The sequence below is a fragment of the Streptomyces sp. NPDC088746 genome (assembly GCF_044751065.1).
GTDB lineage: Bacteria > Actinomycetota > Actinomycetes > Streptomycetales > Streptomycetaceae > Streptomyces.
Map to the genome: position 1 here is coordinate 1,243,369 of NZ_JBIVLA010000001.1, position 225,748 is coordinate 1,469,116.

The window sequence follows — 225,748 nt, forward strand, 5'->3', positions numbered from 1 at the left end:
GTCACGGGCCCTCCGGGGCCCGTGCACCCGCCCCGGAGAACCGGGGCGCGAGCACCCGCTCGGACCCTGTACACTTTTTCTCGGCCGGTCAGGAAAGCGACCGGACGACATGGTGGGTATAGCTCAGCTGGCAGAGCACCTGGTTGTGGTCCAGGATGTCGCGGGTTCAAGTCCCGTTACTCACCCTGAACGATCAGCCCCTGACCTGGGAAAACGGGTCAGGGGCTGAGTCTTTTCCCCGGCGGCGGACCTATGGCGCCCCTCACTTCCACGGCCCTGTACGCCGCCGGTCACCCGGGGCGACCGGACGCGCGGCGCCGACGGGCGGGCGGCCCTCCGCCCCCTCATGCGTCGGCCCGGCCGGGTGACACCCGCCACACCCCGCTCCGCCCCGCATGGCGAGCCCGCGGACCGGGCATCCGGCCCACGGGCCCTGCCGCGCTCTCCCCCGACGTGGCAGGGCCTCCTCGCGCCCGCGCGAGGTACGGCCCCCGGGCGGTGCCGCCCGGGGGCCGCTGCGTGCCAAAAATCCGCAGCTGTGTGGAAGGCGTGATGAGGCTTCATGCATACGTTCGGGACTCATGGGCACGCGCAGTGCATCCCGAACGAATGGCTGACCGAACGAAGCCGACAGGAAGCCACAATGACGCGCGGCAGGTGAAGCACATGGCCACGACCGAGAACACCAAGAGCGATCAAGGAAACAGTGGCGGCAACAGCCGGATCGATGTCTCCACAGCGATGCGGAAAGCGGCCGAACAGCTTGCCGAACTCCTCCAGCGCCAGCCCGATTCGGTGTCCTCGCTGAATGCGACGGACGACGGCTGGGCGGCTGATGTGGAAGTCGTCGAGATCGAGAAGATCCCCGACACCATGAGCGTGATGGCCTCCTATCGCGTCAGGCTCGACGGTCAGGGCCAACTCGTGGGATACGAACGAATTCGACGGTACTCGCGAGGACAGGTCGACCGCTGAGCCGACCACTCGCCGAGCAGCCGTACCGCGCAACACAACTCATTGGAAGGAAGACCGACCATGAGTCTCGTACAGCAGAGCAACGCCTCCAACAGCAGCGGGGGCGGTTCCGGAAATCTCTACGACGTTCTTGAGCTCATTCTCGACAGGGGGCTCGTCATCGATGCCTTCATTCGTGTCTCGCTCGTCGGTATCGAGATCCTCAAGATCGACGTGCGTGTCGTCGTCGCGAGCGTGGATACGTATCTGCGTTTCGCCGAGGCGTGCAACCGGCTGGACCTCGAGTCGGGCCGGAAGGCTCCCGCTCAGCTCACCGACATAGTCGGGGACACGATGGAGAGCGGTGCCAAAGGCAAGTCGAAAGGGGCACTGACCGGCGCGGTCGAAGCCTTCACGGACTCCCTCCAGAGCGGCCGTGACGACTCCGACGAGAAGGAGAAGGAGAAGCGGCCGGCGCGCAAGACCGCTTCGAGCAGCCGCCGGACGTCCCAGCGAGGGGAGGAGTAACGCATGCCGACCTACATCTATGCCATCACCGCGGCCGACCACCCGCTGCGGCTGGACGGCCTGTCCGGCGTCGGGGAACCGGCGTCGCAGCTGCGCACCGTCAAGACGGGAGTGCTCGGCGCGGTGGTCAGCGACACACCGGCCGACCTGCGGGCGAAGCGACGTGATCTCGTGGCCCACCAGAGCGTGCTGGAGAGGCTGATGGCCGACGGTGCCGCGCTGCCGATGCGCTTCGGTCTCGTCGGGCCCGACGACGAACAGGTACGCGCCGCACTGGAGCAGGGCAAGGACAGCTACACGGCCCGCCTTTCCGAGCTGGACGGCCGTCTCGAGTACAACGTGAAGGTCTCGCGCGACGAGGAGAGCCTGCTGCGGGAGATCCTCACGGAATCGCCCGAGGCCCGGCGGCTCAGCGAACACACCCGGCAGAACCCGGGGGCGCAGGACCAGAAGATGGCTCTCGGCGAACTCGTGTCGCACGAGGTCCAGGCCAGGCAGGAAGCAATGGGACGGGAATTGGCGAGCGCACTGGCGACCGCCGCGGAAAGGGTCTCCGAAGGAGAACCCACGAAGACCCACTTCCTGAACGTCTCCTACCTCGTGAAGCGCGACGATGCTGCCGCCTTCTCGCAGGCGGTCCACGAGGAGGCCGAGCGCAGGGGTGACGATTACACGTTCGCCCTGAACGGCCCTCTTCCGCCCTACAGCTTCGTCTGACGTACATCCCTCGCAGAGGGGAGGCACCTTTTCATGGGCCTCATTACGCAACTGCTCACCCTTCCGCTGGCTCCGGTGCGCGGCACGGCCTGGGTTCTCGATCAAGTGGTGCAAGCCGCGGAACGCGAGCACTACGACCCGGCGGCCGTACGCACGCAATTGGCCGAGCTGGAACGTGAACTGCTGAGCGGCGAAATCGACGAGGAAGAATTCGACCGACGCGAGGACGAACTGCTGGACTGGCTCGCCGAGTGCGAGGCCTACCGGAATCGTCCGGACGGCAACTCCTGATGGTGGGAGATTGAGGTGTTCGACAGATGACCGGCAATGCGAAGATAGGTGCGGCCCTGGTGGGCGGCTATCTGCTGGGACGTACCAAGAAGGCCAAGCTGGCGATCGGCTTCGGGATGTTCCTGGCAGGCAAGAAGCTGAGCCTGGACCCGAGGCAGCTCGGCAGGATGCTGGCCGACTCGCCGCTCCTGGGCGGCGTCAACGACCAGGTCCGCAAGGAGCTGGTGGGCGCCACGAAGACGGCCGCCACCAAGGCCCTCACACAGCGGGCCACCGGTCTTGCCGACTCCCTGCACAAGCGCACCCTCGAACTCGAGGACCCGTCCGGCGCCAAGGCGCGGGACGAGGAGGACGAGGGCGACGAGGAGTCCGAGGACGACGACCTCGACGCGCGTGACGAGCAGGACGACGCGGACGAGGACAGCGGGGGCACGGAGGAGAAGCCGGCCCCGCGCCGCACGGCAGCGGCCAGGAAGACCGCCAAGCCGGCGGCCAAGTCCGCGGCCGGTGCCCGGCGGACCGCCTCGGGAGGCGCGCGGAAGAAGGCCGCTCCGGCAGCCCGCAAGGCCGCCTCCGGGGCCCGCGGGAAGCGGGGTGGCAGCAATGGCTGACTCGGCCTTCAGCAAGCTCAAGGACGACGTGGCGAACAATCCCGCCACCGACCGTCTCAAGGAAGAGCTGCAGAACTACCTCAAGGCGCGTGCGCAGCACGCGGTCACCAATCTCGGCCACAAGCTGGGCGAGGGGGTGGGCAGACTCGCGGACGGCGACGCCCCCGGCGGTGCGGTGAAGACCCTCGCCAAGGGCGGCAAGGCGCTCAGCGAGGGCAAGTCCCCCGCACAGGCCGCCGTCAGCGCCGGCGCGTCCCATGTGAAGGACGCCATCAAGGACAAGGTCAAGGGGCTGTTCGGCAAGGGCCGCAAGGGCGGCGGAGGCAAGTCGAAGAGCGTCACCATCTCCGAGGACATCGACGTCGGTGTGCCGGTGCGCGAGGCCTACGACCAGTGGACCCAGTTCCAGGAGTTCAGCACCTTCGCCAAGGGTGTCGTGAGCGTCGAGAAGTCCGACGACACGAGCAGCAACTGGAAGGTGAAGGTCGCCAAGTCCACGCGCAGTTGGAAGGCGAACGTCACGGAGCAGGTTCCGGACGAGCGGATCACCTGGACCACCGAGGGCGCCAAGGGGACGGTCAAGGGAGTGGTGACGTTCCACGCCCTCACCGACAACCTGACACGGGTCCTGCTCGTTCTCGAGTACTTCCCCAAGGGGCTGTTCGAGAAGACCGGGAACATCTGGCGCGCCCAGGGCCGCCGGGCCCGCCTCGATCTGAAGCTCTACCGCAAGTTCATCATGATGCGCGGCGAGGCGACCGACGGCTGGCGCGGTGAGATCCGCGACGGCGAGGTCGTCGTGGAGCACGACGAGGCCGTCGAGGAGGAAGAGGCCCGCGCCGAGGAGGAGAACGGCTCCGAGGCGGAGGAGCCCGAGTCCGAGAACGGCGAGGACGACGAACTCCCCCCGGAGGACGAGGTCTACGAGGACGACGAGGATCTCGTCGACGAGGACGAGGAGGCTCCCGCCGACGAGCCCCGTGCCGACGACTCCTACGAGGACGAGGACGAGCACGAGGACGTGGAGGAGGACGCGGATGCCGAGGAGGAGGAGCCTCTCGAGGACGAGGAAGAAGAGGAGCCGGCCCCGCGCACCCGGCGCCGTACCGCCTCCGCACGGAGCTGACATGCTCCGCCTACAGCACGGATGGGACTGATCCGACGTGTCCGACTCACTGGCCGGCCGCATGGGGGCCTCTTCGGGAGCGTCCCCGTACGGCCAGCAGCAGTCCTCCGCGAACCTGGCCGACATCCTCGAACGCGTCCTGGACAAGGGCGTCGTCATCGCGGGTGACATCCAGATCAACCTGCTGGACATCGAACTCCTGACGATCAAGCTGCGCTTGCTGGTCGCTTCCGTGGACAAGGCCAAGGAGATGGGCATCGACTGGTGGGAGCACGATCCCTCGCTCTCCTCCCGGGCCCGCCCTCCGCAGAGGCCCCAGGCGGTGGACGCGTCGCGGGACGGGACGGCGGTGGAGGCGGAGAACGCACGGCTGCGGGCCGAGATAGCCGAGCTGAGGGCCGCCGTGGGGCTGCCGGCCTCATCGGCGGCCGGGGCCGGCCAGGACGCGCTTCCCGGGCGTGCCGACGTGGAGAGCACGGAAGGTGAGGATGCGAAGTGACTGCGGAAGTGGACCCGGCGACAGACCCGGAGATGTCCTACGTCTACGCCGTCAGCCGCGCCGGAGCCCCTCTCGAGGCGGCTCTCGCGGGGCGGCCGGGCCTGGAGGGGTCTCCTCTGCGGACGGTCCGCGCGGGGGACCTCGTCGCCCTGGTCTCGTCGGTCCCCTCAGCGTCGTACGGAACCGAGGGTGTGAAGGCGCAGATGGAGGACCTCGGCCGGCTGGAGGTGCTGGCCCGCACCCACCACGCGGTCGTCGAGGCGGCCTACGAGCACGCGGCCGTCCTGCCGATGCGGCTGGTGACGGTCTACCTCGACGACGGGCGGGTCCAGGACATGCTGGGCGCACGCGAGGCCGAGTTCTCCGCTCTGCTCGCCCGCCTCGAAGGCCACGTCGAGCTCGGCGTCAAGGTCTACGCCGACCCGCGCGAGGCGGTCACGGTGGGCGGCGGAGCGGAGACTGAGGCCCCGGGCTCCCCCGGGCGGGCCTACCTCCAGCGGCGCCGTGCGCAGCAGCAGAACCACCGCGCGACCTACCGGGCGGCGGGCTCGGTGGCCGCCGAGGTGCCGGCCCGGGTGGCCGACATCGCCCGGGCGCACGTCACGCACCGTCCGCAGCAGGGGGACCTCGCCCAGGCCGCGGGCGAGAACATCGTCAACGACGCCTATCTGGTCCAGGACACCGAGGTCGACGCGTTCCGCGCGGCCCTCACAGGGCTCGCCGACGACGTACCGGGCGTGCGCGTGGAGATCACCGGCCCCTGGGCCCCGTACTCCTTCGCGACACCGCCCGCGGCGGACAGCGGTGAGCCGCGATGAATGACGAACTGGGCGCCGCCATGCCCGGTGCGGGGTTCGCCGAACCCCGCACCGGGCATTCCGGGCCGCCCGACGAGTCCATCGAGTCGCTGGCCGGCCGCCAGGTGGCACTGATCGACCTGCTGGACCGCTTGCTGAACGGAGGAGCGGTGCTCACGGGCGATCTGGTCCTCTCCATCGCCGACGTCGACCTGGTGCACATCAACCTGAGGGCCGTGATCCGGTCGATCACGTCGGACGAACCGGCGCCGTGGTGAGGACCGTACGGCGAATGAACGAGGAGCAGTCCATGGCCGAGGAAACCGGGGAAACACAGCCGCGTGCGCAGAACCTCCAGGAGGTCGCCCAGGCGGCGGCCCGCGCTTTCGATCTGGTCCCCGCGGGGCCCGACGAGGCGAGCACGCGCAGCGGCCTGGCCCAGCGTCTGGAGACCGACCCGGAGACGGTGGAACGCGACCTCATCAAACTGGTGCTGACGATCGTCGAACTGCTGCGCCAGCTCATGGAGCGCACCGCCCTGCACCGGGTCGACGTGGGCGATCTCCGTGAGGACCAGGAGGAACGCATCGGCATGACGCTGATGATCCTCCAGGACCGGATGTCGGAGCTCTGCGAGCGCTACGACCTCACCATGGAGGACCTCAACCTGGATCTGGGGCCGCTGGGTTCACTTCTTCCACGGGATTCCGGCTGAATTTTCACCGCACCGTTTCGAGCCACGGCGAGGGGTAACACGCACACCATGACTGCAGAGAGCGAAGAATCCAAGAAGGCAAGCGGTTCTGCGGCGAAGGCCGGTACGGGTGCCAGGACGGCCGCCGCCAAGGGGCGACAGACCACAGCGGCAGCCAACAACCACGCCAAGTCCGGCTCGGCGGTCGCAGCCTCGAAGGCCAAGTCAACGGCGCAGGACGCCAAGTCCTCCGCCGCGGAAGCCGCCCACTCGGCGGAGACCGGAGTGCGGTCGGCCGGCCAGGCGACGAAGCGGGTGGCGGTCGCCGGGTGGGACACCGGTCGGCAGACTGTCCTGGACACAGCGGGGAAGGTGACCTCGACGGCCACCACCGCGTGGACGGTCGTCAAGCACCGCAAGGCCATAGCGGTCGGAGCCGCCGCGGGCATCGGCGGTCTCCTGGGCGGCGCGTTCGCCCTCGGCCGCCAGACGGCCAAGACCCACGCCGGACCGATCACCCGCCTCACCGGCGGCCGGATCTGACCGCACCGCGGCACACGCCGCACCTACACCCCAAGGGGGCCGACAGACACTGTCGGCCCCCTCTCCGTGCCTGCGGGTCAGGACGACTCGCGCACCACCAGCTCCGTGGGCAGCACGATCCTCGGCCGCTCCTCCGCGACGTCGCCCGCCGAGCGGTTCGCGATCTCCTGGAGCAGGACGCGGGTCATCGTGCGGCCCATCTCCTCGATCGGCTGGCGCACGCTCGTCAGGGGCGGGTCCATGTGGCGGGCCACCGCAGAGTCGTCGAAGCCGATCAGGGCCACGTCGTCCGGGATGCGGCGGCCGGACTCGCGCAGGACCTGGCGGGCGCCCGCGGCCATCACGTCGGAGGCGGCGAAGACCGCGTCCACGTCCGGGCGGCGCTCCAGCAGCTCCCGCATCGCGCGGGCGCCGCCCTCCTCGCTGAAGTCGGCGGGGGCGATCAGCCGTTCGTCGGGGTCGAGCCCGGCCGCGGCGATGGCCTTGCGGTAGCCGTCGAGGCGGCGCTGGGCGCCGTAGACGTCCAGGCGGCCGGTGATCGTGGCGATGGAGCGGCGGCCTCGCGATATGAAGTGGTCGACGGCCGCGCGGGCGCCCTCGAAGTTGTCGGAGTCCACGGAGGGCAGCGTCTCCGCCGCGTGCCTGCGGCCGCTGATCACGGCGGGCATGCCGAGCTGTTCGAGGAGGTCCGGCAGCGGGTCGTCGGCGTGGACGGAGACCAGGAGCACCCCGTCGACCCGGTGCGCGGTCAGGTACTGGGCCAGCCGGCGGCGCTCGCGGTCGTTGCCCGCGAGGGTCAGCAGCAGCTGCATCTCCGTGTCGGCGAGGGCCGCGCCGACGCCCCGCACGATGTCGGAGAAGTAGGGCTCGGCGAAGAACCGGGTCTCGGACTCGGGCACGACGAGCGCGATGGCGTCCGTGCGGTTGCCCGCGAGGGCACGGGCCGCGCGGTTGGGTACGTAACCCAGTTCGGCGACCGCCGCCTCGACCGCCTCCCGGGTCTGTGCGCTGACCCGCGGCGAGCCGTTGATGACGCGTGAGGCCGTGCCCCGCCCCACTCCGGCCCGGGCCGCTACCTCTTCGAGCGTGGGCCGCCCGCCACTCCGTACTCGCGCTGCCGCCATGGCTGCCTCCCGTTCGCGGTCAATTTCTCACAGCGGGTTGGCCAAACCAAGTCCCACCGTCCGATCCCTCGACACTCGTCAGGACCAGGCGGTCCCTGCAGCGCCACAACTCTTGGGAGCGCTCCCAAGCGTACGGGGTCCGGATGACGAACACGTAAGGCGGGCGGGGCGGGCACGGAAAAGCGGGACCAGGCGGTGTGCCGGGTCCCGCTTTTCCGTGCCGGTCGGGTCAGACGGTGCCGACCGGGGGCAGTGCGTGGCGGCGGATCACGTCGGAGTACCAGTGGGCGCTCGTCTTGGGGATCCGGCGCTGGGAGGCGTAGTCGACGTACACCGCGCCGAAGCGCTTCGAATAGCCGTACGCCCATTCGAAGTTGTCCATGAGCGACCAGAGGAAGTAGCCACGGACGTCCGCGCCGTCGGCGACCGCCCGCTGTACGGCGTCGAGGTGACCGTGCAGGTACGCGACCCGCTCCGGGTCCGCGACCTTGCCCTCGGGAGAGACGTAGTCGTCGAAGGCGGCGCCGTTCTCGGTGACCATCAGCGGGAGGCCCGGGTGGTCCCTGGTGACGTCCATGAGCAGGTTGTAGAGCCCGTCGGGGTCGATCGACCAGTCCATGGCGGTGCGCTCCTTCCCCTCGGCGAGGTGGAAGGCGACGTGCTCGGAGCCGGGCCAGGGGGAATGGTCGCTGGCGCCGTGGGCGTCGCTGCGCGCGTAGTCGGCGCCGTCCACCGGGGTGGAGACCAGGGTCGGCGTGTAGTAGTTGATGCCGAGGGCGTCGACCGGGCGGGAGATGGTGGCGAGGTCGCCGTCCCGGACCAGCTTCGACCAGTCCACCAGGTGCGAGGTGTCGGTGATCAGGTCCTCGGGGTACTCCCCGCGCAGCATCGGACCGGTGAAGACGCGGTTGCCGACCGCGTCGATGCGGCGGGCGGCGTCCGCGTCGGCCTCGCTGCCGGTGAGCGGGCGGACCTGGTGGAGGTTGAGGGTGACCGAGGTCTGCGCGGAAGCGGGGAGTTGGGCGCGCAGAACCTCGATCGCCCGGCCATGGGCGAGGTTGAGGTGATGGGCCGCCTGCAGCGCCGCTGCGGGCTCGGTGCGGCCGGGGGCGTGCACACCGGAGCCGTAACCGAGGTAGGCCGAGCACCAGGGCTCGTTGAGGGTGGTCCACATGCCGACGCGGTCGCCGAGGGCGCCCGACACGATGGCGGCGTAGTCGGCGAAGCGGTCGGCGGTCACGCGCTCGGGCCAGCCGCCGGCGTCCTCCAGCTCCTGGGGCAGGTCCCAGTGGTAGAGGGTCGCGACGGGCATGATGCCGGCGTCCAGCAGCTCGTCGACGAGCTTGCGGTAGAAGTCCAGGCCGCGCTCGACGGCGGGCCCGCGGCCGGTGGGCTGGACCCGGGACCAGGAGACGGAGAAGCGGTACGCCTTCAGCCCGAGCTGCTTCATGAGCGCGACGTCGTCGCGGTAGCGGTGGTAGTGGTCGGCGGCGATGTCGCCGGTGTCGCCGTTGCGGACCTTGCCGGGCGTACGGCTGAAGGTGTCCCAGATGGACGGCGTGCGGCCGTCCTCGGCGGCGGCGCCCTCGACCTGGTAGGAGGCGGTCGCCGCGCCCCAGATGAAGCCCGTGGGGAACTGTGCCTCGGGCGCCTGCTTCGGGGTGGTGTCGGGTCGTACGGCTGTCATGCGGGAGCGCTCCCATGGGGGTGGAGGGACGAGGACGGGGAAGTGCGGGACCCGGTAACCGTACGGCCTGTGGTCAGGTACAGGCCGTACGGGCGGCCGGGTGCGGACCGCGGCGGACGGGCAGGTCAGCCCTTGACGGCGCCGGACATGATGCCCCCGACGATCTGCTTGCCGAAGATCACGAAGACGACGAGCAGGGGCAGGGTGCTGATCAGCGCGCCCGCCATGACGATGCTCTGGTCGGGCACGTAGGACGCGCTCAGCTGGCCGAGGGCCACCTGGAGCGTCGGATTCCCCTGGTTCAGAGCGAGGTAGGGCCAGAAGAAGTCGTTCCAGGCCTGGACGAAGGTGAGCATGCCGAGCACCATCATGGCCGGACGGGCGACCGGGAGCACGATGCTCCACACGATGCGGAGGTTGTTCGCCCCGTCCACCCGGCCCGCCTCGATGAGCTCGTAGGGCAGCGCCTCCAGGAGGTACTGGCGCATGAAGAACACACCGAACGCGCTCACCAGGGTCGGGAAGATCACCGACTCCAGCTGACCGCCCCAGCCGATGTCCGACATCATCATGAACAGCGGTACGACGCTGAGCTGCGGGGGGATCGTCAGCGTGGCGATGACCGCGGTCATCAGCGCGCCGCGGCCCTTGAAGCGCATCTTGGCGAAGGCGTAACCGGCCAGCGTGCAGAAGAGCAGGGTCGCCAGTGTGATGCTGGCGGACACGATCACCGTGTTGACGATGGCCTTGCCGAGGCTGGCCTGTTCCCAGGCCGCCTCGAGGTTGTGGAACAGGTTGCCGCCCGGGACGAGCGGCGGGGTGGTGTCCAGGATCTCGTCCTGGGTACGGGACGCGGCCACGAGCGTCCAGTACAGCGGGAACAGTGAGCCGAGGCCCACGACGACGAGAGCCAGGTAGGCGAAGGGGCCCGCGTGGTGCTGACGGCCGGCGCCGGGCTTGAAGCGGCGGCGGCGCGGGGGTTCGTCGCGGACCGCGGCCTTGGAGACGCGCCGGTGGTCCGAAGCGGTGATGGGGCTTGTGGTGGTCATGGATATCGCTCCCGTCAGGCCGCGGTCTTGCGCCCGAAGCGCCCGATGAGCCAGTTGATCGCGGCAATGAGCAGCAGCAGGACGAGCATGGCCCAGGCGACTGCGGCGGCCGTACCGAGGTGCCCGAGGTTCCAGCCGTAGTTGTAGAGGTAGATGCTGAGCGTCTCGTACTGGTGCTCGGTACCGCCCTGTGCGCCGTTGGTTCCGCCCTCCAGCAGGAGGGGTTCGCCGAAGAGCTGCATCGAGCCGATGGTCGAGATGACGATCGTGAAGAGGATCGTCGGCCGCAGCGCGGGGATCGTCACGTTGCGGAACTGCTGCCAGCGCGAGGCACCGTCGAGCGAGGCGGCCTCGTACAGGTCGGACGGCACGGCCTGCATCGCGGCGAGGTAGATCAGGGTGTTGTAACCCGTCCAGCGCCAGATCACGATGACGGCGATGGCGATGTTGGACGTCCAGTGGCCGTTGACCCAGTTCGTCTCACCGAAACCGAAGAACCCGAGCACCCAGTTCAGCAGGCCGCCGTCGGCCCGGAACACCAGGGCGAAGACGAGGGCCGCGGAGGCCACCGAGGTGGCGTACGGCGTGAGGATCACCGTGCGCCAGAAGGTGCTGGCCCGCAGTTTGTAGTTCAGCAGGTGGGCGAGGCCCAGCGCGATCATCAGCTGCGGGACGGTCGAGATGACGCCGATGACGAACGTGTTGGTGACCGCGGTCCAGAACTCGGAGTCCTGCAGGATGGTGCTGAAGTTCTCCCAGCCGACCCATTCCATCTGGTCGAGGCCGGTCATCTCCACCTTGTGCAGGGCGATCCAGCCGGTGTAGACGAGCGGGTAGAGCCCGAAGGCTCCGAAGACGAGGAAGAACGGCGCGATGTAGGCGTACGGCGACGCCTTGTCGTCGAATCGCCACAGCCGGCTGCGCCATGCCTGACGGCCGGGAGTCATGGGCTTCGGGGCACGGCGGCTGGGCCGGGAGCCTTGTGCGCCCCGGGTGGGGGTCGTGGTTGCCACAGGTGGGAGTCCTTCCCTGGGGTGTGCCGACACCGCAGGGGCAGGCCGGTCCTCTGGTCAGGCCCGGCGGAGGTGTCGGAGAAGGTGCGCGGTACCGGCCGGGGAACCGGAACCGGTGCGGGCCGGCCGGGACGCGTGGTCCCGGCCGGCCGCACGGTGGAAGATCAGCCGACCACCTTGTCGATGTCCTTGATGGCGGCGTCCCAGGCAGCGTCCGGAGCGGTGCCCCGCTGCTCCATGTTGTTGATCTGCTTGGAGAAGGTGTCCTTGATCACGCCGTCCTTCGGGCCGAGCACCGCGGCCGGGATGATCTGCGCCTCTTCGGCGTAGATCTCACCGATGGGGGCGTTGTTGAAGTACTCGAGCTTGGCGGTCTTCACGTCGGGGAGCTCGTAGGCACCCTTGTTCGATGGGAAGAGGCCCGCGGCCTTGAACACGGCGGCCTGCTGCTCGGGCGCGGTCAGCCACTTGACGAGCTCGGTGGCCTCCTTGACGTGCTTGCCCTTCGCGGGCACGGAGAGGAAGGAACCGCCCCAGTTGGCCGCGGTCTCACCCGGGGTGCGGGCGATGTCCCACTTGCCCTTGTACTTGTCGCCGGAGTACGTGGCTATCTGCGCGGCCATCCACGCGGGACAGGCCACGGTGGCCATGGTGCCCTGGCGCAGAGCGGCCTTCCACGGGTCCTGGAACTGGGCCAGACCCTGGGTCAGCTTCTTGTCGACCGCCTGGGAGGCGAGCTTCCAGCCCGCCTTGACGCCGGCGCTCTCCTTGTAGATCGGGTCGCCGTTCTTCGCGTAGTACTGCTCCGAGCCGGAGCTCACCACGCCGTTGTACATGGCGCTGGCGGAGTCCATGAAGAAGGTGCCCTCGGGGGCCTTCTTCTTGTACTCCTCACCGAGCTTGAGGTAGTCCTCCCAGCCGCCGGCGAGCTTCGCGGCGACTTCCTCGCGGTCGGTGGGCAGCCCGGCCTGCTCGAACAGGTCACGGCGGTAACAGATGGACATCGGACCGATGTCGGTACCGGCACCGATGACCTTGCCGTCGTCGGTGGTCGCCTGCAGCGCCTTCCAGTTCACCCACTGGCTGGTGTCGATGACCTTGGACAGGTCGGCGAAGGCGTCCGCCTTGGTGTCGACGAGTTCCTTCGCGCGGCCGACTTCGATGCCCTGCACGTCGGCCAGGCCGCTGCCCGTGTTGAGCTGCTGGAGGAACTTGGTGTAGTAGACCGGCTCTTCGGCGGCGGTGTTCGCCTTGACCGTGATGTTCGGGTGGAGCTCGTGGTACTTCTCGAAGAGCTTCGCCTCCTTGTACCCGAACTGCCCGAAGTCGGCGAGGGTCAGGGTGATGTTCCCGTCCGCGTCGGCCTCGTCGGAATCCGAGCCGGAATCGCCGCAGCCGGTCAGCAGCAGGGCGGCGGCCGTGAGGCCCGTTGTGGCCATGACGGCGGTTCTGCGGCTTCGACCTGCGACGGTGCGGGTGATGCGCATTCCACTACTCCTTGTTCCAGGGTGGGACTTGCGTTCGAACTGCGGCATACGCGCTGGTGGGTGCGGGTGCCGGTGGTACGGAGAGGGCATGGGCGGTGCCGTCCCCGTACGAGCGAAAAACCTCGTTCGAGATGGGAGCGCTCCCATGCGCTGATGCCGGAAGATTGCTACCTCGCGGGGTGGGTGTCAAGAGTTGAAGACGCTTCCGTTGCCCGAGCGTGTCCTGCAAGTCACGGGAACGTGTCCGACCGAGGGCTTGCGTTTACCTCCGCGCCCTGCATGCGAAGCGGATACGAATCCCAATTTCCGCAGGTCAGCGGGGTGTTGGGCGCCCGCAAGCCCTTCCGGACGCGAGAAGGAGCGGTCCGTCGCCAAGATTTCCACGCCATGCCGGAAAGGGCCCCGCCGGCCCCCGCCGCGGCGATATGCCCGCCGGAAGATGAACGGGGCGGGGGGTTACGGGGGTGCACAGGGGGGTCATGGGGCGTTTCCGTGTTCTTTCCCCGAACTCCACTGCGGCGCGGGGAGGTTCCGGTTCCTTCCGTACGTGCGGGAACACAGGACCCCTCCGCGCGCCGGGGGCCGGGCGTGGAGGGGTACGGAGGGGACGCGCGCCCCGGCCGGTGTGGGGGGCGTGGGGGGCGGCCGGGACGCGCGCGTCGAGGTGGTGGCCGAAGGGGCGGTGCGGACTATCCGAAGGCGCCGAACGCCTTGGTGAAGGCCAGCGGCTCCTGGAGGATCGAGCTGCAGGTGGCGTCAGCGGTCGGCTTCGCGCCGCCCTCGCACTGCGTGTCCCGCGTGCCCGACCACATCGCCAGCCGGCCGATGCCCTTCTCCCGGGCGAACTCCACCAGCTGCGTGGCGTCCTCGACGGTGAAGATCTCGGTGGCGACGTCGTTCACGCCGATCATCGGGGTGACCGCGACGGCCTTCCACGCCTCCGCGTCCGTGAGCCCGAGCACGCCCTTGATCTGGGCCTGCGTGGCGGTGGCCGCCTGGGTGGCGTAGTCGCCCATGTCCTCGCTGTACGACGCCCCGTAGTCCATCGCCATGATGTTGACCGCGTCGATCGATACGCCGTTCTTCTTCGCGTCCGCGATCAGGTCCACGCCCGGCTGGGTCAGCCCCTCGGGCATCACGGGCAGCGTGAAGGACACGTCGAGACCGGGACGCGACTTCTGGAGCTGGGCGATGGCGGCCGAACGGCGGGAGTTGGCAGCGGTGTCGGGCAGCGCGCCGCCTTCGATGTCGAAGTCGACCTTGGTCAGCTCGTACGCGTCGATGACCTTGCCGTACGCCGTGGCGAGCTCCTCCGCCGAGGAGCAGTGCAGCGCCAGTTCGGCGCCGGCCGCCCCGCCGAAGGAGACCCTCACGTCGCCGCCCTCGGCCCGCAGCGCGCCGATCTGGGCGGCCACCTTGTCGTCGGCGAGCCCCGTGACCCCGCCCCACAGCGGGGCGCAGCTGCCGCCCGACGTGATGAACGCCAGGTTGAACTCCTTGACGCCGGTCCTGGACGCGGTGTCCAGGAGGTCGTAGGCGGGGTGGAGCGACGTGTCGACGTACGGGGCGAATCCCGCTCCGCCGGCCGCGCCGCCCGGCGTTCCGGACGGCTCGGCCGTCGCGGTCTCCGTGGGCGTGGCTTCCTCCGTCGGCGTCGACGTGGGCGCCGGGGTGGAGGTGGGCGACGGGGTTCCGGTCGGGCGTCCGCTCGGTTCCGGGGTCGTGCCGCCGTCCGCGGAGCAGGCGGCGCCGTTGATGCGGCAGCCTTCCGGATCGGCGGCGGCCGTCGCGGAGCCGGACTTGGTGACGAAGCCGACCGTCACGGACGCGCCCGGGGCGATCTCCTTGTTCCAGCTCTCGGGCTTCACGGTGACGTGGTCGCCGCTGACGGTGTGCTCGCCGTTCCAGAGCGAGTCGATCTCCGTGCCGGCGGGCAGGTCGAATTCGAGCGTCCAGCCCGACTGGACGGTCCCCGTGTCGTTCGAGACGACGTACTGCCCCGTGTAGCCACCGCTCCAGCCGCTGGCCCTCGTGTACGTGGCGCCCACGGCCGCCGCCTGCGCGGTGCCGGTGAGCGCGAAGACCGTGCCGCCCACGACGGCCGCGGCGACGAGGGCGCCGACGGCCTTCGTGCGGGTGCTCGTCGTGCGGCGGTGCGTACTGGTGGCCATCGCGTGCCTCTGTCCTGCCGGGGGGGTGATTGCGTCTGCACGCTAGCCGCCGCCAACCAGGCAAAAGGTACTCATGGGACCCGGGTTGATGTTCTTAGGGTTTGCTTAAGGGAGACATCGGTGCCGGTTAAGACCGGCTGTCCCTGGGGTTCGGGCCGGACCCCTCAGCGCCTCGGAACTCCGCGTTCCGGCCTCGCGCTCCCCGGGGTCCCCGCCTTCCGGTACGCCGTCCCACCCGGTGGCCCCGGCGCGCGCGCTCGGCCGGGCCGCCGTCGAGCCCTATCCAGATGCGCACCTCCGTGCCGCCGAGCACCGACCGCCCGATCCGCAGGTCACCGCCGGTGGATTCGGCGACCCGGCGGACGATGTCGAGACCGAGGCCGGTCGAACCCACCTCGCCCCGCGCTCCGTTCCGGCCGCTGGCACCCCTGGTCAGGGCGGATTCCGGATCGGGTATCCCGGGCCCGGCGTCCGAGACCAGCACGATCACCGCGTGGCCGGTGTGGTGCACGTCGACGGCGAAGGCGGTGCCTTCCGGGGTGTGCCGGAAGACGTTGCCGAGCAGCGCGTCCAGAGCGGCGGCCAGCTCGGGCCGGGCCACCGGGATCCGTACGGTGCGGTCCACGCCCGCCAGCCGCACCGTGCGGCCCTCGTCCTCGGCCAGCGCCGACCAGAACCCCATGCGCTCCCGGATGACCTCCGACGCGTCGCACCCGGCTCCGGCCCCCGGCTGCCCGCCCTGGGTCTGCGGGCGCTGTTCCCGGGCCGTACGGATGATCGTGTCGACCTCGTGCTCCAGCTGTTCGACGGCCGCCCTGGTCTGCTCGGCGGCCGGGCCCTCGCCCAGCGAGGCGGCGTTGAGGCGGAGCACGGTCAGCGGGGTGCGGAGCCGGTGCGAGAGGTCGGCGGCCAGTTCGCGTTCGTTCGCCAGGAGCTGGACCACCTGGTCGGCCATGGAGTTGAAGGCGACCGCCGCGGAGCGGAGCTCGGTGGGGCCCTCCTCGGGCACCCGGGTCCCCAGCCGGCCCTCCCCCAGGTCCTGGGCGGCGCCCGCGAGCCGCTGGGCGGGCTCCACCATCCGTACGCCGAGCCGGTCGGCCACGGCCACCGAGCCGACGATCAGCGCGATCCCCACCCCGGCGAGCACCAGCCAGGCCGTGCCGACGCCGTTGGAGACCTCGTCCTCGGGCACGAACACCTCGACGACCGCGATGCCGCCGGAGCCGAGCGCGGTGGGCTGGAGCAGCGCGGAGCCGCCGGGCACCTCGGCGATGGAGGCGCGGCCCGACTTCCGTACGGTCTCCAGGTCCTCGCGGGTGGCGCGCCGGGTGCCGATCTCCAGGCGGTCGCCGCCCTGCCCGGCTGCGGGGACGTGGACCGCGAGGCGTCCCCGGCCGCCGGGCTCGGTGGACAGGACGGCCCGGGTCAGTTCCTCACGGTCGGTGGTGATGGTGAGGGTGGGGCCGATCGTGGCGGCCTGCCGCTCGGCGTCGGAGAAGGCGCGGTCACGGGCCATCTCCTTGATGACGAGCCCGAGCGGGACGGCGAACGCGATCACGACCATGGCGGTGACCGCCAGGCAGACCTTGACCAGGGCCCATCTCATGCGGACGGCCCCGTGGCCGGCGGTTCGAGCTTGACGCCGACTCCGCGCAGGGTGTGCAGATAACGCGGCCGGGCTGCCGTCTCGCCCAGTTTGCGGCGCAACCAGGAGAGGTGGACGTCGATGGTCTGGTCGTCCCCGTAGGACTGCTTCCAGACCTCGGCCAGCAGCTCCCGGCGCGGGACGACGACGCCGGGGCGGCCGGCGAGGAAGGCCAGCAAATCGAATTCACGTCGGGTCAGGTCCAGCGCGGCGCCGTCCAGTTCGGCCTGGCGGCGCAGCGGGTCGATGGAGAGCCCGCCGACCTGGAGGACCCGCGGGGGCGGCGCCTGGGCGCCGGGGCCACGGGTGCGGCGCAGGACGGCCGCCATGCGGGCGGAGAGGTGCTCCACCGAGAACGGTTTGGTCAGGTAGTCGTCGGCGCCGTCGTTGAGCAGCCTGACTATCTCGGCCTCGTTGTCCCGCGCGGTCGCGATGATCACGGGTACGTCGGTGATGGAGCGCAGCATCTTCAGGGCCTCGGAGCCGTCGAGGTCGGGCAGCCCGAGATCGAGGACGACGACGTCGAAGCGGAAGTGCGCGACTTCGCGCAGCGCTTCGAGCGCGGTCCCGACGCTCCGTACGGTGTGCGAGGCCTCGGTCAGGTGCCGGATGAGGGCGGAACGTACGAACTGGTCGTCCTCGACCACGAGCACACTAGGCATGCGCCGCACCGTAGCCCATCCGGAGGAACACGGTCCCCTCCAGGACAGCCCGTGCGCGGGTGGTGCAGGATGTGCCCGATGCAAAGAGGACTCGTACACGCGATCGCGTGGTCGCTCGCCACGGGTGCGGCGGTGACCCTGTCGTGGTGGGGCGTGCACACGGTCATGTCGGGGACGGCCTACGACCCTCCGCGCGCGGTTCCGATCTCGGTGGAGGCGCGGGGCGCGCAGGCGTCGGACGAGCCGGTGTCCTCCTCGACGCACCGTGCGCTGCCGTCCCCCTCCCCGAGTGCCACCGCCTCCCGCTCCACGGCCCCGGCGTCCCCACGCCCCTCCCGGAAACCGTCCTCCCGGCCGCCGTCCGCGAGCAGACCGGCGGAGCCCCCCGCGTCCCCGGCCGCCTCGGGCGAGGTGAAGAGCTACCCGACGCGTGGGGGCAGGGTCGTCCTGGAGCTGGCGGACGCCTCGGCGAAGCTGGTCTCGGCGACGCCGGAGCCGGGATGGTCGATGCAGGTGTGGACGAACCCGGAGTGGATCCGGGTGGACTTCAGCGACGGCGCGGGTGCGACGGTCTCGGTGTTCTGCACCTGGAACGGCCATCCGCCGATCGTGGAGACCGTGGACCAGTAGTCACGGTCACGAGAACGCGTCGGGCGGCGGGGCCGGGGAAGGCTTGGCGCCCGCGTCGGTGACGACGGCGGCGCCTCCCGTGAAGTCGGCGAGCGCGCGGCCCTGTTCGACACGGCCGGGGTGCGGGTCGCTCGCGACCCGCCGGGTCAGGTCGGCGACGGCGATCGGCAGGTCGGAGGCGACCAGGACCGCGTTCCCGAAGCGGCGGCCGCGCCAGACGGTGGGATCGGCGGCCAGGGCCAGCTCGGGGAAGAGCGCGGCGGCCGTGGCGATCTGGCCGCGCAGATGGGCGAGCGGCGGGCCGTCCGCGAGGTTGGCGGCGTACTGCCCGCCGGGCTTCAGCACCCGGCGCACCTCGGCGAGGAATTCGACGGAGGTGAGGTGCGCGGGGGTGCGGGCCCCGCCGAAGACATCGGCGATGACGAGGTCGGCCCAGCCGTCCTGGATCCTGCCGAGCCCGGCGCGGGCGTCCGCCGAGCGGACCCGTATCCGCGCCTGTGGGTCCAGGGGCAGCTCCCGCCGCACCAGTTGGACGAGGGGCGCGTCGATCTCCACGATCTGCTGCGTCGAGCGCGGGCGGCTCGCGGCGATGTACCGGGCGAGCGTGAAGGCTCCGCCGCCGAGGTGCACCACCTGGAGGGGCCGGCCGGCCGGCGCGGCGAGATCGATGACATGGCCGAGCCTGCGCTGGTATTCGAACGAGAGGTACGCGGGATCGTCCAGGTCCACATGGGACTGCGGGGCGCCGTCCAGCAGCAGCGTCCACGCGCGCGGGCGCTCACGGTCGGGCACGAGCTCGGCGAGACCGCCGTCCACCGGCGCGGAGACGGTCTCCTGCCGGCGCTCGGACCGCTTCCGGTCGCTCGCGCCCCGGGCCGCTCCTCGACGTGCCACGCGCGCTCGTCCCCACTGCTCACCGGTTCGGGCCGGTTCCCCGGTAGGGCCGGCGAGGGCGGGGAAACCCCGCCCACCTGGCCATTATGGCCTCAGCGGCAGTTGTCGGCCGCCTCGATGAGCCTGGCCGCCTGGTCGAGCGCGGCCCGGAGGACGGCCGGATCGGTGACCGGGGTCTCCTCGGCGGGCGGCAGGAGCCACCCCCCTCCGATGACGGGCGGCTCGGCGGGGACGCGCAGCCCGCGGCCGTCCGTCCTCGTACAGGCGCTGCCGGGTACGTCCCATGCCTCCGCCGTACCGGGCGGCACCAGGAAGCCGAGGACGGCGCAGGCTCCGTCGTGCAGGACCGGGCCGACGGGCTCGTTCTCCGCTCCCCTGCGCAGGATGTCCACGGCCTCCAGGCCCTGACGCGCCGGGACGGTCACCAGGTCGCACGGTGTGGTCTCCGGGGCCCTGTCCATGTGAGGCAAGGGAACCCCTCCTCTCGTCTCGACGAGACGGTGCCGCGCCCCGTCTCCTCATGGACCAACGCGCCGACGGCGTCAAGGGCTACGGCGGCACGCCGCCGCAAAGGGTGGCAGTTCATGGCAGATCACGGGTGAGATGTCCGCTTTATAGCTAAACGCTGCGTGTGCGCTCCGTCACAGCAGGTACGTTCTTGCTCCGCCGGGACACCGGAAGCAGGAGCCCGGCTGCACCAGAGAGGGCCCCGCCATGGTGTCGACACGGGCAGTTCCCAACCTCGCCTTCCGGCGGCTGCGCGGACAGCGCTCCGCCGGGGAGTTCGCGGCCGCGGTCCGCCGGGCCGCACGCGAGATCGGTGAACACGTCGCGTGCGACGCCCGGTACATCGGACGCGTGGAGTCCGGGGAGATCCGCTGCCCCAACTACGCGTACGAACGGGTGTTCCTGCACATGTTCCCCGGGGCGAGCCTCGCGGACCTGGGCTTCTCGGCGCGCGAGAGCGTGCGCGGCCGGGGGGCCCGCACGACACCTCTGCCCCCGCCCACCACACCCCCCGCGCTCGACCGCGAGATCCACGAGGAGAGCGACGTGCTGCGTCGCGTGTTCATGACCAGCGGTACCGCCACGGTGGCGGCCGCGTCCCTGGGCCTGGGCGGCCATGCGTCCGCCGCGGGCCCTCTCACCGTCCCCGCGCAGCGCCGGATCGGCGAAGCCGAGGTGAGTGCCGTGGAGAAGGCCGTGCGCCAGATCCGGCTGCTGGACGACCGGCACGGCGCGGACGGCCTCTACCGGCGGGCCTCCCAGCCGCTCCGGGCCGCCTACGCCCTGCTCGACTCCGGGACCACGGCGCGGCGCAGCACGGCGCACCGGCTGCACGCCGGCGCCGGTGAGCTGGCGATCTCCGTGGGCTGGCTGGCCCATGACTCGGGGCGCTTCGACGACGCGCGCTCCCATTACGCGGAGGCGCTCGCGACGGCCCGGCTGGCCGGGGACGCCGCGCTGGAGGCGCACGCGTTCTGCAACGCCTCGTTCCTGGCCCGCGACACGGGGCGGGCCCGGGAGGCCGTCCGCGCGGCGGAGGCCGGGCAGCGGGCGGCCGGGCCGCTCGGCTCACCGCGGCTGCTGGCCCTGCTGTCGCTGCGGGAGGCGGGGGCCAGGGCCTGGCTCGGGGACCGCACGGGGTGCGAGCAGGCGATCGGGCGGGCGCGGACGGCGTTCGGGCGCGGGCCGAGCGACGCGGACCCGGAGTGGATGACCTTCTTCCGGGAGGCGGAGCTGGAGCTGCTGGAGGCGCAGTGCTGGTCGGCGCTGGGTGACTGGCCCCGGGCGGCGCGGCATGCCCGGCGGGCGACCCGGTTGCAGGACCCGCACTTCACCCGGAACCTCGCGCTGTACCGCGCGCAGCTCGCCGGTGACCTGGCGCGGGCGGGCACGGCCGACGAGGCCGCGGCGGCGGGCCACCAGGTGCTGGACCTGCTGGACCGGGTCCAGTCCTCCCGGATCCGCGGGATGCTGGCGAGCGCCGTACGGGTGCTCCGTCCTCGGGGCGGCCCGGAGGTGACCGCCCTCCTGGCCCGCTACGAGGAGCTGCCCCCGGACGCGTGAGGCCGCGGGCCCGCCCGGCACCTTCCAGCCCTGGCCGGCCGATTCAGGCCCGTCCGGCACCTTCTTGCCCTGGCCGGCACATGCAAGCCCGCCTGGTGCCTTCCAGCCCTGGCCGGCCGATTCGAGCCTGTCCGGTGCCTTCCAGCCCTGGCCGGCCGATTCAAGCCCGTCCGGCGATTGAGGACGGAACCGGTGCGCGGGTCCTGGCTGCGCTCTCCCTCTCAGGCCCACATGGTCAGCAAGGCCGAACCCGACGCCAGGGTTCCGTCCTCGAACGCCGGACGGGCTGGGTCTGCCGGCCTGGACCGGGGTGAGCCGGGCCGAAGAGGCCCGGCTCGGGCGCCCCCGGGTCAGCGGTCCAGGTGCCCCGTGTCGTTCCAGCGCTCCAGCGCCGGGAGGCCGTACGCCCACCCCAGCACCGACAGCGACGTGGGCTCCAGCCGGATCCGCGCGGCGAACGACACGTCCTCGCCCAGCCACCGCGCCCCCAGCGCCCGCAGGATGTGGCCGTGCGCGAAGACCAGCACATCGCGGTCGGCGGACCGCGCCCACTCGACGACCTCGTCCGCCCGGGCCGCCAGTGAGGCGAGGCTCTCGCCCCCCGGGACCCCGTCGCGCCAGATGAGCCAGTCCGGCCGGTCCGCCTTGATCTGCGCCGGGGTCAGCCCCTCGTAATCCCCGTAGTCCCACTCCATCAGCGCGTCCCACGGCTGGGCGCGGTCGCCGAATCCGGCGAGCGCGCAGGTCTCGGCGGCCCGGACGAGCGGGCTGGTCCGGACCTCGACGCCGGGCAGGCCGCCCCAGGGCTCCCGGTGCAGCCGTTCGCCGAGCAGCTTGGCGCCCTCGCGGCCGCTGTCGAGGAGGGGAATGTCGGTCCTGCCGGTGTGATTGCCCTGGACCGACCACTGTGTCTGGCCGTGCCGGGCGAGCAGGATTCGCGGTGCCATGACGGCTCTCCCTGAAAAATACGGAGATCCGAAGATCCGGGGACCCTAGGATCTGGTGGGTCCGGGACGGCGGTGTCCGGGACGGCGAGGGGGCGGCGGACGCGAGCGGCCGACCGGGAGACCGGCGCGGGATCGGGCCCCGCTCCATCATCTCCCACATGGCTCACGGGCAACCTGCGGGGCGTCGCCCGCGTCCCTCCCCACGCATGACCAGGGCCGTCCGCGTGGGACGGGCCCCGGGGGGAATCAGGGCATACGACCGCCGTACGGTTGAACGCCCGCCGTCGACCGCATGAACACTGGGGAGAGCTACCGGATGCCGCACGCCACCCCCGCGACACCGTCCTCCGGTCACCGGCCCCGCTGGTGGACGGAGCTTCCGCTGATCGCGGTGGTGTACGGGCTGTATTCGACGGGCCGGCTGCTGGTCCACGAGAACATACCGGCGGCCGTGGAGAACGGGCTCGCGATACTCCGCCTGGAGAAGGCGCTGCACCTCAACGCCGAGCACCCTCTCAACCGGCTCCTGACCGGCAACCCCGCGCTCGGGATACCCGCCGACTTCGCGTACGCCTCCCTGCACTACCTGGTCACCCCGGCCATCCTGGTCTGGATCTTCCGGCGCCGTACCGCCGCCTACCGGGCGGCCCGTACCTGGCTGATGACCTCCACCCTCCTCGGGCTGGTCGGCTTCACGCTGATGCCGACCTGTCCGCCCCGGCTGCTCGACGCCCACCACGGTTTCGTGGACACGATGGCGCAGTACAGCGCGTACGGGTGGTGGGGCGCGGGCGCGAGCGCCCCGCGCGGGCTCAGCGGGATGACCAACCAGTACGCGGCGATGCCGAGCCTGCACGTCGGCTGGTCGGTGTGGTGCGGCGTCCTGCTCTGGCGCCACGGGCGCCACCCGCTCGTCCGGGCGGCGGGGATCGCCTATCCGCTGATCACCGTGTTCGTGGTGATGGGCACGGCGAACCACTATTTCCTCGACGCCGTCGCCGGCGCCGCCGTGATGGCCGCCGGCGCGCTGCTGACCAGGCCGTTCATGCGGATCGCGGACCGCGTCAAGGACCGGGTGAGGGCGGTGTTCGCACGGGTGCCCGCATCCGTCACCCCCACGGCATCCACGATTGTCAGTGACGGATGCAAGACTTCCGCGGGTGAGCGAATACCCGGCCGGCGGACCGCCTCCGCAGATTCCAGCGACGCGCGCACCCGCTCCGCAGTCGAAGCCAGCGACGACGCTCCGGCAGCGGCTCGCTGAGCTGCGCGGTCCGGCCGTCGCGCCGCATCCGCTCGACGCACGCGCGCTGGCCGCGCTCGCCGCCAACCCGGGATGCAAGCGGCGGGCCCTGCTCGACGGGGCGGGCGTCGACAAGGCCGTGCTGGCCACCGCGCTCGGCTCCCCTGCGGCGTTCGGCCAGTCGCAGTTCGCGTTCGTGCGGGGCAACGCCTTCGAGGCGAAGGTCAAGGCCGACGGCGGCACGGAGCTGCTGCGCCTCCTCGTCGAGCGGCTCGGCGGCGGCGCCGAAGCGCCGGCCTCGGCCGTGGTGCCCGATCTGACGGCGGCCGGCCCCGAGGGCCGCGCCGCGCGTACGGCGCTGGCGCTGCGCGAGGCCACGGCTGCGGGCGGCTGGGCGCTGCTCGACCATCCGATGCTGGCCCTGGAGGTCGCGGGCTCCCCCGCCTACCTGGAGCCGGACGCCGTGGTGGTCCACCCCGACGGCACCTGGACGGTCGTCGAGATCAAGTCCTTCCCCATGATCGACAGCTCGGCGGACGCCGCGAAGGTCGGTGCGGCGGCCCGTCAGTCCGCCGTCTACGTCCTGGCGCTGGAGCGGATCGCCGCGAAGACGGAGGGCGCCGAGGTCGCGCACCGGGTCCTGCTGGTCTGCCCGAAGGACTTCTCCAACCTGCCGACCGCCTCGGTCGTGGACGTGCGCAAACAGCGTGCCGTCACCAGCCGCCAGCTGACGCGGCTGACCCGTGTCGAGGACATCGCGGCCGCCCTGCCCGAGGGCACGACCTTCGATCCGGGCTGCTCCCCCGAGGAGCTGGGCACCGCGGTCGAGGCGGTCCCCGCGGCGTACGCCCCCGAGTGCCTGGCCGCGTGCGAGCTGGCCTTCCACTGCCGGGCCAAGGCCCGTGCCGAGGGCGCGGTCGAGTCGCTGGGCCGGAGCGTGCGGGGCGAGCTCGGAGGCCTGACGACGGTCGCCGGGGTGCTGGCCGCGGCGGCCGGCAAGGAGGGCGACCCGGACGACCCGACGGTGGCGGCCCTGCGCAGGGCGGCCGCCCTGCGTGCGGAAGCCCTGGCCGGTGTGGACGGCGGCGTCCCATGTCGCTGATCAGCACGCTCGCCCGGCTGGAGGCCGTCGACAGCGGCCGTGCCCAGCCGCTGGCCACCGTCCGCCACCGTCATCTGACCGACCGGCCGCTCGTGCTGGTGCCGCTGACGACCGCGGGTGAGGCCGGCGCCCCGCTCGGCGCGCTCGTGGGCACGGACCGCGCGGCGCCCCGGCTGCTGGTGGTGGCCCAGCCGCGCGACCGCGATCTGCGGTTCGCGTTCCTCGCCGAGCTGGCCGAGGCGGTGCTGCCGCACATCGAGTCGTACGCCGACGCCGTCGAGCCGGCCGAGCGCAACGAGACCGATCCCGCGACCGGCAAGAAGGTCAAGGTCGAGGTCGAGCTGTGCGCGGACGCGGCCCAGCTGATCGTGCCCAGCAGGGCCGGCCTCGACTTCGTACGGCTGCTCGGGCGGTCCATGCGGTTCCGGCGTACGGCCGAGGACGACCCGGACACCCCCTACCCGGCTCCCGCCCGTGTGCCGCTGCTCGGCCGCTGGCTGACGCACTACGGGGAGCGGGCCCGGGTGCCGGGCTCCTCGCTGCTGCTGGCCACGACGGATCTGCTGAACCGGCACTGGGCGACGGGACAGAGCAGCCTGGAGGACCAGCATCTCGGCGCGCTGCTGGCCTGGGTCGATCCGCCGGACGGCGAGTCCGGTGCGGAGGCCGCACTCCGGGCGGAGCTGGAGCGGGACCGCGCCGGTCAGCTGGTCTGCCCGCCGGCCGGACCGGCGACGGATCCGGCGTTCGACAACAGGCTGCTGGCGCCCGCGATCGAGCGGTACGACCGGGCGCGGACAGCGCTGGCCGCCGCGGAGGACGGCCTCGACGCCGACACCCGGCTCGGCGAGCTGAGCGGCGCGGAGCGGGAGATCAGGTCGCTGCTCGCGGGGGTGCTGCTGCCCACCTGGGACGCGGTGTGGCGGGGGCTCGACCTGCTGCGGGAGCTGCCGGAGGGGGCCAGGGCGGAGGACCGCTGGACCAGGGACCGCTGGTCCTTCACCGCGCACCGGGACCGGGTGCGGGCGGGCGAGCCCCCGCAGCCGCGCCGGGACGACGCGGTCACGGCCGCGCAGAAGCTGGCCTCGCGGGAGACGGCCCAGGCGCAGCTGGACGCCCAGGAGGCGCTCGACGACCCGCTGGTGCTGGCGGGCCGCAGGCTGGCCGGTGAGGCGTTCGTCGGGGAGGTGACGGAGGTCGAGATGGCGTACAGCGAGTCGAAGCGCCCCTCGCCGCGCCCCCTGGTCACGGTGCGGACGGAGGAGCGCCCGCATCTCGGCGAGCGGACCAAGGTGTACCGCTCGCTGGAGGGCAAGCCGCAGACGGCGGAGTTCGTAGGGTACGCCGCCGAGGATCCTGAAGCCGGCACGGTCGGCCTCGTCCTGCGCGTCACGGACCGGATGGGCCGGTCCAAGGAACCGGCGCCGGGTTCGGTGCCCGAGCCCGGCGACCGGATCGCCTGGACCCTGTTCGAACACGACCAGCGGGGCGGCCCGAAGCTGCCCGATCCGGAGGACACCCCGTGGACCCACGGCGGTCCGCCGGGCGCCGACGGCTCCGCCGGCCATGCCGAGCAGCCCGATCCCGTGACCGCGGAGGACCTCCTTTGACATCCTCCCCCAGCTGAAGGCAGGGGGATTCCTGGCTCAGGCTGCCTGCGGGAGCGGCGCCCCCGCAGGACTTCCACCGTCAGCGCCAGCCGGGTTGAGACCAGCCCGGACGAGCATCACACGGGCGGAGTTCTTGTCCCTGGGGGACACGGCTCCGCAGGCGGTGCACGCGTACGTTCGTTCAGAAAGGGGAAGTGCGTGCTTGGTTCTCGCACCGCACTGTGCGCAGTCCATCGTGGTGTGGGCGGGGTGCACGAGGTGCACGATGCGGCCGTGCTTGCGGGCCATCTCGGTCAGCGCGGCCTTGGTCGCGCCGATCGCCGCGTCGGCGGCCTTGCGGGCCATCGTCGACTTCGCGAGGAACTTGGGGCGGAAGTCCTCGACGGCGAGCCGGTCGAAGGCGTGCACAACTGTTTTGGCCCACTTGCGGGCGGTGTCCTGGCGCTGCCGGGCAACCTTCTTGTGGACCTTGGCCGCCGCGCGGGACGCCGCCCGGTAGCCCTTCGACGCGGCCTTGCCCCGCGCGGGCTTACGGCGTGCCATCTGCTTCTGGTACCGGGCCAGCTTCGCAGCGGCACTCTTCCCGTGCTGCGGGTGGGGGAGGTCGTGGGCGTTGCTGGTGGTGGTCGCGGTCTCCCTGACGCCCCAGTCGATACCGATCACGCGGCCGGTCTCCGGCAGCGGTTCGATGGCCGTGGCGACGACGAACGAGGCGTACCAGTGCCCGAGGCTATCCCGGTACACACGCACGCTGGTGGGGTCGGCGGGCAGGTCGCGGGACCACACCACGGTCAGCGTGATGCCGCCCGCGAGGTGCAGGCGGCCGTCTTTCAACCGGAAGCCGCGCCGCGTGTAGTTCATCGACGGCAGCGCGTCACGCTTGCGCTTGATGCGGGGCATCCCGGCGCGCTGCCGCATCGGCAGCCCCGCCTTGATGTCCTTCAGGGCTTTGGCGCGCGACGTGCCGAAGTCGCGGATGGTCTGCTGCTGCGGCACCGAAGAGCCCTCACGCAGCCATCCCATGGCGGCGCGGGCCTCGGTCAGCATCCTGTCGAGCTGCGCCGGACCGCACGTCACCTTCTCGGCGGCATCCTCGTTCAGACCGTGGACCTTGCGGGACGTGGCCACGCACTCGTTCCAGACCCACCGGCAGCGCGCCCACTCCACATCGAGGCCGGCGAGCGCGGTCGACGACACGCGAAGCCGGTAGGTGTACCGGGCATACCCGGACCTCTCACTCGCTTCCTGCCGTGTCGCCATGGTGTCATTCTACCTGTTGGCGAACGTCTGAAAGACACTATTCTGGGGTCATGGATGAAGATAAGCGCATCACGCTCCGCCTGCCCGCCGACCTGCACGAGTGGCTGGCCGCTCAGGCCAAGTCCGCCCGACGATCCCTCAACTCCGAGATCGTCTACCGCCTGGAGGCCGAGCGCGACGCCGCCGTGGCGGACGTCGAGACGCTCTGACGACGATTCAGCTACTCCTGCCCTGCTCCGCAGGAGTCCGATTCCTCCCCGGCCCGAAGGCCGGGGCATCCTCGGGGGCATCAGGTGACAGCCGTTCTCGACCCGGGTGCAGCGGCGGCGCGGGCCACCGACGCGATCCTCGGCGACACCCTGCGCGGTACGGCGCGCGGGATCGTGGTGGACTCCCCGCCGGGCGCGGGGAAGTCGACGCTGGTGGTGCGTGCGGCGCTGGAGCTGGCCGCCGCGGGCCGCCCGCTGATGGTGGTCGCGCAGACCAACGCCCAGGTGGACGACCTGGTGGTGCGGCTGGCGGAGAAGGCGCCCGAGCTACCGGTGGGCCGGCTGCACAGCAGCGACTCCGATCCGTACGACAAGGTCCTGGACGGGCTGGACAACGTACGGAAGTCGGCGAAGGCGGCGGATCTGGCGGGCCTGGACATCGTCATCTCCACGGCCGCGAAGTGGGCGCACGTGAAGAACGTGGAGCCGTGGGGGCACGCGATCGTCGACGAGGCGTACCAGATGCGCTCGGACGCCCTCCTCGCGGTGGCCGGACTGTTCGAGCGGGCGCTGTTCGTCGGGGATCCGGGCCAGCTCGACCCGTTCTCGATCGTGGGCGCCGACCAGTGGGCGGGCCTGTCGTACGACCCGTCGGCAAGCGCCGTCTCGACGCTGCTCGCGCACAATCCGGAGCTGCCGCAGCACCGGCTGCCCGTGTCGTGGCGGCTGCCCGCGTCGGCCGCGCCGCTGGTGTCGGACGCGTTCTACCCGTACACCCCGTTCCGCAGCGGTACGGACCACGGTGACCGGCGGCTGTCGTTCGGCGTGCCCTCGGACGGGTCGGCCCCTGACCGGGTGCTGGACGAGGCGGCGGAGTCCGGGTGGGGGCTGCTGGAGCTCCCTGCCCGGCACACCCCGCGCACGGACCCCGAGGCGGTCCGGGCGGTGGCCCTGGTGGTGCGCAGGCTGCTGGACCGGGGCGGCGCCGCGACGAGCGAGCGCGGTCCGGATCCGGTCCCGGTGACGGCGGAGCGGGTCGCGGTCGGCACGGCCCACCGCGACCAGGCCGCCGCGGTGCGGGCGGCGCTCGCGGAGCTGGGTGTGACGGGTGTGGCGGTGGACACGGCGAACCGGCTCCAGGGCCGCGAGTTCGACGTGACCGTGGTCCTGCACCCGCTGTCGGGCCGCCCGGACGCCACGGCCTTCCATCTGGAGACGGGCCGGCTGTGCGTCCTGGCCTCGCGGCACCGGCACGCGTGCGTGGTGGTGTGCCGTGCCGGGGTGGCGGACCTGCTGGACGAGCACCCGTCGACGGAGCCGGTCCAGCTGGGCGTGACGGTGAAGTTCCCGGACGGCTGGGAGGCGAACCACGCGGTGCTGGCCCACCTCGCCGAGCACCGTGTGCATGGGGCGCCCTGATCCTGGGCAGCGCTCCTGCGGCGGGCGATCCTGGGCAGCGCCCTTGCGCCGGGCTGGACAATGGAAGGTGGCCGTCCGGCCGTACGAGGAAGGAACACCACATGGCACAACCCGAGCGGAACGAGCGGCAGAGGCTGCGTCCGGCGCCGCTGCTCTTCGAGCCGTCGGAGGCGGCGGCGGATCCTGAGCACTTCTTCGACCTGGAGTCGATGGAGGACCCGAAGGAGCTGCTGGCCCGCGCGACGGAGCTGACGCTCGCCTTCCGGGCGGCGACCGACCGGGCCGTGGAGTTCCAGGCCGTGGCCGCCGCCCAGCTCGCGGACCCGCGACGGTTCGACCGGCTCACGGCCGCGGACATAGCCGGGCGCGCGGAGTGGACCGAGGACTACGCCAAGAAGATGATCGAGTTCGGCCGGTCCCTGCTCGACGACCCCGCGCCCTGACTCCCGGGGCCCCACGGCGGCCCTGACACCGCACGACCGTCCGTCACTGCGGGTACACCCGTGGCATATGCCGTCGGGCAAGATACTCCGCCGGGGTCCGTCCTGTCCGGCTTTCCGCAACTCTGGGGAACAGGAGCGTCACAGCCGGTAGACATGTCGTCATGAGCGCATGGCTGAATGACGAAACGACCCTGCGGACCGCTGCCGCCCCGCGCCACGGTGTCGACATCTTCGCCCTGCTGCGGGACCGCGTGGACCGCCGGGCCGACGACAGGGCCGCCCAGGTCACGGCGTCCGGTGCCGCGTGGCTCGCGGGTGCTTCCGCCTACCCGCGCAGCACGCTCTCGCAGTGGGAGGCCCGTCCCTGCTCCCCCGGCGTGCTGCCGTGCGGCTCCTCGTTCGACGTCGTGAGCGTCCCCGCGCTGTTCGGCAGGCGCATGCTGGAGCAGCTCTGGGCGGAGGGGCCGGGATCGGGCCCGGTCGCCACGCACCGGGGCCGGATGCTGCTGTTCGCCTCCCCCGGGACGGCCCAGCGGCTGCCGTCCCTGCTGGCCTGGGAGGAGTGGGGCACGGGTTCCGGCGGCGGCCCCAGACGGCAGGGCGCCCTGCCGCCTGTGCTCTGTCACGGCACGGGGGACGCGGTCACCGTTCCGCCCCTGACCGGCGGCGCGGGTGCCGGCGGGCCCCGCTGGGTGGTCGCCCCTGACACCCGTAACCCCTGGCTCCCCGGGCCGGACGTACTGCTGTGGGCCTGTGTGAGGGTGGGCAGGTCGGCGGCCCCGTCGACCACCGGGAATTCGATTTTTCCTCCCGCCGATCCGGGTGCTAATGTCTACGACGTCAGCAGGCGCCGTTAGCTCAGTTGGTTAGAGCAGCTGACTCTTAATCAGCGGGTCCGGGGTTCGAGTCCCTGACGGCGCACCGACGGTGGAAGCCCCCTCGTGGAAGCGAGGGGGCTTCTTCGTGTGCCGGAGCGGGTCAGGTCCCGGTGGCGATCCGGACGGTCCAGGCGCCCGACCGGGTCCGGTCGGCGACGTCGATGCGGATGCGCTCACCGGGCACGGTGTAGCGCTCGCCCTCCCGGAGCGGGGCGTCCGCGAGCGGCGGATAGACCGACCTGTCCCAGCAGGCGTCGGAGTCGGGGTGGGTGTCCAGCACCTCGACCGGGCCCCCGCCGGACGGCGTGGCGTTGCGGATGCGGTAGACGAGCACGCCTTCGGTGCACGTCGTACGGTCGTTGCCCGTGGCGCTGCGGGCCTCGATGGCCAGCGCGCTGTCCGGGCCGGTCCTGACGACCGCGAGCCGGGTCCCGATGGACGCGCCGCGCACGGGCACCTCGGCCATCGGTTCCAGGGTGAGGTCGGCGGCGCCCTGCACACAGACGACCTCCTCGCCGTCCAGCCAGCCGAGCTTCCACTTGTGCCAGCCGAACAGGTCCGGGGAGAGTCCGAACTGGCTGCCCATCACGTCCCAGTCGCCGACGTAGGTGTCCCAGTCGCCCTTCCCGTCCTCGGGGCGGTGGTAGAGGTCCGCCAGGTCGAAGACGTGTCCGGTCTCGTGCGCGAGGACGTTCCGGTCCGGCGGGTGCTCCTCGAAGACGGTGACCACACGCCTGATGTCCGTGCCGTCCGCGCGCACCGGACGGTCGAAGTTGACGACCTTGGTGGCGTCGGAGTCGACTCCGGGGGCGTCCGGGTCGGCGACGAGGTAGACGATGTCGTAGGCGGAGAAGTCGGTCTCCTCGTCGGCGGCCTCGATGGCGTCCCGCAGATAGGCGCTGCGGCGCTCGGAGCCCCAGTCGCGCTGTATGCCGTACCAGGTGGAGGGGTGGGGCATGGGGGTCCACCGCCGCTGCGGGTGGGCGCGCAGGGTGAATTTTCCGTACGAGGCGCGCTGGAAGAAGCGGGTGGTGGAGGGGAAGTAGTCGGCGGCGAGCACCTCGGGGGGCACGACGGGGTCGGAGTCGGGGAACGAGAGGAAGACCATGACCGCGTCGAGGCCGCGGCCGGGGCGCGGGTAGGCGCCGTTCCAGGTGTCGAGGCCGAGGGAGTGGTGTGCCCCGGTCCTGGGCAGGGCGCACGGCCCCGCGTCGCGCGAGGCCGCCACGGCGGGCCCGGCCACGAGCCCGGTGGCGGCGAGCGCCAGGAGGGATGTGAGAGCGGCCGCCGCGCTGCGCAGCCTCGACCTCTCGGCTCCCCCGGGTCTGCGCTGACGCGGCACATCTACCTCCGGGTGGCGAATGCGGGACTTCCCCCTCACCCTCTGCCGAGACCGCGGCGCACGCCCTGTTGTGCTGCCCCACACGGGTCAGCGGAGGCCCCGGTGATCACCTGCATCCACACGATCACCCTTACGGACAGTCACATTTGCTCACCGTAAAATCTGAATCGTCCAGATCAGCACAAAAATGATCATCTACGGCCATCGCGCATGCGGGTGCCAGGCGTGGGACAGGCGTGGGACAGGAGTGGGCCATGCGCGTGCCCCCCACCCGAAACGGCGGGCGCGTTGGAACGGCCGGTGCGCCACCCTCTATGCTTCACCTCGTTTTCCTGCGTGGTTCCCGCCCTCCGGCGCGGCGCTCCACTCCACGCGGTTGCCCGGCCACACCTGTTCACGACGATCTGCACAGCGGGAGCGAGCGGTGAGCGGAACCTCCGAAGGGCCGACGCCCCGGGCGGGCACGGCCCCCGGCGCCGGGTCGTCAGAGGTCACACAGGGTGATCACCCGAGGCCGAACCTCTCCGAGCTGCGCGACTACCGCGCCGCGTTCGCGGTGTCCGCCCTCCCGATGGCCGTCGTCGACCAGCACGGCCTGATCGTCAGGCCCAACGACGCGCTGGGCGCACTGCTCGGCGCCGACGCCTCGTCCCTGACCGGGCAGACCGCGGCCGACCTCCTCGGTCTCGCCTCGGACAGCCCCACCTGGCGGGCGTACACCGAGGTCCTGCGCGGCACCCGGCCCCGGCTCCGGTGCACCCGGCGGCTCAAGCACGCCGACGGCCGGCCCCTGTGGGCCGAGGTCACCGTCGCGCCGATGGGCGACCGGGTCACCGGCGCGGGCCGGGTGCTGCTGTCGGTCGCCGACGTCAGTGACCGGCGCGAGATGCGGGAGCGGCTGCGCCATCTGCGGATACACGACCCCGTGACCCGGCTGCCCAACCGCACCCTGTTCTTCGAGCGGCTCGCGAGCGCGCTGGAGACCCCGCCGCACCAGGACGGGTCGTCGCCCCCGCACGGCCGGATCGGCCTCTGCTACCTGGACATCGACGGTTTCAAGGCGGTCAACGACACCCTGGGGCACCGCACCGGCGACCGTCTCCTCGCCGCCGTCGCCGGGCGGCTCACCGACTGCGCCGAGGCCGGTGGCCACCGCACCGGCGGTCATCTGGTGGCGCGCCTGGGCGGTGACGAGTTCGCGATCCTGGTCGAGGACTCGTCAGGTACGCCGCAGCTCACCGAACTCGCCCGCTCGGTGCTCTCCGCCCTCCAGCGTCCGTTCGAGGTCTCCGGGCACCGGCTGTCGGTCTCCGCGTCGATCGGGGTGGTGGAGCGGTCGTCGGCCGGCACCTCGGCCACCGCCCTGATGCAGGCCGCGGACACCACGCTGTACTGGGCGAAGGCCGACGGCCGGGCCCGCTGGACCCTCTTCGACCCCGAGCGCAACGCCCACCGGATGACCCGGCAGGCACTCTCCTCCACGCTCCGCCCGGCCGTCGAGCGCGGGGAGTTCACCCTGGAGTACCAGCCGCTGGTCGGCATGGCGGACGAGGTCGTACGGGGTGTGGAGGCCCTGGTCCGGTGGAACCACCCGCGGTTCGGTCTGCTCGCGCCGAGCCGGTTCGTGCCCATTGCCGAGGAGGACGGCACGATCGTCCAGCTCGGCCGGTGGGTCCTGCGCACGGCCTGCCGTCAGGCCCGCCGCTGGCAGTTGGAACACCCGGACGAGCCACCGCTGTTCATCAGCGTCAACGTCGCCGTGCGCCAGGTCCGGGACTCCGACCTGGTGACCGATGTCGCGGAGATCCTCGCCGAGACGGGCCTCGAACCCGGGCTGTTGCAGCTGGAGCTGACCGAGTCCGCGGTGATGGGCTCGTCGGGCAGGCCGCTGCGGGTGCTCCAGGCGCTCAGCGACATGGGTGTCCGTATCGCCATCGACGACTTCGGCACCGGCTACTCCAACCTCGCCTACCTCAGCCGGCTGCCGGTGTCCGTGCTGAAGCTGGACGGCTCCTTCGTACGCGGCTTCCGGTACGAGGACGGCGCGCACCCCAGCCCGGCCGACGAGACGATCGTCGAGGCCATGGTGCAGCTGGCGCACCGCCTGGGCCTGACGGTCACCGCGGAGTGCGTGGAGACCTCGGGCCAGGCGGAGCGGCTGCGCCGGATCGGCTGCGACACCGGGCAGGGGTGGCTGTACTCCCGAGCGGTGGCCCCGGAGCGGATCGCGGAGCTGATCGGCACGAGACCACCGGAGAGCTGACCGGATCAGCCGAGGCGGGGCAGCCCGTAGGCGTCGGCGATGAGTTCGTACGAGCGCAGCCGGGCCTCGCCGCCGTGGGCGTTGGCCGTGATCATCAGCTCGTCGGCTCCGGTGCGCTTGGCCAGGTCGTCCAGGCCGGTGCGGACCTCGTCCGCCGTGCCGTGGACGATGTCCTTCAGCCAGCCGTCGACGAACTCGCGCTCCATGGGGCTGAAGTCGTGCGCCTCCGCCTCTTCGGGGCTCGGCACGAGGCCGGGGCGCCCGGTGCGCAGCCGGACCATGTTGAGGGCGCCGGTGAGGACCTGGCGCCTGGCCTCGCGCTCGTCGTCGGCGGCCAGGGCCGCGACCCCGATGAGGGCGTAGGGGGCGTCGAGCACCGCGGAGGGCGTGAAGGACTCCCGGTACAGGTCCAGGGCCGGCACGGTGTTCCGGGACGAGAAGTGGTGGGCGAAGGCGAAGGGCAGGCCGAGGACGCCGGCCAGCCGGGCGCTGAAGCCGGAGGAGCCCAGCAGCCAGACGGGCGGGCGGGCGGGCGACTGCACGCCACCGGGCGAGGTGGCTTGCACGGGCCCGGGGACGGCGTGGATACGGGCGTAGGGGTGCCCGTCCGGGAAGTCGTCGTCCAGGAAGCGGGTCAGCTCGGCGAGCTGCTGCGGGAAGTCGTCGGCGCCCTCGTTCAGGCGGTCCGTACGACGAAGGGCCGCCGCGGTGGCGCCGTCCGTGCCGGGCGCGCGGCCGAGGCCGAGGTCGACACGGCCGGGGGCCATCGCCTCCAGGGTGCCGAACTGCTCGGCGATCACCAGCGGCGCGTGGTTGGGCAGCATCACCCCGCCGGAGCCGAGCCTGATGCGCTCGGTGTGGGCGGCCAGGTGCGCGAGGATCACCGCGGGGGACGAGGAGGCCACCCCGGGCATGGAGTGGTGCTCGGCGACCCAGTAGCGGTGGAAGCCGCGGCTCTCGGCGAGCTTGGCGATGTCCACGCTGGTGCGCAGGGCCTGGGTCGCCGTGCGGCCCTGGCCCACGGTCACCAGGTCGAGCACCGAGAGCGGTACGGAGGCCGTACCGCCCGCTGTGCCGCGAATCCCGTCGCCTCGGTTCTCGTCGCCTCGGTTCTCGTCGCCTCGGTTCTCGTCCACGTGTTCGGCCTCTCCGGTGCTACGTCTGTGTACCGGAGGGTGCAAACAGGAGGATGGCTCCGCTTATTCCCGGCCGCTCCCCCGGGAGCCGGCGCGGGATGCCTTACTCCCGGACCTCGATGCCCCGCGGCTCGGAGGCGCCCAGCGGGGGCTCCCGGGTGGCGAAGAGGGTGCCGAGGGTGGGGGCCCAGATCCGGCGTTCGGCCAGCCGGAGCCCTTCCCAGACCGCCACCTGGTTGGCGGTGAGGACCGGCTTGCCGAGGAGTTCCTCCAGTTCGGGGACGTACGCGGCGGTGTGCAGCGCGTTGTCGGGGAGCAGGACCACTTCGGCGTCCGGGTGGTCGCCGGCCACGGCCAGCTCCTTCACGAGCTCCATGTCCGCGTCGGCCGCCGCGGACGCCGTGACGATGCCGCCGCCCCGGGTCGAGGTCACCTCGACGCCCCCGGACCCCAGGAAGCCCGCGAAGAGCGCGGCGACGTCGTCGGAGTAGGTCGCGGCGACCGCGACCCGGGTGGCACCGAGCTCGCGTACCGCCTGGACGAAGGCGATGGAGGTGCTGGACGCGGGGAGCCCGGCGGCCCTGGCCAGGTCCGCCGCCTGCTCGTGGGCACCGGCCCAGCCGTAGGCGAAACTGCCGCCCGAGCAGGCCCAGACCAGCGACTCGGCGCCGGCCATCCGCAGTTCCTCGACGCCGGCGCCGAGACGCTCGGCCGAGCCGGCCGCCCGGAGGTTGTCGGCCCTGCGGACGTCCTCGTCGATGTCGGTGTGGAAGAGCGGCACTCTGATGTCGCTGTCGAGCATGACCTCGATCCGCGGGAAGTCGTCCTCCGCGGCGTGGCCCGGGTAGAGAAGTCCTACGGTCGTCATGTCCGCCCTTCCCGTGCGTCCGGATGTCCTGTCGGCACTCGTAACCACCGCTGCCCCTGCCTGGGACAAGTATTCCCCTTTTCGCCCCATACCGCCGCCCGCAACGGGGGTGACCAGCGGTTTCTCCTCGGACGCGGAGGCCGTGTTGACGGGCGTGTTCCCCGGTGCGAGCGTGGTCAATCCGATGACCGCTCCCGTGATCCTCGTCCTGGACACCGACCCGTCACCGCGCCTGGGCCGGCTGACCGGCCGGGCCGTCGTCCGGTACGCCGACGAGCGGACGCTGGCCGCCCGGCTGCCCGGCGCGGATGTGCTGCTCGTCTGGGACTTCACCTCCGACGCCGTCCGCGAGGCCTGGCCGGGCGACGGACCACGCCCCCGCTGGGTGCACACGGCGAGCGCCGGGGTGGACCGGCTGCTCTGCCCGGAGCTGGCGGCCTCCCCCACCGTCGTCACGAACGCCCGTGGCGTGTTCGAGCTGCCCGTCGCCGAGTACGTCGCGGGGCTGGTGCTCGCCTTCGCGAAGGACCTGCCCCGCACGCTGGAGCTCCAGCGGCAGCGCCGCTGGAGCCACCGGGAGACCAGGGGACTCGCCGGCAGCCGCGCCGTGGTCGTCGGCGCGGGCCCCGTCGGCCGGGAGATCATGCGGCTGCTGCACGGCCTCGGCGTCCAGGTGGCGCTCGTCGGCCGTACGGCCCGGCGCACGATCCACGGCGTCGAGGACCTGGGACGGCTGGCGGCCGGTGCGGACTGGGTGATCTGCGCGGCCCCGCTGACGGACGCGACGCGCGGCATGTTCGACGCACGTTTCTTCGGACTGCTCCAGCCCTCCGCCCACTTCGTCAACGTGGGGCGCGGCCCGCTGACCGTCGAGGAGGATCTGGCCGACGCGCTGCGGAAGCGGTGGATCGCGGGTGCGGCGCTCGACGTGTTCCACGAGGAGCCGCTGGGTCCGTCCAGCCCGCTGTGGGACGTGCCCGGGCTGCTGGTCTCCCCGCACATGAGCGGCGACACGGCCGGCTGGCGGGACCGGCTGGGCGAACAGTTCGTCTCGATGTACGAGGGCTGGGTGGCCGGCGCGCCTCTCCCCAACGTGGTGGACATGGAGCGCGGTTACGTACCGTCTCCGGACATTCCGTCCTGACGGTCCGAAGTGACGGGCAGTCATGAACCGGCACCCGGCGGGGAATACGCCCCGCGCACCCGTCGTCGCCCTCCGCCCATGACGAGACACGGGAAGGTCACCCTCCGGCCACTGTTCGATTACATGGCAGCGCTTGCTGCATAGAAGTCCGGGATCGGGAAGGTGCTCACCCTGTCCGGACTGTTCGACACCCCGATTTCTCCAGGAGATTGCGAACCATGGCTGACTTCCCTCACCTGTCCCGTCGGGGCTTCCTCAATCGATCGGCGGCCGTGGGAGGTCTGATCGTCGTTCCCGGCCTGCTCTCCGCGTGCAGCAAGACCGACGCCGGCGCCACGGACGGCGAGGGCGCGCTCGACAAGCTCCGCAAGCAGGGCTTCGTCAGGGTCGCGTACGCCAACGAGGCTCCGTACGGCTACATGGAGGGCAAGGAGCTCAAGGGTGAGGCCCCCACGCTGCACCGGGAGATATTCAAGGCGCTCGGCGTGGACGAGCTGAAGCCCACCCTCTCGGAGTGGGACGGCCTCATCCCCGGTCTCCAGGCGGGCAAGTACGACGTCGTCAGCGCGGGCATGGCCATCACCCCCGAGCGCTGCGCCAACGCCCTGTTCTCCGAGCCGGAGTTCATCTCCCCCACCGCCCTGATGGTGAAGAAGGGCAACCCGAAGAAGCTCACCGACCTGGCGTCCGCGAAGGCGGCCGGGGTCACCGTCGGCGTGATGTCCGGTGCGGTCGAGGCCTCGTACGCCGAGGGCGCGGGCATCGCCGAGGGGAAGATCAAGACCCTTCAGAAGCCGCAGGACGGCGCGGACGCCGTCAAGGGCGGCCGGATCGACGCGTTCCTGCTCACCGGCATCTCGCTGCGCTGGCTCGCCAAGACCAACCCGGACACCGAGGTCACCGAGGCCTTCGTCCCCGAGCTGGACGGCGCGAAGCAGTTCTCCCCGGGCGGCGCGGTGTTCCGCAAGGGCAACGAGGACCTGCGGGACTCCTTCAACCGCGAGCTCAAGAAGATCGTCTCGGACAGGTCCCGCTACGTGGAGCTCCTCCAGGAGTACGGCTTCGGCGCCACGGAGATCCCGCCGGCCACGCTCAAGACGGCCGACCTGTGCAAGGGCTGACGAGGACGGACCCCAGCGTATGAGTGACTTCCTCTCCATACTCGGCGAAGAGTTCCCCCAGGTCAGGTCGGGCCTGTGGGTGACGCTCGAGGCGACGGTCCTGGGCTCCCTGCTCGCCCTGCTGCTGTCGTTCGTCCTCGGTCTCGCCGCGGGCAGCAAGCTGCTGCTGGTACGCGGGGTCTCCCGGACCGTCGTGGAGTTCTTCCGCGGCACCTCGCTTTACATCCAGCTGTTCTGGCTCTACTACGCGATGCCGCCCCTCACGGGCTACGAACTCACCCCGCTGGTCTGCGGGGTCGTCGCCTTCGGCCTGAACTACGGGGCGTACGGCTCCGAGATCGTGCGCGGCGCGATCAACTCCGTGCCACGCGCGCAGTACGAGGCGGCGGTGGCGCTGAACATGACGCCCTTCCACCGCATGCGGAAGGTGATCATGCCGCAGGCCTGGGTGCAGATGATCCCGTCCTTCACCAACCTGCTGATCCAGCTGCTGAAGTGCACGCCCCTGCTGTGGCTGCTCTCCGCGGCCGATCTGATGACCGCGATCGAACACGTCCGCAGCCGGAGCGGTGAGAGCCTCCTCACCTATCTGATGCTGCTGGCCGTCTACTTCGTCCTCGCCTACGCGCTGACGCTGCTGATGAACATGCTGGAGCGCACCGCCAAGCGGCGGCTGGGACTGCACACCGGTGCGGGCAGCCTGCTCAGGACACGCACGGCGGAAGCCGCCGCCACAGCGGGAGGTGCCCGGTGAACCAGTCGTTCCGGTGGGATGCCGTCGGGGACGCTTTTCCCCTGCTGCTCGAAGGATTCAGGGTCACGCTGCTCGCGACCGTGCTCGGCACGCTCGTGGCGGCGGTGCTGGGGTTGGCCGTCGCCGTGGCCGGGCGGGCACCGTCCCGCTTCGTGACCGTGCCGGTGAAGGCGCTGACGGAGTTCGTCCGTTCCACCCCGCTGCTGGTGCAGCTGGTGGGCGCGGCAGCCGTCTTCAGCTCCGTGGAGCCGCTGACCATCGGCATCGTCGTGCTCGGCATCCACTACGCCGCGTACACCTCGGAGGTCTACCGGGCGGGGATCGACGGTGTGCCCAAGGGGCAGTGGGAGGCCTGCCGGGCGCTCTCCATGTCGCCGCGGCGGACCTGGCAGGCCGTGATCCTGCCGCAGGCGGTGCGCAACGTGCTGCCCGCGCTCGGCAACTACGCGATCTCGATGTTCAAGGAGACCCCCTTCCTCGCCGTGATCACGGTGCAGGAAATGGTCTTCGAAGCCCGGAAGTACGGAGCCGACCACTTCGTGTACACCGAGGTGTTCACGCTCGCCGGACTGGTCTTCCTGGTCGCGAGCTACCCCACCTCACTGCTCATGAGAAAGCTGGAGAAGCGCCTTGGCCACTGAATCCGCACCTCTCGAAAAGGAACCCGGGCCCGCGGACGCGGCTCCGGACGCCCGGCTGACCGGCGTCGAGCCGCTGGTCCGCTTCGACAAGGTCGTCAAGCGGTACGGCGACCATGTGGTCCTGGACGAGCTGGACTTCACCGTGCGGCGCGGTGAGCACGTCACGCTGATCGGACCGAGCGGCTCGGGAAAGACGACCATCCTGCGGCTCCTGATGACGCTGGAGAAGGTCAGCGACGGCGTGATCTGGGTGGACGGCTCGCCGCTCTCGCACGTGCGGACGCCGTCCGGCTCGCTGAAGCCCGCCGGTGAGAAGCAGCTGCGGGAGTCCCGGAAGAAGATCGGGATGGTCTTCCAGCAGTTCAATCTCTTCCCGAACATGAAAGTGCTCCAGAACATCACCGAGGCGCCCGTCAACGTCCTCGGCATGGACAAGGACGAGGCGGAGGCCCGGGCCCGGGACCTGCTCGACCTGGTCGGGCTCTCCGGCAAGATCGACGCGCATCCCTCCCAGCTCTCCGGCGGCCAGCAGCAGCGCGTGGCCATCGCCCGCGCCCTGGCGATGCGGCCGGAGATCCTGCTGCTCGACGAGGTGACGTCGGCGCTGGACCCGGAGCTGGTGGCGGGTGTGCTGGACCTCCTCTGCGACATCGCGAGGAACACCAACATCACGATGCTCTGTGTGACCCACGAGATGAACTTCGCCCGGGACGTGTCCGAAAAGGTCCTGATGTTCGACGCGGGACGGGTCGTGGAATCCGGTACGCCGGAAAAAATATTCACCGACCCCGAACACGAACGCACGCGCGAATTCCTCAACGCGGTGCTGTGACCTTGCCTTTGGCAAGTCGACCGTGACCTTGGCATATGCCATGCGGGTGCGCCCCAGCTGACGCCGCCGGGGCGCACCATCAACTCCTCGACAGCCCCTCCCCAACGGCTGATTGACGACTATCGTGGGTCGTGAGCTTGCGGTCACAACCTGGCATATGCCCTGGAGGGGGAACCGTGGCGTTGAAGCCCGAGCCGAAGGCGCCGTTCCATTCGGTGCAGTACGCCCTTCGAGTGCTCGAGTCCGTGTCCACCCACGGCAGCGGGGTGACCGAGGCACGGCTCTCGCGCGAGACGGGACTGCCGACGGGCCATCTCACGCCGCTCCTGCTGACGCTGCGCCGCGAGGGATACGTCGAGCAGGTCGCCGACGGCGCGTACATCGTCGGGTCCTCGCTCCTGGAGCTCGGCTCGGGCGCCGCCCGCAGGCGGGCCCTCGAGGCGAAGCTCCAGCAGACCCTCGTACAGCTGCGCGACTCGGTCGGTGCGGCCGTCTACGTCAGCCGCTACGTCGACGGGGAGATCCGCGTCACGCAGATGGCAGACGGACCCCGCACCCCGGCCGTCAACGAGTGGGTCGACTTCCGCTCGGCGGCGCACGCCAGCGCGATCGGCAAGTGCCTGCTGACGCAGCTCGACCAGAACGGCCGGCGCGACCATCTGTCCCGGCACCGGATCGCGCGGCTGACGTCGCGGACGATCACGAACGAGAAGGTGCTCTTCTCCAAGCTGGACAGCCAGCCGGCGACGGTCCCGGTGCTCGACCTCCAGGAGTACGCCGTGGGCACGGTGTGCGCGGCCGTTCCGCTGACGGCGGGCTCGTCGGCCGGGTGCCTGGCGCTCTCCCTGCCGATCGAGCACGCGCACCGGCTGCGGGCCGCGGCCGCGACGCTGAACCGGCGCGCGGCACCGGTCCTGCTGTCGCTGGCCCTCTGAGCCTCGGCCCTCTGAGCCTCATCGGGTGAGGCGTTCCGGGGGTCCCGGGACGCCTCGTTCCCGATCAAGGAGGGCCCTCGTTCAGAGGTGCAGCCATACCGCCGTGTCCGGGGGCACCGAGCCGTCCGGGAGCGGACCGCTGGCGAGCAGGACCTCGGCGCCCTCGGGCAGCGGGACGGCCGTCGTCGATGCGTTGAGCAGGCAGCGGAAGCCGCCCTGCCGGTCGAAGCACACCGTCCCGGGCCCCGCGTCCACCCAGGTCAGCGACTCCGGCAGGCCGATCAGGCGGCCCCTGCGCAGCGCCAGCGCGGAGCGGTAGAGGCTGAGGAAGGACTCCGGATCGTCGTGCTGGGACTCCACGCTCAGTCCGGACCAGGCCGCCGGCTGCGGAAGCCAGGGGGCGGCGCCGGACGTCTCGGGTGAGAAGCCCAGCGAGGCCCCGGACCCGCTCCACGGCAGCGGCACCCGGCACCCGTCCCGCCCCCGGTCCGAGCCGCCCGAGCGTACGAAGGTGGGGTCCTGGAGCAGTTCGTCGGGCAGGTCCTGCACCTCCGGCAGGCCCAGTTCGTCGCCCTGGTACACGTACACCCCGCCCGGCAGGGACAGCGTCAGCAGTGCCGCGGCCCGCGCCCGGCGGCGGCCGAGCACCGGGTCGCTCGGGTCGAGCAGCCGTTTGTCGCCCATGTCGAACGAGGTGTCCTCCCGTCCGTAGCGCGTGACGTGGCGGATCGTGTCGTGGTTGGAGAGCACCCAGGTGGGCGGCGCCCCCACCGGTGCGTGCCCGGCGAAGGTCTCCTCGATGACGCGGCGCAGCGCTTCGGCGTCCCACGCGCAGCACAGGAAGTCGAAGTTGAACGCGGAGTGGAGCTCGTCGGGCCGCAGATAGCGCGCCGACTGCTCGGGGGTCGGGAGCCAGACCTCCCCGACGAACGTGCGCTCGCCTTCGTAACCGTCGAGGATCTTGCGCCAGGAGCGGTAGATGTCGTGCACCGCGTCGCAGTCCTGGTAGGGCAGGTCCGTGATGTCCGGGTCCGGGCCGACATCGGGCAGGCCGGGCTTCTTCGCCAGACCGTGGGCGACGTCGATGCGGAATCCGTCGACGCCCCGGTCCAGCCAGAAACGCAGGACGTCCTCGAACTCGGCGCGCACCTCGGGGTGCTCCCAGTTCAGGTCGGGCTGTTCGGGCGCGAACATATGGAGGTACCAGGGCCCGGCGCTGCCGTCGGCCTCGGTCACCCGGGTCCACGCGCTGCCGCCGAAGTACGAGGTCCAGTCGTTGGGCGGCAGCTCGCCGCCCTCTCCCCTGCCGGGGACGAACCAGAAACGTTCGCGCTCCGTGGATCCGGGGCCCGCGGCGAGAGCGTCACGGAACCAGCTGTGCTGGTCCGAGCAGTGGTTGGGCACCAGGTCGATCAGGACCCGCAGCCCGTGCTCGTGCGCCTCGGTGATGAGCCGCTCGGCCTCGGCGAGGGTGCCGAACAGCGGGTCGATGTCGCGGTAGTCCGCCACGTCGTACCCGCCGTCGGCCATCGGCGAGGTGTACCAGGGGTTGAACCACAGGGCGTCGACGCCGAGCTCCCGCAGGTACGGGAGGCGGCTGCGGACCCCGGCGAGGTCACCGGTGCCGTCCCCGTCACCGTCCGCGAAGCTGCGTACATAGATCTGGTAGATCGCGGCGTGCCGCCACCAGTGGGTGGTCACTGAGACTCCTTGCTCGGTATATATGAGGTGGCGCGGGCCCGCAGGTCAGGGGCGGGCCCGCACCGTTCGGACTACCAGCCGGTGTTGCCGGTGCCCCGGGTGACGGTGAAGCCACCCGCGCTGGAGAGGCCGCCCGCGGCGGCGCCGGCGACGGTGACGCCGGAGAAGGTCCCCGCGCCCGCGGAGTTGATCTCGATGCCGTACGAACCGGCCTTGTCGATCTTCAGCCCGTCGACGGTGAGCGCGCCGACGTTCTTCTGCCAGGAGATGAGCAGTCCGCTGTAGGTGCTGTCGAGGATCTCGTTGTCCTTGACCAGGACGGGGGCGGTGATGTCCGAGGAGTCGGCGTAGATCCACAGGGCGCCGAGCTTGCTCTGCCAGTTGGGTTCGTAGCCGCCCGTACGGGTCAGGGTGTTGCGCTGCACGGACGTCGTCCCGCTGAAGGGCACGGGGGCGAAGCGGCTGCTGATGGCGATGCCGGAGGAGCCGGTGACCGTGTCGGCGAGGAGGTTGTCCTCGACCCGGTTGCCGTGGCCGCCGTAGATGCCGACGGTGTTGGCGAGCATCGGGAGCTGCACCGTGTTGAAGCGGAACACGCTGTCGGTGACGGCCTGGGCCTCGGAGAACATGGCGAGCCCGTCGTCGCCGGTGTTGCGGACGCTGCTGTGGGAGACCTCGGTCGCCTTGGTGCCCTTGTGGAGGTTGACGCCGTCCGCGAAGGTGTCGCGGATGCGGAGCCCGGAGGCGTACAGCCCGGTGGTCGGGGCGTCGATCCAGAGGCCGACCTTGGTGTGCTGGATCCAGAGGTTCGTCAGGGTGGATCCGTTGCCGAAGTCACCCTCGACCGCGGCGTCGAAGTTGGCGTCGTCGCGGTAGGAGACGTCTCCGGCGATCATCAGGTCCTGGACGTTGCTGGTGCCGCCGCGTCCGAAGAGTCCGCCCTTGCCGTTCCTGCCGCGCAGCACGGTGTGCCACTGACCGGCGCCCCGCAGGTCGGTCCCGGTGAGGTCGACGTGCCCGGAGATGTCGTACGTACCGGCGGGCAGCCAGAGTCCCTTGCCCTGTGAGGTGGCGGTCGTGAGCGCCGAGTTGAGGGCCGCGGTGTCGTCCGTCGTGTCGTTCGGGGTGACTCCGAGGGTGGTCGCGGAGACGAACCCGGTGGACGGCATGGTCAGGGCGCCGGGGGCGGTCTCGGCCTCGACGAGGTCCAGGGTGTACGAGGCGGCGGTGTCGCCGGCGTCCTTCTGGAACTTCAGGACGGTTCCGGCCGGGAGCCCGGCGGTCAGCAGGGTGCGGGTCTCGTCGAAGAAGTGGTGGCCGGAGCCCTGGGAGGGATCGTTGTTGTACGGGTAACCGCCGTACACCCAGCTGTACTTCGAGCTCAGGGGCAGGTCGCGGAGCTGGGTGCCGTTGGCGTACACGCTGAGCGTGGTGTCGATGCCGGTGCCCGCGGCGTTGTCCGGCACGGAGTAGCGCAGGGTCAGGGCGTCGGCCGGCTTGGTCAGCGTGAACTGCACGTACTCGCCGGTGGCGTCCAGGACGACGGCCTTGCGGCCGGACGCCTCGGACGGGACGGTGAGGTAGGTGCGGTCGGGGCCGATGGTGGTGGCGTTGGTGCTGCCGTCCTCCGCCTCGTACGTGGTGTACGGGAGGGTGGCGCCCCGGGTGCTGTTGGCCGTGGAACCGGTGACCCCGATGCCGTCGAGCTGGAGGGTTCCGTTGTCCCCGGCGGCGGTGCGCAGCGTGACGTGGTTGAGCGCGGCGCGCAGGGGGACGTCGGTCGCGGCGCTCTTCCAGGCGCCGCCGGTACCGGGCAGGGTCAGGCGGCGGACCGTGGTGCCGTTGGCGAGCAGGGTGACGGTGGACGCGTCGGCGCCCGGGGTGCGGTAGCGCACGGTCACGGGGTACGTCGCCGCGCCGGGGGCGTTCACCGCGAAGACGGCACGGGCACCGGTGGCGGTGAAACCGGAGAGGTAGGCGCTGCCCTCGTATCCGGTGGCGGTGGTGGCCTTCGCCGGGCCGCCGGAGACGAAGGCGTCCTCTGCCTGGTGGGTCAGGGTGACGGGGACAGGGTCCGTGGGCCCGGTGGGGGTGGCCGGGGTGAGGCTGTCGATGTTGACGTTGCCGCTGTCGGCGGTGGTGAACGTCCAGGCGATGGTGTTGGCGCCCTTCGCGTACGTCACCGGCTCCTGGTGCGTGGCCCAGGTGTTCCAGTCCGCTGTGGCCGGCAGGCTCACCTGGCGGACCTTCGCCCCGTTCACGTACAGGCTCAGCGTCATCGTGGCACCGGTGCCGTTCGCGTACCGCACGGAGACCGAACCGCTGCCGGACTCGGCGGAGTTCACCGCGAAGGAGACGGAGGCGGATCCCTTGTTGCCGTCGGTGAAGCCACCGGCGAAGCCCGTGCCCGTGTAGCCGCTGTGGTCGGTGGCCGCGACGGCGCCGCCGGACAGCTGGGCGGACTCGGCTTCGAGACTGCCGGCCGGCGTCGGGGTCTCCGAGCCGGTGGAGGTGGCGGCGGTGGCGTTGTCGATGTTGACGTTGCCGCTGTCGGCGGTGGTGAACGTCCAGGCGACGGTGTTGGCGCCCTTCGCGTACGTCACCGGCTCCTGGTGGGTGGCCCAGGTGTCCCAGTCCGCGGTGGCCGGCAGGCTCACCTGGCGGACCTTCGCCCCGTTCACGTACAGGCTCAGCGTCATCGTGGCACCGGTGCCGTTCGCGTACCGCACGGAGACCGAACCGCTGCCCGCCGCCTCCGCCGTCACGCCGAAGGACACGGAGGCGCTGCCCTTGTTGGCGTCGGTGAAGCCGCCGACGAAGCCGGTTCCGGTGTAGCCGCCGTGCTCGGTGGAGACGGCGGCTCCGCCCGACAGCCGGGCGGACTCGGCCTCCAGGGTGGTGGTGGCAGCCTGCGCCGCCGCCGTCCCGTACAGGACGGTGCCGAGCAGGGACAGGAGGACGGGGTAGGTGAACCGCGCGGCGGCTCGGGAGCGCGTTCTTGGTGCAGGAGACACGGCTGTGTGTCCTTCCCTTGGGGGGTGGTGGGTCAGCCCTTGAGGCTGCCCGCGGTGAGACCCGCGATGATGTGGCGCTGGAGGATCAGGAAGAGGACGAGCAGGGGGATGCTCGCCATGACCATCCCGGCCAGCAGCTGGTTGGCCGGCATGAACTCCGAGAGCCGGTTGAGTGCGACGGTGATGGGCTGCTTCGCCTCGTCGGGGAGGACGAGCATCGGCCAGAGGAAGTCCTTCCAGACCCCGACGACCGCGAAGATGGAGACGACGGCCAGCACCGGCCGGGAGAGCGGCAGGACGACCGAGATCAGGACCCTGAGCGTGCCGGCACCGTCGATCCGTGCGGAGTCGAGGAGTTCGGCGGGAATCTGGTCGAAGAACCGCTTGAGGATGAAGATGTTGAAGGCGTTGGCCGCGGCGGGCAGCCAGATGGCGAACGGCGTGTTGATCAGGTTGACGTGGAAGAGCGGCACGTCGACCACGGCCAGATACGTCGGTACGAGCAGCGCCGACACGGGGAGCATCAGGGTCGCCAGCATCATGCCGAGGACGACGTTGCCGAGCACGGGCCGGAGCTTGGACAGGGCGTAGGCGGCGGACACGTCGACCAGCAGCTGCGTCAGCCAGGCCCCGGAGGCCAGCAGCAGTGTGTTGAGGAAGAACTGACCGAGGCCGACGTTCGTCCACGCGTCGACGTAGCTCTCGGGGTGCCAGCTCCTGGGGAAGAGGCCGAGGCTCTGGCCGGCGAGCTCGGACGACGACTTCACCGCTCCCGTCGTCATCCAGTAGAGCGGGAAGACGAAGGCGATGGTGAAGCCGGTCAGGGTGGCGACGAGCACGAAGCGGTAGAGGAACCGGCCGGTGCGCCGGGTCATCTCGGCGGGTGCGATCAGTGTGCGTACGGGGGTTTCGGCAGCCATGGCGGCGGTTCCTCTCAGCCCTTGCTCCGGGTCAGGCGCAGATAGACGACGGAGAAGAGGCCGAGCACCACGAAGAGCAGCGTGCTCATGGCGCTGGCCAGGCCGAAGTCGTTGTAGACGAAGGCGTAGCGGTAGAGGAGCAGGAGCACGGTGACGGTCGCGTCGTCGGGCCCGCCGCCGGTGAGGACGAAGGGTTCGACGAAGACCTGCATGGTGCCGATGACCTGGAGCAGCAGCGTGATCATCAGGATGAAGCGCATCTGCGGGACCGTGACGTGCCACAGCCTCTGCCGGATCGACGCGCCGTCGAGCTCGGCCGCCTCGTACAGCTCGCCGGGGATGCCGCCGAGCGCCGCCAGGTAGATCAGGGTGGTGGTGCCCATGTTGGCCCAGGTGGAGACGAGGACCAGGGACACCATCGCGAGGTTCTCCGACTCCAGCCACTGCTGGGCCGGCAGGTGGAAGACCTCCAGTGCCTGGTTGAACAGGCCGGGGCCCGGGTCGTAGAACTGCCGCCAGAGCAGCATGGTGACGATCGGCGGCAGCATGACCGGCAGGTAGACCGTCATGCGCAGGTACGAGCGCCCGTGCCGCAGCTCGTTCAGGACGACCGCCGTGGCGAACGGGGCCGCGAACCCGAACACGAGGGCGAGCAGTGTGAAGTAGCCGGTGTTCTGCCAGGCGGTCAGGAACAGCGGGTCGTCGAACAGGCGCCGGAAGTTGTCCAGGCCCACCCACCGGGCGGGTTCGGCGAAGGTGACCTGCTGGAAGCCGAGCACGGCCCCTCGCACGATCGGGTACCAGGAGAAGAGCGCGAAGCAGAGGACTCCCGCGGCGAGGAAGAGGTAGGCGACCAGGTTCTCGCGCAGGGCCCGGCGCAGCCGGGGGTTCCCGGCCGTGGTCCCGGCCCGGGGCCGGGGCGGGGGGTCGTCGCCTTCCGTGGTCTTCTCACCGGCGTCGGAGAGCGGCTGGAGGGACATCGTCATGTCACTTCACCGAGGCGAGGACGGTGTCGGCCTTCTTGGCGGCCTCGGCGAGCAGTGCGTCGATGTCCGCGTCCTCCTTGGTCAGCACGGACTGCATGACACCGTCGAGGATCGTGTAGAGCTGCTGGGCGTTGGGCGGCTCGACCTTGGTCTCCACCTCGGCGTTCCGCTCGATGAACGGCTGGTAGTTCTCGACCGGGGTGTTGGCGTACTGCTCGTGGATCCGGTCGATCTCCGCCTGCGTGTCGCCCGCGAAGAGCCGGGGCTGCGGCAGTCCGATCGGCACACCCGAGGCCTTGGCCCGCTTGCTGTCCACGGCCTCGCGCTCCGGGCTGCGCAGGTACTTCCACTGGACCCACTGCAGTCCGGCCTTGATCTTCTCCGGGGATGCCTTCGGGTTGAACATGAAGCCGTCGCCGCCGCCGAGGGTCGCCGTGCCGGGGAGCGCGGCCAGGCCGTACTCCTCGTACTCGCGCTCGAACTGCTTGACGATGGTGGGGATGTTGTCGGGGCCGGCCATGTACATCCCGAGCTTGCCTGAGCCCATCATCTTCTGGACGTCGGCTATCTCCAGGAGCTGGCGGGTGCCCATGCTCCTGTCGGTCCAGCGCATGTCGTGCAGGGCTTGGAGCGCCTTGCGCCCCGCGTCGCTGTCGAACGCGGCCTTCCACCTGCCGCCCTGCTCGGTGGCCACCTCGCCGCCCATGGAGTAGATCCACGAGGTCAGGTGCCAGCCGCCCTGGTTGTTCTTGCTGTAGTCGGCGTATCCGACCGTGCCGTCGCCGAGCGCGCTGATCTTCTTCGCGGCGGTGCGGACCTCTTCCCAGGTGACCGGCGGCTTGTCGGGGTCCAGCCCGGCCTCGGTGAACAGGGCCCGGTTGTAGAGCAGGCCGAGCGAGTAGTTGCCGGTGGGCAGCCCGTACGTCTTGCCCTCCTCGTCCTTGAAGACCTTCATCAGCGCCGGGTCGATGTCCTCGAAGAACGGCACATCTCCGACGTACTTGCTGATGTCGGCCGCCTGGCGGCGCTGGATCAGCCCGGCCGGGTCGGTGAAGTAGACGTAGTACACGTCCTCCAGCTGGCCGCCCGCGAGCTTGGCCGCGAAGGTCTTCGGGTCCATCTGGCCCTCGCGGGCGTCGATCCTGATCTTCGGGTGGCTCTTCTCGAAGGCCTTGACGTCCTCCATGAAGTTCTGGCGGTCGAGAACCTGCGTCTTGGCGGGCATGCCGTTCACGCTGATCGTGACCACGCCGTTCTTGTCCACCCCGGACGGCGAGGAGCCGGAGCCCCCGCACGCCGTGAGGGCGAGGGAGAGGGCGACCGCCGTCGCCGAACCGAGAACCTGACGTCTACTGATGCCGGGCATGCCAACCATGGGAATCGTGCCTTCCTGAAGGTCCGCCACGGGGATGTCGGACCCCGCGCACTGAGCTGCGCCGAAGGTAGAAGCCGGTTACGCAAGAAGTCAATGCATCTACGCAAGAAAGTAATCTCGGCGGCTTGTGCAAGAAACACGACACCTGCCCGGGGCCGTCAGTACGGCCGGGCGGCGGTGGATCCCCGGACGATCAGCTCCGTGTCGAACATCATCAGTTCGTTTGCACCCGCGTGGCCGTCGATCTGTGCCGCCAGCGAGGCCACGACAGCCGAGGCCATCGCCTGGATCGGCTGCCGGGCGGTGGTCAGCGGCGGGTCCGTGGCCACCATGAACGGCGAATCGTCGAACCCGACCACCGAAAGGTCCGTCGGCACGGACACTCCTTGCCGACGGGCCCCCCGGACAGCACCGAGCGCCAGCGCGTCGCTGGCGCAAACGATGCCGGTGACCCCTTCCGCCAGGAGCCGCGGCAGCGCGGTCGCGCCGCCCTCCATCGTGAAGAGCGCGTGCGCCACCAGCCGCCGCCAGTCGTCCGGGGCGATCCCGCGGCGCGCGCAGAAGGCGGCGAAGCCGGCGAGCTTCCGGGCGGAGGGGACATGACCCACCGGGCCGAGGATCACTCCGATCCGCTCGTGCCCCAGCGCCGAGAGGTGCGTCAGCGCCTGGTCGGCCGCCAGCGCGTCGTCCACCCTGACCTGAGCGACGCCCGTGTTCTCGTCGGCGGCGTTGAGGAGCACCATCGGGACCTTGCGTTCGCGCAGCGCACGGCCGTGTTCGGGGCCGGCGTCGGCGTAACTGGCACCGATGAAGACGATGCCGCCGATGTTCTGGCGCAGGAGCATCTCGATGTAGTGCGCCTCGGAGACGCCGTCGGCGGTCCTGGTGCAGAGCACGGGTATGAGGCCGCGCTTGTTGAGCAGTCCGCACAGGGCCTCGGCGAACGCGGAGAAGATCGGGTTCTGCAGGTCGGGCACGACCAGGCCGATGAGCGCGGCCCGCTCGGCCCGGTAGCGGCTGGGCCGCTCGATCCCGCAGACGTCCAGCGCGCTCAGCACCGCCTCACGGGTCGTGCTCGCCACATCGGGGCTGCCGTTGAGCACGCGGCTGACCGTCGCCTCGCTGACACCCGCGTACTCGGCCACCTGAGAGAGTCGTCGTTTCGTCACGGAGCTTACCCTACAAAGGGCTACGCAAAAATAAAGATCACTTACGAAAGAAAATGACTTTCTTCCGGAGTGGCCGCGCCCCTGCGGCGGAGAGGACCACGGGGTGGAGTGCGGGGAGGGTCACACGGAGGGCGTGCGGCACGTGTCATCAGCACCCCCGAGGACCAGGTATTATTTTCGAGTCAGCAGGCGCCGTTAGCTCAGTTGGTTAGAGCAGCTGACTCTTAATCAGCGGGTCCGGGGTTCGAGTCCCTGACGGCGCACAGACACCACAGTGGGCGGTCTCCTTACGGGGAGACCGCCCACTGTGCTGTGTGCCGCGCCGTATCAGAACTTGACGTCGGAGCACGCGTAGAACGCGTTGCCGGTGTCGGCGACGTTCCAGACGGCCAGGATGATGTGCTTCCCGGACTTCTGGGTGGGCATCGTGCCCTGGTGCGTCAGCGTCGCCGGCGGCTGCTGGTTGCCGTACGGCACCGTCATGAAGGGCTGCGATTCCAGGGCCGCCCTGGTCAGCGGCTTGGTGGAGTCCCAGCCGTTCTTGGTGATGTAGTAGCGGAAGTCGCTGGTGGAGTGCCGGGCGGTGAACTGCCAGCGGAAGCTGTAGCCCTGCCCCGCGGTGACCTGGGTGGCGGGCCAGTTGCCGCCGCGCGGGTCGTCGAGCTGAGCGAAACCGCTGTTCCCGCCGGCACAGATCTTGCCGTCCGCCGGTCCTGCCGCCGGGAAGCCCTTGGGGCCCTCGACGCTCTGCGGTTCCCACTGGATGTTGCCGCAGCCGGTGACGGTGCCGTTGGCACAGAGCTTCTGCCGGCTGATGGGGGAGTCCGTGTAGCCGTGGCTGCTGGCGCTGCTGGTCGCGAACATGGAGACGCCCGCTATCGCCAGGCCGATGACGGCCGCGCTTGCTCTTTTCCGCATGCTGTGTCGCTCCTCGAGAACGTGGGGGATGTTCTGGGGATGATCCGAACTGTGCTGCGCGCCTCGCTGTGCGGTCTAGACCAAGTCCAGATTATTGACGCGGCATGAACATGTCCAGACCAATGAGGACCGGGTTTCAGCGCCCCTCCGGCGCGAGCGGAGGCGCTCAGACGCCTTCCCCGCCGCTGCGGCCGGTGTAGAAGGCCACCGTCAGATCCCTGACCAGGGCCTTGTGTTCGTAGGCGTCGAGCTCGACGATGCCGCGCGCGGTCAGCCGGCCGACCGTGTCGTCCACCGCGTCGACGACGGAGGTCAGCACCTCGTCCCGGTGCTTCGCGTCGATGGCCGCCACCCGGCACCGCTGCATCGCGGCCGCGACCTCGGGGGCGTACTCGATCCCGGTGGGCTGCGCGGAGTAGACCTCGATGCCCACGGGAACGCAGTCCGCCTTCACCATGCGGGTCAGCGCGTCGCCCACCGCCTCCGCGTCGCGCAGGGTGCGGGTGTCCTCGTGGAAGGCGTCGGCGGGCAGCTGCGAGAGGACCCGGGCCAGGGCCGCCTCCACCTGGTCGCGCAGGTACCGCTCGTGGTCCGCCACGCCGAGCGTGGCCCGTGCGGTGTCCCTCACCCGCCAGACGACGAGGACCACGGCCCGCAGTGCGGTGCCGCTCGCGTCCACGGCGGACAGCGGCTCACTGCGCCAGTGCCGCAGGCGTACGTCGATCCGGCGGCGTCGCAGGATCGGGGAGATCCAGAGGAGTCCGGCGCGCCGGACGCTGCCCCGGTAATCGCCGAAGAGCGTCAGCACCGAGGCGTGTCCTGACCGGCCACGCCCGAGACCGCAGAGCGCGAACAGCGCGACCGCCACCACGAGGGCGAGCAGCGCCCAGGTCCCGGTGCCGATGCCGTCGTACGGCCGTGCCCCGAGTCCGAGCCGGCCGGTCACGGCGGCGGGCAGTGCACCGTGCCACCACAGCACGGCGAGTCCGGCGGCCACCCCGGCCGACGCGGTGAACAGCGCGGCCCAGCCCGGCAGTACGGGCCCGGGCCGCTCGGTGAGCCGCGGGTCGGCGAGGGGCGCGGGCCGGGTGGGCGCCTGCGTCCGGCGGGACCGCGGCAGGGGCGCACGGCGCTCGTCGGACCGCATCGCGGTCCCGGCCCCCGCACCGGCGGGTCCGTCGCCCGGGTCGTCCTCGCGGAAGAGCAGGTGTACGGGGATGGGCGCGGTGGTCTCGGTGGTGATGACGGGCTGCCGGCGCCCGGCCCCCCACCAGGCGACCGGATCCGCGGCACCGGCGGTGAGCGTGACCGGGGCGCGCTCCTCTCCGCCGGCCTGCCGGAACCGGCCGGGCCCGGGCTTCCGGAGATCCGGCGGCCGTTCCCCCTGGGCGGCCGGATCGGACACCTGGCCGGCGTCCTGGTCCGCCGGGGCGGGCGCCGTCCCGGTGTCCGCAGCGACGGCCGCTTCCGGGACGGACGGGAGGAGACGCGTCTCCGGCTCCGGCTCCAGGAGTTCGGGGTCACGCACCGGCTCGGAGCCGAGCCACGGCTCCAGGTCCAGGTCCAGATCCGGGCCGAGGCCGAGGTCCGGGTTCCGGGGACCGGACGCCGACCCCGACTCCGACTCCGACTCCGACTCCGGCAACCGCACCGGCACCGGCTCCACGTCCTGCTCCAGATCCAGCCCCGGCCCCAGATCCAGGTCCAGATCCAGATCCGCCGGGACACCCACGCCGTCCGCCGGTACCGCCCGGCCCACCACGGCGACGGCGTCCAGGGCCGGCCCCAGATCCGCCGGGATGTCGTCCTCCACCGCCGCCGGTACGTCCACCGAGGGAGCCGGGGCCGCGTCCGCCCCGTCCCCGGCCGGCTCCGCCGACGGCTCCGGGACCGCCACCGGCACCACCTCGACAGGCACCTCTCCCTGCGTCTCCCCCACACCGGGACCGGGGACGATCACCCGTGTGTCCCGCTCGCCCAGCTCGTCCCACTCGCCCCGTACGTTCTCCGTCGACCGCATTCCCGCCTCCGTCATGTCCGTTCCGTCGCTTCACCCGTCACGCGAAGAGCCGTCGCCATGTCTCCGGCCCCGGATATCCGTCGGCCGCGCTCCCGCTCCAGCCCTGGGCGCGCTGGAACGCCTGGACGTTGCGGCGGTCCGCCTCCGTCCAGCGCGGGCCGGGGCCCGTCACGTAGTGGGTGCCGTATCCCTTCTTCACCAGCCGGTCGCCGAGTTGTTCGACGTGGCTGTTGGACTGCCCCGGCCGGAAGAAGCTCTTCCCGGGGTACGCCACGGCCCCGCCCGTCCCGGCGGCGGGGATCCTGTGGCCGGTGCCCTTGACGAGCAGGCTCCAGGTGCCCGGGCCGGGGATGCCGTCCGCTTCCTTGCCCTTCCACCCCTGCGCCAACTGGAACGCCTGGGTCGCCCGCTTGTCCGCGTCGCTCCAGCGCGGTCCCGCGCCCTCCTTGTAGAAGCGCTTGCCGCCCTGCGCGATGAGCAGCTGCCCGAGCCGGGTCACGTGTGCGTTGTCGGCGCCGGGGCCGAACTTCCCGGCCCCGGGGAACGCGGTGGCCGAGCCACTGCCGCCCGCGCCGCTGACGATGCCCTTGTAGCGGTAGGCCACGTACTTGGAGGAGTTGCTCCAGTACGCCATCGGCGTCGTCGCCACCCGCGCGTTCGGGCGGGTCTGCTCGTACGCGAGGTAGTGACTGTGCGTGTGGTCGGTCCAGCCGCCGAAGACCGTGACGTGCGACCCCACCGCGGGGTCGGCCAGGTTGTGGAACAGGAGGATGTCGCCGGGCTCCAGGTCGGCCCGGGCGATCTTCGTCCCGAAGGTGGCGAGGCTGCCGGTCCACTCGTTGCTGCCGAGGTTCCATGCCATGGACACGAAGCCGGAGCAGTCCTGCCGGTAGCCGTCCGACCAGTACGCCCCCATGTCGTACGGCACCTTCGCCGTCACCCACTTCTTGGCGCGGTTGATGATCTCGGTCCGCGTCGTCGTGCGCGGCGCCGTGTCCGGCGCGGAGGGCGGCCCGGAGGATCCGCCGTTGTTCAGGGGCCCCACCGTGCCCTGGGGGGTGACCGGCTGGGGGTCGGTCACCGCGCCGCCGCGGGCGTCCCGTCCGGCAGCGGTTGCGGCGGCCTGACCTGCCCCGCAGGACAGGACCACCCCCGCCGCGGTGACCAGCACCAGCGCCCGCCGCGCGCCGTGCGCGGCCGGGTGGCCGCCGTGGCGTACGGGCAGTGCGGCGGCCGTACGGCGCCGTTGCGCGCAGCCCGGACAGCCACAGTCGGCGGCGGGTGCGTACTCCTCGAAGACCGGCACAGTCATGCGACTCCTCTTCCCCTCGGCAGTCGTCCAGATCTTCCGTATCTCAACTTTCCCGGCATATCTCATGGTGACGGACTAAAGAGACAAAACGACCATCCGACAGGCCGTACCGGAGAGGAATTGGTCAGGAGCACTCCAGGACATCGGGTAAAGTTCTTCAGGTCAGCAGGCGCCGTTAGCTCAGTTGGTTAGAGCAGCTGACTCTTAATCAGCGGGTCCGGGGTTCGAGTCCCTGACGGCGCACGCAACAGCGAGGCCCCCTCACCGAGTGTGAGGGGGCCTCGCTCATGTCCGCCTCGGCGCGAAAGCGTCCCGGGGCGCCTTTCGTCGCCTCCGGACGCTCACGCCCGGATCCGGACATCCTGCCGAAAAACACTCCGGGTGCGGGGCGTCGTCGGCCTACAGTGTCGTGTCACACGAACGACCCGACCTCCCGCGTCGTGCCCGGGTCACTCCCGCGGTCCGGGTGCCGTGGTTGAGGACCGGCCCGGCCGGCGGCTCCGAGGGGGAGCGGGCGCCGACCGGGCCAGGTTGCCTTTCAGGCGCGGCTCTTCGAGCCGTCCTTCTCCTCGCTCTTCTCCGCCGTCAGGTAGGCGGAGACCACGACGTTGGCCGTGTACGCACGGGACGCGTGGTCGTACGTACCGCCGCAGGTGATCAGCCGGAGCTCCGCCCGCCCGTCCTCACGCGGCCCGTACGCCTTCTGCGCGTCGAAGCGTTCGCGGGTGAAGACCTGGACGTCGTCGATGGTGAATTCGGCGGTCTTCCCGTCGGACCGGCTCACCCGGACCTTCTCGCCCGGTCTCACGGCGCTGAGCCCGTAGAAGACGGCCGGCTTCGTCTCGGTGTCGACATGGCCGACGAAGAGCGCGGCGCCCTCCGTGCCGGGCTCGGTGCCCTCGGCGTACCAGCCGACGGCACCCGGCGTCTCGAACGGCGGGGGCTCGATCGCCCCTTCGTCGTCCAGCCCGCGGCTCACGAGGTCCGCGTCGATCCCGATGGAGGGGATCTCGACCCGCTGCGGCGTGGCGCCGTCCAGCGGGTCGTGCGCCGGGGGCAGCGGTGCGCCCATGGGGCGGCCGACCGCCGCGACGTCGCCGGTCGTCGGGGCGGAGTTCCCCGCGGTGGCCGCACGGCCCCACAGCCAGAGTCCCAGCAGGAGAACGGCCCACGCGACACCGGTCAGCAGCCGTCCGGTCCCGGCGGGACGGTCCGGGGCCGGCATGTCAGTGCCGCGCCGGGCGGCGGCGTCGCGCGCTGCGGAACGCGACGGCGACGGCCGCGACGGCGCCCAGTCCGAGACCGATCACCGCGTGGCGGGTGCCGGGCCCCTCGTCGGCGGCCTCCTCGGCGAGCACCGCGGTGCCTCCGCCGCCAGCCCTCACGGGGGCGACGGGCGAGGGGCGGCCGTGATGGACGACGGTGACCGTGCCGGTGGCCTTGCCGTGGCCGTCCTTGCAGGTCACCCAGACCTCGTAGTCGTCGGGCGCGGCGTCGGAGCGGATCCGGGCCTCGGCGACGAGCTCCTTGCCGTCACCCCGCTCGAAGCGCGCTTCGGAGGCGAAGGCCTCGGAGTTGCCCCGGGCCGACCTGCCCTTGCCGCAGGCGTCGGTCCGGAGTTCCACCTCCCCGCCGGGTGAGACACGGGACGGGCTGACCGAGACCGTCCCGGAACGCTTCTCGTCCCTGGAGTCGTCGGACGTGGGATCGGCCGACGCGGCGGACGCGGGAAGGGCTATCGTCCCGGCCACGATCGCGGCACAGAACGTGAGGGGCAGTGAACGCATCGTAAACCTCCTGAGTGAAGGTTCACGCTCCGGGCGGCACCCCGCATTCGCTGTAGCCCGGTCGGGTTACGCCACGGGCAGGTCGACCAGGTCGACGAGGTCCGCGATCGAGTCGACGACCGTGGAGGGCCGGAAGGGGTACCGGTCCATGTCGCTCTCCGTGGTCAGGCCGGTGAGGACCAGGAAGGTCTGCATCCCCGCCTCCAGACCGGCCAGCACGTCGGTGTCCATCCGGTCGCCGATCATGGCGGAGGTCTCGGAGTGGGCGCCGATGGCGTTCAGCCCGGTCCGCATCATCAGCGGGTTGGGCTTGCCCGCGAAGTACGGCGCCTTGCCGGTGGCCTTGGTGATCAGCGCGGCGACCGAGCCGGTGGCGGGCAGCGGGCCCTCGGCGGAGGGGCCGGTCTCGTCCGGGTTGGTGCAGATGAAGCGGGCGCCGCCGTTGATCAGCCGGATCGCCTTGGTGAGGGCCTCGAAGGAGTACGTCCGGGTCTCTCCCAGGACGACGTAGTCGGGCTCGTGGTCGGTCAGGACGTAGCCGATGTCGTGCAGCGCGGTGGTGAGCCCGGCCTCGCCGATGACGTACGCCGTGCCGCGCGGCCGCTGGTCGTCCAGGAACTGGGCGGTGGCCAGGGCGGAGGTCCAGATGTTCTCCACGGGCACGTCCAGACCCATGCGCTTGAGGCGCGCGTGCAGGTCACGGGCGGTGTAGATGGAGTTGTTGGTGAGGACCAGGAACGGCAGCCCGGAATCCCGCAGCCGCTTGATGAAGGCGTCGGCCCCGGGGATCGGTGTGCCCTCGTGGATGAGGACACCGTCCATGTCGGTCAGCCAGGATTCGATCGGCTTGCGCTCTGCCATGTGACGGGCTCCTGCCGTACGCACTGTGCACTCGGGGTGCTGGACGCCGGCGGCACCGCGCTGTGCAGCGCCGACGCCCCGATCCTAGGCCGCACGCTCCGCCGGGCGGAACCGGCCGGACGCGAGCAGCCGATCTTGGCCGGCGTGCGGTCCTCGACGCACTCGCCCTCGGGGAGCCCCAGGTCAGTCCTGTGCGCGGCGGATCCTGCGAGCGCCCGCCAGGGCGGCCACACCGCCGGCGAGCAGCACACCGGCGGCGATTCCGGCCGCGGCCGCCTGGTCCTCCTGCCCGGTGCGGGCCAGTTCGGAGGTCTCCGTGTCGCTCTCCTCGTCGGCGTCCTTCCCCGGGCCGGTGGGCTCCAGGTCCGTACCGCCGTCGAGGTCTCCCTCGACGATGTCGAAGGTGTAGTCCTCCGACTCCCCCACCCAGTCCCCGTCGTCGCCGCGCTGCTCCACCGCCGCCAGCCGCTGCACGACGGCCGCGTTGGCCGTGACCCGGCCGGGTTCGGTGTCCGAGGTGAAGGCCATCCGGATCTGGACGGTGACGGTGCCCCCCGCGGGCACGGTGAAGCCGGGGAAGTCGTCGTCCTCGCCGCCGCCGAAGACCCCGATCTGCTCGTGCCGTTCCGTGGTCTCCCAGGAGACGCGGTGCCGCGTGTCCGGGTCGGACTCGGCGGAGAACTCCAGCTGGATCCGGGCGGGGGTGAGCGTGCGGTCCTCGTCGGTGAGCACCAGCACCGGGTGGATGGCCCGGCACGGCTCGGCCGTGGTGTTGGTGAGGTCGAGGTACCAGATGCCGTAGCCGCCGCCGGAGGCGTAGGTGTCCGGGCCGCCGTGGATCCGGGTCTCGATCGGGAAGCGCTCGGCGTCCGGCTCACCGCAGACGGGCTGCCGGTCGTCGGCGACGACCGAGGTGGGGGCCGCCGGTGCCGCGTCCGCCTGGGTGCCGCCGAGGAGAACCGCGGGTACGGCGAATCCGGCCGCCAGCCCGAACGTCCCGAGGGTGGAGAAGACACGGCCGTCGCGCGGCCGTGCGGGGGGTTTGGGGGGCATGGGAGAACACCCTTCGCTGCTCGCGAACGACCGGCGCGGGAGGCCGGCTGCCGGGGACGACGCTGCCACGCGCGCGCGAGGGCGACCACCGCCGACGGGGCGACACCGCCCGTACGGGCGTCGGAAACCGCCCGATCAGCCCTGCACGGCCCGCTCCTCGGCCTCGCCCGCCCGGCCGAAGAGCGGGGCGAGGACCAGCTGCGCCGCCCCCTCGGCGACGGGCCGGTCCCCGCCGCCGGCCACGGTGACGGGTACGGCGGCGGGGACGCCCTCGCGCCGGGCGCGCTCCTCGATGACGGCGCGCACCCCGCTCAGGTAGGCGTCCTCGTCGGCGGCGACGGTACGGCCGCCGAGCACGATCCGGTCGATGTCGAGCAGCCCGACGAGGTTGGCGGCGCCCGCACCGAGGACCCTGGCGGCCTCCGCGATGTCGCCGCGGGCGGCGGCGGCCAGGCAGAGCGCCTCGATGCAGCCGCGCCCGCCGCAGCCGCACGGGGGGCCGTCCAGCTGGAGGGTCTGGTGGCCGAACTCTCCGGCGCCGGTACGGGCCCCGCGGTGCAGGGCCCCGCCGAGGACGAGCCCCGCGCCGAGGCCGGTGCCCAGGTGGAGGTAGGCGAAGTCGGCGTCGGCGCGCTCGCGCAGGGCGAGGCCGAGGGCGGCGGCGTTGGTGTCCTTGTCGACGACGACGGGCAGTCCGATGTGTCCGGCGAGGGCGTCGCGCAGCGGGTAGCCGTCCCACTGGGGGAAGCCGGTGACCCGGTGCAGCACTCCGCCCCTGTGGTCCAGGGGGCCCGGCAGGGCGGCGCCCACGCCGAAGACCTGCCGGTCCTCCGTCCCGGGGGCCGGTGCCCGTACCGTCTGCACCGCGTGGGCGGCCGTCGCGAGCACCTCGGCGGCCGGGGCTCCGAGGTCGAGCGGGACGGTGCGGGTGGCGACCGTGGTGCCGGCGAGGTCGGCCAGGACGGCGGTGAGTTCGTCGCGGTCCAGGTGGAGCCCGACGGCGTATCCGGCGTCCGGGACCAGGCGCAGGACGGTGCGGGGTTTGCCGCCCGTGGAGGCGAGCCGGCCGGCCTCGGCGGCGAGGCCCTCCGCGCGGAGCCTGGCGGTGATCTTGCTGACGGCCTGCGGGGTGAGCCCGGTGCGCTCGGCGAGCTCCAGCCGGCTGATGCCCCGCTCACCGGCGACGCGCAGCAGGTCGAGGACGAGCGACGCGTTGTGGTGGCGCAGCGCCGGGAGGTTCGCCCCGCCGCTCCTGCTGTTGCTCCTGTTCACCGCACCATTGTCTCCATCGCTTGCACTTTGGCAACAGCGTTGCTTAAGTGGATCGCATGACTGCCAACGCTCCTCTCCGCGTCGGGCTCGTCGGCTACGGCCTGGCGGGTTCCGTCTTCCACGCCCCGCTGGTCGCCGCGACCGAGGGCCTCGTCCTCGACACGGTCGTCACGTCGAACGAGGAGCGGCAGGCGCAGGCCCGCGCCGAGTTCCCCGGCGTGCGGTTCGCGGCCTCGTCCGACGAGCTGTGGCCGCGCGCGGACGAGCTGGACCTGATCGTGATCGCCTCGCCGAACAAGACGCACGTCCCGCTCGCGCGGGCGGCGCTGGAGGCGGGGCTGCCGGTGGTCGTGGACAAGCCGCTCGCCGGCACGGCCGCCGAGGCCCGTGAGCTGGCCGCGCTGGCCGGGGAGCGGGGGCTGCTGCTCTCGGTCTTCCAGAACCGCCGCTGGGACAACGACTTCCTCACGCTGACCGGCCTGATCGAGGAGGGCGAGCTCGGTGAGGTGCAGCGCTTCGAGTCCCGCTTCGAGCGGTGGCGTCCGCAGCTGAAGGGCGGCTGGCGCGAGTCGGGTGACCCGGAGGAGATCGGCGGGCTGCTGTACGACCTGGGCAGCCACGTCGTCGACCAGGCGCTCACGCTGTTCGGGCCCGCGGTGCAGGTGTACGCGGAGTCCGACGTGCGCCGCCCGGGTGCGGCGGCCGACGACGACACCTTCATCGCGATCACGCACCGCGACGGGGTGCGCTCGCACCTCTACATGAGCGCCACCACGGCCCAGCTCGGCCCGCGTTTCCGGGTGCTCGGCTCGAAGGCGGGCTATGTGAAGTACGGCCTGGACCCGCAGGAGGCCGCGCTGCGTGAGGGCGCGCGTCCGGGGGCCGACGCGCCGTGGGGCGAGGAGCCGGAGGAGGTGTGGGGGCGGATCGGTTCCGGTGAGTCCCCGCTGACCGGCGGCGGCGACCCGGTCCGCACGCTGCCTGGCGACTATCCCGCGTACTACGCCGCCGTGGTCTCGGCCCTGCGCGGCAAGGGGGAGAACCCGGTGACGGCTCTGCAGGCCGCCGCCGCACTGGATGTCCTGGAGGCGGCACGGCGCTCGGCCCGTGAGGGCGTGTCCGTGACGCTTCTGCCCCACCACGACGAGGAGCAGCACGCATGAGCCCCAGCGCTCCGACCATCTCCGAGCTGATCGCGCAGGAGCGGCGTCTGACGCTGCCGCGTTTCGGCTACGACGACGCGTACGCGCTGGGCGGCCTGCTGGTCGCGCTGGCCCGTGAGCGGCACGCCCCGGTCGCGATCGACATCCGGCGGGGCGGCCAGCAGCTGTTCCACGCCGCGCTGCCGGGTTCGAGTGCGGACAACGACGCCTGGATCGAGCGTAAGCGGAAGGTGGTGGAGCGGTACGGGGAGAGCTCCTACCTGGTCGGTACGCGGTTCCGGGCGAAGGGCACCACGTTCGAGGAGTCCTCGCGGCTGGACCCGGACACGTACGCCGCGCACGGCGGGTCGTTCCCGATCGCGGTGGAGGGTGCCGGCGTGATCGGCTCGGTCACGGTGTCGGGGCTGCCGCAGGCCGAGGACCACGCCCTGGTCGTGGAGGCCCTGGAGCAGTTCACGACGCGCCCCCAGGCCTGACAGCGGTGCGGGGCGGGTCCGCCGGGTGATCCCGGCGAAACCCGCCCCGAACCCGTCGCCTACGCGTCCTTGAGCTCCTGGCGCTGGCGGCCCAGTCCCTCGACCTCCAGCTCCACCACGTCGCCCGCCCGGAGATACGGCTTGGGCTCGGGCCGGCCCATGGCGACGCCCGCCGGGGTGCCGGTGTTGATGACGTCGCCCGGGTAGAGCGTCATGAAGTGGCTCAGATAGCGCACGACCTCGCCGACCGGGAAGATCTGCTCGGCGGTGGTGCCGTCCTGCTTCAGCTCGCCGTTGACCCACAGCCTGAGCGGCAGTGCCTGCGGGTCGGGCACCTCGTCCGCCGTGACGAGCCAGGGGCCCAGCGGGTTGAAGGTCTCGCAGTTCTTGCCCTTGTCCCAGGTGCCGCCGCGCTCGATCTGGAACTCGCGCTCGGAGACGTCGTGCGAGGTCGCGTATCCGGCGACGTGGCCGAGCGCCTCCTCGGCGGAGTCCAGGTAGCGGGCGGTGCGGCCGATCACGACGGCGAGCTCGACCTCCCAGTCGGTCTTCCGGCTGCCGCGCGGCACCAGCACCGTGTCCTCAGGGCCGACGACGGTGTCGGGGGCCTTGAAGAACAGGATCGGCTCTTCGGGGATCGCCGCCCCGGTCTCGGCCGCGTGGTCGTGGTAGTTCAGCCCGATGCACACGATCTTGCCGATCCGCCCGAGAGGCGGCCCGACCCGCAGGCCTTCCGCGTCGAGCGGGGGCAGGACGTCGGGCGTCTGTGCCGCTTCCCGTACGCGTGCCAGCGCCGAGGCGTCGGCGAGGAGCTCGCCGTCGATGTCGGTGACGAGGCCGGAAAGGTCACGCAAAGTCCCGTTCCGGTCCAGCAGCGCGGGCCGTTCGGAGCCCGCCGTACCCACTCGAAGAAGCTTCAACGGTCCATCTCCCCTTGGTCGCGATCGAGCCCGTCGGTGGGTTGCGGCCAGCGAAAGGCTCGGTCGATCCTCCAAGACATCGGATCACTCCGCAAGACCCTGTTCACACACTGGACCCGCGCCCCTACACGGCGGGGGCGACCGCGGCCTCGGCGGCCGGGGTCTCCCGGTAGAGGTAGGCGCGCTCGATCGCGGTCCAGGTGGTGCTCGTGACGATGTACAGGGCCGCCGCGAGCGGCACGTAGGCGACGGAGACGAGGGTCAGGAAGGACATCAGCGGCATGACCTTCGTCATCGCGCCCATGCCGGGCACGGGCTGTCCGTCCGGGCCGGTGGCCGGGGTCATCGGGTTGGCGGCCATCTGCCGCTTGGTGCGTCCGTAGTTGAAGGTGGCGACGGCGGCGACGATCACGAAGAGCCCGAGGTAGACCATCCCCTGCTGGCCGAAGGGGCCGCCGTCGGCCAGCGCGTCGTGCCAGCGCTCGCCGAGCGGGGCTCCGAAGAGTTCGTGGCCGAGCAGCGAGTTGGGGTCGCCGCCGATCCTCTGGCTGGAGAAGAGGTGGTAGAGCAGGAAGAAGGCGGGCATCTGGAGCAGGCTCGGGAGGCAGCCGGAGAGCGGTGAGACCTTCTCCTTCGCGTGGAGCTCCATGAGCGCCTTCTGCATCCGGTCGGGGTTCTTGGCGTGCTTCTTGCGCAGTTCGGCGATCTGCGGCTGGAGCTTGGTGCGGGCCTTCTGCCCGCGCGCCGCCGCCCGCGAGAGGGGGTGGACGGCGAGCCGTACGAGCGCGGTGAAGAGGACGATCGCGGCGGCGGTGGACGCGCCCTGGAAGAGGGGCTGGAGCAGATCGGCGAATGCGCCGACCAGGCTCGCGAAAGCGGACATGAACGCGGACATGGGTGAGCCCTCCGGGGGTCTCGTCGTGCCGGGGAGTGAATGACTCGGCAGGACGACCCGCGCAGGGGTGGTGGAGGTGTGCCCTCTACGCGGCCGTCAGGAGGGCGGCCCCGGGAGCTCGGGGCCTGGTGCGGCCCCGGGCGTCGGGGTCACGCTGCGGGAGGAACGCGGTGCGCTTCTCGCGGTCGCGCATGGCGGTGCGCACTCTCGTACGGGGTACGGGGGCGGCGCAGCGGGCGCTGATGACGGAGCAGACGAGGAGCGCCGAGCCGGCGGCCGCGGTGGCGGCGAGCGCGACGGCGGCGGAGAGGCTGCCGCCCTCGGCGAGGAGGACCTCGGTGAGGAACAGGACGAGGAAGGCGGCGGGGCGGAGGAGGCGGGCGACCGCACGGCGTACACGGTTCATGTCGTCGTTCATCGGCCCTCCCCTGTCGCTTCGCGCTCGTACGCGTCCTTCAGCCGTTATACACGATCGGTGTCCAGCGGCTGAAGGAGCCGGCGGGGGGCGAGCAGGGCGCGGCTGACGGGGTCGGCGGGGTCGGGGTCCAGTCCCGGACCGGGCCGCATCTCCACGTCATCGAGCGGCACACCGATGTTGCCGCAGGCCGCGCACTGGCCGTAGGCCCCGAGCTCGCTGTCGCAGGTGGCGTGGAAGAAGAGGCGCAGGGGCGCCGAGCCCTCGATGTGCTCACGGCCCCAGAGGCCGAGGGAGCGCACGGTGGGCCAGAGGGCCTTGCCCCTGTCGGTGAGGACGTACTCGTCGCGCGGGGGTGACTCCTGGTAGCGCCGCCTGGCCAGGACGCCGGCCTCGGTGAGCGCCTGGAGGCGGGAGGCGAGGACGGCGCGCGGGATGCCGAGGTGGATGAGGAAGTCGTTGTAGCGGCGGACCCCGTAGAGGGCGTCGCGGACGACGAGCAGGGTCCAGCGCTCGCCGATCACCTCGAGAGCGCGGGCGATCGAGCACTGCTGGGCCGCGTAGTCCTTGCCGAGAGCCATGGCCCCCACTTTACCCCTTCGGTTCAGTGAACGAACCTACCCGTGCTAGCCTGCCGCCCCAGTAGGTTCATTCACCGAACCTTAGGCGCGGACCTGGGCCCCAGGCCGGCCGATCCCCGGAGGGACGTCATGACCCAGCAGCCCGTACAGACCGCCCCGGCCGACCTGGGACAGCCGGCGCGTTCCCGCCCGGCGCACCGGCCCGGCGCGACTCTCGCCGTCACCAGCGCGGCCACCGCCGTCGCCCTGATGAACTACACGGCGCCGATGACGACGCTCCCCGCCCTCTCCGGCGCCTTCGCGACCCCTCCGGCCGCCCAGGCCTGGCTGCTCAACGGGGCCCCGCTCGGCCTCGCCGTGCTGCTGCTCGTCGCCGGCAGCCTCGCCGACGACTTCGGGCGCCGCAGGCTCTTCCTGATCGGCACCCTCGGCCTCGGCGTCACCACGGCGCTCGGCGCCCTCGCCACGGGCACCGTCGGCTTCACCCTCGCCCGGGCAGCCCAGGGCGCCGCGAGTGCGGCGATCCTCGCCACCGGCCTGGGGCTGCTGGTCGGGGCCTACCCGGCCGGGCACGCGCGGATCAAGGCGATGGGGGTGTGGGGAGCGTTCGTGAGCGCCGGGATCGCGCTCGGCCCGCTGCTCGCGAGCGCTCTCTCCGCCGTGGACTGGCGGCTGACGTATCTCGCCCTGGGGCTCGGCGCCCTCGTCACCGGGGCCTTCGCCTTCCGGGTCCTCACGGAGTCCCGCGCACCCCGCGCCGGCCGCCCCGACCTGGCGGGCGCCGCCGCGCTCGGTCTGGCGATGACCGCGCTGCTGACCGCCCTGACGCTCGGCCGGGACGGCTGGCTGCGCGCACCGGTCGGCCTGCTGCTGCTCGCGGCGCTGACGCTGACCGCCGTGTTCGCCGGGGTGGAGCGCCGGGCGGTGGCCCCGCTGATCGACCTGGCCCTCTTCCGCAGCCGCGCCTTCCTGGCGTCGGCGGTGGGCGGCCTGTTCACCGGGCTCTCGGTGATCGGACTGTTCAGCTATCTGCCGACCCTGCTCCAGCACGCCCTCTCGCTGTCCGCCCTGGACTCGGCCTGGCTGTTCCTGCTCTGGTCCGGCACGTCGTTCGTGGTGGCCCTCCAGGCACGGCGGCTGACCGGCCGGATCACGGCCAGGCACCAGCTGGCGGCCGGCTTCGCGCTGCACGCGGTGGCGGTGCTGCCGATGCTGGGGCTCCTGACCGGCGCGGCGGGTGGCACGGAGCCATCGGTGTGTGCGCGTCTCGTCCCTGCCCTGATCGTGGCCGGCGCGGGCAGCGGGCTGATCAACGCGGCGCTGCCCCGGCTCGCCGTCGAGTCGGTGCCGCCGGAGCGGGCGGCCATGGGATCCGGCGCCAACAACACCGCCCGCTACCTCGGCTCCTCGGCCGGTGTCGCCGTGACGATCGCGGTGGCGACGACTCCGGCCGGCGCGGACGGGGCGGTGCTGCTGTCCGCCGCCATGGCGCTCGCGGCCACGGTGGGCGTCCTCCTCCTGCGGGAGCGCCGCTGAGGCCCTCCCGGCGACCGGCCACGCTCGGGAGCGCCCCTGGCGCCCTCCCCCGGCCGGAGCGGGCACCGGGCGTTCTCCCCGCCGCCCTCCGGCCTTCACCAGCACTCCGGCCCGCGCCCTCTCACCTCGCACCCGACCCGCAGTACCGTGTGGTCCATGCGCCCCGACACGCCTGCCGACCACATCGCCGAAGCCGAGCGCCTGCTGCGCACCGCGGCGCAGTATCCCGAGGACCACGAACCGCTGTTCCTCCAGGCCGCGGCCCATCTGGAGCTCGCCGGTGAGCGCGCCCGCGCGAGCACCCTCTACGACGAACTGCTCGGCTCCACCGAGACCACCATCGATCACCCGCATCTGGTCAAAGCACTCAAGGCGTCCAACCTCTGGGAGTACGGCCACGAGGCGGAGGCCCGCGCGATCATCGACGGCATCCGCGCCGCCGGCCCGCTCGACGCGGCACCGTGGGAGATCGCCGCGGAGACGCTCGAAGCGCACGACGAGCTGGAGGCGGCCCACGACTTCTTCTCGACCGCGCTGACGCTGCTCCTCGCGCCGGGCGAGGAAGTCCCGTACGCCACCCAGTCACTGGTGACCGGGCGGCACCGGGTGCGCAGGCTCATGGGCGTCGCCCACGACGCGTGGGACGAGCTGGCCGACGCGCTGCACACGGCCGCCGTCCCCCTCGACGAGCTGCACGACCCGAAGCGTCTGTGGTCCCTCGGCTCCTCGGACCCGGGCGAGCTGCAGGCGGAGATCAACCGGCTCCGCGCCGAACTGGGCACCTACCGGAGCGCGTTGTCCCGCCCGTTCCCCGTCGCGGTGCTGCACTGGCCCGAGGGCGAGCTGCGCGAACTCCTCACGGCCTACCCGGAGCTGGCCCAGGAGTACCTCTCGCACCAGGACCATCTGGCGCGCCTGGAGGCGGCGTTGCGGGATCTGCACGCCACGGGCACGCCGAATCTCGGCATCGTGACGGGCACGGTCCCCTCCTACGAGGCGTTCGCCGCGTCGGAGGCCGCGTCCCCGTCCGACCCCGACCTGCTCCCCCAGTACGCCACGACGCTGGCGGCCCGCGGCCGGGCCGTCCCGTGGCCCCCGGCGCGGAGCGCGGCGTGCTGGTGCGGCTCGGGGCGTCCGTACCGCGAGTGCCACGGGGCGGACTGAGGGGCCGGCCCGGGGGCTCCCCTACTTCCCCGCGAACACGTCCCGCAGCTCCTGGTCGAGCTTCCCGGCGGCCTCGTCGGTGTCGGGCCGCTCGGCGGCCAGCAGCGCGTGCACATGGGACTGCAGGACCTGGGTGAACGCGCCGTAGTAGGGGGTGCGCGGGCGCTGCACCGCCTCGGTCAGCGCCGTGCCGAGGATCCGGATGTACGTGGCGCGCGCCTGCGCCCCCTGCCCCTTCGGAGTCCCCTCCCCCGTGGCCGCCGCCTTCGGCGCGTCCCCCGCCGGCCGGAGCGCGGCGGCGACCCGGGGCCAGCAGGGCTTCGCGGCGCTGCCGTAGACGGAGGCCCTGGTCGCAGCGAAGCCGGCGTCGAGCAGGCAGCGTTCGCTCTCCCGCGAGGTGAGGAAGGTGATGAGCTCGCGGGCGTTCTCGGCGCGGGGCGAGTCGGCGGTGACGGCGAGGTTCTGCCCGCCGAGCACGGCCTTCCCCGGGAGCCGGTTCACGGCGTAGTCCCGCGGGTTCATCAGGCTCCCCAGGGCCCCGTACGCGTACGGCCAGTGGCGCAGGAAGACGGCGCGTCCCTCGGCGAAGTCGGTGAGGGACGCCGTCTCGTCGGAGGTGAGCGCGGCGGGCTGGACGCGGCCCCGGTCGACGCGGTCGAGGAGCGCGTCGAGCCCCTTCTTCAGCTCTCCGGCGTTCGAGCTGTACTTCCCCTCGCTGTCCGTGAGTGCGACCTCGGCGTCGGCGAACGCCTCGACCGCGTTGACGGTCAGCCCCTCGTACTGCTTCAACTGCGTCGTCCAGCCCGCCAGTTCGTCACGCCGGACCGGGTTCAGCCCGAGAGTCTTGACGGAGGAGTAGAGCTGGTCCCACGTCCAGTGGGCGTTGGGCTGCTTGTCCGCCTTGATGTCGGCCTCCGTCAGGAGGTCGGGCCGGTAGTAGAGGAGGCCCACGTCGGTGTTGAACGGCCGGGCGTAGGAGCGGCCCTTCCAGACGGTGGTGGCGTGGACCTGCCGGATGAAGTCGAGGTCGTCCTCGGCGGCGGCGCCGGATTCCTCGACGGGCATCGGGCGGATGAGTCCGGCCTCGGCGAATTCCGGGATCCAGGTGATGTCGAGGTTCACCACGTCGTAGCGGGCGCTGCCGGACTGGAGGGCGCCGAGGAGCTGGCTGCGCTGCTGGTCGGCGCCGCCGGGCAGCTCGACGAGCTTGGCCTGCTCGTCCTTCGACCCGGCGTGGAGGCGGTTCCACTCCTCCACGAGCTGCTGCCGCACGCTGCCGGAGCCGGTGACGTCCAGCCCGCTGGCGACGACGATGGGGCCTTGCGCCGGCTCCTCCTTGCCGTCCTGCGGCGTGTCCCCGGGCCCTCCCGTACAGGCGGCGGAGACGAGCGCGAGCAGACAGGCCAGGGCGACGCCCGTCCTGGCCCTCCGGCGGCTGGTGCGGCGGTCGCCGTGGGTCATTCCGCGTCCCCCGTACCGGTCCTGGCGACCTCCGCCGCCAGTTCCACCGCGATGTCGTCGGCGGGGTCCAGGCAGCGGCCACCGCTCGCCTCCGCGAGCCGCTCGCCGAACCGGCCGGGTGTGCAGGCGCCGTCCTGGAGCGAGACCGTCACGATCCTGACCAGCGGGGCTTTACCCGCCTCTTCGACCAGCCGCTGCTGTTCCTTCTCCTTCACGTCCTCGAAGTCCTCGCCGTCGGTGACCAGGACGAGGAGCCGGGGCCGCTCCGCCTCGGGGGAGCCACGCAGGGTGCTGAGCGCCTCGCGCACGCCCGCCGCGATGCGGGCGTCGAAGGCCGCGGTCCCCGCGCCGGCGACGGCCTTCTGCGCACCGGCCCTGGTGTTCGCCCCGAACGGGACGAGGTCCGTGGCCGCCTTCCCCTCGTCGACGGCCGTCATCCGCACCCCGTACGAGTCCCCGGCGCCCAGGGAGCTCATCGAACGGGCCACCAGTTCCTTGGCCCCGCCGGTGCCGTCCCAGACCCGTTTGTCGGCCATCGAGGTCGAGTTGTCGAGGAGATAGAGCACCCGGCCCGGCCCGAGCGCCCCCCGGTAGCGGTCCAGGGTGCCGGTCAGCGACGTGGAGACGTCGGTTCCCGGGCCGGTCTGCGGGACCTGTTCGCGTACGGCCGACGTGTTGTCCTCCTTGCTCAGCACCGAGCCGTCCTCGGGCGGAGCCGGGGCGCCCTTCTCGACGCCCCGGAAACCGTCGTCGGTGAAGGACTTCCGCGCGTCCTCGTCCGTGACCAGCCAGTCGTAGAAGTCCTCGACGGCGGCCTTGCGGGCGGCGGCGTCCCGGTCGGCCCCGTCCCAGGTGACCCGGACGAAGGGGAGGTCCAGCATCGGCACGTCGGAGGGGTAGTGGGCCACCCGGTGCGCCAGCGCCTCGGTTGCGCAGCCGGGCCTGCCCGGCTCGCCCGCCGACAGGTTGAACTGCGCCAGGGTCTGCTCCGGCACGAGGACGGCCGCCCGGTCCTCCAGGTCGTTGTGGGCGCCGTCGGCCAGTACGCACATGAGTTCCCGTGCGGTGGAGGGCATGGGCCGCAGCACCTGGGACATCCTCTGTTCGAGCGTGCCGACGCTCCCGGAGCCGGAGGAGGCGTAGAGCGCGTCGGTCGCCAGCAGGGCTCCTTCGGTGTCCTCGGGGTCGGGACGCAGGATCTCGACCGTCTGGTCCTTCTTCAGCCCGGCGACGATCGCGTCGAGCGGATCGTCGGTCTGCAGGGACTGCGCCAGACGCATGGTGTCCGGCACGCCGAGGACCATCGGTGTGAAGGCGATGGGGCCCAGCCGGTCGAGGTCCACCACGCTCTTCCCGGCGTCGGCGGCGGGCTCGTCGCCGTCGGTCCCCGTCGCTGTCGCGGTGGAGGCCGCGCCGCCGCCCGCTCCGTCGGCCGTCGCCCGCTGCCACGCGCTGTCGGCGGCCGGGATCCAGATGTCCGGCTGGGCGCCGACGTCCCGCTGGGGCCGGGGGCAGTCTCCGGAGGCCGGGCAGGCGGCGGGCGGTTCCTGCCAGAGCGAGGAGGACCGGAGGGCCGCCACGGCGTCGGTGGCCTTGGCGTCGTACACGTTGATGCCGACGGTCCGGCAGCCGCCGCCGTCCCGCTTGGGGTAGGCGTCGGCGGCCTTCTGCACGGTGGCCTTCATCTCGGGGTCGGTGAGCACGCGCAGTTCCAGGGGCGACGCGCAGGGGCCGCCCGAGGCCCCGCCCAGGAAGTACCACGCGCCGGCCCCGGCGAGGGCGACGACGCCCGCCAGGATCACGGCCGCCGTACGCGTCATACGGCTGACCACGCCGGGCAGCAGGCGGCCCGGGAAGCGCGACGGCCCCTTCACGGAGTCCGGCTTCACGTCGCCGTCCGGCGGCGGCGGAACCGGCGGAGGAGGGACCGGGGGCGTCGGGCGTTCCGCGTCCGCGGGGAGCGCGAGCACGACGTCGTCGCCGTGCCGGAGCTCGTCCGGGATCCACGGGTGCCCGTCGACGGCCTTGAAGGGCGCCATCGCCTCACGGATCCCCGCGACGATCCGGGTGAAGGTGACCGGCTCCCCCTTGGCGGTGGTCAGCAGCCGGTGGAGGGCCGCCGTGAACTCCGTACCGGTACGGGGATCGCCGGGCGGGACCTCCACACCGGGCTCGGCGGCGGTGAGCAGGGCGAAATTCTGTCCCACGGCCGGCTGGAACGACCGGAGCGCGTTACCGGCGAAGCAGCAGTCGAGGATGACGACGACCCAGTCGGCGTGGGAGTTGCGCAGGACACCCATGACGTCGTTGTCCCAGGACAGGGCGCCGACGAAAGGGTGGTGCCGGTCCCTGGTCACCTCCGAGTCGGTGAACATCAGGTTGAGGTCGCTGCCGTCGGGGCGCACGATGCCGTGTCCGGCGAAGTAGACCACCAGCAGCCCGGTGACCTCCTTGCGGGCGGCGGAGAGCGCGGCGCGCGCGGCGTTCGGATCGACGGCGGTGTCCGGGCCGCCACCGTCCGCGGGGACCACGACGAGGTCCTCCGGGGCGAGCACGCCGGTGCGCTCGCCGGTCAGGGCCTCGCGCATGAGGCGGAGGTTCGTGGTGACGGACGGCAGGTCGTTCCGCGCACCCCTGTAGTGCTCCACCCCGATGAGTACGGCCCTGTGACGCTTGGCTCCGTTCTCCTCGCCGCGCGCGTCGTACGGCGGCACGGCCGCTAGACCTCTCCGGGCTCGTCGTCACCGCGCGTTCGGTTCGGACCACCGGACCCGGGCCCCGCGTCCGGGCCCCCGTCGCGGGAGCCGCCCCCGGCGGCGTCGTCGTCGGTGTCACGCCTCAGGTCGGATCCCGCGCCCCCGGGCGGCCCGTCCAGGGTGACGCGCGGCCTCTCCTCGGGATCGGCGAACCGGCGCCGGTTGCGCAGCCAGGTCTCCACGGACCGCCAGGCGTTCTCGGCCACCGAGCGAGCCACCTCGACGGAGACGACCAGGATGATGTCCTGGATCAGCTCCCCGCCCATGGCCTCGGCCTGCGTGAGCGAGTCCTTGCGCGCCAGGGTGACTTCGTCCCGCTCCAGCGCGTCCTCCAGGACCGGCGCGTTCCTCAGCCACGTGCTCAGGGCTTCGAGGTCGTCGCGCCGGGTGTGCGTCCCGCTGAGGCTGATCCGTAACTCGATGCTCTCCTGCCCCTGTTCCCGCACGCCCGTGTCCACCCCGTCCGCCATGCCTGCCCCCATCGAACCCGCTACCCTCGCCCCGCAAGGGACCGGTCACTGAACACAGAAGTATTTCACGGGCGTTGACAGTGGGCACCCTTTTGTTCGGTCTCATCTGAAGCCTCGCCCGGGGGCCGTCGCACGCCTACCGATGACTTCCGCGCCCGCTGGCAGTCATAAGCATCACCACGTACCCATGACGGATTCACGGACAGGACACGAGACCATGACCGAAGCAGTGAAGGGCCCGGCGAGCTACTTCCCCTCGATCGAGAAGAAGTACGGCCGCCCGGTCGCGGAGTGGAAGGAGCTCATCCGCTCCTCGCCCCTGACCAGGCACATGGAGCTCGTCTCCTGGCTCAAGACCGAGCACTCGATGGGTCACGGCCACGCCAACGCCCTGGTCGCGCACACGCTCGCGGAGGGCGAGTAGGCCTGGAGGGGAGCCGTTCACCCCACGTCGTCAGGGAGATCGCCGGCGGAGGGCCCGTCGTCGCGGGTCTCGCCCTCGGTGTCCGCGCCGGGGATCGCCTGCTCCGACCAGACGGTCTTGCCCTCGGCCGCGTAACGGGTGCCCCACAGCGAGGCGAGCTGGGAGATGATGAAGAGACCCCGGCCGCCCTCGTCGACCGCCCCGGCGTACTTCATGTACGGCGCCGTGGTGCTGCCGTCCCGGATCTCGCAGGTCAGCCCCCGGTCCAGGATGAGGCGCAGCTCCACGGGCGGGCTGCCGTAGCGTACGGCGTTGGTCACCAGCTCGCTGACGATCAGCTCGGCCGCTTCACCGGTGTCTCCGTCGACGTGCCAGCCGGCCAGCGCCTTCGACGCGAGACGGCGCGCGGTGGCCGGGGCCGTCTTGTCGTACGGGAGCTCCCATGCGGCGTAGCGGTCCTCGGGCATCGCGTGGGTGCGGGCGAGGAGCAGGGCCGAGCCGCGGAGGCCGGCGTCGTCGGGCAGGGCGTAGGAGACCGCGTCGCACAGTTCCCGCAGCGGCCGGTCCGGCGGTGAGAGCGCCTGGAGCAGCACGCCCGTGCGGGGGTCGGCGTGGTCCCGCAGCGCGTTGCTGTGGAGCACGATCAGGCTGCCCTCCCGGAGCGGGAAGGAGCCCGCGGCGACGGGCCCGCGGCTTTCCGGGCCGAGCGCCGGACCCTGGGGGACGGTGACCTCCGTCGCGGTGCCGTCCGCGCCGATGACCAGGGGGGCGCAGTGCCCGGCGGAGGCCACGGTGCACGTCTCGGTGAACGGGTCGTACACGGCGTACGTGCACGACGCGGACAGCGGTTCACGGTGCAGCGGGTCGCTCTGGGGCAGCTCCGCGCGTTCCTGCGCCAGCCGGTCCGCCGTGTCGTACAGGCGCGCCAGCAGCTCGTCGGGCTCCAGGTCGAGTGCGGCGAGGGCTTGGACGACGGTACGCAACTGCCCCATGGTGGTGGCCCCGTGGATGCCGCTCTCGATCACCTCCCCGATGACGAGGGCGGTGCGGGCCCCGGGCAGCGCGATCGTGTCGAACCAGCTGCCCGCGCCCCCGCCGGGCAGCAGCAGGTGGTCCGTCTCGACGGCGGGCTGGGGGGCCGGGCGCTGGGGCAGCAGCCGGCGCTGCAGGGCGCTGGCGATGGTGTACTCGTGCACGTAGCGGCGGGCGTTGTCGATGCCGAGGGCGGCGCGGGACGCCATCGCGGCCGCCACGGGGATGTCTTCCTCGTTGAAGGCCTCGGAGTCGCCGCAGCGGTAGAGACTCACCAGCCCGAGGACGGCTCCGCGCAGCGCCAGCGGCGCCAGCAGGAGCGTGTGGGCGCCCTGCTCCCGGATGGAGCGCGCCCGCGCGGGGTCGGCGTCGGCCCAGGGCGCGTCCTCGACCGGGACGACACGGGCCCGCAGGTCGGACAGGGCTCGCTGGAACGGTGTCCCGGGCGGCACGGCCCGCACGTCGCCGATCGGGTGGGCGGGGTCGCCGCCACCGCCGAACGCGGCCCGCCGCAGCGGCACGTCCCGGCCGAGCGGCCCCGGCTGAGGGGTCTCGCCGCGCAGGACGGCGTCGACGACCTCGACGACGCCGATGTCGGCGTAACCGGGGACCAGCGCGTCGACGAGGTCCCGGCACGTGGCCTCCACGTCCAGCGTCCTGCCCACGCTGTCGCGGACCGCGTCGAGCGCCACGTCCCGGGCGTGGCGCCTCGCCTTCTCGGTGACGTCGACGACGGACACGACGACCCCCAGGACGGTGCCGTGGCCGCCCGGCCGCGCCGCGAGCCCTTCCTGGAGCCGGAACGCCGACAGGGAGAAGGTGCGGCGCCCGCCGGGAACGTCGCCGGGGCGGGCGCGGAACGGCCGCTCGATCCCGGGCACGCCGGTGCGCAGGACCTCCCGTACGAACGCCTCGACCCGCTCCGGTTCCTCGAAGGCGCACACGTCGCGGAACGGCAGCCCGCGCAGCCGCTCGGTCTCGTCGGTGTCGGGGTCCGTGGAGTGGTCGCTGATCCGCAGGAGGCGGAGCTCCGGATCGAGCACATGGACGCGTACGCGTGCCTGGGTGAACATCACGTCCAGCAGCGCCTGTCCGAAGGCCTCGGGGCCGGTGCTCTCCTCGGCGGCCCAGACGGCCCAGCCCGCCCCGGCGAGCGGCTCCAGCCGCAGCCCCGTACGCGCTCCGTCGCCCCCGTCCGCACCCCGGGTGCCGCCGCCGGTGGCGCCCGTACCGCCCGTGTCACCCGCGAGTACGTCCATGAGGCGCAGGCCCAGCGCGTCGGCGGTCGCCGCACCGAAGCGCCGCTCGGCCGCCCGGCTCCACCCGGTGACCACTCCGGCGCCGTCCACGACCATCAGGGGCGCATCAGCCATGAACCCAGCTCCTTCGCCCCCGCACGGGCCCGGGACGGGCCTCCGCACACGTGGACACGTACCGAACCAGCATCGGCCCGTGGCCCGCGACCCGCTACCGGAGCGGGCGGGGCTCCCCCACCTTCTCGGAGGAGCTCGACGCACTCCGCCGCTGAACCGTCGGGCGGACGGATCAGCGTGCGGACGCCGTAGGGCGGCTGCGCTCCTCCGAGGACGGCGGCGTGGCGGACGCCCGCCCGGCCGTACCTCGAAGGAAGCCGAACGAGAACACCCTCGGCTCTCCTCAGGTGGCGCGATAGACCCGAGTGACGTGGTCATGGTTTCTCGCTGGTCGCACCGGCGTCTCCGGACGGTGGACGGAAGAGCCTGGTGCGCTTCCGCGCCATCGATTTCGAGCAGGAGCAATTTCGCCGTCATTGATCGCGAAGAGCGCTGACCGTAGGAAACTGGGCAGTGATGAGCACCGCCAAACCGTCCTCCCCAAGCGTTTCGGCTCGGATGAGCCGCCAGGCCCGCCGCGACACCGCGCCCGAGGTGGCGGTCCGGAAGCTGCTGCACGCGTCCGGATACCGCTACCGCCTCAACGAGCGCGTGCCGAACATGTCGCGGCGCACGATCGACATCGCCTTCACACGGGCCAAGGTTGCCGTCTTCCTGGACGGGTGCTTCTGGCACGGCTGCCCCGAACACGCTACGCAACCCAAGTCGAATGCGGAGTGGTGGCGCCAGAAGCTGGATCGCAACATGGCACGGGACATAGAAACCACCGAGCATCTGACCGCTGCGGGGTGGACGGTCCTACGCTTCTGGGAACACGAAGCCCCACTTCGAGTGGCCGAGCAGGTGGCGAAGGCGGTCGATCGGGAACGGTTCGATCGCGGAGCGCAAGGATTGGGTGGGGATCTGTGAGCGAGCTGCGGTTCGTGGATGTGTGCGCGGGTGCGGGCGGGCTGGCTCTGGGCCTGGAGCAGGCGGGTTTCGAGCCGGTGCTGCTGGTGGACAACAAGCCGGTGGCCTGCCAGACGCTGCGCCTGAACCGTCCGGCTTGGGACGTGCTGGAAATGGACCTCCTCGACTTCGTACCCGACGACTACCCGAAGACCTACGACGTGGATCTACTCTCGGCAGGGCCACCTCGGGTGAAGTCCAGTGCGACCACCGCCAGGGCGGAGACCGAGGAGGAGCAGCGTCTCCTGGAGGCAGCGGTTCTCCTTACTCATTCCATCCAACCGCGCGCCCTCCTCATCGAGAACGTGCCAGGGCTCGTGACAGCTCCGGAATTCGAGCCCCTGCGCACATTCATCCGCAAGGAATTGGAACACCTCGGGTATCGGCTGCACTGGTTCGTCCTGAACGCGGCCGACTTCGGTGTACCGCAGGATCGCAAGCAGGGCGTGCTGGTCGCTTTGAAGGAGCGGTACTCCGACCGCTTCCGGCCGCCGTTGCCGACGGTCGAGGAGCACGTGTCGGTGGGCAAGGCCCTCCATCGTTCCATGGCGGCACGCGGCTGGCTCGGCGCTGACGCATGGGCGACTCAGGCGCTCAGCGTGGCGCCGACTCTCGTCGGCGGCTCGGACAACCGGGGCGGAGCGGATCTGGGACCGACTGGGACGAAGAAGGCCTGGGCACGCATGGGGGTCAACGGAGGCGCACTCGCTGATGAGGTCCCAGGGCCCGATCTCGACGGCTCCTCCGAGATGATCAAATTAACGGACTCGCAGGCCGCACTCCTGCAGGGCTTTCCGCATGAGTGGCAGTTCGCGGGCCGGAAGACCGCGCGGTACCGGCAGATCGGACACGCTTCACCGCCGCCGGTCGGGGCAGCTCTCGGACGAGCCGTCGCAGCCGCTCTGAAAGCTTGATCGCTATGGGAACGACGAGGTCACCGGCCGGCTACACTTGCACATCATGACCCGCCCACTTCATCCGTCGCTCCCCCATGCGAAATACATGATCGTCGATCTTTTCGCGGGCCCAGGCGGCCTCGATATCGCCGCCACGATCATGGACGATGTGGAGAGCATCGGCGTCGAGTGGGACGACGCGACCTGCGAGACGCGCCGGGCGGCCGGCCTGCTGACCACCACGGTGAAAAATGTCGCCGCGCTGGGCCCCTGCGACGACGAGGTCGTCGAAGCGAACGTACTCACTGGCGGGCCCCCCTGCCAGTCCTTCTCCGTTGCGGGCAATCGGAAGGGTCACCAGGCTCTGGAGCAGGTCAAGGCACTCGCCACGCGTCTGGCCGCCCATGACGATGCTGCAAAGTTCGAAGCCGCTTGGCAAAAGGTCAAGGACGAGACGGACGACATGTCCGACGACCGCACCGGCTTCGTCCTCCAGCCCTTGCGCTGGATCATGGAGGCCAAACTCAAGCGCGGCAAGCCGTACGAGGTGATCGTCCTCGAACAGGTCCCCACGGTGCTGCCTGTATGGAAGCACTACGCCAAGCTCCTCAGGGGCGTCGGCTACGCCGCCGACGCCCACGTTCTGCATTCCGAGGACTTCGGCGTCCCGCAGACACGTCGCCGTGCCGTACTGATCGCCCAGTGGGACCCGGAAAACGTGGGACGACGCGTCGAGTTTCCCCGCGCTACCCACCAGCGCTACAGCAAGGGAGCCACGCGCCTCCCCGAGCGGCACGCCTCGAAGGGCGACCAGGAGGAGCTGCTGTTCCCCCTGCCTCGAAAAGAGAGAACGCCGCTCAAGCCCTGGGTTGCCATGCACGACGTACTCACTGAGCGTCCACGCGACTTCGAAGTGGTCTCCAACTACGGATCAGGTGGCGACCCCAAGAACCGAGGCCGCCGCACCTCTGACCGGCCCGCGGCGACGATCACCGGAAAAGTCCGGCGCAACCGCGTCTTCCGTCTGAAAGAGACCCGGTCCGGGATCAAGGAGATCGGCGAGGAGTTGGAGCGGCTCACGTTCGAGGAAGCCGGCCTTCTCCAGTCGTTCCCGAGGCGCTACCCCTGGCGGTCCACCGATGTGGCCCAACAGATCGGGAACGCCATTCCGCCCCTCCTCTCCCTGCACATTCTGAGTAGTGCGCTCCGACTGGGCCCCCCGAGCGAGGATTTGATCAACAAGCTGGCGATGTGGGAGCCGAAGCACTCGGACGGTGCAGCCAATGAGGTCCTTACCGAGGACGCGTGAGCCGGACGGACCTGCCGTAACAGGGCTCCCGTCCAGACGCACGTGAACTTTTCAGTCCTGTGAGGCTGCGGAACGAGCCCTGTCTCGCAGCGGCGCCTCTGCGGCAAAGCGCTCGAACATCCGCGTAAGGACCTCGCAGGAGGAGCGCCGGGCGGTGCCGTCGTCCGGCCCTTCGGGCAGCCTCTCCCATGGCACGGCGGGTGCCGACTCCGCATCCGCGATCCACTCGGTGCGCGCGTCGTGACGGGGTGGATCGTCCGGCGCGATCACCTCGTACATGAGCGTGCTTCCGGCCACGTTGACCGCCGTGCACAGAGCGTTGACCCGGTCCCCCAGGCGCGTGGCTCCGTCGTCGGTAAGTCCTTCGAGAACCGATACCAGAGCCAGAGCAGTGGGCTTGTGATCGATGGCTGCGAGCCGGAGAGCCGTATTGATCATGTCCTGGTTGGCACAAGCGATCACCGCCGGCGTGTAGTCGGGCCCGTCACGGAACATCTCGGCCGACCACCAGAGCCGAGCAAAGGCCTGGCTGTAGTGCGGGCCGACGAACCTGGCGCTGTTGATCCTCCTAGGAGCATCGTCGTCCGCCGCGCCACGGGGTAGGTGTCGCCACAGGACGAAGTCGGGTGCCACGGCCAAGGCGAGGAAATTCCAGAGCCCGGCATCCGCCGCCTCCGCCCGCGTCAGACGCAGGGTCGCGTGCAGCCGGGGTGCCAACCAGGCGTCGGCCTCGGTCCTTACCGGGTCGAATCTGTGCATGGCCTCCTCCATGAGCTCGCGGACCGGGTCGACGGTCCACCGGGCCGCGTCGTCCTGGATCGGCGTGCTCGCACGGAGGACGGCCACCTGGGGCAGCACTTCCTGGCCGGCGCGCACCCCATGGGTAAGGAAGCCCGTGGCACGATCCCCCGAGAGGCGGGCGAGACGGGCAGGCATCTCCGTGTGTGCCCGGTTCATGAGCGCGCACCTTCCTGGGAACGGGAAACGACGCGGATGGTCGCCAGGAGGTTCCTGGGCAGCTGACCCCGCCTTCCGGCTGCGATCTCGACGCGTGACTGGACCTCCGCCCATCCTCGGCCGTCTGCGCGACGATCGTGAGCCTCTCTCAACGCGTCGGCGATCGGCAGTCGGGGAAACACCTCCGGCAGCATGGAGCGCAGTACCGCGCCCCTCCAACCGGCAGGGAGGTGAGGGGTTCCGTCCTCGTCGAATTCGAGGTTGCTCAGAGCGGACTGGAACATGGTCGCCCATGCCTCTCCCGCCACCTGGGCGGCCACGAGTCCTGCGGTCGCCTTCTCCAACGGGCTGCGTGCACCGGACAGCAGCGCGGATAGCCCCTCGAAGGAGGTGTTCAGCAGGATGGTCGGTAGGTCACCCGATGTGTCGACCAGCCACGGCGCGTCCGCGAACGGACGCAACCACTGCTGCGGCCCGTCCCGGAAATCCTCTTCCACGATCTCCAGGTCTCGTTGCCTGGCCGGTGTACGGGCCAGCAGGTCCACCACCCACGGGGCATCCGTCTTCCCGATGATGCGCCCGTCGACGCCACCGTGGCTACCGACGACACAAACATCGAGCAGCGCGCGTGCGGCGTGGGTGGAACGACGTACCCGGACCTCGCCGCGCCAACGCGGGTCGTCCCGGCGACGCTCCAGGCGGGTCACCACCCGCGTGTTCGTGGCTCCCTCGGTCAGTACCGCGACACAGCTGACCCCGGACCACGGGCCGTCGGCCAACTCATCGACAGGCAGGGAGACTTCCAGGTCAAGCACTCCCTCGGCCCAGTTGTCCCGCTCGACCTGATGGAGGGCGACGACCTGATCGCGCTGGGAGATCAGCGAGAGCTGCAGAGGCTTCCCGTCTATGCTCGCCCCTCGGACAGTGGCCTCGATCTTCCCCACCAGGGTGGGGTACGCGTATACAGCACTCACGCTGAAGCCTCCCCAACCTGCTGGATGTCCACGATCACACCGGCCATGGCCGCGGCCACCGGATGGCTACCCACGGCAGTGACACCGCCGAAGCGTGCGGACCTCACATCCGGATCGATGACCAGCCTGCCCTCGACCACCCGACAATTCTCTTTCGGGGACAGCTCCGCCCACTCGAGCGAGGGTCGTCCGCCCGATCGCACGTCGAACTTGACCACCGGTAGCAGTTGCCAGCCGACCTCTCGTTGTGGCACGTCCAGCGTCACGTCCAAGGTCCAGGCCCCGGCCGCATCCACCTTTCCGGCCACCCGATCCACGAGCGGATGACGACGACGGCCGCTTGCGGTCGCCGGCAGGTCGAGGCGTAGCAACTTTCGGAGGATCTCGTGGCCGACCGAGCTCTGGCCGATGGTTCGCCGACCGATCACGCCCCTCAGGGCCGTGTCCATGGCCGTGTTGAAATCGGACAGACGGCGAGGAGCGTTGGCGTAGGCCGCAGTGAGTTCCTCGGTCACCCCCCACCTGTCGTGCTCCGGCGGCTCAGCGGCGCGCAGGAACTCTTCGGCGGCATGTGTCGCCGCACTGTCGTCGCCCGTGGCGAATCCGGCGAGCAGAACGGCTTGGAAGGGATCCACCCCGACCCCCAGGTTGCGTGGGGGTCGCGCCGTGACGGTCATTCGGTTCCCACGCATGCACACGATCCGGCTGTGCTGTTCGTCCGTGTCCGCAGCCGGAGTGACCAGAAGTACGGCACGGTGGCTGGTCCCCGGGGCTCTGTGTCCGGCTGTCCGCAGCGGCGGGACGGTGAGAGCGACGTCCGTGGCGGCCACCTGTCCGGCCTCCGTGAGCTCATCGACCGTCTCACCGTCGATGTACGCCCGGAGCGCATGCACGAGCGCGGGGTGCCGGTCGAGCGGGTCGACCCGGCGTTCCCCGCCCACCGCTTCACCATTGCGGAAGGCCCGTACCGATGCCTCGAGCAGGGGCGGTGTCGAGCGCCCTGAAGTCATGGCGGCCCAGAAATTGTCGGAGAGCGCCCGCCCGAGGGCAGCCTGCAGGTCCTCCAACGTGTCACTGCCACCAGCCGCGTCGTGCGCGCCGACGACGAGGAAGGAGGTCCCAGGATCGTCACTGTCCCGGTCGAGCCACAGATCCGCGACCACGCGCTCATCAGCCCACCAGGATCGGGAGACCCCCTCGTGCGCCTTCTCGGTGTCCGGCTCGCCGAGCCATGCGGGCCCGGCGTATGCGACACCCTCGACCTCACGCCAGGGAAGGTCGAGTCGCCCGACCACCCTACGAGCGGTACGCCCTTCGTGCGCCTCGGACAAGGTGCTGTTGATCAGCACCATACCGAGCCGGCTGGCTGCCCACAGCGTTGCTTTGCCAAGCCCGTACGAACCACCCGCCCGATCGTTGCTCTTGTGACTGTCCAGCTGACGGCGGACGACAGCGGCATACCGGCCGTCCCCGTACTCAGGTCCTGTCAAGCCCGACGCGTTGTAGTCATCGATCCGTAGAAGCAGAAGCGAGGCGTTCTCGCGCAGCGCCCGAAGGCCCTCGGCCAGGACCCGACCCGCCTTTTGCCCGGACTGCGAGGCTGCCGCGTAGTGGGGTTCCAACTCGTCCCACTTCAGTGCGGCGAGAAAGGAGTGCAGGTGCTCACCGGTCAACTCGTGCAGGGTGAAGCGCACGCGCACCGAGCGGCGCGGGTCGAGCCGTTCGTCCAGCGCGTTCTGCGTGACCTCCCGAGCCAGCACGGACAGGTTGGCGTCGAACGCGAAAGCAGCGGCATTGCCGTACTCCCGGCCGCCGTCGTGGTGAGCGAGCCGGTGATACCAAGCGATCGGCCGGTCGGATCCGGCGTCGGCGTCCCTGGTGATCAGAGTTGCGACATCCGTCTCCAGGATCTCGGCGATCTTGACCATTACCTCCGGCCTCGGCCGGGCTCTGCCCGTCACCCACGCCGACACAGCTGCACGCGTCAAACCCAGCTGCTGGCCAAGGCCCTGCTGCGACAGACCCTTGCGACGGAGCTGCCGCCCGAGCCAGACACCGAAGTCCTCGCTGTCCTCCATTGACCCCACTCCCTCTTGATGCCGAGCGGAGACACACGGTAACACCGCACTTGACGTCAGCGCTTCGTCAAATGTCGTTTGACGCACGCGGCTCGTCCGAGCGCCAGCAAGGGTTGCTTTTATTTTTTCCTCTTCTGATCGGCTCGCCGATCAGCGCATGCTAGTCTCTGTGTCGGCAACTCCCAACCCGGTCAGGGCCGTTGAGGGATTCGCCTCCTGAAGGCAGGAGAGCTCTGCCCTCACGTTCGATCACAAAGCGGTCTTTACGTGCACCAACCGGTCAAGAGCACTCGCTGGCGCACTCATAGGGAGGGGAACCCCACATGATCGATGACGACGATGCCTGGATGTCCTGGTTCATCCGGAAGTACGACGGCCTGGAGGACCCGGAGCTCCGGGCCGAGCTCCTGACCTGTCACGGCATCCACCCCCAGGTCCTGGCTGCGGAGCGGCGCCGCCTTGCCCGCCTCATGCGTACCACCGCACGCACGGAGAAGGTCACCACCCCCTCCGACCCTTCCGTGCGCCGCACCTCCCGGGCCACCCGGCGCCCCACCACCCCTCGGCGCGCCGGTCGCCCTCGCACCCACCAGGTCACCCGCAGCACTCGTCGGGTCCACGCGAACGGACGGACGGTGACGGTCGTGACGACGACCGTGACCGTCACGAGCGTCACCACGGTCACGATCACCGACAGCTGACCCCCTCCTGCTGCGCCCTCCACTCAGCAGCTTCACGTTGTTCCACGGGGTGCCGACGCACGCGCCGGCACCCCGTGTTCCCCCCGCGCGTCCTCGGTTCGTTCTCTCCCTAGAGACAGGTGTCTCATGACCGACCGGCAGTTCGCCGACTCCTCGTTCCCGCCCGTGATCGAGACCGTGATCCGGCAGTCCGCCACCGTCCTGAAGACCTATCAGGTCGATCCAGGGCTGATACAGGAACATGCCAATGGAGAGCGTCGTATCACCCAAGGCGGCTACGGGGAACGCCAGTTGTACGAACTCGTCCAGAATGCGGCGGACGAGATCGCGGCTGCGCCCGGCGGCAAACTGCATGTGGTTCTTACCGCTGACTATCTCTACTGCGCGAACGTGGGCAGCCCTGTCACGCCGGAGGGAGCCGAGACGATCCTGCGGATGGGCGTCTCTCGGAAGCGTGGCGGACAGATCGGCCGGTTCGGCGTCGGCGTCAAGTCTGTTCTCTCGGTGAGCGACTCCCCTCAGTTCTTCAGCGGGAACGGCACTTTCGGTTTCGGCTTCGACAAGGACTGGTCCGCTGCCGAGATTGCGCACGCTCTCGGCCGGCAGGGTGATCTCCCCATGGACACACCGGTGTTGCGCATGGCCCGCCCTCTCGACGTCGAGCAGGAACGCGCCGACGACGACACCCTGGACAAGCTACTGCGCTGGGCCACCACCGTGGTCCGCCTGCCTCTTATGGCGGGCGCCGCTGAACGCCTTGCTCGTGACATCGTCGGTCACCGGGGTCGCAACGGACGCACGACCGAGGCATTCCCCTCTCACTTCCAGTTGTTCTCCCCTCATGTCGGCGAACTCTTCCTGCACGACCGGCGCTCGATGCCCCAGGTCCGCCGGGAGATCTCGATCGAGCACAAGGGCAATGACCGGACCCTCAAGGAGGTGGCGAGCGGCGCCAAGCAGACGACAGAACAGTGGAAGGTCTTCTCGGCCTCCTACTCCCCTGCCGGCGAGGCCGAAGAGAGCGCGGGCGAACTTCACGGCCGGCCCGTGCTGGAAGTCTCCTGGGCAATGCCCGAGTACACCGTGCGTAACGGCCTGTACACCGTGCCTGTCGGCAAGGGGTCCTTCTGGGCGTTCTTCCCCACCAAGTACGAGGTGTCGTTGACCGGCATCCTCAACGCGCCGTGGAAGACCAACGAGGACCGTCAGCACCTCCTCGACGGTAGCCCCTTCAACCGTGAACTTCTGGAGGTGGCAGCGCGACTGGTGGTCGACACGCTGCCCGCTCTCGTGCCCGTAGAAGATCCCGCCGCTTACCTCCCCCTGTTGCCGGGACGAGTCAAGGAGAAGCTCAACTGGGCCGACGACTACTTCCTGCGTCACGTGTGGGAGTACGCCGCCGAAAGCCCCTCCCTGCCCGATCAGAACGGTGTGCTCCAGCGGCCTCGCGAGCTCTTCATCACCCCGCCCGGCCTCGACAAGGAGTGGGTACAGATCTGGGCCGAGTACAGCGGCCGCCCGGCCGGCTGGCTCCACCCGTCCGTCGACGCGTCCGACACCACTGTCCGGCGCGGCAAGATGAACCACATCCTGGAGCAGGCGGGAAGAACTCCCGAGAGCGTCAAGGACTGGCTCGAAGCTCTTGTCTCCGACGGCTCGGCGGAGGCCTCGACCCACGCCATCGAGATCCTCTCCCTGATGGTGCTCAAGGACCAGGCCGGACGGCTGCGCGGCGATTCGGAGATCACCGCCGCGGCTCGCCGGGCAAGGATCGTCCTGACCGAGGAACACGGGATGGTCGCACCCGTCGCCGGAGAGATCTTCCACCGGACTTCCGCCGACGCCCTCCGTGACGACATGGTCTACGTGCACCCGTCGATCTCCGAGCGTCCCGAAATGTCCAGGCACCTGCACAACATCGGCATCAGGGTCGCCGACGCGCAGGGACGGTTCGAGGGTGTCCTCGACCAGGGCTTCGCCAACTACGACACCGACGCCTGGTCCAACTTCTGGGTCCTGCTCCGGAGTGCCGGGGGCAGCGCGCAGACCGAACGCATCCGCGCGAAGGTGCCGAAGCCTCTGGAGACGCTGCGCGTCCTTACCTTGGACGGTCGGTACCGACCGATGCGCGACTGCCTCCTCCCGGGCCCGGTGGTACCCGCCGACGGCAGTCGGGACAAGGGCGTCACCGTCGACATGAGCTTCCATGACAGTGACAGGCCCGTGTTCCGCGACTTCGGGCTGTCCGACCGTCCCTCCGGCGGCCACCAGCCCCAGGGCGAGACCTGGTTCGAGGAGTACCGGCAGGCTGTACACGAAAAGCACCTTCGGGAACTGCCGAGCACGTCACCGCGCCCCAACATCTCCCGCCTCACGGTGGAGGGTGCCGCGACCCTGGGCCCGCTGCACCTACTGCCGGTTCTGTCCGAGGAGGGCCGTGCAGCCTTCGTGTCGGCCATGCCTCCGTCCGACATCTCGCAGCACTGGCAGATGCGATACGGAACCAACGGAAACACGCGCAAGCCCGTGGTGTCTCCGCTGCGATGGATGATCTCCAAGCACGGCCTCGTACGCACCTCCATGGGGCTGACCCGCGTGCGCGATGCCGTCGGGCCCCAGCTCAAGACCTTTCACTCCGTGCTGCCGGTCGCCGAGATCTCGGACGAAGCGGCGCGCCGATTGGGGATGCCCACGAGCACCGATGAGGTGCCCGCCCGTCGCTGGGGCAAGCTGCTGGACCTCCTCCTGCAGAGCGAGGACGACACGTTCATCGGGCATGCCTATGCCCTCCTGCACCGCGTCGAGTTCGAGTTCCCGGAAGACGTACTCACCCGGTGCCGCGTGGGGAGCTCCTGGGAAGGGCGCCCGGACAACGAAATCGCCGTGGCGACGAGCGCCCCGGAGTTCAACGAACTCGTCCGTGAGGGGCTTCCCGCGCTCCTGGTCGCCGAGAAGGCCGACGCCGCCTCGGCCAAGGCGATGATCGAGGACTGGGGCATGCTCAAGGTCTCCGACGTCATCAGCCGGGAGATCGACTCGGTGAAGACCGGGCGGGCCGCCTCCCTGCTTGAGGAGTTCCCAACGGTCAAGGCACGCCTCGGCCAGGCCGGAAGCAACTACAAGATCCAGCGCTGCTCCGAGCTCACGCACGTCATGCGTACGCCCATGGGCAGCAAGCACAAGCCCCTCACGTTCGCCAGGAAGGGGCAAACCCTCTTCGTATTGGACTCCCTCGACCGCCTCCAGGTGCTCCAAGCCGCTGACGAGGAGTTCAAGTGGGGCTTCGGGCCCGCAGGGTGCAGCCAGGCTCTCGCCCTCCAGGAGAAGCAGGAGCACGATCAGGCTCTCCAGAAGCGGTTGCGTGCGGTCCGGGAAGCCGAGAGCGTCATCGACAAGATCGCGCTGCTCATCGGTGAGGAGGCTCTTCGCGGTGGGCTTCCGCCTGGGCTGATGGAGAGCGAGATCCACGAGCACGGGAGTGAGCCCAGCCCTCGGCGCGTCGCCGAGATGGCGTTCAACGCCCACGGCGAGGCGATCCTACGGATCCACTCCCACGATCTCACGCTGCACTTCCCGACCCGGGCACCCGCGTCCTTCAGCGGTGGTCAGAAGGCTCTGCTCTTCGTCAGCGACCTCGGGTTCCCGGACTCCTTCGCCGGCGCCCAGGTACCCTCCCTGGAAGCACGCCTGGAGGTGGAAGGACCGTCCGAGTTCCCCGCCCTGCATCCGTACCAGGAGGACCTCGCTCAGGCACTGCTGGGACTGTTGGAGAACGCGATGCCTCAGCGCGGCATGCTCAGCCTGCCGACGGGGGCCGGCAAGACGCGTGTCACGGCGGAAGGCGTGATCCGCTGGATCCGCGACCGCAAGGATCTTCCGGGCCCGGTCCTTTGGATCGCTCAGACCGAAGAGCTCTGCGAGCAGGCCGTGCAGAGTTGGAGCTTCGTCTGGTCGAAGGTGGGCCCTGAGCATCCCCTCGTCATCAGCCGCCTGTGGGCGTCGAACGAAGCCACTCCGGTCGACGGACGACCGCACCTGGTCGTCGCAACTGACGCCAAGCTGGACCGCTGCCTCATGGAGGACAAGTACACCTGGTTGCGGGAGTTCGCCTCGCTCGTCATCGTCGACGAAGCGCACACCGCAATGTCCAAGCGCTACACACGTCTTCTGGAGCAGCTCGGCCTCACGCACCACCGGACCAGTCGTCACCTTGTCGGTCTGACCGCGACCCCGTACAAGAACAACGCTGAGTTGACCCGGCTCCTGGTCCAGCGGTTCGGAAACCGTCTGGACACCGGAGTCTTCGACGGCGATCTGTCCGTCGCCATCAAGTCGTTGCAGCACATCGGAGTGCTGGCCCAGGTGAAGCACCGGGAGCTTCAGGGCGCCGCGATCTCCCTCACCGCTGATGAGCGCGCCCAGTCCGAAACGTTCGCCACCTTGCCCAAGGGTGCGGAACAACGGCTTGCCGAGGACCACGACCGTAGTCAGCGCATCGTCGACGAGATCGCCGCCATGCCCTCCGACTGGCCGGTTCTGGTGTTTGCTACTTCCGTCGCTCACGCCAAGCTGCTGGCAGCCAAGTTGGGGGACAGAGACATCAAGGCCGCAGCCATCGACTCGAGCACGCCCACCAACGAACGCCGCCAGCGGATCAATGACTTCCGCAAGGGCAGGACTCAGGTACTCACGAACTACGGTGTGCTGACTCAGGGCTTCGACGCGCCGGCCACTCGTGCGGTCGTCGTAGCCCGTCCGACCTACAGCCCCAACATCTACCAGCAGATGATCGGACGTGGTTTGCGCGGCCCGAAGAACGGCGGCAAGGAGAGCTGCCTGATACTGAACGTACGGGACAACATCACCAACTACGGTGAAGAACTCGCGTTCACCGAGTTCGAGTACCTGTGGGACGAGGCCCGGTGACTTCCGCCTTCCCCGCCGATCACCGGCTCACAGCAGCGCAGCAGGCCGTGGTGGACCAGCCCTGGGACGCCCGGGTTCTGGTCACGGCCGGAGCAGGCGCCGGCAAGACGCACACCCTCGTGCGGCGACTCGACGTGTTGGTGGAGCGCGAGGAGCTGGAGGCCGGGGAGATCCTGGTGCTCAGCTTCTCCCGCGCCGCCGTGCGCGAGCTCACGGAGCGGATCGAGCGGCACGCCGCCGCCGCACAGCGCATCCGTGTCCAGACTTTCGACAGCTGGGCCTCCGCCCTGCTCAACCGCGCCTATCCGGACGTGGACTGGGCGACGTACACCTTCGACGGCCGCATAGAGGCGGCCACCGAGGCAATCGACAACGGGGCGGTCGAGGGTGGCGAATACCTGCCCGCGCATGTGGTGATCGATGAGGTCCAGGACCTTGTCGGCGTCCGTCGAGAGATGGTCGAAGCGCTGCTCGACCGCTTCCAGGAGAACGGCGGATTCACCGTGGTGGGGGATTCCGCCCAAGCTGTGTACGGCTTTCAGGTGTCCGATCCGGAACAGCGCGCCGAGGAGACCGACCGTTTCCTGGAGTGGGTGCGTGCCACATTCGGCGAGGAACTGGTGGAGCTGCACCTGGGCGACAACTTCCGAGCCCGGAGCGAGACAGCTCGGATGGCTCTGCCCTACGGCGCCCCGTTGCAGCGGTTGCCCCGCGATCGGGCCGCAGCCGGCGGCGAGGCGGAGCGTATCCACGGTGATCTCCGTGCGCTGCTGCTGTCGACGCCGAACTTCGGGAGCTTGGAGGACGAGTTCGTACTGGCGGCCCTCCGCGACTATCCCGACACCACCGCCGTCCTGTGCCGCGACAACGGCCAGGCATTGACGTTGTCCGGCATCCTGGCCGCAGCCGACGTGCCGCACACGCTTCAGCGTTCGGCCCGTGAGCGCTCCGCCCCTGTCTGGATCGCCGAGCTCCTCGCCTCGACCGGCACGACCGCCCTCACCCGGGAGCGCTTCGAGGAGCTGCTGTCCGATCTGCCGATCCCCGCCGGCAGTGCGCCGGAAGCGCTGTGGCGGTCCGTACGCAAGATAGCGCGCGGCCGTGGTCGGGGGACCCTCGATGTCGTCGCTCTGCACCGCGCGCTCGCCGAAGGTCGGCTGCCGGATGAGCTCACCGCGCCTCAGCCGTCCTCTCTCGTGATATCGACCATGCACCGGTCCAAGGGCTTGGAGTTCGATCGGGTCCTGGTCGTCGAACCACGCGTACTGAAGGAGCCGACTCCGGTCCGGAAGAAGAAGTACGACTACGACCCCGCTGCGGAGGCCCGGCTGCTCTATGTGGCCATGACTCGGGCTCGGGACGACCTCTACGTCTTGGACGCGCCCAACTCGTGGCTCCTCCGGAAGGACAAGAGGATCGACCGCTGGTACCTGGGCGGTCGCAGCACCTGGGCTCGTAACGGGATCGAGCTGATCGGTTCGGACGTGTCCCACGAGCAGCCTCCAGGCACGGAGGGATTCCGACAGGACGCCGTGGAGCTCTGGCGTCATCTGGTTACCGATGTCGCCGCCGGCGCCGAGGTCGAGCTGACACTGTTGCACGGCATCCCTGTCGCCTCCGACCAGTCTCCTCCGTACGCGGTCGTGGTCGGTGGGCGACAGGTGGCAGTGGTGTCGGAGCGCTTTCGAACCGACCTGTACCGAATGCTGCGCCGCTCCTCACACTCCGAGGTCGATCGATGGCCGCCGCTGATCACCGGCCTACGGATCGACTGTGTGGAGAGTGTGGCGGGCATCCCAGCCGCCACTGAAGCAGCAGGAATGGGTACGCACGGCGCGTGGGTCGCACCTCGCCTGTGCGGCCTGGGACGCTTCCACTGGCACGCGGACGAATCCGAGGGGGACGAATAATGAGCGGGTCTACGCATCAGGCGCATTACGAGGTGCGCGACGCGCTCGTCGAAGCCCTGCGGGAGGACCTGCTCGGTCCCGTGGGTGGTGCGGAGGAAGTGCTCACGGACGACGCGCCGATCACCATGTACCCGGTCGGCGTGTTGTTCCCGCGCTCACGCGCGGAGCGGTCCGACAGCTCGTCCCGGACCGGCGCGACCGATCAGGGGGAGTTGGAGTCCGAGCGGGACGGGCTGGACGCGGTACCACTCGGCGTCCGACGGGACGTCGAGGAGGAGCCGGGCGATCTGGGCGTCTCGCTGGCGAACGTCCGGATGCCCTCATCCATCGGCCTGACGTTCTCCGTGGACCCGAGCGTGTCCGCCTGGATCCGCTTGACCGCACGCGCTGCCGTCTACCTCCCCGAGGATGCCGAGGGGAAGCCGGTAGCCGCGAAGCGGACCGAGGCGCGCAGCACGAAGGCCCAACGGGAGCATTGGCGGCGCTCCGCCTTGCGGATCGAACCCGTCGATGTGGATGTCACCCGGCCAGGTCTGCTCGCTCCCTTTGTTCTCCACCCAGGGCTGGAACTACGTGTGCTGGTCCGCCCCCGATCCACGTCGGACGACACGGTGACCGTGACGGTCACGGTCGTCAACAGCCTTGAGGTCGGACAGTTCGACCTCCGTGACGCGCACTGCTTCTACCAGCCGCAGCTGACTGCCACGGCGAGGGACGGCCACAGCCCGGTGTTCGTGGTGCGGCCGGCCACTCTGGGTGCTGTCGACTCGGAGCAGGCCCTGAGCAGGCTCCTGCACCGTCACGTTCCGAGTTTTGCCATCGGCCACGGATGCGCGGCACATTGGGATTGGACACCACCCCCGGTGGGTTCCGCTTCGACCGATCGTCCGAAGGTCAGTGCACTACGAACCGAGTTCGTCCCCTCCCACGAGGTGTTGTTGACCGATTCCAACCCCGGGATCGACGACAGGCCCCTGACCATGTACCGATTGGGTACCGACCCGGCCCAAGAGGTCCTGGCGGCGCTTCGCGCTCTGCTCGCAGGATACGAGCACTGGATCGACACCCAGGAGCATCAGGCTCGTCTGCTGCGGGAAACGGAGGACGGCCGGGCTGCGGCCGATCAAGTGCTGCTCTGCAAGCATGCGCTGGCCCGTATGCGCGAAGGTGTGGATCTACTGGGGGACCCCGACCAGCCGGATATTCTGCGAGCGTTCCGGCTGGCGAACCTCGCGATGGCCGACCAACGGGCGCGAACCGTGTGGATCAAGAACGGCAGGTCCGGCCGACCGGAGGAGCAGACCGGTCGGTGGCGGCCCTTCCAGATCTCCTTCATGCTGCTCTGCCTGGCCGGAATCGTCGATCCGGACCACGACGACCGGAAGGTCTCCGATCTGCTGTGGTTCCCCACCGGCGGTGGAAAGACGGAGGCATACCTCGGGCTGATCGCCTTCACCACCTTCCTCCGGCGATTGCGGGACGGAGAGACGGGAGCCGGCGTCACCGTGCTGATGCGCTACACGCTCCGGCTCCTCACCCTGCAGCAGTTCGAACGCGCGGCAGCACTGATCTGTGCCATGGAGCGACTGCGCGCCGCCGACCCGGCAAGGCTCGGACACGAGGAGATCTCCATCGGTATGTGGGTGGGCCGTTCGGCGACCCCCAACACGCTGGCGGTCGCTGAGGCCAAGCTCGCCGATCTCATGCGCAATGAGAACCTCCAGTTGCAGACCGAGAACCCGGTACAACTACGGAACTGCCCATGGTGCGGAGAACCGCTCCGCCCTCGGGACTATGCGGTCGATCACGACGCAATACACATGACGGTGAATTGCCCCTCAGGGAATTGCGACTTCCACCGGGGATTGCCCGTGCACCTCGTCGACGAGGCTGTCTACGCCCATCGTCCGACCTTGGTCATCGCCACGGTCGACAAATTCGCCTCGATGCCCTGGCGGCCGGCGTCGGCCGCTCTGTTCAACCGGGACGTGGACGGAGTCCGGCCGCCCGAGCTCATCGTTCAGGACGAGCTCCACCTGATCTCGGGGCCGCTCGGCACGCTCACCGGCCTGTACGAGACGGCCGTGGACGCCCTGGCGGGGCATCCCAAGGTCATCGCCTCGACTGCGACCATCCGACGCGCCGACGAGCAGGGCACCCGGCTGTTCGCCCGATCCGTGCAGCAATTCCCTCCCGGCGGCCTCGACGCACGAGACTCCTGGTTCGCCGTGGAGACACCGCGCGAACGCAAGGCAGCTCGCTGCTACATCGGTCTGCTGACCTCCAGTACGAGCCAGGCCACCTTGCTGATCCGGGTCTACGCGGCCTTGCTCCATCGGGCACACACCCACGAGGCACCGCCTGAGGTGAAGGATGCGTACTGGACCTTGGTCGGCTACTTCAACAGCTTGCGCCTGCTTTCCGCGGCAGAGCTCCAAGTCCTCGACGACGTGCAGGAACGACTGGGGCACCTCGCCGTGCGTGACGCGCTCAAGCCGCGCCGCGCGGACGCACTCACCGAATTGAGCAGCCGGGCGAACGCCAGTGACATCTCCCGCCGACTCAAGGACATCGAGCGCCGGTTCCCGAACCCTGAAGTGCTGGACGTACTGCTCGCCACCAACATGATCTCTGTGGGTGTCGATGTGGATCGGCTCGGACTGATGGCTGTGATGGGACAACCGCAGACAACTGCGGAGTACATCCAGGCAACGAGCCGAGTCGGACGACAGCACCCGGGCCTCGTCGCGGTCATGCTCAACTCGACGCGTTCGAGAGATCGTTCGCATTACGAGGATTTCCAGAGCTTCCACTCCGCCCTGTACCGCGAGGTGGAGTCCACGAGCGTCACCCCGTTCTCCGCCCGAGCCCGTGACCGAGGGCTGCACGCCGTGGTGGTGGCACTTGCCCGCCTGATGCTGCCTGCCGCACGGCCCAACGACGCTGCGGCCCGCGTGGAGGACTTCCACGCCGACCTCCGCGACCAGGTCGGTCGGGTCCTGTTCGAGCGGGTCACACGGGTCGAGCAGGCCGAGCTCCGGGCCACCACCGCGGCCTTCGACGAGTTCATCGACTGGTGGCGTGACGAGGCACTGCATCACCCGAACCTCGTGTACGAGGCTCCACGGGGAGCTCGCGTGCCCGCCCTGTTGGCCAACTACGACGACGAGTCGGCCGACGTGTCGCCGTGGAGGACACTCTGGAGTCTGCGCGACGTAGACGCCTCGTCCACCTTCTTCGAGGAGCGCTGAACCATGGCCCCCGCCCCGCCCCGTACCCGCCGCCGCGGCCTCCCGTCGACTGCGGTCCGTACCGCCCGCAAGCTGGGCGAGATCCGACGCGCCCAACTCATCACGACCTACGGCGTCGGAGCCATGATCGCGGTGGAGAACGAGTCCTTCCTCATCCGCGGAATCGACTCCTGGGACATCTCCGACGCACCATTCATCTCGGAGCCGCGCCTGGCCCGCCAGCTGGGTGTTTCGGGTTTCCGGATGCCACCGGCTCCCGACCCCGACTCTGCTCGGGACGGCGTACGAGCGGTGCGGTTCCCGGAGATGTACTCGTGCCCTCACTGCCACCAGTTGCAGCCCTTCCGTAAGTTCAACTCGCCGGCAGGACGGGCCGAGTGCTCGACCTGCCAGGAGAGTCTGGTCCCGTCCCGCTTCGTGATCGCCTGCACGCACGGACATCTGGAGGACTTCCCGTACTGGAAGTGGGTCCACCGGGGAAACCGGACGGCGCACGGGTCCTGCGGCGGCCATCTCACGTTCGAGGCCGACGGCTCCACCGCCTCGCTGCGTGCCGTGTTGATCGGTTGCAGCTGCGGGGTGGAGCGAGTGTCCATGGAGGGCTCGTTCCGACGCCAGGCCCTCCGGGACCTGGGCATTCGGTGCAGCGGTCGTCGCCCATGGCTCAAGGACGCTCCGGCCGAAAGCTGTCAGGAGCCACCGCGCACACTCCAACGTGGTTCTTCGTCGGTCTGGTTCCCTGTGATGCATTCGGCCCTGTCCATCCCGCCATGGAGCCAGGGCATCGCCAAACTCGTCGCACCGTTCTACGACGCCCTCAAGGACGAAGATCCCGCTTCGATCAAGGCATATGTACGCATCGCGGAACTGCTTCGTCACCACCCGAACTACACCGAGGACGATGTGGTGGCCGAGGTCGCCCAGAGGCGTGCGGCCGAAGTCGCTCTTACGGAACCGGTTCACGATACGGAGACCGTCAAGCGCGCCGTCGATTACCGTCGAGAGCTCTACGAAGGTGAGTACCGCAGCCTGACCAAAGCACACCCCGAGGTCGCCGGCGAGGAACAGGACTTCGTGTGCGAGCCCCCCGCCGCACCGATCGACGCTCTGCGTTCATCGCACGGCTTGACTCAGGTGATGCTGGTCAAACGGCTGCGTGAGGTGCGGGCACTCCAGTCGTTCCGGCGCGTGGAGGAACCCAGCCCGGCGGACTCGCCCATGCGCGAGGCCGCGATCTCGCAGGTGAAGTCGAGTTGGCTTCCGGCTTTCGAGGTGAGCGGCGAGGGTGTGTTCGTTCGCCTCGACCCGGAACGGCTTCGGACCTGGGAGGAGCGACCGGAACAGGTCGCACGCGCCGCTCGGATCCGCGAGAACCACGAGAGGCTACTGTCGGCACGCGCAGGCGATTCGGACAAGCCGGTTCCCGCCTCTCCCGCCACCCCCCGCTTCCTCCTTCTCCATGCCTTGGCCCATGTGCTGATCAACGAGTGGAGCCTGGACGGCGGCTACCCCGCCGCTTCCCTGCGCGAGCGGCTCTACAGCGCCGACGATATGGCCGGCGTGCTGATATACACGGCCACCAGCGACTCCGCCGGCAGTCTCGGCGGCGTCGTCGCGCAGGGTGAACCGGACCGTCTGGCTATTTCCCTCAAGACCGCCCTACACCGGGCGAGCTGGTGCTCGAACGACCCCCTGTGCATGGAGTCGGAGGCGAGCGGTGCGGACAGCCTGAACATGGCCGCCTGCCACGCCTGTCTACTTCTGCCCGAAACGAGCTGCGAGAACAACAACATTCTGCTCGACCGTGCGGCTCTGGTCGGGACGCCGGATGGCCGGACGCGGGGCTTCTTCACGTCCTGACGGCCCGCACAGGGGTCCGGCTTCCGTAGTCACCCGGCAGCCGGACCGGGCACCGATCCAGGAGGCCGGTGAGATGCGCCTGGCCGCCGAGCTCCAGCCGAAGCTCGGTGAACGATTACTGGTGACCTGAGTCGGAGATTCCCTGCCTGTGCTGGTGAGAATGGACCTCATGGACCATCTGTTGCACCTGGACCGCACACTCGATGAACTGGACCTACCCCGGTGGACGCTTCCTGACGCTGACGCGACCCACTTGGTACGCAAAGTGCATGAGTTGCGGCGTGTGCGCCTGGGGGAACTCGGTCCGGCGGACCTGCGCGTGCTCATTTCACAGCAGGTGGCACTGCCCTACGTCCTTCCACTCGCGGTGCGGTTGCTACTCGAACAGCCTCTGGTCGAGGCCTCCTTCTACGAGGGTGACCTTCTGTTCGCTGCCGTCAGCGCCCCCGCTTCAGCCTGGGCCATGCTGCCAGATCTGAAAGCGAGGCTGCGCGCCGTAATTACTACGTTGTCGGAGACAGCGGTCGCTGACCTGCCTGGCGACGGAGCTGAGGAGCTTGCCCGATTCGTTGCTCGGCCCGAATAGCTTCGCTGACCTGATGAACGGGCGTACATAAATCCGCAAGGGGTTGCCGATCCGAACCAGAGATTCGATGGCAAGGGGCAGCGACGTTGAACAAGGATTTCAACGGCGGTCTGATCCAGGCGAAGGGCCGACGGTTGCTGCTCGTGCTCTGACCGCATAGGTTCACCGGATTGAGGCGGGCCAGTCGGCAGGTAGCGTGTAGTGCCAGCCCGGGCGCCAGGTCGGCGGTGCTTGGAGCAGTTCTTCCAGCGGTGTTCCGGTGAGCAGATGGTCGAGCGCCCATCGGTTGGCCGAGTGGGCGATCACCAGGATTCTGCTGCCGTCCCATCCGGTGGCGAGGTCGTGGAGGAAGCCGCGGGTGGCCGTGGCGACCTGGCGGTAGCTCTGACCTCCGGGAAATGGTTCGTCGATGTGCTGGGCTCGTTGGGCGGCGATGAGTGAGATCGGGTGTCCGTTGAGGTCTCCGTAGTTGCACTCACGCAGCCGGATGTCCTGGTGGATCGGGGGCCGGCCGTCGGGGAACGCGGTCCGGGCTGTCTGGACAGCGCGGTGCAGGTCGGAGGCGAACACGGCCGCGAAACCGGCGCCGGGTCGACGTTCGCCCAATTCCCGGGCCTGGCGGCAGCCCAGGTCCGAGAGCCGGCCCGGGAGCCAGCCGGTGGCGATGCCGGCTTCGTTGTCCGTGGTGGTGGCGTGTGTCTCGTAGACGATTTCTACTGCCATCAGGGCTCCTGGATGTCCTCGACAAGTCAGGCTGCACGGGCGAGCGGGCGGCCCCCAGCGGAGGCCTTTCGTTGAGGTCTGTGAAACTACGGGAATCGCTGCCGGGCGGTGGGAGTTCAACGACAGGATGTGGGCGCACATCGAGCGGCTGCTCCGGTTGGCCCGCATAATTTGCGGCGTCCGGGTCGTAAGCGTCGGGATTGACGCAAGCTTTCACTGCGTCATGCACCCTCGACATCCAGGCGCTCCGCCGACTGGAGCAGGTACTGGGGCAGTTTTGAACTGGCCGCCAAGAACTCGATTCCGATGACGTGGCCCTGGTCGTCGAAGTCAAGGTTGATCATGCCGCCGACGCCCACCGGATCGCAGGGATACATGCGTGCGGAGTTCACGCGGACCTGCGGGTCGGTGAAGTGCACATACGCTGCGTCCACAGTCTTGTCGTAGGTGACCCTCACGTCTGCCACGGTGAACTGGCCTCCTTGGTGTCGTTGATGACTGCACTCACCTTTGCCATGCCGGTGCTTCGCCGGGTCTCATGCCGTTGCGACGGGGTGCAATGCCAGGGCAGCCAGACCATGAATCGGAACCGGAGGAGCCACGCCAAGGCGACCATCGGTCAGCCATCGGGCTGAGCTGCGGAGCGGTAGATGTGCTCTTGTCCATCGTCGTCTTCGAACTCGACGGTAAATGGCAGACCCATCTCCTTCAAGGCTGCCAGGAGGACAGCAATGCGGTCGGGGTCCACGAACCCGCTGAACACCACGGGATTCAACGGCATCACTTCAAGCTCAGCAAAGGCACTCTCAACCTTGAACTCGGTCCAGCTCGACCGACGAACCGCCCAGCCGATGGAGCGGAACGCCTCGGCCGCGTGTTGAGCGCCGGCTGTTGTTGTGAGGGATCCACATATGTTGTTGCCACGTACAGCCTGTGCCTGAGCAGCGGCGTCCAGATGTGGCCCGTCTGTCCCGCCGGAGGTGAAGTTCACGCCGGACGGTATCAGGCAGGTGTCGCCCGCCGATGGTCCGCCGGACATCGCTCCAGCGGCAGGGCTAGAGGGCCACCGCTGGGCGACCGGCGTGAAATCCAAGTGCCTGGGGCCTCTCGCGGCGCCACACTGTCAGGATGGATCATGTGAGGATCGCCAAGGAGCTGGTGCGTGACCGTTTCCCTGCGGCCCGAGCCGCCTTCCTGGCCGGCAGCGTCCTGACACACCACCGCACGCCTATGTCCGACCTGGACATCGTGGTGCTGCTGAGCGGCCCGCCTGCCCCCTTCCGGGAGAGCCTGATACACGATGGCTGGCCGGTGGAGTTGTTCGTCCAGACGGAGGCCGATTGGCGTCTCTTCGCTGAGCGAGAGACGGCCGCTCGCAAATCGCCGCTGCTGGCCATGTGCGCTGACGGCATGTTGCTGGTCGACGCGGACGGACTTGGATCTGCGCTACAGGCGGAGTCCCGGGAACGGTTGGCAGCGGGGCCGCCACCCGCATCAGCGACAGAAATGGAAGACCGGCGGTACGCCCTCACCGACACCTTGGACGACCTCCGCGGCTGCACCGACCCCTTGGAGCGGACCTACCTGGTGGCGCACCTCCTGGAGCGCGCCTCAGAGTTGGCCTTGCTCACGGGCGGGCACTGGCTGGGCGGTGGCAAGTGGCTCTCACGGCGTCTCGCTGCCGCCGAACCGGAATTGCACAGACGTCTGACAGCAGGCGCGGCTGCGGTGATGTCCGGCGTGACCGATGAAGAAGGCCATTTCGCGGACGCGGTGAACGAAGTCCTGGAGTCAGCCGGCGGTCTCCGGTGGGCGGGGTATTACCGCAGTTGAGGCTGGTTGCAGGCAGCCTTGGGGGCCATCGCCCGCAGAAATGCGAACGGTAGGAACAGCCGGGCAGCCGCTACTCAGACGCGCGAGCGGGCAGCCAGCCCTGCGAACGCTGACCACGCGCGAGGAGAGACAGTCAGTACGTGCCCCTGAATGTCTTTCGAGTCCCGGACCAGTACAGCCTCGGGGGAAACAGCGATCTCCACGCAGTTGCCACCGCCACCACCGCTGTAGCTGCTCTTAAACCAAGCAAGTTCGGTAGGGCTCATAGCGCTCCTCGCATCTGCTCCAGCAGACTCGTGGTGGCTTGGTGGCTCAGAGCCTGCGAGCGCATCTTGCCATAGCGCTGAAGCATTGCGCTTGCGGCTTTCGGGTCGGTGATCAGCATGCTGCTGTCGTGGGCCTCGACGTATCCGACCCACCGGTTCTCTGCCGTCTCCGCCAAAGAGAGCGGGCCTTCGAAGCCTGAGTGGTCCTCCTGGACCAGGGGCATGGCCTGAATCTCTACGTTCCGCAGACGACTCACTGCGAGCAGGTGGTCGAAGAGGTCCCGTGTGACCTCGTTGCCTCCCATGCGGCGTTCCAGCAGCGCCTGTTCGACGATAAAGCTGAACGTCGTGTTCGGCCGCTCCTCCAGAAGACGTTGCCGCTCCAGCCGGGCAGTGACCTGATGCTCGAACTGCTCCTGCGCGAGGGGCGGCAGGCGGCGCTCGAAAATCGCCCGGATGTATGGCTCGGGTTGCAGCAGGCCCGGGATCACGCTGGACTCGTACGAGAAGAGGGAGACCGCGTCCTCCTCGATAGCCGCCCACTGCAAGAACCACGACGCCAGCCCCACCTTCCGCGTCAAGCTCCTGGCCGCCGCCGCCAGCACCCGCGCCGCCGCCGCTCCCAGTACCTCCTCCGAGCGCTCCAGCAGGTCCCTCGGCGGGAATCGCTTGCCCTGCTCGATCTTGGCGATGTACGCCGCCGAGTACCCGACCCGCACCGCGAACTGCTCCTGCGTCAGCCGCGCTTCGTCGCGCAGCGCCTTGAGTACGGCCCCGAATGTTTTGAGGCTGTCCGACAACTCCGGCTCGCCACAGTGTCCCCCGCCGCCGTTGTCCGAAGCCATGCCCGGTCACCTCTCCCCTGCGCTGCGCCCGCCTGTGGGCCACGAGCAAGGGTTACGTACAGTAACCCTCCCAGTCCAGCGCGTGAACCAGTACAAGTCGATCTGTATCGGTGCCGTGCCTGCCACGAGGGCCCCCTCCCCACCAGGCTGGGTCCATGCCAGCCCCTCACACCCCTTCCCCCACCACCACGCGCCTGTTCGTGCAGCGCTTCTCCGCCACCCGGCGCGGAGCCCGCCTCGCGCGCCTGCTTGCCGGACTGCAGTTGGTCGAGTGGGGGCACCCTCGCGGTGCGGATGACCACGACGCCGTCACCATCGTGGTCGCCGAGCTCGCCGCGAACGCCGTGCTGCACGGCCGCGTACCTGGACGGGACTTCGCCCTGCTCCTCCGTTACGACGCCGGCCGGGGCGTCATCCGTATCGAGGTGTCCGACACCCACTGGGCCCGCCCCGCCCTCGTCGCGCCGGCCTCCGACGAGGACCACGGCCGTGGGCTGATTCTCGTCGACGCCCTCGCCACCCGTTGGGGCGTTCATGACCGCCTGGGCCCCGGCAAGACGGTCTGGGCGGAGTGCGCCCTGTCCACGGGGGCCGGAAAGCCTGCGTGCGGGCGAGCCGCCCGATAGGCCGCCGTCGTCACCACCTCCGCCGCGGCGGTGCCCGCCGACTCGCAGAAGGACTTGTAGCGGCCGTGGCAGGCGGCCGGCAGGCGCAGACGTGTCGCCGGCCAAGCCCTCGCCTGCCAGGGGCTGGGTGGCCTTTACCCGAATTGAGCAGTCGTGGGCGATCGATCGACCCGGCAGCGCGGCCGCCGAAACGAATGTGTTGAGTCTGTGCGAGAGATGAGGTCGCGGGCGTGCCGCGCCCGTGCGACAGCAGTTCTCTGTTCTCACGCGGACGGCCGCACGATGCGATCGAGGACGGCTTTTCTTTCCTCAGCACCTGCGGCGTTGCGTCATGCGAGTTAAGGGATTGAGCGCACTGGAGTGAATGAACCTATGATCCACGCCGCAAAATAATCTATTTCCATTTTATTGGCGGGCCGTTGTCGCGGCAATCAAGGGCACTTTGTCCCTCGTGCGTAAATTTCGTGCGTAATATTCGGCGGCAACGTGACGGCTGCCCGGACGTTTGGCTGGGCCGGGTGTGCCGTGGACCAGGACTCTCCGACAGGAAATGGCCTCTCGATGAAGTTGAAGATCCCAAAGCTGGCTTCCCGCCGTGCTTTGTCCGGCTGGTTTGCCTCGGGGCTTGCCGCGACCGTTGCCGGCGTCATGGTCGCTGTAACGCCTACGCAGGCGTTGGCCATCGCAACTCCCGTGCCGTTGGGCACGGCTGCCTCGTACTCCGTTCTGGCGGGTTCGGAGATCACGAACACGGGGCCCTCGGTCATCAGCCAGGATCTCGGGGTGAGCCCGGGGACGGCTATTTCCGGGTTCCCGCCAGGGCAGGTGCTCGGTGCGGTGCATTCCGCGGACGCTGCGGCGCTGCAGGCCAAGAGCGATCTGGTCGTGGCTTACAACAACGCTGCGGGCCAGGCCACGGATTTCGCACTTGCGGCGGGTATCGGGAACGGCGACACGCTGCTTCCGGGTGTGTACACCGCTTCATCGGGTGTGGGACTCACCGGTGACCTGGTTCTGGACGCCGGCGGGAACCCGAACGCGGTCTGGGTGTTCCAGATTCCTGAGGCTCTGACTACGGCGTCCTCCAGCCGGGTGCTTCTGACGAACGGCGCGTCTGCCTGCAATGTGTACTGGCAGATCGGCAGTTCGGCCACGCTGGGTACCACCTCCACGTTTGTCGGCACGATCATGGCTCTGACCTCGATCAGCGTGACCACGGGGACGAACATCCAGGGCCGTGCGCTGGCTCGCAACGGTGCGGTGACGCTCGACAACAACCGGATCTTCCCCGGTACGTGCTCGACCACGACCACGGGCGGAACGACAACCGGCACCACCACCGGAACCACGACCGGGACCACCACTGGCACGACGACCGGCAGCACGACCGGTGTGCTGGGTGGCGTGCTGGGTGGCGTGACGACCGGCGGTGCGACGACGGGCGCCGTCGGCGGTCTTCTTGGCGGCGTCTCGACCGGCGGCTTGGTCGCCGGCCAGGTGACCGGCGGTACGTCCGGGAACATCTCCGGCAACACCTCGGGGAACGTCGCCGGTAACACGACCGGCGGTAACACCGCGGGGAACGTCACCGGCGGCCACGGTGGTGGACCCGGCGGCCCCGGCCATGAAGGTCCGGGCCAGGGCGGTCCGGGTAACGGCGGCCCGGGTAACGGCGGTCCGGGCCACGGCGGTCCGGGCCACGGCGGTCCGGGTAACGGTCACGAGGGTGGGCCGGACAAGGGCCACGAGGGCAAGCCCGGGCACGGTCCCGAAGGCAAGCCGGGCCACGGTCCCGAGGGCAAGCCCGGGCATGGCGGCGACGACAAGCACGGCGAGCACCACGGCTACGGGGACAAGCCCGATGCGCAGGGTGGCCCTGAGGGTCACGCCGGCTAGGTCCCGGGCCTGGCGCGGCGGTTCCGAGGGTCACGGGGGCCAGGCCTCGGGACTGACCGCAGGTATCGGAATGACTGGATGACAGTCGACGGCATGCGGCAGGTTCCTCAATCTGCCGCATGCCGTCAGTGGTATTCGCGACAACGGGCTCAATTGCGAGAGTTGGCATGAGAACAACTGGTGGGGCGGTGTCAGGCGGCATGCAAGCAGTGGACACGGAAGAAGTTCAACTGTCCGAGTCAGGTCCGCCCGGCGCCGGCACTGACGATGAGGCTGTTTCGCCGAACCGGGCGAGAGCTGCCCGTGCCCTGCACCGGGGTTTGTTCACCGTGGTGCTCCTGTGTCTGGTGACGGCTTTGACTCATGTCGCCATGGTCTTTCTCCATGTGGCACCCGCGAATCCTGTTTCGAAGCGGTACAGCCCGCAGGTGAACGCGTGGGTGTACCCCTTGTTCGAGCAGAACTGGCGGCTCTTCGCCCCGGATCCCGACTCCGTCAACCGGCAGATCCTGGCGAGGACATCGCACACCGCGCCCGATGGATCGGTCCGGGTGAGCGACTGGTTCGACCTGGCCGCTGTTGATTCTTCGGCAGTCGAGCACAACGCGTTCCCCAGCCACACGGCACAGAACCTGCTGCGCCGCGCGTGGACGACCTACGTCGAACTGCACGGCGGCGACGACGGAGCGAGCTCGGAACGGGCCGTGATGCTGCAGCAGTACCTGCGCAACATCGCCGCCGAGCGTTTCGCGGACCACAACAGCGGACCGTTCGAGTTCATCCAGCTTCGTGTTCTGACGCTGCCGATCGCGGCTCCCGGCACGGCGGCTTCCAAGCGCCCGCCCGCCCCGGTCGAGAACCGGCTTCTGCCCTGGTGGAAGGTGACCCCTCATGGGAACTGAGCAACTCCCCCCGTCCCCGGCCCCGGCCGTGACCCCGAACCGGCCGGCACAACAGGCGACAGCGGACGGAGTCGTCATCCGGTGGCTGAGCGAGCGGGCCGGCGCATCCTGGGCTCTGCTTACCGACCGGCCGATGTCTCTGTACGCGACCGCGGTTCTGCGTATCGGGTACGGGCTGCTGTATCTGTCGTTCCTCCTGCGTGAGTTCCCGCACCGGAACGAGATCTGGGGCCCCGGTTCGCCGTGGACACCGGAGCTGGCCCAGCAGCTCTTCGAGCAGTCGGGATGGAACAGCATCCTGACTCTGTCCGGCAGCCGTACCTACTTCGAGCTCTGCTACGCGGCGGCCGTGGTGACCTCGGTCCTGTTCACGCTGGGCTGGCGAACCCGCGTCATGTCCGTCCTGTTCGCGGTCGTGGTGGTCTCCTTCCACGCGAGGGCGATCTTCATGACCGACGGGGGAGACAACCTGATCCTGTTGATGGCCCTCTACCTCGTTCTCACCGCGTGCGGCCGTCGCTGGTCGCTGGATGCGCGCAGAACCCGGCGGGCCGCCGCACGAGCGGGCACGGCGCCACCAGCACCGAGGAAGAACTTCTGGCTGCGGCAGCTGAACGACGTACGCACCACGTTGACGACCGCGGTGCACAACTGTGGACTCCTCCTCATCGCAGCCCAGGTCTGTCTCCTCTACGGAGCCGCCGGCCTGTACAAGGTCCAGGGCGCCTCGTGGGGCGGGGGAACCGCCATCCATTACGTGCTGAACCTCGAACTCTTCCAGCCCTGGCCGGCGCTCTCACACCTCGTGGATCAGTACCCGACCGTGATCGCGGTCGCCAGCTACGTCACCGTACTTCTGCAGGTCGCCTTTCCGTTCGTGCTTTTCGGCAGGCTGAAGTACCCCGTACTCGCCATGCTGCTGGGTATGCACATCGGCATCGCGGTGCTCATGGGGCTTCCTCTGTTCTCCGGGGCCATGATCGTGGCCGACGCCGCGTTCCTCCCCGATCGCTTCTACATGTTCCTGGCCCGCTCCGTCCGGCGCATGGCTGCGCGAGCCGGCCTGCCATGGCACAGCGCTTCCGAAGGGCCGGGCTCCCTGCCCGTACCTGGACAACTCAGAGGCGGCCTGACCACCGCGGGGCAGCAGGCCGCTCCGGGGAGGGGGCGGCCCGCCTCCGCCGACGAGGCCACGCTGGTCCCCGATCCGCGCTGAGCGCCCGGCACCACGATCTCGCACGACGCCACTACAGCGAAGCGCGTACGGCGACCCGCCCGATACCGCACGCAGTCGGCCCGACCACCCACCTCCACGGGGCGCGCAGTTGCCGACCAGCGCCCCGCACGGGGAAGTTCACTCGGACAGGATGAGCCATGCCCCAGCAATCTGCACTCCCCCTGCTGGTCTACGACGGTGACTGCGCCTTCTGCACCACGTCGGCGGCCTACCTCATGCGGCGGCTGCGGCCCAAGTGCGCGGCCGCACCATGGCAGTTCACAGACCTCGACGCCCTCGGCATCACCCGGCGGAGGGCCCAGCACGAACTCCTGTACATCTCGTCGAAGGGCACCGTGTACGGCGGCGCGCAGGCCGTTGCCAGACTCCTGCTGAGCGCAGGTGGCATCTGGGCCTGGCCCGGCGGGCTGCTCACCCTGCCACCGGTCCGGTGGGTCGCCCACGGCATCTACCGGATCATCGCTACCCACCGTGACCGACTACCTGGCGGCTCACCGGTTTGCGCGATGCCGGCCGAACACCGAGCGAGCTGACCGTTCCCCCTGGTGACGGGCTGCTCATGGGTACATGAAGGACGCTCCGCAGTCGCCGACCGAAGTCCCGCGCACCCCTCCTTCACAAAGAGAATATTACTCAGCGTTAGTTACGCCATGCGGGTGGACTCCTCCACGCGGTTGTACAACACCTCGACACAGCGATGCAGAATGCGCTCAAGCTGTCGATCTTGGGCGCCTGTTGAGCACGGGGCGCCCATTACACCCGGAGATGTACTGCCCGTGGTTACGAGGACGAACCCCACCGTCAGGAAGCGCCGTCTAGGAGCCGAGCTCCGTCGACTGCGCATCGACAGCGGGCTGACCGGCGGGCAGGTCGCACGACGCCTCCTGATCTCCCAGCCGAAGATCAGCCGCCTGGAGAACGGCCACTGCGCCATCAGCCCCCGCGACGTCCGTGACCTGTGCGCCGTCTACGGCGTCACCGACCAGCAGGTACTCGACTCCCTGATGCGGATGGCGGAAGAGTCCGCACAACGGGGCTGGTGGAACACCTACGGCGACATCCCCTACAGCATCTACATCGGCCTGGAGACCGACGCCGCCTCCATCCGCTGCTTCGCGCCCATGGTCATCCCCGGCCTGCTGCAGACCCCCGCCTACGCCCAGACAGTCATCGAGGAAACGATCCCTCTCCTCACCACTGAGCAGGTTTCCAACCGGCTGAAGGTACGACTGCGCCGCCAGCACCGGATCTACGACCTCACCGATCCGCTGCGCCTCGAAGTCATTCTCGACGAATCGACGTTGCGTCGAGTGGTCGGCAGCCCCAGCCTCATGCGTGAACAGCTGGAGCACCTGAACGCACTGAGCACCGAACCGCACATCACCGTGCAGGTACTCCCGCACAGTGCGGGTGCCCTTCCGGGCACCGCAAGGCAGTTCTCGATCCTGAGCTTCGAGGACAACCCCCGAGCAGGGGTGGTGTACCTCGAAGGATCGACCAGCGACCTCTTTCTGGAAAAGCGCTCCGACCTGGAGCACTACGCGCATATGTACGCTCACTTGCAGGCCCAGGCGCTCAGCTCCGAGAGCACCCGCCAGTTCATCTCCGGCATCATCGCGAGCCACGACGGCGCCACCCCGTGAACTGGCGAGGGAGCGAATGACGGCCCTCCCCCCGTACCGACGTCTTCAGCAGAGGCCACATTTTCGCCATCGCTGCGACATCGCCCATCGTGAGGGCGGACGCCGGTCACGGGTACCAGGAACCTTCCAGGTACCCGTGTCACCGAGCGGCCGGCAGACGGCGGGGCCGGTTGGTCAGGGTGTCCGCTCCTGTCCGCTGCCGCTGGGTGCGTGGCTCAGGTCCACCACGCAGAAGATGTTGCCGTCCGGGTCGGCGAGCACGACGAAGTCGGGGTCCGGCGGGTACAGGTCCCAGTCGACGCTCTGCGCGCCGAGGCCGATCAGGCGCTTCACCTCCGCCTGCTGTTCCTCGGCCGTGTCCGTGAAGAGGTCCAGGTGGATACGGGGGCGCGGTTCGGCCGGGGATGCGCTCTGCATCAGGCCGAGGGCCCGGCCCGAGCCGTCCGGGTGCAGGAGTGTCCGCCATGTGTCGCTCGCCCACTCCTCGGCGACGACCAGGTTCAGCGCCTCGGTCCAGAAGGCCACTGCGCGGGGGATGTCCGTGACACCGATGACAGGGATTCCGAGTTTCAGCATGGGTCGAGCCTAGGATCTGACCCGTAAATGATCTCTGCACTTCCGTCCACGCGTAGTCCTGGCGCTGACCGGCCGGGAGCGAGATCACACCCGCCGTTCACCAGTCCGGACCACACCGACCCGGACTTCGGCGGCCCGGAAGCCCGGCCGGAAATGACACGCCCTTCGCCGGCCCTCCGGGCCAGATGCGCGTGGAGCCTGGTCACGGGGCGTCGAAAATGGTCACGGTGAGCGCCTGGTCCCACCGAGCGGCGGCCAGATCGTCATGGCGGATCATGAATTTCGTGTAGTACTCCGCGTGGGCCCGTCCTTCATTGGCGAGGGGTATCCACTCGCGCGCCAGCCGGAATGCGTCCTCGTCCAGATAGGGCAACCATTGCCCCTGCGCGAGGGTCTTCGCCGCGATGCTGCCGACCGTCCACTCGTCGTCGGCGTACCCGCCGATGGCGAGGTAGGCGCTGGACGACCAGAGGCCGTAGGCCAGGGACCGGAGTTCGTCCAGGTGCGGCAGTTCACGCTCCATGTACCGGGCCAACTGCTGCTGGAAGCGTGACATGTCGTCCCACTCGAGATCCTCCCAGAACTCGTGCCACTCCTCGTCCTCGTCCTCGCCCTCCTCGAGCCACAGGGGCAGACAGGCTTTGAGCTCGGCGCACACGTCGATCCGCTCGCCGACACACACGGAGCCGGGGGGTTCCGCGACCGCGGTTTCGGTGCCTTCCGGTACATACACGACTCGCGCGTACTGCCCCGGGTCGGCCCTCAATTCGCCGAAGTCCATCTCTTGGTGCACGAAGAAGAGCAGTGTCCCGTCCGCCGGCAGGTCGAAGCCGTCGACCCTCGGAAGCGCCCCGCAATCGACGGAAAGGAACAACGGCAGCGGAATGTCCCCGGCGGACGGCCACTTCATGCCCACCGGCAGCCGGGGCACCCCACCGATGTGCCCGACCGGAGAACCATCGCCACCCCCGGACAATCCGATCGCCAGACGAAGGTGCTGACTGAACCTGCTGATCTCGTCGTCCGTAATGCCCAACTCAAGCGCTGCCCGACGAAACTCTCCCCCATGATCCATGCCCGAGAAGATATTCCGTGTCCAACTCGTCTGTGCGATCGGGGCGTTTCCGGGCACGGGCTGTAGGTGGCGAATGTGCGTGGTCGCCCACCATGTCCTTTTTCGGGAGCGTGATCAGTCCTGCCTTCGAAGTGCCACGCGTCGCCGGGGAACGGATGGTGCAGCCCATGTCCGTCGACATGGGATCCCACCCGCTCGGCTGCGACCGTCAGGCGCCCGCCAGGGCGCGGGTCGCCTCCAGGCCGAGTCCCGAGCAGCCACGGTGACGAGAGCGATACTGCCGGACAGGTCGATCCCGCTCAGGACGTCGTCCGCGGTGCTCCGGGCGCCGAACACGGAGCGTCCGGGACGGACGGAGGCCGGGTGTACGGCGTCCGCCCCGCACCTGGGGTGCGGGGCGGGCGCGTACGGCGACTCAGTCGCAGTTCAGCGCCCACGAGTTGTTGGGGCGCCAGGTCTTCTCACCCGAGGACGCCCCCTTCCAGCTGAACGTCGCCACCACACCGAAACTCGACGTCGGCCACCTGCACGGGTCGACGGCGGTGGTGCCGGCCAGGTCCTCGGTGTCCTTCCAGCCGTCGTGATCCTGCGTGGTACGCAGCGTCACCCAGCCGTTGCCGCTGAAGCGCTGGAGCTTCACGTCGATGACCTTGACCTGGTAGCTGCCGCCACCCGCGACGTCGGTGATCTTCGCCCGCGCCCGGTAGGTGTCGGCCGTCTCGTCCCACCAGACGGCGGCGCAGCGCTTGACCTGGGTGCCGTAGCACTCCCAGGCGCTCTCCGCGGATGCGGACGACGGAGTGAGGACGATCGACGCTCCGAGCGACGCGGCGACCAACGCGCCTGTCGTACCGACCCGGCCCGCACGCTTGAACCTCATGAAAACCCCCTCATGATTCACCAGTGATTCCGGGGGACCGTATCCAGCAGGTGGAGGTAACTCCGGCGACGTGCGGAGCGGTTGCTCTGCTGTGACAAAGTCGGAATATGGCCCCCCGTGGCCCGGAATTCGAAGCGTGTTCTGGAACTGACGGATCACCACCATGCACTTCTGAAAGACTGGGGCGCGGCATCATCCGACGTGGGAATGCCCGAGGAGCAGGGGGCTCAGGGTGGAGCACTTCAGCGCGGAGTCGACGGAAAACACCGATGCATGGGGCACGGTGGGGCTGATCGTCCTCGTCGTCGTGGCTCTTCTCTTCCTCCTCGCCCTGGTCAAGGCGGTCCACGTAGTCCCGCAGGCCACCGCCGCCATCGTGGAGCGCTTCGGCCGCTACGCCCGCACGCTGGGTGCCGGGCTGCACATCGTCGTCCCGTTCCTCGACTCCGTACGCAATCGGATCGACCTCCGCGAACAGGTCATCTCCTTCCCGCCCCAGCCCGTGCTCACCCGGGAGAACCTGGTCATCAGCATCGATACGGTGATCTACTGCCAGGTGACCGACCCCCGCGCCGCCACCTACGAAGTCGCCGCCTACATCCAGGCGATCGAGCAGCTCACCGTCACCACGCTGCGCAAAGCCGTCGGCGGCATGGACCTGGAACGCACACTGGCCTCCCGCGAGGAGATCAACGCGGCCCTGCGCGGAGCCCTCGACGGAGCCACCGGCAAGTGGGGCATCGTCGTCAACCGTGTCGAGGTCAAGTCCATCGACCCGCCGGCCTCCATCCAGGAGGCGATGGAGATGGAGTTGCGCGCCGACCGGGACAAGCGCGCCACGATCCTCGCCGCCGAGGGCAGCAGGCAGTCCGCCATCCTCATCGCGGAGGGCGCCAGGAGGGCCGCGTTGACGGATGCGGAGACGCAGCGGGACGTGGCCGCGATCCTCGCCCCCGGGAACGCGCCGGCCCCCGCCGTTCCGGCCCCCGCCGCTCCGCCGGCTCCCGTCCTCGTGCCCCGGCAGCTCGGTCACGAGCCGCTGCGGAAGGACGATCCGCGCCGCATCGGCCGGTACCACCTGACGGCGAGGCTGGGCCAGGGAGGCATGGGGACGGTCTTCCTCGGCAGGTCACCCGGCGAGCGCATGGTCGCCGTCAAGGTCATCCACAACGAGTTCGCCGCCGACCCGACATTCCGGCAGCGGTTCGCCCGCGAGATCGAATCCGCACGCCGTGTCGGCGGATTCCACACCGCCGCCGTGGTGGACGCCGACGCGAACAGCGAACACCCGTGGCTGGTGACCGAGTACATTCCCGGCCCGTCGCTCCATGACGTACTCAAACAGCACGGCGCGATGCCCCCGAGGACCCTCCACACCCTTGCCCTCGGTATCGCCGAGGCACTGGAAGGGATTCACTCCTGTGGCATCATCCACCGCGACCTCAAACCCGGGAACATCATCATCTCCGGGACGGGCCCGCGTGTCATCGACTTCGGAATCGCACGCGCCTTCGACAGCACCGCGCTGACCCGCACCAACTTCATCGTCGGCACGCAGGGTTTCCTGGCACCGGAGCAGAAGGAGGGTGCGGCGAGCACCCCCGCCGGCGACATCTACGCCTACGGCATGGTGCTCTGCCACGCGGCCGGAGCGGTCCCCTTCCCGGAGGGCCAGACCCTCGAGTCGGCCCTCGAACTCCTGCCGTCGACCCTCGTCTCCGTCATCACCCGCTGCATCGCCCGCAATCCGGCTGAGCGCCCGACCAGCACGGACGTCCTCGAACAGCTCACCCGGATCCCCCAGCAGTCCGACGACTGGCTGCCGCCCCCCATCCGCACGATGATCGACCTCCACAACGCTCCCACCACCTGACTGGTCAGTTGGTCGGTGGGAGGTTGCGGACACGCGTGGGTCCGGTTTCGGGTGGTTTGGGTGTCCGTAACTTCCCAGCGACGCCTTGAAGTGGCCGATCGACGCACCGGCGCCCGGCTTTGCCCGGCCCGCGACCCTCGTCGCGTGCACGGGACAACTCAAGGAAGAGTCGACCCGCCGCGTCCCCGGGCCGCGCGGGCATGATGCCGATGAGCAGGCCGCTCATGACCGTGCCGACCACCGCGCCGCGTTCATGGTCGGCGGCCGGCGATGCGGCCATCGGCACCACGATCTGCGCCACGGCGGAGGTCACCCCGACCAGCGCGACCGAGGCGTACGGCGCACCAGCGAAAGGGCTGCCGCGGCGCCCAGGAGAGCGACGGCGCTCAGGGCGAGCAGCCCGCTCACCAGTCGGCGGCGCTCCAGTACGTCGCCCAGGGGGCCCGGCGGGCCACGGGCCACGCCCTGGGTCCACCGCCCTCAGAACGTGGGCCTGATCGAGCCAGCCACAGTGCCCGGCACTGCCCATGAGGCGCGTCACGTCACGTCCGGTGCCACCGAACGTGGCGCGGGTGCGCGCTCATCGCCCGGGCCACGCGGTGTTCGAGGCTCCCCTCCGGTGTCGAGGCCAAGCGGCAGAACGCCCGGGTGAGGCCGCGCAGACTGACGGCGAACAGCGGCGCGCCGCAGCCGTCGATGCCCGTCGCCGCGACCTGGGTGTCGCCACCATGGCGTACGCCCCTCATTTCGGCATCGCCCGCCAGGTGCCGGTCCGCCGGTCCGCCGGAGTGCCGGTCCGCCGGAGCGCCGGTCCGCCGGAGCGCCGAGGATGCGGTGCCGACCGCCGCGCAGGCGGAGGAGCCCGTCGTCGTACGCAGCTGAACGGCCGGGCGCTCGCGGCTACTTCTCCGTCGCCGGCGCCTGGTCGCGGGAGGGTTCGGGTGTCGGGGCGGTGGCCTTCGCGTGGTGGGTGCCGATGGCGGGGGCGAGGAAGACGGCCACGGCGACGAACGCGAGGACGACGATCATCGCGGACCGCAGCCCGTAGTGGTCGCCGAGGAAGCCGAGCCCGGGAGGCCCGACGAGGAACGCGATGTAGCCGATCATCGCGACCAGGCTGACCCGGGCCGCCGGGTCGGGGCCCGAGTCACCCGCCGCCGAGAGGGCGACGGGGAAGCCGAGCGAGGCGCCCAGGCCCCAGAAGAGGACGGCCGCGCCCGCCAGGACGGGTGAGTCGGCGAAGATGACGAGGGTGAGCCCGAGGGCGGCGGACAGTGCGCTGGCCCGGACGACGGGGGCGCGGCCGAAGCGGTCGATGAAGAAGCCGCCGCAGAAGCGGCCGAGGGTCATGGCGGCGGCGAAGCCCGCGTAGACGGCCGATCCCAGGGCCGGGTCGACGCCGTGGCCGTCGACCATGAGCAGGGGCAGCCAGTCGTTGGCGGCGCCCTCGGCCAGCGCCATCGCGAGGATGATGCCGCCGATCAGCAGCAGACGGCGGTCCTTCCAGACCTCGGGGCGGGCGAGCGTGGTGCCGTCCTCGGACGGCCGGGTCTTCCTCGTCCTGCCGACGTCGGCGGGGATCGAGCGGATGGCGTACGCGCACATCCCGGCCGTGACCAGGGCCATGGCGGTCAGGTGCCACTGCACCGGGAAACCGACGGCGGTGCACAGGATGCCGAGCGAGGCCCCCACGACGGTGCCGAGGCTGAAGAAGCCGTGCAGGGTGGGCAGTACGGTGCGGCGGGTGATCCGCTCGACCTCCGCGCCGTCGATGTTGACGGCCACCTCGCCGCCGCCCATCCCCGCCCCGAAGAGGAACAGACCGGCGGCGACGGTGGGGGCGGAGGAGAGCGGCGTACCGCAGCCGATGGCCACCGCGCCGGCGATGATCAGCACGGTTCCCACGCCCATGACGGGCCGGGTGCCGAAGCGTGCGACCAGCGCCCCGGAGGTGAGGATGCCGAGCATGGAGCCGACGGAGAGACCGAAGAGGACGAGCCCCATCTCCGCTGTCGACACCCCCAGTTGGTCCCTGATGTCGGGTGTCCGCGTCACCCAGGAGGAGATCGACAGGCCGGGTATGAGGAAGAAGAGGAACAGCGCCGCTCGGCGGCGGCGTGTGGCCAGGTCCATCAGTGACGCGCTCTTTCAGGAGTGCACGGCCGGGCGGACACCGCCCCCGGATGAGTATGTACAAACGTACACTCCACTGCGGAGGGCCTCTAGAGCCAGCCGTGCTCGCGGGCGATGCGGGCGGCGACGTGCCGGTTCTCCGCGCCGAGCTTCATCGCCGCGGCCGAGAGGTAGTTGCGGACGGTTCCGCTGGACAGCGAGGCGCGGGAGGCGATGTCCGCGACCGGGGCCCCGTCCTCGGCGTACGACAGGACTTCCGCCTCCCGGGGTGTCAGGGGTGACTCGCCGGCGGCGATGGCGTCGGCCGCGAGTTCCTGGTCGACGTAGCGGCCGCCGGTGTGGACGGTCCGGATGATCTGCGCCAGCTGCTGCGCGGAGACCGTCTTGGGTACGAAGCCGCGCACCCCCACGCTCAGCGCGCGTTTCAGGGCCCCTGCCCGGGCGTGGCTGGTGACGATCATCGCGGCGCATCCGGGCACGTCGGTGCGCAGCCGGCCGGCGACCGCCACGCCGTCGAGGCCGGGCATCTGGAGGTCGAGCACGGCGACGTCCGGGCGGTGCGCCGTCGCCATGGCCAGGGCCTCGTCGCCGGTTCCGGCCTCCGCGACGACGGCGATGTCGTCCTCCAGGGTGAGGAGGGAGGCGAGCGCGCCCCGGATGAGGTGCTCGTCGTCCGCCAACAGGACCCTGATCATTCGGCTTCCTCCCAGGGGATGCGCGCGGTGAGGCGGAATACTCCGCCGGAATGCTGTTCGAAGGCCAGCGTGCCGTTCAGTGCGCTCAGGCGCTCCTTCAGTCCGGCCAGGCCCGTGCCGGTGCCGGGTTCGGCTGCGGACACGCCGTCGTTCTCCATCACGAGCAGGGCCGTGGTCGGACCCGCCGTACGGAGTGACATGGTGCAGCGGGACGCGCCCGGCGCGTGGCGGAGCACGTTGGTCGTCGCCTCGCGCACCACCCAGCCGAGGCCCGACTGCACGTCGGCGGGCAGACGGTCGGCGGGTCCGTATTCGATGCGGCAGTCGATGGCCGCGGCCTCCAGGACGGAGCGTGCTCCGGCGAGTTCGGTGTGGAGGTCGGCGGTGCGGTAGCCGCGGACCACCGAGCGGATCTCCCGCTGGGACTCCCGCGCGATGTTCTGCACCTCCTCCATGTGGTCGACCGCCTCGGGCCGGCCGCGCCGCGCGAGCTGTGCGGCGAGTTCGCTCTTGAGCGCCACGACCGCGAGGTTGCGGCCGAGCACGTCGTGCAGGTCGCGGCCGAAGCGCAGGCGTTCCTCGGCGACGGCCAGGCGTGCCTGCGTCTCGCGGGCGGCCACCAGTTCCTCGACGAGCCGGACGCCCCAGCCGGAGGCCAGGGACGCGGCGGCCATGAACGGCACCATGACCGCGGTGGCGCCGATGAGCAGGACCAGGGTCTCGCCCGACAGCCCCGCCATCGCCGCCCCTGCCAGGGACGCGACCGACACGACCGCCACGAGGGCCGCCCCCGCGCGGGGTCCGAGCCCCAGCACGGGCGGTCCGGCGTAGAACATGAGGAGCCACAGCATGTAGGCCGTCAGGTCGTTGTCCTCGATGCGGCCGGACGACAGCAGCAGGCATCCCCAGGCCGCCATGGCCAGGGTCACGGCCGTGTACACCACCACGAGCCGGTGGGGCCGCGGGCCGAGGGCGAGGTAGTGGTAGAGGGCGGAGCGCCACAGCAGGAGCTGGACTCCTGCGTGCGTGACGCCCAGCACGAGCACGGTCGCCGGCACCAGCACGCCGAAGTCGCCCCGCACGACCCAGACCGTCCACAGCCCCACCTCGCAGACGGACATGAAGCCGACACTGCTCACCGCGTAGCGGCGGTAGCGGCTGGGGCCGTCCGGGCCGCCGAGCCTCTCCACCCAGTCCTCCACGCTCATGGTGCTCATGGTCCCCAACTTCCTCGTCCGTACGCCCGCGTGGTTTAGGGTGCGCCGTCAACCGCGCGGGCCCCAACGGAACCACTGCCGCACTCCGAGGGCCGCCACACCCGTCCAGGCCAGGGCGGCGAGCAGCAGGCGGAGCTGGTCCACGCCGCCGAGGCCGCCCGTCCAGCCGCCCTGGAGGAGGTCCATCACCGGGGAGAAGGGCAGCCAGGCACTGATGTCGCCGGCCACGCCCGGCAGCACCCCACGCGGTACGAACATCCCGGAGCCGACCATGCTCACCAGCCAGAACGGCAGGAAGGTGAGCTGCGCGCTCTCTGCCGTCCGGGTGACCGCGGCGGTCAGCGCGCTCGCGGCCACGAGCATCGCCACCCCCACCAGCAGGCCGAGGACCACCAGATGCGGCGCGGCGGGTGCGGGTGCGTCCAGGACCACCGTGAGGCCGACGATCAGCAGTACGCACTGCACCAGCGCCAGCATGAGGGCGGGGAGCGCTCCGCCCGCGAAGATCTCCCAGTCGCGCACCTCGCCCGTACGCAACCGCTTGAGCACGAGGCTCTCGCGGCGCGTGACGTACACACCGACCAGATTCGAGTAGACGGAGAAGATCAGCGCCAGCCCCAGTGAACCGGGCAGGAGGACGGTGGCGATCGACAGACCGGTGCCGCCCAGGTCCAGGCCCTTCACCATGCCGCGCATCGAGAAGGCGGTGACGGCCGGCACGAGGAGTGCGGTGACCAGGGCGGCCCTGCTGCGCAGCAGGAGGGTCAGCTCCGCGCGGCCGAGGGCGGCCAGCCGGGCGGCGGAACCGCTCCGCGCGGGCGCGGTCGTCCCCGGTCGTGTCACGCTCGCGGTCGTCGTCATCGTGTCCCCTCGTTCTCGGCGTTCTCGGCGTTCTCGGCGTTCTCGGCGTTCTCGGCGTTCTCGGCGTTCTCGGCGTTCTTGAAGTCGTCGAAGTCGTCGAAGTCGTCGAAGCCCTTGGCGATCTCCATGAAGGCCTCTTCCAGCGATGCGGAACGCGCGTCGAGCGCGTGCAGCGCGACGCCCGCGTGGTGGGCCCAGGTGAGCAGTTCGGTGGTCGTACGCTGGAGGTCCCGGGTCTCCAGCCGCACGGTCCCTCCCTCGTCGGAGTGCCGGGTCACGCCCATCGGCGCGAGCGGCGGCAGTTCGCCGAGGAAGCGGTCCTGGGGCAGCTGGAAGCTGATCCGGGAGGGGCGCTCGGCCACCACGTCGGCCACCCGCCCGGTGGTGGCGATCAGCCCCTGGTGCATGATCGCCAGCCGGTCGGCGAGCTGCTCGGCCTCCTCCAGGTAGTGCGTGGTGAGGAGCACGGTCGTGCCCTGGGCCTTGAGTTCGCGGATCAGCTCCCAGGTGTCCCGGCGCGACTGGGCGTCCAGGCCCGTCGTCGGCTCGTCGAGGAACAGCACCTCGGGCCGGCCGAGCAGGGCCAGGGCGAGGTCCAGGCGGCGGCGTTCGCCGCCGGAGAGCTGCTTGACCCTCACCGCGCGCCGGCCGGAGAGACCGGTCAGTTCGAGGGCCTCGTCGGCGGGGCGTGCGCCGGTCGTGCAGCCCGCCCACATCCGTACGGTCTCCAGGACCGTCAGTTCCGGCGGGAAGCCGCCCTCCTGGAGCATCACCCCGATGCGGTGGCGCACCGCCGTCCGCTCGCGGAACGGGTCATGGCCGAGCACCCGGACGGTCCCGCCGGTGGGGAGGTCCTGCCCCTCCAGGAGTTCGAGCGTGGAGGTCTTGCCCGCGCCGTTGGTCCCCAGCAGGGCGAAGAGCTCTCCGCGGGCGACCGTGAAGTCGATGCCGCGTACGGCCTCGAAGCCCCGGTAGCTCCGTTTCAGTCCGATGGTTTCGATGACTGCGTTCATGTCCTCCACACTCCCGGCGACACGGGGCGGACGGCAGTGCGGTGTGTCATCGGGTCCGTATGACGCCTGTCATGGGGACGCATGACAGGCGTCATACCGCTGGACACAGGAAATCCCCGTTCCACAATTGCGGAACGGGGATTTCCTCACGTATATTGAGTGGTTCTGTGTGCCCACAGAAAAGGCCCCTCAGCGGGGGCCACTAGAAACACCATATCCGGCAGGGAGCGATTTTGTCAACTCGCGGAAACGTCGAATTGCAGAAGGAGCAGGAATTCATCGACCGGCTCTACGACCGTGTCGACGAGCTGCGCGGGGTCACCGCTCAGCGCGTCGAGGAGGCGTTGACGCCGGTGGGGAACGGCCTGCAGGCCCGGCTCGAACGTGACGTGCTCGTCTCCGAGCGCTCCGGCCTGCTGGCCGCCCTGAATGCGGTGGACGGTTCGCTGTGCTTCGGCCGGATCGATCTCCGCGACGGCGCGGCGCACCATATCGGCCGTATCGGAATTCGTGAGGACGACACCGAGCACACGCCCCTTCTGATCGACTGGCGGGCACCGGTCGCCCGTCCCTTCTATCTCGCGACCGGGCATACGCCGATGGGGCTTCGCCGGCGCAGACACCTCACCACCGAGGGCCGCACGGTCACCGAGCTGCACGACGAGATCCTCGACCTGGGGGACGACGAGCGCAGCGGCTTCGAGGACCCGAGCGGTGACGCCGTGCTGCTCGCCGCGCTGAGCTCCGCCCGCACCGGCCGCATGGGCGACATCGTGCGGACCATCCAGGCGGAGCAGGACCGCGTCATCCGCGCCCCGCACCGTGGTGTCCTCGTCGTCGAGGGCGGTCCCGGGACCGGCAAGACGGCGGTCGCGCTGCACCGGGCCGCGTTCCTGCTGTACGAACACCGTGAGCTGCTGGCCAAGCGCGCGGTTCTGGTCGTGGGCCCCAACCCGGCCTTCCTGCGCTACATCGGCGAGGTCCTGCCCGCGCTCGGCGAGACCGGCGTCATGCTCGCCACCCAGGCCGAGCTCTTCCCAGGGGTCCACGCCCGCGCCACCGACAGCCCCCGCGCGGCAGCCGTCAAGGGCGGTGCGGGGATGGCCGAGGCCCTCGCCCTCGCCGTACGCGACCGGCAGGCGCTGCCCGAGCCGGGCGCGCCCGTCGTCATCCCGCACGACGACGGGGACCTGATCCTCGACTGGGAGATCGCCTACGAGGCACGGCAGTCGGCCCGCGAGACCAGACTGCCGCACAACCTCGCCCGCCCGTACTTCACGTTCCAGGTGATCGACGCGCTCACCAGGCAGCTCACCGAACGCATCGGCGCCGACCCGTACGGCGGCCCCAACTTCCTGGGCCCGGACGACGTCGCCCAGCTCGGCAAGAGCGTCGCCACGAGCGAGGAGGTGCACGCGGCGATCGGCGAGCTGTGGCCGCTGCTCACCCCCGAGGACTTCCTCGCCGACTATCTGACCGAGCCGGTGTACGTACCGGACGAGGACGCGCAGGCGATCCGGCGCGCTCCCGGCGACCGGGAGTGGACCCCGGCCGATGTGCCGCTCCTCGACGAGGCCGCCGAGCTGCTCGGGTCCGACGACAGCGCCGCGCGGGCCGCCGCCGAGGCGGAGCGCCAGGAGCGGGTCGCCTACGCGCAGGGTGTCCTGGAGCTGTCCCGGGGCTCGGAGACGTACGAGTTCGAGGACGAGGAGGATTCGGAGGTCCTCGCCGCCCACGACATCATCGACGCCGAGCGGATGGCGGAGCGGCACGAGGAGGCCGACCACCGCAGCGCCGCCGAGCGCGCGGCCGCCGACCGCACCTGGGCGTTCGGGCACATCATCGTCGACGAGGCGCAGGAGCTGTCGCCGATGGCGTGGAGGCTGCTGATGCGCCGGTCGCCGACCCGCTCGCTGACCCTGGTCGGTGACCCGGCGCAGACGTCCGAGGAGGCGGGCATCGGCTCGTGGGAGAGGATCCTGGAGCCGTACGTCGGCGACCGCTTCGAGCATGTGCGGCTGGGGGTCAACTACCGTACGCCCGCCGAGATCATGGAGCTGGCCGCCAGGGTGATACAGGCCGAGGACCCGACCTTCGAGCCGCCCGGATCGGTGCGGTCCACGGGCGAGACCCCGTGGACGCGGGACACCGGCGCCGACCTGGCGGGCGCGGTGGCGCGGGCCGTCGAGGAGCTGACGCCCGAGGAGGGCCGCCTCGCGGTGATCGCGCCGCGCGAGCTGCACGACGAGATCGCGGCCCCGCTCGGCGGGATCACCCCGGGCGCCGAACCCGACCTCACCCGTCCCGTGGTGCTCCTGGGCCCGCGCGAGGCGAAGGGGCTCGAATTCGACAACGTGCTGGTGGTGGAGCCCGGGAGGTTCGGGACGAGCGACCTGTACGTGGCACTGACCCGCGCCACGCAGCGGCTGGGCATCGTCCACCGGGAGGAGCTGCCCGCGTCGCTGCGGTGACGGGCGTCCCTGCCCGCCTCGGCGCTCGGAGCCCGGGACCCGGGATCCGAGCGCCGGGACGGGCCCGTTCACACTTTCGGGGCCCGGAATCGCGGCTTCCGCCCGGCGCCCGAGCTTCGGGATCCGGGCGTCGGGATTCGAGGGCCGGGATTCGAGCGCTGCCTTTAACCGGTAGGGAAAGAAGGGGGTTTGGGAAAACCTCCCCGACCTCCCCGACCCGTCACGGCCAGCAAGTATGACTAATTGTGACCGACTTGCGGCGGAGCGTGGCGACTGCTTACGGTGCGAGAACAAAGCGACCCCGGCACGGTGTTGGCACACCAGACCGGGGTCTGACCGCAAGATCGAAAGAAGCGATCCCGTGGCTACCGAGCACCTTAACTTCGCCCTGCGCGCCCCCGCAGCCTCGCGCCCGTACCCGATGGCCAAACCCGGTTACGGCAAGCGCACCATGCCCGACCAACTCCCGCGCACCGTCGAAGACTTCGCCCTGCTGCCCGCCCGCGAGCGGTACATCGCCGGGTTCATCGACCAGCTCCCCGACGGCGCCTCGATGGACGTCAAGAGCCTCGCCAAGCAGCTCCCGCTGTACGGCCAGCAGGCCGTCGGCTCGGCCCTGAAGGCTCTGGCGACCGCCGGATATCTGCGCCGCGTACGGTGCCTCGTCGGCGAGCAGGGGCAGGTCCGCTGGGTCTCGCGGACCTTCTGGTCGCGTACGGCCCGCGACAACGAGTGGTGGGCGGCCACCGAGGTCACCCCGGCGGCCACCGCCGCGCAGCCCTGCGTCCCTGCGGAGACCCCCGCACCGCCGGAGCCCGCCCCTGCCGCGCCCGTGGTGCCTGCGGCGCCCGTGGTGCCTGCCGCGCCCGTCGTGCCCGCGCAGCGTGTCGCGGCGTCCGCCGAGCCCTCCCCCGCCTATCTCGCGCTGGCGCGGCTGGGCCGCGTCGACTCCCGCCTGACGCTGTCCGCCGCCGACTGCGCGGTCCTGGAGGCCCTGGCCGCCGCGTGGTTCGACCGTGGCGTGGACGCCGACTACCTCACGCAGGCCCTCACCGCCGGGCTTCCGGAGCGGGTCGGCTCCCCGGTCGGCTTGGTGCGCCGCCGCCTCACCGACAAGCTCCCGGCGCACGTGCCCGCCGCCCCCGCGCCGCCCGCACCGGGTGTGCCCGTACACCGCGTGATGCTGGAGTGCACGAAGTGCGGCACCCCGGGCCGCCCGGAAGCCCTCCCCGACGGCCTCTGCCGCCCGTGCCGCCTGCCGGACGCGGACGCGGCGCCCGAGGTGCCCGTGGGACGGCCGAGCGAGGAGGACGTGCGGGCGTTCACCGCCGGGCTCAGGGACCTGCTCAAGTCGCCCTGACTCAGCCCACCAGCAGGTCCCGCTTCAGCTCACGGATGTCCTTGGCGTCGAGGCCGAGCGCCTTCTTCTCGTACGCGCGGAACGACCCGAACTCCTTCCCGACCTCGTCGAAGCCGGAGTTGAGGTACTCGGCGCGCACGTCCAGCAGGGGCTTGTACACCGCCGCCTGCTCGGCCGGCATCGAGGCGAGCGCCGCCGCGTTGGCCTCGGCGCGGTAGTCGTTGGAGGCCAGGTAGTCCTCCATGACCGTGGAGCGCGGGACGCCGAGCGCCGTGAGCAGGGCCGCGTTCGCCCAGCCCGTGCGGTCCTTGCCCGCCGTGCAGTGGAAGACGACGGCGCGCGAGTCCTCGTCCGCGATGCCGCCGAAGACGGTCCGGTACGCGGCCTTGGCGGTGTCACCGCCGACCATGAACTTCTCGCCCTCGACCATCATCGCGACGCCCTCTTCCGGGGTCGTCGGCATCTCGGTGAAGGCCGGTGACCCCGCCAGCACGTCGGCCACGACGTGCGTGGCACCCGCCGGGACGCGGTCGGGCGCGGCGGAGCGCTCGGACTCCGTGCGCAGGTCGTGGACCGTACGGATCGACAGCCGCCGCAGCTTCGCCAGATCGGCGGTGGTCAGCTTGTCCAGGGCGTCGGCGCGGTAGATCTCGCCCATCTTCACCCAGTGGCCGTCGGCGGTGCGGTAGCCGCCCGCGTCACGGAAGTTGACCGTTCCTTCGAGCGCGACGAGCCGGTCGGCGAGGCGCAGGGAGCCGCCGCGCTCGGGCACCAGGTCGAACCACTGGCGGTCGGCGGCGGGCAGCCCCCGCACGGTGACCTTGCCGGCCGCACCGCCGGAGGCCACCGTGCGCCCGTTCGCCTTGACGGCGACGCGGCCTGTGCCGGGCGCCTTCCACTCCACCGTGTACGAGCCGTCGTCCGACGTCGTCACCTCGGCCTGCGTGAACGGGATGCGTGCGTGCGATCCCTGCGCGGGACCGGCAGGGGCGCCGTGCGCCGAGACCGCGGGAGCGGTGATCCCTACGAGGAGCGCGGCGGCCAGGGCGCAGGAGGAGGCCTTTACACGAGTCATGTGCGTCATGGGCTGATGATCGGAGGGCCCGACGTGTGCTGCCGTAAGGGCTGGTGAACGCAGCCGGAAGGCGAACCGAACACCGCGCTCCGCCGCGCGGCGGGTGTGGTGCGGAAGCACGCGTCCCTGCTAACGGCCCGTCAGGCCGTGGAACGCCGTGAGGACCAGCACGATGCCGCTCGCCCAGAGCGTGACCGCCCCGGCCAGGGCACCCCTCGCGGCGGGAAGACCGGTGGGGCGGTCCCGCAGCGTGGCGACCGTCCAGCCGCACACGGCCCCCGCCACCGGGAGACCGGTGATCAGCAGGGCGCTCCGCCGCAGGGCCCGCTTCGTCTCGTGGTTGGCCTGCCAGTCGGTGGCGCTCTTGTGCTGGAGCGCGTCGGTGGCGCCGTACCAGAGCATGATCACGAGGGGGAGCAGCAGAACGGCCGTGACGACGAGGTCGGTGACAACCTTGCGCCGCGTGTGCCGCGCGGTGTTCGTGCCGGCGTCGGTCATCCGGACAGGATGCGCGGAGCGGCCGCACGGCACCACCCGTACGCGTACTCATGCGGTGGCGGACCGAGCGAGCGGTCCGCCGCCCGAGCAAGACCTCTACCGGGCGCCGCCCAGTCTCTCCTGGATCCACGCGACGCCGTGACGCACGACCTCCTCGGCCTCGAAGAGGTGGCTGTCGGCGGCTCCGACCCTGCCCCTGCGGCCGATCCCGGCGGCCAGCATGTCCTGGGCGATCGTCTCGAACGGGTCCTGGCCCTCGGGCGAGACGGTGGAGTAGTCGAAGGCGCCCTTCGACGAGTCGATGTCCCGGAAGCGGCGCCAGACCCGCCGCCCGTCGCTGTCCAGGACCGGCTGCTCGTACTCCACGAACCGCTTGCCCGGTGCCTCGGCGAGCGCCTCTGCGTGGTGCAGGAGAGTGAGGGTCTCCAGCGGCGCGCCCAGCATCAGCACCCGCCCGCCCAGGGCGACCAGCCGGGCCAGAGGACTGCCGGGCCCGTGCGGGTCGTCCCACGGGTGGTCGGCCATCAGCTCGACGGCGGCCGCACCGAGCGCGGCACAGCTCACGTCGGGGTGCCGGCTGCGGACGGCCCCGGGCCACCGGCGCAGCGCCTCGGGGAGGCGGCCGTTGTCATGGTCCGCCTCGCTCAACTCAGGTTCGTACGCCGGATGTTCTGCGTGTACGGCGTCCCGCCAGGCCTGCGGCCAGGCGGCGAAGTCGTACGGCAGGGCGTCGTTCCAGCCGCAGGTCACCATCAAGGTCCCCCGCTCCCCCACGACGTCCCGCAGGGCGCCGATGAGGGCCTGGGAGCCGCCGGACACGTAACCGATGGCGGACAGCCGCGTATGGAACATGACGGTGTCGCCCTCGGCGAGACCCAGCGCGGTCAGATCGCGGACGAGCCTGCCACGGGTGACTGGGCCGTCGGCACGCGCGAGCAGGGCGTCCAGGGGTGGTTCGGGTGCGGTCACTTGTTCACTCGGTCCGTCTTCGTGAAGTGAGCGGTACGGGAGAGCACTTGGGCTGCGCCCAGAAGGTACCAGTGGTCCACGTGCCCGCCTGCGGGGCGCGGACGGCGCGGTGCGGGCCCGCTTCCGTGGCGTAACACGGTCCCCGGCGACCGTTCCGTTCCGGCTCCGTGCCGATCCCGACCGCTTGGCGCATCCCGGGAACCGCGTCGCGCGGTTCGGCCGTCCTCACGCCCGAACTGCCGCGCGGGTCACAACGGGTGCCGTGCGGAACACGCCACGTATCCAAGGAGCAGCATGACCGCCCACGGCAGTACGAGCCCCCGTAACAGCCGCCCCGGTTCCCCGTCGACGCGCGGCACTCGCAGGGTTCTCCGGGACTGCGCGAAAGGCGTCCTGATCGTCACGGTCGCGCTCGGTGCCGCCACCGCCTGCGGGCCGCTGTCGGACAGCGGCAGCGGGTCGTCGAAGGGCAGCAGCCAGAAGTCCAGGGACTGGAAGGTCGGTGACTGCGCGGGCCCGGACACGAGCCAGTCGAAGGACGGTTTCCAGGGCCTCGACTGCGACGACCCGAAGGCGACGATCAAGGCGCTCGCGGTGAAGGACGGCGAGATCTTCGCCGGGGCCGTCGAGTGCCCGGCCGGGACCGACGAGATCATCTCGGTGAAGGTGTCCTTCGGCGGGGACGCCGCCACCAGCGGCATCCCCAGCAAGACCATCTGCGGCCGCAACCTCTCCGGCGACCACCCCGGGGACGCGGGCGCGGGCGGCGGGCAGCTCGTGGTGGGCGACTGCGTGAGCGACGAGGCGAAGGAAGTGCCCTGCGCGAGCGGCGGGAACAAGGTCCTCGCCCTGACCAAGACCGCCGAGGAGTGCCCGGCTAACGCCGACAACCCGATCGAGCTCTTCCCGAGCCCGGGACGCCCGTACGACGCGATCTGCACCAGCAAGGCCTGACGGCGCGTCGACGGCAGGCCCGCCCCGCCCGGCCGGGCGGGCCGCCCGTGTCTGCGCACGGCCCGGAGGCCGAAGTGTGCGCGATGTCTTGACGTGCTCCTGCCGAGGTGGCTTTATGGGAGCGCTCCCACGCCATCCGATGTTCACGTTCCGGCACCCACCTTGGAGTCGCAGTGAGATCAGCAACGAATACGGCACGGAAGAGCCCCTTAACCGTCCTGCTGAAGGGCCTGGCCGCGCTTCTCGGCGTCGTCCTGCTGGGCGCGCTCGGCCCGGCCGCGGCGCAGGCCGCGCCCGCGCGGGCGGAGGCCGCGGCCACCGGCCTGCACATCAGCGACGGCCGTCTGCTGGAAGGCAACGGCAACGACTTCGTCATGCGCGGCGTCAACCACGCGCACACCTGGTACCCGGGCGAGACGCAGTCGCTGGCCGACATCAAGTCCTTCGGCGCGAACACCGTCCGCGTCGTCCTCTCCGACGGTCACCGCTGGACGAGGAACGGCCCCGACGAGGTCGCGGGCATCGTCGAGGACTGCAAGGCCAACCGGCTGATCTGCGTCCTGGAGGTGCACGACACCACCGGTTACGGCGAGGACGCCGCGGCGGGCACCCTGGACCACGCGGCCGACTACTGGATCAGCCTCAAGAACGTCCTCGCGGGCCAGGAGGACTACGTCATCATCAACATCGGCAACGAGCCCTGGGGCAACACCGACCCCGCCGGCTGGACCGCGCCCACGACCGCCGCCGTCCAGAAGCTGCGCGGCGCGGGATTCGCCCACACGATCATGGTGGACGCGCCCAACTGGGGCCAGGACTGGCAGGGCGTCATGCGCGCCAACGCCCAGGCCGTGTACGACGCCGACGCCACCGGCAACCTGATCTTCTCGATCCACATGTACAGCGTCTACAACACGGCCCAGGCTGTCACCGACTACCTGAACGCCTTCGTCGACGCCGGACTGCCGCTTCTCATCGGTGAGTTCGGCGGCCCCGCCGATCAGTACGGGGACCCGGACGAGGACACCATGATGGCCACCGCCGAGCAGCTCGGCCTCGGTTACCTGGCCTGGTCCTGGAGCGGCAACACCGACCCGATCCTCGACCTGGCCATCGACTTCGACCCGAGCCGGCTGAGCTCCTGGGGCGAGCGCATCTTCCACGGTGCGAACGGCATCTCCCAGACCTCCCAGGAGGCCACCGTCTTCGGCGACGGCGGCGACCCGGACGACACGCAGGCCCCGACCGCCCCCGGCACCCCGGCCGCCTCCGCCGTGACGGCCACGTCGGCCACCCTGACCTGGGCGGCGGCGTCCGACAACGTTGCCACCACGGGCTACGACGTCGTCCGCGTCAGCGGCGGCACCGAGACCCCGGCCGCCTCCTCGACGACCAACAGCGTCACCGTGACCGGCCTCACCGCCGGTACGGCGTACCAGTTCGCCGTCTACGCCCGCGACGCGGCGGGCAACCGCTCGGCCCGCTCCGCCACGGTGGGCGTCACCACCGACGGGAGCGGGCCCACGCCGGGCGTGGGCTGCTCCGTGGGCTACCGGGTGATCGGCGACTGGCCCGGCGGGTTCCAGGGCGAGATCACCATCCGGAACACCGGCACCAGCGCCGTCAACGGCTGGAACCTCGGCTTCACCTTCGCCGACGGCCAGACCGTCTCCAACATGTGGGGCGGGACACCCACGCAGAATGGTGCGGCGGTCAGCGTGGCCCCCGCCGGCTACACGGCCTCGATCGCCGCGAACGGCTCGGTCACGGTCGGCTTCACCGCGACCAGGAGCGGCACCAACACCGCCCCGGCCGCCTTCACGCTCAGCGGCACCGCCTGCACGACGGCCTGACCCGGCCGTCCCGGCCGGCAGGGGCCCCCAACCCCCTGCCGGCCGGCTCCCTTCCCAGCGAACCGGGCTTCCGCCATGATCACGAAATGCAGACCGACAGCAGGGTGGAACAGCTGGTCCAGGCGGCGGAGGACGGCGACGTGGCCCTGGTGACCCGGCTCCTCGACGCCGGCGTACCGGTCGATGCCCGCGGGGCGGAGAGGCGTACGGCCCTGGACCTCGCGGTGCGCCACGGCCGCGGTGAGGTGGCCCGCCTCCTGGTGGCCGCAGGGGCCGACCCGGAGCAACCGGCCGGTGAGTGGGGGGAGCTGAACGTCCTGACCCTGGCGGCGGCCTTCAGCAGGACGGACATCGCGCGCGTCCTGCTCGACGCCGGCGCGCACCCGGACACCCGGTGCCGGATCGGCTTTCCGCTCCTGATGGCCTCCTCGTCCGCCGTACCCGGCCCGTGCCGGGAGATCGTGGATCTGCTGCTGGACCGTGGGGCCGACATCGGCCTGCGGCTGAGGGACCTCACCAGCCTGGAGTGGGCCGTGTGGTTCGGCCTCGCGGACATGGTGCGTCACCTGCTCCACCGGGGCGCGGAGCCCTCCGCCACGGCCATGAAGCTCGCGCACGAGCGGATCCGGCGCTTTCCGGAGACCCGGCGGGACTGCGAGCGCGTCATCGAGGCGCTGCGCGCGGCCGGCGCCCCTGAGAGGATGGGCCCGTGATCCGCGACCTGTACAACGTGCACACCGTGGGGCCCGTGCCCGGCCCCACCCCGCTGACGCCCGACGAGGAACGGCGGGCCAGGGCCACCCTGTTCACCGAGCTGGGCAACGCGGTCGCCGATCGCGGCTGGACGCGCTTCCCCGCGTACAGCCCCGAGGAGCGCCGGCGGCTCGTCGCCGTCGGCCGCATGCTGAGCGAGCACTGGGGCGTCCCCGTCACCGTCGAGGCGGAGGACGCGTGCGCCATGCGCCTCTCCCTGGCGGGCCACGCCCTGAGCGCCTGAGGGCGGAGCCGCCGGGCCATCATGACCCCATGACCTCTCACGCAACACCCGTGCAGGCACTGCTCGTTGTCGACGTACAGCGGGCGTTCGTCCGTGGCGACGGGGCCCTGCCCGAGGCCGCGCGCCTCGTGGACCGGACGGCGGACCTGATCGCGCGGGCACGTGCGGCCGGGGCGCTCGTCGTCCACGTCCAGAACGACGGAGCGGCCGGTGCGGACGACGAGCCCCACACCGCCGGCTGGGAGCTCCACCATCCCGTCGAGGCGGGGCCCACGGAAGCGGTGATCCGCAAGACCCACGACGACGCGTTCCAGGAGACCCCGCTGGAAGCCCTGTTGACCGCGTCCGGGGTGCGGTCGCTCGCCGTCTGCGGCCTGATGTCCGAGATGTGCGTGCAGGCGACGGCACGTACGGCCGTGAGGCTCGGCTACCGGGTGGCCCTGCCCCACGACGCCCACGCGACGCACGACATCCCGGCGGAGCCCGGGATCAGCGCGGCCGTTCCGGCCGCCACGGTCTCGCGGGTCGCGGCCTGGCCCCTCAGCAGGGAGGCCGACGTCACCATCCGTGCGGCGGACGTGGCGTTCGCGGCGGCGCCTTCGCACGCCGGCTCCTGAACTCCCCTTCCGGGCGGACTCCGTCCCCACCCGGTGTTCCGGCAGGCGGCGGTCACCCGTCGCCGTCGATCCGGCTGACCACGCGTCGCAGCTCACGGGCCCCGCGGGGCGACAGCGCCCCCATCACGGTGTCGAGGAGCTCCCGCGCCGCGAACGGATCGCCGCAGCAGTCCCCGTGGGTGTTGCCCAGCTCGTGGTCGCGCCACAGCACGCGCGGCGACTGCCGCCTGTGCCGCTTCCACGTACGCACGGCCTCGACGACCGCACCGGGCGCGAGGTAGTTGCGGCTCAGCTCCAGGCGGGTGATCTCGGCGAGCGTGCGTGAGGAGAGCCCGTCGATGACGGTGCTCGTGCCGTCGGACCGGCGACGGTACGCCCGGCCCGTGCGGAGGTGTCCTGACCGGCTACGCGGCATGGACCTTTCGGTTCGTCTTCATGGCGCTCAGGGTGCCATGCGCACGCGCGTTCGTCCCGGTCGTTTTCGGCGCCCCAACTCCTCTGCGAACGGCACCGATTACTTCTCCGTGGTGCGGCAGTCTTCAGGGCGGTGGATCCGGAACGGAACGAGGAGCGAGAGCCGTGCGCATCGTCATCAACGAGTTCATGAGTCTGGACGGCGTCGTGCAGGCGCCCGGCGGACCCGAGGAGGACACCGACGGCGGCTTCACACAGGGCGGCTGGACCCATCCGTACTTCGACGAGGTGGTGGGCGGCGCCTTCGACGCCGCGCTGAAGGACGCCGACGCGCTGCTCTTCGGACGCCGTACGTGGCAGAACATGGCCGGGGCGTGGCCGGAGCGGGCGGGCGACCCCTTCGCCGACCGGATGAACTCCATCCCGAAGCACGTCGTCTCCAGCACCCTCGGGGACGACAAGCTGACGTGGACCAACACCACCCGCATCCCCGGCGACTCGGCCGTCGCCCGCATCCGGGAGCTGCGCGCGGCCGAGGGCCGCGACCTGCTGGTCATGGGGAGCCCCACGCTCGCCCGGACCCTGCTGCACGAGGGCCTCGCCGACGAGCTGCGGCTCCTGATCATGCCGGTGATCGTCGGCGGCGGTAAGACGATCTTCCCCGCCGACGGTGCGCTGCGCCCGCTAGAACTGGTGTCGACGGTGATCAGTGGCACGGGCGTGCACGTGTGCACCTACCGGGCCGCCGACCCGGCGTAGAGAGTGTCCGCGGGCCCGGCGGCGTCCCCGCTGAGAAGCTGCTGTCATGGCCTCTCTGCCCCGGATCGCCCCCATGCTCGCCACCCCCGGCCCCCTGCCGTCGGCCGCCGTCGACGAGCAGTGGGCGTACGAGGTGAAGCAGGACGGCCAGCGCGCCATGGTCTATCTGCCGGGGGACGGATCGGTCGAGCTGCTGGCCAGGTCGGGGGCCGTCATCACCCCCGCGTATCCGGACCTGGCCGCGCTCGGGCCCGCGCTCGGCGGCGTACCGGCGGTGCTGGACGGCGAGATCGTCGCGCTGGACGACCAGGGGCGCAGCGATTTCGAGCGGCTCCAGTCGCGGATGGGGCTGTCCGGGTCCCCCGCGAAGGCCGCCCGCATGGCGCAGCGGGTGCCGGCGCACCTGGTGCTGTTCGACGCCGTGTTCCTGCGGGACCGGAGCCTCGTGCCGTCGCCCTACGCCGAGCGCCGGGCGGCGCTGGAGGAGCTCGCGCTGAACGGACCGCGCTGGTCGACGCCCTCGGTGGTCGTGGGGCACGGCGAGGAGGCCCTCACCATGACCCGGGAGGCCGGTCTCGAGGGCGTGATCGCGAAGCGGCTGACCTCGGTGTACGAGCCGGGGGTCCGCGCCCGTACGTGGATCAAGATCCGCCACGCCCGCACGCTGGACGTGATCGTCGGAGGCTGGGTGCCCGGGCGGGGCCGGCTGGGCGGCCTGCCGGGCGCGCTGCTGGTCGGCGAGCGGCACCCGGGCGGTCTGCGCTACGCGGGCAGCGTCGGGACAGGGTGGAGCGACGCCGAGCGGACCAGGCTCGCCGAACTGCTGCGTGTCGCCGCGGTCGACACCTGCCCCTTCGACGAGACGCCGCCGGTGGCCGGGGCGCGCTGGGTGCTGCCGCGGCTGGTCGGCGAGGTGCGGTACTCGACGCGGACGAAGGCGGGGAAGCTGCGCCAGCCCTCCTGGCACCGGCTCCGCCCGGACCTGGCGCCTGACGACCTCGGTGACGGGGCCGGCCGTCGCCCGATGCCGCCCGGGTGACGGGCCCGGGCCGTCGCCCGATGTGCCGCCTGGGTGGCGGGGCCGGCCCTCGCCCGATGCCGCCTGGTTGACAGGCCCGGGCCGTCGCCCGATGTGCCGCCCGGGCGAGTGTCAGGACGCGGTGCGCTTCTTCGCCGCCGTCTTCCTCGCGGGCTGCTTCTTGGCCGCCGTCTTCTTGGAGGCCGTCTTCTTCGCCGCCGGGGCGGCCTTCTTCCGGGCGCGGGACTTGCCGGGCGTCATCTCGTGCACGGTCGCGTCCTCGCCCCGCGTCTCCTTGGCCGCCTTCACCGAGGCGTTCAGCGCGGCCATCAGGTCCATGACCTTCCCCGGCTCCTCCTCCTCTTCCCCTGCCGCCGCCGGGGGCGCCTTGCCCTCGGACTTGGCGGCGAGCAACTCCTCCAGGGCCTCCCGGTAGCGGTCGCGGAAGCCGGAGATGTCGTCCAGGGCCATGCTGTCGGTGAGCTGCACGGCACGTTCGATCTCGTCCTCGTCCAGCTCCGTCTCCCGGGGGGCGAGGGACTCGGGGTCGCGGATCTCGTCCGGCCAGCGCATCGACTGCAGCACGATCGCGTCCTCCCGCACCCGCAGCAGGCCGAGCCGCTCACGGTTGTGCCAGGCGAACTTCGCCACCGCGACCTTGTCGCTGCGCTCCAGCGCCTTCCGCAGCAGGGCGTACGGCTTCGCCGCGACCTGGCCGTCGACCGCGAGGTAGTAGCTGTCGCTGATCCGTACGGGGTCGATGCTGTCGGCCTCGACGAACGCGACGATCTCGATGGCCTTCGCCGTCGGCAGCGGCATCCGGTCGAGTTCCTCGTCGGTGACCGGCACGGTCCGGTCCTTGGCGACCTCGTACCCCTTGCCGATCTCGTCCTGCGAGAGGACCTTGCCGTCGATCTCGCACACCTTGCGGGTGCGGATCCGGCCCATGTCCTCCTGGTGGTACTGGTGGAAGGAGATCGAGTGGTTCTCCGTGGCGGAGACCACCTTGATCGGGATCGTGACCAGCCCGAAGCTGATCGCTCCTGTCCACAGGGGCCGCGGCATCCAGTACCTCCATACCCCCCTGACGGCTTGGCCGGGAGGCGGACCGGAGCGCCTGGAAGGGAGAAACCGACCCGAGAGAGGGCCGAGGCGCGGCCGGGCCACCGCCCGTAGTCACGATCCTCGCGCCCCCGCCCCCGGACCGCATGTGGATCACCGGGGAGCCGGACGGTCAGCCGCGCGGCAGGTCCATCTCGCCGACCACCTGGTCCTCGCTCATCTCGCCGGTCCTGCGGAAGCCGAGCCGGAGATAGAACCCCTCGGGACCGTGCTCCCCCTGCCCCCAGGTCACCGTCACGCGCTTCTGTCCGCGCCGGAGGATCTCCTCGCAGACGGCGTCCACGGCGAAGCGCCCGTACCCCTTGCCCTGCTCGTCCGCGGCGACGGCCAGCCGCCAGAGGCCGGAGCGGAGGCGGTTCCCGGGGTCCGCGGGACCCCCGAGCCCGAACCGTACGTCGAAGAAGGCCATCACGAAGCCGACGAGCCGGTCACCGTCGTGCACCAGCCGGGGCCAGGCCGTGTCCGGATCGGCGTACGCCTCGGCCAGCGACCGCACGACCGGGGAGACGAACCGTTCCTGCTCGGGTGCGACCTTCAGCCGGCACGCGTCGAGGACGTTGTCCGGGGTCACCTTTTCCAGGCGGAGCCGCGCAGTCATACGCGCACCGTACGGGCGGCCCCGGCGCCGGGCCATCGAATTCCCGCCCGGCCCGGCGCGGGGGTCACCAGGCGGCGGGGCCTTCCGCGTCGAAGAAGCCGCCGGTCGGGCCGTCGGCACCGACGAGAGCCATACGGACGATGATGTCCGCGCCCTCCTCCACCGTGTTGGTCCCCGAGTGGCCGTTGAGGTCGGTGGCGGTGTAGCCGGGGTCGACGGCGTTGAACCTGATCCCCGGGAAGGCCTTCGCGTACTGCGAAGTCACCATGACCAGCGCTGTCTTGGACGAGTTGTAGTCGAGCGCCGCCACGGTGTACTCGACACGGGTCGGGTCGTTCGTCGCCGCCAGTGAGCCGAGGCCACTGGAGACGTTCACGACGACCGGGTCCTTCCCGGCCTCCAGCAGCGGCAGGAAGGCCCTGGTCACGCGCACGGCACCGAACACATTGGTCTCGAACGTGCTCCGCATGTCCGCCCCGGTCACCTCGCCCACCGGCTTGCGGACGCCGACGATCCCGGCGTTGTTGACCAGGACGTCCAGCCGTCCCGCGTCCTTCGTCACGAAGGCGGCGGCGGCCTCGACGCAGTCCTCGTCCGTGATGTCGAGCTGGACGAAGCGCGCGCCGAGCCGCGCCGCGGCCTCCTCGCCGAGCCGGGCGTCGCGGGCCCCGGCGTAGACGGTGTGCCCGGCCTCGATGAGGCGGCGGGCGGTCTCGTAGCCGAGACCCTTGTTCGCTCCGGTGATGAGGGTGGTGGTCATGGTGGCGCTCCTGTGTTCGGCTCTCGGTGGGGTTCTCGGTGGGGTGATGCCTCCACCCTGCTCGGGCCACCGGCGGACAGGGAGTGCCCGCCTCAGCGGGTGGACTGCCAGTACCAGGCTGTGCGGCGGGCCCGCCCGGATACTGGAGAGGTGAGCGCATCCAAGGACGCACCGTCCGCACCGACCAAGGCCCTGTCCGGGAAGCCGTCCGACGAACCGGGCTCCAGAGATCTGGGCAAGGCCCTGCACGGCTGGCGGGACCGGATCTCCCCGGCCACGGTCGGGCTGCCCGCCGGCGGGGTGCGGCGGGCGGCGGGGCTCCGGCGCGAGGAACTGGCCCAGCTCGCCGCCCTCTCCGTCGACTACGTCACCCGCCTCGAACAGGGCCGCGCCACGTCCCCGTCACCGCAGGTCCTCGCCTCCCTGGCCCGCGCACTGCGCCTCTCGGAGGCCGAACGCACCTACCTGTACCTGCTCGCAGGACAGCCGGAGCCCGGGCCCGGCCACATCTCGGACCACATCCCGCCGGGGCTCCGCCGGCTGCTCGACCAGCTGAACGGCGCCCCGCTGAGCGTCCACGACGCCGCCTGGAACCTCGTCGAATGGAACCCGGCCTGGGCGGCCCTGCTCGGCGACCCCTCCGCGCTGCGCGGCCGTGAACGCAACATGATCTGGCGGCACTTCACCGGCCTGCCGGGCCGGGTCCGCCAGACTCCCGAGCAGAAGGCGGACTTCGAGGCGTCGATGGTGGGCGACCTCAGGGCGGCCACCGCCCGCTACCCGGCCGACCAGGGACTGCGCTCGCTGATCAAGGACCTGCGGGAGACCAGCACCGCCTTCGCCGGCCTGTGGGACTCGGGCATCGTGGGCATCCACCGGTCCGGCGCCAAGGCCATCGTCCACCCGGAGATCGGCACGCTCACCCTCGACTGCGACGTCCTGGTCGCCGCGGGCAGCGACCTGCGGGTCGTCGCCTACACCGCGGCTCCCGGCAGCGACGCCGCCGCCCGGCTCGGGCTGCTCGCCGTCATCGGCACCCAGGCCATGACCTGAGCCGCCTTCCGGGAGACCGCACGCGCGCGGCCGGGCCTCCACTTCTCCTACACATATGCATCACAGTTTCGCCACCTTTTCGCGGAAGCCGACGCGCTGCCTGGCCGCCGCTGCGAGCATCGCCCCCTCTGCTGCACAGCAGCACGTAAGCGCCTTGGGGGGCACATGAACACACGCGTGACGAACGGCGGGCTCAGGATGTCGGCGGGGGCCGCGCTCCTGGCACTGACCCTGGCGGGCTGCGGGGGCGGAGACAGCGGCACGGGTCAGGACGCGAAGCCCGCGGCGGCGTCCGCGTCACCCTCCGCCGAGCGGGCGCTCGCGCTCGCCGACGACACGGCGGGCACGGAGGCCGGGCAGGAGATCGTGATCGACGCACTGGCCAACGACCTCGTGACGCTGGAGGACGGCACCGACGCCGGGTTCCTGGACACGTACGAACCCGCCGAGTTCACCGTCACCGCGGAGAGCCCGGCCCCGCACGGGACCGTCACGGTCGAGGGGACCACGCTCGTCTACATCCCCACGGACGGATACGCCGGCGAGGACGAGTTCACGTACGAGGTCGCGATGAAGGGGAAGGGCCCGGCGGCCGACAGCGCCGTCGTACGGATCACCGTCTCCGAACCCACCCCGTCCCCGACACCCACGCCCACCCCGAAGCCGACGCCGACGGTCGCGCCGGCTCCGAAGGCGAAGGCCACGAAGCCCGCCGAACCCTCCGTGTACTACGAGAACTGCGACGCCGCACGAGCCGCCGGGGCCGCCCCCGTCCGGCGGGGCGACCCCGGCTACGCCGCCCACCTGGACCGGGACGACGACGGAGTCGGCTGCGAGCCGTACGGATCGTCCGGCGGGGGCTCCACGGGCGGGAGTTCGAGCGGGGGCTCCACGGGCGGGAGTTCGAGCGGGGGCTCGACCAGCGGCGGCTCCAGCGGCGGTTCCAGCGGCGGAAGTGACGTCTCGTACGCCAACTGCACCGCCGTACGCGCCGCGGGGGCCGCACCCATCCACAGGGGCGACCCCGGGTACGGATCCCACCTCGACCGCGACGGCGACGGCGTCGCCTGCGAGTAGTCAGCCCTCCGCGTCACCACCCCAGCAGCCGCCTCCGGTTCCCTCCGCAGGCGGCTGCTCTTTTCCAATCTGCTTCAAACAAGCTATAAATGAGCAACTTCGAGCACCATTCGCCTGGGTTCACGCAGCCCGCATCCGCGAAGGACGCCCATGCCGCTCATATCCACCGGGGTCATCACGCACGGCGCCCGGACCGGCGCGACCGGCGTCGGGGCCTTCAACGTCGTACAGATCGAACACGCGCAGGCCATCGTGGGCGGGGCGGAAACCGCCGGGCTGCCGGTGATCCTCCAGGTCAGCGAGAACACCGCCCGCTACCACGGCGGCCTCGAACCCATCGGGCTCGCCTCGCTCGCCGTCGCCCGGGCGGCGGGCGTGCCGGTCTCCGTGCACCTGGACCACGCCGAGTCGGCCGACCTGGTGCGCGAGGCCGTCCGGCTCGGCTTCACCTCCGTCATGTTCGACGCGTCGGCGCTCCCGTACGCCGACAACGTCGCCGCCACCCGCGAGATCACCGCCTACTGCCACAGTCACGGCGTCTGGGTGGAGGCGGAGCTCGGCGAGATCGGCGGCAAGGACGGTGCGCACGCTCCCGGCGTACGCACCGACCCGGACGAGGCCCGGGCGTTCGTGGAGGCCACGGCCGTCGACGCGCTCGCCGTGGCCGTCGGCAGTTCGCACGCGATGCTGACCCGGGACGCCGTCCTCGACTTCGCGCTCATCTCCCGGCTGCGCGACGCGGTCGGGGTCCCGCTCGTCCTGCACGGCTCCTCGGGGGTCGGCGACACGGGGCTCGCGGCGGCGATCGGCGCCGGCATGACGAAGGTCAACATCTCCACGCACCTGAACAAGCTGTTCACCCGGGCCGTCCGCGACTATCTGGACACCCACGCCGAGGCCGCGGACCCCCGCGCCTATCTCGGCCCGGCCCGCGACGCGGTCGCGGCGGAGGTGGCACGCCTGCTGGGCGTCCTGGCGCGGCCCGGACGATAGGCTGGTGAGCTGCGAGCGAGGAGGATCCGGTGGCGGCACACACACGGTGGACCCGGCTGCTGGAGATCCTCGGCGACCAGGGCCACCTCGACGTACTCGAAGCCGCCGAACAGCTCGGCTGTTCCGCCGCCACCGTCCGCCGCGACCTGGACGAGCTCGCCCGGCAGAACCTGCTCACCCGCACCCGGGGCGGCGCGGTGGTGAGCGCCGTCGCCTACGACCTGCCGCTGCGCTACAAGGCGGCCCGCAGGGCCGACGAGAAGCAGCGCATCGCGAAGGCCGCGGCCGAGCTGATCCCGACGGGCTCCACCGTCGGCCTCAACGGCGGCACGACGACCTCCGAGGTCGCCAGGGAGCTGGCGTTGCGGCCGGAGCCGTCGGGCGGGGGTGTGGCGCTGACCGTGGTGACCAACGCGATCAACATCGCCAACGAGCTGGCGGTCCGCCCCCAGGTGAAGATCGTCGTCACCGGCGGGGTGGCCAGGCCGAATTCGTACGAGCTCGTCGGCCCCCTGGTCGACTCGGTCCTGCGCGGCCTCGCGCTCGACTACACGATCCTCGGAGTGGACGCCGTGCACGCCCGGTTCGGCGCGGCCACGCACGACGAGTCCGAGGCCGGCGCCAACCGTGCCCTCGCCGAGTGCGCGGGCACGGTGATCGTGGCCGCCGACTCGTCCAAGCTCGGGCGCCGGGCCTTCGCCCAGGTGTGCGAGACCGGCGCGGTGTCGGTGCTGGTCACGGACCGGGACGCGCCCGAGGACGCCGTCGAGGAGTTCACCGCCCTGGGGATCGACGTCCTGCGGGTGTGACCCCGCAGGTCAGCGGTAGCCCTCCGGGTGCCCCTGCATCCACGTGTTGACGCGGTCCCGGGTGCCGATCAGCTCCGTACGGTGCTTCTCCAGGTTCGGGGTGGAGACGTCGCCGTCCAGCGTCGTGCGCAGCGTGGCGATCCAGGCGATGGGCTCCTCGAAGTGGCCAGGCCCCTTCTTGTCCGCCTTCATCGCCTTGTCCAGGCCGTTCAGCTCGTCGTTGACCCGGCCCAGGAAGTAGGCGCAGTCGCCGGCTCCGGGCGTGCAGGTGTCGTCCAGTGTCGCCTGGAGCCCGGCGAAGGCGTCGCGGACCAGCTCGGGTGCGTTCGGGTCCTCCTGGATGATCAGCGTGGGTGTCGGTGACGGCGTGGGCATCAGGGACGCCTGAGCGGCCGCCGCACTCGCCGCGGCCTCGGACGGGTCCACGTACGGGACGTCACCGCCCGGCCCGTCGGTGGTGGTCGCCGCGGTGCAGCCCACCAGCAGCACTCCCAGAACCACGGCCGGTATCGCGCCACGCAGGCCGGTACGGATCAACATGAGGCCCCCCTCGTCGTGTCGGACCAGACCTTACCGCCGTCCCGGGCAGGTCAGCCCTCCACCAGGCTCTGCAACGCCGGGGCGTACAGGTCCGCGAGGTGCTCGGGGGTCGCGTGGGAGCCGGCGCCCTCGCGGTGGAGGCTCAGGGTCGCCCCGAGGCCGATGAGGTGCCCGGCGATCAGCTCGGCGCGCAGGGCACGTTCGCCGCCGGCGAGACGGTCCGTCAGGCGCGCGGTGACCTGTTCGTGGAAGCGGTCGCGCAGCAGGGAGCGTTCGTCGCGGTTACCGAGGGAGAAGACGACCCGCAGCAGGGGGTCCCCCTTCTGCTCCCTGCGCCGGCGTACGAGCGTCAGCACCATGTGCCGGCCGAGCCCGTCGAGCGGGGCGTCGAAGAGCTCCTCCGCGGCCGGCCCGAAGTCGGCGACCGTGTTGAAGAGCTGCTCCTTGCGGCCGAAGTGCTTCACCACGAGGGACGCGCTCACCCCCGCGTCGGCCGCGATGCCCCGGATCGTCACCTCCGCGTACGGGCGCTGCGTGAACGCCCGGCGGGCGGCGAGGAGGATCGCGTCCTTGCCGGTGGCGGCCTCCCCCGGAGCCGTGGCGGCCACGTCCGGTGGCGTCCCTGCGGTGACTCGGGCGGTCATGCGCCCTCCTGGATCGGCAGCGCCCGCGTACGGCCGCCGCTCCTGCGTTTCCTCCCGACCGTACCCGTACCCGTGTCTGTCCCCGCGCGGCCGGCCGGGAGACACAGGGTCACCGCGAGGGCCAGCAGCGCCGCGCCCGCCGCGATGAGGAAGACCAGCTGGTAGGCGCCGAGCGTCGGAGCCGGGCGGCCGGCCGCCAGGAACGTCATGTCGGCGAGCACGGCGGCCACCGTGGCGCTGCAGAACGCCTGGCCGACGGAGCGCATCAGGGTGTTCAGGCCGTTGGCGGCGCCCGTCTCGCCGACCGGGACGCCGCGCATCACCAGTGCCGGGAGCGCGGAGTACGCGATCGCGGTGCCGGCCGCGACGACCGTGGCACCGGCGATGATCAGCCACAGGCTGTGGCTGGTGAAGTACCGCACCACGTAGCCGACGGCGATGATCGCGGCGGCCAGCGCCAGGCTCGTCTTCGGGCCGTGCTTCGCGGAGATCCGCGCCGACACGGGCGACAGCGCCACCATCGCCACACCGCCGGGCAGCAGGCAGAGTCCGCTGACGACGAGCGAGGCGCCGAGTCCGTAGCCGGTGGCCTTCGGCTCCTGCACCATCTGGGCGGTGACCAGGGAGTTGGCGTAGAACGCGAAGCCGATGAGCAGGGCGGCGATGTTGGTGAGCAGCACGGCGGGGCGCGCGGAGACCCGCAGGTCGACCATCGGCGTGCGCACGCGGAGTTCGTACGCCCCCCAGACCAGCGCGATCACGACGGCGGCGGCGAGCAGGCCGAGGGTGCGCACAGACGTCCAGCCCCAGCCGCCGCCCTGGGTGACGGCCAGCAGCAGGCAGACCAGGGCGGCGGTCAGCCCGAGCGCTCCGAGCGCGTCGAACCGGCCGCGGGTGCGGAGCGGGGACTCCGGCACGAAACGGAGCACCAGGAGGATGTCGAGGAGGCCGATGGCGCCCGAGACCCAGAACATGGTGTGCCACTCGAAGTTCTCGATGACCACCGCCGCGACGGGCAGTCCCACGGCGGCGCCGATGCCCATCGTCGAACTCATCAGGGCCACTGCCGACAGGACCCGCTCCGGCGGCAGCTCGTCGCGCAGGATGCTGATGCCCAGCGGCACGACGGCGATGGCCGCCCCCTGGAGGGCGCGCCCCGTGATCAGTACGCCGATGTGGGAGCTGACCGCGCACAGCACGGAGCCCACGACGAGGACGCCCAGCGAGGCGACGAGCACGCGGCGCTTGCCGTACATGTCGCCGACCCTGCCGAGCACGGGGGTGAAGACCGCGCCGGTGAGCAGGGTGACGGTGACCAGCCAGCTCGCGGCCGCCGGGGTGGCGCCCGTGAGCTCCGGTATGTGCGGGAGCAGTGGGACGACGATCGTCTGCATGATGGCGACCACGACCCCGCAGAAGGCCAGGACGCCGACGGCGAAGCGGGGGTGGTCCGGGGCGGCGGCGGGCGCGGGTGCGGTCATCGGGTCTCCGTACACAGAGGGGTGCACAAACGTTCACCCCCAGGGTAAACGCTTGTGCACCCTTCGGACGCCCACACGGTAGGAACCGGGCCCCGGACGGCCCCGCGCACCCATTTGCATATACATGCAATCGAGTGCATACTCTTCCTATGTCTAAGGTTCTCACCTCCCTGCCCACCGGCGAGCGCGTCGGCATCGCTTTCTCGGGCGGCCTCGACACCTCGGTCGCGGTCGCGTGGATGCGCGACAAGGGTGCCGTCCCGTGCACCTACACCGCCGACATCGGCCAGTACGACGAGCCCGACATCGCGTCGGTGCCCGGCCGCGCGAAGGCCTACGGCGCCGAGATCGCGCGCCTGGTCGACTGCCGGGCGGCACTGGTCGAGGAGGGCCTGGCAGCGCTCGCGTGCGGTGCGTTCCACATCCGCTCGGGCGGGCGTGCCTACTTCAACACGACGCCGCTCGGCCGCGCCGTCACCGGCACCCTGCTGGTCCGGGCGATGCTCGAGGACGACGTGCAGATCTGGGGCGACGGCTCCACCTTCAAGGGCAACGACATCGAGCGGTTCTACCGCTACGGCCTCCTCGCCAACCCCCACCTGCGCATCTACAAGCCGTGGCTCGACGCCGACTTCGTCACCGAGCTCGGCGGCCGCAAGGAGATGTCGGAGTGGCTGGTCGCCCACGGGCTGCCCTACCGCGACAGCACGGAGAAGGCGTACTCCACCGACGCCAACATCTGGGGCGCCACCCACGAGGCGAAGACGCTGGAGCACCTCGACACCGGCGTGGAGACCGTCGACCCGATCATGGGCGTCCGGTTCTGGGACCCCTCGGTCGAGATCGCCACTGAGGACGTCACCATCGGCTTCGACCAGGGCCGCCCGGTGACGATCAACGGCAAGACGTTCGCCACCCCGGTCGACCTGGTGATGGAGGCCAACGCGGTCGGCGGCCGACACGGCCTGGGCATGTCGGACCAGATCGAGAACCGCATCATCGAGGCGAAGAGCCGCGGCATCTACGAGGCGCCCGGCCTGGCCCTCCTGCACGCGGCGTACGAGCGCCTCGTCAACGCGATCCACAACGAGGACACCCTCGCCCACTACCACAACGAGGGCCGGCGCCTCGGACGGCTGATGTACGAGGGCCGCTGGCTGGACCCGCAGGCCCTGATGGTCCGCGAGTCGCTCCAGCGCTGGGTCGGCTCGGCCGTCACCGGCGAGGTGACGCTGCGGCTGCGGCGCGGTGAGGACTACTCGATCCTCAACACCACCGGCCCCGCCTTCAGCTACCACCCGGACAAGCTGTCGATGGAGCGGACCGAGGACTCGGCGTTCGGCCCCGTGGACCGCATCGGCCAGCTCACCATGCGCAACCTCGACATCGCGGACTCGCGCGCCAGGCTCGAACAGTTCGCCGGCCTCGGCCTCGTCGGCACCACCCAGCCCTCGCTGATCGGCGCCGCGCAGGCGGCGGCGACCGGCCTGATCGGCGCCATGTCCGAGGGCGGCGCGCAGGCCATCGCCTCGCGCGGCGAGGTCTCCCGTGACGACGAGCTGCTGGACCGCGCCGCGATGGAGTCCGGCACCGACTGACGGCCCGGCCCACCGGCCGACCGGCTGACCGGCCGGCCGGACCGGGACCTTATCCTCGGATTCTCGGCGCTCACGCCGACGGAGACGCAGGAAAGCGAAGGTGGCGGCAATGGCGAAGGTCCCGGCAGCGGCAGTGGCGGCGGGCGGACTCGTCGGCGGGTACGGAATCGCCCGCTGGACCAGGAAGCGCCCGCTGGGCGGCGTCGCACTGGCCGCCGCCGGCTCGGTGGCGGCCTACGAGTGGAACCGGCAGGCCGGGGCCCGCGCGGCCACCGCACTGACCGTCGCCTACGTCGCCGCCTTCGCCGGCTCGCACCCCCTGGCCAAGAAGCTCGGCGCCTGGCCCGCGGTGTTCACCGTGGCGGGCGGCGTCGCCGCCGCGTCCTGGGCGGTCACCCGGCGCGCCACCCGCTAGACCCACCGGGCAGCGGCCGCGCGCACGGCCCCTCTCCGGAAAAGTCGGGCCCGGGGGATTGAACACGGGCGCCGCGGGGTGCGTACTGAAGAGCAACTCCCCGCGTGACCCGGGGGCGTGCCCGTACGACAGGACGGGCACGTCTCCGGTCAGCCTCCCAGCGCGTGTGACACCGAATAGATCGCCAGGCCGGCCAGCGCACCCACCACGGTGCCGTTGATCCGGATGAACTGCAGGTCGCGGCCGATGTGCGCCTCGATCTTCTTCGAGGTCTGGTCCGCGTCCCAGCCGGCCACCGTGTCGCTGATCAGCGAGGTGATCTCCGTGCGGTACGTCGTGACGACATACGCCGCCGCGTCCTCCAGCCACCCCTCCAGCTTCGCCTGCAACCGCTCGTCCGTGGAGAGCCTGGCGCCCAGGGAGATCAGCGACGCCCGGGCCCGCATCCGCAGCTCGCTGCGCTCGTCCTCGGCCGCCGCGATGATCATCGTACGGACGGAGGACCAGGCGGAGGCGATGACGTCCTGGACCTCACCGCGCCCCAGGATCTCCGACTTCAGCCGCTCCACCCGGGCGCGGGTGTCGCTGTCGGTCTGGAGGTCGGCCGCGAAGTCCGTCAGGAACGTGTCGATCGAGCCGCGCGCCGGATGGCCCGGCATGTCTCGCATCTCCGTGACGAAGCGCAGCAGCTCCTTGTAGACCCGCTCCCCCACCCGCTTGTCGACGAACCGGGGGGTCCAGCCGGGCGCCCCGCCCTGGACCGCGTCCATCACGGAGTCACCGTGCAGGACCAGCCAGTCGTGCGCCCGTACGCAGACGAGGTCGACGACCCTGCGGTGCCCGCCGTCCTGGACGATCTTCTCCAGCATCTTCCCCATCCCCGGCCCGACTTCCACCGCGTCCGCCCGCCGGGTGATCGCCTCACCGACCACCGCCTGCACATCGGAGTCCCGCAGCACGGTCAGCGCACCGCGCAGCGCGGTGGCCAGCTCGGCGGTGACCCGGTCGGCGTGTTCCGGCTCCGCCAGCCACGCTCCGAGCCTCTTGCCGACCCCCAGGGCGTGAATTCGGTCACGTACGACGTCCCCGGAGAGAAAATTCTCGCCCACGAAGGAACCGAGTGATGCCCCCAACTGGTCCTTCTTGGTGGGAATGATGGCGGTGTGGGGGATGGGCAGACCGAGCGGACGCCGGAACAGCGCCGTGACGGCGAACCAGTCCGCCAGCGCACCGACCATCCCCGCCTCGGCGGCCGCTGCGACGTAGCCCGGCCAGCCGCCCACACCCTCGTTCTTCGCCCAGGTGGCGAGGACGTACACGAGCGCGACGAGCAGGAGGAGACCCGTGGCAGTGGTCTTCATACGGCGCACACCGCGCTGCTTCTCCTCATCGGCGGCGGTGTACGCGAACCCGCCCAGCCCGGCCCCGCGGCTCTCCGCCCCGGATGCCGCTCCCTGTCCCGCGTCCTGTTCCATCCGCTCCACCCGTCCGCGTACACGCCATCCAGTGCCGTACGCATTGTCCCTACCTCACCTACTCCCGGGCCGCACGTCGAGTTCCCCAGGACCTGTCGCATCATGAAAGCGACCCGAACACCGGGCCGGACACCGCAAGGAGAACCACCACAGATGCCCAGGCGCCAGGGGTATGCCCTGCTCATCGCCCTCGTAGCAGGCACCGTCGCGCTCGCCGCCGCCGTCGCGTTCGGTACGTCGCTCATCGCCGGGAAGAGGCAGGAACCGCTGAACGGGTCCCAGGCCCATGCGGCGGCCCGCAATCCCGCCGCACCGGCCAACGCCCTCGGCACCTGGGTCGCCACCTGGACCGCGGCCCCCGTCAGCGCGGAGCCGCATGCCGCGCAGGGCTACCCCGGCAGCACCATCCGCAACATCGTGCACACCAGCGTCGGCGGCGACGCCGCCCGCATCACGCTGTCCAACCTCTTCGGCGCCGCACCGCTCGTCATCGACCAGGCCACCGTCAACACCCGCCAGGTGACCTTCCAGGGCCGGCCCACCGTCACCGTCGCCCCCGGCCTCCAGGTCGTCAGCGACCCGGTCGTGGTGCCCGTCGCCCCGGACGCCGATCTGGAGGTCACCCTCCGCACCCCGGCCGCCGGCGGGCCCGTCACCCAGCACCCCAACGCGCACCAGACGTCCTACCTGGCCGACGGCCACGGCACCTGGAGCACCACCCGGTGGCGCTACCTGACGGCCGTCGACGTCCGCAACGAGGCGTCACCCGGCGCGATCGTCGTGCTCGGCGACTCCCTCACGGCGGGCAGCGGCTCCACGACCGACGCCAACACCCGCTGGCCGGACGTCCTCTCCGACCGGCTGCGGCACGCCTACGGCGTCGCCAACCAGGGGATAGCCGGCAACCGGCTCCTGCGCGACAGCCCGCTCACGGTGGACGGCGTCAGGAACGTGGGGGGCCGCAGCGGCGCCCACCGCTTCGAGCGCGACGTCCTGTCCGTCGCCGGAGCGAAGACCGTGATCATCGCCCTCGGTATCAACGACGTACAGCAGTACCCCCAGGAACCCGATCCCCGGCGCATCACGGCCGGGCTCCGCGCCCTCACCGAGCGCGCCCACGCCCAGGGGCTGCGGGTCGTCGGGGCGACCCTGACACCCTTCCAGGGCTACTCCACCTGGTCACCCGAGAGCAACGGCGTGCGCCTGGCCGTCAACAAGGAGATCCGCTCCGGCCGGATCTTCGACGCGTTCATCGACTTCGACCGCGCCGTACGCGACCCCTACGCACCCAACCGGATCCTGCCCGAGTACGACTCCGGAGACCGGCTGCACTTCAACGACGCCGGTTACCACGCCCTGGGCCACGCGATCGACCTCGGCGCCGTGGACGGGACACCGAAGGCCGACACCTTCTGAGGCTCAGCCGAGCTCCTTGCGCCCGTCCCCCGTGTCCGGCTTCTGCAGGCGCAGCCGCTCCTGCTCCTGGAGCCGGCGCTTCTCCGCCCTGCTCCGCTTGCGCTCCACACCGACCCCGCCCATCAGCGCGAACCCGGTGATCCTCACCCGTGGGGCGTCCGGAGCGGGTTCCGGCTCCTCGTCGAGCTTGGAGTGCTCGCCGAAACCGCCCATGATCCCGAGGCCGTTGACCTGGACGTTGAGGTCCGGCGGGACCGTCACCTGCATGCCGCCCATGATCGTGTAGCAGCGGATCACCACATCGCGCTCCGCGAAGCGGGCCTCGCGCAGATCGATCTCGCCACCGCCCCACATCGCGAACGCGGTGAACTTCGGGCCCACCGTCCAGCGGCCCTTCCGGCTGAAGCCGCCCCAGAAGGCGAAGGCCCCCGACGAGGTGGCGGTGCCACCGATGCGCGCGGGCCAGTTCGCGGACGACCCCGTGCGCTCGGCCACCGCACCCGTCACCGGCCGGGCCGGATCGCCCGGCACCGGCAGGTCGCGGACGAGCGGCACCAACTCCCCGTGCGTACGCGCCTTGAACGTCGCGTCGAGCCGCTGCTCGAACTCGTCCATCTCCAGCCGTCCCTCGGCCACGGCCTCCCGCAGGGTCTCGGCGACCCGCTCACGTTCCGCGTCGGAGGCACGCATGTCCGGGCTGTCACTTGTCATACCGGCACCCTATAGAGCGATCGCGGAACGGGCCTAGAGAGCAGAATCCGACACGTACATCTTCGCGATCACGGACTCGATGTCCGGCTCCCGCACCGAGAGGTCCACCAGCGGATAGTCCGCCGCGATACGCGCCACCAGCGGGGCGGCCGACGCCGCGGCCGGGAACGCCAGCCACTGCCGGGGCCCCTCCACCTTCACCACCCGCGCCGAAGGCTCCGCCCCCAGTTCGATCGGCGGCAGCTCCCTCTCCAGGTCCACGACGAGCGTGCGCTCGCTCTCCCCCACCTCGTGCAGCCCGGCGAGCGCACCGTCGTACACCAGACGGCCGTGGTCGATCACCATCACCCGCTTGCACAGCTGCTCGATGTCGGTCAGATCGTGCGTGGTCAGCAGCACCGTCGTCGACCGCTCCGCGTTCAAGTCCCGCAGGAACCCCCGCACCTTCGCCTTCGAGACCACGTCGAGCCCGATCGTGGGCTCGTCCAGATACAGCACCTCGGGATCGTGCAGCAGCGCCGCCGCGATGTCGCCCCGCATCCGCTGCCCCAGCGACAGCTGACGCACCGGGACCTCCAACAGCGCCCCCAGATCCAGGAGTTCGACGCAACGGTCCAGATTCTCCCGGTAACGGCTGTCCGGGATCCGGTACATCCGGTGCATCAGCCGGTACGAGTCACGCAACGGCAGGTCCCACCACAGCGTCGTACGCTGCCCGAACACCACACCCATCCGGTGCGCCAGTCTCGTACGCTCCCTGGAAGGGTCGATCCCCGCGACCCGCAGCCGGCCGCCGCTCGGCGTGAGGATGCCCGTCAGCATCTTGATCGTCGTCGACTTGCCCGCGCCGTTCGGGCCGATGTAGCCGACCATCTCACCGCGCGGCACCCGGAAGCTGATCCCGTCCACCGCCCGCACCTCACGCCGCTCACGGCGCATGAAGCCCGTCTTGCGGCGCACGTCGAAGACCTTCTCGACGCCGTCCAGCTCGATGAAGTCCATGTCGTCCACGCCCACTCCTCAGCTTCCCGTGCTGCGGTACGACCGCAGCCCCACACGCCACGCCAGCCCCGCGAGCACCCAGCACCCCGCCGCCACCACCGGAGGCAGGAACGCCACCCACCCCGGCAGGTCCAGCGGATAGTCCCGCCCCAGCACGTACAGAGCCGGCAGCCAGCTCACGAACGCCAGCGGCACCACGAACGTCACCCCGCGCACCAGGTCCTTCGCGAAGACCGTCGGCGGGTACTGCAGCATCGTCGTCCCCCCGTACGTGAAGGCGTTCTGCACCTCGGAGGCGTCCTGGGCGTAGAACTGGAACGCCGCCCCCACCACGAACACCGCGCCGAAGATCGCCGCCCCGCTCAGCACCATCAGCGGCAGCATCAGCACCTTCAGGGGCGACCAGTCGATGTCCAGCGTCCACAAGGCGTAACCCAGCACCAGCAGGCCCTGCGTGATCCGCCCCAACCGGCGCAGCGCGAACCGGTCCGCCGCCACCTGCGCCAGCACCGGGACGGGCCGCACCAGCAGCGTGTCCAGCGTCCCGTCCCGCACCCGGCGCCCCAGCCGGTCCATCGACCCCAGCACCAGGTCGGCCAGCCCGAACGCGGTCGCCGACGTCCCGTACAGCAACGCGACCTCCGGCAGGGTGAACCCGCCCAGCACGTCGACGTGCGCGAACATCAGCACGATCGTGACGAAGTCGAACGCCGTCGACACGAAGTTCCCGACGGTCGTCATCACGAACGACGCGCGGTACGCCATCGTCGAGCGCAGCCACATCGCCACGATCAGCCCGTACGACCGCACCCCCTCGACCAGCCGGGACCGCTCGGCGAACGCGGTCTCCGGCTCCACGGGCGCGACACGCCCGACCCGGACCTCAGCCACCCTGGACCACCACCCTTCTGGTCGCCACCGACTGCAGGAGTCTCCCGGCAAGCAGCAGCACCACCGCCCAGCCGGCCTGGAAGGCGTACGCCCGCACGACATCCCAGCCCGCGTACTTGCCGAGGAACACGTCGGCCGGGACCTGGAGCAGCGACGACCACGGCAGGACGCGGGCCAGCTCCCCGAGCCAGCCGGGGAACAGCGTCAGCGGCAGCATCATCCCCGAGAAGAACAGCCCGGCCAGCCAGGCGATCTGCATCGCGCCCGCCCCGTCCATCAGCCAGAACGCCGAGAGCGCGACCAGGAAGCGCACCCCGAAGCTCACCAGGACGCCCAGCCCCACCGACACGAGGAAGGCCAGCCAGGTCCACGGAGAGCGCGGCATCGCGAGATCGAAGGCCATCGCCCCCAGCGCCATCGGCACGATCCCGCGCCCCAGCAGATGGAACGCGGCCCGGCCCAGGTCCCCCGCCAGCCACCACAGCTGCAGATCGGCGGGCCGGTACAGATCGACCGCGATGTCGCCCGTGCGGATCCGCTCCATGAGCTCGTCCTCGAAGCCGCCGCCCATCATCGCGCAGGTCATCAGCAGGGCCTGACCCAGCCACACGTAGGTCAGCGCCTGCGACATGTCATAGCCGCCGAGCTGCGGTCTCTCGTCCCACAGAGCGATGTAGGTGTACGCCATGATGAAACCGAAGACGGTGTTGGTGAACACCCCCGCGAGCGTCGCCACCCGATAGGTGGCATACCGCCGGAAACCACCGGCCGCCACCACGGCATAGAGCCGCACCTCGCCCCCCTCAATCCGCCAAAGCGCACGACGTTAGTCCACGGCGTCCGGCCGCCGCGACCCCATTTCCGTGGAGGGATCCGAGGGTTATCTGTCCGAAAAGTGCACTATAGGAAAATCATCCGTAGTCGAGGAGCCTCCACAGTCATGAGCCAAGAGCCACCGCAGCACGGCGGAGACCCTGGTCAGCAGGGCCCCCAGGGCTGGGCCCCCCGAGACCCCTCGGCCGCGGCCCCCGCCCCCGACTCCCGCCACCCGAACGGCGCACAGGACACCGAGGGGCGCAAAAAACGCCCCAAGCGGCCCAAGCGCACCGGCTGGCGCCGCGCCATTCCCACCTGGCGCATGGCCCTCGGCGGCGTACTGCTCCTCGCGCTGCTCCTCGTCGGCGGATTCATCGCCGGCTACCAGCTCATCGACATCCCCGCCGCCAACGCCGCCGCGACCGCGCAGGCCAACGTCTACGTGTACGCGGACGGGAAGACCGTCATCGCCCGCGACGGCGAGATCAACCGCGAGAAGATCCCGCTGGACCGCATCCCCCCCACCATCCAGCACGCCGTACTCGCCGCCGAGGACCGGGACTTCTACTCCGAGGACGCCATCGACATCAAGGCCACCCTCCGCGCCGGCTGGAACACCGTCACCGGCAAGGGCAGGCAGGGCGGTTCCACCATCACCCAGCAGTACGTCAAGAACTACTACCTCGGCCAGGAACAGACCGTCATCCGCAAGGCCAAGGAATTCTTCATCTCCATCAAGCTCGACCGCGAACAGAGCAAGGACGAGATCCTCGAGGGCTACCTCAACACCAGCTACTTCGGGCGCAACGCCTACGGCATCCAGGCCGCCTCCCACGCCTACTACGGCAAGGACGTCGAAGACCTCGACGCCGGCGAAGGCGCCTACCTCGCCTCCCTGCTCAACGCCCCCAGTTCGTACGACGTCGTCGCCCACCCCGAGAACAAGAAGGCCGTCCTCGCCCGCTGGGACTACGTGCTCGACGGCATGGTCAAGCACCACTGGCTCAGCGCCGCCGACCGCGACGCGATGACCTTCCCCGTCCCCGACAAGGCCAAGCCCGCCACCGCGCTCTCCGGCCAGCGCGGCTACATCGTCCAGGCGGTCGAGGACTACCTCACCGCCAACAAGATCATCGACGCGGACACCCTCGCCACCGGCGGCTACCGCATCACCACCACCCTCCAGAAGAAGAAGCAGGACGCCCTCGTCGAAGCCGTCGAGGACAACGTCCTCTCCAAGACCAGCGACGACCGCGAGGCCGACCGCAACGTCCGCGCCGGCGGCGCCTCCATCGACCCCGCCACCGGCCACGTCGTCGCGCTCTACGGAGGCGTCGACTACACGAAGCAGTACGTCAACAACGCGACCCGCCGCGACTACCAGGTCGGGTCCACCTTCAAGCCGTTCGTCCTCGCCGCAGCCCTCGCCCACGGGTCCACCACCCAGAAGGACCGCGCCATCACCCCCAACACCCGCTACGACGGCACCAACAAACGCACCGTCCAGAGCTCCGCCGGCTCCACCGGCTACTCCCCCGCCAACGAGGACGACGTCGACTACGGCTCCATCACCGTCCGCGAGGCCACCGACAAATCCGTCAACGCCGTCTACGCCCAGATGGCGCAGGACGTCGGCCCCCAGGAGGTCAAGGACACCGCGGTCGCCCTCGGCATCCCCAAGGACACCCCCGACCTCACGGCCTCCCCCTCCATCGCACTCGGCCCCGCCACCGCCAGCGCCGTCGACATGGCCTCGGCGTACGCCACCCTCGCCGACCACGGCAGACAGCGTCCCCACACGCTCGTCGCCGAGATCAGCAAGGACGGCACCGAGCTGGACCTCCCCGCCAGGAACACCCGGCAGGCCGTCAGCCGCGAAGCCGCCGACACCACCACCTCCGTCCTGCGGAGCGTCGTCGACGGCGGCACCGGCACCGCCGCCCTGGGCGCGGGCCGCCCCGCGGCGGGCAAGACGGGCACTGCCGAGGAGGACAGGGCCGCCTGGTTCGCCGGCTACACCCCCGACCTCGCCACCGTCATCGCCGTCATGGGCCAGGACCCCAGGACCGGCGTACAGAAGCCCCTCTACGGCGCACTCGGCCTCGCCCGCATGAACGGCGGCGGCGCCCCCGCCGAGACCTGGGCCGACTACACCCGGGCCGCGCTCGAAGGCAGCGAGGTGCAGGGCTTCGAGCTCGAAGCCGACGAAGGCCCCGAGGAGCCCGACCCCGACGAGAGCGGGGAGGGCGAGGACACGGAGGACACGGAGGAAGCCGGAGGCACCGACGAGCCCGGCACCGGAGACTCCCGCGAGAAGCGGGACAGCGCCCGCAACCGCACATCTGACGCCCCCTCCGGAGCCTCAGGGGCCCCCAGGACGCCCCGCACCGCCACGCCCGCCGACGCCCCCTCGCCCGCCCCGGCCGCCCCGGCCGCCCCCAGGGAAGCCGCCGACAGCCGTCCTGCCGGCCACCAGGACGGGGACGGCAGAGACGGCAGAGACGGCAGCGACGGCGAGGACGGCAGAGACGGCGGGGGCGGCAGAGACGGCAGAGACACGAAGGACGGCAGGGACGACCAAGGCCTCCTCGGCCCCGCCCGCCCCTGAACACGCGGGCCTGGCAAACCGACGGATCGGATACGGCCCGCCCGGATTGGCCAAGACTTTGCCCATGGCTTGATCCACGCCCCCGCCCGCCCCCTCCGGAAGCCCACAACCGGGCGGGGGCGGGCCTTCGATGGGCATGTGTTCGCAAAGTTCCGCACTGTGTGCGTCCGAAAATCGCGGGGTGAGATCGCCCGGCATGTCACCACCAGGTTGACCCGGGCCGCGGGCATGTCACAGGCTCGTTACATAGGTGCTCACTACAACTGGTTTCGCCGGCCACCTGCCCGCCCTCCCCCGGCGCTCCCGCCGGAAACGGTGGCGCGAAGGCCGGACGCCGACCGGAAGCAGGAGGAATACCAGATGTGCGGCATCACCGGCTGGATTTCCTTCGACCGTGACCTTCGAGCCTCGGCCGAAACACTCGACGCGATGACGGAGACGATGTCCTGCCGCGGCCCGGACGACCGGGGAACCTGGATCAGCGGACCCGCCGGCCTCGGCCACCGACGACTTGCCATCATCGACCTGCCGGGCGGACGCCAGCCCATGACCGTCGACACCCCCCAAGGCGCCGTGGCCATCGTCTACTCCGGCGAGACGTACAACTACACCGAACTCCGGCAGGAACTCGTCCGGCGCGGCCACCGGTTCACCACCCAGTCCGACACCGAGGTCGTACTGCGCGGCTACGTGGAATGGGGCGAGGCGATCGCCGAACGCCTCAACGGCATGTACGCCTTCGCCCTCTGGGACGGACGGCACGACAAGCTCGTGATGATCCGCGACCGCATGGGCATCAAGCCGTTCTACTACTACGAGACACCCGACGGCGTCCTCTTCGGGTCCGAACCCAAAGCCATCCTCGCCAACCCGCTCACCAAGCCCCGCGTCACCCTCGACGGCCTACGCGAACTGTTCACCTTCGTGAAGACACCCGGCCATGCGGTGTGGGACGGCATGCACGAGGTCGAGCCCGGCACCGTCATCACCGTGGACCGCGGCGGCCTGCGCCGCCACGTGTACTGGCAACTGGAGACCCGGCCGCACACGGACGACCGCGACACCACCATCGCCACCGTCCGCTCACTCCTCGACGACATCGTGCGCCGCCAGCTCGTCTCCGACGTGCCCCGCTGCACCCTGCTGTCCGGAGGACTCGACTCCTCCGCGATGACCGCACTGGCCGCCCGTCAACTCGGCGAGACCGGCGAGACCGTACGCAGCTTCGCCGTCGACTTCACCGGCCAGACCGAGAACTTCGTCGCCGACGAACTCCGCGGCACCCCCGACACACCCTTCGTCCACGACGTGGCGCGCACGGCGCGCACCGACCACCGCGACATCGTGCTCGACTCGGACGCACTCGCCGACCCCGACGTGCGCTCCCGGGTGATACGCGCCCGGGACATACCCATGGGCTTCGGCGACATGGACGCCTCCCTCTACCTGCTCTTCAAGTCCATCCGCGAGCACTCCACGGTCGCCCTGTCCGGTGAGTCCGCCGACGAGGTCTTCGGCGGCTACCTCCAGTTCTTCGACGAGGAGGCCCGCAAGTCCGAGACCTTCCCCTGGCTGGCACAGTTCAGCAGGCACTTCGGCGAGGACACCGACGTACTCCGCCCGGACCTCACCACACGCCTCGACCTCACGTCCTACGTCGCGGACAGCTACCGCGACGCGGTCTCAGGCATCCAGCGGCTCGACGGCGAGAGCGACTTCGAATACACGATGCGCAAGATCAGCCACCAGCACCTGACCCGCTTCGTCCGGGTGCTGCTCGACCGGAAGGACCGCGCGAGCATGGCCGTCGGCCTCGAGGTACGTGTCCCCTTCTGCGACCACCGCCTCGTCGAGTACGTCTACAACACCCCCTGGGCGCTGAAGTCCTTCGACGGCCGGGAGAAGAGCCTGCTGCGCGAGGCCACCGCCGACGTCCTGCCGCGCTCGGTGTACGACAGGGTCAAGAGCCCGTACCCCTCCACCCAGGACCCCAAGTACGCCATGGCGCTCCAGGACCACGCCAAGGACCTGCTGTCCCGGCCCTCGCACCGGGTCTTCGAGATCGTCGACCCGGCACGCGTCGAACGCGCCGCCGGCCGGGACACGCCGCAGATCTCCCAGGCGTCGCGGCGCGGCCTCGAACGCACCCTCGATCTCGCCCTCTGGCTCGACATGTACAACCCGGAGCTGGTGCTGTCCTGACCCGACGCAAACCGGGATCGCGCGGCCGGTCGTGACGACCGGTCGCGCCACAGCCCTCAGTGCCCGGACGTCGCCTTCAGGCCCACCACGGCCACCAGCAGCAGACAGACGAAGAAGATCCGCGCGGCCGTCACCGGCTCGTTCAGCACCACCATGCCCAGCACCGCCGCACCGGCCGCACCGATCCCCACCCACACGCCGTACGCCGTACCGATCGGCAGCGTCTTCGCCGCCTGCGACAGCAGCATCATGCTGGCCACGATCCCCAGGCCGGTGAACACACTCGGCCACAGCCGGGTGAACCCCTCGGTGTACTTCATCCCGATCGACCAGCCCACTTCCAGCAGACCGGCGACGATCAACAGAACCCACGCCACGACAGACCTCCACGACGAAACACGCGAACAACACGAGTGCGTCGTCTTTGCGGAAACCCGGTACGGCGCGTCTCGTCGGGGTCACACCAGCCTAGCAACACCCAGCAGAAAGGCCTGGTGACAACGGTCACCAGGCCCACTCACCCCACACCTGCCTACAGATAGAGCCCGGTCGAATCCACCGAACCCTCGAAGCGGTCCGCGGCCACCGCGTGCAGATCCCGCTCCCGCATCAGCACGTACGCCACCCCCCGCACCTCGACCTCGGCACGGTCCTCGGGGTCGTACAGCACCCGGTCACCCGGCTCCACGGTCCGCACGTTCTGGCCGACAGCGACGACCTCCGCCCACGCCAGACGCCGGCCGACCGCCGCCGTCGCGGGAATCAGGATGCCGCCGCCGGACCGCCGCTCACCCTCGGGCGAATCCGACCGCACCAGCACACGGTCGTGCAGCATCCGGATCGGCAGCTTGTCGTCGGTGTTGCTCATGCCGTTGTCGCTCACGACCCGAAACCTACCTGCCCCGACCCCCTCCGCACGCCCCAGGGCCGCACGGAGACCTCTTTCACCGCCTCCTGCGGCGGCGCGCACCCCGCGAAGACCGCGAGGACAGCGTCAGCCACGCGACCGCCCCGGCCACCACCAGCGCCGCCGGAATCACCCGCTCCAGCCGCGGCGAACCGTCCTCCGCGACGAACTGCGCCTTCACGTCCGAAACCGAACGGTTCACGGCGACGAACGCACGCCCGGCCGTCCGGTCCACCGTCGACGCGACCTTGGCCTTCGCGTCACCCATCATCGTCTTCGGGTGCACCCGCACCCCGATCTCGTCCAGCACCACCGCAAGCTGCTCACGCCTGCTGATGATGTCCGCCTCGATCTGCGCAGGGGTCCTGGCATCCGACACTGCGCCGCCTCCGTGGTCGTCGTCGGGTAAACCTTCATCGACAGTCTGTCAGCTCGGGCGCCCCTACACCCGGCGGCACCCCCTATTACGCTCGGTGCCACACAGCACGCGTGCCACTCGAGGAGAAAAATGAGCGAGCGACTCCAGACCGGCGACACCGCCCCCGCCTTCACCCTTCCGGACGCCGACGGGAACGAGGTCTCGCTCGCGGACCACAAGGGCCGCAAGGTCATCGTCTACTTCTACCCCGCCGCGCTCACCCCAGGCTGCACCAAGCAGGCCTGCGACTTCACGGACAACCTGGACCTCCTCACCGGAGCCGGCTACGACGTCATCGGCGTGTCGCCGGACAAGCCGGAGAAGCTCGCGAAGTTCCGCGAGCAGGAGAACCTCAAGGTCACACTGGTCGGCGACCCCTCCAAGGAGACCCTGGAGGCCTACGGCGCGTTCGGCGAGAAGAAGCTCTACGGCAAAGTGGTGACAGGTGTGATCCGCTCCACGATTGTGGTCGACGAAGAGGGCAAGGTGGAGAAGGCCCTCTACAACGTCAAGGCGACCGGCCACGTCGCCAAGATCATCAAGGATCTCGGAATCTGACCCCGGTTCGTGGGGATCTCGGCCGAAATGGGTGTGAGCGAGCTCGCAATCATCCGTTGATTCGGTTTGCAACCGCCATGACTGCGCAGAAGCCTTTCCTGGAACACCGTTCGACGAAAGGAACCGGCCATGGCGGCCTCCGACCCCCACCAGGCGGCCGACCCTGATGCGGTCAAACGCCACCCAGCGCTCTTCCGGGCCATCCGGAAGCGCCAGAACCCGCGGCTCCGTCGGACCGACATCACCATCACCGACGACCAGGCGGTCAAGCGCGCGGTGAAGGCGGCGTCGCTCGGTAACGCCATGGAGTGGTTCGACTTCGGCATCTACTCCTACCTGGCCGTCACCATCGGGCATGTCTTCTTCCCCTCGACGAACGACACCACCCAGCTCCTTTCGTCTTTCGCGACCTTCGCCGTGGCCTTCCTCGTCCGGCCCCTCGGCGGCATGTTCTTCGGCCCTATGGGTGACAAGATCGGCCGTAAGAAGGTCCTGGCCCTCACCATGATCCTCATGGCGATCGGCACCTTCGCGATCGGCCTCATCCCCTCCCACGACACCATCGGCGTCTGGGCAGCGGTACTCCTGATCTTCTTCCGGATGCTCCAGGGCTTCTCCACCGGCGGCGAGTACGGCGGCGCCTCGACCTTCATCGCCGAGTACGCCCCCGACAAGCGCCGCGGATTCTTCGGCAGCTTCCTCGAGTTCGGCACCCTGGCCGGCTACGTCGGCGCCGCCGGGCTCGTCACCCTCCTGTACGCCCTCCTGGACACCGGCCAGATGGAGTCCTGGGGCTGGCGCATCCCGTTCCTCGTCGCCGGTCCCCTCGGCCTCGTAGGCCTCTACCTGCGACTCCGCCTGGACGAGACCCCCGCCTTCCAGAAGCTGGAGGGCGGCACCGCCCACGCCACGGAGGCCGCCGACCACGTCGAGTCCACCGCCAAGGGCGACCTCGCCAAGATCTTCCGCCAGTACTGGCCGACGCTGATCCTCTGCATCGCCCTGGTCGGCGCGTACAACATCACCGACTACATGCTGCTGTCGTACATGCCGACGTACCTCTCGGACGAGCTCGGCTACAGCGAGACCCACGGGCTGCTCATCCTGCTCGCCGTCATGGTCTTCCTGATGCTGATCATCAGCCAGTTCGGCAAGCTGTCGGACCGCTTCGGCCGCAAGCCGCTCCTGATGGCCGGCATGCTCGGCTTCCTGTTCCTGTCGCTGCCGGCGTTCCTGCTGATCCGCCAGGGCAGCATCCCTGCGATCACCATCGGCATGGTGATGCTGGGCCTCTCCCTGGTCTGCATGCTGGGCACGATGTCCGCCGCCCTCCCGGCACTGTTCCCGACCAACGTGCGCTACGGCTCTCTGTCGGTCGGCTACAACCTCTCGGCCTCGATCTTCGGTGGTACGACCCCGCTGGTGATCACCGCCCTGATCAGCTGGAGCGGCTCGAACCTGATGCCGGCGTACTACGCGATGGCGGCGGCCCTGATCGGCGTGATCGCGGTGGCCTGCATGAAGGAGACCGCCAACCAGCCCCTGGCCGGCTCCCCGCCCTCGGTGGAGACCGAAGAGGAAGCGGCCGAACTGGTCCACGCCCAGAGCCCGGACCCGAAGTTCTGACACACGTCCTCATGGAAGGGCCCGTACCGCCACAAAGCGGTACGGGCCCTTCCGCATCTCATCACATTACGGACGTGACCATCCGATGAGCGGTTCGTTGCTCCGTACGAGGCCGCGAACGCGCGGCCGGATGCGGAGGGGACATGCCTGCCAGCCCGTACACCCGAGAGCGCCTCGCAGAGGCGGCCTCGTCGTCACGGACGCTCTCGGAGGCACTGACGAAGCTGGGGGTCGATCCGAAGAGCTCGACCCGACGCTATCTCCTCGACCGCATGCGCAGACTCGGGGTGGACACTCACCACTTCGAGAGCGAAGGGGTGCGCTGGACCAAGGAAGTGCTTCAGGAGGCGGTCACAGCATCAACCACCATGTGCGAGGTGCTGCGTCGACTCGGCCTTGAGGTGGTGGGGGGACAGCACACACACATCAGCCGCCGCGTCAAAGCTCTGGGGATCGACACATCGCACTTCGCGGCACCCTCCAGGAAAGGTGAGGTACGTCGTCGGCGTCCGGAGGAACTGCTCGTCGACCGGACTCAGACACTCGTTCGCCGCATACCCGGTGAGCGACTCAAGCGAGCCCTGATCGCCATGGGCGCCCCCGAGCGCTGCGCCCGTTGCGGCACTGGGCCCGTCTGGCGGCACCAGCCCCTGCCGCTCGAGGTCGATCACGTCGACGGCAACTGGCGAAACAACCAACCTCAGAACCTTCGACTGCTCTGTCCCAACTGCCACTCGACGACCGACACATACCGAGGTCGCGGCAAGGCGCGGCGCACACCGATGCATAGTGAGGACCGATGAGTTCGGGCAGCCGCTACACACGGGAGCTGCTGGCCGAAGCAGCCGGCAAATGCGCCGACATCCAGGAAGTCATCAACTTCCTGGGCACCCGCCCCTACGGTCGACTCGGCCGCTATCTCTTCAATCGCTTCGAGCATTTCGGGATCGACGTGTCCCACTTTCCCCGCCGCGCCTACCGCAGAGCAGGGAAGCGGCCCTCCACAACAGAACTCGCAGTTGCTGTGGCCTCGGCCGTTTCCATCGCCGACACCCTCCGACGGCTGGGCCGCACGGACAACGCGAGCCAGCGGAAGCAGTTGCGCGCCTGGCTTGCCGATGACGGACTCACCACCACGCACTTCCTGGGGCAGGGACATCAGCGGGGGCAAGTCGGGACCACCCCGCTGAAGCCCGCTGACCACATTCTGGTGAAGCACGAGGGCCGACACCGCACGAAGACGGTGCAGCTCCGACGCGCCCTGCGCGAAGTCGGCCTCCCTGAAGAGTGTGCTGAGTGCGGAACCGGCACAGTCTGGCTGGGCGAGCCCATGACACTGGAGGTGGATCACATCAACGGCGACTGGAGCGACGATCGCAGAGAGAATCTGCGGCTCCTGTGCCCGAACTGCCACGCGGTGACCCGCACGTGGTGCAGAGGCGGCACCCGCGCGAGACGTTGAGAGACTGTCCCTGATACCCGCCGCACTCTCCCCGCAGAGGGCAGTAAGCTGAGATGAGCTACGCGGCCGTAGCCAAACTGGTATCGGCGGGTGTTTTAGGGGCATCTGGGAGAAATCCTGTGTGGGTTCGAATCCCACCGGCCGCACGCCAAGAAGGAGGGCCGTCCCGACCGGGACGGCCCTCTTCACCTTTCAGCCCACCAGCTCCCGCACCACCGGCACCAGCGCCCGAAACGCCTTCCCCCGGTGGCTGATCGCGTTCTTCTCCTCCGGGGTGAGCTCCGCGCAGGTCCGGGTCTCGCCGTCCGGCTGGAGGATCGGGTCGTAGCCGAAGCCGTAGCCGCCGGCGGGGGCGGTGCGCAGGGTGCCTTCGAGGCGGCCCTCGACCACGCGTTCCGTGCCGTCGGGGAGGGCCAGGGCCGCGGCGCAGGCGAAGTAGGCCCCGCGGTGCGGGTCGGAGATGTCGCCGAGCTGGGCGAGGAGCAGGTCCAGGTTGGCCGCGTCGTTGCCGTGGGCGCCGGACCAGCGGGCCGAGAAGATGCCGGGGGCTCCGCCGAGCACGTCGACGCAGAGGCCGCTGTCGTCGGCGATGGCGGGATGGCCGGTGGCCTGGGCCAGGGCGTGGGCCTTGAGGAGGGCGTTCTCGGCGAAGGTGACGCCGGTTTCCTTGACGTCGGGGATGTCGGGGTACGCGTCCGCGCCGACGAGGTCGTGGGTGAGGCCCGCGTCGGCGAGGATCGCGTGGAGTTCGGTGATTTTCCCGGCGTTGCGGGTGGCGAGGATCAGGCGCGTCATGCGTCGATTATCGCCGTCCGGTCACGGGGTGCAGACCTTGCCGATCTCCGTGGCCGCGTCGGTGACGGGGGTGATGTCGGGGGTGGCGTCGCCCTTGTCGATGGAGTCGCGGACGTTGGTGACGCCGGTCTGGAGGTCGTCGACGGCCTTGTCGAGGTCGGCGTTGTCCGTGGTGTCGCCGAGGTCCTTGAGCTCCTTGTCGATCTGGTCCAGGGCTTCCGAGGCCTGCGTCGGGTCGTTCGAGGCGTTGGATATCGCCTGCTGGAGGTTGTCGACGCTGGTGGCGATGGCGTCGGCGGTGCGGACGCAGTCCAGCGCCTTGTCGACGGCGCCGCAGCCGACGGCGGCGGTGAGGGTCAGCAGAGTGGTCGTGACGACGAGTGCGGTGCGGTGGCGGCGCGAGGCCATGGTGCGGTCCCTCCCCGGGGGTGGATACGTGGACGGACGCACGGTTCGACCCGTGCGCCCGTACTCGTCACGACGCCGTGCGCTGTGCATTTGGTTGCTTCTTTACCCGCCTTCACTCGCCGAGGGTGCGGGCGAGTGCCTCTTCCTGGAGCTTGGCGAGGTCGGTGCAGCCGGCGGTGGCGAGGTCGAGGAGGGCGTTGAGCTCGGCGCGGTCGAAGGGTTCGGCCTCGGCGGTGCCCTGGACCTCGACGAAGCGGCCGTCGCCGGTGCAGACGACGTTCATGTCGGTCTCGGCGCGGACGTCCTCCTCGTAGCAGAGGTCGAGGAGGGGGACGCCGTCGACGATGCCGACGCTGATCGCGGCGACGGTGCCGGTGAGGGGCTTGCGGCCGTGCTTGATGATCTTCTTGCCCTGGGCCCAGGCGATGGCGTCGGCGAGGGCGACGTACGCGCCGGTGATGGCCGCGGTGCGGGTTCCGCCGTCGGCCTGGAGGACGTCGCAGTCGAGGACGATGGTGTTCTCGCCGAGGGCCTTGTAGTCGATCACGGCGCGCAGTGAGCGCCCGATGAGCCGGCTGATCTCGTGGGTGCGGCCGCCGATCTTGCCGCGTACGGATTCGCGGTCGCCGCGGGTGTTGGTGGAGCGGGGCAGCATGGAGTACTCGGCGGTGACCCAGCCTTCGCCGCTGCCCTTGCGCCAGCGCGGGACGCCTTCGGTGACGGAGGCGGTGCAGAAGACCTTGGTGTCACCGAAGGAGATGAGTACGGAGCCTTCGGCGTGCTTGCTCCATCCGCGTTCGATGGTGACGGGGCGGAGCTGTTCGGGGGTGCGGCCGTCGATACGAGACATGGCGTCGAGCCTATCGGCTGCCGGGGCCGGGTCCGTTCGGGTGCACCGCAGGCCCCGCTCCGGGCCGGTCGGGGCGGGTGGAGCGGGGCCTGTGTGCGGACCTGGGTGGGCCGGCCGGTCAGCCGGTCACATCATGTCTTCGATGTCGGCCGCGATGGGGTCGGCGTCGGTGCCGATGACGACCTGGATCGCGGTGCCCATCTTGACGACGCCGTGGGCGCCGGCGGCCTTGAGCGCGGCTTCGTCGACCTTGCTGGGGTCGTGGACCTCGGTGCGGAGGCGGGTGATGCAGCCTTCGATCTCGTCGATGTTCTCGATGCCGCCGAGCCCGGCGACGATCTTCTCAGCCTTGCTGGCCATGTCCTTCTCCCTGGTCTGTTCGTGCGTGCGGCGGCCCACCGTGGGTCCGTTTCGTCACGGTAACGCACGGTTGGCCCAACTTCACGGGCGGGTAACCGCGCAGTCCCCAATGATGACGATCACCGGCGCCCTGCCTTCCGGCGGGGCTCCGCACCGTATCGCGACTGGTCTACACCAGTTTGCAACGCCCGCCAAACCTTGCGCGTTCCGGGAGGATGCCGATGAGTCCGAACGCGGCCACGCAACCGCAGCGGAAGTGGTGGAACGGGCCGGTCCAGGGCCTGCAGAAGGTCGGCCGCAGCCTGCAGCTGCCGGTGGCCGTGCTGCCCGCGGCCGGTCTCCTCGTCAGCCTCGGCAATCTCTTCGACTCCTCGCTGCACGGCGCCTTCTGGGACAAGTTCGCGAAGGTCCTCCTCAACGGCGGGACGGCGATCCTCGACGGCGAGGTGGGCCTGCCGCTGCTCTTCTGCATCGGTGTCGCGATCGGCTTCGCGAAGAAGGCCGACGGCTCGACGGCGCTCGCCGCGGTCGTCGGCTTCCTCGTCTACCGGGGAGTCCTGGCGGCGTTCCCGGTGGACGACTCGGTGACGGAGGCGACGCCGGACGGAGTGCCGCAGAACCCCGGGGTCCTGGGAGGCATCCTCATCGGGCTGCTGACCGCCGTGGTCTGGCAGCGCTACCACCGCACCAAGCTCGTCGACTGGCTCGGCTTCTTCAACGGGCGCCGGCTTGTACCGATCCTGATGGCGTTCCTCTGCGTGATCCTGGGCGTGCTGTTCGGGCTGCTGTGGCAGCCGGTGGGTGACGCCCTGACGTGGTTCGCCAAGCAGCTGATCGACCTGGGCGCCTGGGGCGCGGCGATCTTCGGTTTCGCCAACCGGCTGCTGATCCCGATCGGCATGCACCAGTTCCTGAACACGTTCTTCTGGTTCCAGGCGGGTGAGTTCACCGGGGACGACGGAGGCACCGTCCAGGGCGACATCTCGCGCTTCTTCGCCGGGGACCCGTCGGCGGGGCAGTTCACCTCGGGGTTCTTCCCGATCATGATGTTCGGCCTCCCGGCCGCCGCGCTGGCCATCGCCCACTGCGCCCGGCCGGAGCGGCGCAAAGAAGTGTCCGGCCTGATGCTGTCGGTGGCGCTGACGTCGTTCGTGACCGGGGTGACGGAGCCGTTGGAGTTCTCGTTCCTCTTCGTCGCTCCGCTGCTGTACGGGGTGCACGCGATTCTGACCGGTGTCTCGATGGGGGTCACCTGGGCGTTCGGTGTGCACGCGGGGTTCAGCTTCTCGGCCGGGCTGATCGACTACGTCGTCAACTGGCACCTGGATACGAAACCGTGGCTGATCATCCCGATCGGGCTCTGTTTCGCGGTGATCTATTATGTGATCTTCCGGTTCGCGATCACCAAGTTCAACCTCCAGACCCCAGGGCGTGAGCCCTTGGAGGAGGAGGACAAGATCGAGGAGGACCTCACGAAGTAGAGGCCCCCCAGCTCCTCCGCGAGGCCCCCGGACCTGACGGTCCGGGGGCCTTCGCCGTGTCACCCAGGGTGGCGGTGGAACTACGCGGCAAATGGGAGGGAATTGCAGGTTCCTTATCCAACCCTCACCGTGCTAAAACTGGTCTACACCACTGAGTGGTCCAGACCACGCGCGCGTTCCCGCCGCGTTCCTCAAGTCGCCGCCCCGAACCCTTCACACGGCGGCGCCTTGCCTACCGGAGGAAGTTCATGAGTACGGACACCGCTGCGGCGGCGGCTCCCGCGAAGAAGCGGGGCTCCGGCGTGTTCCAGGGCCTGCAGAAGGTCGGGCGCAGTCTCCAGCTGCCGATCGCCGTCCTGCCTGCGGCGGGGCTCATGGTGCGGCTGGGACAGCCGGATGTATTCGGCGCCGACGGTCTCGGCTGGGACAAGGTCGCCGCCGTGTTCGGCAACGCGGGCAGCGCGATCACCGGCAACCTGCCGATCCTGTTCTGCATAGGTGTCGCCATCGGCTTCGCGAAGAAGGCCGACGGCTCCACCGCCCTCGCCGCCCTTGTCGGCTTCCTGGTGTACAGCAAGGTCCTCGAGGCCTTCCCGGTCAGCGAAGCGGTGGTCCAGAAGGGCGCGGACATCGCGGCGACCTACAACGACCCGGGTGTGCTCGGCGGCATCATCATGGGCCTGCTGTCCGCAGTCCTCTGGCAGCGGTACCACCGCAAGAAGCTGGTCGACTGGCTCGGCTTCTTCAACGGCCGCCGCCTCGTGCCGATCATCATGGCCTTCGTCGGCGTGATCGTCGGCGTGTTCTTCGGCTTGGTGTGGGAGCCCATCGGCGATGGCATCAGCAGCTTCGGTGAGTGGATGACCGGCCTCGGCTCGGGCGGTTCCGCTCTGTTCGGCCTGATCAACCGCGGTCTGATCCCGATCGGCATGCACCAGTTCGTGAACACGGTGGCCTGGTTCCAGCTCGGCGACTTCACCAACGCCGCCGGCGACGTCATCCACGGTGACATCCCGCGCTTCCTGGCCGGTGACCCGACCGCGGGCATGTTCCAGTCCGGCTTCTTCCCGATCATGATGTTCGGCCTGCCGGCCGCCGCGATTGCCATCGCCCACACCGCTCGTCCCGAGCGCCGCAAGGCCGTGATGGGCATGATGGTCTCGCTCGCGCTGACCTCGTTCGTCACCGGTGTGACCGAGCCGATCGAGTTCTCGTTCATGTTCATCGCGCCGATCCTGTACGTCCTGCACGCGGTGCTGACCGCCGCCTCGATGGCCATCACCTGGGGCCTGGGCGTCCACGCGGGCTTCAACTTCTCGGCCGGGTTCATCGACTACGCGCTGAACTGGACCCACGCCACCAAGCCCTGGATGATCATCCCGATCGGTCTGGTCTTCGCGGTGATCTACTACGTGACCTTCCGCTTCGCGATCGTCAAGTTCAACCTCACCACCCCGGGCCGTGAGCCCGAGGAAGAGGTCGAGGACCTGACCAAGGCGTAAGCCCTGGTCGCCCTTCGGCGAAGCCCCCGTCTCTGCCCTGGAGATGGGGGCTTCGCCGTGTCGCCGTGGCCGCGCCCTAGATCTCGTACACCGCGCCCGGCACCGCCAGCTCGACCGGGCCGTCGTAGACCTCGCGTGCGTCGGCGAGGTTGCGTTCGGCGTCCGTCCACGGCGGGATGTGGGTGAGGACGAGGCGTCCCGCTCCGGCGCGGGCGGCGTATTCGCCTGCTTCGCGGCCGTTGAGGTGGAGGTCCGGGATGTCCTCCTTGCCATGGATGAACGATGCTTCGCAGAGGAACAGATCGGCGCCCTCGGCGAGTTCGGCCAGCGCCTCGCAGGTGCCGGTGTCGCCGGAGTAGGTGAGTGAGCGTCCGTTGTGCTCGACCCTGATGCCGAAGGTGTCGACGGGGTGGCGGAGCTTCTCCGTACGGACCGAGAAGGGGCCGATCTCGAACGACCCGGACTTCAGCGTGTGGAAGTCGAAGACCTCACCCATCGCGTGGTCGGACGGGGTGTCGGCGTGGGCCGTGGTGAGCCGCTGTTCGGTGCCGTCGGGGCCGTACACGGGGATCGCGGCGGGGCGTCCGCCGTCGAAGCGGTAGTAGCGGACGACGAAGTACGCGCACATGTCGATGCAGTGATCGGCATGGAGGTGGCTGAGGAAGATGGCGTCGAGGTCGTAGAGACCCACATGGCGCTGCAGCTCGCCCAGGGCGCCGTTGCCCATGTCGAGGAGCAGCCGGAAGCCGTCGGCCTCTACGAGGTAGCTCGAGCATGCCGAACCCGCGGACGGGAACGAGCCGGAGCAGCCGACGACGGTGAGCTTCATGGAGCGTGAACCTCCGAGGCGTGGGAACGGGGAGGGTTCGTGCGGTCCGTCGAGCGTAAGGCGCGAAACCGGTGGTCGCTCCTCCACGGCCTGCCGTTGTGGGGGAACTCACCTGTGCTGTCACCGGTTCGATGGAAGGCGGCGTGTCGCCGGGCGCCGGTACGGTCGGGATATGAACACGTGGTGGTGGGTGGCGCTGGTCGCCGTTGTCCTGTTGGCGCTCGTGGCGACGGTCTCCGACGCGCGGGGGCGCGGTGGGCGCGGGCCGCGGCGGCCGGGTGGGCGGACGCGGCCTCCGGGGCGGGCTCCGGAGCGGAAGAAGGGGCGCCCGCACGGTCTGCCCCGGCCCGGGGAGATCTGGTGGGCGGACGTGCCGTTCGAGGACGGGCCCGGGTCCAAGGACCGGCCGTGTCTCGTGCTGTCGGTGCGGGGCGGCACGGCGGTCGTCGCCAAGATCACCAGCAGGCATCATGAGGAGCGGCCGGGTGTGATCGCTCTGCCGCCGGGGTCGGTGGGGGACGCGCGGGGGCGGCAGAGCTTCCTGGAGACGGACGAGTTGCGGGATGTGGCGGTGTCCGGGTTCCGCCGGAAGGCGGGCGAGCTGGACGGCGAGGTGTGGGGGCGGGTGCGCGGGCTGGGGTGAGCGTGCGGGAGGCGCGGGACGGGGTTCCGTCCCGCGCCTCCTAAGGTGCGCGGCCGCCGGTGCCGGGCGGCTCGATGGTCCCTCAGGCCCAGAGCTGGCCGTGCAGGGTCTCGATGGCGGCTTCCGTCGTGGGGGCGGTGTAGACGCCGGTCGACAGGTATTTCCAGCCGCCGTCCGCGACGACGAAGACGATGTCGGCGGACTCTCCCGCCTTGACGGCCTTGCGGCCGACGCCGATGGCGGCGTGGAGTGCGGCGCCGGTGGAGACGCCCGCGAAGATGCCCTCCTGCTGGAGGAGCTCCCGGGTGCGGGTGACGGCGTCGGCCGAGCCGACGGAGAAGCGGGTGGTGAGCACGGAGGCGTCGTAGAGCTCGGGGACGAAGCCCTCGTCGAGATTGCGCAGGCCGTAGACGAGGTCGTCGTAGCGCGGTTCGGCGGCGACGATGGTGACGTCGGGCTTGTTCTCCCGGAGGTAGCGGCCGACGCCCATGAGGGTGCCGGTGGTGCCGAGGCCCGCCACGAAGTGCGTGATGGACGGGAGGTCGGTGAGGATCTCCGGGCCGGTGGTGGCGTAGTGGGCGCCGGCGTTGTCCGGGTTGCCGTACTGGTAGAGCATGACCCAGTCGGGGTGCTCGGCGGAGAGCTCCTTGGCCACGCGTACGGCGGTGTTGGAGCCGCCCGCGGCGGGGGACGAGATGATCTCGGCACCCCACATGGTGAGCAGGTCGCGCCGCTCCTGCGAGGTGTTCTCCGGCATGACGCAGACGATGCGGTAGCCCTTGAGCCTGGCCGCCATGGCGAGCGAGATGCCGGTGTTGCCGCTGGTGGGCTCGAGGATCGTGCAGCCGGGTGTCAGGCGGCCGTCCTTCTCCGCCTGCTCGACCATGTGGAGCGCGGGGCGGTCCTTGATCGAGCCGGTGGGGTTGCGGTCCTCGAGCTTGGCCCAGACACGGACGTCCTCGGACGGGGACAGCCGGGGGAGGCGGACGAGGGGCGTGTTGCCCACGGCCGCCAGCGGGGAGTCGTACCGCATCAGCGCATGCCGCCGGCGACGGCCGGGAGGATGGTGACGTTGTCGCCGTCGGCGAGCTTCGTGGAGATGCCGTCGAGGAAGCGGACGTCCTCGTCGTTGAGGTAGACGTTCACGAAGCGGCGCAGCTGGTCGCCGTCGACGATGCGCTCACGGATGCCGTTGTGGCGGGTCTCCAGGTCGGCGAGGAGGTCGGCGAGGGTCTCCCCGCTGCCTTCGACCGCCTTGGCGCCGTCGGTGTAGGTGCGGAGGATGGTCGGGATGCGGACCTCGATGGCCATGGCGTGGGCTCCTGTCGAAAGCGTGGAGGTGGCGTGGGGCGCGCGTTTGTGCCCCCGCGCTGGGGTGGTGCGTACGTGATTGCGCTCGGACCGCGGCTCAGGCCGTGCGGTTCACGGGCAGGCGGCAGCCGGACAGATCGCGCTGGAGAGCCTGCACAGGTCGACGTGCAGCCGCGCGACGAGCAGCATGCCCGGGGCCTTTTCGCTCACGTCATGGGGAACCATGCGCTCATCGTATCGATTCCCCACCCCCGGGCCGGAGTGTGATCCCACATGGTGGATGGTGAGCGTTCGCCATGTGGACTCTCGATGGGGCCGGCGCTGCCGGAGCGGCCCCGGGGCGTCACGCGGCGGTGGGGTAGGCGTCGACGACCTCGACGTCTTCCTCGGTGATCTCGCCGTCCACGATGCGGTACGAGCGGAACTGGAAGGGGCCCGCGTCGTCGGTGTCCGCGGTGGAGACCAGCACGTAGTGGGCGCCGGGCTCGTTGGCGTAGGTGACGTCGGTGCGGGAGGGGTAGGCCTCGGTCGCGGTGTGGGAGTGGTAGATGATCACCGGCTCCTCGTCGCGGTCGTCCATCTCGCGGTAGAGCTTCAGCAGGTCCGCGGAGTCGAATTCGTAGAACGTGGGTGAGCGCGCGGCGTTGAGCATGGGGATGAAGCGTTCGGCGCGGCCGGCTCCGGCGGGGCCGGCGACCACTCCGCATGCTTCGTCGGGGTGGTCCGCGCGGGCGTGCGCGACGATCTGGTCGTGGAGCGTCCGGGTGATGGTCAGCATGGCGCCAGGATAAGCAGACGGGCCCTCCCGTACCGAGGGGTGGTACGGGAGGGCCCGGATGCCGGACACGGCCGTTGGGGCGGCCGGTGTCCCGGAGGCGCCGTGAGGCGGGTCAGCGCTTGGCGAAGGCGGTGTTCTCGGGGTTGCGGGCCTTGAGCACCAGGTAGGAGACACCGAGGATCAGGCCCCACACCGGTGCGCAGTAGAGCGAGATCCTGGCGTCCTTGTCGATGGCCATCATGACGATGACGAGGCCGATGAAGGCGAGGGCGAACCAGCTGCTGAACGGCGCTCCGGGTGCCTTGAAGGTGGACTGGGGCAGTTCGCCCCGGTCGGCCTTGGCGCGGTAGCGGATCTGGCAGATGAGGATCATGATCCAGGCCCACATGCCGGAGATGGTCGCGAAGGAGACGACGTAGTTGAACGCGTCGCCCGGCCACTGGTAGTTGATCCACACGCCGACGAGCATCAGTGCGGCGGAGAACGTGGTGCCGACCAGCGGGAGGCCGTTCTTCGTCAGCTTGGTGAAGGCCTTGGGGCCCTGTCCGTTGAGCGCGAGGTCCCGCAGCATGCGCCCGGTGGAGTACATGCCGGAGTTGCAGGAGGAGAGCGCCGCGGTGAGTACGACGAAGTTGACGATCGCCGCGCCGATGCCGAGGCCCATCTCCTCGAACGCGGCGACGAACGGCGAGACGCCCGGCTCGAAGGTGCTCCAGGGGACCACGGAGAGGATCATGATCAGCGCGCCGACGTAGAAGACGGCGATGCGCCACGGCACGGTGTTGATGGCCTTGGGCAGGACGGTCTTCGGGTCCTTGGACTCGCCCGCGGTGACGCCCACGAGTTCGACGGCGAGGAAGGCGAACATCACGATCTGGAGGGTCATCAGCGTGCCGCTGATGCCTTCGGGGAAGAAGCCGCCGTCGTTCCACAGGTTGGCGACGGTCGCGGTGTCACCGGCGTCGGAGAAGCCGACCGTGAGGACTCCGGCGCAGATGAGGATCATGCCGAGGATCGCGGTGACCTTGACCATCGAGAACCAGAACTCGAGCTCGCCGAAGAGCTTCACGGAGATCAGGTTGGCACCGTACAGAATGATGGTGAACACCAGTGCGGACAGCCATTGCGGGATATCCCACCAGTACGTCATATAGGTGGCCGCGGCGGTGACTTCGGTGATTCCGGTGACGACCCAGAAGAGCCAGTACGTCCAGCCGGTGACGTATCCGAAGAAGGGGCCGAGGAATTCGCGCGCGTACTCCGAGAAGGAGCCCGACACCGGGCGGTACATGAGGAGTTCGCCCAGGGCGCGCATGATGAAGAAGATGACGAGGCCCGCGATGGCGTACGCCAGGATGAGGCTGGGGCCGGCTCTGTCGATGGCTTTGCCCGCGCCGAGGAAGAGCCCCGTGCCGATGGCTCCGCCGATGGCGATCATCTGGATCTGGCGGGCCCCCAGGCCACGCTGGTAGCCCTCGCCCGCCGGGGCGTCGACGGCCTTCGGGCCGTCCGCCTGTCCGTTGTCGACCTGCGCCGATGTCATGGTGGTGCGCCTTTCTCCACGCCGATCCGCGCCGTCGTCGGCGTCGGATCAGGTCCTGATCCCCCCGGATATGGATGGAGTGCCGCCGGCGTTCGGCCGGCTCGTAGCGCCCCCGGGGACAGGGGTGGCGTCCCCGGGCGGTCGTGAAGATTTATCACGGGTACCCGATGAGGCCACCGGTCATTATGTGGCGCACGCCACAGGAAAAAGCGGACAAGAGTTTCCAGCCGCTGCAAAGAGAGCCATTCAGGTGACAGGATCGTTATTCGGATTTGAGCATCCGTTGAGCGAACCCGTCGGGCCGGCCGGGGTCAGTCGGGCATCAGCGTTTCGACGAGGGTTTCCTGTAGCGCACCGAGCCAGAGATACGCCATCACCATCGGCTTGCGCGGATCGCTGTCGGGGAGCCGGTAGAGCGATCCGTCCTGGCCCTCGTCCTCGTCGGACACCTCCAGGCGGGTGCCGATGGTGAGCCGGAGGTCGTTGAGGGAGCCCAGCCAGTGGTGGCACTCGTCGGGGGTGAGGGTGAGCACCGCGCCGCCGTCCCCCACGGGTGAGAGCGCGTCGAGCGACCGTACGACGGCGAGGGCGTCCTCGCGCTTGCGGGTGCGCAGGTCGTTCTCGGTGAAGCGGCGGAACTCGGCGGAGGCCTCGCGCAGTTCCTTGTCCTCGTCGCCGTACGCCTCGGGGAAGAGCCGGGCCAGGGCGGGGTCGGCCGGCGGTTCGCTGGGCCCCTCGGCGAAGAGGGCGGCGAGCGGGTTCTCGCCCTCGACGGGCTGGTCGCCCGGGCCGATCAGTTCGAGCAGCTGGACGGCGAGGGAGCGCAGGATGGCGACCTCGACCTCGTCGAGCGCGACGGACGCGCCGCCGCCTGGGGTGGCCTGGAATTGGCCGGCCATGAATTCTCCGATGGTGGGTCGGACGGAGGGCAGCGGTCGGGTCAGTTGCGGTCCTGGGTCAGCGTGGCCCAGAGCCCGTAGCCGTGCATGGCCTGGACATCGCGCTCCATCTCCTCGCGGCTGCCGCTGGAGACGACCGCGCGGCCCTTCTGATGGACGTCGAGCATCAGCTTGTGCGCCTTGTCCTTCGAGTAGCCGAAGTAGGCCTGGAAGACATACGTCACATAGCTCATGAGGTTGACCGGGTCGTTGTGCACCAGCGTCACCCAGGGGACATCGGGCTCAGGGACGGCGAAGGTCTCCTCGGCCGATTCGGGACGTTCGATCTCTACGGGGGCAGCAACGCTCACCTACCCCATGCTGCCACCAGAGAGGGCCCCACGCACAAACGGCGCCCCCATCTCGTCAGTTTGACGAATAGGGAGTAGCATCCCCGGCATGAACTCAGCGGACCTTGGGCGACGGGTCGGTGTGCCGTCGACCGCGCTCTTCACCGACCAGTACGAGCTCACGATGGTGCAGGCCGCACTGAAGGCCGGCACGGCGGACCGGCGCTCCGTCTTCGAGGCCTTCACCCGCCGGCTGCCCGAGGGCCGGCGCTACGGCGTCGTCGCGGGCACCGGGCGGGTGCTGGACGCGGTGGAGAACTTCCACTTCGACGACGAGATGCTCGCCTTCCTGCGCGACCAGCACGTCGTGGACGCCCGCACCGTCGACTGGCTGGCCGACTACCGCTTCAGCGGCGACATCTGGGGCTACCCGGAGGGCGAGGTCTACTTCCCGGGCTCGCCGCTCCTTCGGGTCGAGGGGTCCTTCGCGGAGTGCGTGCTCCTGGAGACCGTCATCCTGTCGATCCTGAACCACGACTCGGCGATCGCCGCCGCCGCGTCCCGGATGTCGTCCGCCGCGCAGGGCCGCCGGCTCATCGAGATGGGCGCGCGGCGCACGCACGAGCTGTCGGCGGTGGCCTCGGCCCGCGCCGCGTACATCGGCGGCTTCCACACCACCTCGGACCTGGCGGCCGGCTTCCGCTACAACATCCCGACCGTCGGGACGAGCGCGCACGCCTTCACGCTCCTGCACGACAGCGAGCGGGACGCCTTCCAGGCGCAGGTGGACTCGCTGGGCCGGGGGACCTCGCTGCTCGTCGACACGTACGACGTGACCGAGGCCGTCCGTACGGCGGTGGAGGTCGCGGGGCCGGAGCTCGGGGCCGTGCGGATCGACTCGGGCGACCTGCTGCTCGTCGCGCACCGGGTCAGGCAGCAGCTGGACGAGCTGGGTGCCACGGAGACGAAGATCGTGGTGACGTCCGACCTGGACGAGTACGCGATCGCCTCGCTGGCCGCCGCGCCCGTCGACACCTACGGGGTCGGCACGCAACTGGTCACCGGGAGCGGGCACCCGACGTGCTCGATGGTCTACAAGCTGGTGGCGCGTGCGCGGTCCGCCGATCCGGCCGATCCGCTGCTGCCGGTGGTGAAGAAGTCGCTGGGCGCCAAGTCGTCGAGGGGCGGCCGCAAGTGGGCCGCGCGCCGGCTGGACGAGGCCGGGGTGGCCGAGGCCGAGGTGATCGGCAGTGGAGAGGTCCCGGCGGAGCTGGCGGACCGGCAGCTCCAGGTGGAGCTGGTCAGGGGCGGCGAGGTGCTCGGCCGGGAGCCGCTGGAGACGGCGCGGGAGCGTCACATCGCGGCCCGGGCGGGGCTGCCGATGTCGGCGATGCAGCTGTCCCGGGGGGAGCCGGTGCTGCCCACGGAGTACGTGTGAGGCCCCGGGGTACACGTGACATCTGCTCGCCCGTGCGCCCCCGGCCGCCGGAAGGCCTCCGGCGCGGCCGGAACGGGTTCCTCCGGGACCGGCCCCGCACGGCCGGGCGCGCAGGGGAAGGAGAGCCGATGCGTGTGCCCCCTCCCGCAGGGTGCGCCGAGTCTCTAGGCTCGGTGGCATCCCCACCGCACCGGTCCGCGGAACCCGCAGGAACCCCCACCGAAGGACAACCGTCATGCATCGCGCCTTGATCGTCGTTGACGTTCAGAACGACTTCTGCGAGGGCGGCAGCCTCGCGGTGGCGGGCGGCGCCGATGTCGCCGCCGCCATCACCGACCTGATCGGTGAGGCCCAGCCCGGCTACAGCCATGTCGTGGCCACCCGTGACCACCACATCGACCCCGGGGACCACTTCTCCGTCGCGCCCGACTTCGAGCACTCCTGGCCGCCCCACTGCGTCGCCGGCACGGAGGGCGTGGGCTTCCACCCGAATTTCGCCCCCGCCGTGGCCTCCGGCGCGATCGACACCGTCTTCGACAAGGGTGCGTACGCCGCCGCGTACAGCGGCTTCGAGGGCGTCGACGAGAACGGCACGGGGCTCGCCCAGTGGCTGCGGGACAGGTCCGTGACCGCGGTCGACGTCGTCGGCATCGCCACGGACCACTGCGTGCGGGCCACCGCCCTGGACGCGGCCCGTGAGGGCTTCGCCACGCACGTGCTGCTGGACCTCACCGCCGGTGTCGCCGAGGGGACCACGGAGCGGGCCCTGGCGGAGCTGCGGACCGCCGGCGTGGAGCTGTCCGGCAAGCCGGTCGTCTGACGCGGACCGCCCCGGATACCGGGCCGGCGGCGCTCAGGCCGCCGGGCGGGCCGGTCCCGCGTATCCGGAGGATCCCAGCAGCGCCCGTATGGGGTGCCAGAGCTCCTGGGCGGTCTGCGGCGCCGTGCGCCAGAGCAGCCCGTCCGGGTGGTGCAGCACCGCCGTGATCTCGTCCGGGGTGGGCGGATGCGCGTTGCCCCTGAGGTAGACGGCCCGCAGTCCGAGGTTGCGCAGCCTGGTCAGGGCGCGCGCCCGGTTCACCGCGTGCACCAGCACCCGCACGGGCTCTCCCGGCCCGGGCCCCCCGGCCGGGCCGTTCAGGGTCAGTGCCACCACCACAGTGCCGTTGGGCAACCTGCAGAAACCTCCGCCTGCCATGCTTCGCGCTCCCCCGTAAGACTTCGTGTCAATAAGGATCGGTAGGACGCACCTAAACACGGCCGGCCGCCGCCCCGCTAGAGGGCGACGGCCGATCACGCTTTGACCAGGTGTTTTTCGGACTACTTGCCCGAGGGGCCGACCTTCACGGTCATCGTCGAGCCGCTGAGCGGCTCGTTCACGATGGTGATCCGGGTGTTGGTGTCAGTAACCTTGACACTTCCTGTCGGGTTTTCCTCGTACCAGTAGGTGCCCTTGCGGTCGTCGAAGGCGGGGACGCCCAGCGACGGCTTGATCTTCAGCGGCACGTCCGCGTTGTGCAGCGTGAAGCCCTTGTTCGGGTACCAGCTGAACGGCGCGTCGAAGGGCTGGATCTTGTTGCGCAGGAGCGTGCCGTTCGTCCACTTCAGCGGCTTGGCGTGCGAGTCCACCGGCAGGATCAGACCCTGGCCGGGGTGGACCGAGGTGTTGTTGTCCTTCTGGGAGGTGTCCCAGAGCCAGACCATCAGACCGTTCTGGTACGCGTAGTGCTCGACCCAGTCGGGGCGGGTGGTGGAGAAGCCGAAGTTGTACGGGCCGACCTCGAGGGTCTTGTCGTACGAGACGTACTGGCGGTTCTCGGCGATGTAGTACTGCGGGTAGTCGTTGGTGAACGACTCACCGATGCGCGAGAAGCCCTTGGACGTCCAGCCGTTGTCGTCGCCCTCGGCGCCGTCGGTGAAGAGCGCGGAGCCGTCGGCGGTGACCGTGATGGCGTCGGCCGCGAAGCCCTTGCCGCCCGCGCCGCCGTCCGTCTGGTAGCGGAAGCGGAGGTCGATCTTCTTGCCCGCGTAGGCGTCCAGCGGGAACGAGAGCTTCTTGTACGCGCCGGAGACGTCCGTCAGGGCCGGCTTGTCACTGGCGTCGCGCGGGATGGCCTTGCCGTCGGCCGTGCCGTCGAGCGCGGTCCAGCTGGTGCCGCCGTTCTCGGACACCTCGGTGTAGAGGTAGTCGTAGTCGGCCTCGATGTCGTACCAGCCGGACAGGTCCAGCGAGGCGGACGTCTTGCCCGTGAGGTCGACGGAGCGGGTCAGGGTGTTCGACAGGTCGTCACCCATGTCGCTCCACCACTGCTTGGAGCCCTCCGCGGGCTTCGTGACCGTGGTGGTGACGGCCTTCTCGGGCAGCTCGACGACGAGCGCCTGCTTGTCCTTGGTGTTGTACTCCGAGACCCCCAGCTTGTGGGTCGACTTCGTCGCGGCCTTCGCCGTGTCGTAGTCGAGCCAGCCGAGCTGGAGCTTGTCCCAGGCGGTCATGTCGCCCGGGAGGTTGCCTATCTCGCCGTCGCCGGTGCCGAGCCAGGAGCCCGCCGACATCAGGGACCAGAAGCCGACCGAGTTCTCGCCGCCGCCGGAGGTGTCGTACAGGTCCGGGAGGCCGAGGTCGTGGGCGTACTCGTGGGCGAAGACGCCCAGGCCGCCGTTCTCGGGCTGCGCGGTGTAGTCGCCCACCCAGATGCCCGTGTCACCGATCTCGGCGCCACCGGCCTTGTTGCCCTCGGGGCCCGTCGCACCGGCGTTGGTGCCGTACGCGTACCAGCGGTGCGCCCAGATGGCGTTCGTGCCCTCGGCGCCGCCGCCCGCGGACTCGTCCTCGCCGGCGTGGACCAGCTGGAAGTGGTCGATGTAGCCGTCGGGCTCGTTGAAGTTGCCGTCACCGTCGAAGTCGTAACGGTCCCACTCGTCGTACCGCGCGAGGTCGGCCTTGATCTCGTCCAGGGTGCGGCCCTTGGCCTTCTGGTCGGTCACCCAGGCGTTGACGCCGTCGCGGACGGTGTCCCAGACGTTGGCGCAGTTGGTCGAGCCGCAGTAGTTGGAGCCGTAACGGGCCTCGTTGTACGGGACCTTGACCCAGTCCGAGACCTCGCCGTCGACGGAGTAACGCCCGGAGGACGTCTTCTCGTAGTACGTCTTCAGCGATTCCTTGCCCTTGCCCTCACCGAAGTAGAGGTCCTGGAAGTGGGCCTGGTCGTAATCGGCCTGCCAGGCGGTGCTGTTGTCCTTCGCCGGGTCGGGCTCGGCTATCTCGTTGTGCAGCGGGCCGGGCGTGCCGCCGTACTTCTTGACGGGCGGCTTCGGGCCTTCGCCGTCGGGGTCGAACATCGTGGTGTCGTCGACCTGGTCGCCGAACTCCACGAGGATGGTGAAGATCTTGTCGGTCTTCTCGCGGCCGAGCTCGACGTACTTGCTCTTGCCGAGCTTGACGACCTTGGAACCGCCCTTGGAGGTCACCTTCTTGTCGCCGGACAGGACCTGCTCCAGCGCGGCCTGACGCTGTGCGTCCTGCTCCTTGCTGAAGGGGCCTTCCAGGTCGTGCTCGTGCGCCTTGGCCGGCGCGGGATCGCGGCGGTCCACGATGGAAGCGCCCGAACCTGACGTCCTGTCGTCCGCCTGCGCCGTGGCGAAGGCGGATGCCGTCGCGGCCGTGGCGGCCAGGCACACGGCAACGGCGGTGGCGCGTAGCGCCCGTCTCTGAGTGGTCACTTGATGCAGTCCTCCCCGGCGTTCGCGTCCGCGGCCAGGGGGTGAAATCGGGCCGCGCGCGTTCAACGCGTCACAAGTGACGACATTCGATCGGAGTTATGCGAGAAAAGACAGACCTTGACTTGCACATACCAAGTGCACTATGCGGGAGCCCTTTTCCGGTATCCGGACGTGGGTCCAGGCGGACCCGGGCAGCCGACCGGCGCGCCGAGGGGCCGTCCCGGCGTCGGTGTGACTCAGTGCGCCCCCCGTGCACCGGTACCGTGGGTTAGGTCACGCTTACTACCCGTTCCTCACGGGCATCCACCGTCGTAGAGTCGATTGACAGTGCGAACGTGTTGAGAGACTTCCCTATCCGACGCCCCGAGGACGGATACCGCCATGCCGCGTCCGACTGCCGCACAGCTCTCCTACGGTTCGGCCACCGTCGTCATCTCCGCCCTCGCCCTGCTGTTGCTGTTCCGCACGGAGTCGGGCATCGGTGTCGCCGCCGTCTCCACCGTGGCGCTGGTCCTGGGCCTGCTGGTGGCCCTGGCCCTGCCCGCACGCACGAGGGCCGCCCGGCGGGCGACGGCACCGCCCACCACCGCCCGCACACACCGCACGATCGAGGACATCGAGATCGCCGCCGCCCAGCGGGAGCACATCGGGGAGCACTCCCTGCACCGCTGAGGAGACTCAGGCCGCGGTGACGACCACGGTCTTGCCCGCCTTGTCCTGCAGGCCCTGCCGGTAGGGCTTGTCCGTGAACATCAGCACGATGTTGATGAGCCACCAGAGACACGGGCAGCACAGCAGCGCGGGCAGCCAGAGCACGACGGCCCGCATCAGCGAGGAGCTCGTGTCGGGGACCGAGCCGTCGTTGAGCATCGCGACGCGCATCTTCAGCAGCCGCTTGCCGAGCGTCCGGCCGTCCTTGTGGGTGAAGTACGTGTCGTACGCGACGTAGACCACCAGGCCGATCAGCGACCACACCAGCTGATGACCGGTGTAGGTGTTGCCGATGGCGTTGCCGAAGTCGTCGTTGCCGTCGTCCGAGGACACGTCGACCGCGCCGCCGAAGGGCAGCGAGATCAGGTACAGCGGGATCGAGATGATGAGGAAGTCGATCAACCGCGCCAGGATCCGCTTGCCCGGTTCGGCGAGCGGCGGCATGCCGGCCAGCGGATCCGCGCCACCGTAGGGACCGCCACCGCCGTACGGGTCGCGCGGCGGCGGGGGCGGAGGCGGCCCGCTGTCGTAGGGCGAACCGCTCGACGGGGGCGGAGGCCCCTGCGGCGGCCGCTTCGAGAAGGGGTCGTCCTCGGGCGGCGGCGGAGGCGGTGGTTCGTTACTCATGGGGGCAGTGCACCCCGGCCCGCGAAGGCCCGCAACGGCTGAGGTCCCTTCGGGGGACGGGGCGTCAGCACACGGGCGTACGGGCCGCTTCCGGTCGGTGGCCCCGTGGGAGTCAGCCCGGGTTCTCCAGGGCGTAGAAGGCCATCGGGGAGTTCGGCTGGAATCCGATACGGGGGTACACGGGCGCGCCGGCCGGGGTCGCGTGCAGGGTCGCACGGGTCAGGCCGGTGGCCCGCCCTCCTTCGTACAGCGCCTTGCGCGTCACCGCTTCGCCGTAGCCGTTGCGCTCCCACGCAGGGTCCGTGGCGACAAGCACGACGAAGAGACGGCCCGCGACCTCCACCGTCGCCGCGCACGTCACCGGCACGCCGTCCCGCAGGCCCAGGTAGGCGTGAACCCGGTCCCTCCACATCATGGAGCCCACGAGGCCGTCGCGGCCGTCCTCCAGGGGGAAGCCGTAGGCCTGGGAGTTGAGGTCGGCGTAGGCCCGCAGGTGTTCGCCGGTGGTCACGCGTACGAACGTCAGGTCGCGGTGGGCCGGTTCGGGAAGCGGCAGCAGATCGCCGGCCATACCGGTGCCGGGGAAGGCGTGTGCGAGGCCCGCCTCCGCGGCCGCCGTCCCGAGTGCCTCGCGCGCCTCGCCGGTCAGGAGGTCCTCGAAGACCCACAGGAACCCGGGCCGCTCCTTGGCGCGCATGATCTCCGCCGCCTCCCTCAGCCGTTGCCGAACGAGCTCCGGGGCCGCGCCGACGTCGGTCAGCGTGACGCAGTTCCAGAAGGCGAACCGGGAGTCGGCCCACCGTACGGCGATGCCTGGGAGGTCGCGCACGTCCGCGGCCGCGTCCCGGTCGAGCACCAGCTCACGCCAGCCCACGACGAGCTGCTCCAGCGACTCGACGGCATCCGCGAGATCCTCCACCAGGACTCCTGAGGGGCGTAGAAGGAAGGGCTGAGCGAACGAGCGGGATCTGGAGCCCTCGGGGGCTCCCTCAGCCCGCGACGAACGTACGGGCCGCTTTGTCGTGCCAGCACTGGCGCCACGGGCGGTCGATCAGGCACCAGAGCACGTTGAGCACCCCGACGACGACCAGGCCCAGCACCCCGTACACCAGCCAGCGGCGCAGAGCGGCCCCCAGGGTCGGGGCGTCGTGGGACTCGATGTCCCGCACCTCGAGACCGCACAGCTTCTTGCCCAGTGTGCGGCCCCACTTGGCGGTGGGCAGGGCCTCCAGGACGAAGCCGAGGACCAGGAACGCGGCGAGCACCCCTCCGAACAGTCCGGCCGTGGTCGAGTCCAGGAGCCAGACGGTGACCGTCTCTCCGGAGAGCTTCGCCGCGTCGATCTTCCGGTCGATGTGGTCCATCGCCTGAGTGACCAGCGGGAAGCCGGCCGCGCCGACGAACAGGCCGAGGACGACCGTGTCGATGATCCGGGCGGCCAGCCGCTTGCCGAGCCCGGCGGGCCTGGCCGAGGCCTGGGAGCGGACGAGCTGCTGGAACGGGTCCTCGACCGGGGGCTTCCAGGGCACGACGGGCTGCTGCTGCTCGGGCACCGGGCTCTGCTGCTGGGGCCGCGGCTGCTGCGGACGGGCCGTCTGCTCGGGCTGGGCGAGCTGGTGGACCTGCTGCGCCCAGGAAGCGGAACCGCCGCCGGGGCCCGGGGTCAGGGGTGTGTTCAGCGGCGCCTGCGCCTGCGGCGGGGCGGGGGCCGGTGCGGGCGCCTGCGGCGGGGTGGGCGACGGTGCGGGAGCGGGTGGCTGCTGGGTGGGGCCGGGCGGCACGGCGCGGATCGTCATCGTGCCGTCGGCGGGGGCGGGGCCCTCCTCGCGCGGCCGCGGGGGACGGCTGCCGGACCCCACCGCACGGATCGTGACCGTGCCGTCGGTCGGTGGGCGGCGGCCGGCGTCGCCGCTGCCGCTGCCGGGCCGGTCGACGCGGATGGCGACGGTGCCGTCGGTCACCTCGTCGTTGCCGTCCCGCATGCCGGGCAGGGCGCCGCGCGTCGGGTCCGGGGTGCCGGACTGCCGGGGGTAGGCGGGTGCGCGGTCGGCGGGCGCGTCCGGCGGGGTCACAGGGGCGGGGGCGGCGGGCGGCGTCGGCGTCCCGGATCCGGGCGTGTGCGCCTCGGGCGTACGCGGGTCCGGGCCGCCCCAGGAGACGCGGTGGTCGCGTTCGCCGCCGAAGCCGGTCTGGCGGGAGGTGTCCGCCTGCCAGGCGGTCGCGGGCCTGGGCCGGCCGGGGGCGACGTCCGCCTCACCCCTGCCTGCCCCGGCCTCCCCGCCGGGTGCGTCCGGCGCTTCGGCCTCGTCGAGGTACATCGGCCCGGTCTCGTCCACCGGGGCCTGCCGCTGCGGGGGTGCGTCCGCCGTCGGGGCGGGCGGCGCCGCCGGCGTCGTCCCGCCCTGCTGGGGCGCGGGCCGGCTGGTGCCGGGGACCCACGAAGCGCCGTTCCAGTACCGGACGTATCCGGGAATGGACGGGTCTGGGTAGTACCCCTCGCGGGGGCTTTCGTCACCGGGTGCCGGGGTTGGGGCGCTCATCACCGTGGTCCCGTATCTCTTCGAGGCCTCAATACAAGGGTCCACATCTATCAGACCGCCGAGCACCCCCGGGCCGGTCCTGTCGTTTGGACCACTTTCAGGGTCCAGGGAAGTTTTTCTGGGAAGTCGCGTCATAGACGTCCGTGAGGGCGCTCTCTCCTTGTGCGGACCGGTCACGGGACCGGGCCCTACGAGCATCGGAAGGTCGTGCACCCTCATGCAGAACGCCGTGGAACGCGAACTGGAAGTGAAGCTGGTCCTGTCGCCCGAGCGGTCCGTCCCCGTACCCGCGCGGCTGTCCTACTTCACCGACGACCCGTACGCCGTGCACGTCACCTTCCACATCGGCTCCGAGTCGCCCGTGCACTGGACGTTCGCCCGCGAGCTGCTGGTGGAGGGGGTGTTCCGGCCGTGCGGGCACGGGGACGTGCGGATCTGGCCGACCAGGGTCGAGGACCGGGGCGTCATCTGCGTCGCGCTCACCTCACCCGACGGCAACGCCCTCCTGGAGGTGCCGGCGGGCGCCGTGTCCGCGTGGGTGGAGCGCACCCTGCGGGTGGTCCCGCCGGGGACCGAGAGCGCGCTGCTCGGACTGGACGGAGCCCTCGCCGAGCTGCTCACCCCGCTGCCGGCGGACGACCTGTGGATGAGCGACCCCTGGTCCCAGGACGAGCCGCAGGACGGGGAGGCCTGAGCGGCGGCGTGGGCGGTCGTCAGAACAGCTTGCCGGGGTTGAGCAGCCCGAGCGGGTCGAAGGCGGCCTTGATACCGCGCTGCAACTCGACCCCGACCTCGCCCAGTTCGCGGGCGAGCCACTCCTTCTTCAGGACGCCGACCCCGTGTTCGCCGGTGATGGTGCCGCCCAGTTCGAGGCCCAGCGCCATGATCTCGTCGAAGGACTCGCGGGCCCTGCGGGACTCGTCGGCGTCGGTGTGGTCGAAGCAGACGACGGGGTGGGTGTTGCCGTCGCCCGCGTGGGCGCAGACACCGATGGTGAGCCCGAACTTCTCGGCGATGGCGGCGGTGCCCTCGATCATCGCGCCGAGCCGCGAGCGCGGCACGCACACGTCGTCGATCATCGTGGCGGACTTGACGGTCTCCAGGGCGGGGAGGGACATCCTGCGGGCCTGGAGCAGGAGTTCCGACTCGGCCGCGTCGTCGGCGGGCACGACCTCGGTGGCCCCGGCCGCTGTGCACAGTTCCCCGACGGCGGCCAGGTCGGCCGCCGGGTCGGGCGTGTCGAAGGCACAGAGCAGCAGCGCCTCGGTGGTCTCGGGGAGGCCCATGGAGGCCATCGCGTTGACGGCACGCACAGTCGTACGGTCCATCAGTTCGAGGAGTGACGGAGTGTGCCCCCGCTCCATGATCCGGCACACCGCGTCGCAGGCCGCCGCCGCCGAGGGGAACTCGGCGGCGAGCACGAGCTGCTGCGGCGGCCGGGGCCGCAGCGCGAGGACGGCCTTCACGACGATGCCGAGGCTGCCCTCGGAACCGACGAAGAGCCGGGTGAGGTCGTATCCGGCGACGCCCTTCGCGGTGCGGCGTCCGGTGTTCAGCAGCCGACCGTCGGCCAGGACGACTTCGAGGCCCAGGACGTATTCGGCGGTGACGCCGTACTTCACGCAGCACAGCCCGCCGGACGCGGTACCGATGTTGCCGCCGATCGTGCACATCTCCCAGCTCGACGGATCCGGCGGGTAGTACAGCCCGTGCTCGTCGACGGCACGGGAGAGCACGGCGTTGACGACGCCCGGCTCGACGACCGCGATCCGGTCCACGGGGCTGATCTCCAGGATCCGGTCCATCTTCACCAGGGAGAGCACGATGCAGCCGTCGGAGGCGTTGGCCGCCCCCGACAGTCCGGTCCTCGCGCCCTGGGGGACGACGGGGACCCGCAGAGCGGTGGCGGTCCGCATGACGTGCTGGACCTCCTCGACCGTGCGCGGCAGCACCACCACGGCGGGGGCGCCCGCCTCGCAGAAGCTCGCCATGTCGTGGGCGTACGAGGCGGTGACGTCCGGATCCGTGATCAGCGCCTCGGTGGGGAGACCTGCGCGCAGTCGTTCGAGGAGAGGGTCCATGATCCAAGCGTGGCACCCGGGGCCAATGGTGTGAACCCGTCTGCGGCACCCTTCGCGGAGCGCGATGCGATCTTCGTACTGACGCAGAGTGATGGCCATGGATGCCAAGCCGCAGCAGAACCCGGAGCCGCTCCCCTCCACCCTGCCGCCCCAGGGTGCGACGTCCGTCCCACCGCCCCCCGCGCCGATGCGCACGACGCTGCGCCGGGCCGCGTTCGGCGCGGTGGCGGGAGCCGTGCTCGTGGCCGGGGCGGTGATCGCCGTACCGGGTGACGACGAGGTGGCCGCACCGCCCACGCCGGGGCCCGTGGCGCGGGCCGAGGCCGCGGCGGCGGCGGGTTCCCCGGCGTCCCTGTCCGACCTGACGGCCCTCATCGGCGACCGGCAGAAGTGGGTGGAGACGCACCCCGCGGACGCCCCGTCCTGGGCGGTGCTCGGCACGGCGTACGTGGAGTGGGGCCGGCGGTCCGCGGACACGGCGTACTACACCCGGGCCGAGCAGGCCCTCCAGCGCTCACTGGCCGCGCAGCCGGGCGAACGCGGGAACGTGCAGGCCTGGGTGGGGCTCGGGACGCTCGCCAACGCCCGTAACGACTTCCTCGCCGCGAAGAAGTGGGGCGAGACGGTCCGCGCCCGGCAGCCGAAGGGCTGGGCGGCGTACCCGGTGCTGATCGACGCCTACACCGGCCTCGGCGAGTACGCGGCGGCGGCCAGGGCCACGGAGAAGTTCGGCACCCTGCGCAAGGGCGCCCCCGCCCTGGCCAGGACGTCCGACATGTACCGCAACCAGGGCTGGCGCGAGGACGCCCTGGCCACCGCCCAGGAGGCGGCGGACCACGCCGCCACGCCGGCCGCGAAGGCGGCGGCCCTGCACCGTCTCGGGGACCTCGCCGGCGAGCGCGGGGAGCCGGCGGAGGCCCTCGCGCAGTACGACGCCGCCCTGCGCACCGACCGCGGCCACCTCGCCTCCCTCGCGGGCCGGGCCCGCGCCCTGGCGGCGCTGGACCGCACGGACGAGGCGCTGGCGGACTACCGGACCGTGACGACGAAGCTCCCCCGCCCCGAGTACGTGCTCGAACTGGCGGAGCTGTACGAGTCCCTGGACCTGGACGGCGACGCGCGCACCCAGTACGCGAAGCTCCGCGACCTCCTCACGCGGGCGCGAACGGCCGGGGTCGACGAGTCCCTGACCGAGGCACGCTTCGAGGCCGACCACGGTGACCCGGAGGCGGCGGTGGAGCTGATGCGCACCGAGTGGGCGGCGCAGCGCCGCAGCGCGGCGGTGTCCGACACCCTGGCCTGGTCGCTGCACCGGGCGGGCCGGAGCGAGGAGGCGGTGCAGTACGCGGAGCGGGCGGTGGAGACCGGCGTGCGGGACGCCACGTACGCCTACCACCTGGGCATGATCGAGAGTGCGCTCGGCCAGGACGGCCCGGCCCGCGGTCATCTGGAGGAGGCCCTCCGGACGGACCCGTACTTCTCACCCCTGGCCGCCCCGCTGGCGCAGGAGGCCCTGGACGCGCTGGGTGAGCCGGCGGCGGGCGGCCCCGCGGCGGTGCAGCCGCCCGGAGCGGAGCCCGCGCAGGACCCCGGGAAGCCGGAGGGTGCCGGGAACGAGCCCCGGCCCGAGCCCTCCCCGGAGCCCTCGGCCGAGGCCGGCAAGGAGGCCGACAAGGAGACCGCCAAGGGTGCCGGGGAGGCGGCCCGGCCGCAGCCCGCACCGTCGGCTTCGGCCTCGGCCGCTCCCAGGGCGAGGCCCGGCGCCGCCGCGACCCCGTAACCGCATGCGGAAGGGGCCCTTCTCCCGGCGGGAGAAGGGCCCCTTCGGCGCTGGGGCTACAGGTTGCCGCGCTTCTCCTGCTCGCGCTCGATCGCCTCGAACAGGGCCTTGAAGTTGCCCTTGCCGAAGCCCATCGAGCCGTGCCGCTCGATCATCTCGAAGAAGACCGTCGGGCGGTCCTGGACCGGCTTGGTGAAGATCTGCAGCAGGTAGCCGTCCTCGTCGCGGTCGACGAGGATCTTCAGCTCGCGCAGCGTCTCCACGGGCACGCGGGTCTCGCCCGCCCACTCCCCCAGGGTGTCGTAGTACGAGTCCGGGGTGTCCAGGAACTGCACGCCGGCCGCCCGCATCGCCTTCACGGACGCGACGATGTCGTTCGTGGCGAGCGCGATGTGCTGGACGCCGGCGCCGCCGTAGAACTCCAGGTACTCGTCGATCTGCGACTTCTTCTTCGCGATCGCGGGCTCGTTGATGGGGAACTTGACCTTCAGCGTGCCGTCGGCGACGACCTTCGACATCAGGGCGGAGTACTCGGTGGCGATGTCGTCGCCGACGAACTCCTTCATGTTGGTGAAGCCCATGACCTTGTTGTAGAAGGTCACCCACTCGTTCATCCGGCCCAGCTCGACGTTGCCGACGCAGTGGTCGATGGCCTGGAAGGTCCTCTTGGCGGCCGGCTCGACGATCGGGTCCGCGGCCGTGTAGCCGGGGAGGTACGGCCCGTCGTAGCCGCCGCGCTCGACCAGCGTGTGGCGGGTCTTCCCGTACGTCGCGATGGCGGCCAGGACGACCGTGCCGTGCTCGTCCTTCACCTCGTGCGGCTCGGTGATGCCCCGCGCGCCGTGCTCGACGGCGTACGCGTAGGCCGCGCGGGCGTCGGGAACCTCGATGGCGAGGTCGACCACCCCGTCGCCGTGGGCGTGCACATGGTCGGCGAGGAAGGTGCCCCATTCGGTGGACGCCTTGATGACGGAGGTGAGGACGAAGCGGGCGGAGCCGTTGGTCAGGACGTAACTCGCGGTCTCGCGGCTGCCGTTCTCCGGTCCGGAGTAGGCGACGAGCTTCATGCCGAAGGCGGTCGAGTAGTAGTGCGCCGCCTGCTTGGCGTTGCCCACAGCGAAGACCACCGCGTCCATTCCCTTGACCGGGAAGGGATCGGCCTGCCGGGCGGTGTCGGGCGTGGTGTGCACAGTCTCAGTCATGTCCGAAGGTTCCCGCCGCTCCGCAAGGTGCGCAACAGTTCGCGGATCCACTGGTCAATCTGTACACCCGGACGCGAGGATGGGCGGGCTGTCCGTGCAGGCTGACCATCGGGAGACGGATCATGGCGATCGATCGACTGGACGGCTGGCTCATCGTGCTGCTGGCCCGGGAGCCCCGCATCGGTGTGCTCGAGGCGTCGCGGCGTCTCGGGGTGGCGCGCGGGACTGTGCAGGCGAGGCTGGACCGTCTTCAGTCCAATGGCGTCATTCGCGGCTTCGGCCCGGACGTGGACCCGGCGGCCCTCGGCTACCCCGTCACCGCGTTCGCCACGCTGGAGATCAAGCAGGGTCAAGGCGCCGACGTACGGGCCCATTTGAGCAGCGTGCCGGAGGTGCTGGAACTGCACACGACGACGGGTCAGGGGGACATGCTCTGCCGACTCGTGGCCCGCTCGAACGCCGATCTCCAGCGGGTGATCGACCTGGTCCTCGGCTTTGATGGCATCGTCCGGGCCTCCACGGCGATCGTCATGGAAAATCCGGTGCCCCTGCGTATTATCCCGCTGATTGAGCAGGCTGCAGAGGACACCGACTGAGCCGAGGGAGCAACATGTGAACTTCTGGGAGTATGTGGGCACGAGGCACCAGCAGTTGCTCACGGACGCGTTCCAGCACGTCAGCGCCGTCTTCCAGTGCATGGTCATCGCCACCGTCCTCGGCGTCCTGATCGGTGTGGTCAGTTACCGCAGCGGCTGGGGCGGTGCCCTGGCGATCACCTCCACCTCGGCGATCCTCACCATCCCGTCGCTCGCGGCGATCGGCCTGCTGATCCCGCTGGTCGGCCTCGGGGTCCCGCCCACCGTGATCATCCTGACCCTGTACGGGCTGCTGCCCATCGTCCGTAACTGCATCGTCGGGCTGCGCGGGGTGGACCCGTCCCTCGTCGACGCGGCGAAGGGCATCGGGATGTCCCGCACGAGGCGGCTGTTCAAGGTGGAGCTGCCGCTCGCGTGGCCGCCCATCCTCACCGGCATCCGGGTCGCCACCCAGATGCTGATGGGCATCGCCGCCATCGCCGCGTACGCCTCGGGTCCCGGTCTCGGCAACGAGATCTTCCGCGGACTCGCCTCACTCGGAAGCGCCAACGCCATCAATCAGGTCCTCGCCGGCACGATCGGCATCGTCATCCTCGCCCTGCTCTTCGACGCCGCGTACGTACTGCTCGGGCGGCTCACCATCCCTAGGGGGATCCGTGCCTGAGACCGCCACCGGGTCGACGGAGTCGGCCCCGCCCCGCCCGGCCACCTCGGGCGCGACGATCCAGCTGGAGAACCTCTCCAAGTCCTACCCCGGGAACCCCAGTCCCGCCGTGGACAACGTGTCCATGGACATCAAGGCCGGTGAGACGGTGATTCTCGTGGGCCCCTCGGGCTGCGGGAAGTCCACCACGCTGAAGATGATCAACCGCCTGATCGAGCCGACGTCCGGGCGGATCAGGATCAACGACGAGGACGTCACCGACATGGACCCGGTGAAGCTGCGCCGCAAGATCGGTTACGCCATCCAGTCCTCCGGTCTCTTCCCGCACATGACGGTCGCGGAGAACATCGCCCTCGTGCCGAAGATGACCGGCTGGTCGAAGTCCGGGGTGAAGGACCGGGTCGAGGAGATGCTCGATCTGGTCGGTCTCGACCCCCGGGAGTTCCACGGGCGGTACCCGCGCCAGCTCTCCGGCGGCCAGCAGCAGCGTGTGGGCGTGGCCCGGGCACTGGCCGCGGACCCGCCGGTGCTGCTGATGGACGAGCCGTTCGGGGCGGTCGACCCGATCACCCGCGATCACCTCCAGGACGAGCTGATCCGGCTCCAGCACGAACTGCACAAGACGATCGTCTTCGTCACCCACGACTTCGACGAGGCCATCAAGCTGGGCGACCGGATCGCGGTGCTGCGGGAGCGGTCGCACATCGCGCAGTTCGACACCCCCGAGGCCATCCTGACCAACCCGACGGACGACTTCGTCTCGGGGTTCGTGGGGGCGGGCGCGGCCCTGAAGCGGCTCAACCTCACCCGCGTACGGGACGTGGGGATCGCCGACTTCCCCACGGTGACCGTCGAGGACCCGCTCCAGTCGATCTTCAACAAGCTGCGCGACGGCCAGCACAACGAGCTGCTGATGCTGGACCGCCGCAACCGTCCGTACAAGTGGCTGCGGCGCGGCGACCTGATGCGGGCCAAGGGTTCGCTCGCCAGGGCCGGGCAGCTGGTGCACGACACGGTGACCCGGGACGCGACGCTGCACGACGCGCTGGAGGCGGTGCTGACCGACAGCGGCGGGCGGGTCGCCGTGACGGGGCGGCGTGGTGAGTTCATCGGCGTCGTCGACATGCACACGCTGCTGAACTCCGTGCAGGAGCTGCTGGAGGCCGACCGGCTCGCCGCGATGGAGCACCGGCACGACCTGGAGGAGTCCCGGTCCCATCAGACGGAACAGGAGCTCGAGGGCGGTGGCAGCGGTCTATGACCCCCAGCCGTCAAGTATCCCCGAAGGACGCACGGCCACCCGGCGAGCACGACGTCCAGGGACATGCCTTCCGTGACGAGGAGTCGGAGCCCAGCCCGCCGCCTTCGGGTCCGGCGCGGAGGATCACCTGGCAGAAGCTCGTGCTGGTGCCGGCCGTCTGCGCCGTCGTCCTCGTGGTGACCTATCTGTGGATCTCCAACGTCGACCTCGACTCGATCGCGGAGAACTCCCTGGCCGGCGACAACGTCGAGGTCCGCTGGTGGCAGCACGTCAGGCTGACCGCGATCTCCACCTTCTGGGTGCTGATCATCGCCATTCCGGTCGGCATCGCGCTGACCCGGCGCGGCCTGAAGAAGGCCGCCCCCTGGGTCACGGCCCTGGCCAACATCGGCCAGGCGACGCCCGCGATCGGGCTGCTGGCGCTGCTGGTGATCTGGCTGGGCATCGGCCCGTCGACCGCCATCACCGGCATGGTGATCTACGCGGTCCTGCCGGTCCTCTCCAACACGGTGGCGGGGCTGAACCAGATCGAACCGACGCTGGTGGAGGCTTCCAAGGGCATCGGCATGTCTGCCATGGGCACCCTCACGAAGGTCGAACTGCCGCTCGCGGTCCCGCTGATCCTGGCGGGCGTTCGCACCGCACTGGTGCTCAACGTGGGCACGGCGACCCTTGCCACCTTCGGCGGCGGCGGCGGTCTCGGTGACCTGATCACCTCGGGCATCCAGACGCAGCGCATGCCCGTGCTGCTGCTCGGTTCCGTACTGACGGTGGTGCTGGCACTGCTGGTGGACTGGCTGGCATCGCTGGTCGAACTGTGGCTGACGCCGCGCGGACTGGAGGAAGCGTGAGGGTACGTACGGGCCTGGCATCGGGGGCCGCGCTCGCCCTCCTGCTCACGGGGTGCGGGCTGAAGAGCGGATCACCGCTGGTGGACGAGGTGCGACCGGGGTCCATCGGGAAGGGGCAGCCGCTCAAGGGCGCGTCGCTGACGGTGACCTCGAAGAACTTCAGCGAGAGCATCATCCTCGGCCAGATCATGGGACTGGTCTTCAAGGCGGCCGGCGCCGAGGTTCTCGACCGGACGAACCTGCCGGGGTCGATCAGCGCGCGCGAGGCGGTCGTGAAGGGCGAGGCGGACGCGCTGTACGACTACACGGGTACGGCGTGGATCACCTACATGGGCCATGCCGAGCCGATCGTCGACCCGCAGAAGCAGTGGAAGGCGGTCCGCGACGAGGACATCGGCAACGGCGTGACCTGGCTGCCGCCGTCCACCCTCGACAACACCTACGCTCTGGCCATCAGCAAGAAGAACAACGCCAAGTACAAGCTGAAGACGCTCTCGGACGTGGCCGAACTGGCCAAGAAGGACCCGAAGGCGGTGACGGTCTGCGTGGAGAACGAGTTCGCCTCGCGGGACGACGGGCTGCCGGGCATGCAGAAGAAGTACGGGATGAAACTGCCGGCCTCGAACATCCAGAAGATGGACGCCGGGATCATCTACACCCAGGTCTCGAAGTCCAACTCCTGCCTGCTCGGCGAGGTGTACACCACCGACGGCCGCATCAAGGCGATGAACCTGGACGTCATGGAGGACGACCTGCAGTTCTTCCCCAACTACAACGTCGCACCGGCCATTCACACGGCGACTCTCGACAAGTACCCCGAGATCGCCGAACTCCTGGCCCCCCTCACCGGGAAGCTGACGACGCCGCTCGCGCAGGAGCTGAACTCCAAGGTCGACGTGGACGGCCAGGACCCGCACGAGGTCGCGAAGGACTGGCTGGTGAAGGAAGGATTCATCAAGGAGGGCTGAGCGGAACGGAGACTTCCGAAGAAGTCGGGCTGTGAACTCGCCATGCCGGTGGGCGGGCTGGCGGCGGGCCTGCTCGTCGAAGGGATGGGCGCGCCGGGAGCGCTGCTGGCGATGGGCGGGGTGTACTTCCTGGCGACGCTGAGCCCGCTGGTCTTTCCCGCCTGGCGCACCATGGAGGGTCCGGAGCCGCAGGTCAGCAGCCCGGAACCTTGCCCCCCTCGTCCAGGGCCCGTAGCGAGGACACCGCGCTCTTCAGCGTCGTGACGGAGATCAGCCGCAGCCCGTCGGGCCGCTCGGCCTTCGCCTGCTTGCACTCGGCCTTCGGCACCAGGAAGACGGTCGCACCGTCCCGCCGGGCGGCCTGCGTCTTGAGGCTGACCCCGCCGACCGCGCCGACCGTGCCGTCGGCCTCGATCGTCCCCGTACCCGCGATGGTGCGGCCGCCGGTCAGGTTGCCTCCGGAGCCGTTGTCCGAGAGTTTGTCGATGATCCCCAGGGAGAAGAACAGGCCCGCGCTCGGACCGCCGACATCGGCGAGGTGCAGGGTGATGTCCACCGAACCGGGCTTCATGTCCAGGTAGTTCAGGGCCGCGTCGACGGCGACGTTCTGCGACTCCTCCATGTCCTGGAGGTTGTGCTGCTCGATCTCCTTCTCGGAGTCGCCGGTCGGATAGACGGAGTCCCGCGGCATGACCGCCCGGTCCGTCCTGAACCAGCTGTCCACCACGTCCCCGACGCCGATGTCGGCCGTCGGCGACGTCGCGAGGATCGTGGTCATCAGCAGCTTGCCGTCGGTGGGGTGGCTCGGCGCGCCCTTGACCGTGATGACCGGTGTCCCCTTGTCGTCCCCGAGGACGTCCGCAGTGGTGCCGGGCTGCGCCACGGTGAACGGCAGCGGCGCGAAGGCGGCCGTACCGAACAGGGCGAGGACGGGCAGCGCGCAGAGGGCGAGAACGCGGGGGCGAGAGAAACGAATGGCCACCCGCCCAATCTAACCGCCGCACGCCTCCGGCTCCGACCGCCCCGGCGCCACCGGGGCCGGCCGGGCCCGCACCGCGGCGCCTGTCTGACGCGGCGCGGGCGCTCGTGCTAACGCAGCGCGTCGGCGACCTCACGAGCCGCGTCAAGGACCCTCGGCCCGACCCGTTCCGGTACGGCATCCGCGAGCATGACCACACCCACACTTCCTTCCACACCCGAGACCCCGACCAGCGGCGCCGCAGCCCCGCAGGCACCGGCTTCGAGCTCGCCCTGGGTGAGGGTGTAGCCCGGGTGGTCGACCGTCTTCTGCCGGGCGGTGAGGATCGCCCGGCCCGCGGCGCCCCTGTCCAGTGCGTGACGGAAGCCGGCCCGGTAGGCCACGTGGTAGTCGGTCCAGGTCGGCTCGACGACGGCGACCGCGAGCGCGTCCGACCCGTCGACGAGCGTGAGGTGGGCGGTGGCCCCTATGTCCTCGGCCAGGGAGCGCAGCGCGGGCAGTGCCGCCTCCCTGACGAGCGGGTGCACCTGACGGCCCAGGCGCAGCACGCCCAGACCCACTCGGGCCCGGCCGCCCAGGTCACGCCGGACGAGCGCGTGCTGTTCCAGGGTGGCGAGCAGTCGGTAGACCACGGTGCGGTTGACGCCGAGTTTGTTCGACAACTCGGTGACGGTCAGGCCGTGATCGGTATCGGCGAGCAGTTTGAGGACACGCAGTCCCCGGTCGAGCGTCTGAGAAGTCTCCGCGGTCACGACGCCCTCTCCCTCGTGGTGAGCGGGGCGGTTGTCTCTCCGGGATGCCGACGCCGGTCCCACGGCGACGCACCGAGAGGCCGCCGACTGGCCATAACACCGGCTGCGCTCCGCGGCCACACTGCCACGGGGCGTTCATGTTTCGGGGACATTAGCGAGAGGGTCCGCTCAGCGGAAGCCCTCGTCCAGAATCCGGTCTCCCTCCGGAGTCGCACGACATAACCGCCGGTCAGCGGGAGACCGTCCGGAACGCGAACATCTACGCGCGTTCAAGTCGGGTGACGCCGCGGCAACGCTGCGTACATGACGCGTGAACGATTGTTAACACACCGTGAAATAAATGTCGCAAAAAATTCCCGCCCGCAGCGCCCGCGGCACTCTCACGCGCCCTCGGGGAACGGCGCGCGCCCCTCGCGGAACCGCCCCGCCGGCGCCCGGCGTCCGTCCCGGGATCACACCACGGCCCCGGCACTCGTGCGGTGTGAGCCGCGCGTGTGCCGGGGCCTTCGGATCAGGAATCAGCGCATCCGGGTGGCCCACTCCTGGACCTTCTTGATCCGGTCCTGGATCTGCCCGGCCGTCGCCTCCGCGCTGGGCGGACCGCCGCACACCCTCCGCAGCTCGGTGTGGATCACCCCGTGCGGCTTGCCACTCTGGTGGGTGTACGCCGACACCATCGTGTTGAGCTGCTTGCGCAGCTCCAGCAGCTTCTTGTGCGTGACCACGGGGCGGTCCTCGGCCGCCTTCTCCAGCAGGTCCGCCTCCTCCGCCGGCTTCTGCCTGCTGTGCGCGATCTGCCGGGTCTGCCGCTTCTGGAGCAGCAGCTGCACCTGGTCGGGTTCCAGGAGGCCGGGGATGCCCAGGTAGTCCTGCTCCTCCTCGCTGCCCGGGTGCGCCTGCATGCCGAATTCCGCGCCGTCGTACAGCACCCGGTCGAAGACCGCGTCGGACTCCAGCGCCTCGAAGGGCAGCTGCTCCTCGGTCTCCTCGTCCTCGAGCTTCTCCGCGTCCGCGAGGAGCTGGTCCTCCTCGGCGAACGGGTTCTCCTCGTCGCTGCCCTTCTTGGGCTTGTCGAGCACGTGGTCGCGCTCGACCTCCATCTCGTTCGCGAAGTCGAGGAGCATCGGGATGGTCGGCACGAAGACCGAAGCCGTCTCGCCCCGGCGCCGCGACCGTACGAAACGGCCGACGGCCTGGGCGAAGAAGAGCGGTGTCGAGATGGTCGTGGCGTACACGCCGACCGCGAGGCGCGGGACGTCGACGCCCTCCGACACCATGCGCACCGCGACCATCCAGCGCGACTCGTCCTGGCTGAACTTGTCGATCTTCTTCGACGCCGCCTTCTCGTCGGAGAGGACCACGGCCGGGGACTCGCCCGTCACCTTCTTGAGGATCTTGGCGTACGCGCGCGCCGACTCCTGGTCCGTCGCGATGACGAGCCCGCCCGCGTCCGGAATCCCCTTGCGCACCTCGGTGAGCCGCTTGTCGGCGGCGGCCAGCACGTTGGGGATCCACTCGCCGGTGGGCGCGAGCGCGGTGCGCCAGGCCTGCCCGATGGCGTCCTTGGTCATCGGTTCACCGAGCCGGGCGGCGATCTCGTCCCCGGCCTTGGTGCGCCAGCGCATGTTGCCGCTGTAGCTGAGGAAGATCACGGGGCGGACGACCCCGTCGGCCAGAGCGTTGCCGTAGCCGTAGGTGTAGTCGGCCGAGGAGCGGCGGATGCCGTCGTTGCCCTCCTCGTACGCCACGAAGGGGATGGGGTTCGTGTCGGACCGGAACGGCGTACCGGTGAGCGCGAGCCGCCGCGTCGCCGGGTCGAACGCCTCCTGGCAGGCCTCGCCCCAGGACTTCGAGTCACCGGCGTGGTGGATCTCGTCGAGGATCACGAGCGTCTTGCGCTGCTCGCACCGGTTGCGGTGCAGCATGGGGCGCACGCCGACACCGGCGTACGTGATCGCGACCCCGTGGTACTCCTTGCTCACGGGGCCGGCGCTGTAGTCCGGGTCGAGCTTGATGCCTATGCGGGCCGCGGCCTCCGCCCACTGCTTCTTGAGGTGCTCGGTGGGCGCCACGACGGTGATCTGCTGCACCACGTGGTGGTGCAGCAGCCATGAGGCGAGGGTCAGCGCGAAGGTGGTCTTCCCGGCGCCGGGCGTCGCGACCGCGAGGAAGTCGCGCGGCTGCTCCTGGATGTACTTCTCCATGGCACCCTGCTGCCAGGCGCGCAGCTTCCCGGCCGTCCCCCAGGGGGCGCGGCCGGGAAAGGCGGGTGAGAGGTGGTGGGAGGCGGTAGTAGTCACGGTCTCCGGTTCGGGGCACTCGGGTACGTGGGGCGCTGTCCGATGGGGCCGCAGCCGGCCCGTACGCGATACGACAACCGGGCCACCCTACCGGCGGGCGGAGCGGAACCCTCCCTGGACGACGCCGCCCCGGAGGATAATGCGACAGCTGTCACACCTCGGCGACGACCAGCTCCCGCAGTCCTTGGGCGATGACCTTCACCTCGTCCATCTCACCGGTCGCGACCGCGATGACCAGGCGTTCCGCCGCGTCGATGTCGGGGCGCAGGTCCACTCCGTTCATCGCCAGGAACGAGACGCAGGACAGCCATGCCGTCCGCTCGTTGCCGTCGAAAAGTGGATGGTTGACCGCGAGGGACTGGAGGAGCGCAGCGGCCTTGTCGATCACGTCCGGGTACGCCTCCTCCCCGAACATGGCGGCGGAAGGGCGGTGTGCCGCGGATTCCAGGAGCCCGACGTCCCGCACGACCACCTGCATGTCGTCGCAGGCGTATCCCGCGATGACGAGGATGTCCTCGGAGGAGAGGTAGACGCAGGTCACTTCAGCCGGTCCATGAGCTCGCCCCACTTGGCGGCCTGCTCCTTGGCCGTCTTACGGACGATGGCCTCCTGCGCAGTCCGGGCGAGGTAGTCGTCGACGGCCTTGAGCAGTATCGCGTGCATGCTGGTGCCCTCCTGCTCGGCCCGCTGCTTGAGTGCCTCGGTCTGGTCGTCGCGAAGACGCAGGTTCATAGCCATACCAAAACGGTACCACCGCTTTGGGGCCAGACTGGTACCGTCCGGGCGCTACCGGGGCTGCGTTCGGCCCGCCACCCACACCCCCACCAGCGCCACCGCTGCCATCGGCAGGAACACCACCGTGAAGGCCCCGGGATGCGCCGTGGCCGTACCGCTTCCCACGGCCCCGTGGGCGGCCGCGCCCACCCCGCCGCCGCCGAGCGCGGCGAACGCCGCACCGCCCGCGGCGAGCAGCAGCGCGTTGGACAGGCCGTCCGAGATCTGGAGGGCGGCCGAGTTGGCCCCCGCCTCGTGCGGCGCCGACAGCTTCAGCAACAGCACGCTCGTCGACGCGATCACCATGCCCATGCCGAAGCATCCGACGCCCCAGACCACGGCCAGGGTCCACACGGGTACCGACTCGATCAGCACAGCGGGCGCGGCGAGGATCGCCAGTGTCACGAGCACCATGCCCACCACCATCAGGGCCCCCCGGTGGGGCTCCAGCCGGGGCCGGGCCAGGACGTACGAGCCGAGCGCCCAGGTCAGACCACCGGCTGCCAGGGAGAGGCCGGCCATCGTCGGGGAGAGTCCGCGCTGGGTCACGAGCATCAGCGGGACGAAGGACTCCGCGACGATGAACGAACCGGCCGATATCCCCCGCAGCAGGATCACGGCGGGAAGCCCCCGCGCGGCCCGCACGGTCCCCCGGGGCAGCAGCCCGCGCACGGCGGGGACGAGCAGCGCGGCACCGGCCAGCGCCGGGACCAGAGAGGCCCACCGCAGCTCCTGTCCGGCGTACTGGAGCAGCCCGGCGCCGGCCGAGATCCCGAGCGCGAGCCGGATGCGGCGCCGGTCGAAGGGCTCCGTCGCGGCCTCCGCGTTCGCGGCACCACCCGCCATCCGCCGGATCGCGGGCAGCGCGAGGCCCAGCGGCAGGAGGATGAGGACCGGGATGCCGACGAAGACCCAGCGCCACCCGAGGTGCTCGGTCACGGTTCCCGAGGCGAGCGGGCCGACGACGGACGGGACGATCCAGGCCGCGGAGAAGCCGGCCATGATGCCCGGCCGGATCCGCTCCGGGTAGGCCCGCCCGATGACGACGTACAGCGCCACGATGACGAGCCCGCCGCCGATGCCCTGGACAGCCCGTCCCAGGATGAACGTCCACATGTTCGCCGCGGTCCCGGAGAGCAGCAGCCCCGCCCCGAATGCCCCGATCCCGGTGGCGATCGGGGCGAGCGGCCCGCGCCGGTCGGCCCACTGGCCGGAGAGGACCATGGCGAAGAGGCTGGTGGTGAAGTACGCGGAGAAGGCGAAGGCGTAGAGCGGGATGCCCTGCAGCTCGCGGGCCGCGACCGGCATCGCCGTACCCACGGCGGTCGCCTCGAAGGCGATGAGCAGGACGACGGAGACGATGCCGATGCTGAGTGCCCGGTAGGTCCGCCCGAGGACACCTTCCGCCGGCTCGACGACGGTGGTCTCGACTATGGCGGCGGTGACCTCGGCGTCACTGGGTTCCAGGGCAGTCATGGGCCCCAGAGTAAGGGCCACCGCACCAGTTGACCCCTGTCGGTGGGCGGTATGCGGCTGGTCCCTTGGTCGTAGGCCTATGGGCTGTTTCATGAACGCGGTATGGCAGTCACGTTGCGGCCCGCCCGCAGCCCTTGGCCCGGCCCCGGAGGGCCCGTACGGTCGACAGCAGATCAAGAAACGCACGGCCGTGTGCCCGAGAGGTTCAGGGGCTCGACTGCAACTCGAGTTACACCGGTTCGAATCCGGTCACGGCCTCCACGCGGGAGAACCCGAAAGGAACGGCCGCCCCCATGGCGCGGGGGCGGCCGTTCCTGCGTGCGCGGGCCTGCCACTACCTCAGGGTTTTGGCCGCGCCTTCTGCCGGGCGCGCTCCTCGGACTCCTGCATCTCCAGGATCCGGAAGACATGGGAGCTCGCCCGCTTGCGCGCACTCCCGCTCGTGAACAGCGCCGCGCCCGCGACGGCTGGGGGTACTGCAAGAAATCCGATTCCGAGGAGTTCCGGCCAGTCTCGCTCGGCGCTGCACAGCTTTCCCGCGCCCTGGCTGTACGAGGTGCTCTCACTGTCGTAGAACACCGGAGCCTCGCAAGAGATTTCATCCTGAAAGTGATGCACAGTGAACGGAATCAGCAGCAAGTACCCCAACCAGAGGAACAGGGCTGCGGACAGTGCCATCAGGCCGGCGCCCCAGCTCTGCTGCCGTCCGGCCCAACGGTCGAATTCCTGTCGGGCTGGCCATTGCATGAGAAGTCTCCCATTGGTTGTGCAACGCGCTTGTCCGGGCACCTGATCCGGCGGGCTCACGGGAGCAGCCGGCGGGCTGCGACGGGCCGCGGGTACGGTCAGCCCGTGACCGCACCCGCCACGAATGCGGACCAGGCGGCGGGGGCGACAGTGAAGGTGGGGCCGTCGGTGACCTTGGAGTCGCGGACGTGGACGGTGTGGGGGCAGGTGGCGACCTCGACGCAGGCCGCTCCCTCGTTGTTGCTGTAGCTGGACTTGTGCCAGTCGTAGGCGACTTCGAGGCAGGCCTCGCCCTCGTTGTTGCTGTAGCTGGACTTGAACCAGGAAAGTCCGGGCCCGCCGCTCACAGTTACCTCACCTTCGTCTCGATGACCTCCGCGGACTTCCAGGGATTGAGCGCCTGCGCCCGCAGGATGCCGAAGAGGTCGAACATGTCGCCCACCTGCTCCGGTTTCGAAAGCAACCTACCTCCGCCCTGCCCCTCCGCGAACAGCAATGTGCGGCCCTCCGCCGTGGACATCAGCTGCATCGGCCCGTTCAACCCCGCATGCGTGTGCTGAGCCGACGGCATCACCTGCACCGTCAGGTGGTTGTGCCGCTCCACACAGTCCAGCACGTGCCGCAGCTGCTCCTTCAGCACCTTTGGCCCGCCGAGCATCCGGTCCAGGACCGACTCCTCGATGACGTACCCGATGCGCGGCGGCGGCGTGCGCAACAGCGCAGTCTGCCGCTCCAGCCTCGCTCCGACGTGCCGGGCGATCTCGTCCTCCGTGTACGCCGGTACGCGCGACCGGTACAGCGCGTGCACGTACGCCTCCGTCTGCAGCAGGCCCGGGATCAGCATCGTCTCGTACGCGCTGATCACCCGCGCGTTCCGCTCCAGCTTCGCCCAGTCCAGGAACTTCGGCGGGTACTTCTCCTCGTCCACCAGCTCGCAGCACGCCCTCAGCGCCCCGCCCGCGCCGAACACCCGGTCCCCGTCGATCAGCAGGTCGCGCGAGGGAATGCGCTCGCCCGCTCCACCGCGCCCATCAGCGACTCCGAGATCAGCAGCTGCTCCGCCGCCTCCTCTGCGTGAGAACCGCCCGCACCCGGTGGATGCGGATCAGCTCCCCCACCAGCCGCCGCCCGCGCGTCGTCTCGCCACTCGTCCCCACAGCCGTCACCGCCCTCCCCACATCGCATCGGTGTGGATCGCGTCCTCCTGGTCACGCTACGCAGTCACCGCGATGCTCATTGCCATGACGAGCAAGAAGCTCCCCGAATGGGTACCCGCCTCGGGGCTCCAACTCCGCCTCATCGGCATGCACTCGACGCCATCCGGCTGCGCGGCGTCCGGGGGGAGGCTGTGCTGCACCACCTCGCCACCCTCACGGACGGCGATCCGGGGCCCGTCGTGCGCGAGATCGCGGGGGCGCGGTGGACGTACTTCCTGCTGGAACCCGGCGCGAGCCAGGACTTCGACTGGCCGCCCGGCGCGAAGTGCTTCGGCCCGGCGGCCCGCGACCAGTACGTGGGGATTCCGGCCGCCCACGGAAACACGTATCCGCTGAGCTGACGGTGCGGGCCTCCGCAGGACGGGGACTTCGTGGACGCGGAGCTGCTGTACGGGCTCGTGATGGCCCAACTCGCCCCTGACGACCTGCACGTGGCCGACGCGTGATTGCTCAGGGAGTGCGCATCAGGTTGCGGAGACCGGCGACGAGGGCAGGGACGTCGCGTTCGACCTCGGCCGGGGCTGCGGCCTCCGCCGGCTGGTGCGCGGTCGCGCAGGGGCGGCAGAGGCCGTCCGGGAGGGCTTCGGCCGGGCCGGGGCGGCCGCATTCGGCGCACTCGACCAGGAGAGCGCGCACGGGAGTGCCGGGCGGGTTCTGGGTCCGTGCGGGTGCTGCGGGCAGCTGGGGCGGCATCTTGTCGGTGAGGCGGCGGCGTACCAGACCGATGGGTGATCCGATGCGCTCGGGGAGTCCGGCGGTGAGCGCCGAGGTGAGGTAGTCGGCGCTGACGCCTCGTGCGAACCAGGCGGCGGCGAGGGGTTCCAGTGTGGCGCAGTCGGCGGCGGAGAGCGCCAGGCGGGGTTCGCTGCGGCCGAGTTCGGCGAGGGTGCGGTAGGCGGAGGAAGGGCCCGTCACAGCCGTGGGGGTGCCGCCCGGCTCCTCCTGCGGCGCCGGGGGCGTGGGCGCGGTGCGCTGCTGGGGTACGGCCGCCTGTGCGGGTGCCTGCTCCGGGGCAGGGGCAGCCTCGCCTGCGAGCTTGGCGTTCCACCACTCGTTGTCGTGGGCGGTGCGGGACCAGTAGGTGAGCGTCACCCACCGGCACTGGCCGTCTCCTTCGACCCGGCAGCGCACGCGGCGCAGATGTCCGGCCACGGCGAGGGCGCGCAGCGCGGTGCCGATGGCCATCTGGCCGTACAGGGGCAGGTCCTTGACCAGCGACTTGATGTCCATGGCGGCACCGTCGGGCAGGCGGTCGACATACCCGGCGACATAGCGCTCCCGCTCGGGCAGGAGGGCGAAAGCACCTGTGCTGGCGGGGCCTTGGGCCGGGACGGTCCGCTTGCCGTAGCCGGGGTGCGCCCTGCGGTACGGGCGCGAGGCTGCGGGGGCGAGCGGGGCGGAGCTAGGGTGCTGGGTAGCCACGAGATCGTCCTTCTTGGGTGCGCGATCTTGGGTCAGACCCCGGCCGGTGCAGCGAACACCGTGTCGGGGTCGTCTCGTTGTGGGCACCGTAAGCAGTCGCAACTCTCCGCTGCAACTCGATCACGATTAGTCATACTTGCTGGCCGTGACGGGGTGGGGAGGGAGGGGAGGTTTCCCCAAAAGCCCTTACCTACCCCCCGGATGAACAACACAGCTCGAACCCCGGCCCTCGCGTCTCAGCCCTCGAAGCCCGAAGCTCAAGCGTCGGCCCGCAGGCATCCCTCGCTTCCCCGAACGAGTGACAGCGCCACACCCGGCGCTCGAACCCCGAGACTCGGAGGTCGAGCGCCGGGGTCACGATCCGGCCCCACTGAGCATCTACTTCGGCGTGAGATCGGGGGTCTCGGGCAGCCCCGCGTTGTTCTCGCAGCCGAGTTCCTTCACCAGCTTGAGCGAAACGGCATGCAGGATGGTCATGTTCAGGTTGCGGTACTCACGATTGTCCGGAGCATCGCTCTCGCCACGCCCGAAGCTGCCATGGACGCGCAGGGGCGTCTCGTCCGAACCCTTCAGTTGAGGGGTGACGCACTCGAAGTAGAGTGCGGCGTTGCTGCGTCCAACGGAGGACTGGACGCCCATGGTGTAGAGCTCCTGGCCGGCCGGGAGCCCTTCATCCTCCACGTCCTGGGGGGCATACATGGAGAACTTCACCCCCCCTCTGTCGGTCTGTTTGGCGCCTTTCGGACTGAGCTCACAGAGCGTGTTCACCCCACCCCAGGAACGCCCTGATCCATACGCTTCCTTGAGCGCGGCGACAGCCTTCTCCATGCCCTTGGGGCTCTTCACGAAGAAAAGCTTGTCCCCGGTCACCTTTTCGACCATCCCCGCCAGAGAACCGGAGAACACATCCCCGCACACCTGCTCGGCCCCGACGAACGGGTCGTCCTGTTGCTCCTCCTCCGCGGCGCACGCCACGCTCCCGGCGCTCATGACCATCACCAGAGCGGCGGCCGTCAGCCATCGTCTCACCCGTGCACACCCACTTCACTCATGCCTACGCCTCTTCTCGCCATCGTCCGCTGCCCCGGTCGGCGACCGGCCGGCTCCGGGTGCACATCCGGCACAGAGCACCCCGCCCATGTCCCTCGCTCAGCACTCAGGACTCCGGGCTCACGCCCTGGACGCGCGCACGCAGATTCCCGTCGCCGTAGCCGAGCATCCTGGAATCGTCCAGATCCTCGGCCAGGTCTCCGCCCGTCCTGGCGTCGAGCTTTGCGATCTCGTCCTTGTGCTGGGCGACGAACGTGTCGACTGGAGTCTCCGTATAGGTCTCTCCCGCCTTGTAGACGGCCGCCTGCTGTTCGGCGGTCAGATCGTCGACCTTCTCCTTGTTCTTGTCGACCGCCTCCTCCCCCATACCGCCGACCACGTCCCCAATGAGCGTCTCGGCGGCTCCGGTCGCTACGTCGGTGAACATCGGCACCAGCAGCGCACCCGCGCCGATGACCGGGGCTGCGGGCAGGAAGAAGGCGGCCGTCGCCACTCCCGCACCCAGCGCGGCGGTGCCACCGAACTCAGCCCAACCGGACCGTCGCTCCGCGGCCTTCTCGAAGTCCTCATGCGCCTTGACGCCCTCGGCCACGACCTGGTCCGCACGCGACTGGTCCAGCATTCCCTGGACCTCGGATCCAATCTTCACCGTTCGTCGGACATCGCCCGTGTCGATCTCGCCGTCCTTGCCGACCTGCGCCTCCAGCGCACTGGTCGTGTAGATCTGCTCGGCGGCGCTCAACGACGCGTAGGCATCGGGGTGGTGTCCCAGGGCGCCCAGGAACTGCCTGGTGATGTCACGCCCGTTGGAATCGAGGGTGTCGGAGAAGTCGAGATGGCCCTCCCGGCTCCCAGCGGGCGCGAAGACGCTGTCGTCCTTGTTCTTGTCCATCGCCCAGTTGATGTCATCGATGTAACCGGCGCCCATCGCACCCAGGCTGTCGGACAGCGATTCCTGGGTCTTCAGCAGCTTGGCGTCCGAGTACTTCTCCATCACGTCGCGCATGACCGCTGCGTTATCGTCGTCCCGCACCACGCTCGCGTCCGGGTGACCGGCCGGGTAGCCGAGAGTAGCCGACTCCAGTGCGTGGCCCAACGCGTCGGGCATCTGGTTGAGGGAGTTCTTGAGCTCGTCCTCGTCCAGCGAGTTGACGTCGGGGAAGGACTCCCACTTCTCGTTGCCGAAGAAGTCGAGGTAGTTGTCGATCGGCGTGTCGCCGTTCTTGCCCAGATCGGCCGTGGCGCCCTTGTTGACCGTGCCGTCCTCGTTGTACGCGGTCGGCGGGTCGTTGAAGAAGTGCTTCGACGCGTCCGGGCTGTTACCGAGCGCTTCCAGCATGGCGGTCGCCGGGTCGTAGCCGGCCCCGTTCACACCGGACGGGTTGAACGGGTTCTTGAACGGGCTGTTCACCATCTTGTTGTCGGCGAACATGTACGGGTCCTTCTGGTGCAGCTGCGCCACGTGTTCGGCGATCGGGTTGAGGAACGCCTTGTCGTAGTTCCCGTACCGCATGATGCCGCCGAGCAGCTGGTAACCGTACGGCCCGTTGGAGTCGTACTTGGCCAGCGGGACGCGCTCCGTGCCCATCTTGCGGAGCTCGGGGCCCCACTCGTCGGAGAACGCCTTGTCGTGGGAGGCGGTGGCCAGGTTGAGGCCGAGGTTCTTCTGCAGCGCCTGGACGTCCTTGAGCCGCTGCTCGTCGACATCGAAACCCTCGTACGTGTCCGTCGAGAGCTGGCCGAAGAACGCCAGCGACTTCTCCGGGCCCAGCTTCTCGTAGAAGTTCTTCGAGAACTCCACCGACTTGCTGTTGTCTGCCAGCAACTCGTTGAGCGCCTGGAGTTCCTTGTGTGTCAGCTCACGCCCCTTGCCCGCCAGCGCGGCGGCCCGGGCGGCCTCCTCCTGGTCCATCTTCGTGTACTTCGGGGCGCTGAAGTCCTTGCGGTCGGTGACGTTGGCCTCGAGGGAGTTCTTGAAGGCCACGTCGGTGTCGTTGCAGTTGTCGACGATCAGGTCGATCTTCTTCTGCCAGGAGGCGATGTTCGTCTTCTGCTGCTGCACCAGTGCGGGGTAGTCGGGGTCGTGCGCCTTCTGCTGGGCCGGCATGTCCTCCACCGGATGGCGCGCGGTGACCTTGCCGTGGCCGTCGACCTTGACCCCTGCCGCGGGCCCCTCGTGGTCCCGGATGTTGATCAGCTCGTCCTTGGCCTTCTTGATGGCGTTGTGGCCCTCTTCGAGGATCTGCTTCACGCCCTTGGCCTCAGCCGCCGCGTCCGCGACCTCCTTGGCCGTCTTGCCGATGAACGGCTTCGTGACACCGGCGTTGAGACCGTCCCAGTCGGCCTTGTCCGCCCTGGCCTTCATCCCGTCGGTGGCCTCGGTGGCGAGCCTGTCCAGATCGCCCGCCATCTTCGACCAGTCGTCGACCGCGGCTTTCAGCTTCACCAAAGGGGCGTCGACTATGTCCTCGAACTTGAGCGTACCCATGCTCCCCCGCCCCTTACTTCATGTACTTCGAGAGCGCGGAGATCGGCGCCAGATCTCCCTGGACCTTCACGTCGTCCTTCGCATGCTGGGCCTTGGTGTAATCCAGGTGATTCGAAATGTGACCAAGAGAATCCAGCAGGGTCTTCAGGTGCGTGTTCCAGCGGTCATGCACCTTGAGCACCGCGGAACCGCTCACGAAATTGCCGTTGGTGAGCGCGATCGCTGCTTCGAAGGTGGCAGGACGGGCGTGGTCGCCCTGTCGGGACACCTTTGTCCGCAGCTCATAGGCGTCATTTCCGATACGGCCGAGGTCGTCCCGGTTGACCACCAGATCACCGGAGCCGCCCCCGCCGCCCTCGGCCGGGACACTGTTGAGCCGCATGGAACTGCGCGCGGCCGCAGCCGCGCGCAGTTCGGCCCATTCCTGTTCGAAGGTCACGAATTTCCCCAAGTCCGTCTTTACAGACCGCTTCGTCTGAGACAGGCGGCCACCGACCCGCTCACCGTATCGGGTAAGCCCTCACCGGCAACGCGCGGAGGGAAATTCCGGCGACCGGTGAGGGCCAGGGCCCTCGTGCGAGGAGCGGATCAGGACTTGGGTGCGGCCACCGCCGCCTGCGGCCGGATCGGCAGCCGGTTGACCGGGCGGCCCGTCGCGGCTCGGACCGCCGAGGCCACCGCCGCTGGGGAGGTCACCACCGGGGCCGCCGAGGCCGGCTTGGCGCCGAAGGGGGCCACCACGTCGCGTTCCTCGACCAGTTTGACGATGTGGATGTCCGGCGCGTCCAGGGAGGTCGGGAGGGCGTAACCGGTGAGGTCCGGGTGGCGGATCAGGCCGCGGGCGGTGCGAAGGTTCTCCGTGAGGGCCGCGCCGATGCCCTGGGTGACGCCCGCCTCGATGCGGGTCGCCAGCTGGGACGGGTTGAGGATCCGGCCGACGTCCTGGGCGACCGCCATCTCGACCACCCGGACCGATCCGAGTTCGATGTCGACGTCGACCACCGCGCGGACCGCGCAGAAGGCCAGGCCCACGAAGGCGTCGCCCTGTCCGGACTCGTCCAGGGGCTCGGTGGGGTGGGGGCGGCACTGGGCTGTGGCCCAGAGTTCCTTGCCCTCCATCGCCTCACTGACCGTCGTGGACAGCACACCGTCGTACGAGGTGATCTTGCCGTCGGCGATCTGGAGGAGCTCCGTGGACATCCCGAACTTGTGGGCCAGCGGCTGGAGGAGCTGCGTACGGACCATCTTGGCGGCGCGTTCGATCGCGCCGCCCGAGACCCAGGTGTGGCGGCCGTGCGTCGCCGGGCCCGCCGGGGGCTGGTCGGTGTCCACCGCCGCCACGTGGACCTCTTCGACGCCCAGGGTCTCCTGGACGATCTGGCGTGCGAGGGTGGTGAAGCCCTGGCCGGTCTCGACGGCCGCGCAGATGACGGTGGCGACGCCGTCGTGGACCCGCACCGTGGCCGTGGAGACCTCGTCCGCGCCCTCGGCGCCGAGCATGTGGACCATGCCCAGGGCGTAGCCGACGCCCCTGCGTACGGCTCCGGGTTCCCCGGCGCCCTCCGGGCCCCCCGGGAGCAGCCAGTCGTCCTGCGGCGTGTCCTTGGGGAGCGCGGGGAGCGGGAAGTCACGGAGCGCGCCGAGGAGTTCGGCCACGGGCGCAGGGCAGGTCACGGTCTGGCTGGTGGGCAGGATGTCGCCCGTGGAGAGGGCGTTGCGCAGGCGGAGGTCGACCGGGTCGATGCCCAGCTTGGCCGCCAGCTTGTCCATCTGGCCCTCGTACGCGGCGCAGACCTGCATCGCGCCCTCGCCCCGCACATGCCCGGAGGGCGGGTTGTTCGTACGGACCGCCCAGCCCTCGATGAAGGCGTGCGGGACGACGTACGGTCCGCAGGCGAAGGCCACGGCGGCGGCCAGGGATTCGGACGAGGAGTCGGCGTACGCGCCCGCGTCGAGGAGGATCTGTGCCTCGACCTTGACCAGCCGTCCCTCGGCGTCCGCGTGGTGGCGGTAGCGCAGCAGGGTGGGGTGGCGGTGGGCGTGCCCGAGGAAGGACTCCTCGCGGGTGGCGGCCAGTTTCACGGGGCAGCCGGTGCGCAGGGCGAGCAGGCCCAGCGGGATCTGGAAGCCGGGGTCCTCCCGGTCGCCGGTCGCTCCGGGGACACCGGTCACGACGACCTTGACCCGCTCGGGGTCCAGGCCGAAGCAGGCGGCGGCGAGATCGCGGTCGGTGTGCGGGTCGGTGGAGGCCGTGTAGAGCTCGACACCCCCGTCGGGGCGTGGCACGGCGAGGCCGGCCTCCGCGCCGATCGGGGCGGGGTCCTGACGGCCGATGCGGTACAGGCCCTCGACGATGACCTCGCCCACGGTGTCCGGGTCGCCGTAACGCAGCGGGATGTGGCGGATGAGGTTGCCGTCGGGGTGGAGGGGCTCGGCGGTGAAGGCCTTCTCGGGGTCGGTGACCGGTTCGAGGACCTCGTACTCGACGGTGATCGCCGCGGCGGCCAGCCGGGCGGTGTCGGGGTGGTCCGCCGCGACTGCGGCGATCGCCTCGCCGTGGTGGCGGACGAGCTCGGAGGCGAACACGGGGCGGTCGACGACCCGGCGGCCGTACGAGCCGTCCCCGGGGATGTCCTCGTGCGTGACGACCGCGCGTACCCCGGGCATGCCGGCGGCGGCCGCCGTGTCGATCGAGACGATGCGCGCGTGCGGGTGCGGGGAGCGCAGCAACGCGGCCCACAGCAGCCCCTCGGCCCACAGGTCGGCCGCGTACGGGAAGGTGCCCTCCGTCTTGGCGCGGGCGTCGGCGGGCGGCAGCGAGGTGCCCAGTCCGAGCGCGGGCCGCTCCTGGTCCGGGTCGGGGCCCTCGGGCGGCGGTGTGGTGTGCGTGGTGCTGGTCGCGGTGGCTGCGTCGCTGGTCACGCCGCCTCCTTGTCGTTCGCTCCGCCGCGGCGGCTGGTGGGGGTGGGGATGACCGGTGGTGCGGGTGACGGCGCGGTGTTCACCGGACGTCTCCCTCGTGCGCCTGGACGCTGCCCGCGCCGGGGGCGGCCTGGTGCGGGATGCGCGGTTCGGCGTCGTCCGCGGCGGCGGCCGCCGCGTCCGCGGTCGCCTCCCGGCCGGCGACGACGTCGCGTACGGCGTCGAGCACACCCCGGTAGCCGGAACACCGGCAGAGGTTGCCGCACAGGGCCTGACGGGTCTCCAGCTCGCTGGGGGCGTGGTTGCCCTCCAGGAGGTCGTGGACGGTCATGGCCATCCCGGGGATGCAGAATCCGCACTGGACGGCCCCGCACTCGGCCAGGGCCCGCTGGACGTCCGACGGTTCGCCGTCCACCGCGAGCCCCTCGACCGTACGGACCTCGCTGCCCGCGGTCGTGGCGGCGGGAACCAGGCAGGAGGCCACGAGGCGGCCGTCGACCTGGACGTTGCAGGCACCGCACTCGCCTTGCGAGCAGCCGTCCTTGGCGCCGGCGAGGCCGAGGCGCTCCCGGAGCACGTACAGCAGCGATTCGCCGATCCAGGCGTCGCTGACGGGGCGGTCCACGCCGTTCACGTGGAGGACGTACGAGGCCGAAGGGTGCTCGCTGGGGCCCGCCGGGGGGGCTGGATCAGCGGGCTCCTCCGAGGGGACGGCGCCGTGTTCGGACGTGGGCGGGTTGACGGGTTCGAGGCCGTCCCCGGGTGTCTCGGCCGCCGGTTCGGGGGCTTCGGCCGAGGGGTCCGGGGCTTCCAGGGGCTCTTCCGGCCCCCCTGCGGCCTCCACGACGGCCTCGGCGCCCGCAGGGGGCTCCTCGGGGGCCTCCACGGCCTGCGGGGCCTCCACGGGCTCCGAGGGCACCTCCACGGCCTCCTCGGGGGCGGCCTCGGGCTCGAGGGCGCGCTCCTGCGTCGCCCACGGCGCGGCGGCGCCGCCGGGAAGCGTGGCCGGGGGCGGGTCGGCGTACCACTGGGAGGCCATCGTCGACGACGCGAACTCGCCGGACTCCTCAGGGAGGTCGCCGTTCGCCACCGGGATCGTCCACTCGCCGGTGTGACCGGCGGGCTCGGGAACCGGCTCGGGTTCGGGCTCCGCTCGGACGGCCTCGGTGAAATTCCACTGGGCCGTCGTGGACGACGTCTGCGCGTACTGCGACGTGTCCGGGTACGGCTGCTGGTACGGGTCCTGCTGCTGGTTCGGGTCGGGCCAGTGCACCGCCTCCGGGGCGGACTCCGTGCCCGGGGCGTGGCCGGCCGCCCGCTCCTGCTGGCTCTGCGTCTGCACGACCCAGCTGCCGGTGGCCGCCGGGTCGAGGCCCGCGGCCGGGGTCAGCGGCAGGATCATCGGCGGGACGTAGCTGTGGCCGGGGGCGGCCAGGGGGTCGCTCCCGAGGTCGGCGAGGTCCTCCGGGGGCAGGTGGACGAAGGCGGTGGCCTCCGCGTCGTACTCACCGCCCTGCGGGGTGGGCTGCCAGCCGGCGTACGGGTCGGGCTGCCCGTGCCGCTGCTCGGGGTTCTCTTCATTGCTCACGACAGTGCCCTCCCCAGTGCGCGTCGGGCGAGCGCGGCGACCGTGCGCCGCAGGTGCAGGACGGCGGGCGACAGCGGAGGGGCCTCTCCCCCGTCGTCCGGTGGAGCCTGGTCCGGGATGCAGGCCGCCGCGACGTACTCGCCGAAGGCGGCCAGCGCGTCGGGGGCCAGGCCGCGTTCGCCGTCCCAGTCGATCAGGGAGGCGATCCAGCGTTCGGCCTCCAGGGGCCGCAGAGGCATCGGGGCGATCGCGCCGACGGCGCAGCGCACCCCGCGCCGCGCCGGGTCCAGGACGATTGCCACGGAGGCGGTGGCGCGGCCGGGTCCGGTGCGGCCGGTCGCCTTGAGGAAGACCTGGGGGGCGTGCAGCAGGGGCACGCGGACGAAGCCGATCAGCTCGGCGGGCTGGAGCATCTCGCGGCCCGCCAGCAGGTGCGAGACGGGGATCTCACGGCGGGAGCCCCCGGGGCCCGCGATGACCAGCTCGGCTTCGAGGGCGGCCAGGGCCGGCAGGGCGTCGCCGGTCGGCGCCGCGCTGGCGATGTTCCCGCCGAGGGTCCCGGCGTTACGGATCTGGGGTGGGCCCGCGGCACGCGAGGAGGCGGCCAGCGCGGGGATGAGGGCGGCGAAGTCGGGCCGCCCCATGCGCGCGTGGGTGAGCCCGGCGCCGAGCAGGGCGTGGCCGTCCTGGTAGTGCCAGCCGCGCAGCTCACTGATCCGGCCGAGGCCGACCAGTCCGGAGGGGCGCAGGAGGCCCTTGTTGACGGCCGACATGAGGTCCGTGCCCCCGGCGACGGGGACGGCGGCAGGCATGGCGCCGAGAGCCGCCACGGCCTCGTCGAGCGAGGCCGGGAGCGTCACCGACTGCATCGCCTGCGGTGCGTGCGTGGTCAACCCAGCTGCCCCTTCCCGGTGTCCCGGCAGTCCCGCCTGTCCGCCGTACGGTACGTGCTCACGGCCGGGACGTGGCAACTCTGGCACATCTTCCGGGCTGTCCGACGCGAGGGTCCACGAAGGGTGTTTCCACCCCCGACCAGGGGAAAAGTCACTTTTGGCAGTCCTTCTGCCCGACGCACGAATTGACGCTCTTCAGCTGGTTCGTACGACTTATTCGGTTCCCCTGGCCGTCGGGTGGGGTGGCGGTCACACGGTCGGTGGCGGTCCCTCGATCGGGCGACCCAGGACGCCGGGCCGGCGTTGCCACGGGTGCGGGCCGGCCGGGGGCCGGTAGCCGACGCCCAGGGCGTCGAGCCGCGCGTAGTGCGTGTCCATCCGGCGTTCGAAGTCGGCGAAGTCCCGCTCACCCGGGGCCGGGAGCCGCGACCAGGCGACCTCGGCGAAGGCGGCGAGCCTCGGGAACACCTGGTAGTCGACGCGGTCCCGGTTCTGCATGACCTCGGTCCAGACGTTGGCCTGGGCGCCCATGACGTGCCGGGCCGCCTCCTCGGAGAGCCCCGGGGGAACGGGCTCGAAGCGGTAGACGTCCTCCAGGGTGCGGACGAAGCCGATGGGCATCGGCTCGTCGGGGCCGCCGTCCTGACGGTGGTCCAGGTACACCTGCTGCTCGGGGCACATCACGACGTCGTGCCCGGCCTCGGCGGCGGCGATCCCGCCCGCGTAGCCCCGCCAGGACGACACCGCGGCGCCCTCGGCGAGGCCGCCCTCCAGGATCTCGTCCCAGCCGATGAGGCGGCGGCCCCTGGCGGTGAGCCAGCGGTCGAAGTGGCGGATGAACCAGGACTGGAGCTCGTCCTCGTCGGCCAGGCCGGCCTCGGCCATGCGGGCCTGTGCCGCAGGGGACGCCTTCCACTGGTCCTTGGGGCATTCGTCGCCACCGACATGGATGAAGGGCGAGGTCTCGGCGGGAAACAGGTCGAGCAGTTCCTCGAAGACCCCTTCGAAGAAACGCAGGGTGTTGTCAGTGGGGGCGAGTACGTTCGGATTGACGCCCCAGGTGTCCCACACGGAAAGCGCGGAGGTGTCGATGACATCGGTGTTGCCCAGTTCCGGATACGCGCTGATCGCCGCCTGCGAGTGGCCCGGGATGTCGATCTCGGGGACCACCCGGATATGCCGCTCGGCGGCGTACGCGACGATTTCGCGGATGTCGTCCTGGGTGTAGAAGCCGCCGTGCGGGGTCTCGTCCCACAGTTCGGATGCGCGGTGGCCGTATTTGGTGCGTGCGCGCCAGGCGCCCACTTCCGTGAGCCGGGGGTGGCGTTTGATCTCGACGCGCCAGCCTTGGTCGTCGGTGAGGTGGAAGTGGAAGACGTTCAGTTTGTGGGCGGCCAGCAGATCGAGCATGCGCAGCACGCCGTCCTTGGGCATGAAGTGCCGTGCCACGTCGAGCATCAGGCCGCGCCAGCCGAAGCGGGGGCCGTCCTCGATCTCCGTGAAGGGAATGCTCCTCTTCGCGCCCGGGCCGGCCGGCGCCCGGCGGAACGCCTCGGGGCCGAGGAGCTGACGGAGGGTCTGCGCACCCCAGAACACTCCGGCCGCGCTTCCGCCGGTGGCGCGTACGCCGTCGGCGGGCGCGACGGACAGCCGGTAGCCCTCGGGCTCCAGGGCGGCGTCGATCCGCAGGTGGACGGTGTTGCCGCCCTGGCCCGACGGGGGGCCCGGGGCCAGCGGCAGACCGAAGGCGGCTCCCAGGGTGGTGCGCAGCCAGCGTTCCGTGCCCTCGGTCCCGGGGCCGGCATCGAGCGTCGTGGCCCCGTCGAGGAAGAACGCGCCGCTGCCGTCACCGCCGGTGCGCACCGGCGCGGGAATCAGGTTGTCCATGTGTCAGTCCTTCACCGCTCCGCCGAGTCCGGAGACCAGGCGGCGCTGTACGAGGACGAAGAAGACCAGTACGGGAATGGTCATGACCGTGGAGGCCGCCATGATCCCTCCCCAGTCGTTCTCGTCGGGTTTGAAGAAGACCAGCAGCGCCATGGGAAGCGTCGACTGGGAGGTGTCGCTGATGATGAACGATTTCGCGAAGAGGAAGTCGTTCCAGGTCGAGATGAACGAGAAGACGCTGGTCGCCACGAGCCCGGGAAGGACGAGCGGGAAGAGGATCTGCCACAGGAAGCGGGTGCGGCTCGCCCCGTCGATGTAGGCGGCCTCCTCCAGGGCCTCCGGGACGGCCTTGACGAATCCGCGCAGCATCCAGATCGCGAACGGAAGCGAGAAGGCGAGATGCGGCAGGATCAGCGATCCCAGGGTGTTCAGCTGACCGAAGTCCCGCATCAGGAAGAACAGCGGGATGGTCAGCGCCTCGACCGGCACCATCTGCGCCACGAGGAACATGATGAGAAGCGTGGTGCGGAACCTGAAGCGGAACCGGGTCACCGCCGTCGCGGCGAGGAAGGCGATCAGCGCGGACGCGATGACGACCGTGCCGGCGACGACCAGACTGTTGAGGAAGTAACGGCCGAATTCCTGTTGTTCGAAGACCCTGCGGAACGAGTCGAGGGACGGGGCCAGGGTCCAGGGGCGGGCCTCGGTGGACTGGATCTCCCCCGCCGGCTTGAAGGCGGAGAGCACCATCCAGTACAGCGGGAAGGCGACCACGACGGCGATGACGAGGGCCGCGGCCTCCGCCGCGAGCCTCCCGGGCCGGCGGACGCGCAGCAGCGTGCGTGCGCTCACAGTTCCTCCCCCTGGCGCCGCACCAGGCGCAGATAGACCAGCGTCACGGCCAGCAGGATCACGAGCATCACGACGCCGATCGCCGATCCGAGGCTGTACTGCGAGGACGCGAACGCCTTCTGGTAGGCGTACACGTTGAGCACCAGGTTCTGGCCGGCGATGCCGCCGCCGTTGGTCATGACGTAGATCTGGGTGAAGACCTTGAAGTCCCAGATGACCGACTGGATGGTGACGACGATCAGGATCGGCCGCAGCATGGGGGCCATGACCGACCGCCAGATCCGCCACTGCGAGGCGCCGTCAAGCGAGGCCGCCTCCAGCACCTCGGTGGGGATCGCGCGGATGCCCGCGTACACGGTGACCATCACGAACGGGAACGAGCACCAGAGCACCTCCAGGAGCACCAGCGCGAAGGCGCTGTAGCGCCCGTACGTCCAGGAGAAGTCGCCGAGGCCCAGCACCTTGTTGACCGGGCCGAAGTCCGGGTCGAAGAGGAAGACCCAGACGGTCGAGCCGGTGATGGCCGGCGTGGCCCAGGCCCCCAGCGCGGCCATCATGAGCGCGAGCCGGGGCAGGGCGCGGATCCTGGTCAGCAGGACGGCCAGGGCGCAGCCCACGAACAGGGTGGCGAGCACGCAGGCCGCGGCGAAGACCACGGTCGCGAGGAGCACCTGCCAGAACTGGCTGTCGCCGAAGAGGGTGGCGTAGTTGCCGAACCCCTGGAAGGTGGTCGGTTCTCCCCCGCTGACCTGGGCCTGGGTGTACTCCAGGAAGGAGATCAGGCCCAGCTGGTAGATCGGGTAGACGAGGAGCCCGCCGAGCAGGACGAGCGCCGGGAGCAGATAGAGCCAGGGGGTCCAGCCGGAGCGCCGCGCGGGGGACGCCGGGCGGCGCCGGGGCGCGCGGGCCGGCGTCCCGCTCGCCCCGGACACGGAGGGGACCTTGTGCGGTGCGGTGTCGGCGGTCATCGTCAGCCCGCTTCGGCGAACGCCGCGTCCATCTTCTTCGCCGCGTCGTCCGAGGCGGCGGCCACGTCCTTACGGCCGCTGACGATCTCCTGGAACATGGTCGGCAGCACCAGCGAGGCGTCGATCTGGCCCCAGGCCGGGGAGGCGGGGACGAACTTCGCGCCCGCGCCGAGCGTGTCGACGAAGGGGCCGACGAAGGGCTCCTTCTCGGCGGCGGTGTCCAGCACGTCCGTGTACGTCGGCAGGAAGCCCATGGCGTCGAACATCTTCGCCTGCGTCTTCTTGCCGGTCAGGGACTTCATCAGGTCGACCGCGAGGGTGCGGTGCGAACTGCTCTTGAGTACGCCGATGTTGTTGCCGCCGGCGAACGCCGGGGCGATCGAGTCCTTCTTCACACCGGGGAGCGGCACGACGGCGTACTTGCCCTTCACGCTGCCCGCCTCGACCGCGGCGTGGCTGAAGTCGCCGCCGATCGCCATGGCCGCCTTGCCGGACGCGAAGGCGGTCACGGTCGCGTTGCCGCCCATGGCCGCGCACTTGGCCGCCGGGCAGTTGTCGTCACCGAAGAGCGAGGTGTAGGCCTCGATGCCCTTGCGGGCCTTCTCGCCGTTGATGGCGGACTCGTAGGTCACACCGGTCTCGTCGGCGAGTTCTCCGCCGTGGGCCCAGATGAAGGGCATCGCGCCGTAGGTGTACGCGCCGCCGACCGCGAGGCCGTACAGGTCGGGCTTCTCCTGGTGGATCTTCCTGGCGGTGGAGATCAGCTCGTCCTGGGACTTCGGGGGCTCGATGCCCAGGTCCTCGAAGACGTCGGTGCGGTAGTAGAGCGCCCGTACGCCGACGAAGAGCGGCGCCCCGTACACCTGGCCGTCCACCGTCACGGACTGCTTGGCCGTGGGGTCGGTGTCCTTGGCCTCGTCCCAGGCGGCGAACTCCTTGCTGACGTCGGCCAGTCCGCCGTCCTTCACGTAGCCGGCGGTGTCGGTGTTGCCGTACTCGATGAGGTCGGGGGCGCTCTTCGGGTCGTTGAAGGCGGCCTTGATGCGCTGGGCGCGGGTGTCGACGGGTATGTACTCGACCTCGACCTCGGCCCCCTCGTGGGACTTCTCGAAGTCGGCGACGGCGGCGTCGACGACCTTCTCCTTGGGCTTGTTGCCGACCTCCTGGAAGAGCCAGACGCGGAGCGTCCCGGACTTCTTGTCGCCCTCGGCGCCGGTGTCGGAGGTCTGCGGCGCGCAGGCGGTGACGGTGAGGCCGGCCAGCACAAGTGCCGTGGCCGGAGCGGAGATTCGGGCAGAAAGCTTCATCCGGGACCCCTACCGGTCAATCGTTGCATTCCATGCAACGTGCGTTTCGTTCTGCACAACTCGCAGGAGACTAAGGGCGCCCCAGCACGCCGACAAGTGGTCTCAACCACTCTGTGACCTCGTGGTGCAGCCCGTGCAACGCGGGCCCCCGCCCCCGCCGTGCCGGGGACGGCCGCACAGGGGCTCCCCGGCGCGCGAAACGGCCCCCGGGGCGCACGTCTCCGCGCGTCCCGGGGGCCGGGGTCAGGGTCCGGAAAGAGATAAAAGAGCTAAGGGGTGATAAGGGGGGCGGGCTACTTCTTGCCGCTGTTGTCCTTGCCGCCCTTGCCCTTGTCCTTGTCGCCGCCGGCGCCCATGGACTCGTAGATCTCCTTGCACATGGGGCAGACCGGATACTTCTTCGGGTCGCGTCCGGGAACCCAGACCTTCCCGCACAGCGCCACCACGGGAGTGCCCTCCAGGGCGCTCGCCATGATCTTGTCCTTCTGGACGTAATGGGCGTAGCGCTCGTGGTCACCGTCGCCGTTCGACACCTGCGGCGTCGGCTCTACGAGGGTTCCCGTACCTGCCCCGCGCTCGGGCTCAAGAGTGCTCATAACTGCCAAGCGTACTGAAAGCTCCGCGCATCAGTTCAGCGAAGGGTCGTCCGGATACGTCGCGATCATCGCCAGTTCGCTGCGCTGCCGCCGCAGAACCGCACGCCAGAGGTTCTCCGGGCGTGGCGAGGAGACGTCGCCGGGCTCCGACTCGACCACGTACCAGGCGCCGTCCGTCAGCTCGGTCTCCAGCTGACCCGGCCCCCAGCCCGCGTATCCGGCGAAGATCCGTAGCGATCCGAGCGCCGCCGCCAGCAGCTCCGGCGGCGCGTCCAGGTCCACCAGGCAGATCGCCCCGTGCACCCGGCGCCAGCCGATGGGGGCCGGGGAGGGCCCCTCGTCCCCCGGGATCACGGCCACACCCAGGGCGGAGTCGAGCGACACCGGGCCACCCTGGAAGACCACGTCCGGCTCGCCGGTCAGGCCGGCCCAGGACGCGAGGATGTCCGCTACGCCGACCGGGGTCGGACGGTTCAGGACCACACCCAGCGAGCCCTCCTCGTCGTGGTCGAGGAGCAGCACCACCGCACGGTCGAAATTCGGGTCCGCCAGGGCGGGTGCGGCCACGAGCAGCCGTCCTGTGAGCGAGGACACCTCCGTCATGGCACAGATGATCCCGCATCCCGGCCCTCCGCGGGGACCAAGTGGCGCGACCGCTCCCGGACCGCGCCCCTCCGCAGCTCAGGGCGCACGGCCGCCGCACGGGCGCACGGGGAGCGCACGATCGGGGGGCTGCCGGACGGGCCGTACGGGCGGTGACCCTCCGCAAGGAACGGGGAGCAGAACGTGTTGTGGCGGATTCATGACGTTCGTACACCCCCCGGCGCCTTACGGAAGGGGGGCGGGAGCCCATTACCCTTTTGATGGCCCCCTGCCCGACCACTCCGGAACGCGAGATACATGACCGGCACAGACGATGTCCTGCTTGTCCACGGCGGCACCCCGCTGGAGGGCGAGATCCGCGTCCGAGGCGCCAAGAACCTGGTGCCGAAGGCAATGGTCGCCGCGCTGCTCGGCAGCGGGCCCAGCCGGCTCCGCAACGTGCCCGACATCCGCGATGTGCGGGTGGTCCGGGGGCTGCTGCAGCTGCACGGCGTGACCGTCCGCCCCGGCGACGAGCCGGGCGAACTCATCCTCGACCCGTCGCACGTCGAGAGCGCGAACGTCGCCGACATCGATGCCCACGCGGGCTCGTCGCGCATCCCGATCCTCTTCTGCGGCCCCCTGCTGCACCGTTTGGGCCACGCGTTCATCCCGGGCCTCGGCGGCTGCGACATCGGCGGCCGGCCGATCGACTTCCACTTCGAGGTGCTCCGCCAGTTCGGCGCGGTCATCGAGAAGCGGGCCGACGGCCAGTACCTGGAGGCCCCGCAGCGGCTGCGTGGCACGAAGATCCGGCTGCCGTACCCGTCGGTGGGCTCCACCGAACAGGTGCTGCTGACCGCCGTCCTCGCCGAGGGCGTCACCGAGCTGTCCAACGCGGCCGTCGAACCGGAGATCGAGGACCTCATCTGCGTACTGCAGAAGATGGGCGCGATCATCTCCATGGACACCGACCGGACCATCCGGATCACGGGTGTCGACCGGCTCGACGGTTACACCCACCGGGCGATCCCGGACCGCCTGGAGGCCGCCTCCTGGGCGTCCGCGGCGCTGGCGACCGAGGGCAACATCTACGTGCGCGGCGCCCAGCAGCGCTCGATGATGACGTTCCTCAACACCTTCCGGCGTGTCGGAGGTGCCTTCGAGATCGACGACGAGGGCATCCGCTTCTGGCACCCGGGCGGCGCGCTGAACGCCATCGCCCTGGAGACGGACGTGCACCCCGGCTTCCAGACCGACTGGCAGCAGCCGCTCGTGGTGGCCCTGACGCAGGCCGCCGGTCTGTCGATCGTCCACGAGACGGTCTACGAGTCCCGGCTCGGCTTCACCTCGGCGCTCAACCAGATGGGTGCGCACATCCAGCTCTACCGCGAGTGCCTCGGGGGCTCCGACTGCCGGTTCGGGCAGCGGAACTTCCTGCACTCGGCCGTCGTGTCCGGGCCCACGAAGCTCCAGGGCGCGGATCTGGTCATCCCCGACCTGCGCGGCGGGTTCTCGTACCTGATCGCCGCCCTGGCGGCCCAGGGCACGTCCCGGGTGCACGGGATCGACCTGATCAACCGCGGCTACGAGAACTTCATGGACAAGCTCGAGAAGCTCGGCGCGAAGGTCGAGCTCCCCGGCGGCTCGCTCGTCTGACGCACCACGCCGGCGCGCTCCGGCGTACGCACAGTGCTGCCGCACACAGCATTGCGCGCCGGCGCACCACAGTCCGCCGCCCCGGCCCCCGCGAGGGACCGGGGCGGCGGGCTTTTCCGCTCTTCCGGCCCGGGCATCGGCCCAGGCGCCGCAGAACGCCCGTACAGAGCCGCTCGGGGCGGCCTGCCCTCCCCGGGGCCGCCGGAGGGTGCCGGGGCGCCGCAGACCGCCTCACAGCGCCCGCACGGGCGGTGTGCGCCGGGATGAAGACCCCCGGACACGGCCGCGGACATGCCGAAGGGCGGCCGCCCCGGTCAGGACGGCCGCCCTTCATTGATGCCTTGGGGCCTTACTTGCCCTTGGCGGCTTCCTTGAGCTTGGAGCCCGCGGAGACCTTCACGCTGTAGCCGGCCGGGATGTTGATCGGGTCGCCGGTCTGCGGGTTACGAGCGGTGCGAGCGGCACGGTGGGTGCGCTCGAAGGTCAGGAAGCCGGGGATGGTGACCTTCTCGTCGCCCTTGGCGACGATCTCGCCGACGGTCTCGGCGAGGGCGGCCAGAACGGCGTCGGCGTCCTTGCGGGTCACCTCGGCACGGTCGGCCAGGGCGGCCACCAGCTCACTGCGGTTCATGTTTGTACTCCCGTGTTCTTCTTGCCTGTGAGGCGTGAGATCGAAGCCGATGCTGCCAGGGCCCTCTGACAGTCCCCGGACCCGGGTCTGCTGTCAGACCCTCGCGCCCGAATACGCATCCTGCCCCCACCTGCGGCGCTAACGCCAATCCGGAACCCCTCGTCGTCACACGAAAAGCACCACCGATTGCCTGTGATGACGTTCCGTCGACTTGTTGGAGCGGTCCGCAGCGGATGCCGGGCCTGTGGGGCTCGCTGCCCGCCCACCCTAAAGGGGCGTTTGGGACGCCGCGACACGCGACGCGCCGTACGGGCCGCCCGGACGTGAGCTACGGCACCGTCCGCGGGAGTCGTGGCCGACCCCCGCGGGCGGCGTGTGGCGGGGCCGTCGGGGCGAAGGATCCTCAGGCGGGGTCGGACGCCGCCTCGGCGACGCCGGCCGCCTTCGCGGCCTCCCGGACCGCGCCCGCGACCGCGCCCGCGACCTTGTCGTTGAAGACCGAGGGGATGATGTAGTTCGCGTTCACCTCGTCCTCCGCCACCACGTCGGCGAGGGCGCGCGCCGCGGCGAGCATCATCTCCGTGTTGACGGTGCGGGACTGAGCGTCCAGCAGACCGCGGAAGACACCCGGGAAGACCAGCACGTTGTTGATCTGGTTCGGGAAGTCGGAGCGCCCGGTGGCGACAACGGCCGCCGTCTCGCGAGCGATTGCCGGGTCGACCTCGGGGTCCGGGTTCGCGAGCGCGAACACGATCGCACCCTCCGCCATGGCGGCGACGTCGGCGCCGTCCAGGACGTTGGGGGCGGAGACGCCGATGAAGACGTCGGAGCCGGCGACGGCCTGCTTGAGGGTGCCGGTGACGCCCTCGGGGTTGGTGTTGTCGGCGATCCAGCGCAGCGGCGAGTCCGGGGTGGCGTCCACCAGGTCCTCGCGGCCCGCGTGCACCACGCCGTGGATGTCGGCGACGACCGTGTGCTTGACCCCGGCCGCGATGAGCAGCTTCAGGATGGCCGTACCGGCCGCACCGGCGCCGGACATGACGACGCGTACGTCACCGATCGCCTTGCCCACCACGCGGAGCGCGTTGGTCAGCGCGGCCAGGACGACGATCGCGGTGCCGTGCTGGTCGTCGTGGAAGACGGGGATGTCCAGGGCCTCGCGCAGCCGTGCCTCGATCTCGAAGCAGCGGGGTGCGGAGATGTCCTCCAGGTTGATGCCCGCGAAGCCGGGGGCGATCGCCTTGACGATCTCGACGATCGCGTCGGTGTCCTGCGTGTCCAGGCAGATCGGCCAGGCGTCGATGCCGGCGAAGCGCTTGAAGAGGGCCGCCTTGCCCTCCATCACGGGGAGCGACGCCATCGGGCCGATGTTCCCCAGGCCGAGCACCGCCGAGCCGTCCGTGACCACCGCGACGGAATTCCGCTTGATGGTGAGGCGACGGGCGTCCTCGGGGTTCTCGGCGATCGCCATGCAGACCCGCGCCACACCGGGGGTGTAGATCATCGAGAGGTCGTCACGGTTGCGGATGGGGTGCTTGGACGCCATCTCGATCTTGCCGCCGAGGTGCATGAGGAACGTACGGTCGGAGACCTTGCCGAGGATGACGCCCTCGATGCCGCGCAGACCTTCGACGATCTCGTCCGCGTGCGAGGTGGAGGAGGCCGCGATCGTGACGTCGATCCGCAGCTTCTCGTGGCCGGAGGCGGTCACGTCGAGGCCGGTGACCGAACCTCCGGAGGACTCCACGGCCGTGGTGAGCTGGGAGACCGCTGTGCCGCTCGCGGGCACCTCCAGCCTGACCGTCATCGAGTACGAGACGCTGGGCGCCGTTGCCATGGCCGAGTCCTTCGCTTTCCTGAGCTTCGTTGCCGCACGCGGACGGGGCCAGGCCCCGTACGTGCGTTCCGATCGTCGCACCTACCGACCGGTAGCAGGTAATGACTGCCACCTTTCGGAAACTTTCTTCCACCATACGAGAAGTAGTCGTGATGCGTAACCCGTAAAAACAAACAGACCCGCGCCACCAACAGGTGACGCGGGTCTGTCTTCTTGCCGTCAGGTGACACCGGCCCGCCATGCTCGCCTCGCGGCAAGTGGTCGCTCGTAGCGACTAAGGTTGGGCCCGGGGGCTTGGATCGAGCCGGTGCCGACACCAGGCTAACAAACACCCCGGAAAAGTGATTCCCGTGCGACGGGTTGACTCCGGGAAGCACCCGCACGCGGGCGCCGACGGCCCCCTCCCTCAGTCCCTCAGCAGGTCCGGAACCCCGTCCTCGTCCGGCATGTCGCGCTCCCCGGAGATCACGGTGAGCTGCTGCGTCGCACGGGTGAGTGCCACGTACAGCACCCGCAGCCCGGCCGGGGACTCGTCGGCGATCTCCGCGGGTGAGACGACCACCGTGGCGTCGTACTCCAGACCCTTCGCCTCCAGGCTCCCCAGCGCCACGACACGCTCGCCGAGCTCCGCCAGCCAGGCACGGGCCTCGGCGCGGCGGTTCATCGCGACGACCACGCCCACGGTGCCGTCCACCTCACCGAGCAGCCTGCGGGCCTCCTCGCGGACGGTCGAGGCGAGGTCCCCGTCCCGCACCGCTTCGAAGCGCGGCTCGACGCCCGTCGAGCGGACCGCCGCCGGGGACTCCATCCCCGGCATGGCCAGCGCCAGCACCTTGGCGGCGAGCTCGGCGATCTCCGCCGGGTTGCGGTAGTTCACGGTGAGGGTGAACCGGCGCCGCGGCCGGTTGCCGAGCGCCTCGTCACGGGCCGCGGACGCCTCGTCCGGGTCCGACCAGGAGGACTGCGCCGCGTCACCGACGATCGTCCAGGTCGCGTGCCGGCCGCGGCGGCCGACCATCCGCCACTGCATCGGCGTCAGGTCCTGCGCCTCGTCGACGATGACGTGGGCGTACTCGGTACGCTCCGCCGCCAGCCGCTCGGCCCGCTCCCGCTGCGTCTCCTCGCGCTGCGGCATCAGCTCCTCCAGACCCGTGAGCTGGTCCAGCGGGTCCGCCTCCCGCTGCCTCTTCGGGCGGGCCGGGGTGCCCAGGAGAGTCTGCAGCTCGTCCAGGAGCGCCACGTCGTGGACGGAGAGCGGGCCCTTGCCGTCCGCGTCCAGCCGCTTCAGCGAACGCGCGAGACGGCGGACCTCGCCCTGGTTGAGGATCCGGCGCGCCCATCTGCTCAGCCGCCGCTCGTCGGACATCGCGGCCAGCACCTGGCGAGGGGTGAGCTCCGGCCACCAGGCGTTCAGGAAGGTGAGGAACGGCGTCTCGGTGGACACGTCCTCGTCGAAGGAGGAGCGCAGCTCGGCGACCAGCTCGGGGTCGGTGTAGCGGCCCCGGCCGGACGACTTGTTCCACAGGGCGTCCAGGAGCAGCTTGCGGGCTCGCGGGCGCAGCAGGTTGACCGGCGCGGTGCCGCCCAGGACGTTGTGCCGGATCCTCCGGAGCTCGTCGGCCTCCAGCTCGACGCGTGCGCCGAAGGCCACCACCCGCAGCCGGGTGGGGGTTCCCGCCTCGGCGGGGGCCTCCCCGAAGTCCAGCTGACCCTCCTGGGGGGCGGGCCGGGGCGCGGGCTGCTCCAGCGCCCCGCGGGCCGCCTTGCGCACCACGTGGAGCATCCGGGACGAGCCCTTGATCCGGGCGACGGCGGGCTCGTCGTACGTGGTCGCGCCCTCCACGCCCGCGGCCTCGTCGGACAGCGAACCGACCGCGCGGATCGCGACCTGGCCCTCCTCGCCGAGCGAGGGCAGGACCCCTTCGGTGTACGCGACCAGGAGCGGGGTCGGCGAGACGACGAGGATGCCGCCCGCGTACCGGCGCCGGTCCTGGTAGAGGAGGTACGCGGCCCGGTGCAGGGCCACCGCCGTCTTGCCGGTGCCGGGGCCGCCCGAGACCTCGGTGACGGAGGCGGCGGGGGCGCGGATCACCAGGTCCTGTTCGGCCTGGATCGACGAGACGATGTCCCGCATCGTGTGGCTGCGGGCCTGGCCCAGCGCGGCCATCAGGGCGCCGTCGCCGATGACGGGCAGCTCGTCGCCCTTCAGCCGTGCGGTCAGCTCCGGACGCATCAGGTCGTCCTCCACCCCCAGGACCCTGCGGCCCTTGGAGCGGATGACCCGGCGGCGTACGACCCGGCCCGGGTCCTTCGGCGTCGAACGGTAGAACGGTGCGGCGGCCGGCGCCCGCCAGTCGATCACCAGCGGTGCGTAGTCGGAGTCGAGCACTCCTATACGGCCGATGTGAAGGGTCTCCGCGATCTCGGCGGTGCTGTCCTCCCCCACGGCGTCGTCCGCCGCCTCCACGGAGGTGAAGGCGCCGTCCGGGCCGCGCTCACCGTCCTTGCCGCGCAGCAGATCGATCCGCCCGAAGAGGAAGTCCTCGAACTCACTGTTCAGCCGGTTGAGGTGGACGCCGGCACGGAAGACCTGGGCGTCCCTTTCGGCGAGCGCCCCGGGGGTGCCTACCTGGCCCCGTTTACTGGCGTCCTGCATGAGAAATTCCGCCTCGTCGATCTTCTCTTCGAGACGGCGGTAGACCCGGTCCAGATGTTCTTGTTCGACACCGATCTCCCGGTCCCGCAACGAATCGACAGCGGCATCCTGCGCGGCCACCGAGGCCCCCTTCTGACGTGCATCGGGCAGCCGTCAACCGTACGCGAAAGGGGGCCTCCAGCGCACCTGCCGCCCGGATTGTGTCTACGCGTCGATCTCCACCAGCCGCTCGCCGTCGAAGGTGCGGACCTCGAAACGGTCGATGTCCGCGCGCGCCATCGCGGTGCCCCCGTGCACATACAGCGGGTGTCGGGCGTCCGGGTGGGAGGAATCCTCGATCCCGTACCCCCATTTCGGTACGGACCAGGAGGTGACGACCTCTTCGTCGCCGGTCCTGGAGACGGCGACCAGGCTGCACTTCTCCGGGCCTTCGACGTTCTTGAGCTCCAGGACCGTGTGCGTGCCCCATGCCTTGGGCTCCATGCCGACCGTGGCACCGACCCGGGTGGCCGGATCGGTCGCCGTCCGCTTCTCCGGCATGTGGTGGAAGAAGGCGTCCTCGGCGGGGCTCGTGGGATGCGGGTCGGCCGCCGCGGCCTGCCGGCCCGCGTCCTCGCCGGCCGTGGCGGTGACCGCGACCACCGGGCCGCCGATCACGAGGACGGCCGCCGCGGCGATCAGATACCGGGCGCGGCGCCGCCGCTGCGAGCGCTTCCGCGCGACCTCGTCGACGAGACCGGCCAGCACCCGGGGCGCGGGGGGCTCAGGGACGTGCGGCACCGGGCGGGCGCCCGGGACGGTGGCCGGCGACTCCGCGAGCATCGCCAGCATGGGCTCCATCCCGGCGAACTCGTCGAGCTGGGCGACGCACGCCGCGCAGCCGGCCAGATGGGCCTCGAAGGCGCTCGCCTCGGCGTCGTCCAGGATGCCCAGCGCGTAGGCGCCGGCGGCGTCGTGCCCGGGGCCCGGCGCGGGGGGCGTGAAGGGGTCGTCCGGAGGGCCGGAGTGGCCCGAGGGACTCCGGGGGCCGGCCGGCCGGGGCCCGAAGGGCTGCCATTCCTGGTCGCTCATGCCGTGATCCCCCTCTCCTCCAGTGCGAGCTTCATGGAACGCAGTGCGTAGAACACCCGGGACCGCACGGTCCCGCTGGGGATGCCGAGCACCTCCGCGGCCTCGTTGACCGTACGGCCCCTGAAGTAGGTCTCGACCAATGCTTCCCGATGGGCCGGGGTCAAATCGTCGAGCGCGTCCGAGAGCGTCATCAGCCACAGCGCCTTGTCGATCTCGTCCTCCGCGGGGATGACCTCCAGCGGCGACGGATCGACCTCGCGGGGCCGGGCCTGCCGGCTGCGGTGGCCGTCGATGACGATGCGCCGGGCGACCGTCACCAGCCAGGGGCGGACGGAGCCGGTGGCCCGGTTGAGCGAACCGGCGTTCTTCCAGGCACGGATGAGCGTCTCCTGCACCACGTCCTCGGCCCGCTGACGGTCACCCGCGACGAGACGGAGGACGTAGGCCAGCAGCGGACCGGCGTGTTCGCGGTAGAGCGCCCGCATCAACTCCTCGTCGGGGACGCCGGAGGGAGGGCGGGGCGGTGCACTGCGATGTCGAGCCCTGTGCGGACGGTCATCGGCCACGGCCGCATCCTTGCGCACCCGAACCTCCCGGTCGAGACCCTGTCGAGCTCTGTGGCCATCGGTACGGACGCGGGCGCCGGTTCATTCAGAAGCCGGGCAACTTTCTTTCGGCAGCGAGCATGTGTGACCGTTCACGGCCTCACGTCACCGCCCTCACCCGGCGCCGGTGCCGGGCCACACGCTCCCGGTTGCCGCAGACCTCGCTGGAGCACCAGCGGCGCCGCCGCCCCCGCGACGTGTCCAGATAGAGCCGCCGGCAGGCCTCGCCCTCGCACCGGCGCAGCCCCGCCCGCGCGACCGGGTCCGTCAGCAGGTCGACGGCGTCCCGGGCGACCGCGGCGAGCAGCTGCCCGCACACCGGGTCCGCGAGCGGCGCCCGTACGAGCGCTCCGCCCTGGCCCCGCACGGCCCGCAGCCCCGGCGGGGCGCCCGCTGCCAGCGCGTTGACACGCTCCAGGGCGCCGTCGGCGCTCCCGCCGGTCAGCTGAGCCGTCATCAGCCGGTCGATTCCCGTACGCAACTGCCGGAAGCGCGCCACCCAGGTCGCGTCGACCGCCGTCAGCGGCGTCCCGCGCGGGACCAGCCCCGAGGCCGTCAGCCACTCGGCGAGGCGCGCCGGGCAGTCGAGCCGCTCGCACGCGCCGGAGGCCGGCCCCGTCGCCACCAGGTCCAGGCAGACACGCCCCGAGTCGAACCGCCGGTCGTACGCGCCCGTGCCCGCCGCCATGAGCCTGTCACCGCCTCGGGGTCACCTGTGGGGAGAGCCATCCCCAGAGTGCCCGCATCCGGCCCGGCCCGGAACCCTCCGGACACGGCCGTACGGTGTCCACATGAACGACGCCACGGTCACGCTGACGGCCGGAACCCTTCTCCTGCGCCCCTGGCGGCGGGACGACATGCCGGCGCTGCTCGCGGCGTACGACGACCCGGCGATGCGGCGGTGGCTGCGGACGCAGGTCCCCGACGCCGGGGAGGCGGAGCGCTGGCTGACCGTGCAGGAGGAGGGGTGGGCGTCGGGCACCCGGTTCAGCTTCGCGGTGACCGACACGGCCGGTCAGGGGGACCTCGTGGGCAACCTCGCGCTGAACCGTCCCGGCCCCGGGGCGGAGAGCGCCCAGGCCGGGTACTGGACGACGGCGTCGGCGCGCGGCCGGGGCGTGGCCCCGCGCGCGCTCGGGGCGCTCACCGACTGGGCGTTCGCCACGCTCGCGGAGGACGGGCTCCGGCGCCTGGACCTGTTCCACGCGGCGGGCAACGAAGCGTCCTGCCGGGTCGCAGGGAAGACCGGCTTCGCGCTGGCCGAGCTCGTCCCCGCCCGGCCGCCGCGCTACCCCCTGGGCGGCCACCGGCACTCCCGGGAGGCACCGCTCAGCGCTGCGGCGGGCCGTCGTGCAGGATGCGCTGGAACATCCGGTGGTCCTGCCACGAGCCGTTGATGTGGAGATAGCGCGGCGCCGTGCCGTAGAGCTCGAACCCGCACTTCGCCAGCACCCGCTGCGAGGCCGTGTTGTCCAGGACCGTCCCGGCCTCGACCCGGTGCAGTCCGAGCCCGTCCCGTGCCAGCTCGCAGACCCGGGTCACGGCGGCCGTGGCAAGGCCACGGCCCGCCCGGTCGACGTCGATCCAGTAGCCGAGCCGGGCGTTGCGGAACGGCCCGCGCTCGATGGAGGCGAGCGTCATCGCCCCCACGACCCGGTCCTCGTCGTCGGCCAGCGCCCAGGGCATGGCGCGCCCCGTGTCCCGGTCCGCCAGCAGCGCGGTCAGCCGCTGGAGCTGGCCCTCAGGGGTGTAGAAGGCCTCGGGGCGCACGGGGTCCCAGCGCCGCATGTACGCACGACTGCGGGTCAGGGTCTCGGCGAACGAGGCGGCGTCGCCGAGGGCCACGGGCCTCAGCCGGACCCCGTCGGCCAGAGGATGGATGTCGTTGATCATCCCCGCACCGTAGCGGCCCGTCAGGAGGCGTCGTACTTGGTGTCCGCCGAGGGGTCCAGCGCCAGCCGGTAGCCCCGCTTGACGACCGTCTGGATCAGCCGGGGAGCCCCCAGCGCCGTACGCAGCCGGGCCATCGCCGTCTCCACCGCGTGCTCGTCGCTGCCGCTGCCGGGCAGGGCCCGCAGCAGGTCGGCGCGGGAGACCACCCAGCCGGGCCTGCGGGCCAGCGTGTGCAGCAGGGCCATGCCGGCCGGGGGCACCGGGCGCAGGGCTCCGTCGACCAGCACGGCGTGGCCGCGGATCTCGACGTGGTGGCCGGCGACGGGGAGCGCGCGGGCCCGGGCGGGCAGCTGGGCGCAGAGCACCTGGACGAGCGGCCCCAGCCGGAAGCGCTCGGGCTGCACGGTGTCGATGCCCTTGGCCTGCAGCGGCAGGGCCGTGACCGGTCCGACGCAGGCGGTGACGACGTCATGGCTCAGGGCGTCCAGCACCTCCGGGAGGATGCCGCGCGCCTCCGCCCGGTTCAGGTAGGAGGCGGCGGCGGGGGCGCTGGTGAAGGTCAGGGCGTCCAGGCCACGGGCGACGGTGACGTCGAGCATGCGGTCGAGCGGCGTGATGTCCTCCGGGGGCATCCACCGGTAGACGGGTACGCCGACGACTTCGGCCCCCGCCGCGCGGAGCGACTCGACGAAGCCGGGCAGCGGTTCGCCGTGCAGCTGGAGGGCGACCCGGCGGCCCGAGACGCCTTCACCCAGCAGCCGGTCCAGCACCTCGGCCATCGACTCGGACTGCGGCGACCACGCCTCGGTGAGCCCGGCCGCCCGGATGGCGCCCTTGACCTTGGGACCACGGGCCAACAGCTCGATACCGCGCAGCAGTTCGAGGAGCTGGTCACCGATGCCCCAGCCGTCGGCGGCCTCCACCCAGCCCCTGAAGCCGATGGCGGTGGTCGCGATCACGACGTCGGGCGCGTGGTCGATCAGTTCCTTGGTGGCGGCCAGGAGTTCGCTGTCGTCCGCGAGCGGCACGATCCGCAGTGCGGGCGCGTGCAGGACCACGGCGCCCCTGCGCGTGAGGAGCGTCCCCAGCTCCTCCGCGCGACGGGCTGCGGTCACCCCGACCGTGAAGCCCGCCAGGGGCCCGTGCTGTGCGTCGTCGTCGTGCATGGCGTGATACCCGGCTCTCGTCCCGCTGTTGCTCGATGATGCGGAGGACCGAGACTGTCAACCCTGCGTGACAGTCTCGGTTCTCCTGTATTTCCCGCCCGTTACGTCCTGCGTCGCACTGTGGTCATCCTCACACCTCCGCATAGCTGAGCTGCGGCTTCGTGGCGACTGCTTCGGTACGCCGAAGGTATACCGCCCACGTGAGGGTGAAGCAGACGGCGTAGAAGCCGAGGAAGCACCAGAACGCGGCCGTTCCGGCGCCCGAGGTGGCGAAGGACTGACGGAACGCGAGGTTGATCGCGAGGCCGCCCAGGGCGCCGACCGCCCCGATGAGTCCCATGGCGGCCCCGGAGAGCCGCCGTCCGTACGCCGCGGCCTCCTCGCCCCGGAGGCCCTTGGCGATGCCCTGCGCGTGGAAGATGCCCGGGATCATCTTGAACGTGGAGCCGTTGCCGAGGCCCGTCAGCACGAACAGCGCGATGAAGCCGACGAGGAACACCGCCAGCGACTCGATGCCGGAGGCGTAGACGACGACACCGGTGGCCGCGGCCATGGCCGCGAAGTTCCACAGGGTGATCCGGGCGCCGCCGTACCGGTCGGCGAGCCAGCCGCCCGCGGGCCGGATCAGGGAACCGAGCAGCGGGCCGATGAAGGTGAGGGAGGCGGCCTGCAGCGGAGTGCGGCCGAACTGGGTCTGCAGGACGAGCCCGAAGGCGAAGCTGTAGCCGATGAACGAGCCGAAGGTGCCGATGTAGAGCACCGACATGATCCAGGTGTGCGGCTCGCGTACGGCCTGGAGCGCCGCCCCGGTGTCGTTCTGGACGGGCCGGAGGTTGTCCATGCGCAGCGCGGCGCCGAGCGCGGCGACGACGATCAGCGGTACGTACACCCCGAGCACGATCCGCGGGTACGCGGCGCCCGCCGTGCCGATCACCAGCAGCCCGATGAGCTGGACGACCGGGACGCCGATGTTGCCGCCGCCGGCGTTGAGCCCGAGCGCCCAGCCCTTCTTGCGCAGGGGGAAGAAGGCGTTGATGTTCGTCATCGACGAGGCGAAGTTGCCGCCCCCGATGCCGGTGAGCGCGGCGACGACGAGGAACGTGGTGTACGAGGTGCCGGGCTCCATCACCCAGAAGGCGGCGAGGGTCGGCACCAGGAGCGACAGCGCGCTGAAGACGGTCCAGTTGCGCCCGCCGAACAGCGCGACCGCGAAGGTGTACGGCACCCGGACGATGGCGCCGACCAGGGTGGCCGTGGAGATCAGGAAGAACTTCCCGGCCGGGTCGATGCCGTACTCCGGGCCCATGAACAGGACCATGACGGACCACAGGGACCAGATCGAGAACCCGATGTGCTCGGAGAGCACGGAGAACCACAGGTTCCTCCGGGCGGTCTTCTCGCCCGTCTCTCGCCAGAAGGTCTCGTCCTCCGGCTCCCACTGCTCGATCCAACGACCGGCCATCACGCGCCTCCACAGGGGTCGGGGTGTTGTCCTGCCGACGCTAGGGAGTCCGCGTTTCGGCACGGTGCCCTGACGTGACCGGTGCGCAACCTTGCTCTCACTCGGCCGTCGGGGGTGCGGTGAGCCGCCCGCCGCACCCCTGTCGTCCGGATCAGGCCCTGCGGGACCCGCCCGTCCGGGCCGCCCCGTTCGGCCACAGGCGCGGCCGGCGCTTGGCGGCGACGTCCTCGACCCAGCCGAAGGCCAGGATGGCGAGGCCGATGAGCGGCCAGATCGCGATCAGGATCAGCACCTCGTACGACTGTTCTATATAGGTATCGAACGTGTCACCGAACCACGGGATGTTCCAGAGCTCGTCCACGAGGTGCGCGGCCGCCATCAGCAGCAGGTTGTGCCACAGGTAGATCGTCACGGCCCGGTTGTTGGCCAGCGTGACCAGGCTGTCCCAGCCGGCGAGCCTGCCGGGGAGCTTCTGCCAGGACGGGGCGTAGACCAAGAGGATCGCGCAGAAGCCGAGGGACCAGGTGGCCTGGGCGAGCGGGATCTCGTCCAGGTTCCAGCCCTCCTCGGTGAGGTGCCCGGACGCCCACCACAGGCCGAATCCCATGACGATCGCGGCGGAGGAGACCGCCAGGTAGCGCGGGATCTCCTTCAGCAGTCCGTCGTTGTGGGCGAAGCCCAGGATCCAGCAGGATCCGAACACGGCGAAGTCGAGGAGCCCCTCGCCGAAGGTGCCGGGGACGGTCACGAGGCCCGTGCCGATCACGGCGGTGAGGGCGACCGGGGCGAGCAGCGTGGCCCACGGCAGCCTGCGGAACGCCTTGAGCAGCAGCGGCGAGGCGAGCACGAACCAGAGGTAGGCCCGGATGTACCAGAGCGGTCCCACCGCCTGGTCGGCCCAGCTCAGCTCCAGCCACCCGCCGGTGGAACCGCTCTCCTCGGGGTACGGAGGCGAGCCGAGCGGGAAGAGGTAGCTGCCGAGCTTGACGAACCACCACAGCCCCTCCTCCCGGACGGGCTTCCAGCTCAGCGCGAACATCACCGGTACGACGACGAGCGAGAACGCCCACATCGGAGGGAGCAGCCTCCGCAGCCGGCTGCGGATGACGCTGCCCGCCGGCCGGGCCAGCGAGCGGGCCATCAGCGAACCGGCCAGGGCGAACATCACGCCCATGGACGGGAAGAGAACGGTCAGCCAGGCCCAGCCGAAGAGGTGGAAGACCACGACGCGGACGAGGGCCACGGCCCTGAGCAGATCGAGGTAGCGGTCACGCCCGGGTTTGGCGCGGGGCGCGGGGACCTCCCCCACGGGCCCCCGGGCGGCGGGGACGTGCTCCGGGTACGCCGCGGGGGCGGGTGGGACGGGCAGCGGAGCGGTGCGGGCGGCACCGGCCGGTGCGTGCCCCTGGTCGGGGAAGGTCATGCCACCGGCCTCCGGTCCTTGTCCGTGTCCTTACGGCGGTTCTGGGTGCCGCCCGGTGCCTCCACCACGCCCGTGCGGCGCAGCTTCTGCCAGCGCAGCCGGCCACCGGTGAGAGCGGTGATCCAGGACTGGAGCAGCACGACGTACATCAGCTGCCGGTAGAGGATCTGCTGGAGCGGCAGGGAGATCAGATGCGTCATGCGCTCCCGGTCGAGCCGGAAGGCGTACGCGGCGCAGACGGCCTGCACCAGCAGGACGCCGAACCAGGCCGCGACCGTCTTCCCCGTCGGGCCGAAGACCAGTCCGTACAGCAGGAAGACGTCGATGAGGGGCGCCAGCAACGGGGCGACGACCATGAACAGGGAGACGAACGGGAGGCCCACCCGTCCGAAGCGGCCCGAGGGCCCCTTCTCGATGACCGCGCGGCGGTGCTTCCAGATGGCCTGCATCGTGCCGTAGGACCACCGGTAACGCTGCGACCACAGCTGCTGCACGGACTCGGGAGCCTCGGTCCAGGCGCGGGCGTTCTCCGCGTAGACGACGCGCCAGCCGTCGCGGTGCAGGGCCATGGTGACGTCGGTGTCCTCGGCGAGGGTGTCCTCGCTCATGCCGCCGATCCGCTCCAGCCCCTCCCTGCGGAAGGCGCCGACCGCACCGGGGATGGTGGGCATGCAGCCCAGGAGGTCGTACATCCGGCGGTCGAGGTTGAAGCCCATCACGTACTCGATGTGCTGCCAGGCGCCGATCAGCGAGTCGCGGTTGCCGACCTTGGCGTTGCCGGCGACTGCTCCGACCCTGGGATCGGCGAACGGCTGCACGAGCTCGCGCACGGTGGAGGGTTCGAAGACCGTGTCGCCGTCCATCATCACGACGATGTCGTAACGGGCGTGCGCGATGCCGTTGTTGAGGGCCGCGGGCTTGCCGGCGTTGCGCTGGCGCACGACCCGGACGTTCGGGATCCACATCGCCTCGACGAGGTCGGCCGTGCCGTCCGTCGAGCCGTCGTCGATGACGACGACCTCGATCGGGTAGTCGCTCGCCACCAGCGAACGGACGGTCGCCTCGATGCACTCACGCTCGTTGTACGCGGGGACGAGGACCGAGACGGGCCGGGTGAACTCCTCGCCC

211 protein-coding genes, 6 tRNA genes, 4 pseudogenes and 1 riboswitch (1 of these 222 cut by a window edge) are annotated in these 225,748 nt (G+C 70.5%); of the genes and pseudogenes, 95 read left to right on the plus strand and 126 right to left on the minus strand.

The features are described from left to right. The first annotated feature begins 112 nt into the window (after positions 1–112). The 12 genes from ACIP63_RS05845 (at position 113) to ACIP63_RS05900 (ending at position 6,760) form a co-directional block, all read left to right on the plus strand. Positions 113–185: transfer RNA gene (locus ACIP63_RS05845), tRNA-His, on the plus strand. A gap of 481 nt (positions 186–666) precedes the next feature. Beyond that, positions 667–975, plus strand: coding sequence for a gas vesicle protein (locus ACIP63_RS05850; RefSeq protein ID WP_401511783.1), 309 nt, complete (start codon positions 667–669; stop codon positions 973–975). A gap of 60 nt (positions 976–1,035) precedes the next feature. Then, on the plus strand, positions 1,036–1,482 hold the full coding sequence (locus ACIP63_RS05855; RefSeq protein ID WP_401511785.1) for a gas vesicle structural protein GvpA: 447 nt from the start codon (positions 1,036–1,038) through the stop codon (positions 1,480–1,482). 3 nt (positions 1,483–1,485) lie between these two features. Further along, the gene (locus ACIP63_RS05860; protein WP_401511787.1) at positions 1,486–2,199 is read left to right on the plus strand and encodes a GvpL/GvpF family gas vesicle protein; all 714 of its coding nucleotides are present in this window, start codon (positions 1,486–1,488) and stop codon (positions 2,197–2,199) included. Between the two features lie 33 nt (positions 2,200–2,232). Next, positions 2,233–2,490: a gas vesicle protein GvpG gene (locus ACIP63_RS05865; protein ID WP_104786030.1), complete on the plus strand. Its 258-nt coding sequence runs from the start codon at positions 2,233–2,235 to the stop codon at positions 2,488–2,490. A 26-nt stretch (positions 2,491–2,516) separates the two neighbouring features. Then, on the plus strand, positions 2,517–3,101 hold the full coding sequence (locus tag ACIP63_RS05870) for a hypothetical protein (protein WP_401511789.1): 585 nt from the start codon (positions 2,517–2,519) through the stop codon (positions 3,099–3,101). Beyond that, positions 3,094–4,227, plus strand: a complete 1,134-nt coding sequence (locus ACIP63_RS05875) for an SRPBCC family protein (protein ID WP_401511791.1) — start codon at positions 3,094–3,096, stop codon at positions 4,225–4,227. Before ACIP63_RS05870 ends, ACIP63_RS05875 begins: the two co-directional genes overlap by 8 nt. Positions 4,228–4,264: 37 nt before the next feature. Continuing rightward, positions 4,265–4,726, plus strand: coding sequence for a gas vesicle protein (locus tag ACIP63_RS05880; protein WP_401511793.1), 462 nt, complete (start codon positions 4,265–4,267; stop codon positions 4,724–4,726). Continuing rightward, on the plus strand, positions 4,723–5,544 hold the full coding sequence (locus ACIP63_RS05885; protein ID WP_401511795.1) for a GvpL/GvpF family gas vesicle protein: 822 nt from the start codon (positions 4,723–4,725) through the stop codon (positions 5,542–5,544). The genes ACIP63_RS05880 and ACIP63_RS05885 overlap by 4 nt, the downstream gene beginning before the upstream one ends. Then, a complete protein-coding gene (locus ACIP63_RS05890; RefSeq protein ID WP_393759029.1) occupies positions 5,541–5,801 on the plus strand; it encodes a gas vesicle protein in 261 nt (86 codons plus the stop codon). The genes ACIP63_RS05885 and ACIP63_RS05890 overlap by 4 nt, the downstream gene beginning before the upstream one ends. A gap of 32 nt (positions 5,802–5,833) precedes the next feature. Beyond that, on the plus strand, positions 5,834–6,238 hold the full coding sequence (locus tag ACIP63_RS05895; protein WP_401511797.1) for a gas vesicle protein K: 405 nt from the start codon (positions 5,834–5,836) through the stop codon (positions 6,236–6,238). A gap of 48 nt (positions 6,239–6,286) precedes the next feature. After that, positions 6,287–6,760, plus strand: a complete 474-nt coding sequence (locus ACIP63_RS05900; protein WP_401511798.1) for a hypothetical protein — start codon at positions 6,287–6,289, stop codon at positions 6,758–6,760. Positions 6,761–6,837: 77 nt separating this feature from the next. Here the strand turns inward: ACIP63_RS05900 and ACIP63_RS05905 are convergent, their stop codons facing one another. The 8 genes from ACIP63_RS05905 to ACIP63_RS05940 all read right to left on the minus strand — a co-directional run bounded on the left by ACIP63_RS05905 (position 6,838) and on the right by ACIP63_RS05940 (position 17,598). Continuing rightward, a complete protein-coding gene (locus ACIP63_RS05905) occupies positions 6,838–7,884 on the minus strand; it encodes a LacI family DNA-binding transcriptional regulator (RefSeq protein ID WP_401511800.1) in 1,047 nt (348 codons plus the stop codon). A gap of 229 nt (positions 7,885–8,113) precedes the next feature. Continuing rightward, the gene (locus tag ACIP63_RS05910; protein WP_401511802.1) at positions 8,114–9,571 is read right to left on the minus strand and encodes a GH1 family beta-glucosidase; all 1,458 of its coding nucleotides are present in this window, start codon (positions 9,569–9,571) and stop codon (positions 8,114–8,116) included. Between the two features lie 125 nt (positions 9,572–9,696). Beyond that, the gene (locus ACIP63_RS05915) at positions 9,697–10,620 is read right to left on the minus strand and encodes a carbohydrate ABC transporter permease (protein WP_401511804.1); all 924 of its coding nucleotides are present in this window, start codon (positions 10,618–10,620) and stop codon (positions 9,697–9,699) included. A 14-nt stretch (positions 10,621–10,634) separates the two neighbouring features. Next, a complete protein-coding gene (locus tag ACIP63_RS05920) occupies positions 10,635–11,633 on the minus strand; it encodes a carbohydrate ABC transporter permease (protein WP_401511806.1) in 999 nt (332 codons plus the stop codon). A 164-nt stretch (positions 11,634–11,797) separates the two neighbouring features. Further along, positions 11,798–13,120, minus strand: a complete 1,323-nt coding sequence (locus ACIP63_RS05925; protein WP_401511807.1) for an ABC transporter substrate-binding protein — start codon at positions 13,118–13,120, stop codon at positions 11,798–11,800. A gap of 689 nt (positions 13,121–13,809) precedes the next feature. Beyond that, positions 13,810–15,291, minus strand: a complete 1,482-nt coding sequence (locus tag ACIP63_RS05930; RefSeq protein ID WP_401511809.1) for a cellulose binding domain-containing protein — start codon at positions 15,289–15,291, stop codon at positions 13,810–13,812. A 127-nt stretch (positions 15,292–15,418) separates the two neighbouring features. Further along, positions 15,419–16,897, minus strand: coding sequence for a sensor histidine kinase (locus ACIP63_RS05935; RefSeq protein ID WP_401511811.1), 1,479 nt, complete (start codon positions 16,895–16,897; stop codon positions 15,419–15,421). Next, positions 16,894–17,598, minus strand: coding sequence for a response regulator transcription factor (locus tag ACIP63_RS05940; RefSeq protein WP_401511813.1), 705 nt, complete (start codon positions 17,596–17,598; stop codon positions 16,894–16,896). The genes ACIP63_RS05935 and ACIP63_RS05940 overlap by 4 nt, the downstream gene beginning before the upstream one ends. Before the next feature lie 78 nt (positions 17,599–17,676). On the opposite strand from ACIP63_RS05940, the gene ACIP63_RS05945 reads away from it, so the two are divergent. Then, positions 17,677–18,228, plus strand: coding sequence for a hypothetical protein (locus ACIP63_RS05945; RefSeq protein WP_401511815.1), 552 nt, complete (start codon positions 17,677–17,679; stop codon positions 18,226–18,228). Between the two features lie 6 nt (positions 18,229–18,234). On the opposite strand, the gene ACIP63_RS05950 is transcribed toward ACIP63_RS05945, so the two are convergent. Further along, complete coding sequence (locus ACIP63_RS05950) at positions 18,235–19,122, minus strand: spermidine synthase (RefSeq protein WP_401511816.1); 888 nt, start codon at positions 19,120–19,122, stop codon at positions 18,235–18,237. A gap of 92 nt (positions 19,123–19,214) precedes the next feature. Continuing rightward, the gene (locus ACIP63_RS05955) at positions 19,215–19,583 is read right to left on the minus strand and encodes a hypothetical protein (RefSeq protein ID WP_393765876.1); all 369 of its coding nucleotides are present in this window, start codon (positions 19,581–19,583) and stop codon (positions 19,215–19,217) included. Positions 19,584–19,836: 253 nt separating this feature from the next. Between ACIP63_RS05955 and ACIP63_RS05960 the strand changes: the two genes are divergently transcribed. Then, positions 19,837–21,192, plus strand: coding sequence for a tetratricopeptide repeat protein (locus ACIP63_RS05960; RefSeq protein ID WP_401511818.1), 1,356 nt, complete (start codon positions 19,837–19,839; stop codon positions 21,190–21,192). 350 nt (positions 21,193–21,542) lie between these two features. On the opposite strand, the gene ACIP63_RS05965 is transcribed toward ACIP63_RS05960, so the two are convergent. Continuing rightward, on the minus strand, positions 21,543–22,139 hold the full coding sequence (locus ACIP63_RS05965; protein ID WP_401511820.1) for a histidine phosphatase family protein: 597 nt from the start codon (positions 22,137–22,139) through the stop codon (positions 21,543–21,545). Positions 22,140–22,455: 316 nt separating this feature from the next. On the opposite strand from ACIP63_RS05965, the gene ACIP63_RS05970 reads away from it, so the two are divergent. The 3 genes from ACIP63_RS05970 to ACIP63_RS05980 are packed head-to-tail and all read left to right on the plus strand — an operon-like array spanning position 22,456 to position 26,094. Continuing rightward, complete coding sequence (locus tag ACIP63_RS05970) at positions 22,456–23,403, plus strand: phosphatase PAP2 family protein (RefSeq protein WP_401512280.1); 948 nt, start codon at positions 22,456–22,458, stop codon at positions 23,401–23,403. Continuing rightward, positions 23,300–24,484 carry a hypothetical protein gene (locus tag ACIP63_RS05975; protein ID WP_401511822.1) on the plus strand — a complete coding sequence of 395 codons (1,185 nt, stop codon included), beginning with the start codon at positions 23,300–23,302 and terminating at the stop codon, positions 24,482–24,484. The genes ACIP63_RS05970 and ACIP63_RS05975 overlap by 104 nt, the downstream gene beginning before the upstream one ends. After that, positions 24,475–26,094, plus strand: coding sequence for a hypothetical protein (locus tag ACIP63_RS05980; protein WP_401511823.1), 1,620 nt, complete (start codon positions 24,475–24,477; stop codon positions 26,092–26,094). The genes ACIP63_RS05975 and ACIP63_RS05980 overlap by 10 nt, the downstream gene beginning before the upstream one ends. A gap of 36 nt (positions 26,095–26,130) precedes the next feature. Here ACIP63_RS05980 and ACIP63_RS05985 read toward each other — a convergent pair whose 3' ends face one another. Further along, positions 26,131–27,354, minus strand: coding sequence for an RNA-guided endonuclease InsQ/TnpB family protein (locus ACIP63_RS05985; RefSeq protein WP_401511825.1), 1,224 nt, complete (start codon positions 27,352–27,354; stop codon positions 26,131–26,133). Here ACIP63_RS05985 and ACIP63_RS05990 point away from each other — a divergent pair. The 5 genes from ACIP63_RS05990 (at position 27,345) to ACIP63_RS06010 (ending at position 30,346) form a co-directional block, all read left to right on the plus strand. Next, the gene (locus tag ACIP63_RS05990; protein ID WP_401511827.1) at positions 27,345–27,563 is read left to right on the plus strand and encodes an Arc family DNA-binding protein; all 219 of its coding nucleotides are present in this window, start codon (positions 27,345–27,347) and stop codon (positions 27,561–27,563) included. The two genes, ACIP63_RS05985 and ACIP63_RS05990, sit on opposite strands and share 10 nt — an antisense overlap. Before the next feature lie 84 nt (positions 27,564–27,647). Then, the gene (locus tag ACIP63_RS05995; RefSeq protein ID WP_401511828.1) at positions 27,648–28,982 is read left to right on the plus strand and encodes an AAA domain-containing protein; all 1,335 of its coding nucleotides are present in this window, start codon (positions 27,648–27,650) and stop codon (positions 28,980–28,982) included. A 101-nt stretch (positions 28,983–29,083) separates the two neighbouring features. Further along, positions 29,084–29,425 carry a hypothetical protein gene (locus tag ACIP63_RS06000; RefSeq protein ID WP_401511830.1) on the plus strand — a complete coding sequence of 114 codons (342 nt, stop codon included), beginning with the start codon at positions 29,084–29,086 and terminating at the stop codon, positions 29,423–29,425. A 161-nt stretch (positions 29,426–29,586) separates the two neighbouring features. Then, the gene (locus ACIP63_RS06005; protein ID WP_401511831.1) at positions 29,587–30,282 is read left to right on the plus strand and encodes a hypothetical protein; all 696 of its coding nucleotides are present in this window, start codon (positions 29,587–29,589) and stop codon (positions 30,280–30,282) included. Further along, positions 30,273–30,346 (plus strand) — tRNA-Lys (locus tag ACIP63_RS06010). Before ACIP63_RS06005 ends, ACIP63_RS06010 begins: the two co-directional genes overlap by 10 nt. Positions 30,347–30,403: 57 nt before the next feature. On the opposite strand, the gene ACIP63_RS06015 is transcribed toward ACIP63_RS06010, so the two are convergent. Then, positions 30,404–31,645 (minus strand): M6 family metalloprotease domain-containing protein, encoded by a 1,242-nt coding sequence (locus ACIP63_RS06015; RefSeq protein ID WP_401511833.1) that lies wholly within the window; start codon positions 31,643–31,645, stop codon positions 30,404–30,406. A 424-nt stretch (positions 31,646–32,069) separates the two neighbouring features. Between ACIP63_RS06015 and ACIP63_RS06020 the strand changes: the two genes are divergently transcribed. Continuing rightward, positions 32,070–33,908: a putative bifunctional diguanylate cyclase/phosphodiesterase gene (locus ACIP63_RS06020; protein WP_401511835.1), complete on the plus strand. Its 1,839-nt coding sequence runs from the start codon at positions 32,070–32,072 to the stop codon at positions 33,906–33,908. A 5-nt stretch (positions 33,909–33,913) separates the two neighbouring features. Here the strand turns inward: ACIP63_RS06020 and ACIP63_RS06025 are convergent, their stop codons facing one another. Then, positions 33,914–35,044 (minus strand): LLM class flavin-dependent oxidoreductase, encoded by a 1,131-nt coding sequence (locus ACIP63_RS06025; RefSeq protein WP_401511837.1) that lies wholly within the window; start codon positions 35,042–35,044, stop codon positions 33,914–33,916. A gap of 103 nt (positions 35,045–35,147) precedes the next feature. Then, positions 35,148–35,912, minus strand: a complete 765-nt coding sequence (locus tag ACIP63_RS06030) for a decarboxylase (RefSeq protein ID WP_401511839.1) — start codon at positions 35,910–35,912, stop codon at positions 35,148–35,150. 184 nt (positions 35,913–36,096) lie between these two features. On the opposite strand from ACIP63_RS06030, the gene ACIP63_RS06035 reads away from it, so the two are divergent. The 6 genes from ACIP63_RS06035 to ACIP63_RS06060 all read left to right on the plus strand — a co-directional run bounded on the left by ACIP63_RS06035 (position 36,097) and on the right by ACIP63_RS06060 (position 41,339). Continuing rightward, complete coding sequence (locus ACIP63_RS06035; protein ID WP_401511840.1) at positions 36,097–37,056, plus strand: D-2-hydroxyacid dehydrogenase; 960 nt, start codon at positions 36,097–36,099, stop codon at positions 37,054–37,056. 218 nt (positions 37,057–37,274) lie between these two features. After that, the gene (ehuB, locus tag ACIP63_RS06040; protein WP_401511842.1) at positions 37,275–38,177 is read left to right on the plus strand and encodes an ectoine/hydroxyectoine ABC transporter substrate-binding protein EhuB; all 903 of its coding nucleotides are present in this window, start codon (positions 37,275–37,277) and stop codon (positions 38,175–38,177) included. A 19-nt stretch (positions 38,178–38,196) separates the two neighbouring features. Further along, on the plus strand, positions 38,197–38,931 hold the full coding sequence (gene ehuC / locus ACIP63_RS06045) for an ectoine/hydroxyectoine ABC transporter permease subunit EhuC (RefSeq protein ID WP_401511843.1): 735 nt from the start codon (positions 38,197–38,199) through the stop codon (positions 38,929–38,931). Further along, complete coding sequence (gene ehuD / locus ACIP63_RS06050; RefSeq protein WP_401511845.1) at positions 38,928–39,572, plus strand: ectoine/hydroxyectoine ABC transporter permease subunit EhuD; 645 nt, start codon at positions 38,928–38,930, stop codon at positions 39,570–39,572. Before ehuC ends, ehuD begins: the two co-directional genes overlap by 4 nt. Beyond that, on the plus strand, positions 39,562–40,404 hold the full coding sequence (ehuA, locus tag ACIP63_RS06055) for an ectoine/hydroxyectoine ABC transporter ATP-binding protein EhuA (RefSeq protein WP_401511847.1): 843 nt from the start codon (positions 39,562–39,564) through the stop codon (positions 40,402–40,404). Before ehuD ends, ehuA begins: the two co-directional genes overlap by 11 nt. Positions 40,405–40,580: 176 nt before the next feature. Beyond that, positions 40,581–41,339, plus strand: a complete 759-nt coding sequence (locus ACIP63_RS06060) for an IclR family transcriptional regulator (protein WP_401511849.1) — start codon at positions 40,581–40,583, stop codon at positions 41,337–41,339. 81 nt (positions 41,340–41,420) lie between these two features. On the opposite strand, the gene ACIP63_RS06065 is transcribed toward ACIP63_RS06060, so the two are convergent. The 6 genes from ACIP63_RS06065 to ACIP63_RS06090 all read right to left on the minus strand — a co-directional run bounded on the left by ACIP63_RS06065 (position 41,421) and on the right by ACIP63_RS06090 (position 50,504). Then, positions 41,421–43,040 (minus strand): glycoside hydrolase family 13 protein, encoded by a 1,620-nt coding sequence (locus tag ACIP63_RS06065; protein WP_401511851.1) that lies wholly within the window; start codon positions 43,038–43,040, stop codon positions 41,421–41,423. Positions 43,041–43,111: 71 nt separating this feature from the next. Then, positions 43,112–46,054 carry a carbohydrate-binding protein gene (locus ACIP63_RS06070; RefSeq protein WP_401511853.1) on the minus strand — a complete coding sequence of 981 codons (2,943 nt, stop codon included), beginning with the start codon at positions 46,052–46,054 and terminating at the stop codon, positions 43,112–43,114. A gap of 32 nt (positions 46,055–46,086) precedes the next feature. Beyond that, positions 46,087–46,974, minus strand: coding sequence for a carbohydrate ABC transporter permease (locus ACIP63_RS06075; protein ID WP_401511854.1), 888 nt, complete (start codon positions 46,972–46,974; stop codon positions 46,087–46,089). Positions 46,975–46,988: 14 nt separating this feature from the next. Continuing rightward, positions 46,989–47,960: a carbohydrate ABC transporter permease gene (locus ACIP63_RS06080; protein WP_401511856.1), complete on the minus strand. Its 972-nt coding sequence runs from the start codon at positions 47,958–47,960 to the stop codon at positions 46,989–46,991. A gap of 1 nt (position 47,961) precedes the next feature. After that, positions 47,962–49,326, minus strand: a complete 1,365-nt coding sequence (locus ACIP63_RS06085) for an extracellular solute-binding protein (RefSeq protein ID WP_401511858.1) — start codon at positions 49,324–49,326, stop codon at positions 47,962–47,964. A 167-nt stretch (positions 49,327–49,493) separates the two neighbouring features. Continuing rightward, entirely contained in the window at positions 49,494–50,504 is a 1,011-nt protein-coding gene (locus ACIP63_RS06090; protein WP_401511860.1) for a LacI family DNA-binding transcriptional regulator, read from the minus strand. Positions 50,505–50,693: 189 nt separating this feature from the next. Here ACIP63_RS06090 and ACIP63_RS06095 point away from each other — a divergent pair. Further along, a tRNA-Lys gene (locus ACIP63_RS06095) sits at positions 50,694–50,767 on the plus strand. A gap of 64 nt (positions 50,768–50,831) precedes the next feature. Here ACIP63_RS06095 and ACIP63_RS06100 read toward each other — a convergent pair. The 3 genes from ACIP63_RS06100 to ACIP63_RS06110 form a co-directional block, all read right to left on the minus strand. Next, positions 50,832–51,422, minus strand: a complete 591-nt coding sequence (locus ACIP63_RS06100; RefSeq protein ID WP_401511862.1) for a lytic polysaccharide monooxygenase — start codon at positions 51,420–51,422, stop codon at positions 50,832–50,834. A gap of 166 nt (positions 51,423–51,588) precedes the next feature. Continuing rightward, on the minus strand, positions 51,589–53,442 hold the full coding sequence (locus ACIP63_RS06105; RefSeq protein ID WP_401512282.1) for an SPFH domain-containing protein: 1,854 nt from the start codon (positions 53,440–53,442) through the stop codon (positions 51,589–51,591). Between the two features lie 37 nt (positions 53,443–53,479). Next, a complete protein-coding gene (locus tag ACIP63_RS06110; RefSeq protein WP_401511864.1) occupies positions 53,480–54,754 on the minus strand; it encodes a peptidoglycan-binding protein in 1,275 nt (424 codons plus the stop codon). Positions 54,755–54,923: 169 nt separating this feature from the next. Between ACIP63_RS06110 and ACIP63_RS06115 the strand changes: the two genes are divergently transcribed. Further along, positions 54,924–54,997: transfer RNA gene (locus ACIP63_RS06115), tRNA-Lys, on the plus strand. Positions 54,998–55,292: 295 nt separating this feature from the next. Here ACIP63_RS06115 and ACIP63_RS06120 read toward each other — a convergent pair. The 5 genes from ACIP63_RS06120 to ACIP63_RS06140 form a co-directional block, all read right to left on the minus strand. After that, on the minus strand, positions 55,293–55,979 hold the full coding sequence (locus ACIP63_RS06120) for a class F sortase (RefSeq protein ID WP_401511866.1): 687 nt from the start codon (positions 55,977–55,979) through the stop codon (positions 55,293–55,295). A 1-nt stretch (position 55,980) separates the two neighbouring features. After that, a complete protein-coding gene (locus tag ACIP63_RS06125) occupies positions 55,981–56,541 on the minus strand; it encodes a hypothetical protein (RefSeq protein WP_401511868.1) in 561 nt (186 codons plus the stop codon). A 66-nt stretch (positions 56,542–56,607) separates the two neighbouring features. Next, a complete protein-coding gene (locus tag ACIP63_RS06130; protein ID WP_401511870.1) occupies positions 56,608–57,402 on the minus strand; it encodes an HAD-IIA family hydrolase in 795 nt (264 codons plus the stop codon). A 183-nt stretch (positions 57,403–57,585) separates the two neighbouring features. Beyond that, positions 57,586–58,455, minus strand: a complete 870-nt coding sequence (locus tag ACIP63_RS06135) for a hypothetical protein (RefSeq protein ID WP_401511871.1) — start codon at positions 58,453–58,455, stop codon at positions 57,586–57,588. Positions 58,456–58,590: 135 nt separating this feature from the next. After that, entirely contained in the window at positions 58,591–59,727 is a 1,137-nt protein-coding gene (locus tag ACIP63_RS06140) for an ROK family protein (RefSeq protein ID WP_401511873.1), read from the minus strand. 56 nt (positions 59,728–59,783) lie between these two features. Between ACIP63_RS06140 and ACIP63_RS06145 the strand changes: the two genes are divergently transcribed. Then, entirely contained in the window at positions 59,784–60,890 is a 1,107-nt protein-coding gene (locus tag ACIP63_RS06145; protein WP_401511875.1) for a Gfo/Idh/MocA family oxidoreductase, read from the plus strand. Next, positions 60,887–61,366: a heme-degrading domain-containing protein gene (locus tag ACIP63_RS06150; RefSeq protein WP_401511877.1), complete on the plus strand. Its 480-nt coding sequence runs from the start codon at positions 60,887–60,889 to the stop codon at positions 61,364–61,366. The genes ACIP63_RS06145 and ACIP63_RS06150 overlap by 4 nt, the downstream gene beginning before the upstream one ends. A gap of 59 nt (positions 61,367–61,425) precedes the next feature. On the opposite strand, the gene ACIP63_RS06155 is transcribed toward ACIP63_RS06150, so the two are convergent. The 4 genes from ACIP63_RS06155 to ACIP63_RS06170 form a co-directional block, all read right to left on the minus strand. Then, on the minus strand, positions 61,426–62,286 hold the full coding sequence (locus tag ACIP63_RS06155; RefSeq protein ID WP_401511879.1) for a fumarylacetoacetate hydrolase family protein: 861 nt from the start codon (positions 62,284–62,286) through the stop codon (positions 61,426–61,428). 124 nt (positions 62,287–62,410) lie between these two features. Further along, on the minus strand, positions 62,411–63,181 hold the full coding sequence (locus tag ACIP63_RS06160; RefSeq protein WP_401511881.1) for a YidC/Oxa1 family membrane protein insertase: 771 nt from the start codon (positions 63,179–63,181) through the stop codon (positions 62,411–62,413). An 85-nt stretch (positions 63,182–63,266) separates the two neighbouring features. Then, on the minus strand, positions 63,267–63,599 hold the full coding sequence (locus ACIP63_RS06165) for a DUF6412 domain-containing protein (RefSeq protein WP_356708434.1): 333 nt from the start codon (positions 63,597–63,599) through the stop codon (positions 63,267–63,269). Between the two features lie 44 nt (positions 63,600–63,643). Then, positions 63,644–64,177: a winged helix-turn-helix transcriptional regulator gene (locus ACIP63_RS06170; protein ID WP_401511883.1), complete on the minus strand. Its 534-nt coding sequence runs from the start codon at positions 64,175–64,177 to the stop codon at positions 63,644–63,646. Between the two features lie 129 nt (positions 64,178–64,306). On the opposite strand from ACIP63_RS06170, the gene ACIP63_RS06175 reads away from it, so the two are divergent. Then, positions 64,307–65,713 (plus strand): MFS transporter, encoded by a 1,407-nt coding sequence (locus ACIP63_RS06175; protein ID WP_401511884.1) that lies wholly within the window; start codon positions 64,307–64,309, stop codon positions 65,711–65,713. Positions 65,714–65,869: 156 nt separating this feature from the next. Then, entirely contained in the window at positions 65,870–66,877 is a 1,008-nt protein-coding gene (locus ACIP63_RS06180; RefSeq protein WP_401511886.1) for an SEC-C domain-containing protein, read from the plus strand. Between the two features lie 21 nt (positions 66,878–66,898). On the opposite strand, the gene ACIP63_RS06185 is transcribed toward ACIP63_RS06180, so the two are convergent. From ACIP63_RS06185 to ACIP63_RS06195, 3 genes are read right to left on the minus strand one after another with little or no spacing between them, the layout of a single operon-like run. Beyond that, complete coding sequence (locus ACIP63_RS06185; RefSeq protein ID WP_401511888.1) at positions 66,899–68,338, minus strand: extracellular solute-binding protein; 1,440 nt, start codon at positions 68,336–68,338, stop codon at positions 66,899–66,901. Beyond that, positions 68,335–71,052, minus strand: coding sequence for a substrate-binding domain-containing protein (locus ACIP63_RS06190; RefSeq protein WP_401511889.1), 2,718 nt, complete (start codon positions 71,050–71,052; stop codon positions 68,335–68,337). The genes ACIP63_RS06185 and ACIP63_RS06190 overlap by 4 nt, the downstream gene beginning before the upstream one ends. Before the next feature lie 5 nt (positions 71,053–71,057). Then, a complete protein-coding gene (locus ACIP63_RS06195; protein ID WP_401511891.1) occupies positions 71,058–71,564 on the minus strand; it encodes a hypothetical protein in 507 nt (168 codons plus the stop codon). A gap of 217 nt (positions 71,565–71,781) precedes the next feature. Between ACIP63_RS06195 and ACIP63_RS06200 the strand changes: the two genes are divergently transcribed. After that, positions 71,782–71,988 (plus strand): DUF4287 domain-containing protein, encoded by a 207-nt coding sequence (locus tag ACIP63_RS06200; protein WP_401511893.1) that lies wholly within the window; start codon positions 71,782–71,784, stop codon positions 71,986–71,988. A 17-nt stretch (positions 71,989–72,005) separates the two neighbouring features. Here the strand turns inward: ACIP63_RS06200 and ACIP63_RS06205 are convergent, their stop codons facing one another. Beyond that, positions 72,006–74,393: a SpoIIE family protein phosphatase gene (locus tag ACIP63_RS06205; RefSeq protein WP_401511895.1), complete on the minus strand. Its 2,388-nt coding sequence runs from the start codon at positions 74,391–74,393 to the stop codon at positions 72,006–72,008. A 456-nt stretch (positions 74,394–74,849) separates the two neighbouring features. On the opposite strand from ACIP63_RS06205, the gene ACIP63_RS06210 reads away from it, so the two are divergent. The 3 genes from ACIP63_RS06210 to ACIP63_RS06220 are packed head-to-tail and all read left to right on the plus strand — an operon-like array spanning position 74,850 to position 77,546. After that, entirely contained in the window at positions 74,850–75,302 is a 453-nt protein-coding gene (locus ACIP63_RS06210) for a very short patch repair endonuclease (protein WP_401511896.1), read from the plus strand. Next, a complete protein-coding gene (locus tag ACIP63_RS06215; RefSeq protein ID WP_401511898.1) occupies positions 75,299–76,255 on the plus strand; it encodes a DNA cytosine methyltransferase in 957 nt (318 codons plus the stop codon). Before ACIP63_RS06210 ends, ACIP63_RS06215 begins: the two co-directional genes overlap by 4 nt. A gap of 46 nt (positions 76,256–76,301) precedes the next feature. Next, on the plus strand, positions 76,302–77,546 hold the full coding sequence (locus ACIP63_RS06220) for a DNA cytosine methyltransferase (RefSeq protein ID WP_401511900.1): 1,245 nt from the start codon (positions 76,302–76,304) through the stop codon (positions 77,544–77,546). Positions 77,547–77,597: 51 nt separating this feature from the next. Here the strand turns inward: ACIP63_RS06220 and ACIP63_RS06225 are convergent, their stop codons facing one another. The 3 genes from ACIP63_RS06225 to ACIP63_RS06235 are packed head-to-tail and all read right to left on the minus strand — an operon-like array spanning position 77,598 to position 81,555. After that, entirely contained in the window at positions 77,598–78,503 is a 906-nt protein-coding gene (locus ACIP63_RS06225) for a DUF6339 family protein (RefSeq protein ID WP_401511901.1), read from the minus strand. After that, the gene (locus ACIP63_RS06230; protein ID WP_401511903.1) at positions 78,500–79,447 is read right to left on the minus strand and encodes a hypothetical protein; all 948 of its coding nucleotides are present in this window, start codon (positions 79,445–79,447) and stop codon (positions 78,500–78,502) included. The genes ACIP63_RS06225 and ACIP63_RS06230 overlap by 4 nt, the downstream gene beginning before the upstream one ends. A gap of 26 nt (positions 79,448–79,473) precedes the next feature. After that, on the minus strand, positions 79,474–81,555 hold the full coding sequence (locus ACIP63_RS06235; protein ID WP_401511904.1) for a helix-turn-helix domain-containing protein: 2,082 nt from the start codon (positions 81,553–81,555) through the stop codon (positions 79,474–79,476). Between the two features lie 323 nt (positions 81,556–81,878). On the opposite strand from ACIP63_RS06235, the gene ACIP63_RS06240 reads away from it, so the two are divergent. The 6 genes from ACIP63_RS06240 to ACIP63_RS06265 all read left to right on the plus strand — a co-directional run bounded on the left by ACIP63_RS06240 (position 81,879) and on the right by ACIP63_RS06265 (position 94,789). After that, positions 81,879–82,256: a hypothetical protein gene (locus ACIP63_RS06240; protein WP_401511906.1), complete on the plus strand. Its 378-nt coding sequence runs from the start codon at positions 81,879–81,881 to the stop codon at positions 82,254–82,256. A 126-nt stretch (positions 82,257–82,382) separates the two neighbouring features. Next, positions 82,383–87,182: a DEAD/DEAH box helicase gene (locus tag ACIP63_RS06245; RefSeq protein WP_401511907.1), complete on the plus strand. Its 4,800-nt coding sequence runs from the start codon at positions 82,383–82,385 to the stop codon at positions 87,180–87,182. After that, complete coding sequence (locus tag ACIP63_RS06250) at positions 87,179–89,092, plus strand: UvrD-helicase domain-containing protein (protein ID WP_401511909.1); 1,914 nt, start codon at positions 87,179–87,181, stop codon at positions 89,090–89,092. The genes ACIP63_RS06245 and ACIP63_RS06250 overlap by 4 nt, the downstream gene beginning before the upstream one ends. Continuing rightward, complete coding sequence (locus ACIP63_RS06255; RefSeq protein WP_401511910.1) at positions 89,092–92,343, plus strand: helicase-related protein; 3,252 nt, start codon at positions 89,092–89,094, stop codon at positions 92,341–92,343. Before ACIP63_RS06250 ends, ACIP63_RS06255 begins: the two co-directional genes overlap by 1 nt. Before the next feature lie 3 nt (positions 92,344–92,346). Then, positions 92,347–94,203: a DrmB family protein gene (gene drmB / locus ACIP63_RS06260; protein ID WP_401511912.1), complete on the plus strand. Its 1,857-nt coding sequence runs from the start codon at positions 92,347–92,349 to the stop codon at positions 94,201–94,203. Between the two features lie 169 nt (positions 94,204–94,372). Beyond that, on the plus strand, positions 94,373–94,789 hold the full coding sequence (locus ACIP63_RS06265) for a contact-dependent growth inhibition system immunity protein (RefSeq protein ID WP_401511914.1): 417 nt from the start codon (positions 94,373–94,375) through the stop codon (positions 94,787–94,789). A 162-nt stretch (positions 94,790–94,951) separates the two neighbouring features. Here the strand turns inward: ACIP63_RS06265 and ACIP63_RS06270 are convergent, their stop codons facing one another. From ACIP63_RS06270 to ACIP63_RS06280, 3 genes are all read right to left on the minus strand, one after another. Further along, positions 94,952–95,512, minus strand: a complete 561-nt coding sequence (locus ACIP63_RS06270; RefSeq protein ID WP_401511916.1) for a histidine phosphatase family protein — start codon at positions 95,510–95,512, stop codon at positions 94,952–94,954. Positions 95,513–95,733: 221 nt separating this feature from the next. Continuing rightward, entirely contained in the window at positions 95,734–95,979 is a 246-nt protein-coding gene (locus ACIP63_RS06275) for a DUF2283 domain-containing protein (RefSeq protein WP_401511917.1), read from the minus strand. A 152-nt stretch (positions 95,980–96,131) separates the two neighbouring features. Further along, a complete protein-coding gene (locus ACIP63_RS06280) occupies positions 96,132–96,503 on the minus strand; it encodes a hypothetical protein (RefSeq protein ID WP_401511918.1) in 372 nt (123 codons plus the stop codon). Positions 96,504–96,640: 137 nt separating this feature from the next. Here ACIP63_RS06280 and ACIP63_RS06285 point away from each other — a divergent pair, with 137 nt between their 5' ends. Continuing rightward, positions 96,641–97,345: a nucleotidyltransferase domain-containing protein gene (locus ACIP63_RS06285; RefSeq protein WP_401511919.1), complete on the plus strand. Its 705-nt coding sequence runs from the start codon at positions 96,641–96,643 to the stop codon at positions 97,343–97,345. Positions 97,346–97,419: 74 nt separating this feature from the next. On the opposite strand, the gene ACIP63_RS06290 is transcribed toward ACIP63_RS06285, so the two are convergent. Next, positions 97,420–97,611: a DUF397 domain-containing protein gene (locus tag ACIP63_RS06290; protein ID WP_401511921.1), complete on the minus strand. Its 192-nt coding sequence runs from the start codon at positions 97,609–97,611 to the stop codon at positions 97,420–97,422. Then, positions 97,608–98,456 carry a helix-turn-helix domain-containing protein gene (locus ACIP63_RS06295; protein WP_401511923.1) on the minus strand — a complete coding sequence of 283 codons (849 nt, stop codon included), beginning with the start codon at positions 98,454–98,456 and terminating at the stop codon, positions 97,608–97,610. Before ACIP63_RS06295 ends, ACIP63_RS06290 begins: the two co-directional genes overlap by 4 nt. A 155-nt stretch (positions 98,457–98,611) precedes the next feature. Between ACIP63_RS06295 and ACIP63_RS06300 the strand changes: the two genes are divergently transcribed. From ACIP63_RS06300 to ACIP63_RS06325, 6 genes are all read left to right on the plus strand, one after another. Then, positions 98,612–99,082: an ATP-binding protein gene (locus ACIP63_RS06300; protein ID WP_401511925.1), complete on the plus strand. Its 471-nt coding sequence runs from the start codon at positions 98,612–98,614 to the stop codon at positions 99,080–99,082. 561 nt (positions 99,083–99,643) lie between these two features. Beyond that, positions 99,644–100,978, plus strand: a complete 1,335-nt coding sequence (locus tag ACIP63_RS06305; protein ID WP_401511927.1) for an ice-binding family protein — start codon at positions 99,644–99,646, stop codon at positions 100,976–100,978. Between the two features lie 371 nt (positions 100,979–101,349). Continuing rightward, positions 101,350–101,880: a DUF5819 family protein gene (locus ACIP63_RS06310; RefSeq protein WP_401512284.1), complete on the plus strand. Its 531-nt coding sequence runs from the start codon at positions 101,350–101,352 to the stop codon at positions 101,878–101,880. Between the two features lie 133 nt (positions 101,881–102,013). Further along, positions 102,014–103,096 (plus strand): HTTM domain-containing protein, encoded by a 1,083-nt coding sequence (locus ACIP63_RS06315; RefSeq protein ID WP_401511929.1) that lies wholly within the window; start codon positions 102,014–102,016, stop codon positions 103,094–103,096. A 158-nt stretch (positions 103,097–103,254) separates the two neighbouring features. After that, positions 103,255–103,650: a thiol-disulfide oxidoreductase DCC family protein gene (locus ACIP63_RS06320; RefSeq protein ID WP_401511931.1), complete on the plus strand. Its 396-nt coding sequence runs from the start codon at positions 103,255–103,257 to the stop codon at positions 103,648–103,650. 243 nt (positions 103,651–103,893) lie between these two features. Further along, positions 103,894–104,760 (plus strand): helix-turn-helix domain-containing protein, encoded by an 867-nt coding sequence (locus tag ACIP63_RS06325; protein ID WP_401511933.1) that lies wholly within the window; start codon positions 103,894–103,896, stop codon positions 104,758–104,760. Positions 104,761–104,934: 174 nt separating this feature from the next. Here ACIP63_RS06325 and ACIP63_RS06330 read toward each other — a convergent pair whose 3' ends face one another. From ACIP63_RS06330 to ACIP63_RS06345, 4 genes and pseudogenes are all read right to left on the minus strand, one after another. Beyond that, positions 104,935–105,336: a VOC family protein gene (locus tag ACIP63_RS06330; protein ID WP_401511934.1), complete on the minus strand. Its 402-nt coding sequence runs from the start codon at positions 105,334–105,336 to the stop codon at positions 104,935–104,937. 202 nt (positions 105,337–105,538) lie between these two features. Then, positions 105,539–106,411 (minus strand): DUF1963 domain-containing protein, encoded by an 873-nt coding sequence (locus ACIP63_RS06335; RefSeq protein ID WP_401511936.1) that lies wholly within the window; start codon positions 106,409–106,411, stop codon positions 105,539–105,541. A gap of 211 nt (positions 106,412–106,622) precedes the next feature. Beyond that, positions 106,623–106,747: pseudogene (locus ACIP63_RS06340) on the minus strand (oxidoreductase); the annotation flags it as partial. Between the two features lie 79 nt (positions 106,748–106,826). Further along, a complete protein-coding gene (locus tag ACIP63_RS06345) occupies positions 106,827–107,291 on the minus strand; it encodes a hypothetical protein (protein WP_401511938.1) in 465 nt (154 codons plus the stop codon). Positions 107,292–107,574: 283 nt separating this feature from the next. Here ACIP63_RS06345 and ACIP63_RS06350 point away from each other — a divergent pair. Continuing rightward, a pseudogene (locus ACIP63_RS06350) lies at positions 107,575–108,261 on the plus strand (SPFH domain-containing protein); the annotation flags it as partial. 114 nt (positions 108,262–108,375) lie between these two features. Beyond that, positions 108,376–109,164, plus strand: a pseudogene (locus ACIP63_RS06355) (serine/threonine-protein kinase); the annotation flags it as partial. Positions 109,165–109,473: 309 nt separating this feature from the next. Here the strand turns inward: ACIP63_RS06355 and ACIP63_RS06360 are convergent. The 7 genes from ACIP63_RS06360 to ACIP63_RS06390 all read right to left on the minus strand — a co-directional run bounded on the left by ACIP63_RS06360 (position 109,474) and on the right by ACIP63_RS06390 (position 115,083). Then, positions 109,474–109,626, minus strand: a complete 153-nt coding sequence (locus ACIP63_RS06360) for a hypothetical protein (protein WP_401511939.1) — start codon at positions 109,624–109,626, stop codon at positions 109,474–109,476. 80 nt (positions 109,627–109,706) lie between these two features. Then, complete coding sequence (locus tag ACIP63_RS06365; protein WP_401511941.1) at positions 109,707–109,910, minus strand: asparaginase; 204 nt, start codon at positions 109,908–109,910, stop codon at positions 109,707–109,709. Positions 109,911–110,064: 154 nt separating this feature from the next. Next, on the minus strand, positions 110,065–111,297 hold the full coding sequence (locus ACIP63_RS06370) for an MFS transporter (protein WP_401511943.1): 1,233 nt from the start codon (positions 111,295–111,297) through the stop codon (positions 110,065–110,067). A gap of 89 nt (positions 111,298–111,386) precedes the next feature. Then, on the minus strand, positions 111,387–111,992 hold the full coding sequence (locus ACIP63_RS06375; protein WP_401511944.1) for a DNA-binding response regulator: 606 nt from the start codon (positions 111,990–111,992) through the stop codon (positions 111,387–111,389). Further along, positions 111,989–113,209, minus strand: a complete 1,221-nt coding sequence (locus tag ACIP63_RS06380) for a sensor histidine kinase (protein ID WP_401511945.1) — start codon at positions 113,207–113,209, stop codon at positions 111,989–111,991. Before ACIP63_RS06380 ends, ACIP63_RS06375 begins: the two co-directional genes overlap by 4 nt. A 48-nt stretch (positions 113,210–113,257) precedes the next feature. After that, a complete protein-coding gene (locus ACIP63_RS06385) occupies positions 113,258–114,070 on the minus strand; it encodes an ABC transporter permease (RefSeq protein ID WP_401511947.1) in 813 nt (270 codons plus the stop codon). Then, positions 114,067–115,083 (minus strand): ABC transporter ATP-binding protein, encoded by a 1,017-nt coding sequence (locus ACIP63_RS06390; protein ID WP_401511948.1) that lies wholly within the window; start codon positions 115,081–115,083, stop codon positions 114,067–114,069. Before ACIP63_RS06390 ends, ACIP63_RS06385 begins: the two co-directional genes overlap by 4 nt. Positions 115,084–115,340: 257 nt before the next feature. Between ACIP63_RS06390 and ACIP63_RS06395 the strand changes: the two genes are divergently transcribed. Both ACIP63_RS06395 and ACIP63_RS06400 read left to right on the plus strand, forming a co-directional pair. Beyond that, positions 115,341–117,554, plus strand: coding sequence for a HelD family protein (locus ACIP63_RS06395; RefSeq protein WP_401512286.1), 2,214 nt, complete (start codon positions 115,341–115,343; stop codon positions 117,552–117,554). A 361-nt stretch (positions 117,555–117,915) separates the two neighbouring features. After that, entirely contained in the window at positions 117,916–118,914 is a 999-nt protein-coding gene (locus ACIP63_RS06400) for a MarR family transcriptional regulator (protein ID WP_401511950.1), read from the plus strand. A gap of 1 nt (position 118,915) precedes the next feature. Here ACIP63_RS06400 and ACIP63_RS06405 read toward each other — a convergent pair whose 3' ends face one another. The 3 genes from ACIP63_RS06405 to aac(3) all read right to left on the minus strand — a co-directional run bounded on the left by ACIP63_RS06405 (position 118,916) and on the right by aac(3) (position 121,435). Further along, positions 118,916–119,998 carry a tyrosine-protein phosphatase gene (locus ACIP63_RS06405; protein WP_401511952.1) on the minus strand — a complete coding sequence of 361 codons (1,083 nt, stop codon included), beginning with the start codon at positions 119,996–119,998 and terminating at the stop codon, positions 118,916–118,918. Positions 119,999–120,118: 120 nt separating this feature from the next. Then, positions 120,119–120,487: a hypothetical protein gene (locus ACIP63_RS06410; RefSeq protein ID WP_401511954.1), complete on the minus strand. Its 369-nt coding sequence runs from the start codon at positions 120,485–120,487 to the stop codon at positions 120,119–120,121. A gap of 96 nt (positions 120,488–120,583) precedes the next feature. After that, positions 120,584–121,435 carry an aminoglycoside 3-N-acetyltransferase gene (gene aac(3) / locus ACIP63_RS06415; protein WP_401512287.1) on the minus strand — a complete coding sequence of 284 codons (852 nt, stop codon included), beginning with the start codon at positions 121,433–121,435 and terminating at the stop codon, positions 120,584–120,586. Between the two features lie 315 nt (positions 121,436–121,750). On the opposite strand from aac(3), the gene ACIP63_RS06420 reads away from it, so the two are divergent. The 5 genes from ACIP63_RS06420 (at position 121,751) to ACIP63_RS06440 (ending at position 125,877) form a co-directional block, all read left to right on the plus strand. Further along, positions 121,751–122,410 (plus strand): hypothetical protein, encoded by a 660-nt coding sequence (locus tag ACIP63_RS06420; RefSeq protein ID WP_401511956.1) that lies wholly within the window; start codon positions 121,751–121,753, stop codon positions 122,408–122,410. A 173-nt stretch (positions 122,411–122,583) separates the two neighbouring features. Beyond that, a complete protein-coding gene (locus tag ACIP63_RS06425) occupies positions 122,584–124,263 on the plus strand; it encodes a cellulase family glycosylhydrolase (RefSeq protein WP_401511957.1) in 1,680 nt (559 codons plus the stop codon). Positions 124,264–124,349: 86 nt separating this feature from the next. Next, positions 124,350–124,976, plus strand: coding sequence for an ankyrin repeat domain-containing protein (locus tag ACIP63_RS06430; RefSeq protein ID WP_401511959.1), 627 nt, complete (start codon positions 124,350–124,352; stop codon positions 124,974–124,976). Then, entirely contained in the window at positions 124,973–125,260 is a 288-nt protein-coding gene (locus tag ACIP63_RS06435) for a hypothetical protein (protein WP_401511961.1), read from the plus strand. The genes ACIP63_RS06430 and ACIP63_RS06435 overlap by 4 nt, the downstream gene beginning before the upstream one ends. A 29-nt stretch (positions 125,261–125,289) precedes the next feature. Beyond that, on the plus strand, positions 125,290–125,877 hold the full coding sequence (locus ACIP63_RS06440) for a cysteine hydrolase family protein (RefSeq protein ID WP_401511962.1): 588 nt from the start codon (positions 125,290–125,292) through the stop codon (positions 125,875–125,877). 52 nt (positions 125,878–125,929) lie between these two features. Here ACIP63_RS06440 and ACIP63_RS06445 read toward each other — a convergent pair whose 3' ends face one another. Continuing rightward, on the minus strand, positions 125,930–126,292 hold the full coding sequence (locus ACIP63_RS06445) for a hypothetical protein (RefSeq protein WP_401511964.1): 363 nt from the start codon (positions 126,290–126,292) through the stop codon (positions 125,930–125,932). A 164-nt stretch (positions 126,293–126,456) separates the two neighbouring features. Here ACIP63_RS06445 and ACIP63_RS06450 point away from each other — a divergent pair, with 164 nt between their 5' ends. Together ACIP63_RS06450 and ACIP63_RS06455 are read left to right on the plus strand one after the other, a co-directional pair. After that, positions 126,457–127,050 carry a dihydrofolate reductase family protein gene (locus ACIP63_RS06450; RefSeq protein ID WP_401511966.1) on the plus strand — a complete coding sequence of 198 codons (594 nt, stop codon included), beginning with the start codon at positions 126,457–126,459 and terminating at the stop codon, positions 127,048–127,050. A 46-nt stretch (positions 127,051–127,096) separates the two neighbouring features. Beyond that, complete coding sequence (locus ACIP63_RS06455; protein ID WP_401511967.1) at positions 127,097–128,089, plus strand: ATP-dependent DNA ligase; 993 nt, start codon at positions 127,097–127,099, stop codon at positions 128,087–128,089. A gap of 111 nt (positions 128,090–128,200) precedes the next feature. Here ACIP63_RS06455 and ACIP63_RS06460 read toward each other — a convergent pair whose 3' ends face one another. The 3 genes from ACIP63_RS06460 to ACIP63_RS06470 form a co-directional block, all read right to left on the minus strand. Beyond that, a complete protein-coding gene (locus tag ACIP63_RS06460) occupies positions 128,201–129,133 on the minus strand; it encodes a Ku protein (RefSeq protein ID WP_401511969.1) in 933 nt (310 codons plus the stop codon). 169 nt (positions 129,134–129,302) lie between these two features. Next, positions 129,303–129,788 carry a GNAT family N-acetyltransferase gene (locus tag ACIP63_RS06465; RefSeq protein WP_401511971.1) on the minus strand — a complete coding sequence of 162 codons (486 nt, stop codon included), beginning with the start codon at positions 129,786–129,788 and terminating at the stop codon, positions 129,303–129,305. Between the two features lie 64 nt (positions 129,789–129,852). Beyond that, positions 129,853–130,548: an SDR family NAD(P)-dependent oxidoreductase gene (locus tag ACIP63_RS06470; protein ID WP_401511973.1), complete on the minus strand. Its 696-nt coding sequence runs from the start codon at positions 130,546–130,548 to the stop codon at positions 129,853–129,855. A 192-nt stretch (positions 130,549–130,740) separates the two neighbouring features. Here ACIP63_RS06470 and ACIP63_RS06475 point away from each other — a divergent pair, with 192 nt between their 5' ends. The 4 genes from ACIP63_RS06475 to ACIP63_RS06490 all read left to right on the plus strand — a co-directional run bounded on the left by ACIP63_RS06475 (position 130,741) and on the right by ACIP63_RS06490 (position 134,480). Then, a complete protein-coding gene (locus ACIP63_RS06475; protein WP_401512289.1) occupies positions 130,741–131,601 on the plus strand; it encodes a helix-turn-helix transcriptional regulator in 861 nt (286 codons plus the stop codon). A gap of 165 nt (positions 131,602–131,766) precedes the next feature. Continuing rightward, positions 131,767–132,678 (plus strand): excalibur calcium-binding domain-containing protein, encoded by a 912-nt coding sequence (locus ACIP63_RS06480; protein ID WP_401511975.1) that lies wholly within the window; start codon positions 131,767–131,769, stop codon positions 132,676–132,678. Between the two features lie 150 nt (positions 132,679–132,828). Further along, the gene (locus ACIP63_RS06485; protein WP_401511976.1) at positions 132,829–133,671 is read left to right on the plus strand and encodes a ketose-bisphosphate aldolase; all 843 of its coding nucleotides are present in this window, start codon (positions 132,829–132,831) and stop codon (positions 133,669–133,671) included. A 29-nt stretch (positions 133,672–133,700) separates the two neighbouring features. Further along, positions 133,701–134,480, plus strand: a complete 780-nt coding sequence (locus tag ACIP63_RS06490) for a DeoR/GlpR family DNA-binding transcription regulator (protein ID WP_401511978.1) — start codon at positions 133,701–133,703, stop codon at positions 134,478–134,480. A 9-nt stretch (positions 134,481–134,489) separates the two neighbouring features. On the opposite strand, the gene ACIP63_RS06495 is transcribed toward ACIP63_RS06490, so the two are convergent. The 3 genes from ACIP63_RS06495 to ACIP63_RS06505 are packed head-to-tail and all read right to left on the minus strand — an operon-like array spanning position 134,490 to position 137,145. Beyond that, on the minus strand, positions 134,490–135,020 hold the full coding sequence (locus ACIP63_RS06495; protein ID WP_401511980.1) for a hypothetical protein: 531 nt from the start codon (positions 135,018–135,020) through the stop codon (positions 134,490–134,492). Between the two features lie 50 nt (positions 135,021–135,070). Beyond that, entirely contained in the window at positions 135,071–135,664 is a 594-nt protein-coding gene (locus ACIP63_RS06500) for a TetR family transcriptional regulator (protein WP_401511982.1), read from the minus strand. Continuing rightward, positions 135,661–137,145, minus strand: a complete 1,485-nt coding sequence (locus ACIP63_RS06505) for an MFS transporter (protein ID WP_401511984.1) — start codon at positions 137,143–137,145, stop codon at positions 135,661–135,663. Before ACIP63_RS06505 ends, ACIP63_RS06500 begins: the two co-directional genes overlap by 4 nt. A gap of 149 nt (positions 137,146–137,294) precedes the next feature. On the opposite strand from ACIP63_RS06505, the gene argG reads away from it, so the two are divergent. Continuing rightward, positions 137,295–138,743, plus strand: a complete 1,449-nt coding sequence (gene argG / locus ACIP63_RS06510; protein WP_401511985.1) for an argininosuccinate synthase — start codon at positions 137,295–137,297, stop codon at positions 138,741–138,743. Positions 138,744–138,852: 109 nt separating this feature from the next. Beyond that, on the plus strand, positions 138,853–139,158 hold the full coding sequence (locus ACIP63_RS06515; RefSeq protein ID WP_401511987.1) for a hypothetical protein: 306 nt from the start codon (positions 138,853–138,855) through the stop codon (positions 139,156–139,158). 149 nt (positions 139,159–139,307) lie between these two features. On the opposite strand, the gene ACIP63_RS06520 is transcribed toward ACIP63_RS06515, so the two are convergent. Further along, entirely contained in the window at positions 139,308–140,633 is a 1,326-nt protein-coding gene (locus ACIP63_RS06520; protein ID WP_401511989.1) for a DUF445 domain-containing protein, read from the minus strand. Positions 140,634–140,786: 153 nt separating this feature from the next. Here ACIP63_RS06520 and ACIP63_RS06525 point away from each other — a divergent pair, with 153 nt between their 5' ends. Beyond that, positions 140,787–142,049 (plus strand): SGNH/GDSL hydrolase family protein, encoded by a 1,263-nt coding sequence (locus tag ACIP63_RS06525; RefSeq protein WP_401511991.1) that lies wholly within the window; start codon positions 140,787–140,789, stop codon positions 142,047–142,049. Positions 142,050–142,052: 3 nt separating this feature from the next. On the opposite strand, the gene ACIP63_RS06530 is transcribed toward ACIP63_RS06525, so the two are convergent. The 4 genes from ACIP63_RS06530 to ACIP63_RS06545 are packed head-to-tail and all read right to left on the minus strand — an operon-like array spanning position 142,053 to position 145,446. Continuing rightward, on the minus strand, positions 142,053–142,739 hold the full coding sequence (locus ACIP63_RS06530; protein WP_401512291.1) for a DUF1707 domain-containing protein: 687 nt from the start codon (positions 142,737–142,739) through the stop codon (positions 142,053–142,055). Between the two features lie 54 nt (positions 142,740–142,793). After that, positions 142,794–143,762 (minus strand): ATP-binding cassette domain-containing protein, encoded by a 969-nt coding sequence (locus ACIP63_RS06535; RefSeq protein WP_401512293.1) that lies wholly within the window; start codon positions 143,760–143,762, stop codon positions 142,794–142,796. An 18-nt stretch (positions 143,763–143,780) separates the two neighbouring features. Then, positions 143,781–144,653 (minus strand): ABC transporter permease, encoded by an 873-nt coding sequence (locus tag ACIP63_RS06540; RefSeq protein WP_401511993.1) that lies wholly within the window; start codon positions 144,651–144,653, stop codon positions 143,781–143,783. Then, a complete protein-coding gene (locus tag ACIP63_RS06545; protein WP_401511995.1) occupies positions 144,646–145,446 on the minus strand; it encodes an ABC transporter permease in 801 nt (266 codons plus the stop codon). The genes ACIP63_RS06540 and ACIP63_RS06545 overlap by 8 nt, the downstream gene beginning before the upstream one ends. A 147-nt stretch (positions 145,447–145,593) precedes the next feature. On the opposite strand from ACIP63_RS06545, the gene ACIP63_RS06550 reads away from it, so the two are divergent. Beyond that, positions 145,594–148,077, plus strand: coding sequence for a transglycosylase domain-containing protein (locus ACIP63_RS06550; protein ID WP_401511996.1), 2,484 nt, complete (start codon positions 145,594–145,596; stop codon positions 148,075–148,077). Between the two features lie 360 nt (positions 148,078–148,437). After that, positions 148,438–150,279 (plus strand): asparagine synthase (glutamine-hydrolyzing), encoded by a 1,842-nt coding sequence (asnB, locus tag ACIP63_RS06555; protein WP_401511997.1) that lies wholly within the window; start codon positions 148,438–148,440, stop codon positions 150,277–150,279. A 56-nt stretch (positions 150,280–150,335) separates the two neighbouring features. Here asnB and ACIP63_RS06560 read toward each other — a convergent pair whose 3' ends face one another. The 3 genes from ACIP63_RS06560 to ACIP63_RS06570 all read right to left on the minus strand — a co-directional run bounded on the left by ACIP63_RS06560 (position 150,336) and on the right by ACIP63_RS06570 (position 151,565). Next, positions 150,336–150,656, minus strand: coding sequence for a multidrug efflux SMR transporter (locus ACIP63_RS06560; protein ID WP_014156030.1), 321 nt, complete (start codon positions 150,654–150,656; stop codon positions 150,336–150,338). Positions 150,657–150,691: 35 nt separating this feature from the next. Beyond that, positions 150,692–150,758: riboswitch (guanidine-III (ykkC-III) riboswitch) on the minus strand. Positions 150,759–150,811: 53 nt separating this feature from the next. Continuing rightward, positions 150,812–151,147, minus strand: a complete 336-nt coding sequence (locus ACIP63_RS06565) for a co-chaperone GroES (protein WP_099173024.1) — start codon at positions 151,145–151,147, stop codon at positions 150,812–150,814. Positions 151,148–151,223: 76 nt separating this feature from the next. Continuing rightward, positions 151,224–151,565 carry a DUF3618 domain-containing protein gene (locus tag ACIP63_RS06570; RefSeq protein ID WP_401511999.1) on the minus strand — a complete coding sequence of 114 codons (342 nt, stop codon included), beginning with the start codon at positions 151,563–151,565 and terminating at the stop codon, positions 151,224–151,226. Positions 151,566–151,694: 129 nt separating this feature from the next. Here ACIP63_RS06570 and bcp point away from each other — a divergent pair, with 129 nt between their 5' ends. The 5 genes from bcp to ACIP63_RS06595 all read left to right on the plus strand — a co-directional run bounded on the left by bcp (position 151,695) and on the right by ACIP63_RS06595 (position 155,396). Then, positions 151,695–152,162, plus strand: coding sequence for a thioredoxin-dependent thiol peroxidase (gene bcp, locus ACIP63_RS06575; protein ID WP_401512000.1), 468 nt, complete (start codon positions 151,695–151,697; stop codon positions 152,160–152,162). A 129-nt stretch (positions 152,163–152,291) separates the two neighbouring features. Further along, on the plus strand, positions 152,292–153,788 hold the full coding sequence (proP, locus tag ACIP63_RS06580; protein ID WP_401512002.1) for a glycine betaine/L-proline transporter ProP: 1,497 nt from the start codon (positions 152,292–152,294) through the stop codon (positions 153,786–153,788). 143 nt (positions 153,789–153,931) lie between these two features. Beyond that, positions 153,932–154,591 carry an HNH endonuclease gene (locus ACIP63_RS06585; protein ID WP_401512003.1) on the plus strand — a complete coding sequence of 220 codons (660 nt, stop codon included), beginning with the start codon at positions 153,932–153,934 and terminating at the stop codon, positions 154,589–154,591. Next, positions 154,588–155,250 carry an HNH endonuclease gene (locus tag ACIP63_RS06590; RefSeq protein WP_401512005.1) on the plus strand — a complete coding sequence of 221 codons (663 nt, stop codon included), beginning with the start codon at positions 154,588–154,590 and terminating at the stop codon, positions 155,248–155,250. Before ACIP63_RS06585 ends, ACIP63_RS06590 begins: the two co-directional genes overlap by 4 nt. Positions 155,251–155,312: 62 nt before the next feature. Next, a tRNA-Leu gene (locus tag ACIP63_RS06595) sits at positions 155,313–155,396 on the plus strand. A 46-nt stretch (positions 155,397–155,442) separates the two neighbouring features. On the opposite strand, the gene rdgB is transcribed toward ACIP63_RS06595, so the two are convergent. The 4 genes from rdgB to ACIP63_RS06615 form a co-directional block, all read right to left on the minus strand. Then, the gene (gene rdgB / locus ACIP63_RS06600; RefSeq protein WP_401512007.1) at positions 155,443–156,045 is read right to left on the minus strand and encodes an RdgB/HAM1 family non-canonical purine NTP pyrophosphatase; all 603 of its coding nucleotides are present in this window, start codon (positions 156,043–156,045) and stop codon (positions 155,443–155,445) included. A gap of 21 nt (positions 156,046–156,066) precedes the next feature. Continuing rightward, the gene (locus ACIP63_RS06605) at positions 156,067–156,453 is read right to left on the minus strand and encodes a hypothetical protein (RefSeq protein ID WP_401512009.1); all 387 of its coding nucleotides are present in this window, start codon (positions 156,451–156,453) and stop codon (positions 156,067–156,069) included. Positions 156,454–156,565: 112 nt separating this feature from the next. Further along, positions 156,566–157,303 carry a ribonuclease PH gene (rph, locus tag ACIP63_RS06610; RefSeq protein ID WP_401512010.1) on the minus strand — a complete coding sequence of 246 codons (738 nt, stop codon included), beginning with the start codon at positions 157,301–157,303 and terminating at the stop codon, positions 156,566–156,568. A 126-nt stretch (positions 157,304–157,429) separates the two neighbouring features. Next, entirely contained in the window at positions 157,430–157,663 is a 234-nt protein-coding gene (locus ACIP63_RS06615; RefSeq protein WP_014156020.1) for a glucose PTS transporter subunit EIIB, read from the minus strand. A 221-nt stretch (positions 157,664–157,884) separates the two neighbouring features. Between ACIP63_RS06615 and ACIP63_RS06620 the strand changes: the two genes are divergently transcribed. Both ACIP63_RS06620 and ACIP63_RS06625 read left to right on the plus strand, forming a co-directional pair. After that, a complete protein-coding gene (locus ACIP63_RS06620) occupies positions 157,885–159,144 on the plus strand; it encodes a PTS transporter subunit EIIC (protein ID WP_401512012.1) in 1,260 nt (419 codons plus the stop codon). 248 nt (positions 159,145–159,392) lie between these two features. Next, the gene (locus tag ACIP63_RS06625) at positions 159,393–160,646 is read left to right on the plus strand and encodes a PTS transporter subunit EIIC (RefSeq protein WP_401512014.1); all 1,254 of its coding nucleotides are present in this window, start codon (positions 159,393–159,395) and stop codon (positions 160,644–160,646) included. A 76-nt stretch (positions 160,647–160,722) separates the two neighbouring features. On the opposite strand, the gene ACIP63_RS06630 is transcribed toward ACIP63_RS06625, so the two are convergent. Then, the gene (locus ACIP63_RS06630; RefSeq protein ID WP_393766300.1) at positions 160,723–161,475 is read right to left on the minus strand and encodes an MBL fold metallo-hydrolase; all 753 of its coding nucleotides are present in this window, start codon (positions 161,473–161,475) and stop codon (positions 160,723–160,725) included. A gap of 172 nt (positions 161,476–161,647) precedes the next feature. On the opposite strand from ACIP63_RS06630, the gene ACIP63_RS06635 reads away from it, so the two are divergent. Further along, positions 161,648–162,118 carry a type II toxin-antitoxin system PemK/MazF family toxin gene (locus tag ACIP63_RS06635; protein ID WP_401512017.1) on the plus strand — a complete coding sequence of 157 codons (471 nt, stop codon included), beginning with the start codon at positions 161,648–161,650 and terminating at the stop codon, positions 162,116–162,118. A gap of 82 nt (positions 162,119–162,200) precedes the next feature. On the opposite strand, the gene ACIP63_RS06640 is transcribed toward ACIP63_RS06635, so the two are convergent. From ACIP63_RS06640 to clpS, 7 genes are all read right to left on the minus strand, one after another. Continuing rightward, positions 162,201–163,151 (minus strand): PLP-dependent cysteine synthase family protein, encoded by a 951-nt coding sequence (locus ACIP63_RS06640; RefSeq protein ID WP_401512019.1) that lies wholly within the window; start codon positions 163,149–163,151, stop codon positions 162,201–162,203. Next, complete coding sequence (locus tag ACIP63_RS06645) at positions 163,151–163,429, minus strand: MoaD/ThiS family protein (RefSeq protein WP_104786217.1); 279 nt, start codon at positions 163,427–163,429, stop codon at positions 163,151–163,153. The genes ACIP63_RS06640 and ACIP63_RS06645 overlap by 1 nt, the downstream gene beginning before the upstream one ends. Before the next feature lie 111 nt (positions 163,430–163,540). Continuing rightward, the gene (locus tag ACIP63_RS06650) at positions 163,541–163,654 is read right to left on the minus strand and encodes a putative leader peptide (protein WP_401512021.1); all 114 of its coding nucleotides are present in this window, start codon (positions 163,652–163,654) and stop codon (positions 163,541–163,543) included. 118 nt (positions 163,655–163,772) lie between these two features. Further along, the gene (locus ACIP63_RS06655; RefSeq protein WP_401512023.1) at positions 163,773–164,207 is read right to left on the minus strand and encodes a Mov34/MPN/PAD-1 family protein; all 435 of its coding nucleotides are present in this window, start codon (positions 164,205–164,207) and stop codon (positions 163,773–163,775) included. A 112-nt stretch (positions 164,208–164,319) separates the two neighbouring features. Further along, on the minus strand, positions 164,320–165,750 hold the full coding sequence (locus ACIP63_RS06660; protein WP_401512025.1) for an amino acid permease: 1,431 nt from the start codon (positions 165,748–165,750) through the stop codon (positions 164,320–164,322). Between the two features lie 311 nt (positions 165,751–166,061). Further along, a complete protein-coding gene (locus ACIP63_RS06665; protein WP_401512026.1) occupies positions 166,062–166,649 on the minus strand; it encodes a DUF2017 domain-containing protein in 588 nt (195 codons plus the stop codon). Between the two features lie 41 nt (positions 166,650–166,690). After that, the gene (clpS, locus tag ACIP63_RS06670; RefSeq protein ID WP_031100168.1) at positions 166,691–166,999 is read right to left on the minus strand and encodes an ATP-dependent Clp protease adapter ClpS; all 309 of its coding nucleotides are present in this window, start codon (positions 166,997–166,999) and stop codon (positions 166,691–166,693) included. Positions 167,000–167,087: 88 nt separating this feature from the next. On the opposite strand from clpS, the gene ACIP63_RS06675 reads away from it, so the two are divergent. Beyond that, the gene (locus tag ACIP63_RS06675; protein WP_401512028.1) at positions 167,088–168,416 is read left to right on the plus strand and encodes a nicotinate phosphoribosyltransferase; all 1,329 of its coding nucleotides are present in this window, start codon (positions 167,088–167,090) and stop codon (positions 168,414–168,416) included. Between the two features lie 235 nt (positions 168,417–168,651). After that, positions 168,652–169,236: an isochorismatase family protein gene (locus ACIP63_RS06680; protein WP_362926948.1), complete on the plus strand. Its 585-nt coding sequence runs from the start codon at positions 168,652–168,654 to the stop codon at positions 169,234–169,236. 33 nt (positions 169,237–169,269) lie between these two features. Here ACIP63_RS06680 and ACIP63_RS06685 read toward each other — a convergent pair whose 3' ends face one another. Both ACIP63_RS06685 and ACIP63_RS06690 read right to left on the minus strand, forming a co-directional pair. Next, positions 169,270–169,614 (minus strand): hypothetical protein, encoded by a 345-nt coding sequence (locus ACIP63_RS06685; RefSeq protein WP_401512030.1) that lies wholly within the window; start codon positions 169,612–169,614, stop codon positions 169,270–169,272. A 122-nt stretch (positions 169,615–169,736) separates the two neighbouring features. Further along, a complete protein-coding gene (locus ACIP63_RS06690; protein ID WP_401512032.1) occupies positions 169,737–172,136 on the minus strand; it encodes an immune inhibitor A domain-containing protein in 2,400 nt (799 codons plus the stop codon). A 381-nt stretch (positions 172,137–172,517) separates the two neighbouring features. Between ACIP63_RS06690 and ACIP63_RS06695 the strand changes: the two genes are divergently transcribed. Next, complete coding sequence (locus tag ACIP63_RS06695) at positions 172,518–172,808, plus strand: hypothetical protein (protein WP_401512034.1); 291 nt, start codon at positions 172,518–172,520, stop codon at positions 172,806–172,808. Positions 172,809–172,814: 6 nt separating this feature from the next. On the opposite strand, the gene ACIP63_RS06700 is transcribed toward ACIP63_RS06695, so the two are convergent. The 3 genes from ACIP63_RS06700 to ACIP63_RS06710 form a co-directional block, all read right to left on the minus strand. Beyond that, entirely contained in the window at positions 172,815–173,474 is a 660-nt protein-coding gene (locus ACIP63_RS06700; protein WP_401512035.1) for an RDD family protein, read from the minus strand. Between the two features lie 112 nt (positions 173,475–173,586). Beyond that, a complete protein-coding gene (locus tag ACIP63_RS06705) occupies positions 173,587–174,393 on the minus strand; it encodes a GNAT family N-acetyltransferase (RefSeq protein ID WP_401512037.1) in 807 nt (268 codons plus the stop codon). Between the two features lie 70 nt (positions 174,394–174,463). Then, positions 174,464–176,014, minus strand: coding sequence for an RDD family protein (locus ACIP63_RS06710; RefSeq protein ID WP_401512038.1), 1,551 nt, complete (start codon positions 176,012–176,014; stop codon positions 174,464–174,466). A gap of 217 nt (positions 176,015–176,231) precedes the next feature. Here ACIP63_RS06710 and ACIP63_RS06715 point away from each other — a divergent pair, with 217 nt between their 5' ends. Then, entirely contained in the window at positions 176,232–176,708 is a 477-nt protein-coding gene (locus ACIP63_RS06715) for an SsgA family sporulation/cell division regulator (protein ID WP_401512040.1), read from the plus strand. Between the two features lie 19 nt (positions 176,709–176,727). On the opposite strand, the gene ACIP63_RS06720 is transcribed toward ACIP63_RS06715, so the two are convergent. Then, a complete protein-coding gene (locus ACIP63_RS06720; RefSeq protein WP_401512042.1) occupies positions 176,728–178,095 on the minus strand; it encodes an FAD-binding oxidoreductase in 1,368 nt (455 codons plus the stop codon). Positions 178,096–178,192: 97 nt separating this feature from the next. Here ACIP63_RS06720 and ACIP63_RS06725 point away from each other — a divergent pair, with 97 nt between their 5' ends. Continuing rightward, positions 178,193–179,875 (plus strand): hypothetical protein, encoded by a 1,683-nt coding sequence (locus ACIP63_RS06725; RefSeq protein ID WP_401512044.1) that lies wholly within the window; start codon positions 178,193–178,195, stop codon positions 179,873–179,875. Positions 179,876–179,931: 56 nt separating this feature from the next. Here the strand turns inward: ACIP63_RS06725 and hppD are convergent, their stop codons facing one another. Beyond that, on the minus strand, positions 179,932–181,077 hold the full coding sequence (hppD, locus tag ACIP63_RS06730; RefSeq protein ID WP_401512046.1) for a 4-hydroxyphenylpyruvate dioxygenase: 1,146 nt from the start codon (positions 181,075–181,077) through the stop codon (positions 179,932–179,934). A 122-nt stretch (positions 181,078–181,199) separates the two neighbouring features. Here hppD and ACIP63_RS06735 point away from each other — a divergent pair, with 122 nt between their 5' ends. The 6 genes and pseudogenes from ACIP63_RS06735 to ACIP63_RS06760 all read left to right on the plus strand — a co-directional run. After that, complete coding sequence (locus ACIP63_RS06735; RefSeq protein ID WP_401512047.1) at positions 181,200–181,673, plus strand: Lrp/AsnC family transcriptional regulator; 474 nt, start codon at positions 181,200–181,202, stop codon at positions 181,671–181,673. A gap of 16 nt (positions 181,674–181,689) precedes the next feature. Beyond that, on the plus strand, positions 181,690–182,337 hold the full coding sequence (locus ACIP63_RS06740; RefSeq protein WP_401512049.1) for an ABC transporter permease: 648 nt from the start codon (positions 181,690–181,692) through the stop codon (positions 182,335–182,337). Further along, the gene (locus ACIP63_RS06745; RefSeq protein ID WP_401512051.1) at positions 182,330–183,598 is read left to right on the plus strand and encodes an ABC transporter ATP-binding protein; all 1,269 of its coding nucleotides are present in this window, start codon (positions 182,330–182,332) and stop codon (positions 183,596–183,598) included. Before ACIP63_RS06740 ends, ACIP63_RS06745 begins: the two co-directional genes overlap by 8 nt. Continuing rightward, positions 183,595–184,449, plus strand: coding sequence for an ABC transporter permease (locus ACIP63_RS06750; RefSeq protein WP_401512053.1), 855 nt, complete (start codon positions 183,595–183,597; stop codon positions 184,447–184,449). The genes ACIP63_RS06745 and ACIP63_RS06750 overlap by 4 nt, the downstream gene beginning before the upstream one ends. Continuing rightward, complete coding sequence (locus tag ACIP63_RS06755) at positions 184,446–185,417, plus strand: glycine betaine ABC transporter substrate-binding protein (protein ID WP_401512054.1); 972 nt, start codon at positions 184,446–184,448, stop codon at positions 185,415–185,417. Before ACIP63_RS06750 ends, ACIP63_RS06755 begins: the two co-directional genes overlap by 4 nt. 24 nt (positions 185,418–185,441) lie before the next feature. After that, positions 185,442–185,681 (plus strand): annotated as a pseudogene (locus ACIP63_RS06760) (hypothetical protein); the annotation flags it as partial. Here the strand turns inward: ACIP63_RS06760 and ACIP63_RS06765 are convergent. From ACIP63_RS06765 to ACIP63_RS06790, 6 genes are all read right to left on the minus strand, one after another. Further along, entirely contained in the window at positions 185,611–186,399 is a 789-nt protein-coding gene (locus ACIP63_RS06765; RefSeq protein WP_401512056.1) for a S16 family serine protease, read from the minus strand. The pseudogene ACIP63_RS06760 and the gene ACIP63_RS06765 overlap by 71 nt on opposite strands. 107 nt (positions 186,400–186,506) lie before the next feature. After that, positions 186,507–187,148, minus strand: a complete 642-nt coding sequence (locus ACIP63_RS06770; RefSeq protein ID WP_104786256.1) for an IclR family transcriptional regulator — start codon at positions 187,146–187,148, stop codon at positions 186,507–186,509. A gap of 518 nt (positions 187,149–187,666) precedes the next feature. After that, positions 187,667–189,448, minus strand: coding sequence for a DEAD/DEAH box helicase (locus tag ACIP63_RS06775; protein WP_401512057.1), 1,782 nt, complete (start codon positions 189,446–189,448; stop codon positions 187,667–187,669). Between the two features lie 151 nt (positions 189,449–189,599). Next, positions 189,600–189,989, minus strand: coding sequence for a type II toxin-antitoxin system death-on-curing family toxin (locus ACIP63_RS06780; RefSeq protein ID WP_401512059.1), 390 nt, complete (start codon positions 189,987–189,989; stop codon positions 189,600–189,602). After that, on the minus strand, positions 189,986–190,186 hold the full coding sequence (locus ACIP63_RS06785; protein WP_129263580.1) for a ribbon-helix-helix protein, CopG family: 201 nt from the start codon (positions 190,184–190,186) through the stop codon (positions 189,986–189,988). The genes ACIP63_RS06780 and ACIP63_RS06785 overlap by 4 nt, the downstream gene beginning before the upstream one ends. A 48-nt stretch (positions 190,187–190,234) precedes the next feature. Then, on the minus strand, positions 190,235–191,698 hold the full coding sequence (locus tag ACIP63_RS06790; protein WP_401512061.1) for an MFS transporter: 1,464 nt from the start codon (positions 191,696–191,698) through the stop codon (positions 190,235–190,237). Positions 191,699–191,884: 186 nt separating this feature from the next. Between ACIP63_RS06790 and ACIP63_RS06795 the strand changes: the two genes are divergently transcribed. Further along, positions 191,885–191,959, plus strand: a tRNA-Cys gene (locus ACIP63_RS06795). A gap of 78 nt (positions 191,960–192,037) precedes the next feature. On the opposite strand, the gene ACIP63_RS06800 is transcribed toward ACIP63_RS06795, so the two are convergent. From ACIP63_RS06800 to ACIP63_RS06810, 3 genes are all read right to left on the minus strand, one after another. After that, positions 192,038–192,445, minus strand: a complete 408-nt coding sequence (locus tag ACIP63_RS06800) for a hypothetical protein (protein ID WP_401512062.1) — start codon at positions 192,443–192,445, stop codon at positions 192,038–192,040. Between the two features lie 98 nt (positions 192,446–192,543). Further along, positions 192,544–192,792, minus strand: coding sequence for a DUF397 domain-containing protein (locus ACIP63_RS06805; RefSeq protein ID WP_401512064.1), 249 nt, complete (start codon positions 192,790–192,792; stop codon positions 192,544–192,546). A 2-nt stretch (positions 192,793–192,794) separates the two neighbouring features. Further along, a complete protein-coding gene (locus ACIP63_RS06810; RefSeq protein WP_401512066.1) occupies positions 192,795–193,415 on the minus strand; it encodes a DUF5753 domain-containing protein in 621 nt (206 codons plus the stop codon). 294 nt (positions 193,416–193,709) lie between these two features. Here ACIP63_RS06810 and ACIP63_RS06815 point away from each other — a divergent pair, with 294 nt between their 5' ends. Continuing rightward, positions 193,710–194,003, plus strand: coding sequence for a hypothetical protein (locus ACIP63_RS06815; RefSeq protein WP_401512068.1), 294 nt, complete (start codon positions 193,710–193,712; stop codon positions 194,001–194,003). Positions 194,004–194,112: 109 nt separating this feature from the next. On the opposite strand, the gene ACIP63_RS06820 is transcribed toward ACIP63_RS06815, so the two are convergent. The 13 genes from ACIP63_RS06820 to ACIP63_RS06880 form a co-directional block, all read right to left on the minus strand. Beyond that, the gene (locus ACIP63_RS06820) at positions 194,113–195,084 is read right to left on the minus strand and encodes a MarR family transcriptional regulator (protein ID WP_401512069.1); all 972 of its coding nucleotides are present in this window, start codon (positions 195,082–195,084) and stop codon (positions 194,113–194,115) included. Between the two features lie 378 nt (positions 195,085–195,462). Beyond that, positions 195,463–196,113, minus strand: a complete 651-nt coding sequence (locus tag ACIP63_RS06825) for a hypothetical protein (protein WP_401512071.1) — start codon at positions 196,111–196,113, stop codon at positions 195,463–195,465. A gap of 127 nt (positions 196,114–196,240) precedes the next feature. Then, positions 196,241–198,622: a hypothetical protein gene (locus ACIP63_RS06830; RefSeq protein WP_401512073.1), complete on the minus strand. Its 2,382-nt coding sequence runs from the start codon at positions 198,620–198,622 to the stop codon at positions 196,241–196,243. Positions 198,623–198,635: 13 nt separating this feature from the next. Continuing rightward, the gene (locus tag ACIP63_RS06835; RefSeq protein ID WP_401512075.1) at positions 198,636–199,061 is read right to left on the minus strand and encodes a hypothetical protein; all 426 of its coding nucleotides are present in this window, start codon (positions 199,059–199,061) and stop codon (positions 198,636–198,638) included. A gap of 149 nt (positions 199,062–199,210) precedes the next feature. Then, positions 199,211–201,544, minus strand: coding sequence for a xanthine dehydrogenase family protein molybdopterin-binding subunit (locus tag ACIP63_RS06840; protein WP_401512077.1), 2,334 nt, complete (start codon positions 201,542–201,544; stop codon positions 199,211–199,213). A 79-nt stretch (positions 201,545–201,623) separates the two neighbouring features. After that, positions 201,624–203,132 (minus strand): 2Fe-2S iron-sulfur cluster-binding protein, encoded by a 1,509-nt coding sequence (locus tag ACIP63_RS06845; protein ID WP_401512078.1) that lies wholly within the window; start codon positions 203,130–203,132, stop codon positions 201,624–201,626. Continuing rightward, positions 203,129–204,025, minus strand: coding sequence for an FAD binding domain-containing protein (locus ACIP63_RS06850; protein WP_401512080.1), 897 nt, complete (start codon positions 204,023–204,025; stop codon positions 203,129–203,131). The genes ACIP63_RS06845 and ACIP63_RS06850 overlap by 4 nt, the downstream gene beginning before the upstream one ends. Positions 204,026–204,274: 249 nt before the next feature. Continuing rightward, on the minus strand, positions 204,275–205,912 hold the full coding sequence (locus ACIP63_RS06855; RefSeq protein WP_401512082.1) for a beta-N-acetylhexosaminidase: 1,638 nt from the start codon (positions 205,910–205,912) through the stop codon (positions 204,275–204,277). Positions 205,913–205,915: 3 nt separating this feature from the next. Beyond that, a complete protein-coding gene (locus tag ACIP63_RS06860) occupies positions 205,916–206,764 on the minus strand; it encodes a carbohydrate ABC transporter permease (protein ID WP_401512083.1) in 849 nt (282 codons plus the stop codon). Beyond that, positions 206,761–207,732: a carbohydrate ABC transporter permease gene (locus ACIP63_RS06865; protein WP_401512084.1), complete on the minus strand. Its 972-nt coding sequence runs from the start codon at positions 207,730–207,732 to the stop codon at positions 206,761–206,763. Before ACIP63_RS06865 ends, ACIP63_RS06860 begins: the two co-directional genes overlap by 4 nt. 2 nt (positions 207,733–207,734) lie before the next feature. Continuing rightward, positions 207,735–209,039 (minus strand): extracellular solute-binding protein, encoded by a 1,305-nt coding sequence (locus ACIP63_RS06870; RefSeq protein ID WP_401512086.1) that lies wholly within the window; start codon positions 209,037–209,039, stop codon positions 207,735–207,737. 293 nt (positions 209,040–209,332) lie between these two features. Continuing rightward, the gene (locus ACIP63_RS06875) at positions 209,333–209,635 is read right to left on the minus strand and encodes a DUF3039 domain-containing protein (RefSeq protein WP_042837321.1); all 303 of its coding nucleotides are present in this window, start codon (positions 209,633–209,635) and stop codon (positions 209,333–209,335) included. A gap of 30 nt (positions 209,636–209,665) precedes the next feature. Beyond that, positions 209,666–210,238, minus strand: a complete 573-nt coding sequence (locus ACIP63_RS06880) for a YqgE/AlgH family protein (RefSeq protein ID WP_362926993.1) — start codon at positions 210,236–210,238, stop codon at positions 209,666–209,668. 297 nt (positions 210,239–210,535) lie between these two features. Between ACIP63_RS06880 and murA the strand changes: the two genes are divergently transcribed. Continuing rightward, entirely contained in the window at positions 210,536–211,876 is a 1,341-nt protein-coding gene (murA, locus tag ACIP63_RS06885) for a UDP-N-acetylglucosamine 1-carboxyvinyltransferase (RefSeq protein WP_329037820.1), read from the plus strand. A 349-nt stretch (positions 211,877–212,225) separates the two neighbouring features. On the opposite strand, the gene ACIP63_RS06890 is transcribed toward murA, so the two are convergent. The 6 genes from ACIP63_RS06890 to ACIP63_RS06915 form a co-directional block, all read right to left on the minus strand. Continuing rightward, positions 212,226–212,507, minus strand: a complete 282-nt coding sequence (locus ACIP63_RS06890; RefSeq protein WP_003968811.1) for an HU family DNA-binding protein — start codon at positions 212,505–212,507, stop codon at positions 212,226–212,228. A gap of 403 nt (positions 212,508–212,910) precedes the next feature. Beyond that, a complete protein-coding gene (locus ACIP63_RS06895; RefSeq protein WP_401512089.1) occupies positions 212,911–214,344 on the minus strand; it encodes an NAD-dependent malic enzyme in 1,434 nt (477 codons plus the stop codon). Between the two features lie 406 nt (positions 214,345–214,750). Next, complete coding sequence (locus ACIP63_RS06900) at positions 214,751–217,120, minus strand: HelD family protein (RefSeq protein ID WP_401512090.1); 2,370 nt, start codon at positions 217,118–217,120, stop codon at positions 214,751–214,753. An 84-nt stretch (positions 217,121–217,204) separates the two neighbouring features. Further along, a complete protein-coding gene (locus ACIP63_RS06905; RefSeq protein WP_401512092.1) occupies positions 217,205–218,071 on the minus strand; it encodes a zf-HC2 domain-containing protein in 867 nt (288 codons plus the stop codon). Further along, the gene (locus tag ACIP63_RS06910; protein WP_401512094.1) at positions 218,068–218,655 is read right to left on the minus strand and encodes a sigma-70 family RNA polymerase sigma factor; all 588 of its coding nucleotides are present in this window, start codon (positions 218,653–218,655) and stop codon (positions 218,068–218,070) included. Before ACIP63_RS06910 ends, ACIP63_RS06905 begins: the two co-directional genes overlap by 4 nt. A 121-nt stretch (positions 218,656–218,776) precedes the next feature. Next, positions 218,777–219,364, minus strand: coding sequence for a CGNR zinc finger domain-containing protein (locus ACIP63_RS06915; RefSeq protein ID WP_401512096.1), 588 nt, complete (start codon positions 219,362–219,364; stop codon positions 218,777–218,779). A gap of 103 nt (positions 219,365–219,467) precedes the next feature. Between ACIP63_RS06915 and ACIP63_RS06920 the strand changes: the two genes are divergently transcribed. Further along, positions 219,468–220,073 carry a GNAT family N-acetyltransferase gene (locus ACIP63_RS06920; RefSeq protein ID WP_401512098.1) on the plus strand — a complete coding sequence of 202 codons (606 nt, stop codon included), beginning with the start codon at positions 219,468–219,470 and terminating at the stop codon, positions 220,071–220,073. Here the strand turns inward: ACIP63_RS06920 and ACIP63_RS06925 are convergent. From ACIP63_RS06925 to ACIP63_RS06945, 5 genes are all read right to left on the minus strand, one after another. Next, the gene (locus ACIP63_RS06925) at positions 220,006–220,569 is read right to left on the minus strand and encodes a GNAT family N-acetyltransferase (RefSeq protein ID WP_401512100.1); all 564 of its coding nucleotides are present in this window, start codon (positions 220,567–220,569) and stop codon (positions 220,006–220,008) included. The genes ACIP63_RS06920 and ACIP63_RS06925 overlap by 68 nt on opposite strands. Positions 220,570–220,589: 20 nt before the next feature. Further along, positions 220,590–221,735 carry a uroporphyrinogen-III synthase gene (locus tag ACIP63_RS06930; protein WP_401512102.1) on the minus strand — a complete coding sequence of 382 codons (1,146 nt, stop codon included), beginning with the start codon at positions 221,733–221,735 and terminating at the stop codon, positions 220,590–220,592. A 130-nt stretch (positions 221,736–221,865) separates the two neighbouring features. Beyond that, positions 221,866–223,197, minus strand: a complete 1,332-nt coding sequence (locus ACIP63_RS06935; protein WP_401512104.1) for a nitrate/nitrite transporter — start codon at positions 223,195–223,197, stop codon at positions 221,866–221,868. A gap of 151 nt (positions 223,198–223,348) precedes the next feature. Next, positions 223,349–224,620 carry an acyltransferase gene (locus ACIP63_RS06940; protein WP_401512105.1) on the minus strand — a complete coding sequence of 424 codons (1,272 nt, stop codon included), beginning with the start codon at positions 224,618–224,620 and terminating at the stop codon, positions 223,349–223,351. Next, positions 224,617–225,748: the 3' portion of a glycosyltransferase gene (locus tag ACIP63_RS06945; protein ID WP_401512107.1), read on the minus strand. Its footprint extends 1,067 nt past the window's final position; 1,132 of the gene's 2,199 nt are visible here — the last part of the coding sequence; its start codon lies beyond the right edge, outside the window; it ends in the stop codon at positions 224,617–224,619. Before ACIP63_RS06945 ends, ACIP63_RS06940 begins: the two co-directional genes overlap by 4 nt.

Coding starts and splice junctions, on each gene's coding strand:
- ACIP63_RS05850 (WP_401511783.1), top strand. CDS start 667: ATGGCCACGACCGAGAACACCAAGAGCGATCAAGGAAACAGTGGCGGC.
- ACIP63_RS05855 (WP_401511785.1), top strand. CDS start 1,036: ATGAGTCTCGTACAGCAGAGCAACGCCTCCAACAGCAGCGGGGGCGGT.
- ACIP63_RS05860 (WP_401511787.1), top strand. CDS start 1,486: ATGCCGACCTACATCTATGCCATCACCGCGGCCGACCACCCGCTGCGG.
- ACIP63_RS05865 (WP_104786030.1), top strand. CDS start 2,233: ATGGGCCTCATTACGCAACTGCTCACCCTTCCGCTGGCTCCGGTGCGC.
- ACIP63_RS05870 (WP_401511789.1), top strand. CDS start 2,517: ATGACCGGCAATGCGAAGATAGGTGCGGCCCTGGTGGGCGGCTATCTG.
- ACIP63_RS05875 (WP_401511791.1), top strand. CDS start 3,094: ATGGCTGACTCGGCCTTCAGCAAGCTCAAGGACGACGTGGCGAACAAT.
- ACIP63_RS05890 (WP_393759029.1), top strand. CDS start 5,541: ATGAATGACGAACTGGGCGCCGCCATGCCCGGTGCGGGGTTCGCCGAA.
- ACIP63_RS05895 (WP_401511797.1), top strand. CDS start 5,834: ATGGCCGAGGAAACCGGGGAAACACAGCCGCGTGCGCAGAACCTCCAG.
- ACIP63_RS05900 (WP_401511798.1), top strand. CDS start 6,287: ATGACTGCAGAGAGCGAAGAATCCAAGAAGGCAAGCGGTTCTGCGGCG.
- ACIP63_RS05905 (WP_401511800.1), bottom strand. CDS start 7,884: ATGGCGGCAGCGCGAGTACGGAGTGGCGGGCGGCCCACGCTCGAAGAG.
- ACIP63_RS05910 (WP_401511802.1), bottom strand. CDS start 9,571: ATGACAGCCGTACGACCCGACACCACCCCGAAGCAGGCGCCCGAGGCA.
- ACIP63_RS05915 (WP_401511804.1), bottom strand. CDS start 10,620: ATGACCACCACAAGCCCCATCACCGCTTCGGACCACCGGCGCGTCTCC.
- ACIP63_RS05925 (WP_401511807.1), bottom strand. CDS start 13,120: ATGCGCATCACCCGCACCGTCGCAGGTCGAAGCCGCAGAACCGCCGTC.
- ACIP63_RS05930 (WP_401511809.1), bottom strand. CDS start 15,291: ATGGCCACCAGTACGCACCGCCGCACGACGAGCACCCGCACGAAGGCC.
- ACIP63_RS05935 (WP_401511811.1), bottom strand. CDS start 16,897: ATGAGATGGGCCCTGGTCAAGGTCTGCCTGGCGGTCACCGCCATGGTC.
- ACIP63_RS05940 (WP_401511813.1), bottom strand. CDS start 17,598: ATGCCTAGTGTGCTCGTGGTCGAGGACGACCAGTTCGTACGTTCCGCC.
- ACIP63_RS05945 (WP_401511815.1), top strand. CDS start 17,677: ATGCAAAGAGGACTCGTACACGCGATCGCGTGGTCGCTCGCCACGGGT.
- ACIP63_RS05955 (WP_393765876.1), bottom strand. CDS start 19,583: ATGGACAGGGCCCCGGAGACCACACCGTGCGACCTGGTGACCGTCCCG.
- ACIP63_RS05960 (WP_401511818.1), top strand. CDS start 19,837: ATGGTGTCGACACGGGCAGTTCCCAACCTCGCCTTCCGGCGGCTGCGC.
- ACIP63_RS05965 (WP_401511820.1), bottom strand. CDS start 22,139: ATGGCACCGCGAATCCTGCTCGCCCGGCACGGCCAGACACAGTGGTCG.
- ACIP63_RS05970 (WP_401512280.1), top strand. CDS start 22,456: ATGCCGCACGCCACCCCCGCGACACCGTCCTCCGGTCACCGGCCCCGC.
- ACIP63_RS05980 (WP_401511823.1), top strand. CDS start 24,475: ATGTCGCTGATCAGCACGCTCGCCCGGCTGGAGGCCGTCGACAGCGGC.
- ACIP63_RS05985 (WP_401511825.1), bottom strand. CDS start 27,354: ATGGCGACACGGCAGGAAGCGAGTGAGAGGTCCGGGTATGCCCGGTAC.
- ACIP63_RS06000 (WP_401511830.1), top strand. CDS start 29,084: ATGGCACAACCCGAGCGGAACGAGCGGCAGAGGCTGCGTCCGGCGCCG.
- ACIP63_RS06005 (WP_401511831.1), top strand. CDS start 29,587: ATGAGCGCATGGCTGAATGACGAAACGACCCTGCGGACCGCTGCCGCC.
- ACIP63_RS06030 (WP_401511839.1), bottom strand. CDS start 35,912: ATGACGACCGTAGGACTTCTCTACCCGGGCCACGCCGCGGAGGACGAC.
- ACIP63_RS06035 (WP_401511840.1), top strand. CDS start 36,097: ATGACCGCTCCCGTGATCCTCGTCCTGGACACCGACCCGTCACCGCGC.
- ehuB (WP_401511842.1), top strand. CDS start 37,275: ATGGCTGACTTCCCTCACCTGTCCCGTCGGGGCTTCCTCAATCGATCG.
- ehuC (WP_401511843.1), top strand. CDS start 38,197: ATGAGTGACTTCCTCTCCATACTCGGCGAAGAGTTCCCCCAGGTCAGG.
- ACIP63_RS06075 (WP_401511854.1), bottom strand. CDS start 46,974: ATGGCTGCCGAAACCCCCGTACGCACACTGATCGCACCCGCCGAGATG.
- ACIP63_RS06080 (WP_401511856.1), bottom strand. CDS start 47,960: ATGACGATGTCCCTCCAGCCGCTCTCCGACGCCGGTGAGAAGACCACG.
- ACIP63_RS06085 (WP_401511858.1), bottom strand. CDS start 49,326: ATGCCCGGCATCAGTAGACGTCAGGTTCTCGGTTCGGCGACGGCGGTC.
- ACIP63_RS06100 (WP_401511862.1), bottom strand. CDS start 51,422: ATGCGGAAAAGAGCAAGCGCGGCCGTCATCGGCCTGGCGATAGCGGGC.
- ACIP63_RS06105 (WP_401512282.1), bottom strand. CDS start 53,442: ATGCGGTCGACGGAGAACGTACGGGGCGAGTGGGACGAGCTGGGCGAG.
- ACIP63_RS06110 (WP_401511864.1), bottom strand. CDS start 54,754: ATGACTGTGCCGGTCTTCGAGGAGTACGCACCCGCCGCCGACTGTGGC.
- ACIP63_RS06120 (WP_401511866.1), bottom strand. CDS start 55,979: ATGCCGGCCCCGGACCGTCCCGCCGGGACCGGACGGCTGCTGACCGGT.
- ACIP63_RS06125 (WP_401511868.1), bottom strand. CDS start 56,541: ATGCGTTCACTGCCCCTCACGTTCTGTGCCGCGATCGTGGCCGGGACG.
- ACIP63_RS06130 (WP_401511870.1), bottom strand. CDS start 57,402: ATGGCAGAGCGCAAGCCGATCGAATCCTGGCTGACCGACATGGACGGT.
- ACIP63_RS06135 (WP_401511871.1), bottom strand. CDS start 58,455: ATGCCCCCCAAACCCCCCGCACGGCCGCGCGACGGCCGTGTCTTCTCC.
- ACIP63_RS06145 (WP_401511875.1), top strand. CDS start 59,784: ATGACTGCCAACGCTCCTCTCCGCGTCGGGCTCGTCGGCTACGGCCTG.
- ACIP63_RS06150 (WP_401511877.1), top strand. CDS start 60,887: ATGAGCCCCAGCGCTCCGACCATCTCCGAGCTGATCGCGCAGGAGCGG.
- ACIP63_RS06160 (WP_401511881.1), bottom strand. CDS start 63,181: ATGTCCGCGTTCATGTCCGCTTTCGCGAGCCTGGTCGGCGCATTCGCC.
- ACIP63_RS06165 (WP_356708434.1), bottom strand. CDS start 63,599: ATGAACGACGACATGAACCGTGTACGCCGTGCGGTCGCCCGCCTCCTC.
- ACIP63_RS06170 (WP_401511883.1), bottom strand. CDS start 64,177: ATGGCTCTCGGCAAGGACTACGCGGCCCAGCAGTGCTCGATCGCCCGC.
- ACIP63_RS06175 (WP_401511884.1), top strand. CDS start 64,307: ATGACCCAGCAGCCCGTACAGACCGCCCCGGCCGACCTGGGACAGCCG.
- ACIP63_RS06180 (WP_401511886.1), top strand. CDS start 65,870: ATGCGCCCCGACACGCCTGCCGACCACATCGCCGAAGCCGAGCGCCTG.
- ACIP63_RS06185 (WP_401511888.1), bottom strand. CDS start 68,338: ATGACCCACGGCGACCGCCGCACCAGCCGCCGGAGGGCCAGGACGGGC.
- ACIP63_RS06195 (WP_401511891.1), bottom strand. CDS start 71,564: ATGGCGGACGGGGTGGACACGGGCGTGCGGGAACAGGGGCAGGAGAGC.
- ACIP63_RS06200 (WP_401511893.1), top strand. CDS start 71,782: ATGACCGAAGCAGTGAAGGGCCCGGCGAGCTACTTCCCCTCGATCGAG.
- ACIP63_RS06205 (WP_401511895.1), bottom strand. CDS start 74,393: ATGGCTGATGCGCCCCTGATGGTCGTGGACGGCGCCGGAGTGGTCACC.
- ACIP63_RS06210 (WP_401511896.1), top strand. CDS start 74,850: ATGAGCACCGCCAAACCGTCCTCCCCAAGCGTTTCGGCTCGGATGAGC.
- ACIP63_RS06220 (WP_401511900.1), top strand. CDS start 76,302: ATGACCCGCCCACTTCATCCGTCGCTCCCCCATGCGAAATACATGATC.
- ACIP63_RS06225 (WP_401511901.1), bottom strand. CDS start 78,503: ATGAACCGGGCACACACGGAGATGCCTGCCCGTCTCGCCCGCCTCTCG.
- ACIP63_RS06235 (WP_401511904.1), bottom strand. CDS start 81,555: ATGGAGGACAGCGAGGACTTCGGTGTCTGGCTCGGGCGGCAGCTCCGT.
- ACIP63_RS06240 (WP_401511906.1), top strand. CDS start 81,879: ATGATCGATGACGACGATGCCTGGATGTCCTGGTTCATCCGGAAGTAC.
- ACIP63_RS06245 (WP_401511907.1), top strand. CDS start 82,383: ATGACCGACCGGCAGTTCGCCGACTCCTCGTTCCCGCCCGTGATCGAG.
- ACIP63_RS06255 (WP_401511910.1), top strand. CDS start 89,092: ATGAGCGGGTCTACGCATCAGGCGCATTACGAGGTGCGCGACGCGCTC.
- drmB (WP_401511912.1), top strand. CDS start 92,347: ATGGCCCCCGCCCCGCCCCGTACCCGCCGCCGCGGCCTCCCGTCGACT.
- ACIP63_RS06265 (WP_401511914.1), top strand. CDS start 94,373: ATGGACCATCTGTTGCACCTGGACCGCACACTCGATGAACTGGACCTA.
- ACIP63_RS06270 (WP_401511916.1), bottom strand. CDS start 95,512: ATGGCAGTAGAAATCGTCTACGAGACACACGCCACCACCACGGACAAC.
- ACIP63_RS06285 (WP_401511919.1), top strand. CDS start 96,641: ATGGATCATGTGAGGATCGCCAAGGAGCTGGTGCGTGACCGTTTCCCT.
- ACIP63_RS06290 (WP_401511921.1), bottom strand. CDS start 97,611: ATGAGCCCTACCGAACTTGCTTGGTTTAAGAGCAGCTACAGCGGTGGT.
- ACIP63_RS06295 (WP_401511923.1), bottom strand. CDS start 98,456: ATGGCTTCGGACAACGGCGGCGGGGGACACTGTGGCGAGCCGGAGTTG.
- ACIP63_RS06300 (WP_401511925.1), top strand. CDS start 98,612: ATGCCAGCCCCTCACACCCCTTCCCCCACCACCACGCGCCTGTTCGTG.
- ACIP63_RS06305 (WP_401511927.1), top strand. CDS start 99,644: ATGAAGTTGAAGATCCCAAAGCTGGCTTCCCGCCGTGCTTTGTCCGGC.
- ACIP63_RS06310 (WP_401512284.1), top strand. CDS start 101,350: ATGGTCTTTCTCCATGTGGCACCCGCGAATCCTGTTTCGAAGCGGTAC.
- ACIP63_RS06315 (WP_401511929.1), top strand. CDS start 102,014: ATGTCTCTGTACGCGACCGCGGTTCTGCGTATCGGGTACGGGCTGCTG.
- ACIP63_RS06320 (WP_401511931.1), top strand. CDS start 103,255: ATGCCCCAGCAATCTGCACTCCCCCTGCTGGTCTACGACGGTGACTGC.
- ACIP63_RS06330 (WP_401511934.1), bottom strand. CDS start 105,336: ATGCTGAAACTCGGAATCCCTGTCATCGGTGTCACGGACATCCCCCGC.
- ACIP63_RS06335 (WP_401511936.1), bottom strand. CDS start 106,411: ATGGATCATGGGGGAGAGTTTCGTCGGGCAGCGCTTGAGTTGGGCATT.
- ACIP63_RS06345 (WP_401511938.1), bottom strand. CDS start 107,291: ATGAGGTTCAAGCGTGCGGGCCGGGTCGGTACGACAGGCGCGTTGGTC.
- ACIP63_RS06365 (WP_401511941.1), bottom strand. CDS start 109,910: ATGAGGGGCGTACGCCATGGTGGCGACACCCAGGTCGCGGCGACGGGC.
- ACIP63_RS06370 (WP_401511943.1), bottom strand. CDS start 111,297: ATGGACCTGGCCACACGCCGCCGCCGAGCGGCGCTGTTCCTCTTCTTC.
- ACIP63_RS06375 (WP_401511944.1), bottom strand. CDS start 111,992: ATGATCAGGGTCCTGTTGGCGGACGACGAGCACCTCATCCGGGGCGCG.
- ACIP63_RS06380 (WP_401511945.1), bottom strand. CDS start 113,209: ATGAGCACCATGAGCGTGGAGGACTGGGTGGAGAGGCTCGGCGGCCCG.
- ACIP63_RS06385 (WP_401511947.1), bottom strand. CDS start 114,070: ATGACGACGACCGCGAGCGTGACACGACCGGGGACGACCGCGCCCGCG.
- ACIP63_RS06390 (WP_401511948.1), bottom strand. CDS start 115,083: ATGAACGCAGTCATCGAAACCATCGGACTGAAACGGAGCTACCGGGGC.
- ACIP63_RS06405 (WP_401511952.1), bottom strand. CDS start 119,998: ATGACGCACATGACTCGTGTAAAGGCCTCCTCCTGCGCCCTGGCCGCC.
- ACIP63_RS06410 (WP_401511954.1), bottom strand. CDS start 120,487: ATGACCGACGCCGGCACGAACACCGCGCGGCACACGCGGCGCAAGGTT.
- ACIP63_RS06420 (WP_401511956.1), top strand. CDS start 121,751: ATGACCGCCCACGGCAGTACGAGCCCCCGTAACAGCCGCCCCGGTTCC.
- ACIP63_RS06430 (WP_401511959.1), top strand. CDS start 124,350: ATGCAGACCGACAGCAGGGTGGAACAGCTGGTCCAGGCGGCGGAGGAC.
- ACIP63_RS06440 (WP_401511962.1), top strand. CDS start 125,290: ATGACCTCTCACGCAACACCCGTGCAGGCACTGCTCGTTGTCGACGTA.
- ACIP63_RS06445 (WP_401511964.1), bottom strand. CDS start 126,292: ATGCCGCGTAGCCGGTCAGGACACCTCCGCACGGGCCGGGCGTACCGT.
- ACIP63_RS06455 (WP_401511967.1), top strand. CDS start 127,097: ATGGCCTCTCTGCCCCGGATCGCCCCCATGCTCGCCACCCCCGGCCCC.
- ACIP63_RS06460 (WP_401511969.1), bottom strand. CDS start 129,133: ATGCCGCGGCCCCTGTGGACAGGAGCGATCAGCTTCGGGCTGGTCACG.
- ACIP63_RS06465 (WP_401511971.1), bottom strand. CDS start 129,788: ATGACTGCGCGGCTCCGCCTGGAAAAGGTGACCCCGGACAACGTCCTC.
- ACIP63_RS06470 (WP_401511973.1), bottom strand. CDS start 130,548: ATGACCACCACCCTCATCACCGGAGCGAACAAGGGTCTCGGCTACGAG.
- ACIP63_RS06480 (WP_401511975.1), top strand. CDS start 131,767: ATGAACACACGCGTGACGAACGGCGGGCTCAGGATGTCGGCGGGGGCC.
- ACIP63_RS06485 (WP_401511976.1), top strand. CDS start 132,829: ATGCCGCTCATATCCACCGGGGTCATCACGCACGGCGCCCGGACCGGC.
- ACIP63_RS06495 (WP_401511980.1), bottom strand. CDS start 135,020: ATGTTGATCCGTACCGGCCTGCGTGGCGCGATACCGGCCGTGGTTCTG.
- ACIP63_RS06500 (WP_401511982.1), bottom strand. CDS start 135,664: ATGACCGCCCGAGTCACCGCAGGGACGCCACCGGACGTGGCCGCCACG.
- ACIP63_RS06505 (WP_401511984.1), bottom strand. CDS start 137,145: ATGACCGCACCCGCGCCCGCCGCCGCCCCGGACCACCCCCGCTTCGCC.
- argG (WP_401511985.1), top strand. CDS start 137,295: ATGTCTAAGGTTCTCACCTCCCTGCCCACCGGCGAGCGCGTCGGCATC.
- ACIP63_RS06515 (WP_401511987.1), top strand. CDS start 138,853: ATGGCGAAGGTCCCGGCAGCGGCAGTGGCGGCGGGCGGACTCGTCGGC.
- ACIP63_RS06520 (WP_401511989.1), bottom strand. CDS start 140,633: ATGGAACAGGACGCGGGACAGGGAGCGGCATCCGGGGCGGAGAGCCGC.
- ACIP63_RS06525 (WP_401511991.1), top strand. CDS start 140,787: ATGCCCAGGCGCCAGGGGTATGCCCTGCTCATCGCCCTCGTAGCAGGC.
- ACIP63_RS06530 (WP_401512291.1), bottom strand. CDS start 142,739: ATGCGTGCCTCCGACGCGGAACGTGAGCGGGTCGCCGAGACCCTGCGG.
- ACIP63_RS06535 (WP_401512293.1), bottom strand. CDS start 143,762: ATGGACTTCATCGAGCTGGACGGCGTCGAGAAGGTCTTCGACGTGCGC.
- ACIP63_RS06550 (WP_401511996.1), top strand. CDS start 145,594: ATGAGCCAAGAGCCACCGCAGCACGGCGGAGACCCTGGTCAGCAGGGC.
- asnB (WP_401511997.1), top strand. CDS start 148,438: ATGTGCGGCATCACCGGCTGGATTTCCTTCGACCGTGACCTTCGAGCC.
- ACIP63_RS06565 (WP_099173024.1), bottom strand. CDS start 151,147: ATGAGCAACACCGACGACAAGCTGCCGATCCGGATGCTGCACGACCGT.
- bcp (WP_401512000.1), top strand. CDS start 151,695: ATGAGCGAGCGACTCCAGACCGGCGACACCGCCCCCGCCTTCACCCTT.
- proP (WP_401512002.1), top strand. CDS start 152,292: ATGGCGGCCTCCGACCCCCACCAGGCGGCCGACCCTGATGCGGTCAAA.
- ACIP63_RS06585 (WP_401512003.1), top strand. CDS start 153,932: ATGCCTGCCAGCCCGTACACCCGAGAGCGCCTCGCAGAGGCGGCCTCG.
- ACIP63_RS06590 (WP_401512005.1), top strand. CDS start 154,588: ATGAGTTCGGGCAGCCGCTACACACGGGAGCTGCTGGCCGAAGCAGCC.
- rdgB (WP_401512007.1), bottom strand. CDS start 156,045: ATGACGCGCCTGATCCTCGCCACCCGCAACGCCGGGAAAATCACCGAA.
- ACIP63_RS06605 (WP_401512009.1), bottom strand. CDS start 156,453: ATGGCCTCGCGCCGCCACCGCACCGCACTCGTCGTCACGACCACTCTG.
- rph (WP_401512010.1), bottom strand. CDS start 157,303: ATGTCTCGTATCGACGGCCGCACCCCCGAACAGCTCCGCCCCGTCACC.
- ACIP63_RS06615 (WP_014156020.1), bottom strand. CDS start 157,663: ATGGCCAGCAAGGCTGAGAAGATCGTCGCCGGGCTCGGCGGCATCGAG.
- ACIP63_RS06620 (WP_401512012.1), top strand. CDS start 157,885: ATGAGTCCGAACGCGGCCACGCAACCGCAGCGGAAGTGGTGGAACGGG.
- ACIP63_RS06625 (WP_401512014.1), top strand. CDS start 159,393: ATGAGTACGGACACCGCTGCGGCGGCGGCTCCCGCGAAGAAGCGGGGC.
- ACIP63_RS06630 (WP_393766300.1), bottom strand. CDS start 161,475: ATGAAGCTCACCGTCGTCGGCTGCTCCGGCTCGTTCCCGTCCGCGGGT.
- ACIP63_RS06635 (WP_401512017.1), top strand. CDS start 161,648: ATGAACACGTGGTGGTGGGTGGCGCTGGTCGCCGTTGTCCTGTTGGCG.
- ACIP63_RS06640 (WP_401512019.1), bottom strand. CDS start 163,151: ATGCGGTACGACTCCCCGCTGGCGGCCGTGGGCAACACGCCCCTCGTC.
- ACIP63_RS06645 (WP_104786217.1), bottom strand. CDS start 163,429: ATGGCCATCGAGGTCCGCATCCCGACCATCCTCCGCACCTACACCGAC.
- ACIP63_RS06650 (WP_401512021.1), bottom strand. CDS start 163,654: ATGGTTCCCCATGACGTGAGCGAAAAGGCCCCGGGCATGCTGCTCGTC.
- ACIP63_RS06655 (WP_401512023.1), bottom strand. CDS start 164,207: ATGCTGACCATCACCCGGACGCTCCACGACCAGATCGTCGCGCACGCC.
- ACIP63_RS06660 (WP_401512025.1), bottom strand. CDS start 165,750: ATGACATCGGCGCAGGTCGACAACGGACAGGCGGACGGCCCGAAGGCC.
- ACIP63_RS06665 (WP_401512026.1), bottom strand. CDS start 166,649: ATGGCCGGCCAATTCCAGGCCACCCCAGGCGGCGGCGCGTCCGTCGCG.
- ACIP63_RS06675 (WP_401512028.1), top strand. CDS start 167,088: ATGAACTCAGCGGACCTTGGGCGACGGGTCGGTGTGCCGTCGACCGCG.
- ACIP63_RS06680 (WP_362926948.1), top strand. CDS start 168,652: ATGCATCGCGCCTTGATCGTCGTTGACGTTCAGAACGACTTCTGCGAG.
- ACIP63_RS06685 (WP_401512030.1), bottom strand. CDS start 169,614: ATGGCAGGCGGAGGTTTCTGCAGGTTGCCCAACGGCACTGTGGTGGTG.
- ACIP63_RS06695 (WP_401512034.1), top strand. CDS start 172,518: ATGCCGCGTCCGACTGCCGCACAGCTCTCCTACGGTTCGGCCACCGTC.
- ACIP63_RS06700 (WP_401512035.1), bottom strand. CDS start 173,474: ATGAGTAACGAACCACCGCCTCCGCCGCCGCCCGAGGACGACCCCTTC.
- ACIP63_RS06710 (WP_401512038.1), bottom strand. CDS start 176,014: ATGAGCGCCCCAACCCCGGCACCCGGTGACGAAAGCCCCCGCGAGGGG.
- ACIP63_RS06715 (WP_401512040.1), top strand. CDS start 176,232: ATGCAGAACGCCGTGGAACGCGAACTGGAAGTGAAGCTGGTCCTGTCG.
- ACIP63_RS06720 (WP_401512042.1), bottom strand. CDS start 178,095: ATGGACCCTCTCCTCGAACGACTGCGCGCAGGTCTCCCCACCGAGGCG.
- ACIP63_RS06725 (WP_401512044.1), top strand. CDS start 178,193: ATGGATGCCAAGCCGCAGCAGAACCCGGAGCCGCTCCCCTCCACCCTG.
- hppD (WP_401512046.1), bottom strand. CDS start 181,077: ATGACTGAGACTGTGCACACCACGCCCGACACCGCCCGGCAGGCCGAT.
- ACIP63_RS06735 (WP_401512047.1), top strand. CDS start 181,200: ATGGCGATCGATCGACTGGACGGCTGGCTCATCGTGCTGCTGGCCCGG.
- ACIP63_RS06750 (WP_401512053.1), top strand. CDS start 183,595: ATGACCCCCAGCCGTCAAGTATCCCCGAAGGACGCACGGCCACCCGGC.
- ACIP63_RS06785 (WP_129263580.1), bottom strand. CDS start 190,186: ATGGCTATGAACCTGCGTCTTCGCGACGACCAGACCGAGGCACTCAAG.
- ACIP63_RS06790 (WP_401512061.1), bottom strand. CDS start 191,698: ATGACTGCCCTGGAACCCAGTGACGCCGAGGTCACCGCCGCCATAGTC.
- ACIP63_RS06800 (WP_401512062.1), bottom strand. CDS start 192,445: ATGCAATGGCCAGCCCGACAGGAATTCGACCGTTGGGCCGGACGGCAG.
- ACIP63_RS06815 (WP_401512068.1), top strand. CDS start 193,710: ATGGGTACCCGCCTCGGGGCTCCAACTCCGCCTCATCGGCATGCACTC.
- ACIP63_RS06830 (WP_401512073.1), bottom strand. CDS start 198,622: ATGGGTACGCTCAAGTTCGAGGACATAGTCGACGCCCCTTTGGTGAAG.
- ACIP63_RS06855 (WP_401512082.1), bottom strand. CDS start 205,912: ATGGACAACCTGATTCCCGCGCCGGTGCGCACCGGCGGTGACGGCAGC.
- ACIP63_RS06865 (WP_401512084.1), bottom strand. CDS start 207,732: ATGACCGCCGACACCGCACCGCACAAGGTCCCCTCCGTGTCCGGGGCG.
- ACIP63_RS06870 (WP_401512086.1), bottom strand. CDS start 209,039: ATGAAGCTTTCTGCCCGAATCTCCGCTCCGGCCACGGCACTTGTGCTG.
- ACIP63_RS06875 (WP_042837321.1), bottom strand. CDS start 209,635: ATGAGCACTCTTGAGCCCGAGCGCGGGGCAGGTACGGGAACCCTCGTA.
- ACIP63_RS06880 (WP_362926993.1), bottom strand. CDS start 210,238: ATGACGGAGGTGTCCTCGCTCACAGGACGGCTGCTCGTGGCCGCACCC.
- murA (WP_329037820.1), top strand. CDS start 210,536: ATGACCGGCACAGACGATGTCCTGCTTGTCCACGGCGGCACCCCGCTG.
- ACIP63_RS06890 (WP_003968811.1), bottom strand. CDS start 212,507: ATGAACCGCAGTGAGCTGGTGGCCGCCCTGGCCGACCGTGCCGAGGTG.
- ACIP63_RS06895 (WP_401512089.1), bottom strand. CDS start 214,344: ATGGCAACGGCGCCCAGCGTCTCGTACTCGATGACGGTCAGGCTGGAG.
- ACIP63_RS06905 (WP_401512092.1), bottom strand. CDS start 218,071: ATGAGCGACCAGGAATGGCAGCCCTTCGGGCCCCGGCCGGCCGGCCCC.
- ACIP63_RS06915 (WP_401512096.1), bottom strand. CDS start 219,364: ATGGCGGCGGGCACGGGCGCGTACGACCGGCGGTTCGACTCGGGGCGT.
- ACIP63_RS06920 (WP_401512098.1), top strand. CDS start 219,468: ATGAACGACGCCACGGTCACGCTGACGGCCGGAACCCTTCTCCTGCGC.
- ACIP63_RS06925 (WP_401512100.1), bottom strand. CDS start 220,569: ATGATCAACGACATCCATCCTCTGGCCGACGGGGTCCGGCTGAGGCCC.
- ACIP63_RS06930 (WP_401512102.1), bottom strand. CDS start 221,735: ATGCACGACGACGACGCACAGCACGGGCCCCTGGCGGGCTTCACGGTC.
- ACIP63_RS06935 (WP_401512104.1), bottom strand. CDS start 223,197: ATGGCCGGTCGTTGGATCGAGCAGTGGGAGCCGGAGGACGAGACCTTC.
- ACIP63_RS06940 (WP_401512105.1), bottom strand. CDS start 224,620: ATGACCTTCCCCGACCAGGGGCACGCACCGGCCGGTGCCGCCCGCACC.